Source organism: Ekhidna sp. (genome assembly GCF_965228795.1).
GTDB lineage: Bacteria > Bacteroidota > Bacteroidia > Cytophagales > Cyclobacteriaceae > Ekhidna.
Genome location: NZ_OZ245839.1, coordinates 2,996,875 through 3,227,560, shown reverse-complemented (window position 1 = coordinate 3,227,560; position 230,686 = coordinate 2,996,875). Strand labels below are relative to the sequence as shown.

Annotated in this window: 219 protein-coding genes and 5 tRNA genes (2 of these 224 running past the window's edge); 140 read left to right on the top strand and 84 right to left on the bottom strand. The window is 41.0% G+C overall.

Annotation, left to right across the window (positions count from 1 at the left end; all coding sequences use genetic code 11):
• From ACQK2H_RS14535 to ACQK2H_RS14510, 6 genes are all read left to right on the top strand, one after another.
• Positions 1 to 332 carry the 3' end of a tail fiber domain-containing protein gene (locus ACQK2H_RS14535; protein WP_425392097.1) on the top strand. 1,801 nt of this gene lie to the left of the window's left edge, so the window shows 332 of its 2,133 coding nt (coding positions 1,802–2,133); its start codon lies beyond the left edge, outside the window; the stop codon is at positions 330 to 332.
• 14 nt (positions 333 to 346) lie between these two features.
• Complete coding sequence (locus tag ACQK2H_RS14530) at positions 347 to 8,239, top strand: BspA family leucine-rich repeat surface protein (protein WP_425392096.1); 7,893 nt, start codon at positions 347 to 349, stop codon at positions 8,237 to 8,239.
• Positions 8,236 to 9,366 carry a caspase family protein gene (locus ACQK2H_RS14525; RefSeq protein ID WP_425392095.1) on the top strand — a complete coding sequence of 377 codons (1,131 nt, stop codon included), beginning with the start codon at positions 8,236 to 8,238 and terminating at the stop codon, positions 9,364 to 9,366. Before ACQK2H_RS14530 ends, ACQK2H_RS14525 begins: the two co-directional genes overlap by 4 nt.
• The gene (locus tag ACQK2H_RS14520) at positions 9,366 to 10,832 is read left to right on the top strand and encodes a hypothetical protein (RefSeq protein WP_425392094.1); all 1,467 of its coding nucleotides are present in this window, start codon (positions 9,366 to 9,368) and stop codon (positions 10,830 to 10,832) included. The genes ACQK2H_RS14525 and ACQK2H_RS14520 overlap by 1 nt, the downstream gene beginning before the upstream one ends.
• A 265-nt stretch (positions 10,833 to 11,097) precedes the next feature.
• A complete protein-coding gene (locus tag ACQK2H_RS14515; RefSeq protein ID WP_425392093.1) occupies positions 11,098 to 11,451 on the top strand; it encodes a SiaC family regulatory phosphoprotein in 354 nt (117 codons plus the stop codon).
• An 85-nt stretch (positions 11,452 to 11,536) separates the two neighbouring features.
• Positions 11,537 to 12,097: a hypothetical protein gene (locus tag ACQK2H_RS14510; protein WP_425392092.1), complete on the top strand. Its 561-nt coding sequence runs from the start codon at positions 11,537 to 11,539 to the stop codon at positions 12,095 to 12,097.
• On the opposite strand, the gene ACQK2H_RS14505 is transcribed toward ACQK2H_RS14510, so the two are convergent.
• From ACQK2H_RS14505 to ACQK2H_RS14485, 5 genes are all read right to left on the bottom strand, one after another.
• Positions 12,094 to 12,450 carry an STAS/SEC14 domain-containing protein gene (locus ACQK2H_RS14505; protein ID WP_425392091.1) on the bottom strand — a complete coding sequence of 119 codons (357 nt, stop codon included), beginning with the start codon at positions 12,448 to 12,450 and terminating at the stop codon, positions 12,094 to 12,096. The two genes, ACQK2H_RS14510 and ACQK2H_RS14505, sit on opposite strands and share 4 nt — an antisense overlap.
• Positions 12,451 to 12,546: 96 nt before the next feature.
• Positions 12,547 to 13,002, bottom strand: a complete 456-nt coding sequence (locus ACQK2H_RS14500) for a hypothetical protein (RefSeq protein ID WP_425392090.1) — start codon at positions 13,000 to 13,002, stop codon at positions 12,547 to 12,549.
• On the bottom strand, positions 13,003 to 13,467 hold the full coding sequence (locus tag ACQK2H_RS14495; RefSeq protein ID WP_425392089.1) for a hypothetical protein: 465 nt from the start codon (positions 13,465 to 13,467) through the stop codon (positions 13,003 to 13,005). It lies immediately after the preceding gene.
• A gap of 19 nt (positions 13,468 to 13,486) precedes the next feature.
• The gene (locus ACQK2H_RS14490; protein WP_425392088.1) at positions 13,487 to 15,367 is read right to left on the bottom strand and encodes an ABC-F family ATP-binding cassette domain-containing protein; all 1,881 of its coding nucleotides are present in this window, start codon (positions 15,365 to 15,367) and stop codon (positions 13,487 to 13,489) included.
• A gap of 59 nt (positions 15,368 to 15,426) precedes the next feature.
• Positions 15,427 to 17,415, bottom strand: coding sequence for an ATP-binding protein (locus ACQK2H_RS14485; protein ID WP_425392087.1), 1,989 nt, complete (start codon positions 17,413 to 17,415; stop codon positions 15,427 to 15,429).
• Between the two features lie 140 nt (positions 17,416 to 17,555).
• On the opposite strand from ACQK2H_RS14485, the gene ACQK2H_RS14480 reads away from it, so the two are divergent.
• Positions 17,556 to 18,725, top strand: a complete 1,170-nt coding sequence (locus ACQK2H_RS14480; protein WP_425392086.1) for a PQQ-dependent sugar dehydrogenase — start codon at positions 17,556 to 17,558, stop codon at positions 18,723 to 18,725.
• Here ACQK2H_RS14480 and ACQK2H_RS14475 read toward each other — a convergent pair.
• Genes ACQK2H_RS14475 through ACQK2H_RS14465 form a run of 3 tightly spaced genes read right to left on the bottom strand, consistent with a single transcriptional unit; the run spans position 18,722 to position 21,560 of the window.
• Positions 18,722 to 19,042, bottom strand: coding sequence for a potassium channel family protein (locus ACQK2H_RS14475; protein WP_425392085.1), 321 nt, complete (start codon positions 19,040 to 19,042; stop codon positions 18,722 to 18,724). The two genes, ACQK2H_RS14480 and ACQK2H_RS14475, sit on opposite strands and share 4 nt — an antisense overlap.
• 21 nt (positions 19,043 to 19,063) lie before the next feature.
• Positions 19,064 to 20,200, bottom strand: a complete 1,137-nt coding sequence (locus ACQK2H_RS14470; protein WP_425392084.1) for a M23 family metallopeptidase — start codon at positions 20,198 to 20,200, stop codon at positions 19,064 to 19,066.
• A gap of 46 nt (positions 20,201 to 20,246) precedes the next feature.
• Positions 20,247 to 21,560: a toxin-antitoxin system YwqK family antitoxin gene (locus ACQK2H_RS14465; protein WP_425392083.1), complete on the bottom strand. Its 1,314-nt coding sequence runs from the start codon at positions 21,558 to 21,560 to the stop codon at positions 20,247 to 20,249.
• Between the two features lie 100 nt (positions 21,561 to 21,660).
• Here ACQK2H_RS14465 and ACQK2H_RS14460 point away from each other — a divergent pair, with 100 nt between their 5' ends.
• On the top strand, positions 21,661 to 22,503 hold the full coding sequence (locus ACQK2H_RS14460) for a prephenate dehydrogenase (RefSeq protein WP_425392082.1): 843 nt from the start codon (positions 21,661 to 21,663) through the stop codon (positions 22,501 to 22,503).
• Positions 22,504 to 22,626: 123 nt separating this feature from the next.
• Positions 22,627 to 23,154 (top strand): lipocalin family protein, encoded by a 528-nt coding sequence (locus ACQK2H_RS14455; protein ID WP_425392081.1) that lies wholly within the window; start codon positions 22,627 to 22,629, stop codon positions 23,152 to 23,154.
• Positions 23,155 to 23,241: 87 nt separating this feature from the next.
• Here the strand turns inward: ACQK2H_RS14455 and ACQK2H_RS14450 are convergent, their stop codons facing one another.
• The 4 genes from ACQK2H_RS14450 to ACQK2H_RS14435 all read right to left on the bottom strand — a co-directional run bounded on the left by ACQK2H_RS14450 (position 23,242) and on the right by ACQK2H_RS14435 (position 27,209).
• The gene (locus ACQK2H_RS14450) at positions 23,242 to 24,420 is read right to left on the bottom strand and encodes an acetyl-CoA C-acyltransferase (RefSeq protein ID WP_425392080.1); all 1,179 of its coding nucleotides are present in this window, start codon (positions 24,418 to 24,420) and stop codon (positions 23,242 to 23,244) included.
• Positions 24,421 to 24,557: 137 nt separating this feature from the next.
• Positions 24,558 to 25,376 carry a hypothetical protein gene (locus tag ACQK2H_RS14445; protein ID WP_425392079.1) on the bottom strand — a complete coding sequence of 273 codons (819 nt, stop codon included), beginning with the start codon at positions 25,374 to 25,376 and terminating at the stop codon, positions 24,558 to 24,560.
• Positions 25,373 to 26,341 (bottom strand): vWA domain-containing protein, encoded by a 969-nt coding sequence (locus tag ACQK2H_RS14440; RefSeq protein WP_425392078.1) that lies wholly within the window; start codon positions 26,339 to 26,341, stop codon positions 25,373 to 25,375. Before ACQK2H_RS14440 ends, ACQK2H_RS14445 begins: the two co-directional genes overlap by 4 nt.
• A 133-nt stretch (positions 26,342 to 26,474) precedes the next feature.
• Entirely contained in the window at positions 26,475 to 27,209 is a 735-nt protein-coding gene (locus tag ACQK2H_RS14435; RefSeq protein WP_425392077.1) for a toxin-antitoxin system YwqK family antitoxin, read from the bottom strand.
• A gap of 169 nt (positions 27,210 to 27,378) precedes the next feature.
• Between ACQK2H_RS14435 and ACQK2H_RS14430 the strand changes: the two genes are divergently transcribed.
• Both ACQK2H_RS14430 and ACQK2H_RS14425 read left to right on the top strand, forming a co-directional pair.
• A tRNA-Ser gene (locus ACQK2H_RS14430) sits at positions 27,379 to 27,465 on the top strand.
• A 32-nt stretch (positions 27,466 to 27,497) separates the two neighbouring features.
• A tRNA-Arg gene (locus ACQK2H_RS14425) sits at positions 27,498 to 27,571 on the top strand.
• A gap of 1,154 nt (positions 27,572 to 28,725) precedes the next feature.
• Here the strand turns inward: ACQK2H_RS14425 and ACQK2H_RS14420 are convergent.
• Both ACQK2H_RS14420 and ACQK2H_RS14415 read right to left on the bottom strand, forming a co-directional pair.
• Entirely contained in the window at positions 28,726 to 29,025 is a 300-nt protein-coding gene (locus tag ACQK2H_RS14420) for a hypothetical protein (protein WP_425392076.1), read from the bottom strand.
• Positions 29,026 to 29,095: 70 nt separating this feature from the next.
• Positions 29,096 to 29,467, bottom strand: a complete 372-nt coding sequence (locus ACQK2H_RS14415) for a hypothetical protein (RefSeq protein WP_425392075.1) — start codon at positions 29,465 to 29,467, stop codon at positions 29,096 to 29,098.
• 127 nt (positions 29,468 to 29,594) lie between these two features.
• On the opposite strand from ACQK2H_RS14415, the gene ACQK2H_RS14410 reads away from it, so the two are divergent.
• On the top strand, positions 29,595 to 30,158 hold the full coding sequence (locus tag ACQK2H_RS14410) for an EF-hand domain-containing protein (protein WP_425392074.1): 564 nt from the start codon (positions 29,595 to 29,597) through the stop codon (positions 30,156 to 30,158).
• Between the two features lie 482 nt (positions 30,159 to 30,640).
• On the opposite strand, the gene ACQK2H_RS14405 is transcribed toward ACQK2H_RS14410, so the two are convergent.
• Positions 30,641 to 31,930: an amidohydrolase gene (locus tag ACQK2H_RS14405; protein WP_425392073.1), complete on the bottom strand. Its 1,290-nt coding sequence runs from the start codon at positions 31,928 to 31,930 to the stop codon at positions 30,641 to 30,643.
• A 121-nt stretch (positions 31,931 to 32,051) separates the two neighbouring features.
• On the opposite strand from ACQK2H_RS14405, the gene ACQK2H_RS14400 reads away from it, so the two are divergent.
• Both ACQK2H_RS14400 and ACQK2H_RS14395 read left to right on the top strand, forming a co-directional pair.
• On the top strand, positions 32,052 to 34,196 hold the full coding sequence (locus tag ACQK2H_RS14400; protein WP_425392072.1) for a carboxypeptidase-like regulatory domain-containing protein: 2,145 nt from the start codon (positions 32,052 to 32,054) through the stop codon (positions 34,194 to 34,196).
• 22 nt (positions 34,197 to 34,218) lie between these two features.
• Entirely contained in the window at positions 34,219 to 34,869 is a 651-nt protein-coding gene (locus tag ACQK2H_RS14395; protein ID WP_425392071.1) for a tetratricopeptide repeat protein, read from the top strand.
• Between the two features lie 85 nt (positions 34,870 to 34,954).
• Here ACQK2H_RS14395 and ACQK2H_RS14390 read toward each other — a convergent pair whose 3' ends face one another.
• The 9 genes from ACQK2H_RS14390 to ACQK2H_RS14350 all read right to left on the bottom strand — a co-directional run bounded on the left by ACQK2H_RS14390 (position 34,955) and on the right by ACQK2H_RS14350 (position 43,872).
• Entirely contained in the window at positions 34,955 to 35,914 is a 960-nt protein-coding gene (locus ACQK2H_RS14390) for a c-type cytochrome (protein WP_425392070.1), read from the bottom strand.
• A gap of 62 nt (positions 35,915 to 35,976) precedes the next feature.
• On the bottom strand, positions 35,977 to 36,807 hold the full coding sequence (locus ACQK2H_RS14385) for an alpha/beta hydrolase (RefSeq protein WP_425392069.1): 831 nt from the start codon (positions 36,805 to 36,807) through the stop codon (positions 35,977 to 35,979).
• A gap of 141 nt (positions 36,808 to 36,948) precedes the next feature.
• Positions 36,949 to 37,521: a helix-turn-helix domain-containing protein gene (locus ACQK2H_RS14380; protein WP_425392068.1), complete on the bottom strand. Its 573-nt coding sequence runs from the start codon at positions 37,519 to 37,521 to the stop codon at positions 36,949 to 36,951.
• Between the two features lie 29 nt (positions 37,522 to 37,550).
• Positions 37,551 to 38,369, bottom strand: coding sequence for an ion transporter (locus ACQK2H_RS14375; protein ID WP_425392067.1), 819 nt, complete (start codon positions 38,367 to 38,369; stop codon positions 37,551 to 37,553).
• A 65-nt stretch (positions 38,370 to 38,434) separates the two neighbouring features.
• Positions 38,435 to 38,932 carry an O-acetyl-ADP-ribose deacetylase gene (locus ACQK2H_RS14370; protein WP_425392066.1) on the bottom strand — a complete coding sequence of 166 codons (498 nt, stop codon included), beginning with the start codon at positions 38,930 to 38,932 and terminating at the stop codon, positions 38,435 to 38,437.
• A 15-nt stretch (positions 38,933 to 38,947) separates the two neighbouring features.
• A complete protein-coding gene (locus ACQK2H_RS14365) occupies positions 38,948 to 39,523 on the bottom strand; it encodes a hypothetical protein (protein WP_425392065.1) in 576 nt (191 codons plus the stop codon).
• Positions 39,524 to 39,697: 174 nt separating this feature from the next.
• On the bottom strand, positions 39,698 to 40,672 hold the full coding sequence (locus tag ACQK2H_RS14360; protein ID WP_425392064.1) for a Vps62-related protein: 975 nt from the start codon (positions 40,670 to 40,672) through the stop codon (positions 39,698 to 39,700).
• A 217-nt stretch (positions 40,673 to 40,889) separates the two neighbouring features.
• Positions 40,890 to 41,921 carry a histidine kinase dimerization/phospho-acceptor domain-containing protein gene (locus ACQK2H_RS14355; RefSeq protein WP_425392063.1) on the bottom strand — a complete coding sequence of 344 codons (1,032 nt, stop codon included), beginning with the start codon at positions 41,919 to 41,921 and terminating at the stop codon, positions 40,890 to 40,892.
• A 1,123-nt stretch (positions 41,922 to 43,044) separates the two neighbouring features.
• Positions 43,045 to 43,872 (bottom strand): hypothetical protein, encoded by an 828-nt coding sequence (locus ACQK2H_RS14350; RefSeq protein WP_425392062.1) that lies wholly within the window; start codon positions 43,870 to 43,872, stop codon positions 43,045 to 43,047.
• 318 nt (positions 43,873 to 44,190) lie between these two features.
• Between ACQK2H_RS14350 and hisB the strand changes: the two genes are divergently transcribed.
• Positions 44,191 to 44,715 carry a histidinol-phosphatase gene (gene hisB / locus ACQK2H_RS14345; protein ID WP_425392061.1) on the top strand — a complete coding sequence of 175 codons (525 nt, stop codon included), beginning with the start codon at positions 44,191 to 44,193 and terminating at the stop codon, positions 44,713 to 44,715.
• Between the two features lie 50 nt (positions 44,716 to 44,765).
• On the opposite strand, the gene ACQK2H_RS14340 is transcribed toward hisB, so the two are convergent.
• Together ACQK2H_RS14340 and ACQK2H_RS14335 are read right to left on the bottom strand one after the other, a co-directional pair.
• Positions 44,766 to 45,191 carry a hypothetical protein gene (locus ACQK2H_RS14340; protein WP_425392060.1) on the bottom strand — a complete coding sequence of 142 codons (426 nt, stop codon included), beginning with the start codon at positions 45,189 to 45,191 and terminating at the stop codon, positions 44,766 to 44,768.
• A 227-nt stretch (positions 45,192 to 45,418) separates the two neighbouring features.
• Positions 45,419 to 46,927: a M20/M25/M40 family metallo-hydrolase gene (locus ACQK2H_RS14335; protein WP_425392059.1), complete on the bottom strand. Its 1,509-nt coding sequence runs from the start codon at positions 46,925 to 46,927 to the stop codon at positions 45,419 to 45,421.
• An 18-nt stretch (positions 46,928 to 46,945) separates the two neighbouring features.
• Between ACQK2H_RS14335 and ACQK2H_RS14330 the strand changes: the two genes are divergently transcribed.
• On the top strand, positions 46,946 to 47,287 hold the full coding sequence (locus ACQK2H_RS14330) for an HIRAN domain-containing protein (RefSeq protein WP_425392058.1): 342 nt from the start codon (positions 46,946 to 46,948) through the stop codon (positions 47,285 to 47,287).
• Between the two features lie 250 nt (positions 47,288 to 47,537).
• Here the strand turns inward: ACQK2H_RS14330 and ACQK2H_RS14325 are convergent, their stop codons facing one another.
• Complete coding sequence (locus ACQK2H_RS14325; RefSeq protein WP_425392057.1) at positions 47,538 to 49,349, bottom strand: serine hydrolase; 1,812 nt, start codon at positions 49,347 to 49,349, stop codon at positions 47,538 to 47,540.
• 73 nt (positions 49,350 to 49,422) lie between these two features.
• Between ACQK2H_RS14325 and ACQK2H_RS14320 the strand changes: the two genes are divergently transcribed.
• A complete protein-coding gene (locus tag ACQK2H_RS14320; protein WP_425392056.1) occupies positions 49,423 to 49,836 on the top strand; it encodes a hypothetical protein in 414 nt (137 codons plus the stop codon).
• On the opposite strand, the gene ACQK2H_RS14315 is transcribed toward ACQK2H_RS14320, so the two are convergent.
• A complete protein-coding gene (locus tag ACQK2H_RS14315; protein WP_425392055.1) occupies positions 49,760 to 50,590 on the bottom strand; it encodes an alpha/beta fold hydrolase in 831 nt (276 codons plus the stop codon). The two genes, ACQK2H_RS14320 and ACQK2H_RS14315, sit on opposite strands and share 77 nt — an antisense overlap.
• Positions 50,591 to 50,684: 94 nt before the next feature.
• On the opposite strand from ACQK2H_RS14315, the gene ACQK2H_RS14310 reads away from it, so the two are divergent.
• The 3 genes from ACQK2H_RS14310 to ACQK2H_RS14300 are packed head-to-tail and all read left to right on the top strand — an operon-like array spanning position 50,685 to position 52,075.
• Positions 50,685 to 51,239, top strand: a complete 555-nt coding sequence (locus tag ACQK2H_RS14310) for a toxin-antitoxin system YwqK family antitoxin (protein ID WP_425392054.1) — start codon at positions 50,685 to 50,687, stop codon at positions 51,237 to 51,239.
• A 36-nt stretch (positions 51,240 to 51,275) separates the two neighbouring features.
• Positions 51,276 to 51,674, top strand: coding sequence for an alkyl hydroperoxide reductase (locus ACQK2H_RS14305; protein ID WP_425392053.1), 399 nt, complete (start codon positions 51,276 to 51,278; stop codon positions 51,672 to 51,674).
• Positions 51,665 to 52,075, top strand: coding sequence for a DoxX family protein (locus ACQK2H_RS14300; RefSeq protein WP_425392052.1), 411 nt, complete (start codon positions 51,665 to 51,667; stop codon positions 52,073 to 52,075). The genes ACQK2H_RS14305 and ACQK2H_RS14300 overlap by 10 nt, the downstream gene beginning before the upstream one ends.
• Here the strand turns inward: ACQK2H_RS14300 and ACQK2H_RS14295 are convergent.
• The 12 genes from ACQK2H_RS14295 to ACQK2H_RS14240 form a co-directional block, all read right to left on the bottom strand.
• Complete coding sequence (locus ACQK2H_RS14295; RefSeq protein WP_425392051.1) at positions 52,041 to 53,267, bottom strand: succinylglutamate desuccinylase/aspartoacylase family protein; 1,227 nt, start codon at positions 53,265 to 53,267, stop codon at positions 52,041 to 52,043. The genes ACQK2H_RS14300 and ACQK2H_RS14295 overlap by 35 nt on opposite strands.
• Positions 53,245 to 55,122 carry a CBS domain-containing protein gene (locus ACQK2H_RS14290; protein ID WP_425392050.1) on the bottom strand — a complete coding sequence of 626 codons (1,878 nt, stop codon included), beginning with the start codon at positions 55,120 to 55,122 and terminating at the stop codon, positions 53,245 to 53,247. The genes ACQK2H_RS14295 and ACQK2H_RS14290 overlap by 23 nt, the downstream gene beginning before the upstream one ends.
• A gap of 95 nt (positions 55,123 to 55,217) precedes the next feature.
• On the bottom strand, positions 55,218 to 55,925 hold the full coding sequence (locus ACQK2H_RS14285) for an SIMPL domain-containing protein (RefSeq protein WP_425392049.1): 708 nt from the start codon (positions 55,923 to 55,925) through the stop codon (positions 55,218 to 55,220).
• A gap of 184 nt (positions 55,926 to 56,109) precedes the next feature.
• On the bottom strand, positions 56,110 to 57,408 hold the full coding sequence (locus ACQK2H_RS14280; RefSeq protein WP_425392048.1) for a cryptochrome/photolyase family protein: 1,299 nt from the start codon (positions 57,406 to 57,408) through the stop codon (positions 56,110 to 56,112).
• Between the two features lie 81 nt (positions 57,409 to 57,489).
• Positions 57,490 to 58,965, bottom strand: a complete 1,476-nt coding sequence (locus tag ACQK2H_RS14275; RefSeq protein ID WP_425392047.1) for an SDR family oxidoreductase — start codon at positions 58,963 to 58,965, stop codon at positions 57,490 to 57,492.
• A 9-nt stretch (positions 58,966 to 58,974) separates the two neighbouring features.
• Complete coding sequence (locus ACQK2H_RS14270; RefSeq protein ID WP_425392046.1) at positions 58,975 to 59,676, bottom strand: SDR family NAD(P)-dependent oxidoreductase; 702 nt, start codon at positions 59,674 to 59,676, stop codon at positions 58,975 to 58,977.
• A 62-nt stretch (positions 59,677 to 59,738) separates the two neighbouring features.
• Positions 59,739 to 60,191 (bottom strand): hypothetical protein, encoded by a 453-nt coding sequence (locus tag ACQK2H_RS14265; RefSeq protein ID WP_425392045.1) that lies wholly within the window; start codon positions 60,189 to 60,191, stop codon positions 59,739 to 59,741.
• A gap of 154 nt (positions 60,192 to 60,345) precedes the next feature.
• Positions 60,346 to 60,720: a hypothetical protein gene (locus tag ACQK2H_RS14260; RefSeq protein ID WP_425392044.1), complete on the bottom strand. Its 375-nt coding sequence runs from the start codon at positions 60,718 to 60,720 to the stop codon at positions 60,346 to 60,348.
• 21 nt (positions 60,721 to 60,741) lie between these two features.
• Positions 60,742 to 61,365, bottom strand: coding sequence for a YdeI/OmpD-associated family protein (locus ACQK2H_RS14255; RefSeq protein ID WP_425392043.1), 624 nt, complete (start codon positions 61,363 to 61,365; stop codon positions 60,742 to 60,744).
• A gap of 11 nt (positions 61,366 to 61,376) precedes the next feature.
• Positions 61,377 to 61,964, bottom strand: coding sequence for a DUF998 domain-containing protein (locus ACQK2H_RS14250; RefSeq protein WP_425392042.1), 588 nt, complete (start codon positions 61,962 to 61,964; stop codon positions 61,377 to 61,379).
• Positions 61,965 to 61,978: 14 nt separating this feature from the next.
• A complete protein-coding gene (locus ACQK2H_RS14245) occupies positions 61,979 to 62,554 on the bottom strand; it encodes a DUF664 domain-containing protein (protein ID WP_425392041.1) in 576 nt (191 codons plus the stop codon).
• Positions 62,555 to 62,615: 61 nt separating this feature from the next.
• Positions 62,616 to 64,109, bottom strand: coding sequence for a cryptochrome/photolyase family protein (locus ACQK2H_RS14240; protein WP_425392040.1), 1,494 nt, complete (start codon positions 64,107 to 64,109; stop codon positions 62,616 to 62,618).
• 71 nt (positions 64,110 to 64,180) lie between these two features.
• Between ACQK2H_RS14240 and ACQK2H_RS14235 the strand changes: the two genes are divergently transcribed.
• Positions 64,181 to 65,788, top strand: a complete 1,608-nt coding sequence (locus ACQK2H_RS14235) for a tetratricopeptide repeat protein (protein WP_425392039.1) — start codon at positions 64,181 to 64,183, stop codon at positions 65,786 to 65,788.
• On the opposite strand, the gene ACQK2H_RS14230 is transcribed toward ACQK2H_RS14235, so the two are convergent.
• From ACQK2H_RS14230 to ACQK2H_RS14220, 3 genes are all read right to left on the bottom strand, one after another.
• Entirely contained in the window at positions 65,785 to 66,537 is a 753-nt protein-coding gene (locus tag ACQK2H_RS14230; RefSeq protein WP_425392038.1) for a hypothetical protein, read from the bottom strand. The two genes, ACQK2H_RS14235 and ACQK2H_RS14230, sit on opposite strands and share 4 nt — an antisense overlap.
• Before the next feature lie 121 nt (positions 66,538 to 66,658).
• Entirely contained in the window at positions 66,659 to 67,021 is a 363-nt protein-coding gene (locus tag ACQK2H_RS14225) for a response regulator (RefSeq protein WP_425392037.1), read from the bottom strand.
• Complete coding sequence (locus tag ACQK2H_RS14220) at positions 67,014 to 68,144, bottom strand: PAS domain-containing sensor histidine kinase (RefSeq protein WP_425392036.1); 1,131 nt, start codon at positions 68,142 to 68,144, stop codon at positions 67,014 to 67,016. Before ACQK2H_RS14220 ends, ACQK2H_RS14225 begins: the two co-directional genes overlap by 8 nt.
• A gap of 227 nt (positions 68,145 to 68,371) precedes the next feature.
• Between ACQK2H_RS14220 and ACQK2H_RS14215 the strand changes: the two genes are divergently transcribed.
• The gene (locus tag ACQK2H_RS14215; RefSeq protein ID WP_425392035.1) at positions 68,372 to 71,869 is read left to right on the top strand and encodes an ABC transporter permease; all 3,498 of its coding nucleotides are present in this window, start codon (positions 68,372 to 68,374) and stop codon (positions 71,867 to 71,869) included.
• Positions 71,870 to 71,916: 47 nt separating this feature from the next.
• Here the strand turns inward: ACQK2H_RS14215 and ACQK2H_RS14210 are convergent, their stop codons facing one another.
• The 5 genes from ACQK2H_RS14210 to ACQK2H_RS14190 all read right to left on the bottom strand — a co-directional run bounded on the left by ACQK2H_RS14210 (position 71,917) and on the right by ACQK2H_RS14190 (position 75,894).
• The gene (locus tag ACQK2H_RS14210; protein ID WP_425392034.1) at positions 71,917 to 73,128 is read right to left on the bottom strand and encodes an exo-alpha-sialidase; all 1,212 of its coding nucleotides are present in this window, start codon (positions 73,126 to 73,128) and stop codon (positions 71,917 to 71,919) included.
• A 151-nt stretch (positions 73,129 to 73,279) separates the two neighbouring features.
• A complete protein-coding gene (locus ACQK2H_RS14205) occupies positions 73,280 to 73,579 on the bottom strand; it encodes a GIY-YIG nuclease family protein (RefSeq protein WP_425392033.1) in 300 nt (99 codons plus the stop codon).
• Positions 73,580 to 73,694: 115 nt separating this feature from the next.
• Positions 73,695 to 74,429: a DUF6503 family protein gene (locus ACQK2H_RS14200; RefSeq protein ID WP_425392032.1), complete on the bottom strand. Its 735-nt coding sequence runs from the start codon at positions 74,427 to 74,429 to the stop codon at positions 73,695 to 73,697.
• Between the two features lie 61 nt (positions 74,430 to 74,490).
• Positions 74,491 to 75,183: a DUF6261 family protein gene (locus tag ACQK2H_RS14195; RefSeq protein WP_425392031.1), complete on the bottom strand. Its 693-nt coding sequence runs from the start codon at positions 75,181 to 75,183 to the stop codon at positions 74,491 to 74,493.
• Positions 75,184 to 75,339: 156 nt separating this feature from the next.
• On the bottom strand, positions 75,340 to 75,894 hold the full coding sequence (locus ACQK2H_RS14190) for a hypothetical protein (protein WP_425392030.1): 555 nt from the start codon (positions 75,892 to 75,894) through the stop codon (positions 75,340 to 75,342).
• Between the two features lie 620 nt (positions 75,895 to 76,514).
• On the opposite strand from ACQK2H_RS14190, the gene ACQK2H_RS14185 reads away from it, so the two are divergent.
• Positions 76,515 to 77,528, top strand: a complete 1,014-nt coding sequence (locus ACQK2H_RS14185) for a fatty acid desaturase (RefSeq protein ID WP_425392029.1) — start codon at positions 76,515 to 76,517, stop codon at positions 77,526 to 77,528.
• A gap of 16 nt (positions 77,529 to 77,544) precedes the next feature.
• On the opposite strand, the gene ACQK2H_RS14180 is transcribed toward ACQK2H_RS14185, so the two are convergent.
• From ACQK2H_RS14180 to ACQK2H_RS14100, 17 genes are all read right to left on the bottom strand, one after another.
• Positions 77,545 to 78,849, bottom strand: coding sequence for a WD40 repeat domain-containing protein (locus ACQK2H_RS14180; protein WP_425392028.1), 1,305 nt, complete (start codon positions 78,847 to 78,849; stop codon positions 77,545 to 77,547).
• Between the two features lie 23 nt (positions 78,850 to 78,872).
• Complete coding sequence (locus ACQK2H_RS14175; RefSeq protein WP_425392027.1) at positions 78,873 to 80,489, bottom strand: MutS-related protein; 1,617 nt, start codon at positions 80,487 to 80,489, stop codon at positions 78,873 to 78,875.
• A 243-nt stretch (positions 80,490 to 80,732) separates the two neighbouring features.
• Positions 80,733 to 81,956, bottom strand: a complete 1,224-nt coding sequence (locus tag ACQK2H_RS14170; RefSeq protein ID WP_425392026.1) for a permease — start codon at positions 81,954 to 81,956, stop codon at positions 80,733 to 80,735.
• Between the two features lie 83 nt (positions 81,957 to 82,039).
• The gene (locus ACQK2H_RS14165) at positions 82,040 to 82,531 is read right to left on the bottom strand and encodes a DUF3347 domain-containing protein (RefSeq protein ID WP_425392025.1); all 492 of its coding nucleotides are present in this window, start codon (positions 82,529 to 82,531) and stop codon (positions 82,040 to 82,042) included.
• 17 nt (positions 82,532 to 82,548) lie between these two features.
• On the bottom strand, positions 82,549 to 83,133 hold the full coding sequence (locus ACQK2H_RS14160; RefSeq protein WP_425392024.1) for a DUF2911 domain-containing protein: 585 nt from the start codon (positions 83,131 to 83,133) through the stop codon (positions 82,549 to 82,551).
• A 20-nt stretch (positions 83,134 to 83,153) separates the two neighbouring features.
• Positions 83,154 to 83,837 carry a hypothetical protein gene (locus ACQK2H_RS14155; RefSeq protein WP_425392023.1) on the bottom strand — a complete coding sequence of 228 codons (684 nt, stop codon included), beginning with the start codon at positions 83,835 to 83,837 and terminating at the stop codon, positions 83,154 to 83,156.
• A complete protein-coding gene (locus tag ACQK2H_RS14150) occupies positions 83,834 to 85,624 on the bottom strand; it encodes an efflux RND transporter periplasmic adaptor subunit (protein WP_425392022.1) in 1,791 nt (596 codons plus the stop codon). The genes ACQK2H_RS14155 and ACQK2H_RS14150 overlap by 4 nt, the downstream gene beginning before the upstream one ends.
• Before the next feature lies 1 nt (position 85,625).
• Entirely contained in the window at positions 85,626 to 86,945 is a 1,320-nt protein-coding gene (locus ACQK2H_RS14145; protein ID WP_425392021.1) for a TolC family protein, read from the bottom strand.
• Positions 86,935 to 87,303 (bottom strand): four helix bundle protein, encoded by a 369-nt coding sequence (locus tag ACQK2H_RS14140; protein ID WP_425392020.1) that lies wholly within the window; start codon positions 87,301 to 87,303, stop codon positions 86,935 to 86,937. The genes ACQK2H_RS14145 and ACQK2H_RS14140 overlap by 11 nt, the downstream gene beginning before the upstream one ends.
• 36 nt (positions 87,304 to 87,339) lie before the next feature.
• A complete protein-coding gene (locus ACQK2H_RS14135; RefSeq protein WP_425392019.1) occupies positions 87,340 to 91,245 on the bottom strand; it encodes an efflux RND transporter permease subunit in 3,906 nt (1,301 codons plus the stop codon).
• 90 nt (positions 91,246 to 91,335) lie between these two features.
• Positions 91,336 to 91,752 (bottom strand): HYC_CC_PP family protein, encoded by a 417-nt coding sequence (locus ACQK2H_RS14130; RefSeq protein WP_425392018.1) that lies wholly within the window; start codon positions 91,750 to 91,752, stop codon positions 91,336 to 91,338.
• Positions 91,753 to 91,790: 38 nt separating this feature from the next.
• Entirely contained in the window at positions 91,791 to 92,180 is a 390-nt protein-coding gene (locus ACQK2H_RS14125) for a cation transporter (protein ID WP_425392017.1), read from the bottom strand.
• Between the two features lie 31 nt (positions 92,181 to 92,211).
• Complete coding sequence (locus ACQK2H_RS14120) at positions 92,212 to 94,407, bottom strand: TonB-dependent receptor domain-containing protein (protein WP_425392016.1); 2,196 nt, start codon at positions 94,405 to 94,407, stop codon at positions 92,212 to 92,214.
• Positions 94,408 to 94,500: 93 nt separating this feature from the next.
• Entirely contained in the window at positions 94,501 to 94,887 is a 387-nt protein-coding gene (locus ACQK2H_RS14115) for an HYC_CC_PP family protein (protein WP_425392015.1), read from the bottom strand.
• A gap of 53 nt (positions 94,888 to 94,940) precedes the next feature.
• On the bottom strand, positions 94,941 to 95,546 hold the full coding sequence (locus ACQK2H_RS14110) for a transposase (RefSeq protein ID WP_425392014.1): 606 nt from the start codon (positions 95,544 to 95,546) through the stop codon (positions 94,941 to 94,943).
• 46 nt (positions 95,547 to 95,592) lie between these two features.
• Positions 95,593 to 98,082: a heavy metal translocating P-type ATPase gene (locus ACQK2H_RS14105; protein ID WP_425392013.1), complete on the bottom strand. Its 2,490-nt coding sequence runs from the start codon at positions 98,080 to 98,082 to the stop codon at positions 95,593 to 95,595.
• A gap of 88 nt (positions 98,083 to 98,170) precedes the next feature.
• Entirely contained in the window at positions 98,171 to 100,216 is a 2,046-nt protein-coding gene (locus ACQK2H_RS14100; RefSeq protein WP_425392012.1) for a helix-turn-helix domain-containing protein, read from the bottom strand.
• A gap of 202 nt (positions 100,217 to 100,418) precedes the next feature.
• On the opposite strand from ACQK2H_RS14100, the gene ACQK2H_RS14095 reads away from it, so the two are divergent.
• Complete coding sequence (locus ACQK2H_RS14095) at positions 100,419 to 101,000, top strand: ankyrin repeat domain-containing protein (protein WP_425392011.1); 582 nt, start codon at positions 100,419 to 100,421, stop codon at positions 100,998 to 101,000.
• A 2-nt stretch (positions 101,001 to 101,002) separates the two neighbouring features.
• Positions 101,003 to 102,052, top strand: a complete 1,050-nt coding sequence (locus ACQK2H_RS14090; protein WP_425392010.1) for an acyltransferase family protein — start codon at positions 101,003 to 101,005, stop codon at positions 102,050 to 102,052.
• Positions 102,053 to 102,397: 345 nt separating this feature from the next.
• Here the strand turns inward: ACQK2H_RS14090 and ACQK2H_RS14085 are convergent, their stop codons facing one another.
• From ACQK2H_RS14085 to ACQK2H_RS14075, 3 genes are all read right to left on the bottom strand, one after another.
• The gene (locus ACQK2H_RS14085) at positions 102,398 to 105,013 is read right to left on the bottom strand and encodes an FtsX-like permease family protein (protein ID WP_425392009.1); all 2,616 of its coding nucleotides are present in this window, start codon (positions 105,011 to 105,013) and stop codon (positions 102,398 to 102,400) included.
• A 2-nt stretch (positions 105,014 to 105,015) separates the two neighbouring features.
• A complete protein-coding gene (locus ACQK2H_RS14080; protein WP_425392008.1) occupies positions 105,016 to 105,351 on the bottom strand; it encodes a PadR family transcriptional regulator in 336 nt (111 codons plus the stop codon).
• Between the two features lie 293 nt (positions 105,352 to 105,644).
• Entirely contained in the window at positions 105,645 to 106,211 is a 567-nt protein-coding gene (locus ACQK2H_RS14075; RefSeq protein ID WP_425392007.1) for a helix-turn-helix domain-containing protein, read from the bottom strand.
• 117 nt (positions 106,212 to 106,328) lie between these two features.
• Between ACQK2H_RS14075 and ACQK2H_RS14070 the strand changes: the two genes are divergently transcribed.
• Genes ACQK2H_RS14070 through ACQK2H_RS14060 form a run of 3 tightly spaced genes read left to right on the top strand, consistent with a single transcriptional unit; the run spans position 106,329 to position 109,802 of the window.
• The gene (locus tag ACQK2H_RS14070; protein WP_425392006.1) at positions 106,329 to 106,781 is read left to right on the top strand and encodes a hypothetical protein; all 453 of its coding nucleotides are present in this window, start codon (positions 106,329 to 106,331) and stop codon (positions 106,779 to 106,781) included.
• 4 nt (positions 106,782 to 106,785) lie between these two features.
• Positions 106,786 to 107,121 (top strand): PadR family transcriptional regulator, encoded by a 336-nt coding sequence (locus ACQK2H_RS14065; protein WP_425392005.1) that lies wholly within the window; start codon positions 106,786 to 106,788, stop codon positions 107,119 to 107,121.
• Positions 107,118 to 109,802: an ABC transporter permease gene (locus tag ACQK2H_RS14060; protein ID WP_425392004.1), complete on the top strand. Its 2,685-nt coding sequence runs from the start codon at positions 107,118 to 107,120 to the stop codon at positions 109,800 to 109,802. The genes ACQK2H_RS14065 and ACQK2H_RS14060 overlap by 4 nt, the downstream gene beginning before the upstream one ends.
• Position 109,803: 1 nt before the next feature.
• Here the strand turns inward: ACQK2H_RS14060 and ACQK2H_RS14055 are convergent, their stop codons facing one another.
• From ACQK2H_RS14055 to corA, 3 genes are all read right to left on the bottom strand, one after another.
• Positions 109,804 to 110,385, bottom strand: a complete 582-nt coding sequence (locus ACQK2H_RS14055; RefSeq protein WP_425392003.1) for a class I SAM-dependent methyltransferase — start codon at positions 110,383 to 110,385, stop codon at positions 109,804 to 109,806.
• A gap of 41 nt (positions 110,386 to 110,426) precedes the next feature.
• A complete protein-coding gene (locus ACQK2H_RS14050; protein WP_425392002.1) occupies positions 110,427 to 110,948 on the bottom strand; it encodes a mechanosensitive ion channel domain-containing protein in 522 nt (173 codons plus the stop codon).
• 441 nt (positions 110,949 to 111,389) lie between these two features.
• Complete coding sequence (corA, locus tag ACQK2H_RS14045; protein ID WP_425392001.1) at positions 111,390 to 112,544, bottom strand: magnesium/cobalt transporter CorA; 1,155 nt, start codon at positions 112,542 to 112,544, stop codon at positions 111,390 to 111,392.
• Between the two features lie 101 nt (positions 112,545 to 112,645).
• Here corA and ACQK2H_RS14040 point away from each other — a divergent pair, with 101 nt between their 5' ends.
• The gene (locus tag ACQK2H_RS14040) at positions 112,646 to 113,191 is read left to right on the top strand and encodes a hypothetical protein (RefSeq protein WP_425392000.1); all 546 of its coding nucleotides are present in this window, start codon (positions 112,646 to 112,648) and stop codon (positions 113,189 to 113,191) included.
• A gap of 325 nt (positions 113,192 to 113,516) precedes the next feature.
• On the opposite strand, the gene ACQK2H_RS14035 is transcribed toward ACQK2H_RS14040, so the two are convergent.
• Positions 113,517 to 113,591: transfer RNA gene (locus ACQK2H_RS14035), tRNA-Val, on the bottom strand.
• Between the two features lie 237 nt (positions 113,592 to 113,828).
• Between ACQK2H_RS14035 and ACQK2H_RS14030 the strand changes: the two genes are divergently transcribed.
• From ACQK2H_RS14030 to ACQK2H_RS13730, 61 genes are all read left to right on the top strand, one after another.
• Positions 113,829 to 113,903, top strand: a tRNA-Pro gene (locus tag ACQK2H_RS14030).
• A 307-nt stretch (positions 113,904 to 114,210) separates the two neighbouring features.
• Positions 114,211 to 114,438 carry a hypothetical protein gene (locus ACQK2H_RS14025; protein ID WP_425391999.1) on the top strand — a complete coding sequence of 76 codons (228 nt, stop codon included), beginning with the start codon at positions 114,211 to 114,213 and terminating at the stop codon, positions 114,436 to 114,438.
• Positions 114,439 to 114,677: 239 nt separating this feature from the next.
• Positions 114,678 to 114,749: transfer RNA gene (locus ACQK2H_RS14020), tRNA-Glu, on the top strand.
• 685 nt (positions 114,750 to 115,434) lie between these two features.
• Positions 115,435 to 115,809, top strand: a complete 375-nt coding sequence (locus tag ACQK2H_RS14015) for an HYC_CC_PP family protein (protein ID WP_350206094.1) — start codon at positions 115,435 to 115,437, stop codon at positions 115,807 to 115,809.
• A gap of 100 nt (positions 115,810 to 115,909) precedes the next feature.
• A complete protein-coding gene (locus ACQK2H_RS14010) occupies positions 115,910 to 119,737 on the top strand; it encodes an efflux RND transporter permease subunit (protein WP_425391998.1) in 3,828 nt (1,275 codons plus the stop codon).
• Position 119,738: 1 nt separating this feature from the next.
• Complete coding sequence (locus ACQK2H_RS14005) at positions 119,739 to 121,010, top strand: TolC family protein (RefSeq protein ID WP_350206092.1); 1,272 nt, start codon at positions 119,739 to 119,741, stop codon at positions 121,008 to 121,010.
• Positions 121,011 to 121,012: 2 nt separating this feature from the next.
• Positions 121,013 to 122,851, top strand: a complete 1,839-nt coding sequence (locus ACQK2H_RS14000; protein WP_350206091.1) for an efflux RND transporter periplasmic adaptor subunit — start codon at positions 121,013 to 121,015, stop codon at positions 122,849 to 122,851.
• A 305-nt stretch (positions 122,852 to 123,156) separates the two neighbouring features.
• Positions 123,157 to 123,960, top strand: a complete 804-nt coding sequence (locus ACQK2H_RS13995) for a prohibitin family protein (RefSeq protein WP_350206090.1) — start codon at positions 123,157 to 123,159, stop codon at positions 123,958 to 123,960.
• A gap of 30 nt (positions 123,961 to 123,990) precedes the next feature.
• A complete protein-coding gene (locus tag ACQK2H_RS13990) occupies positions 123,991 to 124,605 on the top strand; it encodes a DUF3347 domain-containing protein (RefSeq protein WP_350206089.1) in 615 nt (204 codons plus the stop codon).
• Positions 124,606 to 124,617: 12 nt separating this feature from the next.
• Positions 124,618 to 125,040, top strand: a complete 423-nt coding sequence (locus ACQK2H_RS13985; RefSeq protein ID WP_350206088.1) for a hypothetical protein — start codon at positions 124,618 to 124,620, stop codon at positions 125,038 to 125,040.
• A gap of 93 nt (positions 125,041 to 125,133) precedes the next feature.
• The gene (locus tag ACQK2H_RS13980) at positions 125,134 to 125,580 is read left to right on the top strand and encodes a hypothetical protein (protein ID WP_350206087.1); all 447 of its coding nucleotides are present in this window, start codon (positions 125,134 to 125,136) and stop codon (positions 125,578 to 125,580) included.
• Between the two features lie 44 nt (positions 125,581 to 125,624).
• Positions 125,625 to 126,293 carry a class I SAM-dependent methyltransferase gene (locus tag ACQK2H_RS13975; RefSeq protein WP_425391997.1) on the top strand — a complete coding sequence of 223 codons (669 nt, stop codon included), beginning with the start codon at positions 125,625 to 125,627 and terminating at the stop codon, positions 126,291 to 126,293.
• Positions 126,293 to 126,472 carry a hypothetical protein gene (locus ACQK2H_RS13970; RefSeq protein WP_425391996.1) on the top strand — a complete coding sequence of 60 codons (180 nt, stop codon included), beginning with the start codon at positions 126,293 to 126,295 and terminating at the stop codon, positions 126,470 to 126,472. Before ACQK2H_RS13975 ends, ACQK2H_RS13970 begins: the two co-directional genes overlap by 1 nt.
• Before the next feature lie 44 nt (positions 126,473 to 126,516).
• Positions 126,517 to 127,035: a PepSY domain-containing protein gene (locus tag ACQK2H_RS13965; RefSeq protein WP_425391995.1), complete on the top strand. Its 519-nt coding sequence runs from the start codon at positions 126,517 to 126,519 to the stop codon at positions 127,033 to 127,035.
• A gap of 572 nt (positions 127,036 to 127,607) precedes the next feature.
• Positions 127,608 to 130,004 (top strand): TonB-dependent receptor domain-containing protein, encoded by a 2,397-nt coding sequence (locus ACQK2H_RS13960; protein WP_425391994.1) that lies wholly within the window; start codon positions 127,608 to 127,610, stop codon positions 130,002 to 130,004.
• A gap of 179 nt (positions 130,005 to 130,183) precedes the next feature.
• Complete coding sequence (locus ACQK2H_RS13955) at positions 130,184 to 130,615, top strand: hypothetical protein (RefSeq protein WP_350204893.1); 432 nt, start codon at positions 130,184 to 130,186, stop codon at positions 130,613 to 130,615.
• 152 nt (positions 130,616 to 130,767) lie between these two features.
• Positions 130,768 to 131,286: a DUF3347 domain-containing protein gene (locus ACQK2H_RS13950; protein ID WP_350113910.1), complete on the top strand. Its 519-nt coding sequence runs from the start codon at positions 130,768 to 130,770 to the stop codon at positions 131,284 to 131,286.
• A gap of 1 nt (position 131,287) precedes the next feature.
• A complete protein-coding gene (locus ACQK2H_RS13945; RefSeq protein ID WP_350204894.1) occupies positions 131,288 to 131,743 on the top strand; it encodes a DUF2231 domain-containing protein in 456 nt (151 codons plus the stop codon).
• Between the two features lie 28 nt (positions 131,744 to 131,771).
• A complete protein-coding gene (locus ACQK2H_RS13940; protein ID WP_350204895.1) occupies positions 131,772 to 132,524 on the top strand; it encodes a hypothetical protein in 753 nt (250 codons plus the stop codon).
• Between the two features lie 84 nt (positions 132,525 to 132,608).
• Positions 132,609 to 133,115, top strand: a complete 507-nt coding sequence (locus ACQK2H_RS13935) for a nuclear transport factor 2 family protein (protein ID WP_350204896.1) — start codon at positions 132,609 to 132,611, stop codon at positions 133,113 to 133,115.
• A gap of 28 nt (positions 133,116 to 133,143) precedes the next feature.
• Positions 133,144 to 133,764 (top strand): RNA polymerase sigma factor, encoded by a 621-nt coding sequence (locus ACQK2H_RS13930; RefSeq protein WP_350222552.1) that lies wholly within the window; start codon positions 133,144 to 133,146, stop codon positions 133,762 to 133,764.
• Positions 133,765 to 133,893: 129 nt separating this feature from the next.
• Positions 133,894 to 134,913 carry a FecR family protein gene (locus ACQK2H_RS13925; protein ID WP_425391993.1) on the top strand — a complete coding sequence of 340 codons (1,020 nt, stop codon included), beginning with the start codon at positions 133,894 to 133,896 and terminating at the stop codon, positions 134,911 to 134,913.
• Positions 134,914 to 135,078: 165 nt separating this feature from the next.
• On the top strand, positions 135,079 to 138,324 hold the full coding sequence (locus ACQK2H_RS13920; protein WP_425391992.1) for a SusC/RagA family TonB-linked outer membrane protein: 3,246 nt from the start codon (positions 135,079 to 135,081) through the stop codon (positions 138,322 to 138,324).
• Between the two features lie 44 nt (positions 138,325 to 138,368).
• Positions 138,369 to 139,697, top strand: coding sequence for a hypothetical protein (locus tag ACQK2H_RS13915; protein ID WP_425391991.1), 1,329 nt, complete (start codon positions 138,369 to 138,371; stop codon positions 139,695 to 139,697).
• A gap of 83 nt (positions 139,698 to 139,780) precedes the next feature.
• The gene (locus ACQK2H_RS13910) at positions 139,781 to 142,246 is read left to right on the top strand and encodes a fused MFS/spermidine synthase (RefSeq protein ID WP_425391990.1); all 2,466 of its coding nucleotides are present in this window, start codon (positions 139,781 to 139,783) and stop codon (positions 142,244 to 142,246) included.
• Positions 142,247 to 142,425: 179 nt separating this feature from the next.
• Positions 142,426 to 142,896 carry a hypothetical protein gene (locus ACQK2H_RS13905; RefSeq protein WP_425391989.1) on the top strand — a complete coding sequence of 157 codons (471 nt, stop codon included), beginning with the start codon at positions 142,426 to 142,428 and terminating at the stop codon, positions 142,894 to 142,896.
• An 80-nt stretch (positions 142,897 to 142,976) separates the two neighbouring features.
• Entirely contained in the window at positions 142,977 to 143,750 is a 774-nt protein-coding gene (locus ACQK2H_RS13900; RefSeq protein WP_350204903.1) for an AraC family transcriptional regulator, read from the top strand.
• A gap of 5 nt (positions 143,751 to 143,755) precedes the next feature.
• Positions 143,756 to 144,253 (top strand): hypothetical protein, encoded by a 498-nt coding sequence (locus tag ACQK2H_RS13895; RefSeq protein WP_350204904.1) that lies wholly within the window; start codon positions 143,756 to 143,758, stop codon positions 144,251 to 144,253.
• Positions 144,254 to 144,336: 83 nt separating this feature from the next.
• The gene (locus tag ACQK2H_RS13890; RefSeq protein ID WP_350204905.1) at positions 144,337 to 144,969 is read left to right on the top strand and encodes a hypothetical protein; all 633 of its coding nucleotides are present in this window, start codon (positions 144,337 to 144,339) and stop codon (positions 144,967 to 144,969) included.
• A gap of 231 nt (positions 144,970 to 145,200) precedes the next feature.
• Positions 145,201 to 145,578 (top strand): c-type cytochrome, encoded by a 378-nt coding sequence (locus ACQK2H_RS13885; protein ID WP_420575426.1) that lies wholly within the window; start codon positions 145,201 to 145,203, stop codon positions 145,576 to 145,578.
• Between the two features lie 12 nt (positions 145,579 to 145,590).
• Positions 145,591 to 146,757 carry a hypothetical protein gene (locus ACQK2H_RS13880; protein ID WP_425391988.1) on the top strand — a complete coding sequence of 389 codons (1,167 nt, stop codon included), beginning with the start codon at positions 145,591 to 145,593 and terminating at the stop codon, positions 146,755 to 146,757.
• Between the two features lie 12 nt (positions 146,758 to 146,769).
• A complete protein-coding gene (locus ACQK2H_RS13875; protein WP_425391987.1) occupies positions 146,770 to 147,084 on the top strand; it encodes a hypothetical protein in 315 nt (104 codons plus the stop codon).
• 3 nt (positions 147,085 to 147,087) lie between these two features.
• The gene (locus ACQK2H_RS13870) at positions 147,088 to 147,630 is read left to right on the top strand and encodes a c-type cytochrome (RefSeq protein WP_425391986.1); all 543 of its coding nucleotides are present in this window, start codon (positions 147,088 to 147,090) and stop codon (positions 147,628 to 147,630) included.
• Between the two features lies 1 nt (position 147,631).
• Complete coding sequence (locus tag ACQK2H_RS13865; RefSeq protein ID WP_350204910.1) at positions 147,632 to 148,201, top strand: hypothetical protein; 570 nt, start codon at positions 147,632 to 147,634, stop codon at positions 148,199 to 148,201.
• A gap of 381 nt (positions 148,202 to 148,582) precedes the next feature.
• Complete coding sequence (locus ACQK2H_RS13860) at positions 148,583 to 149,146, top strand: YceI family protein (protein WP_425391985.1); 564 nt, start codon at positions 148,583 to 148,585, stop codon at positions 149,144 to 149,146.
• 13 nt (positions 149,147 to 149,159) lie between these two features.
• Positions 149,160 to 150,419 (top strand): hypothetical protein, encoded by a 1,260-nt coding sequence (locus ACQK2H_RS13855; RefSeq protein ID WP_350222535.1) that lies wholly within the window; start codon positions 149,160 to 149,162, stop codon positions 150,417 to 150,419.
• Between the two features lie 199 nt (positions 150,420 to 150,618).
• Complete coding sequence (locus ACQK2H_RS13850; protein WP_348284266.1) at positions 150,619 to 150,831, top strand: SHOCT domain-containing protein; 213 nt, start codon at positions 150,619 to 150,621, stop codon at positions 150,829 to 150,831.
• A 19-nt stretch (positions 150,832 to 150,850) separates the two neighbouring features.
• A complete protein-coding gene (locus tag ACQK2H_RS13845) occupies positions 150,851 to 151,684 on the top strand; it encodes a universal stress protein (RefSeq protein WP_348284267.1) in 834 nt (277 codons plus the stop codon).
• A gap of 10 nt (positions 151,685 to 151,694) precedes the next feature.
• Positions 151,695 to 151,925, top strand: coding sequence for a hypothetical protein (locus ACQK2H_RS13840; RefSeq protein WP_420575422.1), 231 nt, complete (start codon positions 151,695 to 151,697; stop codon positions 151,923 to 151,925).
• Complete coding sequence (locus ACQK2H_RS13835; protein WP_348284269.1) at positions 151,906 to 152,187, top strand: DUF5676 family membrane protein; 282 nt, start codon at positions 151,906 to 151,908, stop codon at positions 152,185 to 152,187. Before ACQK2H_RS13840 ends, ACQK2H_RS13835 begins: the two co-directional genes overlap by 20 nt.
• Positions 152,188 to 152,300: 113 nt before the next feature.
• On the top strand, positions 152,301 to 152,852 hold the full coding sequence (locus ACQK2H_RS13830; RefSeq protein ID WP_425391984.1) for an ion channel: 552 nt from the start codon (positions 152,301 to 152,303) through the stop codon (positions 152,850 to 152,852).
• A gap of 4 nt (positions 152,853 to 152,856) precedes the next feature.
• Positions 152,857 to 153,270, top strand: coding sequence for a hypothetical protein (locus tag ACQK2H_RS13825; protein ID WP_425391983.1), 414 nt, complete (start codon positions 152,857 to 152,859; stop codon positions 153,268 to 153,270).
• 3 nt (positions 153,271 to 153,273) lie between these two features.
• Positions 153,274 to 153,903 carry an L-2-amino-thiazoline-4-carboxylic acid hydrolase gene (locus ACQK2H_RS13820; RefSeq protein WP_350222529.1) on the top strand — a complete coding sequence of 210 codons (630 nt, stop codon included), beginning with the start codon at positions 153,274 to 153,276 and terminating at the stop codon, positions 153,901 to 153,903.
• A 4-nt stretch (positions 153,904 to 153,907) separates the two neighbouring features.
• Positions 153,908 to 155,248: a dicarboxylate/amino acid:cation symporter gene (locus tag ACQK2H_RS13815; protein ID WP_350222528.1), complete on the top strand. Its 1,341-nt coding sequence runs from the start codon at positions 153,908 to 153,910 to the stop codon at positions 155,246 to 155,248.
• Positions 155,245 to 155,685, top strand: a complete 441-nt coding sequence (locus ACQK2H_RS13810; RefSeq protein ID WP_350222527.1) for a hypothetical protein — start codon at positions 155,245 to 155,247, stop codon at positions 155,683 to 155,685. The genes ACQK2H_RS13815 and ACQK2H_RS13810 overlap by 4 nt, the downstream gene beginning before the upstream one ends.
• 128 nt (positions 155,686 to 155,813) lie before the next feature.
• A complete protein-coding gene (locus ACQK2H_RS13805; RefSeq protein ID WP_350222526.1) occupies positions 155,814 to 156,674 on the top strand; it encodes a restriction endonuclease in 861 nt (286 codons plus the stop codon).
• A 23-nt stretch (positions 156,675 to 156,697) separates the two neighbouring features.
• Positions 156,698 to 158,056 carry an MBL fold metallo-hydrolase RNA specificity domain-containing protein gene (locus tag ACQK2H_RS13800; RefSeq protein ID WP_425391982.1) on the top strand — a complete coding sequence of 453 codons (1,359 nt, stop codon included), beginning with the start codon at positions 156,698 to 156,700 and terminating at the stop codon, positions 158,054 to 158,056.
• Positions 158,056 to 159,576 carry a thymidine phosphorylase family protein gene (locus tag ACQK2H_RS13795; protein ID WP_350204920.1) on the top strand — a complete coding sequence of 507 codons (1,521 nt, stop codon included), beginning with the start codon at positions 158,056 to 158,058 and terminating at the stop codon, positions 159,574 to 159,576. The genes ACQK2H_RS13800 and ACQK2H_RS13795 overlap by 1 nt, the downstream gene beginning before the upstream one ends.
• Before the next feature lie 2 nt (positions 159,577 to 159,578).
• On the top strand, positions 159,579 to 160,475 hold the full coding sequence (locus ACQK2H_RS13790) for a ribose-phosphate pyrophosphokinase (protein WP_424963881.1): 897 nt from the start codon (positions 159,579 to 159,581) through the stop codon (positions 160,473 to 160,475).
• Positions 160,468 to 161,157, top strand: coding sequence for a hypothetical protein (locus ACQK2H_RS13785; protein ID WP_348284278.1), 690 nt, complete (start codon positions 160,468 to 160,470; stop codon positions 161,155 to 161,157). Before ACQK2H_RS13790 ends, ACQK2H_RS13785 begins: the two co-directional genes overlap by 8 nt.
• Before the next feature lie 6 nt (positions 161,158 to 161,163).
• Entirely contained in the window at positions 161,164 to 161,895 is a 732-nt protein-coding gene (locus ACQK2H_RS13780; protein WP_420575416.1) for a PPK2 family polyphosphate kinase, read from the top strand.
• A gap of 12 nt (positions 161,896 to 161,907) precedes the next feature.
• A complete protein-coding gene (locus tag ACQK2H_RS13775) occupies positions 161,908 to 163,992 on the top strand; it encodes a copper-translocating P-type ATPase (RefSeq protein WP_424963883.1) in 2,085 nt (694 codons plus the stop codon).
• Between the two features lie 5 nt (positions 163,993 to 163,997).
• Positions 163,998 to 165,083 carry a saccharopine dehydrogenase family protein gene (locus ACQK2H_RS13770; protein ID WP_350204924.1) on the top strand — a complete coding sequence of 362 codons (1,086 nt, stop codon included), beginning with the start codon at positions 163,998 to 164,000 and terminating at the stop codon, positions 165,081 to 165,083.
• Between the two features lie 15 nt (positions 165,084 to 165,098).
• Positions 165,099 to 166,325 carry an MFS transporter gene (locus ACQK2H_RS13765; RefSeq protein ID WP_425391981.1) on the top strand — a complete coding sequence of 409 codons (1,227 nt, stop codon included), beginning with the start codon at positions 165,099 to 165,101 and terminating at the stop codon, positions 166,323 to 166,325.
• On the top strand, positions 166,322 to 166,555 hold the full coding sequence (locus ACQK2H_RS13760) for a hypothetical protein (RefSeq protein WP_350204926.1): 234 nt from the start codon (positions 166,322 to 166,324) through the stop codon (positions 166,553 to 166,555). The genes ACQK2H_RS13765 and ACQK2H_RS13760 overlap by 4 nt, the downstream gene beginning before the upstream one ends.
• An 82-nt stretch (positions 166,556 to 166,637) precedes the next feature.
• Positions 166,638 to 167,603, top strand: coding sequence for a nuclear transport factor 2 family protein (locus ACQK2H_RS13755; protein ID WP_348284284.1), 966 nt, complete (start codon positions 166,638 to 166,640; stop codon positions 167,601 to 167,603).
• Positions 167,594 to 168,367: a DUF6503 family protein gene (locus tag ACQK2H_RS13750; RefSeq protein WP_348284285.1), complete on the top strand. Its 774-nt coding sequence runs from the start codon at positions 167,594 to 167,596 to the stop codon at positions 168,365 to 168,367. Before ACQK2H_RS13755 ends, ACQK2H_RS13750 begins: the two co-directional genes overlap by 10 nt.
• 5 nt (positions 168,368 to 168,372) lie before the next feature.
• Positions 168,373 to 169,008, top strand: a complete 636-nt coding sequence (locus ACQK2H_RS13745; protein ID WP_425391980.1) for a DUF2911 domain-containing protein — start codon at positions 168,373 to 168,375, stop codon at positions 169,006 to 169,008.
• A gap of 10 nt (positions 169,009 to 169,018) precedes the next feature.
• The gene (gene porU / locus ACQK2H_RS13740; RefSeq protein ID WP_425391979.1) at positions 169,019 to 172,444 is read left to right on the top strand and encodes a type IX secretion system sortase PorU; all 3,426 of its coding nucleotides are present in this window, start codon (positions 169,019 to 169,021) and stop codon (positions 172,442 to 172,444) included.
• Positions 172,445 to 172,447: 3 nt separating this feature from the next.
• Positions 172,448 to 172,687, top strand: coding sequence for a hypothetical protein (locus ACQK2H_RS13735; protein WP_425391978.1), 240 nt, complete (start codon positions 172,448 to 172,450; stop codon positions 172,685 to 172,687).
• Positions 172,684 to 172,836: a hypothetical protein gene (locus tag ACQK2H_RS13730; protein ID WP_425391977.1), complete on the top strand. Its 153-nt coding sequence runs from the start codon at positions 172,684 to 172,686 to the stop codon at positions 172,834 to 172,836. The genes ACQK2H_RS13735 and ACQK2H_RS13730 overlap by 4 nt, the downstream gene beginning before the upstream one ends.
• A gap of 62 nt (positions 172,837 to 172,898) precedes the next feature.
• Here ACQK2H_RS13730 and ACQK2H_RS13725 read toward each other — a convergent pair whose 3' ends face one another.
• The 5 genes from ACQK2H_RS13725 to ACQK2H_RS13705 all read right to left on the bottom strand — a co-directional run bounded on the left by ACQK2H_RS13725 (position 172,899) and on the right by ACQK2H_RS13705 (position 178,620).
• Complete coding sequence (locus ACQK2H_RS13725) at positions 172,899 to 174,215, bottom strand: APC family permease (RefSeq protein ID WP_425391976.1); 1,317 nt, start codon at positions 174,213 to 174,215, stop codon at positions 172,899 to 172,901.
• A 115-nt stretch (positions 174,216 to 174,330) separates the two neighbouring features.
• On the bottom strand, positions 174,331 to 174,717 hold the full coding sequence (locus ACQK2H_RS13720) for a DUF302 domain-containing protein (RefSeq protein ID WP_420575408.1): 387 nt from the start codon (positions 174,715 to 174,717) through the stop codon (positions 174,331 to 174,333).
• Between the two features lie 226 nt (positions 174,718 to 174,943).
• On the bottom strand, positions 174,944 to 177,136 hold the full coding sequence (locus ACQK2H_RS13715) for a multicopper oxidase domain-containing protein (RefSeq protein WP_420578688.1): 2,193 nt from the start codon (positions 177,134 to 177,136) through the stop codon (positions 174,944 to 174,946).
• Positions 177,137 to 177,491: 355 nt separating this feature from the next.
• On the bottom strand, positions 177,492 to 178,100 hold the full coding sequence (locus ACQK2H_RS13710; RefSeq protein ID WP_420575407.1) for a DUF4136 domain-containing protein: 609 nt from the start codon (positions 178,098 to 178,100) through the stop codon (positions 177,492 to 177,494).
• Between the two features lie 250 nt (positions 178,101 to 178,350).
• Complete coding sequence (locus ACQK2H_RS13705) at positions 178,351 to 178,620, bottom strand: YHS domain-containing protein (protein ID WP_420575406.1); 270 nt, start codon at positions 178,618 to 178,620, stop codon at positions 178,351 to 178,353.
• 318 nt (positions 178,621 to 178,938) lie between these two features.
• On the opposite strand from ACQK2H_RS13705, the gene ACQK2H_RS13700 reads away from it, so the two are divergent.
• The 9 genes from ACQK2H_RS13700 (at position 178,939) to ACQK2H_RS13660 (ending at position 189,466) form a co-directional block, all read left to right on the top strand.
• Positions 178,939 to 179,517: an AraC family transcriptional regulator gene (locus tag ACQK2H_RS13700; RefSeq protein WP_420575405.1), complete on the top strand. Its 579-nt coding sequence runs from the start codon at positions 178,939 to 178,941 to the stop codon at positions 179,515 to 179,517.
• 80 nt (positions 179,518 to 179,597) lie between these two features.
• Entirely contained in the window at positions 179,598 to 181,847 is a 2,250-nt protein-coding gene (locus ACQK2H_RS13695) for a heavy metal translocating P-type ATPase (protein WP_420575404.1), read from the top strand.
• Positions 181,848 to 181,886: 39 nt separating this feature from the next.
• The gene (locus ACQK2H_RS13690; protein ID WP_350205658.1) at positions 181,887 to 182,093 is read left to right on the top strand and encodes a heavy-metal-associated domain-containing protein; all 207 of its coding nucleotides are present in this window, start codon (positions 181,887 to 181,889) and stop codon (positions 182,091 to 182,093) included.
• Between the two features lie 154 nt (positions 182,094 to 182,247).
• Positions 182,248 to 182,670 (top strand): DUF6326 family protein, encoded by a 423-nt coding sequence (locus ACQK2H_RS13685; protein ID WP_350205659.1) that lies wholly within the window; start codon positions 182,248 to 182,250, stop codon positions 182,668 to 182,670.
• A gap of 175 nt (positions 182,671 to 182,845) precedes the next feature.
• Positions 182,846 to 183,280 (top strand): hypothetical protein, encoded by a 435-nt coding sequence (locus tag ACQK2H_RS13680; RefSeq protein WP_420575403.1) that lies wholly within the window; start codon positions 182,846 to 182,848, stop codon positions 183,278 to 183,280.
• 83 nt (positions 183,281 to 183,363) lie between these two features.
• Positions 183,364 to 184,548 carry a TolC family protein gene (locus ACQK2H_RS13675; RefSeq protein ID WP_420575402.1) on the top strand — a complete coding sequence of 395 codons (1,185 nt, stop codon included), beginning with the start codon at positions 183,364 to 183,366 and terminating at the stop codon, positions 184,546 to 184,548.
• 19 nt (positions 184,549 to 184,567) lie between these two features.
• The gene (locus ACQK2H_RS13670) at positions 184,568 to 184,840 is read left to right on the top strand and encodes a hypothetical protein (protein ID WP_420575401.1); all 273 of its coding nucleotides are present in this window, start codon (positions 184,568 to 184,570) and stop codon (positions 184,838 to 184,840) included.
• A gap of 21 nt (positions 184,841 to 184,861) precedes the next feature.
• Positions 184,862 to 186,370 carry an efflux RND transporter periplasmic adaptor subunit gene (locus ACQK2H_RS13665; RefSeq protein ID WP_425391975.1) on the top strand — a complete coding sequence of 503 codons (1,509 nt, stop codon included), beginning with the start codon at positions 184,862 to 184,864 and terminating at the stop codon, positions 186,368 to 186,370.
• A gap of 12 nt (positions 186,371 to 186,382) precedes the next feature.
• Positions 186,383 to 189,466 (top strand): efflux RND transporter permease subunit, encoded by a 3,084-nt coding sequence (locus ACQK2H_RS13660; RefSeq protein ID WP_425391974.1) that lies wholly within the window; start codon positions 186,383 to 186,385, stop codon positions 189,464 to 189,466.
• Between the two features lie 69 nt (positions 189,467 to 189,535).
• Here ACQK2H_RS13660 and ACQK2H_RS13655 read toward each other — a convergent pair whose 3' ends face one another.
• A complete protein-coding gene (locus tag ACQK2H_RS13655; protein ID WP_350205666.1) occupies positions 189,536 to 190,198 on the bottom strand; it encodes a metal-dependent transcriptional regulator in 663 nt (220 codons plus the stop codon).
• A gap of 85 nt (positions 190,199 to 190,283) precedes the next feature.
• Here ACQK2H_RS13655 and ACQK2H_RS13650 point away from each other — a divergent pair, with 85 nt between their 5' ends.
• The 33 genes from ACQK2H_RS13650 (at position 190,284) to ACQK2H_RS13490 (ending at position 217,134) form a co-directional block, all read left to right on the top strand.
• On the top strand, positions 190,284 to 191,477 hold the full coding sequence (locus ACQK2H_RS13650; protein WP_425391973.1) for a di-heme oxidoredictase family protein: 1,194 nt from the start codon (positions 190,284 to 190,286) through the stop codon (positions 191,475 to 191,477).
• 2 nt (positions 191,478 to 191,479) lie between these two features.
• Positions 191,480 to 191,911, top strand: a complete 432-nt coding sequence (locus tag ACQK2H_RS13645) for a Rieske (2Fe-2S) protein (RefSeq protein WP_350205668.1) — start codon at positions 191,480 to 191,482, stop codon at positions 191,909 to 191,911.
• Positions 191,908 to 193,140, top strand: coding sequence for a hypothetical protein (locus ACQK2H_RS13640; protein WP_425391972.1), 1,233 nt, complete (start codon positions 191,908 to 191,910; stop codon positions 193,138 to 193,140). The genes ACQK2H_RS13645 and ACQK2H_RS13640 overlap by 4 nt, the downstream gene beginning before the upstream one ends.
• Positions 193,141 to 193,143: 3 nt before the next feature.
• Positions 193,144 to 193,545 carry a Fur family transcriptional regulator gene (locus ACQK2H_RS13635; protein WP_425391971.1) on the top strand — a complete coding sequence of 134 codons (402 nt, stop codon included), beginning with the start codon at positions 193,144 to 193,146 and terminating at the stop codon, positions 193,543 to 193,545.
• Between the two features lie 43 nt (positions 193,546 to 193,588).
• Complete coding sequence (locus tag ACQK2H_RS13630) at positions 193,589 to 193,897, top strand: DUF6660 family protein (protein ID WP_350217941.1); 309 nt, start codon at positions 193,589 to 193,591, stop codon at positions 193,895 to 193,897.
• Between the two features lie 92 nt (positions 193,898 to 193,989).
• Entirely contained in the window at positions 193,990 to 198,405 is a 4,416-nt protein-coding gene (locus ACQK2H_RS13625) for a CusA/CzcA family heavy metal efflux RND transporter (protein ID WP_425391970.1), read from the top strand.
• Between the two features lie 27 nt (positions 198,406 to 198,432).
• Positions 198,433 to 199,659, top strand: a complete 1,227-nt coding sequence (locus ACQK2H_RS13620) for an efflux RND transporter periplasmic adaptor subunit (RefSeq protein ID WP_350206443.1) — start codon at positions 198,433 to 198,435, stop codon at positions 199,657 to 199,659.
• A gap of 157 nt (positions 199,660 to 199,816) precedes the next feature.
• Entirely contained in the window at positions 199,817 to 200,158 is a 342-nt protein-coding gene (locus ACQK2H_RS13615; RefSeq protein ID WP_219956396.1) for a P-II family nitrogen regulator, read from the top strand.
• A gap of 8 nt (positions 200,159 to 200,166) precedes the next feature.
• Positions 200,167 to 200,541 (top strand): zinc-ribbon domain-containing protein, encoded by a 375-nt coding sequence (locus tag ACQK2H_RS13610; RefSeq protein ID WP_350206442.1) that lies wholly within the window; start codon positions 200,167 to 200,169, stop codon positions 200,539 to 200,541.
• A 13-nt stretch (positions 200,542 to 200,554) separates the two neighbouring features.
• Positions 200,555 to 201,433, top strand: a complete 879-nt coding sequence (locus ACQK2H_RS13605; RefSeq protein WP_350206441.1) for a prohibitin family protein — start codon at positions 200,555 to 200,557, stop codon at positions 201,431 to 201,433.
• 29 nt (positions 201,434 to 201,462) lie between these two features.
• The gene (locus ACQK2H_RS13600) at positions 201,463 to 201,681 is read left to right on the top strand and encodes an SHOCT domain-containing protein (protein WP_201921460.1); all 219 of its coding nucleotides are present in this window, start codon (positions 201,463 to 201,465) and stop codon (positions 201,679 to 201,681) included.
• Positions 201,682 to 201,745: 64 nt separating this feature from the next.
• On the top strand, positions 201,746 to 202,519 hold the full coding sequence (locus tag ACQK2H_RS13595) for an AlbA family DNA-binding domain-containing protein (protein ID WP_201921458.1): 774 nt from the start codon (positions 201,746 to 201,748) through the stop codon (positions 202,517 to 202,519).
• Positions 202,520 to 202,590: 71 nt separating this feature from the next.
• The gene (locus tag ACQK2H_RS13590; protein WP_201921456.1) at positions 202,591 to 203,481 is read left to right on the top strand and encodes a bestrophin family protein; all 891 of its coding nucleotides are present in this window, start codon (positions 202,591 to 202,593) and stop codon (positions 203,479 to 203,481) included.
• A gap of 15 nt (positions 203,482 to 203,496) precedes the next feature.
• On the top strand, positions 203,497 to 203,925 hold the full coding sequence (locus ACQK2H_RS13585; RefSeq protein WP_425391969.1) for an MgtC/SapB family protein: 429 nt from the start codon (positions 203,497 to 203,499) through the stop codon (positions 203,923 to 203,925).
• Positions 203,922 to 206,429, top strand: coding sequence for a heavy metal translocating P-type ATPase (locus ACQK2H_RS13580; RefSeq protein WP_420578324.1), 2,508 nt, complete (start codon positions 203,922 to 203,924; stop codon positions 206,427 to 206,429). Before ACQK2H_RS13585 ends, ACQK2H_RS13580 begins: the two co-directional genes overlap by 4 nt.
• A 149-nt stretch (positions 206,430 to 206,578) precedes the next feature.
• Positions 206,579 to 206,899 (top strand): Fur family transcriptional regulator, encoded by a 321-nt coding sequence (locus ACQK2H_RS13575; protein WP_420578323.1) that lies wholly within the window; start codon positions 206,579 to 206,581, stop codon positions 206,897 to 206,899.
• On the top strand, positions 206,892 to 207,686 hold the full coding sequence (locus ACQK2H_RS13570) for a cation transporter (protein WP_425391968.1): 795 nt from the start codon (positions 206,892 to 206,894) through the stop codon (positions 207,684 to 207,686). Before ACQK2H_RS13575 ends, ACQK2H_RS13570 begins: the two co-directional genes overlap by 8 nt.
• Positions 207,687 to 207,688: 2 nt before the next feature.
• Positions 207,689 to 208,576: a cation diffusion facilitator family transporter gene (locus ACQK2H_RS13565; RefSeq protein WP_425391967.1), complete on the top strand. Its 888-nt coding sequence runs from the start codon at positions 207,689 to 207,691 to the stop codon at positions 208,574 to 208,576.
• A gap of 80 nt (positions 208,577 to 208,656) precedes the next feature.
• On the top strand, positions 208,657 to 209,031 hold the full coding sequence (locus ACQK2H_RS13560) for an ArsR/SmtB family transcription factor (protein WP_425391966.1): 375 nt from the start codon (positions 208,657 to 208,659) through the stop codon (positions 209,029 to 209,031).
• Complete coding sequence (gene merTP, locus ACQK2H_RS13555; protein ID WP_425391965.1) at positions 209,028 to 209,672, top strand: mercuric transport protein MerTP; 645 nt, start codon at positions 209,028 to 209,030, stop codon at positions 209,670 to 209,672. Before ACQK2H_RS13560 ends, merTP begins: the two co-directional genes overlap by 4 nt.
• A gap of 4 nt (positions 209,673 to 209,676) precedes the next feature.
• Complete coding sequence (locus tag ACQK2H_RS13550; protein WP_425391964.1) at positions 209,677 to 210,012, top strand: heavy-metal-associated domain-containing protein; 336 nt, start codon at positions 209,677 to 209,679, stop codon at positions 210,010 to 210,012.
• The gene (locus ACQK2H_RS13545) at positions 210,012 to 210,233 is read left to right on the top strand and encodes a GDCCVxC domain-containing (seleno)protein (RefSeq protein WP_425391963.1); all 222 of its coding nucleotides are present in this window, start codon (positions 210,012 to 210,014) and stop codon (positions 210,231 to 210,233) included. The genes ACQK2H_RS13550 and ACQK2H_RS13545 overlap by 1 nt, the downstream gene beginning before the upstream one ends.
• Positions 210,230 to 211,570 (top strand): dihydrolipoyl dehydrogenase family protein, encoded by a 1,341-nt coding sequence (locus tag ACQK2H_RS13540; protein WP_425391962.1) that lies wholly within the window; start codon positions 210,230 to 210,232, stop codon positions 211,568 to 211,570. The genes ACQK2H_RS13545 and ACQK2H_RS13540 overlap by 4 nt, the downstream gene beginning before the upstream one ends.
• Positions 211,571 to 211,647: 77 nt before the next feature.
• The gene (locus tag ACQK2H_RS13535) at positions 211,648 to 212,019 is read left to right on the top strand and encodes a metal-sensitive transcriptional regulator (RefSeq protein ID WP_420575385.1); all 372 of its coding nucleotides are present in this window, start codon (positions 211,648 to 211,650) and stop codon (positions 212,017 to 212,019) included.
• 83 nt (positions 212,020 to 212,102) lie between these two features.
• A complete protein-coding gene (locus ACQK2H_RS13530; RefSeq protein ID WP_420575384.1) occupies positions 212,103 to 212,372 on the top strand; it encodes a thioredoxin family protein in 270 nt (89 codons plus the stop codon).
• Between the two features lie 87 nt (positions 212,373 to 212,459).
• Positions 212,460 to 212,864, top strand: coding sequence for a hypothetical protein (locus ACQK2H_RS13525; RefSeq protein WP_350219569.1), 405 nt, complete (start codon positions 212,460 to 212,462; stop codon positions 212,862 to 212,864).
• Positions 212,865 to 212,873: 9 nt separating this feature from the next.
• A complete protein-coding gene (locus ACQK2H_RS13520) occupies positions 212,874 to 213,710 on the top strand; it encodes a hypothetical protein (protein WP_425391961.1) in 837 nt (278 codons plus the stop codon).
• A gap of 19 nt (positions 213,711 to 213,729) precedes the next feature.
• A complete protein-coding gene (locus tag ACQK2H_RS13515) occupies positions 213,730 to 214,221 on the top strand; it encodes a heavy-metal-associated domain-containing protein (RefSeq protein ID WP_425391960.1) in 492 nt (163 codons plus the stop codon).
• Positions 214,222 to 214,234: 13 nt separating this feature from the next.
• A complete protein-coding gene (locus tag ACQK2H_RS13510; protein WP_420575381.1) occupies positions 214,235 to 214,870 on the top strand; it encodes a class I SAM-dependent methyltransferase in 636 nt (211 codons plus the stop codon).
• 7 nt (positions 214,871 to 214,877) lie between these two features.
• Entirely contained in the window at positions 214,878 to 215,096 is a 219-nt protein-coding gene (locus ACQK2H_RS13505; protein WP_420575380.1) for a GDCCVxC domain-containing (seleno)protein, read from the top strand.
• Complete coding sequence (locus ACQK2H_RS13500; protein ID WP_420575379.1) at positions 215,097 to 215,840, top strand: AraC family transcriptional regulator; 744 nt, start codon at positions 215,097 to 215,099, stop codon at positions 215,838 to 215,840.
• A gap of 65 nt (positions 215,841 to 215,905) precedes the next feature.
• Entirely contained in the window at positions 215,906 to 216,751 is an 846-nt protein-coding gene (locus ACQK2H_RS13495) for a sterol desaturase family protein (protein ID WP_420575378.1), read from the top strand.
• The gene (locus tag ACQK2H_RS13490; RefSeq protein ID WP_420575377.1) at positions 216,748 to 217,134 is read left to right on the top strand and encodes a DUF2147 domain-containing protein; all 387 of its coding nucleotides are present in this window, start codon (positions 216,748 to 216,750) and stop codon (positions 217,132 to 217,134) included. Before ACQK2H_RS13495 ends, ACQK2H_RS13490 begins: the two co-directional genes overlap by 4 nt.
• A 109-nt stretch (positions 217,135 to 217,243) precedes the next feature.
• Here ACQK2H_RS13490 and ACQK2H_RS13485 read toward each other — a convergent pair whose 3' ends face one another.
• Positions 217,244 to 217,618: a hypothetical protein gene (locus tag ACQK2H_RS13485; RefSeq protein WP_420575376.1), complete on the bottom strand. Its 375-nt coding sequence runs from the start codon at positions 217,616 to 217,618 to the stop codon at positions 217,244 to 217,246.
• 718 nt (positions 217,619 to 218,336) lie between these two features.
• On the opposite strand from ACQK2H_RS13485, the gene ACQK2H_RS13480 reads away from it, so the two are divergent.
• On the top strand, positions 218,337 to 219,488 hold the full coding sequence (locus ACQK2H_RS13480; protein WP_425391959.1) for a hypothetical protein: 1,152 nt from the start codon (positions 218,337 to 218,339) through the stop codon (positions 219,486 to 219,488).
• Between the two features lie 172 nt (positions 219,489 to 219,660).
• Positions 219,661 to 219,990, top strand: coding sequence for a DUF413 domain-containing protein (maoP, locus tag ACQK2H_RS13475; protein ID WP_424963917.1), 330 nt, complete (start codon positions 219,661 to 219,663; stop codon positions 219,988 to 219,990).
• 65 nt (positions 219,991 to 220,055) lie between these two features.
• Here maoP and ACQK2H_RS13470 read toward each other — a convergent pair whose 3' ends face one another.
• Positions 220,056 to 220,751, bottom strand: coding sequence for a hypothetical protein (locus ACQK2H_RS13470; protein ID WP_424963918.1), 696 nt, complete (start codon positions 220,749 to 220,751; stop codon positions 220,056 to 220,058).
• A 215-nt stretch (positions 220,752 to 220,966) separates the two neighbouring features.
• Here ACQK2H_RS13470 and ACQK2H_RS13465 point away from each other — a divergent pair, with 215 nt between their 5' ends.
• The gene (locus tag ACQK2H_RS13465; RefSeq protein ID WP_424963919.1) at positions 220,967 to 221,359 is read left to right on the top strand and encodes a hypothetical protein; all 393 of its coding nucleotides are present in this window, start codon (positions 220,967 to 220,969) and stop codon (positions 221,357 to 221,359) included.
• A gap of 219 nt (positions 221,360 to 221,578) precedes the next feature.
• Positions 221,579 to 225,574 carry an NACHT domain-containing protein gene (locus ACQK2H_RS13460; protein WP_425391958.1) on the top strand — a complete coding sequence of 1,332 codons (3,996 nt, stop codon included), beginning with the start codon at positions 221,579 to 221,581 and terminating at the stop codon, positions 225,572 to 225,574.
• Positions 225,575 to 225,699: 125 nt separating this feature from the next.
• On the opposite strand, the gene ACQK2H_RS13455 is transcribed toward ACQK2H_RS13460, so the two are convergent.
• On the bottom strand, positions 225,700 to 226,527 hold the full coding sequence (locus ACQK2H_RS13455; protein ID WP_425391957.1) for a hypothetical protein: 828 nt from the start codon (positions 226,525 to 226,527) through the stop codon (positions 225,700 to 225,702).
• A 188-nt stretch (positions 226,528 to 226,715) separates the two neighbouring features.
• Here ACQK2H_RS13455 and ACQK2H_RS13450 point away from each other — a divergent pair, with 188 nt between their 5' ends.
• The 3 genes from ACQK2H_RS13450 to ACQK2H_RS13440 all read left to right on the top strand — a co-directional run bounded on the left by ACQK2H_RS13450 (position 226,716) and on the right by ACQK2H_RS13440 (position 227,855).
• Positions 226,716 to 226,844 (top strand): type II toxin-antitoxin system HigB family toxin, encoded by a 129-nt coding sequence (locus ACQK2H_RS13450; protein ID WP_424964445.1) that lies wholly within the window; start codon positions 226,716 to 226,718, stop codon positions 226,842 to 226,844.
• A gap of 127 nt (positions 226,845 to 226,971) precedes the next feature.
• Positions 226,972 to 227,418, top strand: coding sequence for a helix-turn-helix domain-containing protein (locus ACQK2H_RS13445; RefSeq protein WP_424963922.1), 447 nt, complete (start codon positions 226,972 to 226,974; stop codon positions 227,416 to 227,418).
• 254 nt (positions 227,419 to 227,672) lie between these two features.
• Positions 227,673 to 227,855: a hypothetical protein gene (locus ACQK2H_RS13440; protein WP_425391956.1), complete on the top strand. Its 183-nt coding sequence runs from the start codon at positions 227,673 to 227,675 to the stop codon at positions 227,853 to 227,855.
• Between the two features lies 1 nt (position 227,856).
• Here the strand turns inward: ACQK2H_RS13440 and ACQK2H_RS13435 are convergent, their stop codons facing one another.
• Entirely contained in the window at positions 227,857 to 228,081 is a 225-nt protein-coding gene (locus tag ACQK2H_RS13435; protein WP_424963924.1) for a helix-turn-helix domain-containing protein, read from the bottom strand.
• Between the two features lie 134 nt (positions 228,082 to 228,215).
• Between ACQK2H_RS13435 and ACQK2H_RS13430 the strand changes: the two genes are divergently transcribed.
• On the top strand, positions 228,216 to 229,088 hold the full coding sequence (locus ACQK2H_RS13430) for a hypothetical protein (RefSeq protein WP_425391955.1): 873 nt from the start codon (positions 228,216 to 228,218) through the stop codon (positions 229,086 to 229,088).
• Between the two features lie 1,032 nt (positions 229,089 to 230,120).
• Here ACQK2H_RS13430 and ACQK2H_RS13425 read toward each other — a convergent pair.
• Positions 230,121 to 230,252 (bottom strand): hypothetical protein, encoded by a 132-nt coding sequence (locus ACQK2H_RS13425; protein WP_425391954.1) that lies wholly within the window; start codon positions 230,250 to 230,252, stop codon positions 230,121 to 230,123.
• Positions 230,253 to 230,495: 243 nt separating this feature from the next.
• Positions 230,496 to 230,686 carry the end of a hypothetical protein gene (locus ACQK2H_RS13420; protein ID WP_424963927.1) on the bottom strand. The gene runs 379 nt beyond the window's last position, so the window shows 191 of its 570 coding nt (coding positions 380–570); its start codon lies beyond the right edge, outside the window; the stop codon is at positions 230,496 to 230,498.

The following is a 230,686-nucleotide window of genomic DNA, read 5'->3' as shown; positions in this document are numbered from 1 at the left end:
ATAAGACTGCATCAGACATTGAGCGAATAGGCTTTATTGCTCAAGAGCTTCAAGAAGTGTACCCACAAGCAGTATCTGGTGATCCAAGTGGAGATGTTAATACGGAACCAATGATGGTTGATTACTCTAAACTCACTCCACTTTTAACCGGAGGTATCCAAGAGCTTCTAAAGCGAGTAGAAGCACTGGAAAAAGAAAATGCATCACTCAAATCCAATAATCAAAAACTCAGCTCAGAGTTGAGTGATCTCAAATCTTCCCTTTCACGTATCGAAAAGGCCTTAGGTATTACCTCTGAAAATAAAGTCGACAATTTAGATTCTGAAGATTGAGAGTTTATATCAAAATGAAGCAACTACTTTCAATAGTATTAGTCCTAGCCGTTTCGCTATGTTTCGGTCAACCTGAACTGAGTCGTCAAGGAGATTACTCCGGAGGGAGTCGATCGAGTAGCGATTCCTATCAGCTAAACAGTATTTTTGGTCAACCTACGTCAGGGCTTGCTACTTCAGCAAGTTTCAGTATGCGTTCTGCCAATGTTAACACGTCTACCTCAACTTTGCCTGATGGGCTGGTCGCATACTATCCATTTTCTGGTGATGCAACAGACGCTTCAGGTAACGGAAACGATGGAACAGTGAATGGAGCGACTCTCACCACAGATAGGTTTGGAAATGCGGATGAAGCATACAGTTTTGATGGGGTGGATGATAATATAGACATTGGTAATGGGGTTAAACCTGATTTTCCATTTACTGTCAACACCTGGGTGAATGTTGCTGAATTAGGGTCTAATCAGACATTAATAAGAACTGATACATGGGACGGAACATCTACTTACCATGGCGTCTTAGTTTACATTGGTGGAGATGGAGGGTTAGTAATCGAATATGGTAATGGAGCTGCATCAGCATCCACTAGAGGAGGAATTATTACTGACACAAAACTAACAGCCAATCAATGGGAGCATATTGCTATTGTTTTTGAGAGTGCTTCTGATATACGAGCATATTTTAATGGAGTTTTGTCTACTTCAGTAGCGACTAATGGAACAGGCACTTCATTGGATTACACCTCTGCTAATGGAAACATTGGTTCAAGAATGCAAGGAGGTGTAGATACAAATTTTTATAATGGGGTGATAGATGACATTAGAATCTACAACCGGGCGCTTCCCAAATCAGAGATCATTGACATTTATAGTGAAAATAACTGGCTTCAATCTTCATCTGCATCCTTCATCACCACCTGGCAAACCACAGCTGATAATGAGACTATCACGATTCCTACTTTTTCCGGGGAGACGTATGATTATACTGTTGACTGGGGAGATGGTACTGTAGAAACAGATTTTACTGGTGACGCTTCACATACTTATGCTACTTCAGCAACCTATACAGTGGCTATTTCAGGAACCTTCCCGAGAATATATTTCAATAATACGGGTGATAAAGACAAAATTCAAACCATAGAGCAATGGGGGAATATTGCATGGACATCAATGAGTGCAGCATTTGCTGGTTGTGGCAATCTAACCTATACAGCTACAGATGTTCCGGACCTAAGCAATGTATCATCTATGGCATCCATGTTTAGTGGAGCCACCTCATTTAATGGCGGCATTTCTAGCTGGGATGTAAGCAATGTGACTGATATGGGGGGCATGTTTTTTGGAGCATTTACATTCAATCAGAATATTGGTAATTGGAATGTGAGTGCGGTTACCAATATGTCCAGCATGTTTAACGGTGCTTCAAGTTTTAATCAGGATGTAAGCCCCTGGGAAGTAGGTCAGGTAACGAACATGGCTGGGATGTTCTCCGGCACTGCGTTTAATCAGGATATTAGTGATTGGGATGTGAGTTCAGTTCGTGATATGTCCCTGATGTTTCAATCAGCATCATCTTTTGATCAAGACCTTGGCACTTGGGATATTTCTGGAGTTGTAGCTGATGGGGGTGCTACCTCTTTTTCGATGAGCCAGATGTTGGATGGTACAGGCATGTCCACAGATAATTACGATGCAACTTTACTTGGCTGGGCAGATGACAATGGCGGAACAGAAACCATTCCTTCTGGAGTAACACTTGGTGCCAATGGACTGAATTATTGTGGAGGAGAAGCTGCTAGAGATGAATTGATCAATACGCATGGATGGACGATCAACGGAGATTCGAAAGAATGTACTCTAAATGACGGCCTGGTCGCCTACTACCCATTTTCTGGAGACGCAACGGATGCGTCCGGAGGTGGAAAAGATGGAACACTCGGAGATGGTAGCACAACTTCGACGTTTCCTGCTTTGACAAGCGACAGATTCGAAGATGCAGATGCAGCATACAGTTTTGATGGAGCCGATGATTACATTTTGGCTCCTGCCCAGCAGTTTGATGAAGTAAACGATCCATTTACCATTATTACATGGGTTAACTGGGACGGGGATGCTAGTAGCCAGTCTCAGATAGTTTCCTGGTGGGATGCTGGTTCTGCAGGGGGTGCCTTTATGTATTTGGGCATCCGTGAAACCTCAGGAAATATCATGGTTGGAGATACCTGGGGAGACTCAGGAGTTCCGCTTCCTGCCAATGAATGGGCACAGGTAGTGGCCAGTTTTGATGGCTCAAGCGCAAATCTTTATTTAAATGGAGAGCTTGTTGCTACGGAAACCGGTCGCTCATATGATCTATCAGTAGGTAATCTTTATGTAGGAAGGCAAGGAACTGTTAACGACGAATATTTTGGAGGATCTATTGACGATATCCGTGTATACAATCGAGTGTTGGATGAAACTGAGATCACGGAACTATACATTGAAAATAACTGGCTCCAAGAGTCTCCAAATGCATTCATCACCACCTGGCAAACCACTACCGATAATGAGTCAATTAATGTACCTATAGGTTTAGATGGTGAAACATATGACTACACCGTTGATTGGGGGGATGGTACCGTGGAGTCTGGATTTACAGCAGACGCCAACCATACTTATGCAACGGCTGGTACCTACTCAGTTGCTATTACAGGTATTTACCCGCGAATTTATTTCAATAATGGAGATGATGGGCAGATGATAGATAAAATTCAGACAGTGGAGCAATGGAGCAATATATCCTGGAGTTCAATGGAACTGGCTTTTGCCGGATGCTCCAATCTTAATGTAAATGCCACAGATGCACCCGACCTTAGCAATGTATCATCAATGGCTTCTATGTTTAGAGGTGCTACTTCTTTTAACGGTGACATTTCTAACTGGGATGTCAGCAGTGTTACAGACATGAATAGCATGTTCTTTGGAGGTGTTGTTTTCAATCAAGATATAAGCAGCTGGGATGTGGGAGCGGTTACTAATATGTCTAATATGTTTAACGGTGCTTCGAGTTTTGATCAAGATTTAAGCCTTTGGGAAGTAGGTCAGGTAACGAACATGGCTGGGATGTTCTCGGGAACTGCATTTAATCAGAACATTAGCGATTGGGATATAAGTTCAGTTCGTGATATGTCCCTGATGTTTCAGTCAGCAGCATCGTTTAATCAAAACCTTGGCGCTTGGAATATTTCTGGGGTCGTAGCTGATGGCGGAGCAACGTCTTTTTCGATGAGTCAAATGTTTGACAACTCTGGCATGTCCAAAGCTAATTATGATCGTACGCTGATTGGTTGGGCTGATGATAATGGCGGAACTGAAACCATTCCTGCCGGGATTAGCTTGGGTGCATCAGGATTGCAATACTGCCTGGCAGTACCTGCGAGAGATGAATTGATAAATACCAATGGTTGGACCATATCCGGTGATTCAGAAAATTGTGGTAGTCCGGTTCTGGACCTTCCATTTGATGGAGATGATCTGGATGCCTCCGGGTATGGATTTGATCCATCCATTAATGGGCCTGTAACAACCACGGATAGATCAGGCAATGGAGATCAGGCCTACAGTTTTGATGGTGTGGATGATTACATGGAAATTCCGAATGCAGATTTTTTTGGAGGAAGTGAAAACGTTACGATGGCCTGGTGGCAAAATATTGATAACTCAACAAGCTTTGGAGATGTCCTGAGCTTTGGCAATATCAGAGCATATGTTAATGAGGGGTCTTTAATAGTTAATACATTCATCAATTCAACCGGGGAATCCATTTCTACTTCAATTTCAGACGGATCCTGGGAGCACATTGTGTTCACGTATGATGGCGTTGAAGTTCGTATTTACAAAAATGGGATTGTATCTGATAGTCAGCCTCGTACAGGAAAAATTGATAACTACATTGGTTCGGCATTTATAGGTTCACTGGTTAATACTAATAATTACCTGGATGGATCTGTGGATCAGATAAAAGTATACCGTAGAATATTTTCTGATTTAGAAGTTCAAGACTTATTTGATGCAGAAAAACCATTTTCCACAGAAGCTCTTATCACCTCATTCAGCATCCCGAATCAGGTAGGAGAAACCACCATTGATAACGATTTGGGAACCATTGAAGTCGTAATGCCTGTCGGTACGGATGTTACCGGTTTAACTCCGACCATAGAAGTTTCTACAGGTGCTGCGGTGAGTCCTGAGAGTGAGATAGCACAAGATTTCAGTAATTCGGTTACTTATACAGTAACAGCTGAGGACGGAATCACTACCAAGTCCTATGAAGTATTAGTAACAACAATTAATCAAGGACTTATCGCGTACTATCCATTTAATGGAGCTACAAATGATCAAAGTGGAAATGGTTATAATATGTCTCCTCAAGGGAATCCGAAACTTGCGGTTGATCGATATGGTGTTACTTCAATGAGTTATGAACTAGATGGTTCTGATGATCGATTCGAAAGTTTTGCATTTGATATGCCTGACTTTTGGACAGTCTCATTATGGCTAGAACCATTTATCGATGGAAGAAACCTGGTATCTCAGCATGATAATGCCGACCCAACCACAAATGCTTTTCAGTTTAATTTAGATGGAGACTTAGACTTAAATATAACTACCGAAGGAGAGCTTGGATCTTTTGCATCCGCTACTACAGATGGTGATTTGATCGTTCTTAATCAGTGGCAACAAGCTGCTGTCAGCTATGATGGCTCAACCATTCGCCTTTATGTCAATGGTGAATTAATAAATGAGACTTTAGGATCCAGAGACTATAGGGATATTTCATCTTTAAACATTCCGGTTACAATAGGAGCTCTTAGCGATGGAAGCGGCGCTTTTGCAGGACGAATAGATGAGGTACGGATCTATGATGAAGCGATAAGCAATGCACAAGTTAATGCCATCTATTTAAGTGAATTTCCTACAGTACAGCTAGGGACTAATATTGCAAGCTACAGTTTTCCTGAACAAACTGGACCTGCTACCATAGGAGATGGAACGATACTGATTGAAGTGGAGAATGGAACCGACCTGACCAATCTAGTTGCTTCATTTAGTCTCTCAGCTAATGCAACCGCTACAGTAGAAGGGGTTAGTCAGGAAAGCGGTGTTACTGCAAATGATTTCACCAATCCGATTATCTATAAAGTGACTGCTGAGGATGGTATTACAACATTGGAATGGGAAGTCACAGTATTTGAGGCTTCAGATACTGATACTGAGATTTTAGACTTCAGCTTTGCTGAACAAACAGGTCCGGCAACCATCGACGATGGATCGGTTGATATTGAAGTAGCCAATGGTACGGATCTCACAAGTTTGGTCGCTTCATTTACTTTATCTACAGGTGCAACAGCCACTATAGGAGGTACTGCGCAGCAAAGTGGGGTTACTGCAAACGACTTTAGTAATACCGTAACTTATACGATCACAGCCGCAGATAATGTAACTACAGAAGAATGGGTGGTGAAAGTGACAGAAGCTTCAAATGCCGCTACAGAATTCCTAGCATTCAGTTTTAATGAACAAACCGGAACCGCCACCATAGGCAATGGTACTGTTATCATAGAAGTAGAAAATGGTTCAGACTTAACCAACCTGGTACCATCATTTACACTTTCGGCGGGTGCTACAGCCACAGTAGGAGGAGTTACTCAAGTGAGTGGAGTTACTTCAAATGATTTTACTAATCCTGTCACCTACACAGTCACAGCAGCAGACAATGTAACTACTCAGGAATGGGTAGTGACCGTATTTGAAGCTTCTCCAACAGCCACAGAAATTTTGGCTTATAGTTTTGATGAAGAAAAAGGTCCTGCCTCGATTGGCAATGGAACCGTAAACATTGAAGTAGCTTTTGGTACGGATGTATCTGATTTGGTTGCCACATTTGATCTTTCTACCGGAGCAAGTGCTACAGTAGGTGGAATAACACAGGAAAGTGGTGTTACATCCAATGACTTTACAAGTGCTGTCACTTACACGGTAACAGCAGCAGACAATGTTACTACGCAAGACTGGATAGTAAATGTCTCTGTGGCATCAAACGATTCCACCGACATTAAATCGTTTGTTGCGGATGGTATAGAAGGAGAAATAAACACAATCAACCATACTGTAAACCTAAGTATGCCTTCAGGTACTGATCTTTCAGCGCTTACACCTACTATCGAAGTTTCTACAAATGCGACCATAGCTCCTGCTTCCGGTGTTGCACAGGATTTTACTAGCCCGGTTACTTATACCGTCACAGCTGAGAATACCGCCACACAGGAATGGGTGGTTACAGCCAGTGTTGAGAGCATTCCTCCTGAGAATTTGTTTTTATCCAATAGTACAATCACCGCGGGTCCATCTGGCAAAATAGTTGGCGATATAGGCATTATTGATGAAGATAATGTAATCGGGGACTACACGCTTTCCGTGTCTGATGGGTCTGAGAATTTCGAGATTACTGCTGGTAGACTTGTCACAACGGTGGAACTAACCTCAGGAGATTACTCTGTTACGATTCTTGCGGAGGGACCAGGCACAATCCAGGAGACGTTTGTGGTAACCGTTGAAGACTTGAGCGTGATACAAAACGTTCTACTTGCGATATTAAACTCAGCCTACGGAAAGGATGTGTCTAAATACCGAATCATTGGTGTTCCGGTTGATTCCGAGTCTATTGGAACGGTATTTACATCACCTGCTGCATCAGAACTTGGCGATACCTGGAGAATGCTAAGCTATCCAGGAGGAGACGATGGAAGAGCCAGTGATCTTTCGCAAAGTAGCACCCTGCAAGCTGGAAGGGGCTATTGGTACATTACGACGGTTGAACCTACGATCGTGATACCGGATGGCTCTGCACCTGCGCTTAATAGGAATGGAGAGTTTGAGCTACAATTGGTGGCAGGTTGGAATTTGGTTGGGAATCCGTTCAACGAAAGTTGGAGTTGGACGGAGGTAATTACTTACAATATTGACAATGGTTACATCCAGTCAGGCGATGTATCCACTGATTTCTTTGTGTATGATCCTCAGCAGCAAACGGGGTATAGAAATAATTCCAATATAGGTGTATTTGGAGGTGGATGGGCTAGAGTGAATGGAGGAAATGCGGTGACCCTGCGAATACCATCCCCCGCATTGCTGGCGCAAGGGCGTGTCGCAACAGAAGGTAGATCCAATGGATATGTGAATAGTTCGCTTGATTGGGAAGTTATTGTAAGTGTTGTAGGTGAGAAATTCTATTCTGCTTTATCAGGGGTATCATTCAAGGAGGAAGCTACCAGCGGTTTTGATGTCATCGATCGTCAAGCTCCTCCTGCTGTTCATGAATCGGTTAAGGTAGATCTCTTAGATGCTGAGCTTGGCCTTGCCATTAACAGAGTACCTTACGCAGATAATCATACCTGGAACTTTCGTTTGGAGACAATGGATAGAACCTCCACTTTGAGGTGGGATAAGAACATTGTTAATGAACTAGCTGAACCTCTTTACATTATTTTACCAGAGGAGGGTATCCTCCAGGATATGAGGTCAGTAGGTGAAGTCACCGTCACTAATAGTACTTCTAAGGTCCAAATCCATTATGGTATTGATCCACCACTAACTAACATGATCAATATACTGGCCACCTATCCAAATCCAACTGATGATGAGGTATTCATCCGTGTTTTGGCACATGAATCATTGACGAATAAAACGGCACAGATTTACCTGTATGATCATCAGGGTAAAAGGGTGAAATACCTGGATGGTTTAGCAATCGCTGGGAATGGTAGCGAATTTAAACTATCTTTAAAAGACTTATCCTCAGGGATTTACGTTCTTCAGGTGCTGATCGACGATCAAAAGAGCAAGAATATTAAAATACAAAGACGATGAAATATTTGATGTCATTCTTTACGGTTGTATTGTTTATGTGTGCTTCAGCACAGCAGGCAAGCCATACCACAGAACCCGTTGAGGTTTCGTTCAAAGGCAATAGTCCAACTATGCTGGTGATAAATGCGCCTGAGAAACTGGAAATGAAATCCAGGGGATTGACGACCATTTATGCCAAAGAAATTGAGATTCAAGGAAAGGTGGAAGATGATGAAGGTGTCAATGTATTTCTGCTCAACAACTTTTCCATTCCTGTAAATGCTGATGGAACCTTTTCCAAGACTGTGGAAGTAGCTGAAGGAGAAAATGAATTGAATTTTGTGGTAATCGATGGGGCGGGAGATAAGTTTGAACGCACCTATGAATTTATGGGTCAGCCGGCACCTGTGGTAGCGTCTACAGGAGGTCTGGGGAGTTCTTCCAGTAAGTACTATGCCTTGATAATTGGTATAAATGATTATGACGACCCGGAAATGGTAGACCTGGACAAACCGCTTCAAGACGCAGAAGATCTTGCAAACATTCTGGTTCGAGATTACACATTTGACGAAGAAAATATTACGTTACTTAAAAACGCCACAAGGGCGCAAATCATTGATGAGTTAGCAGCAATTCGTAAAAAAGTCACAGAGGAAGATAATGTGTTGATTTTCTATGCCGGACATGGTTATTACGATACAGATAGTGAGATTGGCTATTGGATTCCATCGGATGGAAGAAGAGCTAGTACATCGAACTGGTTTAGAAATAGTACACTGACAGATGAAATCAGCGCAATTAAATCTAAGCATACGTTATTGATTGCTGATGCCTGTTTTTCCGGATCCATTTTTAAAACGAGAAAGGCATTTTCTGATGCTTCATTTGCAATTAACAAATTATACGAATTACCAAGCAGGAAAGCTATGACCAGTGGTTCATTGTCCGAGGTTCCTGATCAAAGTGCATTCATAAAGTACCTTTTTAAACGTTTAGAGGGAAATACAGAAAAATACCTTGCCTCAGAACAGCTTTTCAGCAGTATGCGAATAGCGGTTATCAATAACAGTGAGGCTATGCCGCTTTACGGTACAATTAATAGTGCAGGTGATGAAGGAGGAGACTTCATTTTCATAAAAAGAGATTAATGCGTCTATCGCTTTTTGTCCTTTCCCTGGCTTTTGGCTTATGTTCCTTAGCACAACCTGTCTGGGTTAATTCATCATCACTTGAAGACCTGTATCCTGAGAAAGAATTTTTAGTAGGATATGCCAGTCTGGAGAAAAATTCCGGGCCATTGATAGTTGCATTGGATGATGTCAAGGAGTTCGCCATTCTAAACCTTGGAGAGTCACTTTATCTTGAAGTAGTAGCTGCATCTGAGGGAGCTGAATCTGAGTTTTTTTTACCCAATTCCATTTCTAAACAACTGCTCTATGATGGAGGAATGGTTGTTGAGACATATCATGACTCCATTAATCAGGTTGTATATGCTTTTGCGTTTTTGAAAAAGAAGGAATTAGTTAAGCCTGTATACCTTGAACTCACAGATGAATTAAAGCAGGTTAAGAAGGGATTGGATCAAATGGAGTCTGATGGAGATGTTGATGCAAGAACATTATCCCAATTATCCACCCATTTGCTGATAGCTAAAGCAAGAAGTGAAGTGTTACCTAAATTGGGTATTGACAATCCGGTTGTATTAAAAACAGCTCAAATTAATTTGTACGATAATCTGATTGCAGGTAAGCTTTCCAATGCAAAAAAATCATCAACCCTGTCTATCCGAGATCGTCTGAATATCATGGTTCAGTCAATTGTCAAGGAATCTAAAATGAATGAATTTCAGATTACGCCAATCACTTATAAAAACACAGATTTAGTAAGTACGTTTTCGGGCTATTTAGAAGATGAGTTGCGTTTGATTTTACCTATGCAGGAGGTTGAAGTCAAAGAAGACTCAAAATTCAAATTGATTAGTTCATACTGGTTAAAAGACGAAAATGTATTGGTTGCTTTTTCCTTGAAACAATTTGATGGAGATGAAGCTGTCAAGGTTTTTGCTACAGAATCGGTTTTCATACCAAAATCAGATCTACTTGAGAAAGGACTCATATTTTACCCTGATGAGAGACACATATCACGGGTTCGATCTGAGTTTCTTTTAAATCAGGCAAACGGAGGTGTGCAGGTAGATCTTGTCACTCAGAAGGGTACCCGGCGGTTGGTTTTCGAATCAGGAGATAAATTGAGTTTGTACGTAAGTGCTACACGTCCGGTTTTTATTACATTATTGAATATATGGGATGACGGTACCCAGGTGCTGATGATGGAGAATTACTACATTGGCAAAGACAGAATCAATCAGGCCATAGAATTACCTTTTGAATGGAATGTGAAGTGTCCGTGTGGAACGGAATACATCAAATTGATAGCCGAAAAGAACCCTCTTATACCTATGTTGACTGAAAAGAATGAGGATGGATTTAAAGTGGTTGTCAAGGACTTTCAGGAGAACATTAAGGGGGTGAGGGATCGCCAGCAAACACTACAAGGCAGTAATAAGAATTACTATTTTGGAGAATCCCATTTGGTGATTACAACTACACAATAGACTTCAAATTCATATCATCTTCAGGGTAAATACTGACGTATGTACCATTAATGGTCATCCATCAATAGTCGCTTATATCATGAATTGATAAAATATTTTTCAAAAACTGAAGGAACAAACCAATCTGTACGAATGACAGTATGGCTAAACTTGTGATAATGATGTCGTAAAAAAAGCGACAATTGACGAATAGCCTGGATACAGGTTCTCAGCTTTCGTTAATTTGTGGTCGATTAAGCGAAACTGTTATTTTTAGTATTATTTAATGTCCTCCGAGAAATCCTTGGAATTATCCACTCGAACTGAGCATGGTATATTCATGCTTGAAGGTTGGTCTGTAGGTGAAGAGTATCACCCGGTCTATCGTGAATTGATAGATAAACTCATCGTGTATTTCAGACGAAATGAACGATTGGTGCTTTATTTCAATCTTCAGCTCTTTGACAAAAGATCTTTGAGTTATATCCTAAAGATACTGGGCCTCTTAAATGTTGAGTTTAGAAAGGGGAGGAATATTACTGTTAAATGGGGATGGACTTCAAATACCAGCCTAATGAAAGCTACGGGTAAGGATCTTAAAGAGCTTTGTGATTTTTCGTTTGAACTGTTTGAAGCATAACAATTCTCAAATCCGTATTTGATGCAAAAATAAATACCAATTAGTTGCTATTTAACTAATTAAGGATTGTGTGTTGATTTGGAATATGAAATCAATAATTGCTTCCTTGCTCTGTCTGGTATCGCTCAATTTAGTAGCAAAGCGAGCTCACTTATCAGAACCGTATAATGTCGAAAAAAGAATACTGGTGTTGTCTCTTAAATTGGATAAGGAGATGATGGCGCTTTCTAAATACAAAAACCTCAAAGAATTTTGCAACGATGATAATTATAGACAGACTATTTTAGGCCTGCTGGATCATATTCATGATTATCATGACATGCTCGAAGAAGACCTTCAAGCAACTACCTACGATCACTCAAAACGCACCATTAGTCGTATTTTAAATCACATGGATAAACTGGATAAGAAGTTTAATCCGTCAGACTTTACAGGGTTTTTTAGGGAGCAATGCTCTTTTCAATCCAGGATAGAAGAGTATTCAGATCACTATAAGGCAGGCTTTGGAACACATGCATATCATGGAAAGGTTTATGCGCAAGAAGTGGTGATGTACAGATACCTGAAGCGATTAACCAAAAGAATTAAGCGTATAAAAAAACATGTTGAATACTTTTACATCAGGAGAAGGGTTTGGGAACACTAAGATGCCAGGTAGTTCTTTGCTTCCTCTTCATCCTCAAAAGGCTTCACATCTGTATTGGTGACCAGTGCGTATCCTTTTAGCATGATCTTCTTAATTCCGCTGACTCCTAATACAGCCCTTTTTTCGGATTTCCCTTTGAAATATTGTTTACCGTAGTGCTTCAAGCGATCCATTACCTCCGGATCAGTGAAGGTTCCTCGAACATCAAGCAATAAATAGATTTTATCACTTGCCTCGACGTAGTGCTTTTTCATATCCTCAAGATTGGCAAGTACTACTTCCTTCGATTTCATGTCCTTGAAGTTGACATACAAAATCTTTCTTCCCTTATGGGTTATGTATGATACAGGCATTGGGGTGTTAAAAAGTTGTCTGCTATAAATTTAATTATATTCGATTAAATTATTGATCGAACACATTTGGAAGAAAATGCTAGCCTTGGAAATCAGCTATCGATAACTGACTTTTTCAACCGGAAGGTTATTTAACTCACAGTAGGCTTCAAGTTCATGTTGAATTTGAGCTTTATTCGACGAATCGTAATCAAAATGGTAGGTGAAGTCAAACTCCTTTGTCATCACACTTACTCGTTCAGGTTTGAGTTGCACCACCTTGATTTCCTTGTGCTGAATGGTTTTGGGTTTGTAGAATAGCCCCTTGAAGAACGAAATCTCGTTTTCATTTAGGTTGATTTGAGGTGCATACTTAGGGCGTTTAGGTTTTAAAACAGAGAAGTAGTAGAAGCCATAGAAGCCAGCTAAGCTAATTTGAAGTATGGCTAAAATCAGCATGAAAGTATCATCTGGCTTTCTCAGGTTTAAAACACCCTGAGCAAGAAAAATAGCCATGAGTATGATGTGAAGTGTTTGCTGTCCTTTGGGCTGTTCCAGATACAGTGTTTTCATCTATAGTACTATCAATTGATCTTTTTCGTCTTGATTCAGTCCCAATTCTGATTCTAGCAAAAATGGAGTGGGGGTCTTGCTAAACATAATGGCAAGTGTTAATGAAGCAATGATAAGGTGGAGTAGCTCTCCATTGATCAGTGCAGCAACTGATGCAAACAATGCACACCCTTCTAACATGGCCATTCGAATGATGTGAGCTGTTTGAAAAGAAGCAAGTTTCTGGCTCAGTGTTTTCTCAAGCAATGCGGTCTTTTTCAATGCAGCTTTAAACACCACCGGGTATGTGGCTAACATGATGAAGAAATATGCCGGGGAAAGGTAATCAAGCACTTCAATGGAAGGCTGACTGACTTCATCTGAAACGATTAAAATGGCAGCCATTACAGCGAATAATCCTGCACCTCCCATTAATGCAAAATGGAGCAATCGAATGAGTTTAAGTTGATCCTTTGCGGTAGCCATAGTACAATCTTTAGATAAATTAAGCCAATTCTTCCCACTTTTCCATCAGGGAAGATAGCTCTTCTTTCTTCTGATTGTATTCGACGTTTACTTTCTCATACTCTTGAGGGTTTTCGTAGATCTGAGGATCCGCCATTTGAGTTTCGAGAAGTTTGATATTTGCTTCCAGAGCTTCAATTTCCTGTTCTACTTTTTTTAATTCTTTGGCCGCATGTTGTTCCTCAGTATTGTTGCGCTGTTTTGTATGTTCTTTCTTTTTTTCAGGCTTACTTTCTTTGGTGGTTGCCTCGGTTTTTTGATCCTTTTTGTTCTTGTCCCACCACCATGAAAACTCTTTAAAATCTCCAGGGTATTCTTTCACCTCCTTATCCTCAATCCACCAGATCTTATTAGCTACTTGCGAAATAAAATGCCTGTCGTGCGATACCAACAGTAGCGTACCTTCGTATTGTTGCAGTGCCTGAACCAGAATGCTTACACTCATCATGTCCAAATGGTTGGTAGGCTCATCCAGCAATAAAAAATTAGCCTCTGAAATCAGCGTTTTGGCAAGTGCGACCCTGGATTTTTCACCACCTGAAAGGACTTTAATCTTCTTGAAGACCTCATCATCAGAAAATAAGAAGCAGCCTAGCACGCTTCTGAGCTCTTGTTCGGTTTTGCCTGTCCCAGCCTGCTTCAGTTCTTCCAGGAGATCATTTTGAATATTGAGATCCTCTAGCTGATGCTGCGCATAAAATGAGTTGATTACATTATGACCGGTTTGTACTTTCCCTTCATGCGGTTCAGTACCTGCTACTATTCTAAGAAGTGTGGATTTTCCTTTTCCATTCGCTCCAATCAAAGCGATTTTGTCTCCTCGCTCTATTCCAATGGAGGCATTTTTAAGTATTTCAAGATCCCCATAGGCTTTTGAAATATGCTCTAGTCTTTTGACGTGTCTTCCGGATTTGGTTTTAAAGTTGAAACGGAAGTTCACCTTCATATTTTCATCCACCACTTCCTCTACACGATCCATCTTTTCCAGCATCTTCATCTTGGATTGTGCCTGGCTTGCTTTGGTAGCTTTTGCCTTAAATCGCTCGATGAATCGCTCGGCCTCCTTAATTTTCTTCTGCTGGTTTTCGTATGCATTCTGTTGAAGCTCATTTCTCAGAGCTTTCTCTTCTTCATAGAAGTCATAGTTTCCGGAATACACATTCAGGTCAGCTTGCGATACCTCTACAATCTTGTTTACCGTTCGGTTTAGAAATTCCCTATCGTGAGAAACGATGATATAGGCACCCTCATACGATTGAAGGTAGTTTTCGATCCACTGAATGGAAGGTAAGTCCAGGTGGTTGGTAGGCTCATCCAGCATGAGCAGGCTAGGCTTTTCTAAAAGTAATTTTGCGAGCATCACTCGCATTCGCCAACCCCCGGAAAATTCACTCAATGGTCGTGAAAGATCACTAGTTTTAAAGCCGATTCCCTCCAGTATTTCCTCTGCTTTAGATTGTAAGGAGTAACCTTCATTTGCTTCAAAGCGCTCCTGCAGTTTGGTTAGTTTACCTACCAATTCATCGCGGTAGTTTTCCTCCATTTCTTTAATCACCTTATCGATCTCTTTCTGAATCTTCATGGATTCCGCGAAAGCCGTCATTGCCACAGATAGAATCGAATCCTGAGTTTGAAAGGAGAGGAGGTCCTGATTTAAAAATCCAATGGTGGTGTCCTTACTCATGGATATCTTACCACCGGAAGGTTGTGCGTCACCCACCATCATTTTGAGCAACGTGGATTTACCCGTTCCATTCAGTCCTATCAGCCCAATTTTATCTTTTGGGCCAATGAATAATGATGCTTCATCGTACAATGCCCGGTCCCCCAGGTAGTAAGAAAGATTCGTAATATCGATCATGCGCGCAAAAGTAATTGCATTGCTAGACAGAGGATGGAAACAATGGAAAAACTATCTGATTATACAGGTATTATTACGATGAATGTTGCACCATTTCCTTCTTCGCTTTCCAAGTTAATTGTTCCACCGAGGAGATTTACCAATGTTTTGACAATGGATAGCCCTAATCCGGTCGAACTCTCTCCTGCAGTCGGTCTTGCAGAAAGCCTTTGAAATTTCTTGAACAACTTGCTTTTATCCAGCTCTTTAAAGCCCGGGCCATTGTCCTGAACTTTTAATATGAGACTTTTCTCATCCGTGGAAATGTGAAAATTAACCTCACCACCTTTAGGCGTAAACTTAAGTGCGTTTGATAGTAGATTGTCTGCTATCCTTCCGAGGATATTTACGTCGGTACGCACCAATGTTTGATCTGAATCAAGCGCACATTTAAATGCAATGTCCTTTTTTTCGGCAGTTGATTTATATGCTATCCGCTTCTTATCAAAGAATTCTTTGATATCTAAGGACATCATTTTTACTTCATAATCACCCTGTTCATATACTTTGAGCTCCGTCAGGTTTTCTATCATGGCCCTGCCATCGATAGTCACCTTCTTGATCATTTCATTAAACTCGGCAGACTGTCCTTTCAAATCTGTTCCCATCATTTCGCTGATGCCCTGAATGCTTGAAAGTGGCGCTTTTAGGTCATGAGCAACCACCGCCATTAAGTGGTCTTTTTCCTTGATTGCTTTTTGTAGCTCGTCATTCTTTGTTTCAATGATGTGATTTTTATCCCGTAGCGCCTTGGTTCGGCGATCAACAATTTCTTCGAGCTCCTTATTTACCTTTTTTAAGTGATTTGAAAGTTCCTCTTTGCCTTTTAGTGCAAAAAGATACCGGGCTGATAGGAGGATCATTAATTGAATAATGTAAATGGTAATTCCAATGTACATCATCTCAAAAGAATATGCCGGTATAACGTATTGACTACTCAGCATATCATATACTAAGGTTATAAATACTGCAGAATATCCGAAGAGTAGAAACCTTGCTCCGTATTTTTTCACAATGGCCGCCTGAATGAGACAAATCAAGAGGTAGATGCCTATAATTATGTTATACGCATGAAGATATGGTATGATTGAATACGTAATCTTGGGGTGAATGCTCAATACAAAAAGACTAATCACTATGGCAACTATTGCTGCTATATCAATGATTTTTTTCGGATAAAATTTTGGAAATATTTCTCTCAGGAATAAAGCATTGGCTGGTCCTGTCAGGGCGACAGCCAGGTAAAAAATCTTCTTTAAAGTAATCCAACTTGTACCTGGGAATAGGTCCATGATGGTCAGGTCGCCTCGGGTGATAATTATCATGATGAGGGTCATGCAAACAATCGCAAAGTAGATGCAAAATTTTTCCTTAGGGTTAAGCACAAAAATTGTCAACTGAAATAATCCTCCAATCAGGATACATCCGAGTATAACAAGCTTAATGGTTCGATTGAGCTCAAACTTATTGAACAGCCTGGATTCAAAATCAATTGTAGGGGCATACCACAATCCACCGGTTTTGTGTTCAAAATTGCTAATATGGAAAATCAATGTAACTGTATCACCGGCATTAACCTTAAAATCAAAGACCCTATAATCAATCTTTGGCATACTTTCAGCCTTACTTCTTCCCGGTTTTCCAACTTGCCCGATTAGTTGTTCATTGGCAAACACCTTATATGCCAGACTGATTTCATCAACTTCAATGGCGAGCGTAGTGTCCGGAAGATTTTTTGGGTAAACAAATGAGCGATAATAGGTTCCATACCCATTTGCACCTATTGGTTTGCCTTCCCATTTGGGATTGTTCCATACACTAGGGACATTAATAGCTACACTTTGTGTGTTTTGTGTTATTTCATCATAACTGAGGAAGTCATTCATCGCCAGATTCCATTCTCCCTTAAGTTTTAAAGGATTTCCTTCGAATGTGACGATTCCATCATTTGCATAACATGATATGCCACAAATGAATAGTATGATGTATTGGATTGACTTGGTGAGCAAAGTATCTTAATGAAAATCACCGAAATGTATTAAAACAATAGGTACGTTTTAAGATTATTCTATTTAACTGGTTAATTCTTCGATTGAAGAAACCAAAAACTGTTTTCTACAGATTTCTTAACTTCAAAGAAAAAATTGCTATGAATAAGGGCTTATTTCTTGTCTTATTGATTTTGGGACTTTCATGTTCTTCAAACAATGCGAATACTTCAGCGGAAACAGATGGCGAGCCAGAGATGGATCTTACCTCTACAGAAGGACTGAATCTGGGTGAAATAGTGCTTCCGGAAGGTTTTGAAATAGAGGTATTTGCACGCGTAAATAATGCCAGATCGATGGTGCTGACTGAGAACGGAACTTTGTTTGTCGGAAATAGAGGGGGAGATAAAGTATATGCCCTGCGAGATACTGATGGTGACTGGAAGGCGGATGAAAAGTATGTGATTGCAAGTGATATGCGTATGCCTAACGGTGTTGCTTTTAAAGATGGCTCACTCTATGTTGCCGAAGTTTCAAAGCTTTGGCGGTTTGACAATATAGAGGCGAATTTGGATAATCCTCCAGCACCTGTTAAAATTTATGATGACTACCCAACAGATGGCCATCATGGTTGGAAATACATTGCATTCGGCCCTGATGGAAAACTGTACGTTCCAGTAGGTGCGCCATGTAATATCTGTGAAAGTAAAAATGAAATGTATGCGAGTATCACCCGAATGAATCCGGATGGATCAGATCGTGAGGTTTATGCCCATGGTGTACGGAATACAGTAGGTTTTACCTGGCACCCTGAAACCGGAGAAATGTGGTTTACTGATAATGGAAGAGACTGGTTGGGGAATAATGAGCCGCCATGTGAATTGAACCGAATCAGTGAACCAGGCCAGCATTTTGGATATCCTTATTGCCATGGAGGATATCTGAAAGATCCGGAATTTGGTCATAAATATCCATGTGATGATTTTGTAAAACCGGCTCAGAACCTGGGTCCACATGTTGCTCCTTTAGGAGTGAAGTTTTGTACAAGTGATGCGTTCCCTTCAGAATATAAGCACAAGGTATTGATAGCGGAACACGGCTCATGGAACAGGGACGAGGATGTAGGGCATACCGGTCATAAGATCACCATGGTCACTGAGGTAGATGGAGAGGGTGTAGCTTATGAAGACTTTGCAACTGGATTTTTGAACGAAGAGACGAATACTGCCTGGGCAAGACCTGTGGATTTGATCTTCGCTTCAGATGGATCGATGCTCGTGTCTGATGATTTAGCCGGAACGATATTCAGGATCAGCTACAAAGGCGATTAGGATTTCTTTTTTTTACGTCGTATTACATTTTTGCTGTAGTGTAAATAAAGCGTGTTAATAAAGGAAAGAATGATCCCAACTCCGATGGTTATGTAAATGACTGTGAATATTTTTCCCCAATCTGTTTGAGGGGCAAAATCACCAAATCCGATGGTGGTGAGCGTAATAAATGAAAAATAGAATGCGTCAAGATAACTCCATCCTTCGAGCTCATGATACGCAATAGTCCCAATGATCAAAATGGTGATGCCGGTTAAGATCAAGTCTCTGTACTCTTTGTCGGACAGGAATGATTTGATGGTTCTAAAGAAAATCATGGAATCAATTTAATGATTCTCTTAGAATTTACTGAGCTGATTTTTGTCAATAAAGCCGGTGAGCGCTTCTCCGTTTGAAACGCGCAGGTAGTGATGGTTTACTGCTTGTATGGCGATTTTAGATCCATTCAGCAATGTGTCTATATCAACGGCATTCTTATCCATTTGGCTTTTAATGATTAATGACTTTGAAAGCACAATAATGCTGTCCAAAAGAGAAGTGTCCGGCAGAAAGTAGTCAGGTCGGTCATATTCGGGCACAATGAATGCATAGGGATCAATGGGGCCATTTTTGTAAATGCCAAAGTGTAGGTGTGGAGGGGTGAATCGTGCATTTCCGGTATTCCCCACAGTGCCAATGGTGTCTCCGGGATTTACCGTTTGATAGCGTTTGACTTTTTGTTCTTGTAAGTGGGCAAAATATAGATTAGTTCCTCTTTTTCGATCATATAGCCAAACCACCTTACCTCCAAGTCCTCTTGTTCCAACGAACCGAACCTCTGCTTTGGTAGGAGCAAGAATCGGTGTGTGCCGCCTTGCGAAAATGTCAACACCATGATGTTCACGCCTGCCACCATCCCGAGGATCCCCAAAAACACTCTGAATGGCACGTTTATCCTTGCCGGCCACAGGAAATGCTAAAGTTGGAACGTTCTCAATAGTGATGGTGTAATTTCCACCACGTAGAAGCTCAGGTTGCAATCGCAGCAAGTAGGAGGCATCCTTTCTGGGTTCAAATCCCAGTTGCAAGGTGCTGTCCGCAGATGCAACGTGCATGAATTCATTAAGTGAATCATTCTCTACACGAAATAGATCTACGAAAACTTTGGTGGTGTCCTTGGTGAGGAGACGAATGTCTACAATTATTTTTTGACCTCTCTTCACATCAAAGCGATAGCCGAGGGCATCTGGTTTTAACGGTGACAGAACAAAGGCCTCTTGATAAGGCAGGCTGACATTGATTTGACGTTCAAATGGTTTCGATGAAGCTTCAATCCAATCTTTACCCAGTGCCGTATTTAGCAGGTTGGCCTGCTTCAAGGAATACCAGTAAGCCTCATGATCGTTTCGTGGATAAAATCTTTCAGGTACTTTCTCTTCCGTGCAACCTAGCAGGAAGAGCAGTAAGATGGTTGTGGTGGTCACCTTCACTTTCATGACCATTAATTACGAGAAGCCGCCGTTTCAGTTCGGAAAAACTTGATTACTGGTTTTCTTCTTTGTTTATTATTTCCCCATGCTTGTAGGTGATTACTTCCTCCAAGTTGCCCTTTTTATCAAAGTACTTCCATTCACCATGACGTCTGTTTCTCACATACTTACCTGAATATTCTACTTGTCCATTTTTATAATAGGTGGTGTATTCACCCTGTAGCAGGTTTAACTCATAAAGACCCTCAACTTTAAGCTTTCCATTCAGGTAATATTGGTTGTAAGGACCATATTTATTACCGAAACGATAGGTGGTTTCGGTGATCTTTTGTCCTTTATCATACGACTCACTCACTCCATGAAGTTTACCTTTTTCAAATCGCTTAATTTCCAATAAGTCACCCTTTGCAGTCCATTTTTTCCAGGTACCGTGAGGTAACTCGTTTTCAAGTTCTTTTTCTGATATGAGCTGACCTTTATCAGTGTATTCCTTGATAGTGGCATTCAGGCCATTGTTAGAAAAGCTGGAAGCTAATCTCACTTCTCCATTTTCATGGTAGTCTACACTCTTACCTACTCTATACCCATCGCGATACTTGTACTCACTTTTGGTGCTACCGTCATCAAAGTATACAAAATACGCTCCCTGCAATGCACCATCAGCATAATTTCCTGTTGCTTTAAGTTGTCCATTTTCATGATACATTTTTACCGTACCACTTCTATCGCCTTGCTTATTGACCACCTCCAATTCTATTTTACCGGAAGGGTAGTAGGTGGTGTAGTTTCCATCCAGGAGGCCATCCTTATACTCTGCTGACAGTTTTAGGTTCCCATTTTCATAATATTGCTTGGTGATCCCATTGGGCTTGCCATCCTTATAGATCACCTCTTCTTTGACATTTCCATTGTCATAGTATGCGTAGACAGGTCCATCCGGCTTACCTCTTTCAAATTTTGTAGCTCCCTTGAGCTTTCCTTCTTCATTGTAGAGTTTAATCTCACCAACGATTGTATCCTTTTCAAAGGTGGTTTCCTGGAGAAGGTTTCCTTTCGGAGAAAACACTTGGGTGAGCCCTTCTCTTAGATCATTTTTATAGATGGTTTGTCGCTGTATGGAGCCATCCGGATAGTAATTGTAAAAAATGCCATGCTTGTTACCTTCATCAAACTCACCGGAAACAATGATATTGCCTTTGATATCATACATTTTATAGATACCGTCTACCAGTGAACTGTCTCCATTGAGGATTTGATATTCTTCTTTAAGCTCACCGGTTTCGTAAAAGGTCTTCACCTCCCGTGACTGTGCAAATGCCAGGCTAAGGATGAAATAAAAAGTGAATGATAGGGTCAGGTTTTTCATAACGTATGATGAACGTATGGCTTGATTATATAGTACAAATTTAGAAGTCGAACCTAAGAATAATATTGTTTGACCTAATTTTCCGAATAAAGGCTTTGGCATGAATGTACTATTAGTGGGTGTAGGTTTGATTGGAGGCTCATTTTCGCTAGCACTAAAACATCGAACCGATTTGACTTTTGGTGGATATGATAATAGGGAGGAAGCACAGAATGAGGCCTTTGACCTTGGGATTATTTCTCAAAGGTTTAATCTATTGAGTGAAGGTATTAAATGGGCGGATCTAATTGTTGTTTCAGTACCGGTTAAGGCTATTAGAGGAATACTTCCGGAAATACTTGATCAGATAGAGCCGAATCAAACGATAGTTGATTTCGGTTCTACGAAAGCAGCAATTTGCGCCTCTGTAGCGGATCATGAAAATCGAAAGCAGTTCATTGCGGGACATCCAATAGCGGGTACCGAACACTCAGGACCTTCCGCTGCTTTTGAGGGTCTGTTTAGAGATAAGAATCTAATTCTATGTGATACACGCCTTACTGAGCCTGGCAAGTTGAAAGATTTTGAAGCACTGGCAACAGACGCAGGTTTTAATATCATTCATATGGATTCAAAGGAGCATGACAGGCATCTGGCCTACATCTCTCATTTAAGTCATATCACATCATTTGCATTGAGCAGCGCGGTACTCCAAAAAGAAAAAGATGGTGAAGTAATTCTGGATCTGGCAGGCTCTGGGTTTGCTTCAACGGTTAGATTGGCGAAAAGCTCCCCCGGCATGTGGAGTTCGATATTTATGGAAAATAAAGAAATGGTTTTAAGGAGCATTGAGGCCTACAAGAAGGAACTTGAAAAGCTTGAAGCATTGATAATAGAGAATCAGGACGAAGCACTTGAAAAGTATTTAGAGGATGGAAGGAAAATACGTAGAATTTTACCCTGATTCTTCCAACTAACCGCGCTTATTTTGTGTATAGAAAGACATGAATCGAGCACAAAAATTTATTCGATAACGGCTTATTTTTTTGATGTGAAATTCTATTTCAAAACTGAAAACTATTAAAACATGAAAACAACTATTAAATCATTGTTCTTATCGTTGCTTGCGGCAACATTATTGGTATTTACGTCATGCTCTGATGATGATGGGGTAAGTGGTGATACTTCTGCGCAAATTATAGGTAAGTGGACGTCAGGATCTGTTGTTATTGATGACATCAGCGTTAATGGAGAAGACTTAGCTTCTTACTTTCAGGGTCTGGGCTTACCTCAAGAGTTCATTGATCAATTCCAGGCTTCTCTTGCTGAAGGATTTGAAGATGGCTTCTTAATTGATATTGAGTTTAAGGCGGACGGTACTTACACTTCTACAGATGAAGATGGCACTGATTCTGGCACGTGGGAGCTGACCAACAATGAAACTAAGCTGCTATTGGATAAAAACACGGAAGACGAAATAGAAGTTGATATTGTTTCTTTAACTGATTCAAGATTTGTAGGAACATTTTCTGAAGTGGACAATTCTGAAGATCTGGATGATGACGGAGTAAATGATGAATTAAGTATTTCTGTTACAATCACACTTAACAAGTAATTCTTAAAACCAGGACGAACGAAAAAAAAGGGGCTCAAGCCCCTTTTTTAATTTTGTCAATAGTACTGCTGAGCAGTAAGCTTCAATCTAAACCTTCTCAACTACGATAGCTGAAGCTCCTCCACCACCGTTGCAGATACCAGCACATCCAATTTTACCACCTTTCTTATTAAGAACATTTACAAGCGTGGTAATGATTCTGGCTCCTGAAGTGCCAAGTGGGTGACCCATTGCTACTGCACCACCGAACACATTAAGCTTATCAGCATCTAAGCCAAGCTTTTGTTGGTTAGCAATTGCGACAGCCGAGAACGCTTCGTTTACTTCCCAGAAGTCAACATCTCCTTGTTCAACACCTGCGTGTGCAAGAGCGCGTGGGATTGCCAGGGACGGGGCAGTCGTGAACCAGATTGGCTCTTGAGCAGCATCACCAAAGCCCTTGATCTTAGCTATAAGCGTAAGTCCAAGCTCTTCCGCTTTCTCTTTACTCACTAAGACAAGCGCCGATGCACCATCATTGATGGTAGATGCATTTGCTGCTGTTACTGTTCCTTCTTTTCCAAATACCGGACGAAGAGATGGGATTTTATCGAAGTTTACATTTCTGAATTCCTCATCTTCATCCATTACCACCGGATCTCCTTTTCTTTGAGGAATCTCCACAGGTACGATTTCATCCTTAAATGCTCCTGCCTCAGTTGCTGAAGCGACTCTCTTATAGGAGTTGATAGCGTACTCGTCTTGTGCCTCCCTAGAAATATTCATCTCTTTCGCTGTATTATCAGCGCAATTACCCATTGGGAATCCATTATATACTTCCCAGAGCCCATCATGCATTAATCCGTCGACCATCTGTCCATGTCCGTACTTATAACCAAATCGAGCTTTAGGAATGTAGTACGGTACATTTGACATGCTTTCCATCCCACCGGCTACCACTACATCATTGATACCTAGCATAATGGACTGAGCTCCTAACATTACAGACTTCATCCCGGATGAACATACTTTATTCACAGTGGTGCAAGGCACATTGTGACCAATTCCTGCCGCTATGGCTGCCTGACGAGCGGGTGCCTGACCAAGGTTGGCAGAAAGGACGTTTCCCATGAATACCTCATTGACCTGATCTGCAGCCACCCCTGATTTTTCCAATGCTCCTTTAATGGCGAAAGTGCCAAGTTGAGTAGCAGAAAAGCCTGATAATTTTCCACCGAAACTTCCAATAGGGGTACGTACAGCAGATGCGATGTAAACTTCCTTCATATTAAATGTTGTTATCGTTTGTGATTAAAATCAATAAAAGGTCCCAATCGTTCAAATCGGGACCGCAAAGGTCGTAAAAAATGAGAGCAAATGGTAGTCACACTGAAACAAGTTCAAAGTGACTGAATAGGGGATAATCACCAGTCCGGCTTACCGCTTGGGGGGCGCTTGGTTGCTTTGCGCTTTTGGTGCTGCAGGTATTTGATTTCGCTTTGCCTCATTGCTTCCAATAATTGGCGAGCTTTTTCTTCACTGATTCCCATTTCCTCCAGCTTCTCTTTGGTCATTTGCTCCTGAGACTTCTCTTGCTCTTGTTCTTCACCTTCTTGCTGTTCGTTCTGATTTTGCTGCTCCTGCTGTTGTTTATCCTCTTCAGATTGCTCTTGATTTTCTCCTTTTTGTTCTTCTTTATTTTCCTGCTCCCCGTCTTGTTTCTGATCTTGCTTTTGATCCTGATTTTCGTCCTCTCCGTCCTTGTTTTCCTGATCTTGATTCTGCTGATCCTGATTTTGCTGTTGCTGTTCCTTTTGCTCTTCCAACAGTTTCTTAACAACCTCGTAATTGTAGCGCGCGTCTTGATTGGTCGGATCGGCTTTAATTGCTGACTTCAGTTGTTGCAATGCCTCTTCCAGTTTTCCGGCATCTTTATTCATCACACCTAATTGCTGGTAAGCAATAGATTTAAGTTTCTTATCAGGAGAAGTAGCAAGTTGGTTGTAGTTACTCTTTGCACCAGCTGTATCTCCCAGATGATAGTGTGAGTGAGCTAAGTTCAATTTCAATGCCGCATCATCTACACCTAGCGAGTCTCTTAATAAGGTATATTTAGCCAATGCCAATTCATAGTCACCATTTAAGTAAGCTGTCTCAGCTTCTTTTTTAAGGGTATTGATTTTTGCGATCTCTTTAGGATCGTTTAATAATACAGCCAATATTAAAAGAATTCCGATTCTCATAGTTTAATCAGTTTTACACTAAATAAAACATCCATAACCATCAAAAGAAGCGCTAGTCCCAGAAAGTAGAAATAGCGGTTTTGAGTAGCATCAACTTGCTTTGCGTCCCTCATTTCACCCTCTACATTGTTGATTGCATTTATTAAACGCGCAACATCGTTTCTTGATTCATTTATTTCAAAATATTCTCCACCGGTGTTTTCTGCTAGTTGCTCAAGTGAGGATGAATTTAACTGCGACACCACTTCATTTCCGTCATTATCCTTCTTGTATCCGGTACGTGTAGGAATTTTACTTCCTTGTTTTGTTCCAACTCCTAGTGTAAATAAAGTAATACCTTCCGACTCAAGATCTTCAGCGATCTCATCAGTGTTATCGCCAAAGTCTTCTCCATCACTAATCAATATGGTGATTTTTGATTTCGAACGTGTGACCACTGTATCATCAGCTATCAGCTTTTCTGTAGCCATTTCCAGAGGTGGCCCAAAGTCGGTTCCAAAATTTGGTACCATGTCGGTGTTTAGTGTTTGAATGAAAAGGTTTAAAGCGTTATTGTCATAGGTTAGGGGGCACTGCATATATGCCTCGCTGCTAAACATGATAAGTCCTATGCGGTCTGAGCTAAATGCCTCTACGATATTCTTTAATTCAAACTTCACTTTTTCCAGTCGAGAAGGTTGAACATCTCGTGCATTCATTGATTGGCTTAAGTCGATGCAGATGAAGATATCTTTACCCACTGTTTTTACTTCCCTGGAGGTGTCACCAAAACTAGGGCCAAGCATTGCGGTGATGATAAGTCCAAAGTATATGGTTCGAAGTATGGTTTTAATAACCACTCGTTTTGCAGGAAGTCCTAAACGCCTGGTCGTGCTGACCACCCTCCAAATAAAGGCAAGGTATAGCACGATGAATATCAGTGCGAGTACAATCTCAAATGTACCGATAGCATTTACCCACTTCATAGCCTCCTGTTTTTACTGATCATCGACTTACAATTCATGGTCGGCAAATCTAACAGATCGTAGAGTCCTTTTGAATTGGTTTTTTATGGATTAACATTTTTTAAGGATGAATGTGGTTTTGGAATTGAAAGCTTTAAAAGAGACGCTTTTTCAAGATAATAGGATTACCCTGCGAGCTTTCACAGTGACAGATGATGTCCTGGTATTTGAGGTAGCTTGGGGTGTGCACTTCTGTATCTATAAAGAAATTTCCATCCTCTTCCAACAATAATTTGATGTTTGGATCGACGGGATCAAAGAATTTGTCATCAATGAGTCTGCCAATGTAAAATTTAGGGTCTTTGCATGATTCTGAAGTACTTAACCAAATTAGATTATCAGATGTGCGCGTTGTTATTTGAATAGATAATTTCTCAGTACCATCCATGAGGTATTCCTTGGTGCCAATTCCGGGAACACCATAGCCATAAGGAATTTCTGCTTTAAGCTTTCCTGAAGAGTAGTATGTTTTTCGTATGCCATGAAGTTTGTCGTTTTTATATGGCGTAGCAGCATACAATTTGCCATTGGCGTAATACTTATTGGAAGTGCCTTCTCGCTTCCCCTTATCATATGGCATGGCCAGTAGCACTGTTTTTCCATCGTCATGATATAAGTAAGAAATACCATGTTTTATGCCCTGGTCGTAATTGATAATGGTTTTTAATCGGTCATCTTTTGTGTATTGCCGGATTTCACCGTGCTTAACCTTAGATTCAAACTCTTCATTCGGATCGGAAGTAACCATCTCAAAGAAGTCAAGATAAGCAGAGCGCATGCCTATGATACTAATGATGACAGCAGCGATAAGAATCTGAGTTTTATTCATAGGATCAGAATTAATTCAGGAAATTACTAAAGAATTGAGTCAACGAAATGGATTTTTGACGGTAACTTTTATATTTGCACTCCTTTTTAGGATGTACCCGATTAACGGGTGATTTTTTAAGAAGGTTTTGGCTTGAAAGTAGAGTCAATTTTTTTAAGCTAAATGCCACGGAGAGGTGGGTGAGTGGCTGAAACCACATGTTTGCTAAACATGCGTGCGAGAAATCGTACCGGGGGTTCGAATCCCCCTCTCTCCGCAAACAAAATGCTGCGAAAGCAGCAACCTGAAGGTTCGCTAGCTCAACTGGATAGAGCAACTGCCTTCTAAGCAGTAGGTTCCAGGTTCGAGTCCTGGGCGAATCACGATTATAGGCTCATACTTTATTGTATGAGCCTTTTTTGTTTTCACTAAAGTGATCATGAAATATCCCTCTCTGCCGAACAAATTGCTGCGAGAGAAGCAATTTTAAGGTTAGCTAGCTCTCCCGATAGCTATCGGGAGGTTAGAGCAACTGCTTGTTCCATTACAGTCATTCCATCACGGCTTCTAAGCAGCAGGTTCGAGTCAAGACGTGGCTCAGCCAGTCTTGATGCTGACAAGCTAAAGCTTTGTCATGCATCCTGGGCGAATCACGATTATAGGCTCATACTTTATTGTATGAGCCTTTTTTGTTTTCACTAAAGTGATCATGAAATATCCCTCTCTGCCGAACAAATTGCTGCGAGAGAAGCAATTTTAAGGTTAGCTAGCTCTCCCGATAGCTATCGGGAGGTTAGAGCAACTGCTTGTTCCATTACAGTCATTCCATCACGGCTTCTAAGCAGCAGGTTCGAGTCAAGACGTGGCTCAGCCAGTCTTGATGCTGACAAGCTAAAGCTTTGTCATGCATCCTGGGCGAATCACGATTATAGGCTCATACTTTATTGTATGGGCCTTTTTTGTTTTCACTAAAGTGATCTGAAATATCCCTCTCTGCCGAACAAATTGCTGCGAGAGAAGCAATTTTAAGGTTCGCTAGCTCCCGATAGCTATCGGGAGGTTAGAGCAACTGCTTGTTCCATTACAGTCATTCCATCACGACTTCTAAGCAGCAGGTTCGAGTCAAGACGTGGCTCAGCCAGTCTTGATGCTGACAAGCTAAAGCTTTGTCATGCATCCTGGGCGAATCACGATTATAGGCTCATACTTTATTGTATGAGCCTTTTTTGTTTTCACTAAAGTGATCATGAAATATCCCTCTCTGCCGAACAAATTGCTGCGAGCTAAGCAATTTTAAGGTTCGCTAGCTCTCCCGATAGCTATCGGGAGGTTAGAGCAACTGCTTGTTCCATTACAGTCATTCCATCACGACTTCTAAGCAGCAGGTTCGAGTCAAGACGTGGCTTTGTGCGTCATGATTATGACAAGATGAGATCTGTGTCGTTTCATTCTGAATAATAATACAGGTATACAGGCACAAAAAAAACCTCGCGAATGCGAGGTTTGATTTAGTTAAATAAATCTTGCTTCGTAGTAATTAAAGGGATCCTCTTATTATACGAGTCGCTATTTGTGTGATTGTAGGTTTAACCTTTTCTACATATTCAGTTCGTTCGTTTTCATCTTTAAACTTCACACCTCTTTCTTCTAATATCTCCTCCAGCGTTTCAGTGATTTTTTCACCAAGTGCCGGGAGCTCCTTACCAATCATTTCCATCTGAATCTTAACCGCATCCACAGAATCAGCATTGTTGTCTTCTTGTGGTTGGTTACGATTAATTTTGATTGATTTACACCTTAAGTCTAATTCCTGTACGATTGTTTCAAATTGATTCATAATAATAGTAAACCAGCACAATCTTGAAAATGTTCAAAAAAATCCAAATTTGGGGGTTTTAATTAGATAATTACCTGACCAAAAAATTTATAGCCTCCTCTTTACTTTCAAACCATTCAATGTTTTTGTTTCTTATTGAGTGCCTTGGTATCGCGTTTGAGGTGACCATTTCTTTAAAAATGATTTCTCCAAATCCTACTGAAGCCCACCTCTGAACATGACCTTTGATTTGATCAAAGTATTCAGGGAAGTAATCCAGGATTGCTTTGTTCAATTTTACTCCTGAAATAATCTCTAAAACCAGTGCCGTTGAGCCCTTGAATTTTGAAATGTACTCAAGTGAGTATTTCATTAAAGCAAATTCTTCTTCATGAGGAACCATGGAGTAGTCAATAACAACTATTTCTCTTCCTCGATGAACTTCCGTGTATAATGCTTTCATGATTCAATTAAAGATAGATAAAGAATGATATTTTTGGTTTCGTCTTTAAAATCCGGTTGGTCATCTTTTCATATGCTTTGGTATTCACATTATTACCTATCTTTTGCACACTCAAAAATTTAATGCCATGTTATCTGACTTTCAGAAAGAAAAGATATTCCATTACTTCAGAGTCGTATTAGATCAAGATAGAAATGGGGTCCTTGAGGAGAATGATTTTCGTGAAATCGGAGAGTCTTTATGTGTACTATGGGTTTATAAGCCTGGTACTAAAGAGTACAATGAGGTGATCGATAAGAATATTCAAAGCTGGAATATGTTTAAAAAATATTTTCAGAAACAGGGGGCTGAAGCAAATGAGGAACAGTTTCTTCGGTTTTTCGAAGTATTACTTAAACCCGGAAACGAAGAGGTCTACAAGAAGTGGGTAAAGTACATGATCAGCTCCATTTTCGATTCATTTGATGTAAATGAGGATGGTGTTATGTCGGTTGATGAGTACTCAGATATGTTTATGTGTTATCATATTCCGATAAAGCATTCCGCAAAGGCATTTGTGAAACTAGACAGGGATGGAGATAACTATATTACTAAAAAAGAATTAGTACGAGCAGTAGACGAGTTTTTTAGGTCTAGTGATGAAAATGCACCAGGTAACTGGCTCTTTGGTTTTTGGGGTGATAAAGACTAACCCAAATTATCCAATCGTATACTTTGTCCGAGGGGACGGACGAAGTAAACTTGTCTGTCTGTGACCGCAAGCGTCATCAGCAGACGAAAGCTTTAATTTGTCTGGGTAAAAACAAAACCCCGCGTTTGCGGGGTTCATACACCTACTTGCTACATGAAACTTAAATGGCTGTTGTCTAGGCCATCCTTAGCTGGTTCATATAAGTTTGACACTTTTCTTTTGGTCCTATATATAGAATCTTCAGGTTCTTTTTCACAATCCACTCTCCAGATTCTGTTTTTGATAGTTTAACTGCGTCCTTCCTGGCAAAAAGTTTGAATAAATTAATCATAGCTGCTTGGTTTATCTTTCAATTATGATTCAAATATCAATTCAAATACTTCAATTTAATATTAGTATTGTACCATAAAACGTGTTAAGCAAAATGCTTACTAAATTTAATTATTCAAATTTTAAATAGGACTAAAATTAGATTTTGATTGTTATTTACTCATATAATCAAGCGTTAGCCCCATCATCGCCTTCATACCAAGCTTCATTCCGGAATCATCTACGTAGAAATCCGGGGTATGATGTCCGGCAACTTTTTTAGGATCTCGATCAGGTGGACATCCTCCTACGAAAAAGTAGAGTCCTGGTATTTGCTCCTGAAAAAATGAAAAGTCTTCAGCTCCGGTAATGGGTTTGATTATTTCAACATTTTCCTCCCCGGCAGCTCGTTTTAAGGATGGAAGCATTTTCTCATAAAGTGAAGGCTCATTATATGTTACAGGATACCCTTCGTCTATCCATACTTCTACCTCAGCATTGTTTGCCTCGCCTGTTTTTTGTGCCACTTCTCTAATACGCTGCAAGATTTGAGTTCTCATATCAGCATCAAGCGTGCGTATAGTCCCCAACATGTAAAGGTCCTCAGGGATGATGTTGTATCGAACACCGCCATGGATGGCACCAATGGTTAGCACAGCGGGTGCTTCTGTTAGCTGCATGTTTCTACTGATGATAGATTGAAAATTATTGATCATTTGTGATGCTGTCACAATAGGATCTACGCCATCCCATGGTGCTGACCCATGTGCTTGCTTTCCTTTGATGTCTATTCGCATGGAGTTTACGGCTGCCATGATTCCTTCCGGGCGGACTTTTAGCGTACCTACAGGTGTTTGAGCATTGATGTGCAAACCAAATATGGCTTCTACATCTGGGTTTTTGAGCACACCTTCTTTTACCATCAGCTTGGCTCCACCTTCTTCACCTTTTGGTGCTCCCTCCTCTGCAGGCTGGAAAATAAACTTTACTGTCCCAGGCACTTCGTCTTTAATCTCCCAAAGCATTTTAGCAACTCCTAGCAGAATACTGATATGCGTATCATGTCCGCAAGCATGCATGACTGGTACCTGTTCACCATTGTATTCACCCATTTGTTTGGATGCCCATGGAAGGTCCACTCGTTCTTTAACAGGAAGTCCATCAATATCAGCTCTCAATCCCACAACAGGACCGGGCTTTCCTCCCTCCAAAATAGCAACGACTCCAGTTTTTGCCACTCCGGTTTGTGGTTCATATCCAATTTCTTTAAGTATTTCAGTAATTCGCTCTGCAGTCTTAAACTCGCGATTGCTCAGTTCTGCATTTTCATGAAACCAATGACGCCACTCTATGACATCTTTTTCAGTTTGAGTTACAAGTTTTTCTATTTGCTTGTCAAATTTCTGTGCAAAGAGTGTCAGCACAAAGGATAGCATTAATACAGTTAATAGTGTTTTCTTCATATCAATTAGATTTTAGACCATAAGTTACAACTCATCCTGCTAATTCTACAGTTCGGTAGAGTAGATTGGTTGGAGTAGGTGATCAGTGAGACTTTTGAATCGAATCCAAAAGTCAAAACAAATGAAAGCCTTACTCAATCTGATCTTGATACTCACCCTGACAGGACTAAATGCGCAGTATACTATATCGGGCAGGGTGACCGAAAAGTCAGGCGAACCGCTGCTAGGCGTAAATGTTTATGTCAAAGGCACCTATGATGGAGCTACCACCGATATCAACGGGCAATATTCATTCAGCACCGGTAAGGAGGACAGTCTGATTTTAGTTGCTTCCTTTATCGGATTTCAGGAGGCGAATATTCCAGTCACCGGTAATGGAAAATACGATATCGTCTTAAAAGAGAAGATAAGTCAGTTGAATGCGGTGGTGATCACAGCAGGAGCATTCAATGCCTCAGAGGAGGGTAAGCGAGAGGTTATGAAACCATTGGATATTGTCACTACCGCAGGAGCCACTGCTGATATCCCGGGAGCGTTGAATACTCTGCCAGGCACTCAAACGGTTGGAGAAACAGGGCGACTATTTGTAAGAGGAGGGGATGGTCGAGAGACGAAAACATTTATTGATGGCATGCTTGTACATAATGAGTACGGACCGGCAGTGCCAAATACGCCCTCAAGAAGCAGATTTTCTCCATTCATGTTTAAGGGGATGAGCTTCTCCACTGGCGGATATTCAGCAGAATATGGTCAGGCATTGTCATCTGCCTTAATTCTTCAATCCAAAGATGTTTCTGATAATAACCGAGCAGACCTGTCATTGATGTCTGTTGGGGCTGATGTATCGCTCACACGATCATTTAAAAATAGCTCTGTGGCAGGAAAGGTTCAATACACCAACCTAACCCCTTACTTTGAAATTGCCCCGCAAAACCTGAAATGGAATAATGCTCCAACAGGATTGGATGGAAATTTTGCATACCGGGTGAAAACAAGCAAAACAGGACTTCTAAAAGTGTATTCAAATTTGAGTACTTCGGACATGGATTTGTTTGAATCTGACATTGCAAATCCTGAAAACGAATTGCCGGTAAAAGTCACTAATGACTATGCTCATTTTAATGCATCTTATCGTGAGTTGGTATCGGAGAAATGGGGTATTCGTACAGGTGTTTCATTTACGAGGAGTGATGATTTTGCATCGATTTCCACAAACTCGCAAAAACAAAAGCTCAATGGTTATCATACCAAACTTGTAGCTGACTATCAACATTCTGATCGATTAGCGTTCCTGTTTGGTGGAGAAGTGATCACCACCAAAGTTGACCAGGTGCTATCCGGTGATGAAGGGTCATTAGACCAATCATATAACGAGGTGATCCGGGCATCATTTATAGAATCAGAGATTTTCGCTTCTTCAAAGCTGGCATTCAAAGTAGGAGCCCGATTCGAAGGTGACAATCTAAGAAACCAGCTAACACTTACTCCCCGTGTGTCGGGAGCTTATAAGACAGGTGAGAATAGCCAGGTATCTGTTGCCTATGGCGAATTCTTCCAGGCTCCTCAAAATCAAATAATGCTTTCAGCCAATGATGCAATGGCAGAAAAAGCAACCCACTACATCATGAACTATCAGTGGCTAAAAGAAGGCCAAAGCTTTCGGGTGGAGGCTTATGAAAAGCAATACGATCAGCTGGTAAAGTATATGTCAGTATTTGATCCAGGCTCATTCACTTTTGATGGTGATGGATACGCAAGAGGCCTTGATTTCTTCTGGAGGGATTCGAAAACATTCAAAAACATGGATTACTGGGTGAGCTACTCCTTTTTACAAACAGAGCGAAACCATCGTGATTTTCCCGGTTCATTCACACCGGCTTTTGCCTCAGCACACAACTTCTCATTTGTAATGAAAAAATTCATTGAGGATATAAAAAGCCAAATAGGGGTGACTTACTCATTCGCTAGTCCCAGAGCTTATAATGATATGAATAATGACAAGTTCCTATCAGCAAGAACTCCTTCATATCATGATCTGAGCTTTAATATCAGTTATCTATACAGCAACCAGATTATCGTTCATGCGATGGTCAACAATGTGCTGGGAATCAACAACATCTATGGGTATGAGTTCGCTGACACTCCCGATAGTAATGGAGTGTATGCCAGCAGAGCAATCACCCCTCCGGCGAAGCGATTCATTTTCCTTGGAGTGTTTATCACACTCTCTAAAAACAAAGGCATTAATCAATTACCAAATCTTTAAATCAATTAAACTTTTATCAATTATGAGAAAGAACATGATACTTATCTTAGGTCTTTTGTGCGCTGCTGTTGCAATGGCAAATGGCCAATTCGAAAAAGCAATGAGTGAAAGCATCCCGGCTATGTTTTCAGCACAAAACCCGGATGATTTGCAGAATGCAATCAACAAGTTGGATCGGATAGGGGAAGCCGAAGGGGATCGGTGGGAGCCGTATTATTATGCTGCATTTGGGTACCTGAGAATGAGCGGTATGTTTGAAAAAGCAGAGGAAAAAGACAAATACCTTGACCTTGCAATGAAGCAGGTGGAAAAAGGAGAAGCCATCAACCCAAACGACTCTGAACTGGAAGCTATGAGAGGATATATCCACATGATTAAGTTGACTGTGGACCCTGCCACAAGAGGGATGATGTACAGTGGGCTGGCATTTACTTCTTTTCAAAAAGCGATCAAGCTGAATCCTGAAAATCCAAGAGCACACTTTTTATTGGGACGTATGCAGCATGGAACTGCTCAATTTATGGGAGGTGGAAGTGAGGACGCATGTGCAAGTCTCTTCAAAGCAAAAGTCTTATTCATGAAAGGAGAAGAGACTGAGAACCCGTTTGCGCCGAGCTGGGGTCAGGATGGAACAGAAGAATCCATTCAACAGATATGTGAGAATGGGGAATAAATGAAATAGATGCTTCTCAAAGGATGCTTCAATTCAGAAGGACAGATCTTTGAGAAGCCTCTTTTTGTATAATCTGTATATATGCTTAATTATAAATCGAGCGCTCCACTTCATTAGCTATCGGCGGAATGGTCATCAGGTAGTCATAGATAGCTCCGACTTCATAATCAGTCAATTGAGTGTAGGGCAGCATCGGATATGAGAGAGGAGGCTCGCCTTCTTTCAATCCATATTTTACAGCATTCGTGAATTGTTCTTTGGTCCAGCTGCCTATGCCTGTTGCTTCGTCAGGAGTGAGATTAGGAGTTAGCATCACTCTTCCTTCTAAATCCAGCGGTTGATTTCCACCAGCGAAATACCCCGGACTCATTGTTGGGTTCAGATAATTGTTGGTTTTAAAATCCGCAGAGTGACAGGAGAAACACTCGAGATTATGTGCCAGGTATTCACCAAGCTGCAAAGCGTTGTTGGTGTCCGGCATAGGGATCGGCTTTTCCGGCATAGGGAAGGGTTTGAATGCCAGTCTACTTAAAACTTTGGTAAGTAGCGATGGTTTTGTTGGCGTATCGGGCTTGTTTTCAGCTACAACCATTGGGTGATCTGATCGAAGAAAAGAGATGATTGCATCAATGTCTTCGTCAGCCATCAGAGGTAGTTTTGCCATATATGGAGGTGCATATTGTCCATCTCTTTTGATTCCGGTTCTCAACAATCGCACGATTTCACCATCTGTCCATTCACCGATTCCATACGTTTTATCCTGTGTGATATTTGGTGCGTATATTTCACCGAATTCAGAAGGAGCATCTTTCATGCGTTGACCGGTTAGCTTACTCGTGGAACGATCCATGTGACAATTGGCGCAAAGCATGGTCGCTAATTTTTGACCTCTTTCGATAGCTTCTGCTTTGTCACTTCTTTGAAATTCAACTAATTCTGTTTCATAGGAAGGAAGGTCTTGGGCATTAATAATTACAAGGGCGATGACTCCAATAGTGATCAGGACTACCAATCCTAGCCCCAGGATTTTAATAGCGTTTTTCATAGTGATTAGGTTAAGAACCAATGAAAATAATCAATTTTTAATAATCATATGGTTAATAAGTGTTACTCATTTGCCTTACTCTTTTCCAGGTATTGACTCCACTTTTTTAGTGCCAAGGGCGTTGAGTAATAGAGATTATTTCCATGGTTTGCTCCCGGAATGTACGCATGTACGAAATTTTGGTAGGATGAATCTGAATCAAGAAGTAGTGTCATCTCATTGTATGCAGTTTTCATTTTGGTGTTCTCCTCTGTTCCCAAACTCATGAAAATAAAAGGCCTTTTAGCATTAATATCTATTTCCCTTGCCTTATCAATGATGATCGAACCATCACGCCAAAAGGCGGGACTGAAACAGAAGTAGGAATCAAATAAATCAGGTTTTTCAAGGTATGCATAGAAAGAAAATAATCCTGCCCGTGAATGCCCCGCCAGCATACGATTCCCATTGGTGGAATACTTGCTTTCAATAAAAGGGATTGCTTCTTTTTCAATAAATGCCAGAAACTGATCAGCCTGACCATAGATTTCACCATCTGTATCTTCCAATATGAAATGTGGTGTGAGGTCTCGATTTCGGTCTGTGTTGGGAATGCCTACAATGATCAACTCCGGAACCACCTCAGCGATACTTAACATCTCTGCAATGCGTGAGATAGTAAAGTCTTGTGACGAGCCGTCCAGCACATAAAGGATTGGGTATGTTCTTTCAGGATCATAAGCTGTCGGTAAATGGATCAATAAGTTTCGTGACTCATTTAGGATTTCAGAATGAACCTCCTCTAATTCATCAGCTTCCAGCTGATCCATTTGCGCCACAATTTCAAAAATAGTAAGTACCAATATGGTCGTGACGAAAGCAGTAATGGTAATGGTAATAAGTGCCTTTTTCATTTTGTTTTTGGAGGCAAGTAGGGTAAAGCCGGGCTTTTTTACCACGACATATCTATGACACTTTTATGTCATCTGACTTTTAAGCGGTTTTAGTTCTGAATATGATTAAATATCCCTTCTGATTGTGATTGCTGCCAACCTCTAGAATATGGCTGGAATTTTATTCAGCATGGTAGTATCCTTCTGACCAATTTTTATAGAATTGGTCAGCGTAATCATCACATTCACAATCAACAAAATGAGGTAAGCCGACATTCGTAAGGGGTAGTGTCCGACAACCTTTTGGCCGGTAAGAAAAATAGATCCCAGATGGATCAATCCAATGGAGATCAAGACTGCTAAAACCCATAAAACCTGAAAACTTATGAATTTGCGGGCAGAAGAATCGAAAGCTTCAATTCTTTTGTGTTTGTTCCAGTATGCAAGTTGAATGATAAGGTGAACCACAGGGAGAATGATGGCTAACAACCCAAGGCTATTCAGAATTCGTAATTTTCGCATCGGGTTGTTTGATACTTCATCTTTAAGTCTAAGTTGAGACAGCTCTAAGCCAAGTGCTTTTGACAAAGCTTTTAAGGTATGTCCATGTGGTCGGACAATTCCTTTTTCTATCCGCTGTACGGTGCGAACTGAAACACCGGATTGATGAGCTAGCTCTTCCTGGGAAAAGCCTTTTTCGCTTCTTGATTTAGCAATGATTTCACCAGGGGACATGCTGTAAAATTAGAGGATGTTAGTGATAATCAATCTGAAGTATTCTTAGCTCTAAGCTCGGTGATTTCTTTTTGCAGGTTATCCAGCTTTTTGTGTAGGAGCTTGTGTTGCTGTGCGACAAAAAACTTAATATGCTCTTCTTCCTCACGCATTCCTTGCATGGCTAATTGGTTCATGGTATTTACAACAATTGCAATGAAGACATTGAGCGTGGTGTATGTTGCAATAAGTATGAATGTTACAAAATAGACGGCCGAATAAGGCACCCCGTCCATGATAGGTCTAGCGATTGCTGACGACCAACTTTCCAGTGTCATGATCTGAAAAAGAGTGTACAGAGCATTAGTTAATGTGCCGAAATACTTTGGATAGTCCTCGGCGAAAAGGTTATACCCAACCACCGCGTAGATGTAATAAACGATTGTGAGCAGCACTACAATCCAGCCGATACTTGGCAGAGAGTGGAGCAGCGACTCAATAATCAAACGTAGTTTAGGAAGACTCTTGAGCAATCGGAGCGTACGGATGATTCTCAATGCACGAAATATCGAGAAAGACCCTGCTGCCGGCAAAATTGAAATACCCACAACGAAGAAGTCAAAAAGATCCCATCCATTGGTGAAAAACTTCTTTCGGTAGATGAATATCTTGAGCACAATCTCGATGGTGAAGCATACCAGAATGACCATGTCAAACGCATCGATTGTCGCTTCATAATCCTTTACAACCTCAGGGTACGTCTCCAGACCAATGAGGATGGAGTTGACGATGATGATGAAAGTAATAAAGTTTTGAAAGCGGGGTGATTCCAGGAAGTTCCTGAGAATATGCTCAACGAATTTGATCATGAGGCTATATAGTGGTGAATGTAGAATGAAAGATAAGTCGGAATATGGTATTTATTCCTATTGGGTCACTTATTGAGGAGGTTTTTATATAAGTGGAAGTTTTCATCTTCAAAGCAGACAAAGGTTACTTCTTGGATCACGTGTGAGGAAAAAGAGCTGACATTCTCAATGGCAATTTCTGCTGCCCGTTCCTTCGGGAAACCGTAAATACCTGTGCTGATGTTAGGAAAAGCGATTGTCTTAACGTCATGATCTGCAGCGGCGATGAGTGATTGAATGTAGCAGGAGCGAAGCAGTTCTTCTTCGTTTGAATTACCATCCTTCCAAACAGGGCCAACTGTATGAATCACGTATTTAGCTGGTAGATTACCTCCAGTAGTAATGACTGCCTGTCCTGTTTCACAACCGCCAATTTCTTTGCATTCCTCTAAAATAGCGAATCCACCTGCCCGATGGATGGCACCATCTACACCACCACCTCCAAGTAGTGAACTATTAGCCGCATTGACAATTGCATCTACTCTAAGTTTGGTGATGTCCTCTTGTATCAGTTTGATTTTCATACTTGAATATAATGGTTAAGGATTCCTTTTCATGAACCAAAGCGTGTATGCCGTGGATGGTTTCCACGTATGATAAACGCGAAATCCGTAACGTTCATACACGTTTTTATTACGTGCTACTGAGGTTTCTATTAGAATAGGAAGGTTTTGCTCGCTAGATAATTTGAGAATTCCATGCTTCAGGTCATGCACGCCATTCCCTCCTTTGCGGATCGGGTCTACACCGAGGAACCAGAAGTTGAGGTGAGGTTCTTTCAGTCGGTGCTTTTTCAAATACCCTTCGCGCTGAAGGACATGAGGCACACGGGAAAACCCGATGGCTTTTCGAATGAGTTGTAGCTGGTTCCAGTAGGAGGAGAGGGAGGTTCTTGTCGGTTCTTTGAAACAGATTGCTGCAGCACTTTCATCGTCGGAAAGAAAAACTCCATCATTTTCCAGTCCGGTCTTTACGGCATATTCAATGAGTGCCCTTAATCGTTCCTGCACTTTCTCATCCTGTTTGATTACCCACAAAGCGCTGGGGTTTGTTTGGAAGGATTCAGTGAGGATTTGAATGGCTTTAGAAGCTTGTGCTGTTGTAACTTTTTGCAAAGCGTGAGTTTTTATAGCTAATACGCGAAGTTAAGAGATGATAAGCTTTTGAGTTTCTCTGTCATCGCTAGCTATACAAGCGATGGGTATGTTTTTAGTAACAATATTTCGAAAATAAAAAAACCATGAAGGAACACTTCACGGTTTTTAATATTCGATTAGAAATTTTGAGCGTTATTTTTCGTAAGTACTCGGATCCCAGACTGGTTTATTTATAGGCCCTGTCGGTCCATCAGAAAGTGTACAAATTTCTTCACCACCTACTGTGCCCTGACAATCCATTTTTTGATTACCAAACCTATAAATAGGACCGCTAAGGGGATTATCTATTGGATTCGATCCGGCGTTGCTGAAATCTTTACTCATCCACTTGGGCCAGTCACTTCCATTCAATCCCTTCTTGCTTGAGTAGTCAAATGCCACAATTCTTCCATTTTCCGCTACATCAAGAACTTCGCCTTTAGAGGTAATATCGATTTCATGTTGTCCTTCAGTAAAGTACATGCCATGTGAGCCTTGTGCAGAAAAGACAACTGGTTGGTCACCGATTTTTTCAACGTCCTCCCATGCTTTGGTGGTTCCTGTACTGTGAGTAGCCAAATACATTTGATACGGCTCAAGTACCCAATCTTCATTTCCTTTGTCTATCCAACGCAGACGAACCGAAGCGTGCTCCCAGTCTCCCACGTGGTTTTGGACGATATTTCCGGTTGCTTCATTGTATGGGTAGAAGTAGAAGTGAGTGATCTGATACTTTGATTCGTCTTTTGCAATCCAAAATACATACACTTTCGCGGTACTCATTTCTCCATGGAAAAAATCCAATATATCATTTCCGGTTTGAAGTGGCTCAATGGTAGTCAAAGAATATAAGCCATTGTCTTCATTTAAGTATCTCTTGAAATGTGGAAATGCATAATCAAGTGAAGAAGGAAAATAAGACTCGTCTTTATCCATATATGTATACGGCGCATACTTCTTCATTAATTCCACCTTATAATCATCTGTGATTGTAGGTTCCGGATCTGGGATTGGTGTTTCATCTACAACTAATTCCTCCTCGTCTAAGTCATTAAGCAAATCACAGCTGATCATGCTGCTGGCAAACAATACTAGGATCAGGTGGTAAATAAATTTGTTTTTAATCATGTTTTAGTTTTTACTATTTGGTTGTTAAGCTATTCTTATTGTTAAGAATGCCCGAAAATAGTCTTATCGAGTTCTTCAAATTTTGGATTTAGATGAAGCGCTAGATTAACCCGAGGAATTCAGTCTTATATTAGACTATCGCTGTGCCATGGATTATGTCTCACAAACCAAAATCAGTTTGTGGTTCGTGTGGACAGGAACCGAGGCTGGAATCAATTTACTTCTTTAGCTCTTTCTCAAAATCAACCACAGACTCGTTGAGGATTCTATTGATATCATGAACTACCTCATCAAGATTTTTACATGATTCATTTAAAAGATCGAGTAGTTGTCGCATTTCTTGTTGGGATTTGGCATCTTTCAAAAGCTCCAATACGCCCATAACATTGGTGAGGGGAGCTCGTAATTCGTGAGAATTCTTGAAAGAGAAAATTTGGAATTGAGTGGCCTGATCCAGAATTTTTTTTGTTCGCTTATTTACTACTTTTTCCAGATTAGAATTGATCAGTCTGATTTCATAGTTAGCGACTTCCAGCTCCTTTGATTGTTCTTCAATTTGTTGATTCTTGTTTGTCAATTCCAGATTCTTACGCTCGAGGGAATCAATCAGTCGTAGGTTTTTATTAGCAAATCGCTCATTGATACTTTTGAAAAAGAAAGAAACCACTAATATGATGGTGTATGATGCAATGGTTATGGCATTTAATCTGGGATAAGATGCTCCTGTAAACCCTAAATCGTAATAGCCCACACCAAAAATTTCATGAATTCGATCAAAGAAGACAATGGGTATCAAACTTCCCAGCAAGGAAATTCCAATCAACAACTTTTCTTGGAAGCTAAATACGAGTACCGGAATAATGGCAGTAGTGAGGATAAAAAGTCGGGGCATGAAATACATGGCTTCTTCTATTTCTGCGACACCATTTAACTTAACTGATATCGAAGCATAAAATGGATAGACGGAGCACATCCAGCACAAGAATACCCGGCTAATGTTTGCTTGTCCTAGATGATTGAGTGAAAAGATAAAGGTGATTGCAAATAAGTTACCGTAAAGCAATAACCGGTTGAAATTACTCCACCCATTAATGGAGAAATTGAAAAAGAAAAGGCCCAGCAAAATACAAAAGAGGAAGAATACCGATTGATTGGTAAGAATGATGCTTCGATTCTTGCTCACATGTAGCTCACCGTCAGTGCCGATATGCGATATCTTGTCCCATGTGGTACTTAACGATTGAAACATCTATTATTTTTAAATCAAAGTGAGTAACAAAATCACAAGCTCATACTATTATAAAGAATATATCTATGACATAATACCCCTATCGATCATTCCAACGAATAATTAGAGGAAAATGTTAATAACGGTTTAACTTCTTTCTTTTACCTAAAAATAACGGCCACCGGGCATGTTGAAATTGTAAAGTGGGTATTATAAATGCATGTAGTTTAGACCTCCTCATCTGCGCGACCCGGTTACAAACGAGGACGAGAGGAGTATCTCCTTTATTTAAAGTCTGGGGAGGTACGGGAAGTTTAGAGGTATGCGAGGGAGTAAACATGTAAAGTCATGCTGAACTTGGTTCAGCATCTATGTTATTGATTTTCCCTAACCAAACCTTGAAGACCCTGAAATGAATTCAGGGTGACTTTCTAGTGTTGAGAGTCACTCCTCCAAAAGATCCCTCTTAACCATAAGAGTAACGAGGACTAGAGGAGGGGTCCGGGGAGGTACGGGAAGTTTAGAGGTATGCGAGGGAGTAAACATGTAAAGTCATGCTGAACTTGGTTCAGCATCTATGTTATTGATATTCCCTAACCAAACCTTGAAGACCCTGAAATAAATTCAGGGTGACTTTCTAGTGTTGAGAGTCACTCCTCCAAAAGATCCCTTTTAACCATAAGAGTAACGAGGACTAGAGGAGGGGTCTGGGGAGGTACGGGAAGTTTAGAGGTATGCCGATGGAGTAAACATGTAAAGTCATGCTGAACTTGGTTCAGCATCTTTGTTATGTTATATCCATAAACAAACCTTGAAGACCCTGAAATGAATTCAGGGTGACTTTCTTGTGTTGAGAGTCACTCCTCCAAAAGATCCCTTTTAACCATAAGAGTAACAAGGACTAGAGGAGGGGTCTGGGGAGGTACGGGAAGTTTAGAGGTATGCAGAGGGAGTAAACATGTAAAGTCATGCTGAACTTGGTTCAGCATCCATGTTATTGATATTCCCTAACCAAACCTTGAAGACCCTGAAATGAATTCTGTGCCATGGTTTGTGTTTTCACAAACCAAAATCAGTTTTCAGTTCGTGTGGACACGAACCGAGGCTAAATAAAGCACTTTAGCCCATGCCTTCATTCATACTGTTAGCTGTTTGTTTTCTTAGCTATTTGATCGTTGACCTTGCTTAAGTAGCCGATTTCTTTTCCTGGGATATTCGATTCTGTAATTAAAAGATCAATTTTCCGGTTTCTAAATTCGAAAAAGGATTTGGCTAGTTTTCCGAATTTGATCGTAGCAAGATGTTCAATAAATTCAGCAATTCCGGTTATAACTACTTCTAGATTCTTGTAAGAATACTTCATTTTATGCAGTTTCATCTGGTACTCATATTCTTTGATAAGGTATTCAAGTTCGTCTTCAATTTCAGATATATTCAATTCTGTTTTGCTGATTTTGGATACCCAGTTTCTAAGCCTTTGAAGTTTGATTTGTGAGTCATCATCTTTCTTGAAATCAATTAATTGTTCCCAACTTACAGAGCTGTCGGGTTCAGGAAATTGCTTTAGTATTATGTTGAGTACTTCTGATTGGCGTCCGTCAAAATATGATGATTTAGATGGAATTGATCCCAAAATCGGAGTAACTGTTTGATTTTCATTATTCAAAAGTTGGGAACATACTCTCGTACAAACATCACAAAACTCTTGATTCCAACTTACTGGACTTTCGGTCATGACGTTTGGGAGCTTATCAAGATAAACTATCCCATGCTCGTCCCATCTAATTACCTCTTCGAATTTCTCTTGGAAGTTCGCAGATAGGTTTAATGATTTTACTGTTCGATCATAATTTTTTGTTCTCAGCAAAACTTCTCTTTTGAAAAAACCAAGTTCTTGAAGGTATTCAATCTGAGTTAGATTGAATTGAAGTTCATCCCACCTGTTAAAATCGTAACCATGAGCTCTGGCCATTCTTTCCTCATGGAAGTGAATAGAATCATCGACAATTAGTTCGTCAAAGACAGAAAAAGGTGTTTCAGAGAACCTTCGTATTGTAAGAATTCTGAGCTGTGAAATATCTTAAAGGCAGTTCTTTTCATCAGGGTGATAAATAACAGCTAACATCAATGTAACGCGAACCAATTCGCGTTATTTGTCTAAATCTTTTTTATACGTATTACTCCTAACTCACTGAGAGCCGGATGTAACACGCACTCGTTAAAATTAAATGATTCTTTCAAAAATACTGTTTTGTCTAAATAACCAAAGCTCATCTTATCTTCGCACAATATGCAACCCATCTTATTCATCGACCGTGACGGCACCCTCATCCAGGAGACGGATGATGAGAAAATTGAGACCATCGAAAAGCTGGACTTCCTGCCGGAAGCCTTGTACTACCTGAAGAAGATCAAAGAGGAAACGAACTACAAATTTGTGATGGTCACCAATCAGGACGGATTAGGTACTGATGCATTTCCGGATCATGAGTTCTGGCCGGTACACAACTTCATCATGCGGCTGCTGGAAACGGAAGGCATCCACTTTGATGCGGTCCACATCGATGAGCACTACGAGAAAGACAATCACCCTAACCGAAAGCCGGGGACGGGCATGCTCACCGAGTACATGACAGGGGACTATGATCTGGAGAACTCTTATGTCATCGGTGACCGTGCCACGGATGTTCAGCTCGCTCGTAATCTGGGCTGCAAGGCGATCTATCTTACTTCCGCTTATTCGGATAATGAAACAGCGGCAGAGATGAAACCGAAGGGGTGGGAGGAAATCTATCGATTTCTAGTAGCGAGTTAGAAGTTTCGAGTTGCTAGTAGCTCGTAACTCAAACTCGAAACTCGTATCTTTTACAATATTCCTCTCCCCGGCATAGTAGCCAAACCTACCAATACAAGCAGGATAGAAAGTCCGAAGAAGATCGTTTGGAAACGGAACTTCACCTGTGCATCTCCGGATTTTTTACTTATGGATCGTCCAATCTGGGCAGCTGCAACAGCAAAAATCATGAGTGCAATGTGCTCCACAGACCAGTACCGGCTCACTTTGTCACCCATATTATAGGTCACAAATGGGCTGTAGATAAAATAAAGGATGAGCCCAATCAATAATTGAAGGTGCATGAGTCCAACATAGGCTGGTGCCAATATTTTATCAAACTTGGTATAAGCACCACCACCAAACCATCCGATGAGTGATTTAATTACTACGACTACAGCCGCTAGAAGTACGAGGTATCTTAATCCGGAGTGTGCGTGAAGCAGGAAATTGTACATGCGTTAAATTTTTTGTCAAATATAGTCGCTGTGTCCAATCTCCCTTAGTAAGTCATCCTGAATTTATTTTAGCATCTTCATCGTGCAGACTTGTAAGAGCGGAATAGATCCTTCGCTGCGCACAGTATGACACACTTATAGTGAGTAATGAATATATAATTTCTGTCATGCTGAGGAACGAAGCATCTCTTAATAGGGATCAAAAATGCCGGCACAGGACCGGAATTTTAGTCCATCGTCATTAACGCACTCATCAGCTTAATGCCGTACCACAGGTTTCCAATCCGTAAGTTCTCATCAGCTGCATGTTGGTTGTTGTCATGATTGGCAATAGGAAGAATGATTGCCGGCTTTTCTAATTCATCAGTGAAAAGGTATAATGGGAGCGACCCGCCCAAAGTCGGAAGTAAAATCAAGTCTTCACCGGCTACATCTCTTGATCGCTCAATTACATTCTGGATGATCGGCAAGTCCATGGAGGTTCTTGCAGCCGGGTAGCCACTGGAGCGAGTCACTTTCGCAATCTTAGGGTATTTCAGACGAGTTTCTTGATCAGGATCCTCTCGCACGATGTGAAATCCCTGCTTACGGATGTGCGCTTCAATCAAATCTTGTTGTTTCTCAGGATCACATCCTTTTACCAGCCGCATGCCAATAGCTGCTGTGGCGGTGGCAGGCACCACATTTCTTGCGAGCTTCCCGGTATTTCCACTACTCAGCCCTTTGATGGTTAATGATGGAAGTAGCAATCGCTCGTTATATGAATCTGTTCCTTCCGGATCATTGATTCCCAGTTCTTTCTTAAGCTCCTCATCAATCGGTGGGATGTTGGCCAGGGCTTCTTTCTCCAATTCACTCAGTGGTTCCACATCGTCATAATACCCATCAATGATCACATTGCCCTCAGCATCTTTCATGCTGGCGATAAGTTCTGAGAGCAGTTGTCCAGGAACAGGCGCCCAGTTTCCATAATGCCCGCTATGCAGCGGTCGGTTGGGGCCATAGGTGGTAATTTCCATCCCGGTTACGCCTCGTACGCCAAAAACGAGTTGAGGCTTTCTGGACTGATGAACCGGTCCGTCACAAAACAGCCACAAGTCTATTTCGTCCACTAATTCACGGTTGTCATTCAGATACTGATGCAGCTGATCTGATCCTGCTTCTTCCTGTCCTTCAAAGAAGAAGACTAAATTGGAGCTAACTTTTAGCTTATTTGCCTTGATCATATCCAATGCGGTAAGTATCGTTATGATCGGTGCTTTATCGTCTCCTGCAGATCTGGCGTAGATTCGATGGTTTTCTTCAATATCTTCTGTTTTTGTAGGGAAACCCATGGGCTCGCCACCATTAAGCATGGCATCCGAATAGTAGACAGGCTCCCATGGGTCATTGGTCCATTTGGATTTATCTACCGGTTGACCGTCATAGTGCACATAAAAAGCGAGTGTTCGTTTGGCACCTTTGACAGGGTAGTATCCATAAACGATAGGAGGAGTTCCTACCATGCGGAGCAGTTTCGTTTCCACGTTTCGTTTGTTGAGCTCTTTTATGATGTGAGCAGCATTTTTATTGATGTTAGGTAGGTCGAAAGCCACATTGGGCATGGATAGAAGCGTTTTGAAGTCCTGAATGATCTGGACTCCATTTTCTTGGATGTGTTCATCAGCCAGCTTGTTGATGTCCTGAGCAGAAGTGGAGATTACGAGAAATACCAATACTATTGAAATGATGCGCATGAGTTTTAAATTTGAGTTGTGGCTAAAATCATTAAGATTCCTTCCGTATTTGTTTATGAAACCAAAGTTGTTGGTGTGTCTAAAGATAATGCAGATGGATCATCCAGGCAGGAGATCATCAGACGAGAGGTCGAAGAAGATGATAAACTAAAAGTGGAGGCAGAACCCGACAATCCTTATGACCCCAATGCGGTGAAAGTCCTTTCAAAGCATGGCCACCAAATTGGCTATCTGAATAAAGAGATGGCAGAAACCATTAAGCCGGCATTGGATAACCAAACAGAGATTCATGTCACCGCCAAATGGGTGAATGGGGAAAAGATGCTGGGAGTGGGATTGAGGATAGAGCTAGTTAGTTAGCCCTACCTCCAAATCAATATTTATTCTTTTTTGCTTTTTTTTCAGCTTTTTTCTCCTTGGCTGTCTTTAGCGGTTCTTTTTTTACCGCTTTTTTAGCGTCTTGGCCTTTACCCATGTCATTGTTGTTTAGAAGGCTAAAGTGCAACTAATAATTGGTAATAAGCTTATGATTTTAAATTTTGAGTTGTAGCTCAAATCATTAAAATTCCTTCCGAATTTGTTTGGGAGACTAAAGTTTTAAATGAGCTCATTACTCATCCTTCTTTTCTGCCTCGAACGTTCCATTTGGCTGTATGGACTTCAATCCGGTAACAACTCCATTTTCATCCACAACAAATCGAACTTTAAATCCCTGTAGATCAGTAATTCGAAATACATCAGTCGCAATTCCAGCTAATTCATAATCTTTCTGCCCGGGAACAAACCAATAAAGTGTCCCATATTTAACGGTCACTTTTGACTCCATCTGTCCCAGCATATATGTCCCAATATATTTTTGAAGTTCTTCTTCGCTTAATTCTAATTCGTCCGGAGTTCGCGTAAAAGCAATAGGATCTTTAATGGCGGGTTCTATTTGCCAGGACAGTTCATTGATTTCACCTATATCATTGATTCGGAAATTGAATTTAGGAACACCACTAAAACTAAGTGAATCAATGCCATCTTCTTTTACTTCTAGTAGTGAAAATACATTGTAATGATAATGATCCAGGTACAGTTTTATGCGCTTGAATTGAGCAAAAAGCGAATCATTTTCAGTGTATATTTTAAATGATCCGTATCCTGGATTTGAGTACGTACCGGTAAACTGCTCCAATGCATGTGACGGTCTGGTACCGCTTACGCGAGCTTCATCTGTAGAAGTATCGTCATCTTCTTCCTCATCCTCTTCATCACCAAAGCGCTCTTTATAAAGATCCTGATTCCAATCAGTTTTTTCTACTTTTAATAACCGGTCTGCAATAATATTTCTAACCACTGCAGGAACGCTGGATCCATTCTGATTAGCCAATACTACAATACCTACCGAATCCGTGGGGAAGAAACTGGTACTGGCTGAAAATCCATTGATATTCCCTCCATGTTCTACCCGATAGTGTCCCTTGTAGGAAGACAATCCCCAAGCATAGCCGTAATTAGCAAAATGTAATCCCGGGCGATCTTGATTAGGTAAAGCCGACCGAGCGATTGCCTGAGAACTAATCGCTTGTCTAACATAGGAGGCAGGAAGAAACTCATCTTCTCCGTTTTTACCTCCATTGATCCATACTTTTAGCCATTTAGTCATATCATTGACACTGCTGTATATACTGCCAGCAGGAGCCATTCCGGAAATGCGGTAATACTCCATATACTCGATTTCCTTATTGTCATTGAGTTGGTATCCTTTGGCTGCATTGGAAGATTCTTCAGCTTCAAAACTTGAAACGCGTGAATCAGCCATTTTAAGAGGGTCGAATATTTTACTTTTGATATTGTCTTCCCAAGACATTCCAGTAATGCGTTCTGCAATGACTCCCTGAGTCAAATACATGAAATTGTTATAATACCACTGTTCTCTCAATTCGGCGAATGGTTCATGATGTTTGATTCTCATGATTAAGCTGTCTTTGGAGTCAGTGGGGAAGAAAAACCAGGCCAAATCATGCCGTGGTAGGCCTGTTTGATGAGACATTAAATCTCTAATAGTGACTCCTTGCCTGGCGATCGGATCTGAAAAAGAAAGTTCAGAAACATATTGAATGGGGTTGTCTGAAAGTGAAAGCTTTTCTTCATTTTCCAACATGCCCAGTAATGAAGCAGTAAATGACTTAGAACACGATCCAATAGCAAAGAGGGTATTAGCATCTGCAGCTTTTTTATTCTCATAATCACGATAACCAAATCCTTTTGCATACAGTACTTTATCTTTTTCAACGATAGCTACTGCGAACCCTGCAGCTTTCCAGGTTTCCAGTACTTCATTTAATTCACTGTCTAAGCCTTTTAGTCGTTTATCAGACTGACCAAAGCAGAGACTATATGCGCAAATAATGAGAAGAGCAGAGGTAAGTGATTTCATGATGTATGAGTTAGGTGTATTTGTAAGTTAATCGATTAATCCAACATAAACATGTGTTAGGGGTTAGTATAAAATGCTTGCAAAACTCCTCATTGACTTTGGTTTGGTGATCCTCATTTGGATGACACAGCTCGTAGTATACCCAAGTTTCACGCATTTTGGTCAGGATGAGCTCTTCAGCTGGCACCAGAAATATACGACTGCCATTTCTATGATTGTAATGCCCCTGATGCTGGGACAGGTGATCTCACATGGTTATTTTCTCTACTCAGATTTTGATATCCTCAAATTGATTGCAGCAATTTTAATAGGTATCGCTTGGATCAATACGTTTTTTTATGCCGTGCCATTGCATAATAAGATCAGTTTTGGGCAGGAGATCATTGAATCAGCCAAGGGGCTGGTAAAGCTCAATTGGTTACGGACGTTTCTTTGGTCGGGGGTGTTTCTGCTAAGTCTTTTTGACTATCTAAAAAATCAAGGATAGTCTGATTTACTTCCTTTGGTCGCTCGATGTTGCAAATATGACCGGCATTGGAAATGGTCACGAGTGTTGCTTTCGAATGTGCTTTCGCGAACCCTTTGGCGCTTGGTAAGAATAAGTAATCTTCATCACCCATAATTATAATGGTAGGAATATCAATTTCTTGTTGATGAAATGACTTGAGGAGGCTAAAGAATTCACTGTATAAACCCAGCCACTTTAGGTACTCGCTTTGACTCAATTTTCTGGCCTGCCTTTGATATACCCTTCTTGCAACCTGGTGATTTTTCTTTGGCATCAATAAGTATGAAAAGATACGATACATCCAATGATAAGGGAGGAATAGATTCAAAAATCTGGCAGAGTGAACAAATGCTTTGATCATCCAATTTGCATTAAAAATGCCTCCAATTAGGGTCATGGACTTCACCAGCGAAGGGTCTCGATCATAGACAGCCTGCATCAAAACACTCCCAAAAGAAAGGGTCACAAAGTGTGCACGTGCAACTCCCACCTCTTCCAATACCTTTTTCACATCGTCTACGACAATATTAAAATCATAGGTGTCAAAGGAGGGCTCTATGTTTTTGGATAACCCATGATCTCTTAGATCAATTGCCAGAATGTTGAATGAACGTTTGAGGTCAGAAATTTGATATTTCCATGTGGCGATGCTCCCACCTGCACCGTGAAGGAAAACGATCCAGTCGGCATCTTCTTTTAAAAGGTGTACTTGATAATTAAGTAATGATTGCACGATCGATAAACACCTGCCAACTGGTAAGGTTTACAAAATCTTTGAACAAGTAGATTTAGCCTCAGTTATTAAGAGGTATTCAACTCTTTAAGTTATGATTAGATTATCTGTTGCATTTTTTATTTTTATCGGATTAGAAGCCCACAGTCAGAATTTTCCCTCAGAAATCGACACTTCTCAATACGCCCGAACCATGGGAGAGGTCATAGGTAAGCGTAGTGAAGGCATGTATCGTTATTTCGAGAATGGGGAATCCGATCCTTTTGAAGGTGTTCTTTATGCTAAATACGAAAATGGAAATTATAAATCGTGGCAGGAGTATTCAGCCGGTGTAGGACAGGGCCAATGGATCAATTTCTATGAAAATGGAAACATGGAAGAGTGGGGGACTTATATCCAGAATAAGGTAGAGGGACCGATCAAGAAATATCATGAAAACGGTCAGCTGAAAGCTGAGGGATTATACCGCGAGTGGCGGGTGAGAGTTGGCAAGTGGAAATACTATGATACGTCAGGTAAGTTCATAAAGGCAGAGGATTATGGAAAGAAAGGAGATCTGAGAGAAGTAGAAGCGTATTACGAATCCGGCAAAATCTCAAAGAGCCGGTATGAGTTTATTGTAGATTCAAATCAAAAATACGGACGTTAATCAGTAACAATTGAGGTTCTACCGGGTTTAAATCAAATGAGAACAAATTGGATGTCTGCCGTCCTTAAACTAGCAGCAATTTACAATTTGCTGTGGGGCGCTTGGGTCGTATTATTTCCCAATCATTTTTTTGAATTGGTAGGCATGGAGCCTCCGACACATGTCATGATCTGGCAGGGAATGGGTATGGTGATTGGTGTATATGGACTGGGTTACTGGTGGGCATCTCAGAATCCATTGGTACACTGGCCAATAGTAGCAGTTGGTTTTCTGGGGAAAATATTTGGACCATTGGGTTTCGTAATGAACTTTTCGGCAGGTAAAGTCCCTTTTGGGTTTTTCTACACACTTATCACCAATGATTTTATTTGGTGGATCCCATTTTTTCTAATCTTAAAAGAAGCTTACAAGCAAAGAAATATTCGATGGCTTTAAAACGAATTAGTGTTTACATACAAGGAGTGTTTTACATTTTAGCAGGAGCTAATCACTTCATCAATCCGGAATTTTATTACCCCCTAATTCCTGAATATTTCGTTTTTGAAGAGCAGATGAACAACCTGGCAGGTGTCGCTGAGATTCTTTTTGGTACCGGGTTGTTCTTTTATTCCACTCGAAGAATTTCAGCATACCTCATCGTTATTATGCTGTCTATCTTCATTACTTCTCATATTTATTTCATTCAGCAGGGAAGTTGCGTATCGGATGGCCTTTGTGTGCCTCAGTGGGTAGGATGGGTGAGACTCGTTGTGATTCATCCATTATTGATCTGGTGGGCATGGTCTTCAAGGTATGTTATTGTTAGATGGAGTCATAAATATGTTCGAACCAATTAGCCTTTTGATAGTCTTGATTCCTTGCCTCTGACTCCCTGTTGTACGCGAGGAGGTAGTCTTTGCCTTTTTCTATGCTGCGATACCCCAGTAAATGAAGGAGCTGTTTAGCCAGAAACCGGGCTATGGTTCGATTGATCACCAGCGCAGACTTCTTATCATCCAGCCAACTAATACCGGGAAGCCAAACCAAAACTCTGTCTAGTTGATACTTCCTCATTTTGGTAGAAAGATTAAGAAACAGACGTTTTATCCTTCTTATGGCAAAGAATCCATCGGTTCCCTGGTTTTGATAAAGTGGAAGGAAAATACGGCCATTGGTTTTAGCCCGGATGTCTTTTCCATTGCTTTTGGCTACCAATTGGTCTCTCCGTACTCGCTGGAAATTGAAGAAACCAGGCTCCATGACAAATTCTTCCTCAGGTGTGATTCGGTACCGAAAGTAGATTTCAAAGATACTTTTAACATCGCCTGCGGTTTTTGCTAATAGATCATAATAATGATGGTAATCAATCAGCGCTCTATCGAGCAAGCCTGTAAATACAAGCGACAAATAGCTAAATGCTTCTGCATTTTCAATAGAGCCTAAATCGTCATGCTGTCCGGCCTCAAAACCAAACGCCACATAACCCAATTCATTGATATAACTCAGGATAGGTCCGCTCAGGTATTCTTCAATACCCAGGATAATAGGTAATGGATATTGTGAAGTAAATCCGCGATTGAGCAAACTATCATTTACTGTTAAGAAGGGCAGTGTTTCACTGGAGGTAGTATGAATATCAAAAAAGTAAAAAGGACCTGGATGTGTTTTTAGAATTTCCCGAATTAGGTTGTACACCTCGATCTGTTCCGCAATTTCTTCATTTTCAGCTTCCTCAGGTGCTTCTGGCAATAGGTCGATTCGTCCCTTTGTCCAGATTCTATTCATATCCTCTGCAAGAAATCGGGTTCCTTGTTTTAATGCCTGAAGATTACCTGCAATGCAAAAAATATTGCCATTGATGGGGATTTTGTTTTGCTCTAGATGATTAATCACACGGTGAAGTGCAAATACGCCAGCCGGCTCGTTTCCATGTATTCCACCCATGAAAATGAGTGTGGGACCTGCGGCATCACCATGATAACTACCAATAATCCGGCTGATTTTAATTTCGCTATTTAAGGCTGGACTATGCAACCGGATCTGTGTCATATTGTTGAATATCTTTTATGGTAACTATGCCTACAAGGTGTTTATCCTGAAGAACGGGAAGGCAACCAATCTCATGTTTTTTCATAACTGGAATGGCCTCTGATATGGATAATTCAGGATAAGCCGTGAATACATCTGTTGCCATGATGTCCCCCACGGTTTCTATGGAGTCTTTCGACTCACGTTCGAAAAACCGCTGCATATGCGTCCAGGTAAGCAAGCCACAGATTTCCCCTTTTTCATTTTCTACAGGTACGTGATGGATGTTTTTCCACAACATGAGTTGGGTGGCTAATTCAGCTAAATCATCCTCCTGAACGGTAAATACACGAGTAGACATTATATGACCTACTTGGGTCGCATGCTCGTGTGTAGGCGGATGATCCGGGATTTCCGGCCACTCGTGGATAGGTTGATCTTCTTTTTGATTCCTATACATGTATTTGGTAAGGGCAAGGAGGGCATCATCCTTACGTGTGGTGCTTTTGAGCTTGCGATAGTTTCTAATCGACCACTGTGCACCTGTTTGCCCCACTGCTCTGGCATCTATGATGTTTAACAATCGCTCGGATGTTTCAGGGTTTACCTTCATGTATGAAAGTCCATCAAAAGCCATTGGTAGCAGCTCTCTGGTGACCAGATCTTTTACAGACACTTGCCTTCCTCGCCAGGTCATCACGGAGGCTTTACCGTTTCTGGCAGCCTTGATGAAATTGGATTTTGCATCTGCAAAGTCCATGTGTTTGTGGATTTCTTTATGCGCAACAGTTCGGCCTTTCATGAGCCCAACCCAAAAGGCGAAATTGGCCATCTGGTCAATAACAGTAGGTCCTGCTGGAATGTACCGGTTTTCAATTCTGAGATGAGCACTGTCTTTTGTAGCGCCATAGCACGGTCGGTTCCACCGATAGATGGTTCCATTGTGCACATTCAGTGCCTCCAGCTTGGGAATTCTTCCCTGCTTCAATTCTTTTAGTGAGTCTGTCTGTATTTCCCTGCTTAATAAAATTTTGTGTTGGGCGATTTCATTCTTGTAGATATCCGTAATACTTCCTGTCTCCCAATGCTCTCCAAAGCTGACACGAGAGATTTGATCTTTTAAGGCATAACTGGCTTGCCTTGTGTCAATGCTTTGTTGAAATAAAGCGATCCGTGTTTCATTCCATAGTTCACGCCCCAGCAGTAGGGGTGAGTTAGCGCATACACCTAAAACCGGCCCGGCGATAGCTTGCGCCCAGTTGTAACTGGAAATGAAATCGTCAGGGTCTACCTGGAGGTGCATCTGAAAGCTGGTATTACAGGCTTCCATTAAAACTGAGTCGTGAGTGATTGACAGCTCATCGACCCCTTTTATGTGGAGGTGAAAGTCTGTGCCCCTTGCTCCGCGCATCATTTCATTGAGTGACCGGTAGCGCGGTTTGGGGGTCATGTATTGCAGTGATAATTCAGTCTTGCTAATAGTCGGAAGTATGCCTGTGAGCAGCACATATGCCTCTCTTTTTGCTGCCGCTGTGGATGCTTTATTTAAGAAGGTTCTCAGATGCTTTTCCATCTCATCAAAGCAATCATCTTTCAATACCAGTGGATCCAGGTTGATCTCCAAATTGTAGAGCGCTAACTCATTTGTGAAGTGTGGATCATTGATGTCTTTTAGTATTTCGTCGGCGTTGTTTTGAGGTCGGTAATTTTTAGAAATCAGGCAAAGCTCCTGCTCCGCACCGATACGACTAATGCCGGACTCCACCATTTTTTCTTCCAGCATGATTTCCAGACATTTTACATCATTAAGCAAATGCTTAATAAAAGATGTCCTTATAGATTGATCCGTAGCTGAGCTTACAACTTGATTTCCCATACCATTGCAGTTTGATCCATAAAATTTGATCAAATCCACTGGTTGAGATATGATGTATGGCAGAGAGTGAGCTGAGATGAATCAGCTTGTAAGTGCTAGTCTTCGATGTAAAACTCCAGGGTAGAAACGATGCGAACCTTCTTCATTACACCTGAATTTTGGTCCAGGTCAGTAATGGAAAAATATCCCTGATTAGCCGACTTGATTTTCCCAACTTCTGACCCTGAATCACGTGCAAATTTCTCTGCTGCTTCACGTGCATTTTTTGTCGCCTCTTCAATCATCTCAGGCTTTACTTCGTTGAGTTTTGTGTAGATGTATTGCACCGGTTGCCATGTGTTTTTCGAACCGATAACTAACCCCTGTCCAACGATACTAGGAACTTTGTACATGACTTCACTCATTTTATCAATTTTCGTTGTTCGCAAATTAAAATCTACCTTGGCGATGTAGCGATCCTGATTGTATGCATTTTGACCACCATACAATAGCGCCCGATTGTCCTGAATAGTAGGAGCTCCGACAGTAAGTTCATCGTCTGTAAATTCAAGATCCGAAAAGAAGTCTTGTAAAATTTTTGTCTGTCGTTCCAGTGTTTTTTGAAGCTCACCTAATTCATTTCCTGATACAGTAAGCTCTAGTGGCCAGGTAGCAATGTCTGCCTGGACTTCACGTTCAGCGAGCCCTTTTACCACAACAGTCCGATCCAGTTTTTTTCCGGCAACATACGTTTGACCAACGAAATATCCGGCAGTGATAATAGCCAGGGAAAGTATTAGGGTAGGGAGTAGTTTGTCCTTCATCATGTCGTATTTAGTAGGTGAAGCTACGAATTTTACCGCATTATTTAAAGTACTACTTTATTACGGGTAGGATTGCGATTAATTACAAAATGGATAGAATTATTTACTTATGTAAGTGCATTTAAATACCTGAAAATTAATTAGATATAAACAAATTAATAATGACACTAATATATTTAGTATTTTAGTTCAAAGCACGCTTATAAGCTTCGAGGCATCTTTCTCTTGCCTCCTTATGATCTACGATCGGATCAGGGTAATATTTTGTACCAATCTCGGGCACCCACTTGTTGATGTACTTTTGGTCTTTATCAAATTTATCTGTTTGGGAATACGGATTAAAGATCCGAAAATATGGTTGGGCGTCTACTCCAGTTCCTGCCGCCCACTGCCATCCTCCGTTATTACTGGCCAGTTCATAGTCCAGTAGTTTTTCCGCAAAGTAGGCTTCTCCCCAGCGCCAGTCAATGAGTAAATGTTTGGTCAAAAAGCTTGCGACAATCATGCGCACTCTGTTATGCATGAAGCCTGTTTTATTGAGTTCTCGCATGCCTGCATCTACGATCGGATAACCGGTTTTTCCCTTCTTCCATTTCTCGAATTCCTCTTCATTATTACGCCACTTTACCTCATCATATTTACGGTTGAAATTGGTGTCTACCACCTGAGGAAAATGCCACAAAATTGCCTGGTAAAAATCCCTCCAAATCAGTTCATTGAGATACTTCTCATTGAGTGCTTTTGCTTGCCTGGTAAGTGCTCGAATACTCACCGTCCCAAATCGTAAATGAAGACTCATTCTACTGGTACCTCTGATAGCTGGAATGTCCCTGGTTTCATCGTATTTTGAGACGATGCTTTCGTTCAGTTTCCGATCCGGAAATTCAATGCCTGCAGGTTCAAAACCAACCTCTTTTAAGCTTGGGATTTCTCTTGCTTCTGTCGGATGCCAGTTCTTTTCTTCTTCTGATTTGTAAGCGCTAAGGTGACCACCTTTCAATGTTTTTTTCCAAAGTTTGCTGTAAGGAGTATAGACCACATACGGGTCGCCATTATCTTTAACAATTTCATCCTTTTCGAAAATTACATGATCTTTTTTAGCACGAAACTCCACACCATTTTCTTTCAATAGCTCATAAACTTCCTTGTCCCGTTCACGGGCATAAGGCTCATAATCCTTGTTTGCCCAAACAGCTTTGATGTCGTAATCTTCTAACAGCTCTTTCCAAATTTCAATAGGTTTTCCGATGCGTACATCCATGGTTCCTCCCTGCTGTCTGATTTCTCCTTGCAGTCGTAAAATTTCCTGATGGATGAATTCTACTCTTGCATCTTTTTTAGGAAGCTCATCCAGAATATTGGTATCAAAAATGAAGATAGATTGAACCGGGTATTCCTCCTGATGCGCATGGTATAAACTTCGATTGTCTTCCAGTCGGAAGTCTCTTCGAAACCAGAATATGGTGACTTGTGGTTTAGGCATAAAATTTCATTTAGTATTATTCCCCTCCTTGGAGGGGTTGGGGGTGGGTTAAGCTATTCATTCATGTTCCGTTACCCACCTCTAACTCCTCCCGGGAGGAGAATTTGTTTCTTTAAAGCTGATCAGATTCTTAGCCATGTTCTTAAAGATAAAACCATGGAATGGGAACACCAGATACCAGTAAAGCCGGCCCCAAAGACCCAGTGGTCTAAAGGTCGCCGTTTGTATCAGACAGTTTTTATCGTCATCCGGCTTTATTTTGAATTCCAGCCAGGCATCTCCCGGTAGTTTCATTTCAGCGAAGAGAAGCAAACGTTTATTCGTCTTATTGGCTTCCAGCACGCGCCAAAAATCCAATGCATCCCCGCCTTTGAGATCATCCGGGCTTCTTCTTCCTCTCCTCAAGCCAACTCCACCGACTAGCTTATCCATGAATCCTCTGATCTCCCAGAGCCAGTTTCCGTAGTACCAGCCACGTTCTCCTCCAATCTGCCAGATATTCTCTACTACTTCATCAGCATTTCGCTCAAAGGTGTACCTCCGCACATCTTTGAAGCAACCATATTTAGGGGCTTCTATCTGTGTAAGAAACGTTTCATTGAAGGATGGACTGGCAAAGGAATCCTTCCAGGAAGAAATGATTTGCTTTTGGTCTATCTTCTGAAATGTGCGCTCTAGTGACTCTTTATAGCTGTAAAGATCTATGTCAACAGCATCTTTAATGGAGTCATCCTTCGCTATTACTTCATTCTTCATCGAATCAACCAGGTTTCTAGCTAGCCGGTAGGAGGTAGAGGTAACGAGGTATAACCATAAAGACGATAGTCTGATCGTTAAGACAGGGACGGTAATAATCCACCGTTTCAGACCCCTCACCTCAGCAAACTGGAGAAGCATTTGCTTATAAGTGAGAATGTCTTTTCCACCAATATCAAATGTCTTGCCGTATGATTGTTTATTGGCTAGCACACCCGTTAAGTAGTCCATCACGTTTGCAATGCCAATAGGCTGGCATTTACTTTGAAGCCATTTTGGAGCGATCATTACCGGTAATTTCTCTACCAAATCACGGATGATCTCAAAGGAAGCACCTCCGGACCCAATAATGATACCAGCTCTCAGCACAGTTAATGGTACTTTTGATTCCGCCAATATATCCTCTACGTGATGTCTGGATTTCAGATGCTCAGACAATTCATCATCATTGACAATTCCGCCTAAATAAATGATTTGATTTGCATTGGTAGAATCGATATACGCAACAAAGTTTGAAGCCGAATCTGATTCCATTTTGCTGAACTTTTTGCTGTTCGAGTTTAATGAGTGGATCAGATAATAGGCTGCATCAATGTCTTTTGGGAGCTTCTGAAGGCTGTCTTTATTCAGAAAATCGCACTCAATGACTTCCACATGCTTGAGAAAATCATCGTTGAAATCTTCAAAGTCAAAGCGACGAGCATCCCGAACCGGACAAACTACAGAATGACCGGCATCTACCAAGTAGGGAAGAAGCCTTCTTCCGATGTATCCGGTGGATCCGGTCAATAGTATTTTCATCTTAAGCTATTATAGTGGTCTTACTGCAGACATACCTCCGTCTAAGCCAATGACTTGTCCTGTCATCCAGCCGGAATCGTCTGATAGTAGAAATTTAGCCATTCTTGCCACCTCTTCCGCGGTACCTACACGATTTAATGCGTGACGCTCACCAGAAGTCTTCTTTTTCTCATCTGAAGAAAGTATCCGACTGGCTAGCGGGGTATCAGTTACTGACGGTGCGATGCAATTGACACGTACTTTTGGAGAAAGCTCAGCAGCCAATGATCGGGTGATCCCTTCTAGTGCACCTTTACTTGCAGCTACGGAGGCATGAAAAGGCATTCCTTGAGACACAGCAACTGTACTAAAGAATACAATGGAAGACCCCTCGCTCTTTTTCATCGTCTTTACAACTGCCTGTAGGGTTTTTACTGCACCTTTTACATTCACATCAAAGTCTTCTTGAAAATCCTTTGGTTTCAAACCATGGAAGGGTTTTAGATTGATGGTGCCCGGACAATATGCAAATCCATCGATGGTGTCCAGATCAATAGCCGGATCTTCATCTGATGTCACATCATATGCTATATGTGAGACATTAGAGAGTGAATCCAGCTCTCCTTTACTTCGTGAGAGCACTGTTACATTGTGACCCTCTTCTGATAATTGTTTTGTTAGTTCGTATCCAATGCCGGAGCTTCCTCCGACAACTATGTATTGTTTTCCCATGATTAAATAACCAAGGAATACGTCGAAGGTTTAGAACAAGGGTGTTGGAAATGTGTCTAAATCTAGTTCTCTATTCGTACGTACGTCTCGTATGTCGTTTCTTCAGGTCCTTTAATCACCTGGGTATATGTACTGTCGGTCACATCAATGCCAATCCGGAAAAAATTACCGTTTTTGCTTATGGTTTGTCTGAATGCCCAGGAGCCTGATAACATGGTTTCATATAGTGTGTCTCCCTCAATGTTATAAGTTCCATATCCAAACCACTCGGTGTATTCTTCAGGAGATTCAAACCCCCACATCACACTTCCATCTACGTACATTTTATACTGGACTCGCTCATCTGTGGTTGTGTCTCCTTCATTTGATACGGTCATGTAGTCGGTCATTCTCCATGCACCAGTTAGCTTATCGCGCAATTTTTCCTGCATCCCTGTTTGCTGAGTTTCGGGAGATTTTTGTTGGCAATTAGCAAGTAATATGACTAGAACGAAAAGATATAGTGAAGACTTCATCATAATAGCTATTAGGTTATAGCTAATAATTTAATAAAAAATATGGCAAAAAACTATCGATATAAATTAAAATTTGGTCAATATCGAATAGGTACAAATATTCATTATTAATCGCTAGTGCCAGTAAGATGAAAATGAAATATTGGGAAGGTTTTTAGCTCAAAGTTGATTTGAATTCAAAACGAGCAAGGAATGTGATAACAAGGATTTCCAGGATGAAATAGGTTAATCCCAGAAGCGTCAACATGTCAAAATATATTCCCATCAGTATAAGTGTGGTTACACAATACAGCAGGTTAGCGATGGCGATTGTTCTTAATCTGGCTTTTGCATTAACTGGATTGATATAATAGCATGAAAAGGAGTAGATCATAAAAAGTACCGCTACACCTGCGAGTACACGAAGGATAGGCACTGGCATACCAATTAGGCTATGATAGTGAACGAGTACAAGGCCAAGTAAAACCGACGAAAGGAGGGCTCCTACTGAATCGATAAGAAATAATTTTCTGATTGCAAGGTTTTCCATCGAGGAGGAAAACTAATAACATCACCGTTCATTCCAACCTTTGCCTTCAAAGATTTTAGGCATTGCCTTTTCTATTCTGGAGGTTCTTGTTTCAGATTGTTTGGCAGAAGTGAAGTGTAAATTCCATCCCCTTTGTCTACCGGGTGTTAATGACTCAAATGCTTTTTTGAAAGCTTGATTGTTTTCCATCTTATTGATCAACTCGTCAGGAAAGTTGAGCTCATTTTTTTGGGTGAAATCAACCTTGGCACCTTTCTTTTCTAATCTGATAGCTTCCTGAATGTATTCCTGAATTGAATCCTTCTGAGTAATCACCTCTTCGCTGTTCGTAAATCGAAGTTGCCGTGCAGCCTGTGAGTTTTGTCCGGGTGCTACCAGTATACCGTCTGGGTCTGTCATGAGTGAGCCCTTAAAAAATGAAAGGCAGGAATAATCTTTGAAAGCAGTAAGGATGAGTACGTTTTTATCATTCAATGTGTAAGTAGGTTGCTTCCATTTATAGTCTTCTTTGAGTTCTGTTTCAAGAAGCATACTTCTCAGGTGCTGCATTGGCCCAACATAACCATGCACTTTGCACTGAGGGGTTTGATACAACTCACATCGTCCACAGCCTTCTGCAAAATATGCATCTACTTTGGGATTCATTTTTCGCAAATTCAAACCTCTAAATGTTTTTTCATTACCAGTTCAACAGAGGCAAGTAACGTCCAGCCAAAAACCACAATAAATACTAAACGATGAGTGAGGGGCATAGGCCAGAGTTGCAACGCAAAACCTGCCATGGCAGAAACCAATAAAATAGCAGCAACATTCGCTCTGCGCCTTACTTTAGAAGCCAATGCCGGATTGTATCCCATTCTTGCTAAGCCAAATAGCCAACAGGCAAGACCCAGACAAATAGCCACAATATGTGCTTTGGATACCGGTGATCGATCGTTGATCATATCCATGGGGATGGCTGTAAATGCAAAACCCAACCCAAATAAGCTCAACAGGATTCCCACAAGTTTGTCTTTGATAATCATGCCATATGCGAAACCGAATATGGTCAGGGTTATCCCTACCAAGAGGAATCCGGTAAGGTTCCACCATAAAGCATAAGGTTCTCCTTTAGCTCCAAGCTTACTTATGAAATCACTCATGAATTGAAAATTTTGATTGAGCAATCCAAACACAATTAGTGAAATAAAAAAGAGAGAAATGGCAGCTATCCCTAAATAGCCTGTGATTTTGGTCATGCTCATATTGAAAGCTGTATTTAATTGCTTTTCAGTTCCATCCGCTTCTTCACAAGTGCAATCTGCCCCATATGATTAGCCTGATGTTCCATCACATGATACCATGCCCAGTAGTAGTTGTAATCAATGCCTTCTTGCCACGCTTCGCGAGGTTCGAGCAACCACTCATCATCTTTGGTTTTCAATACTTCCTTCGTTTTAGTTCTTACTTCATCCCATTTATCCAGGTAATAGGAGATGGGTTTATCGGTTAGCTCTTCTCGAGCTTTATCACCCAATCGAAGGGCTGTCAACCATTCTTCATCTTTCTCTTCATCTAGCCTTTTGTCATAAAAAGTGGCTTCCTGATAGTACTTTTCAGTGGCTGCCAGGTGCAAAATGATAGCACCTAATCTGTTTGCCTGATCATCAAGCAAAAAATCTGTTCCGTTCTGATCCAGGTCTTTAACCTGGCTAGTCACTCTTGCTTTCAAATCATCCAGCATACTAATCAAAGCGCCCATTTGAGGGGTGTAGCCTTCTACGTTTTTGATGGCGTATTGCGCGGATGTTGAAAAAAGACAAAAGACGAATGTGAGGGTGAGCAGCTTTTTCATAATGATATGGTTTGATCAATTGAAGTTACTGATTTTAAGAAGGAAAGGCAAGGTTTAAGTACTACTCCGTCACCCTTTCAATAAATCGATTTGCTGCTTTGAAAATCCTATCCTTCTTTTCAGGATTCATTTTTTTCAGCGTAGCTACCATCATGGACATACGTTGGTTATTAGCAAACGTCTCCAGGTTTTCCTCAATAAAACGCCAATAAAGCCCGTTCACGACATCCTCCCAATCTCCCTTTCCATAGTCGCTCATCTTTTTGATGTAATTAGCACCACCGATGTAGGGTTTGGTTGCGAAGATGCCGCCATCGGCAAACTGGCTCATGCCATAGACATTTGGAGCCATCACCCAGTCTGCTGAGTCCACATACATTTCCATGAACCATTTGTACACTTCTTTAGGATCCAGTTCGCATAACAGCATAATGTTTCCCAGCACCATCAGTCGCTCGATGTGATGCGTATAGCCGTATTTATTAGCCTTTTTAATGGCATCATCTAACGGAGGGATACCAGTAGTTCCTTTATACCAGCATGATTTCATCTTGCGATTATGATTGAAGTAATTAACATTAAGTTTCTCATCATATTCATGATAAATACCGCGCATAAATTCTCGCCAGCCAATGATCTGCCGTACAAAACCTTCCACACTGGGGAAGTGGGTGTCATGCTCCTGATAAAACTCCAAAGCTTTGTCTACTACTTCATCTGGGGTGATCAGTCCCATGTTGATATAAGGGGAGAGAACGGAGTGAAAAATGAATGTCTGCTTGCTGCTAATGGCATCCTCATAGGGTCCAAACTTTTCAAATCGTTCTTTCAGGAAATCATCCAGCAAATAAAGCACTTGCCTGCGTGTGGTGGCCCATCGAAAGTTTCCTGTTGTTCCCGGATGATCAGAAAATAGCTCATCGACAAGCTTTTTAACTTCTTCTGAATGATCAGTAGGATGAGAGGTTGGCTGATCTGGGATGGATATGCCTTTCGGTAGCTTCTTTCGATTCTCCTCATCAAACGACCAGCTGCCGTTGGTTGGATCACCGTTCTGGTCGATGAGTATATGAAGATCACGCCGCTGCTGCTTGTAGAATGTCTGCATGAAAGGCTTATAATCCTGATTGAATTTTCTGAATTTCTCCTTCGTGGTAATGAATCCCGCTGAATCAACGATGGTGAGCTTGATTTTTTCCCTTTTACAGAATTCGCGGATGCGGTTTTCAAAGAAATGATCCTCAATGTCGTATGTGACGATCTCCTGTATATCTGCATACGAATCAATCGTTTCCTTCAGCTTGTCTTCATAGCTATTATCCCGATTTTGATCGGTCAACTTGTGATAGTCAAGCGGATGATCTTTTTCAATTTCCTCCGCATGCGATCGCATTGCCGAGAGAAATAGCACCAACTTATGTTTGTGGTAATTAAAATGGGTGCACAATCCAGCATCTTCAGCCATAAAGAAGAGCGTATGCTTATCAGGATTGAGTCGATTGTGATTTGGAAAGAGACAATTACCAAGGATAAGAGCGAGTTTATTATAAGCCATGAACAATTAACTAATAAGGTACTCTTGTGGTTTTAGCCAATTGATTCCCCTGATTTCACTAACTTCATAGCATGAAAAATACGGTTTCACATCCACTATACAGCTTACTATTTTTAATTCTAGCTGCTGCCTGTACTTCGCAAAATGATAATGCCAAATCATCAGCTCATTTGGGAACAATAGAGCATGGGTTCACTATTTCTGATGCTGCCAGACCTCATTTTGAAGAAGGCTTATTGCTATTGCATAGTTTCGAATATGAGGATGCTAATGAAGCTTTCCGAAAAGCTCAAACGGCAGATGATCAGGAAATTATGGTGTATTGGGGTCTTGCTATGACTCATTATAAGGCCTTGTGGGGATTGCAGGATGTAGAAGCAGGAAGGGCTGTATTAGCCGAATGGGATTCAATCAAGAAGGATGAGACCCAAATTAGCGACCTTGAGAGGGGGTTTTATGAGGGTGTGAATATTTTGTATGGGCAAGGTGAATTAATAGAACGAAATCAAGCCTATGTCACTCATATGAAGAAGCTATATGAGGCATACTCATCGAATTTAGAAGTAGCAGCTTTTTATTCGCTGGGATTGATGTGGGCTGATTATAAAGATGAAGAAAATCTTAAGTTGTCTTCCAGGATCGCTTCAGGCATCATTGAAGAAAACCCTACTCATCCCGGCGCTTTGCACTACATGATTCATGCAAACGACAATCCGGATTTCGCTAAAGTGGCCATCGATGCAGCAGACATGTATGCGGATATTGCTCCTGATGCAACCCATGCGCTTCACATGCCTTCCCATATTTATGTGGCTTTGGGGATGTGGAATGAGGTGGTCAATTCAAACACGGCATCATATGCGGCAAGTATCAAACGCATGGAACGAAAAGGGCTTGATGGATCAAGCAGGGGATATCACTCAATGGCTTGGTTGCACTATGGCTTATTACAACAGGGTAAATATGATGAAGCTGCAGAACTATTGAAGGAGAAGATTGGATACTTCAAAGAGGGAGAAGGGTCTGACAGCTACATGATTAATATGCAAAATCAACAACGGATTGAAGCGGGCTACTGGCCAAAAGATGCGGAGTTTCAACATGTAGATGATTCAGGTTTGGGGTTAGAATCTAAATCAGGGATGCATTTCGTGAGAAGTTTGATCGCATTTGATTATCAAGATGCCAGCATCATTCAAAAAGAAATTGACACATTGCTGACCCACCTTGAAGCGGCTAAGTTGTTGGTTGGTGAGGATGGTATAGCAATGTGCAGTGCGGGACCCACTCGGTACGCACCAAACCAATCCAGCATTCAAAAATCTCAGGTTGTCATTAGTCAGATGAAGGCACTGATCGCCATGTTGGAAAACAATGATGCTAAGGTGGAGCGTGAGTTATCAGAAGCTACAGCGTTGGAGCTGGACTCCCGTTACGATCCTGGTCCGCCATTCATTGCATATCCTTCTTTTGAGATGTACGGTGACTGGCTTTTAGAGAAAGGTCGCTATGATGAAGCACTTGAGCAATTCAATACATCGTTAGATCGAAGAACCAATCGTATGAAAGCATTAAAGGGTAAGCTGGATGCACTGGAGGCACTAGGTCGAACAGAAGAGGCCAGTGAAGTGCAGCGCCTAATCAATAAATTTTCTGATGCATTGTTAGCTGCTAGTTAGTCCTTCTTCAAGGCCTCTTGAAGACTAATGATCTTTATATCATTTCTTTTTTTAAGCGCTCTCAAGAACCACCCTTTGTGGCCGGCTCCATAGGTAATAAGAATTCGTTTATCCTGGTTGCTGTATTTATCTAAAGCTTTTTCGATGTTGGTGTAATGAGCTTGGTTAATGTTATCCCAGCCACCTAATCCCAGTTCATCATTAAAAAGTTCGTTATAGACATTTAGAGCTATTTCACCGGCATTGTCATATGCCGAAGAGTTTATCCAATAAGGGTCATATTGGCGACCTGACGTTTCCTTAATTGAATCTGCACTATATCTTGCCATTCCATATTTCTGCCATTCATCAGCCCTGTTTGGGTCATCTCGAATAGTACGCATTTTGGAAAGTCGATCATTTGCGATTTCTTCTGTCCACGCTGAAGTTGGTATCAATTCAAAGTTCATTTCTTTGGTTAACGGGATGATGACATCCACATATTCCGGAAATTGAGCGACTCGGTATTCATTTACAACACCGGTTTCTTCATAGCTCTGCATTGCTTTTTGAAAACGATCCGGAGGAATCTCAGCTAAAATGATGTCCGGATCTATTTTTCTTATAAAACCACGAAGCACTTCAGTAGAGTAAGTGGGTTCAGTTAGGTGTTTGCCATGAATTGTTCCCAGTACTAATACTTCATTCCTGTTGTCCTGATCGCAAGAGGAAAATACGATTAGAAGTAATAAAAAAGTAATTCGAATCATTTTATTAGTACATCAGGTTTTGAGAACAATTTTTGACTCATGATATTTCTTTGATTTAAGAAAATTAATTCCTTCGCGGTAATCATGGTTTTATTTCAGCGAAACCAAAAAATATTTTCAACTATGCAAGCATTTGCCTTAGGTGTTCTGCTTTCAGTGGTTTTTCAATAAAGTCAGCGATAAGATCATTTTTAACCGCCCTTTCGCGATCCTCAGGATTGACGGAGCTACTTACCATATACACTTTCGTTTCACTGGCAATATTCATTGAAGAAAATCGATCCATGAAGTCCCATCCTGAAAGAGCAGGCATGTTGATATCTAGTAGTATTACATCGGGGTGTTCCGTTTCCAGGTAGTCCAGTGCTTCTTTGACACTCTCCATAGCGACTATTTCATCTGCAAGCCCTAACCTTGTGATCATTAATTTATGAACAAAATTGTTTGCGGGATCATCATCTACAAGTAGGACGGATTTAATCATCACTTATCACTAAAGGTATTGTAAACCTAAATATTGTTCCGTTTTTATCAGCCGGTTCCAACCAAATAGAACCACCTAAAAGTTCAACTAATTTTTTACAGTGAGCAAGTCCTATTCCTGATCCATCATATTCTGAGCGCTTATTTAGACGTTGGTAAATCACAAAAATTTTATCTGAAAATGCCGGATCAATTCCAATTCCATTATCCATTACTGTAAACTCACAAAATTGATCCACTTTCTTACAGCTTACCTCGATGATTGGGTTTACTTCTTTTCGGGAAAATTTTAAAGCGTTTCCAATCAGGTTCTGAAAAATCGCTTTTAACTCAAATTTGCCGGCAATAACATGCGTCAGTTTATGAACTTTAATGACCGCATTACGATTGTCGATTTCGGTTTTGAGGTCTTTCAGAACTTCATCCAGAACCACATTCGAATCTACCGGTTCTTTGGTCATACCTCTTCCTATTCTTGCATATTCAAGCAAGCCCGTTACCATTTCCTGCATGCGTGATGATGCTGATTTGATATGATTAAATATTTCAATCTTTTCATCATTACTGTCATCAAAAAAAGCTTCTTGATAATATTCAATCAAACTGGCTGTTGATTTAAGTGGTTCTTGTAAATCGTGGGCCGCAATGAATGCAAACTGCTCCAGTTCGTTGTTTTTAAATTCAAGCTCGGTTGAATGCCTTTTCAATGCGTTCATGGCTTCCACTCGGGCAGTAATGTCATTGTACGTACCAAGAATTCCAATTACCTCGCCTTTTGCATCAAGAAGTGGAACTTTATTGGTTTCTAGCCATGACTCTTTTCCGTCCGCTTGCTTTTGTGGTTCGATGATACCGATCTCAGGCTTCCCACTGCTCATTACTTTTTGATCGGTCTTCACAAAAAAATCAGCTTCTTCTTTTTTCCACGCAAGGTCATAATCAGTTTTTCCAATAATATCACGTGTAGTTTCTACGCCTGCATCTTTAGCAAACTCCTCATTACAGCCCAGGTATACACTTTCTCTGTTTTTCCAGAAAATGGCAGTCGGGATGCTTTTAAGAACTAGTTGCAGCATCTTGTCCGGAGGGATGGGGAATATGGTCTCTTCTTTTTGTGAGGACATTGGTTAGGTAGTTGGCTGTGTCGGTGGCAAAAGGCTTTGAATTACCAAATGAGTCAATCGCTATAGTTTGGATCTAAAAATAAAACATTGAAGTGAAATATTTTTCAAGTCTCTTCGCTTATAACAGTTGACTGTTCCATAGAAGTCGTGTCTTTCCGAAGATTTAGGCAATTCCTGTTTTAGAACAAATTGTAAGGTAATTTTCGCATTTTTGATAGGTGGAGGAATTGCAGCAAATACATTGGGGATCGATTTTACCATTGGTAGTAGCCTTAATGGGCAGCATCTTCGGGGGTGTGCTGTTACTGATGAAATTTCCGGCTGCAAGGCATCTTGGTAAACTATTGCTTGGGTATTCATTTCTTATCTTACCGGTCTATGCGTCTGACTTTCTTGTTAATGAGTGGCAGATAGCTATTCTGATAGCTCTTTTTCTGTTTCTTTATGCAAGGGCTTTCTTCTCTCAAAAAAACAGACTAAGCCTCCTTCATTTAATTCCTGTCGCCATATCCATTGCTTTGTTATTCGCTCCTTTCCTGATTGATCGATGGGTAGCCACATTGGTGGTATTAGTTTATGTTATTTTGATTTTTAGGTTACTCAATCAAGAAGCTGCGCAAAGAGGTATTCAATGGTTTGTAAATCCCGGTAGCAGGCTCGCATGGTTTAGGAATTTCATTTTTATAAACATCACAGGGTTACTCATTCTGCTATTAGGCCTGATGGGCCTTTACATGCTTTCCGGTTACGTCTTGCTGATTCTTGTTATTGTGGTGTATCAGGCGTTTAAGGAATCTGAGTTTTTAACTCCAATTCCTATAGGGAACAAATACCAAAAATCCACATTGACTCCACAGATCAAAGCAGCTGTGCTGGATAAGATTGAAGGTGTGATGGAGGCAGAGTTTTACTTGAGAGATGACGCCTCATTGACGAACCTTGCGAAGGAGCTTGGCGTGACTACTCATCACCTTTCACAGGTATTAAATGAATCACTCAAGATCAGCTTTCAGGATCTCATTGCCAGGTTCAGGGTAAGAGAAGCTTGCAAGTTGCTTCGGGATGAGCAGCATGAGCAGGTGAAAATTGAAAATATTGCCACCATGGTGGGATACAATTCCAAATCTGCTTTTAACATGGCTTTCAAGCGCAGGACTGGCCTTACTCCATCGGAGTACCGGGAGGCTAAGGACGTTCGGACTTATGGGGAAGAACGTCTATCCGAACGGAAAGCACCATTGAATGGGGGAAGAGGTATTGATTTGAATCATGTTTTTAACCTCAAAATAAAAAGCGGCATGATTCAGCATTTCTTAAAAATTTTCAGTCGGAATGTAAAACGCAATGGACTGTTTTCATCTCTCAATGTACTGGGTTTAACTGTCGGGTTTACCTGTAGCATTTTAATCTATCTCTTTCTCGAAGAAGAACTTTCATATGATCAATCGATTCCGGATTCAGATCGGATTTATCGGATTGCCTGGAATAGCGACAACCCCCAAACACGAACTCCTCACCCAATGGCACAAGCCATGGTCAAGGACTTTCCGGAGGTGGAGGAGGCCGTGAGCATATCACCCTGGTATGGACCGGGACTAAGCAAAGAACTGGTTCGGGTGAAGAACCCAAAAACCAACATCATGTTTGAGGAGCCGGATTTCTTTTTTACCGATTCTACGTTCTTCGATGTATTTCAATTGAATATCCTGGAAGGAGATAAAGAGGCTTTAAGCAAGCCATTTTCCTTGGTCATTACCCAAACCATGGCAAAAAAATATTTTGGAGATTCTTGCGCGGTGGGGCGTGAACTCCGGCTAAATGATATGCCAATTGCTGTGACTGCCGTGGTGGAGCCAATGCCTGATAATGCGCATTTTCATTTCAATGCGATTATTCCGTATATCACACTAAAACAAATCAATCCCAACGACAGCTGGATGACGTGGGCGGATTTTGGTCATTTTAACTACCTGAAGCTCAAGTCTGGGACCGACGCTAAAAAGCTAGAGTCAAAAATTCCGGATTGGATACCGACCTACCTGGACTGGTGGGATGATAGGAGGGAAGCCTTCGAAGCGACGGGCACAGGTTTTATCCTGCAGCCAATCCAGTCCATTCACCTACACTCGCATCTTCGCTGGGAACTGGAAAACAATGGCAATATCCTGTATATATACATATTGACAGGCACACTGGCATTTCTTATTCTTATTGTTACCATCAATTACATCAATCTCACCACTGCCAAGTCCATTGAGCGAGCCAAAGAGGTGGGTGTTCGTAAAACACTGGGAGCTGTATCAAGTAATTTAACTATCCAGTTTTATCTGGAGTCATTTTTATTTTGCGTAGTTGCCTTGATACTATCCTATGGTCTCTCTTTTTTGCTGATGGATAGCTTTAATTACCTGTCTGGAAAGAACTTTGAGGTATCAAAGCTGTTTGAATTTGATTTCGCATTCAAAGCCCTGCTTTTTTGCCTCGTAATTGGTTTGCTTGCGGGCTTTTATCCAGCCATGACAATCTCATCTTTTCGACCCACAGAGGTACTAAAAGGTAAACTGACCACCAGTAGCCGAGGTGTAAGGCTTAGAAGTGTGCTGGTGATATTCCAGTTTACTATTTCTGCGATTCTGATTAGCGGCAGTCTCATCATTTATCGTCAGATTGACTTTATGAAAGAAAAAGATCTGGGTTTTGATAAGGAAGCCATCATTTCATTAAGCGTTCCTGCAAGCATTGAGATCGGAGGAATAGATCTGCAAGCGGTGCGTAGCGTTCAGGAGCAGATTGAGTTGATCAGTGGAGTAAAGCAGACCACCTTAGTTTCGAATGCCCCGGGTGGGCAGTTCAATCAGCATGCCTATTATTCGCCGGAAGATGTGGATAATCGTGTAGATGCTTCTGAGGTGATGGTCGACTATGATTTTGAAAAAGTATTGAATTTGGAAGTGGTTGCAGGAAGGGCATTTGATCGATCTTATCCATCAGATTCTGTATCTGGTTTCATGATCAATGAAGTGACCGCACAGTTTTTAAATCTGGAAAATCCGGTTGGAAAAAAATTGATTTGGGTTGGTAATGATGAGGAATTTGAAGGAACGATCGTGGGCGTGGTAAAAGACTTTCATTATCGTTCACTGCATGAGGATATTCAGCCTTTAGTGATGACTCTGCAGCCACTGGGTGCAGGGGAGATGCTTATCAAAATGGAAGGCAATCGGTTTGGTCAGATTATCAATAAAATTGAGCCTATATATGAGCAGTTAGGTAGCGAGCTACCTTTTGAGTATCACTTTCTTGATCAGGAGTTAGCTTCATTATACGAGCAGGAGGAGCGGACACTTTCCATCTTCTCAGTATTCTCAATTGTAGCGCTGATTTTAGCTAGCCTGGGCCTGCTGGGAATGGCCATCGCTATTTTGAATCAGCGTATAAAGGAAGTTGGTATGCGGAAAATCCTGGGAGCTACTTCCAGTCAGATTATGCAAATGATTCTCGGGCAATTTGCCAAGTTGGTGGCGATTGCAGCATTAATCGGTCTTCCACTTTCTTATTTCATGATGCAAAGCTGGATTACGGAATTTTCATACAGAGCACCTTTTGGTGTTATGCCATTTGTATGGTCACTCGTGGTATTATTGGAAGTTGCATTGCTAAGTGTGATTTCTGCAGTGACACGTATCACCTACTCCAATCCGGTGGATGCACTGAGGTATGAATAAAGTTGATTCGCAAAGGTTTCATTAAAAACCTTTGCGAACCTTCGCTATCACAAGTGAACTTTAGCCAATTTGATAACGGACGATTGTTCATTCACATCTGTCCAGGCAAAATAAATCTCACCATTAATTGCTTCCATTTGAGGAAAGCCGCTTCCTCGTGATTCAGACATTTCAGCCACGATTGTGACCGGAGACATGGAACCATTGATATTTACTTTTCGATATTTAATAGTTGAAGCGTCACCACCATCCAACCAACTGACAATAGCCTCCTCGTTACTGAGCATAGCAATATCTACTCTACCAATAGGAGAGGTGTTGTCGACGACAATGGGCTCACTGAATTTTTCTCTGGTCTTAAAAGCTATTTTCACCATAGGTCTACCTAGTGCGGAAGTAAACCATGCAGATGCTACGGTCTTATTATAACTAGCGATCCTTGGGCCATTGACAGGGCAGCCGGCTATGTTCCAGTTGTCTTGAGCAACCAACTGAGGTTGGCTCCATCCGCTATCTGTTTTGGTCACAAAGGCCATGTCTCTCACTTCATCTACTGAACGATCGCGATAGACGATGATGGCTCCATCATGTGTCAAGGCACCCCCGGTTTGGCAGCAGTCACATACTCGTCCATCCAATTCATACTCCTCAGATAATTTGCCATTCATGTCAATAATTGCGGAACGAATAGTCATGGCTCCACCACTTTCGTGATCCCCATGACCTTCACTTCCCGTATTTCTACCATCCAGCCAGGATAGGAGGAAAGAGCCATCGTTATTAGGAAGCATCGTCACAAACCCATGTTCTGTTGGTGTACCATCTCTGTGAGGAATGACCGGCGAAGACCATTCTATGGCTGTGTCTGGTTTTAAAACGATGTTGACATCATAGGAATAGGTTCCCGCAGAACTTTTTGCCAAATAGTGAGCAATTTTGTTACCATCCTTATCTACTGCAAGCATGGGGTAGTCAGCCCAGTTGACAAACCAGTCATTGCCGGATGCAATCCGTTCAGGGTTACTCCATTTGCCATCAACCATGTAAGCATATTTGAAATCTACCCAGTTAGAGTCTCGTTTTTCAATCCAACTCATGTAAAAGTTATTATCCGCTCCTTTGATGAGGTGGGGGAGGTTGGAGTTTTCAGATACGGGAAGAGAAACCAATTCCAGAAGATGTTCCGTTTCAGTGTCTGAAGATTCAGTAGTTGTACAGAAGGTAAATAGTGTTAATAGAGGCAGGTATTTCCATTTCATGGAGTCGAAATTACTGATTTTCCGATTTATTCCTTTGCGAACGAGATACGAGCAAGATTTGGCAATCTCATATTTCAATTGGGACAAATTTAGATTCCCATGACTCGGATATTGCTTCGCATACCCTCCCAAGGGAATGACGAATTGCATTTCATTGCATCTCTGAGACCTGATCAAATAGATCTCTTAGCTCAGGGTTAAAGTCCTTGATGAGTTTGTCTTTCCAAGCTCGATTCCATTTTTTGACCTTCCGTTCTCTTTCGATAGCTGTCTCAATCCTTTCATAGAAATGGTAATAAACTAAGTCTGTACATTTATATTTTTTAGTGAATTCTGATCCGAAACCGTTTTTATGTTGGTAGGCTCTATTGTATAGGTTATTAGTTGATCCGACATAAACAACCTTACGGGTTTTGTTGGACATGATATAGACATAACCGCCTTTAGCCATTTGCTAAATATAGTGTTTCTCGTCATTCCCTTGCGAATGACGCCTTGTGTTAACTCTGTCCCGTTATTCCCTTGCGAGTGAGGTACGAGCGAGACTTGGGAATCTCTTGTACTAATCAATGATTAATAACCACATCCTCTAGCTCAATAAGTGACAACTCCTCCAGTTTTCCATCTATATAAGCTCGATCAATTTGCTCTAATGGTACACTGTCTTTCACTTTGGGCTTTAAATTTCTGTAATTCTGAATGGTGACGCCATTTACTTTTCGTGGATTATATGCCACCCTAAATCGCATGCCTTTACCCTCGTCTTCCTCATTGTAACTATAGGCGAGGTAATCCATACTGTAGTCTTCTGTATCAAACCAATAGTAAAAGACATCCTCGAAATCTTCACCGCCACCCTTAGCATCAAAAGTGACTTTTATCTTGTGATAACTTTTGTCATTGATTTCAACTACTCCGGCATAGCTTTTATTAACTGCAGCATCATTAAGCCTGAAAGGGAGGAAGGCAAAATAAATCACTGAATTTACCGAACTGGTATAGGCTGCCCGTTTCTCCTCACCCAGGTTTATCAGGCTATCATTGACATATCGGAATAGACCCTCATTATCAAGAACATCTTTTACCTGATTGCCGATGGAGTCATATTGAATTCGTGAGTAGATGAAGTTGCCATCTCTCATCGAATAGGTATAATCAATGTCTCTAAAGGTTAATGAAGCTTCAGCATTGACTAACTTTTTAACACCTGCAGCTTCTATTGCTCTGTCTACCACCTCTTGAGCCGTTGGAGTAGGATCAGTGCAACCAATAAGTAGAAATAGAACTATTAATTTTTTCATTTCACTTCCAAACGTAAGAATGATAGCAAAAGGTTTGTCACTAAGAAGTCAAAAGAGTGATTTAAGCCGTTTGCTTTCTTTCTTTTGCTTGCTCCATCATGTCTGTGATGATTCCATTTAGCGTTTCGACCAGTTTATTAACTCCTTCCTCTTTATCTTCTTCTAATAGCTCGACATGATTAAGGAATAGTGTAATCTGTTTTGATAATTCTGTTTTCCAAACCACCACTTGTGGGGTTTCATTCTTAATGTCTTCCGTTGTTTTTTCATGGTAGACTTTATCAAAGTAATCATGCGAATTCAGCATTTCCTCCAATAAGTCCGCAACACCGGCATGGGATATTTCATTGGAATATCGTTCGAGATCGTCAACAAGACTTCTCATCGCCTCGCTTTGCGCAATGTAGCCAAGATTGTAAAGACTAAAACCTCGCTTTCTGACTACTTCTACTAGCTTTTCACCAGCTTGTTTGATGGATGGCTCTGATCGATACGAAGCTGATAGAACACCATATTTGAAGGCCTGGAAGGCATCATCTCTGAGAAGGTCAGCTTGCTGCACCCGTGATGCATGTACACTCGAAAGTCCTTCATTCAATGCTTCGGAGAGCACATTTGAAGCTTCGGTTGTTTTTTTTATTCGATTTTCCAGAATGTCTTTAAGTCTGGACGCATTTACAGCTTGAATAAAACGTTCGGCAATAACGACTAATTCTTCAGAAGTTAATAGTGAGTGGGAGAATTGCTTGAGCATAGTTCTTTTAGGTTAGTTAGTGTGAGTTATTTATAGCAAGAAAATACGTTACAACGAGAATTGTAAATAAACTTCGATAAGGTATTTAAAATTTCGGACGGAATAATAAAAGCCCTCAAATGAGGGCCTGAATATCTCAAAAATATGGTTCTTGTGTTAGAGTTGTTTTAGAATATCTTTACCTCCGTCTACACCTTCTTTGATTGCATTTTTGACAGCCTCAGCTGACTCAATACTTATTTCTCCGGCAGCTTCTATTGCTGCCACTATTGAATTTTTCGTAGCATTAAGAGTGTCTCCACCAACTTGCTTTACGCCATTAACAGAACCTTTAACGGCTTCTACGGCAACCGCACCCACGTCTAACCCAAGATTTTTCGCTGAGTGAATGGCCTGTTTAACCGACCCTTGTACTGCATCTTTCTGATCTACTCCACTTTCCATTGCTCCCTGTACAGCTCCATTGACTATGCCTTTTACCAGATCAATAACGCCTTTACCAACGTTAGATAAGCCTTCAAATGTACCTTGGACAATAGATGCAGGAACTTGGACACCTTTAATGACAATGTCTTTGGTTCCTTCTATGGTGGTGAGTGTTACCTCCTTGACTGATGAAACAATAGTACTTCCAAGATCTGCGGTACCTTCTATGGCACCTTTAACGCCTCCTTTAATTCCGTTTACAAGTGAGTTGATAATTTTAGCCATTGTGTTGAATTTTATATTTGATATATATATAAAAGCCTTTAACGATCACAATCGTTTAGAAAAATATGGATTTCCTATAAAAGCACTGCTGACAAGCCTACCTACGTGATTCCCTCAAATTGCTTAATTCGGTAATTCTCGCTCACATCAAAGAAATGTACACTTCATCTTTGAATCATCATTGAGAAGTAAAAAGCATCATCATGAAAGGAAAGAAATCGATTACTGTGCAGCTCATTATTACCATCTTGAATTTTTTTTCCTCGCGTTCTATGTGGCGAGGCAAAGTTGTTCGCATGAAATGAAAAAATAAGTTAGGTTGTTTTTTAAGCATTGAACATGAATTTGTTTGATGCTTTTATTATGAAAGTCTTTCCACCTCTATGAGCAACTTTAATGACTGTCGGTGTTTCCTCAATCATCAATGTTTGTCAGTCTGACCAGATGATAAATGGAATCAGGAGGCATGTCAAGTTGTTATTTAATTGATAATGAATGTATTAAAAGGTATCTTGACTTAATCAGACATATTCGACTCTCTTTGATGCTTTTCATCTACCTTTGAACCATCACAACATATAGCCTGCCCTATATTTTTCATTTCTAAACAGGCCACCGACATGACATTTATTGATAAAGTGCTCAAAATGCCTTCCTATGGATGGGAAGACTTAGATGGAGCATTAATTGTACCATCTAAAAAGCAATTATTTCGAGAATTCTTCTCAAGAATCAATGTATTCAAGAACCGAAAAAACTGGATATCGGGCATTAGCTGGCTAATGGTACTGTGTATGCTGCCCTTCTTTTATTTCTTCATCTTTCATTTTTTCAGTCTTGGTCTTCTTGCCTTCTTCTTGGTTTATGCCATGGTTATTATGAGCACACATGGCACGATATGGTTTCATCGATACAGCACACATAGATCATACACTTTTACCAATTCATTTTGGCGCTTTATTACACAAAATCTTGTAATCAAGACATTTCCCGAAGAAATTTATGTGATCTCTCATCACGTGCACCATGCCAAATCAGATGAGCCTGGAGATCCTTACAATGCACAGGCGGGCTTATTGTATTGTATGATGTCTGATGTTAATCATCAAAGCATAGCTGATGGTTTGACTGAAGCTGAATATAAGAAGGCGTATAATTATATGCGTCATACAGGTGTCCAGCTTAATAACTATAAGCAATATCAAAAGTGGGGTTCTGTTGCTACTCCGTGGTACACCATTGCTCATTGGCTTCTCAATTGGGCATTTTGGTACGCCGCTTTCTTTTTTATAGGTGGACATGGGTTGGCTTGTACAGCTTTTAGTGCCGCTATGTTTTGGTTTGTTCTGGTTCGCGCATTTAACTATACAGGACATGGAAAGGGAAAGGAAAGTCATAAAGATGGAATCGATTACGACCGTAGCAACCTGTCTATTAATCAAACCCGACCAGGGACCTTTTCAGGAGAATGGCACAACAACCACCATTTGTACCCAGAAAGTGCAAGAGCTGGTTTTCTTCCCTACCAACTTGATTTGGCATGGGTCTACATTTATTGCATGTATAAACTAGGGGCAGTAGCCACCTATAGGGATGATAAAAAAGAATTTCTAGCTAAGTACAGGAAGCAATAGGTTATTCCGCGCTTACTTAGTCTGAGCAGGTCATTGAATAGGGGATATCTCTTCCTACAAACTCGTCCCATTCTTCCTGAGTGAGATTTCTATTGATCATTGCACATATTCTGAATGCTAGGTACGAGGGATCGACCGGCCAGGTACGAATGTATTCATCACCACCACCGGTAATCACCTGTGTACCCGAGGGATTAAAACTTCCTGTAAAAACCCATTCATCATGGTCATCTAAAATAATTGGAAGCTTTCTTGAATCTGTGAGGTCCCAGATTCGGGCAGTGCCATCACGACTGGTTGTAAGAAGCAGGTCGCCTTTTGGGTTGAATTGAATATCAGTGACTGTACTCTGATGCCCTGAGATAATCCTGATAAGTTGCTTTTTAGGAATGTCCCATAGGACAATGTCCCCACGATCCCTTCCGATAGCAAGAATGTCTCCGGACGGGCTGATGTCCAGGCAGTTGATTGAAAAGGATCCAAGCTTATACCCAAAATAGGACTGCTGTCTCCAGTTCTCCATGATATCCTCTATCGGACTTTCTTTTACCTGATATGGTTTTTCCCAGGCTTCAAGAACGCCCTCTTCCGTCCCTGCATAGATGGTTCCGTCCTGCTCGTCTACTTTTAATTGATTGATTTTGAGTGCGGTTTTACCTACCTGTTCTGATTTGGTGTTAAAGCCTTTTAAAATCAACTCTCCAGACTTTGCAACGGTGAGATATTTTCGTTCACCAGGTATAAAGGTGGCCGTTTGAACAGGCTGTGGGTCTTCCAACACCTTAATGTCTTCATGTGGGTTTTTTTCAGTAGAAATCAATGCCAATCCTTCCTGATATAAAATGGCCATTAGTACTTTGCCGTCATTTGACATCTCTATGGACTGTACTATTTTATCGGATTCATAGATGGTTTCCGGAATACTTCTTGGGCTTGTAAGGTCCCATTTCAATACTTTACCATCTGTTGAGGATGAATAATAGAAGTTTGGGTCTGAACCAAAAACGACCGAAGTAACAGTGTTGGAATGCATGCCGACCTGGTTATAGGCCATGTTCCTGACTGAATCATAGCCCAGGTATTTATTTGCCTCATATAAGGCCTGGTAAACATTCAAATGGGAAACATAGGGTTCCACATTCCCCTCTTTCCAGAATTCGTATGCTTGTCTGGCAATCAGGGCTTTGAGATCTGGTAAGTATCCGGGCATTACGAGTGAGCGCTGTGACATTGACATCACCAGTTCTGTGGTGGTGGGGTTTTTTTGCGCGTTTGAGTAAATCGAAAGGATTAAGAGGGTAGTGGTGAGTAATGATCGCATATTTAAATATATGAAAGAATGAATTAAATCACACCCATCTTTTTCATGATGAAACTGGCGCTTTTATTTTCACAAACTCCATCTTGAAGCTTATAGTCAAACACCAATTCATCGTTGACGATTTCTACTTCGAATCGTTTATTGGTAAGTATTTTAGGGTAATCATCAGTGATATTGCAAACTTCTAAATCGTGGGTAGCGATACCTCCATAAGCTTTTTTATCTGCCATCTTACGAATGACTTCAATGGTGCCATTACGCTTATCATCAGAGTTTGTTCCGCGCAATATCTCGTCAAGCAGTACAAAGCAATCTCCTTTATCCAGTTGCTCCATGATGAATTTCAGTCGCTTAACCTCAGCATAAAAATAGGACTCACTATCTGTGAGAGAATTAGACAGACGCATAGATACAAATACAGGCATTACGTGTACTGAGGCACTGCTTGCATAGACTGGTGCTCCGATTCCAGCCAGCACCATGTTCACACCTACTGTTCGTAGGAAAGTACTTTTTCCTGACATGTTGGATCCTGTGAGAATAAAAAAATTGTACCTATCGAAGTGGATCGAATTAGTTACGCTCTTGTTTTTTGCTATGAGTGGATGCCCTAGGTTTTCGAATTGAATGCGCTTTTCATTGTTGATTGTTGGAAAGATAAATTCCGGATTATTGTACGAAAAATTGGCAAGACTGCTGATCGCTTCAATTTCTCCAATCACCCTGAGCCAATCCTCAAGATGAGTGGCATGTTTTGTTCTCCACTTTGATAAAGCATGTAATACATGCATATGATACTGAATCAGGCCATTCAACAACGGGCTTGCGATAATATTGGATACATGCTCCAGCCTTTCGAATAATAGTGACAATTGATGTATCGCTTCGCTAGACTTGGTGTGACCGGAGGTCAATTGTGTTTGTAGGTTTTTTAGCTTACTCGATTGAAATTCCTGATTTTCTATCTCCTTTAATAGCAATGAATGTTGCCTGAGGATATCTTCAATTTTAGTAGTTGGGATCAGTTCTTCTTTCACCCAAATCATATGAGCTGCAAGCACACCCAGGTTAGTTAGGAAAAGCAATCCTCCAATATTACCAAATATGCTTTCCGGGTAAATAAGATAAAGGCACAACGCTACAATTGTGATGATAGGAAGCAAAAAGGTCAGAATGCGAATGATGAAATTGAGTTTTCTGGGCTTTCTTTTGGCCCAATCAAGTAGTTCTTTATTACTCTCAGGACTGTCTGGTTTCAGTTTACCCAGCGCTGAAATTTGTTGCCTCCATTCCAGGTTAGGAGATAGCTCTTGAACTGCTGCTTGTGTGTGAGAGATTTCCTTTTTTGGCAAAATATGGAGCAATTTTTCAGCTAGAATTTTCTTACCATACGTAGTGTTTGTCCGATTAAGGGTTTGATATAAAGAATGGTCACCAAAAAAATCCAGGTCGTAGGAGTAGGGGTGGTCATGTTGGATAAATTCCTCCCCGCTATCAAAATTTAGCTTACCGTTTGCTAAAAAATCACTTTCGTCTTGATTGATCTCTAGCTTAGCCTTAGCTAATTCATTTTGCCATCGAATGGATTTATGCTTTTTAATAAGTAGGATAAATGATCCTGCGGTGATAAATCCTGCCAACAATAACAAAGAGTTTCCAGTCTGATAATATTGATAAAATAGAAATAGAGCTGCGGAAATAGATAAGAAGCGGGAAACGCTAATTCTTTTATCGCTGGTTGAAAATCTTGCTGATTGTTGCCTCAGCCGAGCGGTGTTTTCCTGATAAATATTCAATGTATTATTTTTTGAAAGGCAAGGTTAACGAATATCTTGGCTATGAGTTTTTCGTTTCTATGAAGATTAAGGAAAGAGATGATTGACTTAAGGCAAATAAAACAGATGTGTCAAAACCCCGCCGGATAACCATCCATAGCAAATGATTGCAAGCCATTTAAGTGTCCGTTCCAATAATGGACTTTTAGGAGCCATTTCTTTGTGATGGTACACATCTTTTCCTTTAAAAAACCCAAAGTAGATGAGGATTCCGGAAATGACTAAAAAAGCGATATTCAGCCAAAAAGTGTAGTCAATTTTAAAATGCGCTTTCTCTGTGATATTGACTCCTGATCCATCCGGCAAAAAGCCTAGAAAATCCAGTCCATAGTGAAGCCCCAGTGCGGTACCAATCAAAGAGCTAAACAATAAGAACAGAATAAAAAGAGACATTTTCCATCCATAGTATTTGGCTTTTATCCTGAGGACGGGAAACACCACTAGGTCACTAAAAATGAATGCCATTACCCCAGCAAAACTGACTCCTTTGGTAAATAGGAGGGCGGCAAGTGGGATGTTACCCATTGAACCAATAAAAGTCAGAAATGCAGCTACAGGACCAATGATGACGTGTTCCAGCAAAGTCAGAAAGCTAAACTCAGTTACTTCAGGACCGGAGTTGATGAATAAGGTCTCGAAGAAGGAGTTGGGCACAAATGCTGAAATAATACCCGCAATCGTAAAGCCTATGGTTACATCTTTCCATACCATTTTCCATTCCATGGCATATTGCTTTCCTACTTTGGCCCAGCTTTCGTTTGATTTAATTTTATCATAAAATCGCTTCTCAGATTCTTCTTCTGACTTAGATTCACCAAGATTCTTTCTTGCTGTCTCAATGAGCTTTTTCGGTTGAATGATTTTGATGAGCAACCAGCTAAATAGGATCAACATCAATCCTCCTACGTATTCCCCAACTACAAACTGCCATCCCAGAAAAATGGAAATGACAATTCCCAACTCCACAACCAAATTGGTGGATGCCAGCATGAAGGCAATAGAGCTGACGAAGCTTGCACCCTTTTGAAAGAGTGATTTTGTAGTTGCCAGGGCTGAGAAACTACAAGAGCTTGAAATAAAACCAAAAAAAGTACCTAAAGAAATACTCTTCAGGCCTTTTCCTCCCATAGTTTTCTGCATCCTGCTCTGGGTAACGAAAATTTGGATCATTCCACTTACTGCGTATCCTAGAATAAATGCCCAAAGAGCCATCCAAAAAAATCCAACTGAGGTATATGCGGCCTCCCCCCATGATTCTAAAAAATCATCCATGTTCTCATTCGTTTAGGTTAAGAATTTAGCGGCTGACTCCTCTGGGAAGCCAAGCCGCTCACTCACATAGCTGGGTTTAGTCTTTATAGCGATTCAACCACTCTACCGCACTTTAGCATCTTGTCACCGAAGTATGGATTTCTAATCTGATCTGACATGCTCAACCAACTGGCTCCTGTATTGTCAAAAGCCATAGGACAGTACTGAACATAAACTCCATCTTCTGAATCATTAGCTTTTAATGAAGCAATGAGGCCGTCAGTCACTGTTTTGAAAGCTGTACGCTGTACTTCAACATCACCACTAGATGCGATTGTTTTTGCAGCCTCAACAATGGCAGCATTCCAATTCTCATTGGTAGCAGATTCAGCCAGTTTAGTAGCTGCATCCTTTGCAGCTGAAGCATCCGTTTGAACCAAAGCATCCTTTAGCGACATGTAGTCAGAAATGCTGGAAGATGCCTCTGTTACTTCAGTTTTAGCCACTTCTTTTGCCTCCGATTTCTCTTCCTTTTTTGCAGAGCTGCAAGAAGCAATAGCAATTGCAAGCCCGAGTGTCAATAGTGTTGTTTTCATTTTCATCATATTAGTGTTTATTCTTGTTTGTTTTCAACTTTAAATGAGACTTTCGTATCTGCCCAACTTATAGAAATGATTCCAGAGTTATCATCAATGGGTGTAACTTCATAGGTTAGAGACTCTACGGATTCGTCCAGCATTTCTGGAGTAACAGTCAATCTCAAAACATCATTAGCCTCGTTGTACTCATCAGCCAAATGCATGTCCCAATCCTTGTTCAGGATAAGTGTCCATGATTCTTTTTCTGGGATGGTGAAAAAGCCATATTTCCCAGACGGAACAGTTTTTTCATCAATCATTACATCATTTTGAAAATTTATGCTTGTTGCTTTATGTGCACCTGTTACCCAGACTTGACCAAAGCCTACCAAGCCTCCAAAAATTTGCCTTCCCCTCACGCTAGGAGAACTATACTCAATATGGATGTGATTCTCACCCATATTTGCCATGGCCATTTGCTTGGGGCTTTTTGATTTGGGTTGCTCGGCACTTTCATCCATGTGTGCGGAATGGTCTGCATGTTCTTCAGCTTTCTTTTCTCCTGAGGAGCCGCAAGCTGAAAAAAGTGCAAAAAGTATAACTACAATCGTTTTTTTCATGATTTTAACTAATTAGGTTATTAAGTTTTCTTCTTTCTTTTCGTTTTGATTGTGATAAAAAATAAGGTGAATCCTGATGCTACTGTGAACAGTCCAAACAGTGAGAATGCTCGAAGTAAAGAGTTGTTGAAATCGTCCCTACCCTCATAATCCATAGTATGGAACATCCATAGAAAATCAAACCAACGCCAGGATTGATGCCGTACTCTTTGGAAGCTTCCATCAGATTGAGCGATATATGCAGTTAGCTCTTCAGAACTATCAAACTGCACTGCCCAGACTGGCAATGGCCTACCCCTGTATTCGTGGTGAGCACCTACGTCCGTTAGCAGAGTACTTGACGCTATTTGAAACTCATCTTTTACATATTTTCTGGCAATTTGCTCTGCTTCTTCTTTCGTAACCCCTTGTTTGAGCACCCCTGTCTCTGAATTAATTAGGAGCGAATCATTAATCCACAAAAAAGGTTTGCTATCGATTATCCGTAAAGACAACTCTTTCACAATAAGTGAATCAGGAATATTCAGGATACTCAGACTTGTCGATTCTTCAACCGGTTCTAAGAAATCATCTCCGTGGATTTCGTCAATATCCGTCCAACTAAAATAAAGCCCGCTGACTGTCCAGAAGATGAACTGAATTCCAATGGTCACGCCAAGCCATCGATGGGCCTTCCGTATGTAGTATTGATTATTTTTTCTCATAATTCCTCTTCTACATTTCCACAGGTGAGCATGGCATCTCCGAAATAAGGATTCAGGATTTTATCTGAATCGCTTAACCAAAAAGCTCCAGTGTTGTCAAAAGCCATTGGACAATATTGACGATAGCCGCCTACTTCAACCTGATATTTTTTTAGGGTATGAAATAATTGATCGCTCAAGGGCGAGAGCATCATTCTAGCTTTTTCCAGATCAGTTTCATTTTGAATACCTTCAGTGGATTTCTGCAGTATGCTCAGGTCTTTCATCCATTCCATGTGTGCTTCATCTTTCACTAACTTCATATCTACTTCATTAATAGCCTTCTGAAGGTTTTCGGCTTTCTTGGCTGCTGTATTTACATCACTTTCTATGAGCGCATCCTTCACCGGGAGATAGGCTGAAAAGACAACCTGAAGTTGCTCCTTAAATTCAGGATCACTTTCAAACGTTTGTTCAGATTCATTCACCTGAAGCATGTTCATTTGATTATTGGTTTGTGAGGATCCTTGGTTCATTCCTCCGTGGTTATGGCCGGTCATAGCAGCTCCACCTTCCGGTGACATCATTGATGGCTTGCCTGCAAGCTGTGCCGCAGCATCAATACTGAAGGTTCCATTCACAGCAATTTCTTCACCTGATTCCAACCCTTTCTCAATGATGTAACCATCTCCAAGTGACGGACCAAGCGTCACTTCACGCATTTTGAAATGCAATCCCTGATCAGAGGATAGTTTTACATAAACCACGGATCGTTTTCCAGTCCACATCACTGCAGATTTGGGTACAGTCAATTGATCGACTGTCTTTCCCAGTTGAGCTTTCACCTCACCGGAAGCAAACATCTCGGGCTTCAATATTCGATCATTGTTTGGAACGACTACTCTAGCTTTTGTCACACGCGTTTTGGGGTTGATCACAGGATCGATGTAATCAATCTTGCCTTTAAACGTTTGTCCCGGAAGTGAACTAATATTGAATTGAATGGAATCACCTTTATTAATCCAGGACAGGTCACTTTCATACACATCGAACAGCACCCAAACTCTGGATAGGTTTGCAATCTCATACAGGGTTTGCCCTCTGTTTACATAGTCTCCAAGATTGACCTTCTTGCTAGTTACATAGCCCGACTGATCCGCTAGTACCGGAAACTGATCCTGAGTCTTTCCAGTAGATATGATCTGATCTATTTGAGATTCGGTCAGTTTCCAGTTCTTCAGCTTTTCCCTGGCCGCTCGATATAAATTGGGCTGACTTTCTCTGATTTTATAAGCCTCGAACAGCTCTTCCTGAGCAGTTACCAACTGAGGTGAATACAAACTTGCAATCACGCTTCTCTTACTAACATACTCTCCTGTAAAATTCACAGCAAGCTTTTCAATCCTTCCTGGAAAGTGTGTGGTCTGGCTGAAGATCAATCGTTCATCTTCCTGCACTTTGCCGTTCAAGCGAATGGTTTTCATTGCTGATTCACTACCTACAATTGCCGTAACAACATTGGCCAGCTGCATCGCAGTAGGTGACATGGTAATGGCCATAGGATCAATACCTTCTCCATTGTCGTCTTCTAATGGTATGAGATCCATCCCACATATCGGACAAGCGCCTGCTTCATTTTGTCGAATCTGCGGATGCATAGAGCATGTCCAAACGGTCTCTCCATTGATGACTTCAGTGTGCGAATGTTCCGCTTCCGAACTTCCACCAAAAAAGGCCCATCCAAGCAGCAAACCACCTGCGAGGGTTGCTACAATCACAACGATTAGTGTTCTTATGGATATTTTCATTTCAATACTTTTTAGCTGTCAAATAATTAAGCTTAGCCACTGCAACGTGATAGTCCATCATCGCTGTAGCCTTCATTTTTTTATACTTTAAGAGTTGTTGTTGCGTACGCAATACCTCTTCGAATGCTGTTCCTGAGTTCCCATATGCTGAAAGTAGGAGGTTAAGCACCTGCTGCGTCTCAGCAATTTGCTCGTCATAGAGCTGTAGAAGTTCCATTTGTTTTACTCGGTCGAAATCAGCCATTTCATATCCGGATATGAGCTGATTGATTCGATCCTCTTTTTGAAGCGAATAACTATCCTGCATCAGCTGAGCTTCCTTCCTTGCTGATTTGTACTTTCCTCTGAAAATGGGGATTCCTACAGTGACCATAGGCATCAAAGCGTTTTGGCCATTGTCAGGAACAGACATATCCGAGCGTTCACTGACAATCACGTAATCCAAACCCACCCCTAGCTTTGGCAATCCTTGCTTCTCAGACAAAACCTCTTGCTTCTTGCTTGCCTCCAACCGAATTTCCAATTCATCCAAGACAGGATTATTGGCCAGTAATGAATCTCGATTGATTGCCAGATCGGTGACCATTAGGGAATCTGTAACTACCACGTCAGCATACTCTTCTCTATTCAAGAGCTTGTTGAATGAGGTCACCAATGGTTGCTTTTTCTTTCTGAGAATTTCCAAATTGGTCAATGCATCCTTGAGCATGATGTCCACTCTAAGTACATCAACCAATGTCCCTTGATCATTTTCAAACCGAGTGGTTGCAATGGTCTTGTATGACTCAAGGATTTCTGCATTCTCACTTTCCAGCACAATCCATTTATCCAATTCATAGAGCGGATAGTAGGCCGCCGCAACTTGATAATAAAGCTTATTCCGAGCATCCAAAAAGACCTGGTATTGAGCTTCTGCATTCAGGGTAGCTACATCACCGCTTGCTTTTAATGTTCCAAACCAAGGGAACATTTGAGTGAGTGAGAAACGTGCTCTTTGTGGGCCAACCCTTGTTTCAACCGGAGAGATAAAATATCCAAATGAAAAGGTTGGATCCTGTAGGCTGTTAGCCTGAGGAATTCTTTCCAATGCTGCTTCGAAAGCTTTGTACTTGGCTTGAAGGCCGGGATTCTGCTCTGCAGCCTGAGATTGGTAGTCTTCTAGCGTTTGTGCCTTTGCAAAAGAGACAAGAAGATAGAAGATAGAGGTTAGAACCAGTTTCCAGCCTCTGTCATCTAGCAATCTAACCTCTACCTTCCAACCTCTAGTTTCTATTTCTCTAACTTCTAATTTCCAACCTCTAATCACTAAACTACTTTCCATGACTTTTCCAGTTTTTGTGAAGTGAAGTCAACATTTTACCAATCTCATCAAGCTCCTTTGACATAGCATTAAAGTCTTCTTGAGTGATATACTTGCATTCCAACGCAAACTTTAACCAGTTTTCAGTCTCTGAATTGGATCCGAGGGATGTGATCAGATGTTGTTTAAAAATTGCTTCATAATTTCTTTTAGCCCAACCCTCCGTGATATTAGAACTAACAGATCTTGAGGATCTTACGATTTGTGAGGTGAGAGAATAAACCTCTTCTTTAGGAAAATTTCTTGTCATCCAAAAAATGTCCATCGCCATCTTAAATGATCGGTTATATACTTCTAAGTCTTTATAAGATTTAATCATGATTCTATTTCTTTCTATATTCTATCCTCTATTTATCTAGTTTCTAACCTTTCGTTCTTCACGCATACAATACAGTACCGGCACCACGAAGTATGTGATTGCCGCCACAGCCATTCCTCCAAAGGCTGGGATTGCCATAGGGATCATGATATCAGATCCTCTTCCAGTAGATGTAAGAATTGGAAGCAAGGCAATGATGGTCGTGGCAGAAGTCATCACAGCAGGCCGGATTCTTCGTAACCCTGCTTCTACTACTGCATCACGTATTTCGGGGATCGTTTTGGTCCTGTTCCGATCAAAACTTTGATCCAGATAAGTTCCCATCAAAACCCCATCGTCCGTTGCTATTCCGAATAAGGCAATGAAGCCTACCCAAACCGCCACACTGAGGTTGATGGTTTTAATCTGAAAGAGATCTCTAAAGTCAACTCCTAGCAATGAGAAGTTGAAAAACCAATCTTGTCCGTATAGCCAGATCATGATAAATCCACCACTAAATGCCATGGCGATTCCTGTGAAAACCATCAGTGAAGTAGTCGTGGATTTAAATTGGAAATAAAGGATCAGAAATACGATCCCCAACACCACTGGAACAATGATGGCCAATCGCTTTTCAGCCCTCACCTGGTTTTCATAGCTACCTGAGAACTTGTAACTGATTCCAGATGGAACATCCAACTCCCCGCTATCAATTCGCTCCTGGATAGTACGCTGGGCATCATTCACTACATCCACTTCTGCATAGCCATCTCGTTTATCAAAGAGGACATACCCAACCAGAAAAGTCTCTTCACTTTTGATGGCTTGTGGCCCTCTCACATATTCAATGTCCACCAACTGCCCAAGTGGAATTTGTGCTCCTGTCGGAGTTGGAATCAATACCTTGGCTAGAGATTCGGGATTGTCTCGGAGCTCTCTAGGATACCTTACGCGTACAGGAAATCGTTCTCGCCCCTCAACTGTAGTGGTGACCTTCATGCCACCAATGGCAGTTTCAATGGTTTGTTGAACATCTTCAATATTGAGTCCATATCGAGCGATCTGCTCTCTGTTAATGTTGAGATGCATGTAAGGTTTTCCAACTATTCTGTCAGCAAAGACAGCTTCTGTTTTGACGGATGGAACTTGTTTAAGGATCTCCTCCAGTTGCAAACCGAAATCTTGTATCGTCTGCAAATCAGGCCCATATACTTTGATTCCCATTGGAGCTCGCATGCCTGTTTGAAGCATAACCAACCGAGTTTCGATCGGCTGCAACTTTGGAGCTGAAGTCACGCCAGGGATTTTGGTCACCTTAATTATCTCATTCCAGATATCATCCGGAGACTGAATTTCCGGTCGCCAGTTACGGAAGTACTTTCCATTGTTGTCTTCCATGAGCTGCTTTTCGAGAGATGTTAGAAGTTGGAAGTTGGAAACTAGACTGATGGTGTCTTCTCCGTCAAAATACCACTGTTTTTCTCTATCTAATTTCTTCCTCCTAACTTCTTTCTTCTGACTTCTAACTTCTCCCCCCTCTAAAACATAATGACCATTCTTATCCACTTCAAACCTCAACCTCCTCCCTCTATCATCCACCTTATACTCCGACTTATAATTGATCACATTCTCGTACATGGAAATAGGTGCCGGATCCAATGCTGACTCCACTCTACCTAGTTTACCGACCGTCAGATCCACCTCGGGAATATTGGTTAGCAACATATCCAGCTGGCCAACCACTTTTCGATTGTACGCAATACCTGAATGTGGCATGGAAGTAGGCATAAGCAAGAAACTTCCCTCGTCCAGTGATGGCATAAACTCTTCGCCAACACCAGGAAAAGCATGAGCGAATGTCGACCAGACTTTGGAGGACTGAACCTCAACACCCATCGCCTCAAAACCTTTGGATACAAAGCCAAATACCGAGCTGAATCCTAGCCAGATATTGACTGCTAAGAGGATTAGAAAAGTTGGAATGAGCATGAATTTGACCTTATTGGCCAGGCACCATTTTAGTATCGACTTGTAGTAATATTGAAGCAACGTGAATGCTCCCAGAATAACACCAATCAGAAGCGCAACAAAAAGCACGTTCGTAAATACACTTTTGCTGGCTCCAAGTGGAAGCCAATATTTACCCAGCAACCAAACTACACCGACAACAGCCAGGATCAATTCAGCCTTATCAATGACTCCAGTATACCATTTTTGAGGTCGTTCATTTCTTTTATACCAAGCTTTGAAGAAAACCAGTGATCCGAAAAGCAGCAGCATGATCCCACCCCAAATCTGGCCGAACGCTAATCCTACAATCCCAATGAGGATCAAGCCAAGGTTTACGACTTGTTGCACCTTCTCATTTTTAATTCTGGCTCCAAAGAACCAGTAAGCCAATGTGGGTAAAATCAATAGTGACACGATGAGTGCGGCAACCAATGCAAAAGTTTTGGTGAAGGCTAATGGGCCGAATAGCTTGCCTTCAGCAGCCTGCATAGTGAACACAGGAATGAAGCTGACAATGGTGGTAGAAACCGCCGCAAGTATAGCAGTCGCTACCTCGGCTGAACCATTGTAAATCGTCGTGATTAACTTTTGATCCGCTGGAGCTTCATCCAGATGCTTAATGATGTTTTCTGAAAGTATAATCCCCAGATCGACCATCGTTCCAATGGCAATGGCGATTCCGGAAAGTGCCACAATGTTGGCATCCACACCAAAATAGCGCATGGCAATGAACACCATGAGCACCGAGATTGGTAAAATACTTGAAATCAGAAATGAGGCTCTGAGATTGTACACCATGACGATTACCACCAAAATGGAAATCAGGATTTCCAATGAAAGTGCCTCTTCAAGTGTGCCCAGTGTTTCATAAATCAATTGGGATCGATCATAGAAAGGCACGATGGTCAGCTGGCTCTCCGTCCCATCGGCAAGAGTTTTCTTCGGAAGACCAGGAGCGATCTCCTTAATCTTGTCCTTGACGTTGTTGATGACCTCCAGTGGATTGGCTCCATACCTGGCGACCACAACTCCACCTACTACTTCAGCCCCGTCTTTATCTAGTAATCCTCTTCGTGTAGCAGGGCCAAGTGACACACGTCCAATGTCCTTCACCCTGACAGGCACATTGTCTTGAACAGAAACAACTGCTTTCTCCAAATCCTCAACTGACTTGATGTACCCTAACCCTCTGACAAGGTATTCAGCCTGGTTGATTTCAATGGTTTTTGCCCCAACATCTTTATTCGATTGCTTTACAGCCGTCATGACACGGTGTAGTGGTATGTTATATGCTAAAAGCGCATCCGGATTTACGTCGATTTGGTATTCTTGAACAAATCCGCCTATGGACGCCACTTCAGACACTCCTTCAGTAGCGTTCAATCCGTACTTCACATAAAAGTCCTGAACAGTTCGGATTTCATGCAGATCCCATCCTCCTGTAGGATTTCCACTCTTATCTCTTCCTTCTATGGTGTACCAATACACCTGTCCAAGTGCTGTCGCGTCTGGGCCTAAGGTAGGTTGAACTTCATCCGGCAGTAATCCTGATGGAATAGAATTCAGTTTTTCCAGAATTCGTGAGCGACTCCAGTAAAACTCAATGTCTTCATTGAAAATGATGTAGATACTGGAAAAGCCGAAGATGGATGAGCTTCGGATGGATTTTACACCCGGGATACCTAGGAGATAGGTCGTCATTGGATAGGAGATTTGATCTTCAATATCCTGAGGTGAACGCCCTTGCCATTGAGTGAATACAATCTGTTGGTTCTCCCCGATATCGGGAATGGCATCCACAGGCACAGGGTCAGAAGGTAATGAGCCAACCTGCCACAGGGACGCCTGCCGACCAAATGGAGCTGTTACAATTCCCCAGGCAATGAAGCCAATGAGAATTAGAACAGTTACAAGCCTGTTTTCTAAAAAGTATTTTATGATTCGATTGAGCATAATATGTTTTGAGTTGAAACTGAAACATCAGTCCAAAATGGGCATTGATATGCCCAACCTGACAAACTTGTCAGGAACATACTATGCGTATTATATGATGAAGACCTGGTGAAGGATCGATATGTCCTCCATGACCAGAGGTGGGTCGTAATACGTGTATTGTGGATTTAACTCATCTACTGAAAAGACATCAAGGTATGAGACAACAAATGCCGCAACAAACTCGAAATTAAGAGTACTTTGCTCTACAGTTGGTTTAAACTCATCCTCAACTTCTATGCTGAGGTATTCATTCTCGCAACAAGGCATTTTATCCAGATAGGTTTTTCCATCGGACTTGCCTTCACATTTTTTATCCATGTCCGCCATCCCACAATCCAAGTGCTCATGTCCAATCATCAATTTGGCTTCTACAGCAAGTCCCCCACAGAAGTGAGTTCCTAATGCAAAACCCAGATGACTTGTAAGCATCAGGAGTGCAAGCGATATGGATATAACCTTTTTCAAGCTTTGATAAAGTTAACTAATAATTAACACTAAACTCTCTAGTTGTCTTTCCCTTTCAAAGGGACCTGTGGAACAGGTGTGCCATGTGCGCCATCCTTACAGCACATTGGAAGATTATCGTATGCGATTGAATCTCGTGCCAGTGTATCTGCATGATACCCTACCAATGTGATTCGCTTTCTTATGGTATGAGCATCTGTCTTCTTTGGATTGTAAACAACCGACATTACCTTATCATCCAGATTGAATGATGCTTCTTTTACTCCCTTTTCAAAAGCAAGATCCTTTTCTAGCGTATATTGGCACATTTCGCAAATACCTGAAGTTTTGATTTCAACTTTAAATCCATTGTCGACTTCTATCGGCTCTTTTTGTGCAGTTGCAGAAATCATAAATAAAAATCCGAATAATGTTAATACGTGTTTCATATCTATTATCAAATGTCTAAATTCTAACTAATTATCTCTTAATCTTATATCTAAATCCTACATATACCATTCTACCAACGATTGGTGCCCAAACCAGTGAAGCATCAAAATTATCACTGAATGGATTCTCTGCATCAATGATCGGATCATCCTGAGTAAACCCAAGTAGGTTTTCAGAGCCAATGTAAATATTACCCCATCGGAAGCCACGGCTTACTTGTGCATTCAACAAGAAGAAGTCTGGTGATGATGATGGACGCTGAAATTCTGCAGGTTTATCCGAAGTATTTGGAAGCCTTTTTGAACCAAACCACTGGAGGGTTGCATCAGCTTCCCATTTATCAAATCGTGTCGCATAGGAGGTATTAAGGAAGAAACGATTTCGTGCATTGAACGGCACTTCCCTTAGTTCATCATTGATAGTGGCTCTTACATCATAAAATTTGTATGCAGCTTTGGCACTCAATCGATCGGAGAACTGATAGTTACCTTCTAACTGAAAACTGTGAGCATACGATTTACCTCGTAAATTATACACCCTTAGTTGGCTGGAATTTGCATCCATGTCATATATAAGTTGATTTTCGAAGTTTGTATAGAAGTAATCGGCTATGAGATTCAGTTTTTTATTTCCAATACTGACAGCAGTAACCAAACTTCCACCTATGTTCCATGAAACTTCCGGTTCTGGATTTTCTTCGATGATTAATTGCCTGGATGAAACCAAAATATTACTGTTTTCAACTATGGTGTTTGGGGTTCGATATCCTCTGCCAATCGCAGCTCTTAAGGTAGTGTTTTCTGAAAACTGAAATCGGGAATGTAACCTCGGGGTAAAGTAGGTTCCGTATAAGTTATGGAAGTCTGTTCGTGCTCCTAAAAGCAGTGTGAATTTATCACCTGGAGTATAGGTGTATTCATAGTATAATCCAGGTACAACTTCTTTTCTGCTAAATGCAGAATCTGCATATATCTCGTCAAATTCATTATAAAGCATGCTTACACCAGTTTTATACTGATGGAATGAATTTCCAATAATGTTTTGGAAGATGACATTACCATAAAGTGTTTTTTCTGTACCAAGGTAATTATCTCTACCGAAACCACCATCAATGTCAAGGTAAGAAGCTGAATAAATAAAGCCCCACCCTTTGTTAGGTTTATGAGGAAACATTAGCCCGGTTTTACCAAACACTTCTGCACGGGTAGTATTATTTTGAAATCCATATTGCGATGTTGTTTTGAAGTCATCTCCAAAACCATATCCCAGCTGACCTCCGGCTTTCTCATCTCTCATAACAGTCAGCCCGACCTGGGAAACCATCTTTTCTCCCTGGTACTTGTACCGGTTCATTACATTGATCTGACGCCCCTTAGGGATGTCCATGAATCCATCATCATTCTGATCTACTTCATTATTGAAGTAATTGGTATGTAATAGTAGTGCCGTGCTCCACTGATCATTGATGTCTCTGGCATGATTGGCATTTAATTCAAACCGTCCGAATGAGTTCGCATAACCATTCAAGTAAAGCTTCTCGCTATTTTCAGGCTTTTTTAATTCTACGTTGATTTGGCCAGTCATCGACTCATAGCCATTTACGATCGTACCCGCGCCTTTACCAACATCAATGGATTGAATCCAGGTGCCTGGTGTGTAGTTAAGCCCGTATCTACCAGCTAAGCCTCTCACATTAGGAATGTTTTCACGATTGATCTGAACATAACGTCCGTCCAGACCTAGCATTCGAATGGTTTTTGCTCCGCTCACGGCATCAGTAAAAGAGACATCCACAGATGCATTCGTTTCAAAGCTTTCAGACAGATTACAGCATGCAGCTTTAGTCAATTCCGCTTCTGTGATTACTTCGGTATGTTTTGATTCCCGGTCATCTAAGAAAGTGCTGCTTGCCTGAACGACTACTTCTTCCAATTCTGAAGCGTTTTCATGCAGCATGATGTGCATCATTCCGGACAGATCGGCATTAACCGTGTCGGCAATGAATCCTGAATAGGATACTACCAGCTTTGAGTCTCTGCTTTTTAGTTTTAAAGTAAACTGGCCATTCACATCGGTGATGACGCCATTTTGAGTGTCTAATTCCTGAACGGTTGCCCCAATAAGTGGTTCATGTTCGGCACCATTGCCGACCATTCCTCTAGCTGTTTGAGCCTCGATTGAAAAGGCCAATAAAATTGTAAATATGAATATGTATATAGGTTTCATTTATAGAGTATTTAAATTTGTGAAGTCACCCTGAATTTATTTCAGGGTCTATTGATTAAAATAGATGCTGAAACAAGTTCAGCATGACGTACTCTATATCAGGAATGACTGGATCAAAACTGGGATGTCTCGATCGGGGAGTGGAGGATCATAGAATAGAAGTTCTGGCTTTTCCTGCTCAAGGATAAAGGATATATCCTTAAGAAGGATGTGATTGATGATTGCTAACTCGAGCAGATTAGGGCTTGCGTCAAAGTCAAACGTCACGGTTGTGATTTCTTCAACTTTCAACTCCTGAATGGTATCCTTGCAACAAGGCATCTGTTCTTCTTCCCCTTCAAAGCAGTGCTCAGCATGCACATTAACAGCCACAGACTTAAGTTGGCCCATGCAATAATGCTTATTGAGGGTCACTCCAGTAGTCGCAATCAGCAATATGATTGCTAGCAAGCTGTTTAATATGTTTTTGGCTATTTGCACTGTTGCAAAGATACGTAATTAAACCTTGGAGGTTTTCAAAAACTCCAAGGTTTCTATTTTTCAAATTCTAGCATAATATCTTTTGCCTGGAGCTCTTGGTGTACTTTAAGGAACTCATTCTTTCCTCCAAACCATGCAATTCCGGATTCTCTCTCAATCTTGGTGGGCTTATCTAAAAGATACGAATGATAACTGCTGTGAGGCCAGTCATTTAGGACTCTTACAAATTGATGGTGTATTGGGTTATTGTGAATATATGCGATAAGTCTGGTGAAATAGGAATCGTTATCAATTAGCTTTCTCCTGAATTTTGGAATAAATAGAGACCCTTTTCTATTGTACATTTTGTTGTAGGCTTTTGTGTAAGCGTTGAAGAGGTTGCCGAATTGTTGGCTGATTTTTCCTTTTAAACCTCCAGGGTTTCCAAAACCCTGGAGGTTTAATAAAACCTTCTCTTCTCGGATCTTCACCATCAAATGCAAATGATTAGGCATCAAACAATAAGCATAAGTCTTGGCTATTGGATAAATATGTTGAGCATATTTTTCGAGGAAATAACGATAGTTATCATCGGTTCGAAATAAGTTCTCTGATCCATTGCCGTGCGTCCAAATATGATAAATACGCTCTGGTTCAAGAGGAATTACTGGTTGAGCCATGTGTCAAATATACCTTCAAGCTTTTAAAACCTTGGAGGAATTGATCTTACCTCAATCTCAAACTATTCCCTATCACCGAAACAGAGCTTAAACTCATGGCCAGTGCTGCAAGCATTGGACTGAGTAGTATCCCAAATAATGGAAATAGAATTCCTGCTGCTATCGGCACGCCGAGCATATTATAACCAAACGCGAAGAATAGATTCTGCTTAATGTTTTTCATTACATCCTTACTGAGTTTTCTGGCTCTCACAATGCCATCCAGTTCACCTTTTACCAGGGTGATTCCCGCACTTTCAATGGCAACATCTGTTCCGGTTCCCATGGCAATACCAACATTAGCCTGGGCCAAAGCAGGCGCATCGTTGATGCCGTCACCGGCCATGGCTACCACTTTTCCTTCCTGCTGCAGTTTTTCGACATAGGCATGTTTGTCTTCCGGCAATAGCTCTGCTTCAAATCCATCGAGCGACAGCTTCTCCGCAACACCTTGTGCTGTTTTGCTGTTATCTCCGGTGAGCATGATCACCTCAACCCCCAGCTCCTGTAAGGACTTGATTGCACTGGCTGATGCTTTTTTAATTGCATCTGCTACACTTATAAAACCCTCAATCTTTTCATCTTTGATCAGTATCATGACCGTTTCCCCTTGACTTTGCCTTTTCTCCACGGCTTCTTTTTGATCAGGATTAAGTTGAAGGTTAAATGCCTCTAAGAGCTTTTCATTTCCGATCGCTATTTCACTTTCTTCAATCTTACCTTTGACTCCCTTGCCTGTGATGGAGTCAAAATTTTTAGCCTCCATCAGTTTCAAATCTTTTTGCTGGGCGGCCTGCACAATGGATTGAGCTAAAGGATGTTCACTGCTGTTTTCCAGAGATGCTGCCCATTGCAGGATTTCATCTTTTTTGCTTGAGCTGAAAGACTCGACGTGTTGCAATGAAGGTTTGCCCTCAGTGATGGTACCTGTCTTATCCACTACCAATGTGGTGACCTTATGCATCTCTTCCAGTGCTTGCGCATCTTTGATCAGTACCCCTTGCTTAGCGCCCTTTCCAGTTCCTACCATGATGGACATGGGAGTTGCCAATCCAAGTGCGCATGGACAAGCAATAATAAGCACGGTGACCGCACTGGTAAAAGCATAAACCATAGCAGGGTCCGGCCCCCAAATAGCCCACACCACAAACGAAATAATGGAGATAGAAACAACAGTTGGAACGAAGTAGCTCGAAATCTTATCTGCAAGATTTTGAATAGGAGCCTTGGTTCGACTGGCTTTGTTCACCATTTCAATGATCTGAGAGAGAAGTGTATCACTACCTACTTTGGTTGCTTTCATCAGAAAGCTGTTGGTGCCATTGATGGTGCCACCGATTACTTCATCACCTGTATTCTTCTCCACTGGATTTGGTTCTCCGGTAATCATGGATTCATCAATGGAACTTTTTCCCTCCGTGATTTCTCCGTCAACAGGTATTTTTTCCCCTGGTTTGATCTTTATGATGTCATCGATTTCTACTTCTTCCAGAGAGATCTTTTTTTCATTGCCATTGCGTATGACGATGACTTCTTGAGGTACAAGGTTTAAAAGCTCTCGTACTGCGGAGTTGGTTTGACTTCTGGCTTTCAGTTCCAGTACCTGACCCAATAAAATAAGTGTGAGAATCACAGCGGCTGATTCAAAGTAGAGATGAACGTTTCCGCTATCGGTCTTGAACTGCTCAGGAAACATATCGGGGAGTAGAAGTCCAATGATGCTAAACAAATACGCTGCTCCGGCACCCAAGGAAATCAAGGTCCACATGTTTGGAGACTTATTGATAATGGATTTGTAACCCCGCACGAAGAAGTCCCACGATGTGTAGAAGATGACCGGAGTGGAAAGAAGGAATTGAATCCAGGCCCATACTCTTTCACTGAGGATGTTGTTTAATGATATGCCGACCATATCACTCATAGCTATAAAGAACACCGGCAGGGTAAACACCACTGACCAGATGAACTTCTTGCGCATGTTCAGGTAAGCCTCTTTTTCGCTGGAGCCCTGCTCGTTAGATACAGACTTGGGTTCCAGATCCATTCCGCATTTAGGGCAGCTGCCCGGCTCATCTTGCTCTATCTCCGGATGCATCGGGCAGGTGTAGAGGGTCTTTTTTGAGGCACTCGTTGATTGTTCTTGCTCCAAATCCATTCCGCACTTCGGGCAATCGCCGGGTTTATCATATTTCTTGTCTCCCTCACATAGCATTGGGCAGTAGTATTTCCCTTCAGTATCATGCTGTTTCTTAGGCTTTGAGTGAGTGTGATGCTCATGATGATGATCTTCCTGATGAATATCATATCGATCGCCATGTGATTTGAGCGACTCTTTTAATTCATCGATGGATATGTCCTCCTTTAGGGTAAGTGAAACTTTGCCTGCAGCCAGGTCTACTTCTGCTGCATTTACCTTGTTATGAGCGAGTAAAGCAGTAGCCACATGATTTTTGCATCCTTCACATGACATCCCCGAAATCGAATAGGTTTTCTTCATAGCCTTCAAATGTATGAATACAAAGGTGCAACCTATACTACGGGGTTGTGTTACAGAATTCAGGCAATCATTTACATCATTTTTGCTGTCATATCATACCCTCTTCTTCCAGCATCTTACGAATCTCATGGTGTTGCCTCCAAAAATTGTCTTTTATCTTTTGAACGGTAGGCTGAAATTCTTTGTGTCCAGACAGTTCTAATAAGATCGGATCCTTTTCGAGAAAGAGAATCAACCAATAGAAGAAATCTTCCTGTTTGGTGAACGCTTTGAAATATTTAATCCCTTCATCTAAGTCTCCTCTATAAGCATGATATGCACTGGTAATCAGATCCTTGTAGATGGACTTGTCCACTTCGATGTATGCTTTATAACTTTTCAAATAGCTTTCTGCCTCATTCGGTTTGCCCAATTTCCTTAGTACGTAAGCGATCTTAATATCCTCGCCGGGATAGATATCTAATTGTAGGGCCTTCTTAATCGAAACAAATGCCTCATAATACTTCCAGGCCTCTTCGTAATCTTCCATGGTGTAGCAGACCTTAGCTATTTCCTGCATGACATCCAGGCGAGAGGAGTCTTTACTTAGGATTGCAATCAGTTCAGATTTGGTGCGCTCAAGGTCAAAATCCTGTGCCATTTTAATATAGGTGTGCAAATACTCTGCGAAATAATTATCCGGGTTGTAAGCCAGTGCTTGTTTCACATATTTTACTGACTCGTCAATGAATCCTGTCTGAGCCAAAGCATTCGCCAAATTGAGGTAGATAAAGCTAGCTTCAATGGAATCCTGATCGGAGACTGCATTTTGAATTCCATTTATCGCATGTTTTAGGTATTTCTTTGTATTGGGGATATTACTCCTGTAAATCTCTGAGAGAAAATTATGAACCCAACCGGAGTTCGGATTTAGGTTGAGCACCTTGTCCAGAAATTCTATTGCCAGGTCATATTGACCTTTTTGTGTGTGGTAGAGTGCTTTTGCAATCAGGCTTTCTCCCAATTCAGGATCAAGCAAAATCGCCTTATCAGCATAGCTATTAATTGTGTCAGCATATTTCTGATCTATTTGATAGATGTCGATATAATAGTAGCAGATAGCGATGTAAGCATGAGGATTAGCAAAATAGGGATCTTCCTCAATAGCCTGTTCGAAATAGTCGATGGCCCTTTCAAGCTCTGCACCACTATTTGCTGTGGTTGTGATATCCAGTCCTTTTAAGAACAGGTCATATGCCTCCAGATTCTCGGTTGGTACTTTCTCTATCAGGCGTTTAGCCTTCGGGGTAACAATGACCTGAATTTCGTTTGCGATGCTTTTTGAAATTTCAGTCTGGAGTTGAAAGATGTCTTCAATCTTTCGTTCGAATCGGTTGGACCAGATTTGCTGATCTCGTTCCGCATCAATCAGCTGAACAGATAAAACGATCTGATCACCTATTTTTTGACCACTGCCTTCCACAAAATATGCTACACCGAGCTCTTTGGATATTTCAGGAATAGACTTGTTCAAACCTCGGTATTTCTCGGCTGTTGTTCTGCTGGTTACTTTCAGTTCTTCAATCTTTTGAAGATTACCCAGTATAGCATCCATCACCCCGTTGATGATATAGACATTGGTTGTGTCATTGCTGTCATTCTTGAATGGTAGCACAGCGATTGATTTAATGTCTTTTTTCGACCCTTCAGTTGGAAGAACGACCCAGATCAGCAAGCCTAAAATGATAAGGCTTGGTATAGCCACTAACCATTTTCTTTTCTTTGCTACTATACCAGGTTGATTATTGACGGGATCCGCCTCGGCTTGTTGTTTGCCGGGTGTATTTCCAAACTCTTCACGGTAGCATTTGGTAAAATAGGAGGTGCTGCCAAATCCAACCTTGTAAGAAACCTCTGAAGAAGTTAACTCATTGGACTGCAGCAGTTGTCTGGCATGATGAAGGCGTACTTTTCTTATAAATACACTTGCAGATAGGTCAGTCTGGTTTTTGATCTTTCTCAATAGATTGGAGCGACTCATGCTCAAGTGATTAGCCAGCTCTGTGACGCCAAACTCTTCCTCCGAGAGGTGTTCTTCAACAACACCAATTGCTTTAAGGAGAAAGGGGTCTTTTGGTTGGAGAAAGTCTGACATCAGGTTGGATTATTGATGATGCAATAATCGACATTTTTTGGTCACATGAAAGGCTTTTGCATCATAGTTTATATCGATTACTCATAGTTGTTAGAGATAAATCATAGTTAATAATACTGTGAGCATGGTTGCTAAATGTGCCTTACAATCTCTAATGAGCTTTGTAACATCAAATTATTGCAACAATTAAATTTTACGAAAAATGAAAAAATTAAAGTTTATCTCAAGTCAATCATCATTGGTCATTCTAATGTTATTCTCCTTGATTACTATTTCCTGTGAATCTAAGGGGCAGAGCAATGAAGATGCCGTGGAGGCACCAAAAGTATCCATTCATGAAGCTGCCTTTTTTGGAAATGTAAACGCCATAAAAGCTCATATAGCTCATAAGTCTGATCTCAATGTGAAAGATGCCTATGGTTCCAGTCCTTTATCCATCGCAGCTCTATTCGGAAAGCCTGATGTGGCAAAGTTGCTTATTAATGGGGGAGCAGATCTAAACGTCCGAAGTGCGGATGGGAGTACGCCATTGCACACTGCGGCATTTTTTGGCAGAACCGAAATCGTAAAAATGCTTTTGGAAAAGGGGGCGGATTCATCAATAAAAAATAACTACGGAAATACAGCTCTTGAATCAGTTTCTACCGATTTTGAAGATGTAAAAGGATTTTATGATCAAATGAGTAGAGATCTGGGTCCGATGGGCTTAAAACTGGATTATGATCAATTGAAGAAAGCCCGCCCTGAGATTGCGCAGCTTATCAGTGATGCTGACAATTCATAGTCATGACGGAAAGAAGATATGATATTGATTGGTTAAGGGTAATTGCGATTGGGCTACTGTTAGTCTATCATGTCGCAATTGCCTTTCAGCCATGGGGGGTATTCATTGGGTTTATACAGAATAATGATACTGTGGAATCCATCTGGACCCCCATGTCCATGCTTAATGTATGGAGGATTCCGCTGCTGTTTTATGTATCAGGGATGGGCGTTTATTTCGCCATGAAGCGCAGAAATTGGAAAGAACTAATCCTGGAGCGCTCGAAACGTATTTTGCTTCCATTTCTTTTTGGCATGGCGGTAATTGTACCCGTGCATATTCTAATGTGGCAGGATTATTACCATCAGCCACTGAGCTACGAGTTTAGTCCCGGACATTTATGGTTTTTGGGAAATATTTTTATTTACGTGCTGGTATTCTTACCCATATTTCTTCTGCTCAGAAAGGTTGAAAACGACTCAGTAAGTAGGGTACTGGACAAAACATTTAAAACTCCAGTAGGGGTGGTCATTCTGATTATTCCATTTGTTTCAGAAGCTATGATTGTAAAACCTGAAAACTTTGAAATGTACGCTTTTTCTGCGCATGGCTTCTGGCTAGGATTGTGTGCCTTCTTTCTTGGATTTATTTGCATGATGTCGCAAACGTTTTGGCCAATGATTGCTAGGTGGATGTGGCTTTGGTTAGGAGTAGCTATCACATTCTATCTGGTTAGATGGATGGTGTTTGAATTGAAAACACCTGATTATGCTATGGCAATTGAATCTAGCTTTTGGATATTTACAGTATTTGGATTTGGGAACAGGTATTTGAATAAACCAAGTAAGTCATTGGTATACCTGAGCGAATCTGCATATCCGATCTATATTATTCATATGCTATTTATTTACCTGGGCTCGTTATTGCTTTTTAGCCTCAATATTTCAGGAGTATGGACACTTACGTTTTTGACATTATTCACATTCGTAGGATGCTTTCTTTGCTATGAGTTTCTGATCCGACGAGTGAGGTTCTTACGGCCATTGTTTGGTTTGAAACAAGTTGGGAAATGAATGTGTCTCAAAGGAATTCCGTCATTGCGAACGAAGTGAAGCAATCTCACTAAAAAATCTTGAATAGTATTGAGATCGCTTCGTTTCCTCGCGATGACGATATTTCATTTCTTTGAGACAACTACTTATCCCGGAATAAGCAATAGAATTTTTTCATCTACAAAACGAAATATTCTATTGCTTATTGACGAAAAATTTCCAATTTACGGAAATTTTTGTCAGGATAACCCAGACAAAGCAGAACTTTCGTTTGCTGATGACGCTTGCGGTCACAGACAGACAAGTTTACTTCGTCCGTCCCTTCGGGCAAATTACGCCTATCGCGTAATTTGGGCTTATTTGAATTTACTCATACCTCAACGCATTGACCGGATTCATCTTAGCTGTTTTGTAGGTCTGGATACTTACTGTTAAAAATGCGATTATAGCTGTGATGATAATCGCGATCACAAAATTCAAAGGGTTTATAGAAGTGTGATATGCGAAATCATTTAGCCACAAGTTTCCATAGTACCAGATCAAAGGAATGGCAAGAAGGTTTCCTAGTATTACCAGATAAATGAATTCTTTTGATAAGATATAAATGATTTGACCAATACTGGCTCCCATCGTTTTTCTAATCCCAACTTCTTTGGTTCTGCTTAATGCAACAAATGAAATGAGGCCTAAAAGTCCTATTGCAGAAACAATGATGACAACAACTGTGAAGATAGAAAGCACCTGGGCTAGTTGACTTTCTTCACGGTATTGACGATCAAAGTCCTGATCAAGAAAAAAATATTCTAATGGATAACTGGCATATGTTTTATTCCATGTTTTCTCAACACTTTTGATCAGATCATATGTTTGATCCGCACTATATCGGATGGCATAATATCTGCCCCATTTGTCTCCGGCATAGTCCATTGCTTTTGGCCAAATATTTTCCTGAAGACCCAATCCGTGGTAGTCTTTCACCACGCCGATCACCGTTCCCTCAGGCGTACCTGAAGGTGATACGATTTTCTTTCCGATTGCATCTTCCGGGCTATTCCAGCCCATTTCTCTGACACATGTTTCATTGATAATTAAGCCTTCATCTAATTCAGATGTTTTTCTTGGGTCAAAATTTTCTCCTGCAATCAGATTTAAACCCAGGGCTTGAACATAATTTTCATCTATCGCCATATATTCGGTATCCACTTGTTCACCTTCCATCTTACCAGGATAGGCCCATTGACCTTGCCAACCCGGTCGTCCTGGCAGAGCATTTGTGTGGGTAACAAATTGAACTCCAGGAAGAGCCTTCAATTGATTTTTAAGAACAACCCTGGAGCTGTTGGTCGGCGCATCTGTCGCATCAATAATCAGCAATTGTTCTTTGTCAAACCCAAGTTCCTGATTTCGCATAAAGGATATTTGGTCTATTACTAAAATGGTAGCTAACACCAATGCTGATGAAATGAAAAACTGAAAGGTGATTAAAAGCTTTCGAATGCTAATTCCTGAGTAAGCTTTTTCCAATTTTCCATTTAATGCATTTAATGGCTTTAGACCTGAGATCACTAATGCAGGATAGTAGCCGGAAAGAAATGTTACAATCAGAATGAGTGCCGCAATGCCAATGATGAATTGTGTGCTGGCAAAAGACTGAAGTGTATAGTCTTTAAGCATCAGCTCATTGAAAAAAGGAAGAACAAGAGCGATAACCATTAAGGCTACTCCGAAAGCAATTAAAGTCAAAAGAAATGATTCAAGCATAAACTGACTTAAAATACCTCTTCTTGAAGATCCTACTATTTTTTTGACAGCCACTTCCTTTGACCGATACGAAGACCTGGCTGTGCTGAGGTTTATGTAGTTGATTGAAGCAAGAAGAATGAGAAATAGCGCAATTATGGTTACTGTTTTCACCCTCTTGATTGACCCATTAGGCCCAAATCCATTGTAATAATCTTCATTTAAATAAATGTCTTTTAGAGGAATCAGCTTCGTGGTAAATTCTACACCCATTTCATCTAACCAGTCACCAATGTTTTCATCGTAAAGGCTGTTCACTTTGGATTGAAATACTTTTGAATCTATTCCTTCTTTTAAGAGAAGGTAGTTTCGGACGTCAAAATTTCCCCAACCTTCATTGTAGCTGAAATACCTGAAATCCGGGAAAGTTGAAAAGGATATCAGTATGTCAAATTGAATGTGAGAGTTTCTGGGTAAATCTTTGACTACTCCTGTTATCATAAAATCAATGGAATCCATCATAGTAATCGTTTGACCCAGTGCAGATCCTTCGAAATACACATCTTCAAGGGATTCAGTAATCACTATTGTATATGGATCTTCAAGTGCGGTTTTGGCGTCCCCTGATGCAAGCGGAAACGAGAACATATGAAAGAATTCCTCGCTTGCAAAAAATACCTTATGGTCATATCGTTTACCTTCATGGTTGACCTTAAAGTCCGAAGAAGTCCAACGAGTATATAACACCGATTCAACTTCAGGATATTCAGTTCTCAGCTTATACCCAATAGGGTGCGCATTGGTCTCCATACCTCCCTCAGGAGAGGCAGTTACCACTTTATAAATCCGATCTCCTTTTGTGTGAAAATTATCAAAGGAGAGCTCATCCATTACATAAAGCAAAATCAATCCACCAATGGAAAGACCTAATGAAAGACCGATGAGGTTGATGGCAGAATGCGTTTTGAATTTCAATAAGTTGCGAAAAGCAAGTCTGATTGTTCTCATAGTTGTAGCGATTAGTCCTATTTTATAAATCCATTTTAAATTTTTGATCAGGCTTAGTCTGAAAAGCTTAAAGACGCCAAGTGTATAGTTAAGCCTTGCTTCTTTGAGTGAGAGGTACTCAGCATCATCATAAAAAACCTCTTCCAGATCACCTTCGATTTCTTCGAGGTAGTCCTTGTTGATGAAAAGCCTCAGGAATTTTCCGGGCCATTTTGGAGGTGTCACATTTGACATAGTCAGATGGTTTTATAATTACCCTCCAAGGCAATATTTTCCCAGAATCCGGCCCTGATTTCCTTGATTTCGTTCAGCACTTTAAAGGCGTGGGGGGTGGCACTATAAATCCGCTTTCGTTTGCCTCCTCGTTTATTCGTTGCTTCACCAAATTCGGAATTCAGAAACCCTTTTTCCTCCATCCGTTTAAGCGCTGACTGAATAGAGCCTACACTCAAACGCTCACCTAATCTATCCTCTAGTTCCTTCTTTATTTCTACACCGTATGCTTCTTCCTTTAGCAGAATCACTGCTAGCAGCACCATCTCCTCAAACTCGCCCAGTTTTGTCTTTTTCATTGGTCTATTCTTTCTACATTATTCAGCTGCTTGATTTCTAAAGTAACCAGTCAATGCCGTTTAGCTAAGACTTTCTTACCCTCAGTCCCTAAAGGGATGACTTACTAGTTTCAGTCATTTACCCTTTAGGGGTCAGGGGTTTCAATCAAATTGCTAAAAACTTCCTTAACTAAACGGTATTAAACCAATCTCTCTCAATAAATAGATCAAGCAGCATGTTTGATATTATTCGTAATTGCAGTAAAAATAGTTACAAAATATTATTCGTAATTGCAGTTTTTATCAAAAAAGTGCTAAATATTATCGATTGACCTTCTTTGTGGAGCTTTTTGTTTCTTGAATTGGGTAGGGGTTAGGCCGGTTTCTTTCTTGAATTGTGCGGAGAGATGTGCGACCGAACTGTAGTTCATCTGATAGGCGATCTGAGAGAGTGTCAGCTGATCATAGATGATCAATTCTTTTACTCGCTCGATCTTTTGTTTGGTGATGAACTTTTCGATTGTGATGCTTTCTACTGAAGAAAAAAGCTTACTCAACGTTGAATAGTCTTTTCCTAATTTATCTGACAAGAAAGTAGAAAAGTTGACTTTCAGTGGCTCATTGGAATAGTGAATTTGTTCGATAATTAACCCTTTGATATTGCTAATGATGGCAGAGGTTTTATCTTCTAACAATTCAAATCCTTTTTCTTTTAATAGTGGTTCAAGGTTTGATTTTTGTGTTTTATCCAATGGCCTTTTAATGATTGCCTCACCAAGTGAAACACGCTCAAACCCCACATTAGCATCATTTAGCGCTTCTTTCACTGCTTCGATGCATCGTGGACAAACCATATTCTTAATGTGAATTACAGCATCCATGGATTCAAATTACAAAAATTACATAACGATCGTTCGTTAACACACATTAACATATTTGTTGTACAAATACACAACTTAATTTTTATCTTGTACGTTTGTACAACAAATCAACTTAAAATGAAGGCACTTTTCTATTCACTATTTCTTGTAACAACTATTTCAGTTGCTGCCCAGCAAACCGGGAAACAGTCATTCGAACAGCTGAAAGAAAGTCCGGCAGGATCTAAGATCATTTGGTTTTTAGACGCTGTGAAATCCGGGAATCTCACGGATGAATCGATTGAAAAATATTTTGCTCCCAAACTCATAGAGAAACTGGGAGCCGATAAGCTTATGTCTGCTTTTGAAGATATCAAAATGAATGATGGTACATTAATCATGTATCTGGCCAACCGGAAAGAGATGACGGAATACAAGCTTATTGTTAAGGGAACAAAATCAAATGAGTGGATGGAAATGGGGTTTTATTTCGAAGGTGAGAGTCCGTATCGGATTGCCGGATTTACCATTGATTCGACACCAGCATCCTATGAAACACTCCAACCTATCTACCCAAAATCAAACGAATAAACTTATGAGAGGAGAACATTTAGGCGAACTGGAAGAACTAGTGCTTTTGACCGTTGGGTCACTCACGGATCATGCATACGCAGTAGCTATCCTGGAGGAGATTAAGACGAATACCAATCGGAATATGGATGTCACAGCCATTCATTCTGTTTTGCGAAGACTAGAGAAAAAAGGATATGTCAGCTCCGAGATGGGAGGGGCATCCAAAGAAAGAGGAGGGCGGAGAAAGCGCATGTTCACATTGACTAAAGTGGGAAGGAAGGTATTGGATGAGACCATGGACTTGCGCTACTCGCTTTATCAAAAACTTCCAAAAATGACTTTTGCAGGTTTGTCATGAATCAGCAACCACCAAAGTATGCCGATCGATTTCTCGAGTGGTTTTGTGACCCTTACCTATTAGAGGATTTGCAGGGCGACTTATATGAAATCTATATTCAAAAAACTTCCACGGGGAAGCTCAAAGCAGATATGCTTTATTGGTGGATGGTTATTCGCTCATTCAGACCATCTGCATTAAGAAGAAATCACAAACTCAAAAAATCAGGACTTATGATTACGAAAAACAACTTCAAAATCGCATGGCGGGTATTATTAAGAGATAAGTTCAATACTTCTATCAACTTACTCGGACTTACTATTGGTATTACGTGTTTTTTGCTGCTTGGCTTATATGTAAAGCAGGAGTTTAGCTATGATCAGTTCCACGCTAAAAAGGACCGGATTTATCGGCTATTGCTCAATGAAGATTATGGAGATGGGCGCACGTTTTACAACGCCACCACTCCTCTTCGGTTTGAAAGCATGCTGGAGGAGAACTTCCCGGAAATAGAAAGAGGGGTACAATATATCAGGAGGACACACTTGATAGGAAGAGGAGAGAAGCGAATCAATGAGCCAGTCGCTGTGATCAGCCCGGACTTCTTCAAAATGTTTGATTTTAACCTGCTGTTTGGTAGCGAAGATCAGCCATTTTCGTCCAAGAGCGGAGTGCTACTTTCACGGGAGTATGCACAGAAGTATTTTGGTGAAATAGACCCGATAGGTAAGGCCTTGCCCATTCAAATCAATGAAGAAATAAGGGACTTTGTTGTGGATGGGGTATTTGATGATACTCCTAAAGAGTCCAGTATTCAGTTTGATATTGCACTCTCCAGTGAAATGCAGACGGATTTATACAGTGAGCGGGCATTCACAGCCTGGTTTAATATCGTCCCTGAAACATATATTTTACTGGATGAGGGTGTGGATCCTGCTAGTCTTGATGATAAAACTCAGGACCTTATTATGAGTTTTATGGCTGACATGGATATGGGAGGAGAGCCGATCCAAAGAGGTCAGTACAACATCGAGTTTCAACCTTTAACTGATATTCATCTTAACCCCGATGTACCACTGGGTTATGCCCCGGTAGGGAATCCTCAGTACGTTGGGATTTTGGGAGCTATTGGACTTTTGGTAATCATCATTGCGTGTATCAATTATGCAACCCTTTCCATTGGTCAATCGCTGAAACGAGCGAAGGAAGTGGGAGTGAGGAAAGTGTTGGGCGCTTTTGGAAGTGCACTAACCACACAATATCTAATCGAAGGTATTCTTCTTACTTTGATTGCTATGATCATCGGTGTTCTGATTGCATACCTGATGGTTCCAACCTTCAACCTGCTTACCGGAACGGATTTGGTGCTTGAGTTTGAATGGTGGCATGTGTTTATGTACCTGGGTCTTGCTGTACTGATTGGCTTTGCTTCCAGCATATATCCGGCCATGATTCATTCGAGGTTTAAAGCGGTATCTGTGCTTCATGGTGGAGGGCAGTCTGCTGAAAAGGTGAAAGCGCGAAAAGGAATGATCGTTTTTCAATTCATTATCACTGTATTCCTGATCAGTACCTCGCTGCTCATTCGAAAGCAGGTAAGCTATCTTCAAAACAAAGATATCGGTATCAAGTATGATGCGGTGGTTTCTGCCAATTTAAACCCAAGTCCGGAAGCACAACGCATCCCGGAGCTTACAAGCACAGCCATGCAGAATGGTGAGCTGTTAAAGGCAAGACTTGAGAAATACCCGGAGATTACCCAAATAGGAATGGGAAGTCACGTCTTTGGCAGCAATGGTTGGGCGCATTACGGATTCAATGATCGAGAGGGTAATTTCAAACGTTTCAGACTATTGGTTGCCGATCCGGAATACCTTTCATTGTTTAACATTCAAGTGAAGGAGGGAAGGCTGTTTGAGCCGGGCAACACCTTGGATGAACATCAGGGAGTTTTACTAAATCCGGCAGCCGTTGAGCTTTTAGAACTTGAGAATCCGGTAGGAGCTCAATTGCCCAATGATGATTTTGGTGATCATCAGATTTTGGGAGTGACAGAGGCATTTCATTTTTCATCCTTGCACAGCTCAATAGAACCTTTAGTAATTGTTCAAAATCCAATGCCAATTTTGATGGGCATCTCAGATTTAGATATCAATGATTCCTTTATACCAAAGCTGGTATTTAGGTACAAGGGAAGCAACCTGCTGGACGCCACTGACATTTTACAACAAGAATGGGAAGCAACCTTTCCTAATGAGCGTTGGAATTATGAGTTTGTGGATGAGAAAATCAAATCTCAGTATGAAAGCGAAGCACGTATGAACAAACTGATTACAGTTGCCACGATCTTGTCCATAGTAATTGCTTCACTCGGACTTCTGGGCTTATCTCTATTAGTGGTAAATAGTAAGGTGAAGGAAATAGGAATCAGAAAAGTAATGGGAGCATCCCCTGTCTCTATCTTCCGGTTATTAGCTAAAGGATTTTCGATTCAGATAGGTATTGCGATTGTGTTATCCGTCCCGATTACTGTGCTTCTGATGAATAAATGGCTGGACAACTTTGCTTATCGTACAGATATTGGTGTGGGACTCTTTATCGTCAGTGCTATTGCTTCCATTTTAATAGCCGGAATAGTAATCGTTTATCAGACAGCAAGAGCCTCCAGGGTAAATCCTGTTGAGTCCTTGCGAACAGAGTAATTCAATGACTCAGCGAGTAAATTTTTAATGTTGGATCGAAAGTGTCGGTTATCTCATCAATGGATAGCTGACACTTTTCAATTAAACCCTCCATGTATCCATTTTGGCAATACTCCCGATAGTGATTGTAATGGGAGGTAAATCGCTGATCCAGCCACATCAACAATCGCTGTTTCTTATTCTCCGAAGGAGCAAAGGCGCAGATAATTAGTCTTTCGGAATAATTTGTTGACGACTTTAATATTTGAATGGCAAGCTCTTGTGGAAGAACATGGAAGAAGAGACATGCTGTGGCAAGTGTGAAGTGCTCATTCGGTTTGAAATGCAGATCGATCATTCGGTGCTCGAATGTGAGGTTGTGGATATTCAAATCCTTCGTTTGTTTTTGAGCATATTTGATGAGCTGGCGTGACCCATCTACCCCCAGGCCAAACTCAATTTTCGAATGTGCTTTGATTAGGAAGTCTCCTGAGCCACAACCCAGATCAATAATACGATCCTCTGGCTTCAGCATTTGGAGCAATTGCTCCCTGATTGGAAGTAAGTATTTGTCAGAAGCAAGCGATTTGATTTTGCCCTTCATTGTTGTGTTTTTTTATCAAACAAGAGGGAGGTAGTTAACCACTACTTTGGTTTTTTCACCTTCACTATCTGCTGAAAAAATACATTGTTAGGCACGGTGAAAATTCCGTCTTTATCCTGAAGTTTGGTATAGATCAAGCCAATGTCAATCACTTTGCCGGTTACTTCCTTTTCTACCAATACTAGTGTATCCGTGATTTTAAATGGATTGATGGTATAGATGATGATTCCAGCAACGATGTTACTAAGGATGCTCCAGATGGCAAAGAATCCTATGGCGATCACACCCAGAATGCTCCCGATAGAGATCCAAAGATTATTCAGATCACCACCCCAAATGATAATGAGAAGCAAAATTACAAACGTGTACAGCGCACCTATTATAAGGCGCTTGGTGGCTGCTGCTCTATTTGGATCATAGGAAAATTTGTTTGCTAGTCTTTTAATACTTTTTTTGATTACCCATCTGGATGCCAGGAATAGAATAATTATGGTGAATGTGATGGCAACCTGGACGAAGTAATTTGCTTCTAGTTGTTCAATGAGTTTGGTGATTTGATCCATGGAGTAAAGTTAGTATCGGGACTTCCTGTTTATCCACAAATTCGAATAAAAAAAGGCCACTCAAAATGAGTGACCTTTTTTGAAAGCAGAAATTTATTGTTTGACAGTGTAAACTTTTACAGGAGATTAGCCTAAGAGGATATTAACTACTAGTAGAGAAAGGACTAATCCCATTGAGCATATCACAAAGCTTTTATTGATTAAGCCTTTTTGTTTTTTGGTTAAAGTGAAAACAGCCATGGTGGAAATTTTTTGGTTATGAGTTTGAAGTAAGACATTATAATTTCCACTTGCAATTTTGTTCGTTGAAGTGAGGTAGAGTGTAGATAATCGCCCAATTTTTAAAGATTAGGTAAATCAATAAATGTTATAATTTCTGCAAAGGCGGATTCAAAAATAAGAGATGTGATGCGTAAGTGATTGATTTTGAGCTATCTGAGGCTAAAGCCACTTCTTGCGTTTGAAGTAAATAATCATTGCCACAAAGATGAATATCATGACACCCCAGACTATAAAGTAGCCATTTCGGTATCCTAACTCCGGCATATACTCGAAATTCATTCCATAGATACCTGCTATAAATGTTAACGGAATAAAGATGGTAGCAACGGTCGTCAGTACTTTCATCGTCTCATTCATCTTCTGACTAAGGGAAGCATAGTAGATGTTTGTAAGGCTTTCGAGGGATCTCGCTGTTGAGTCTGCTTCTTCTAATGCATTGGCACAGCTCATCCGAAGGTCATTGATGTATTTAATATTTGGTTTTTGAAATAAGGAGGTTCGGTTATTTAAAATGTAATTGATCGATTCGAAAAGAGGGGTGAGTGACTTCTTAATGATGTCTGCTCTTTTTTTACTTTTTTCCAAAGCAAAGAGTGTTTCCTGTTTTGGATCCTTATAAACCTCCTGTTCTAGTTGAGCTATGTCCTCATTGATATCTTCAATTGTCTCGAAAAAATTATCCAGGATAGCATCCAGTAATTGAATTAATAAATAATCGGAAGTTCTTTTCCTTACAAAACCAACACCTTCACGTATCTTATATCTAATGTCATCAAAGTGGTCACTCTCCTTTTCCTGGAATGAAATCACATAATTTTTACCAAGCACAAAAGACAACTGTTCCACATCCAATTGATCTTCTTCATCAAGTAAAATGGAACGGACGTTGAAGAAAAGGTAGTCATCAAACTCTTCCACCTTTGGTCGCTGAGTAGTATCAAGAATATGTCGAACAGAGAGGCGATCCATATTCATTATGCCTGCCAGCTTTTGAATAAGCTCTACTTCATGCAGACCATGAATATTCAACCAGTAGATGTTAGGATCTACCATAGAACTCATTGATGAAAAGTCCTTTTCGTTTGATTCGCTTATTTCTTGTTCGTTGAAAGTAAAAAGCTGAACCTTAGCTTCTTCGAGTTTCTTTTCACCAATGAAGGTGATCTCAGCTTTTCCTTTTGATTTAGCCTTAAGATCAGCATACATATTTACAGGCGTAAGCGTCAACTCTGTAAGTGTCTTCAATCCTGTTAAAAGTAACTTGTCAGGTCTTACCAGGTCGATTGGTTTGATCTTCTTCAGCTTTTTTCTCATACCTCCAAATTAGTTGATTGCTAAGGAAAAAAGAAAAGACAGGAATATGATGCGGACACTGAAACATTGATTTACCAAAGCCAGTTATTATCGATACAGCTATGAGTGAAAGAGAAATAATTCAAGAGCGACTGCAAGAGAAGCAGCGGATGATTAACGCCGGGAGGCAAATGACTAAATTATTCATTCTTACCAGCTCTTTAATATTCATCACACTTCTTCTTGTCTGGTTTCTTCAAAAGCTTCCCGAACTAATAATCCCGACTGTTTATGAAGTTGGCACATGGTTTATTCTAGTCAGCAGTGCGCTAATAGTAATAGGCCAGTTAAAAATTAAGGAGGACGAAATAGAAAAGGCTTTTCGTTTTACCGGATTAGGACTTCTTTTCGGTTTGCTTTTCGCGGTGCTGCAGGTTATCGGATGGCAGGAATTACTAAATGCCAATTTATCATTCAGAAATATCTTATTCCCATTTTCATTAATTCATTTTATCCATGTCTCAGTTGGCCTGATCTTGCTGATCTCAGTCTTTCGGAAGATCAGGGAATATCGAGTTCATTCCAAATCGCGACAATTCGCTTATAATGTGTTCATGTTTTGGCACTTTTTAGGTGGTGTATGGTTGCTCTTTATTTTTTTAGGGTGAGGGAGGAAAGTATTGGTTAGTCATCACTAATACATGACACCCTTCGTAAAGCTTCGCTTTCGATAGCCGCGGGCGAACCGTCCAACTGATTCTCATCCGTTCTCTAAAGGGAAAATCGACATAGGTTTAACTTACTCAAACGCCTTGGCAAGCCGTACACCCCCTTGTTAATGCTTCGCATTTCGATCGGACCGGCGTACCGACCCTGATAAGTTCAAAAAACAGGATCTGTTTAAGAAGTGGGAAGTACTGGATTTGATCGGACCGGCGTACCGGCCAGCGACCCCCGCCTAATAAGTTCAAAAAACAGGATCTGTTTAAGAAGTGGGAAGTACTGGATTCGAACCAGCGACCCCCGCCCTGTCAAGGCGGTGCTCTAAACCAACTGAGCTAACTTCCCTAAAGATTGCCAAAAAGAGGCGGCAATTGAGCTAATGCTCAAATATTAAAACTAAAATAGTCTAATATCTGAGAGAGATAAAAATATTATCACTCAAGTGACGATCAAGAACTTTTTATTCAGTAAGCAATTAATTTATTTTTTCTCGGAAAAAATATCCAAGCATGCTGCAAATTAAAAATTGAATTTCTACATTTGCGTTCCGTTTTGGAAAACGGGACCGAAGAATGTCGGGAACGGGGTGTAGCACAGTCCGGTTAGTGTACCTGGTTTGGGACCAGGGGGTCGCAGGTTCGAATCCTGCCACCCCGACAAGATAGGGAAGCATTTGCTTCCCTTTTTTTATGAGCAAAATGCAGATGAGAACCTGCGAAGCAGTTTGAAATCGAGCGTAGCGAGATTCACGAGGGGATGTACGGCATGCCTGAGGGTATGAGTAATCCTGCCACCCCGACAAGATAGGAAAGCAAATGCTTCCCTTTTTTATGAACAAATCCCACTTCTTTTTCAGGATAAATGCTCAATGGGAATAAATTTTTGTAGCCTTTTTAATTTTTTTTCGTTTTAGTTTGTAATAATTCTGAAGTATTGGATACTAATGAATTAAACAACGCTAATCATGAAGACCAAGAACGCAAAATCTAATGGATCATTAAAAGCACTTGCTTTAGTCTGTGGCCTTGCCGTAAGCGGTCTGATTATAGGCCAAACGCTTCCTTACGATGAGTTAGCTATATCTAAGGACAGCTCCATTAATTCGTTGAAAGAATCTGTCAAGAAGAACAAAAACTTGATCGTAAATACATACCTGCTGGGTGTTTCGATCTATGAAGAGGCTTTTGATTAAGTCGTAAAATAAAAATTATCATTTTTTCAAATTTGTTCTTTGCAAAACTGAACCGACATTCTATATTTGCACTCCCAAAACAAGCACGGTGGTAAAGACCACCTGTTGATTTGGGATTTTTATTGAAACACGGTCCGTTCGTCTAGGGGTTAGGCACGGCCCGGTCAGGGCGACAGGTTTGTAAAACCTGGCTTTACTTGAAGCAATGTTCTTGACGAAAAAGATATTTATTGAAACACGGTCCGTTCGTCTAGGGGTTAGGACGCCAGGTTTTCATCCTGGTAACAGGGGTTCGATTCCCCTACGGACTGCATTATAAGCCTGTAAGTATCTGACTTACAGGCTTTTTCGTTTTGATACTGTCGCTATAACTGTCGCATTAGTTTTTCTTAATTAATCTACCTTTAAATAAGGATGGTGGTGGTTTGTAATCAGTAGGTCATTGGTTCGAATACGACTAAAGGCTCTTGACTAGTCGACAAAAAATCCTCAACCTCAAAATTAAGTATTTGAGATACTAATAAAGCGTAAGATTGGTTGGGCTTGTCTTACTGTTTTCAATGCGAGTGTATTATCTCTATCCATTAACTCTCGAACTCGCTTTGAAAGAGTTTGAATAATCGCATTTTCAGAGGGTATTCCTAGCATTAAATATAAGAAATAAATAGGGGTTTTAGACTACAATCACCTGTTTGTATCCTTCATGGATGGATAAGCAAGCGCTGAGTAAAGTTTTGCTTCTCTGTAGGCAGCTTGAAAGCGAACTCATAGCTAGGAAGAGCCAAAAGTCTGCCCATTATAGGCAAGTCATTCGAAATCCCCAATCAACAGTATGGTCATTTCCGATCACTAATTCTACCTCTAAAGATGCTTAATACTGCAATCTGTTCATTCAAATAATCATCAAACCATAAACTTTAATAAAAATTTCGTAACTTTTTCATGAATACATATAACTAATTTTACGTTGGTGTAGCTAGAAATAGAAAATACTACGTGAAAAGGTTTTTAGTAATATTCTTCAGTTTCCTTATCCTCTCTTCATCAGGGGGGTTGGTACTCGCCAAGCATTTTTGCGGTGGAGAACTGATAGAAGCTGGGCTTTTCAAAGAACTTCATTCCTGTTGTGGTGGAGAGACGGAAAAGCCATCAGGTTGCTGTGACTTGGAACAAGAGATACTGCAGCACGATGAAAACACCCAAATATCTTTTCAATCGATAGACCCTCCTGAACAGGTATTACTTCAAACAATTGAAATTCCTACACTCGTTCAGGTATTCATTCAAGACAATTTTGTAGACCACTCCTATCTTATTCACCCGCTGACTGTTCCTGACAGACTCGCCAGGCATCAGTCTTTTCTTCTTTAATAGTTACACACAATTAAGATGCATCACTGTTCTCCACTTAAAGAGGCTTTAGATTGCACTATTTTGTCTAGTTCTTCTAACTGTTAAAACATATTTCATTATGCTTAATAAACTGATCAGGTTCTTTTTAGAGAACAAGCTGGTTACAGCACTAATTGTGCTAATCTTTGTAGGATGGGGGGTGGCAACTGCACCATTTAACTGGAAGATGGAGAATTTTCCTCGCGACCCGGTACCTGTTGATGCCATCCCTGACATTGGGGAGAATCAGCAAATTGTTTTTACTACATGGATGGGAAGGTCTCCGCAAGATATAGAAGACCAGATTTCTTATCCGTTGACCACTGCACTTCTAGGTGTGCCCGGAGTAAAAACTATAAGGAGTAATTCAATCTTCGGACTCTCTACAATTTATATCATTTTTGAAGATGATGTAGAATTTTACTGGAGTCGTACCCGAATATTGGAGAAATTGAATTCACTTCCTGCAGGGACATTACCTCCTGAAGTTCAACCTGCTTTAGGTCCGGATGCTACGGCATTGGGACAAATCTACTGGTACACACTGGAAGGACGTAACCCTGAAACTGGTGAGCCGACAGGAGGTTGGGATCCTCAAGAACTGCGAACCATACAAGATTTTTATGTGGGATATGCACTCACCTCGGCTTCAGGAGTATCAGAAGTAGCAGCCATCGGAGGATTTGTAAAAGAATACCAGGTGGATATTGATCCAGTGGCTATGAAGGAGTACAATGTAAACGTGGCTCAAATCATGCGTGCTGTAAAGGAAAGTAATCTGGATGTGGGAGCCCGCACTATTGAATACAACAAAGCTGAGTACTTAGTCAGAGGTTTGGGGTATATCAGAACCCTGGAAGACCTTGAAGAAGCAGTAATCACGCAGCATAACAATACACCCATTCGAATCAAGGATGTAGCTGTTGTCAATTTTGGTCCTTCTACACGAAGAGGTGGTCTTGATAAAGGAGGAGCAGAAGCTACTGGAGCTGTTGTCGTTTCACGGTATGGTGCCAATCCACTTGAGGTAATAGAAAATGTAAAAGAAAAGATCAAAGAGATATCCCCGGGGCTACCTTCAAAAGTCCTTCCTGACGGTACTGTTTCAAAAGTGACTGTAGTTCCATTCTATGACCGTACCGGGTTGATTAAGGAAACCTTAGGTACACTGGAAGAGGCACTAACCCTGGAAATACTCATAAGCATCATTGTGGTAATCATTGTTGTTATGAACCTGAGAGCCTCTATTCTCATCTCCAGTTTACTCCCTATTGGAGTCTTAATGACATTTATAGTGATGAGATATGCTGGAGTAGATGCTAACATTGTTGCTCTTTCAGGGATCGCAATTGCCATTGGGGTAATGGTGGATGTTGGAGTTGTATTTACTGAAAATATCCTCCGACATCTGGATTTGCCAGAAAACAAAGGTATTTCGAGCAAGCAAAAACTAGAGGTTATCTATACGGCCACTGCAGAAGTAGCATCGGCGGTTATTACTGCCCTTACCACCACTGTGGTGAGTTTTCTTCCTGTTTTTGCCATGCAAGCAGCAGAAGGTAAACTTTTCAAGCCTCTGGCTTTCACCAAGACATTCGCAATGCTGGCTGCCCTGTTTGTAGGACTCGTTGTGATACCCGCTGTGGCGCACTGGTTGTTTTCCATAAAGGTCGGAAAGGAAAGGACAAAAAGGATATGGAATTCAGCCCTTATCGCACTAGGGTTACTCATTCTAATCTCAGCAGGAAATTGGCTCGGAATTGTCCTTATGGCTCTTGGTATCAACAATATTGTAGAGAAGTTTATACCTGAAAAATGGACTTGGCTTACTGAATATCTCAATATTGCCATTATCATGCTGACGGTTGCAGCTTTTCTAACTCGTGAATGGCTGCCGCTTGGCGCACAAAATAGTCTATTTACAAATTTTCTGTTTGTTGGAGGAGCAATATTGCTCGTACTTGGTTCATTACTATTGCTGGTAAAATACTATACCCCTATTCTTAGGTGGTGCCTTGACAATAAGTGGAAATTTTTCATACTCCCAATCTTCGTCTTTTTATTCGGAATACTTACCTGGATTGGTTTTGAGGGTGCTTTTGGTGCAATAGGTAATTCCATTGAAAAAACAGGCTGGGAGATTCGACAAACTAGGTTTTGGCAGTCACTTAATAAAACCCTTCCTGGAATTGGAAAAGAGTTTATGCCTGCTTTGGACGAAGGCTCATACCTCTTGATGCCCACTACCATGTCCCATTCCGGTATTGAAGAAAATATTGACGTGATTCAAAAGGTAGACGGATATGTGGCCCAGATCCCTGAAGTCCAATCGGTTGTAGGTAAGTGGGGACGGGTGAACTCAGCTCTTGATCCGGCACCCATTTCCATGTTCGAGAATACCATTAATTATAAACCCGAGTACATGGTGGACGAAAATGGGCATAGGATGCAATTTAAAACCGATAAAGAAGGGAACTACTTGTTAAAAGATGGAAGTACCTATCACCCGGAGCGAGACGGTTTTAGAAAAATCGAGAAAGACGAACTGGTAATTGACAACAAAAAGGGAGAATATTTTAGGCAATGGCGTGATCATATCCGCTCTCCTGATGATATATGGGCTGAGATTGTGAAGGCTACCAATATACCTGGTATGACCTCTGCACCAAAGCTCCAGCCTATCCAGACCCGATTAGTAATGTTGTCCACAGGAATGCGGGCACCCATTGGTATTAAGGTGTTTGGTCCTGATCTGGAGACTATCGAGCGTGTAGGGCTTCAGCTGGAAAAAATACTACAGCAGGTACCGAGTATTGAAGCTTCTTCAGTCTTTGCAGACAGAATTGTGGGCAAGCCCTATATGGAATTTGATGTAGATCGTAAGGCCATAGCGCGTTATGGGCTGACAATGAAAGACTTCCAGAACTATGTGGAAGTAGCCATAGGGGGAATAAAGCTGACCACTACTGTAGAAGGCAGAGAACGTTTTCCGGTTAGGGTAAGATATGCACGTGAGTATCGAGACAATCCGGAGGATGTAAAAAAAGTATTGATCCCTACCCCTTCAGGAGCTCAAGTTCCATTGATAGAGTTGGCGGACATCACTTATCGAAGAGGCCCACAGGTAATCAAGAGTGAAGACACCTTCTTGAACGGTTATGTCATTTTTGATAAAAAGGCAGGTGAAGCAGAGGTGGATGTGGTTGAAGAAGCCCAACGCTTTATTCAGGCAAAAATGGATGCCGGTGAGTTTATGCTTCCTGCTGGTGTGTCTTATAAATTTACCGGTAACTATGAAAATCAGATCAGGGCGACTAAAAGACTTGCTCTGGTTGTCCCGATATGTCTGCTTGCCATTTTTCTTATTCTTTATTTCCAGTTTGGAGATGTCTCTACCACCATGATGGTTTTCTCTGGAGTGTTTGTGGCATTTTCAGGGGGATTCCTTTTGATATGGCTGTTCGGACAAGGTTGGTTTCTAAACTTCTCCCTTGCTGACATAAACCTGAGAGATCTCTTTCAGATAGGCACAGTAAACTTAAGTGTGGCTGTGTGGGTAGGTTTTATTGCCCTATTCGGTGTAGCCTCCGACAATGGCGTCATAATGGCAACCTATCTGAAGCAGATTTTCAAAGAAAGGAAACCGAGTGATGTGGCCGAGGTAAAAGAGGCAGTGCTTCACGCTGGTAAGCTGAGAATCAGGCCGGCCATCATGACAACCGCCACTACACTCATTGCTCTGCTTCCCATCTTTACTTCGACTGGTAAAGGTTCTGATATAATGGTTCCTATGGCCATTCCCACTTTCGGAGGAATGTTAGTCCAAGCCATTACCGTATTTGTCGTACCCGTATTGTATTGTATGTGGCAGGAAAGGTCATTCAAAAAACAATCAAAATCAGTATAACATGAAAACGAAGATAAAAATCAATATAATCATGCTTTTGTGGCTGCTGATCCCGATTGGCAACACAATGGCTCAGACCCAGCAATTAGAGGAACCTTTACAAGGTTATCTCAAAATTGCAGCCGAGAACAATCCTGAGCTTAAGTCGATATTTAATAGCTATCTGGCTACTCTCGAACGTATGCCACAAGCCAGGGCTTTACCGGATCCAACTGTAATGTTCAACATCTTCACCAGTCCGGTAGAAACACGGGTTGGAGCACAGAATGCAGGCATATCACTAAGTCAGGCTTTCCCATGGTTTGGGCAATTGAAGTCTCAGGAACAAGCAGTAGCCATGCTGGCAAAGGCTCGTTTTGAAGCATTTGAAGATGCTAAGAACAGCATTTTCTTTGACGTACGCTCAACCTATTATGATTTATATGTACTTGAAGCAGCGATAGCCATTACAGAGGAAAATGTAAGGTTACTCGAATCATTTAGGGAACTGGCTAATGTCAGATTAGAGTCTAATACAGGAAGTGCGGTTGACTTGCTTAGAGTTGAAATGGATTTAGACGAACTGAATAACCAGTTACTTTACCTGGAAGATTCGCGAATACCGATCCAAGCCAAGTTCAATGAACTGCTCAACGAAGAAACACCAATACGCATAGAGGTGCCGGATACACTGGAAACAATTTTGATTGACGAAGGGAGAAACGTTTTGCTGGATTCAATCATCACACATAATCCAACATTAAGAGGTTTTGAATTTGAAATGTCAGCTTTGGATGCAGAGATTGATGTAGCACAAAAAATGGGCCTACCTTCTTTTAATCTTGGACTTTCGTACACCAGTATCTCTCCAAGAACGGATATGGATGTTCCTGATAACGGAAAAGATGCATTGATTTTCCCTCAAGTTGGGGTCCGTATACCCCTAAACAGGAACAAATATCGCTCGATGATCAAGGAGAAAGAGTTGCTTAAGACTTCTGTGAATTATCGCAAGGAGGACAAAGAAAATGAGTTAGAAACTGTATTAGAGCGAACCTGGCGTGATTACGCAGATGCTCAACGAAGAGTGGCTCTTTATAACAGACTCATTGCCTATGCAACCCAGTCGCTGGACATACTCGTTGCGCAATACACCACTGCGGGTGCAGATTTTGAAGAAGTGCTGAGAATGGAACGACAGCTGCTTAGGTACGAACTCGAATTGGAGAAGGCACGTGCCGATCAAAACACTTTTGTAGCATACATCAATTATATCACTGGAAAACAGCTTTAAAAATGAAGATTCTAGAAATAATAAATAGTAAAAAAACAATTTCATACCTGGGGGTACTGATTGTTGGCATTCTGATTGGCTGGTTGCTCATTGGGGGAAGCGGTAGTGAAAGTCTGGAAGAACTCCCTACTGATCATTCGGCCATGGACCATGCAGATGGGACTACATGGACGTGCTCCATGCACCCACAGATACAAAGGGAGGAGCCGGGAAATTGTCCAATATGTGGCATGGAACTTATCCCAATGAAACAAGATGAGGACGATGGAGAAGCTGGTCAATATTCAGTCAAACTTTCCAATGCAGCCATGAAAATTGCCGAAGTAGAGATGAGCACTATTGAGCGAAAAGCCCCTTATAAGGAAGTGTACTTACCTGGGAAGGTAATGGCGGATGAGCGCAATATTGCCGAACTAACTGCCCGCTATCCGGGTAGGATTGAGAAACTCATGGTAAACTTTACGGGGCAGAAAGTGCGCAAGGGGCAGGTGCTGGCCAAAATCTACTCTCCGGAGCTAGTAACTGCTCAGCGTGAGTTATTTGAAGCGATGAAGTTTAAAGAAACGAACCCAAGCTATTATCGGGCGACAAGAAATAAACTAAAACTATGGGACCTTACGGAAGCACAGATTGACCAAATAGAGCAATCCGGAGATGTAGATTTCTATTTTGATGTGCTGTCACCCATTACAGGTACAGTCACCATGCGTCATGTGACATTGGGCGACTATGTAAAAGAAGGTACGGCACTATTTGAAGTAGTAGACCTCAGTCATGTTTGGGTCATGTTTGATGCGTATGAGTCAGATATTCCATGGATAAAAATGCGTGATAAGATCAAATTCTCAATCAAGTCCATTCCGGGACGTGAGTTTAATGCAACCGTAACATTTATCGATCCGGTACTCAATCCTATGTCAAGAGTTGCCAAAGTAAGGGCAGAACTGGATAATCCTAAAGATCTCCTCAAACCAGAAATGCTTGCAGATGGAATACTAAAAACAATGCTTCCGGGATCAGGGGATCAATTAGTGATACCAAAATCAGCCATTCTATGGACAGGTAAAAAGGCAGTGGTATACGTGATGACCGATGATCACAATAATATGTTTCAGTTTAGGGAAATTGACCTGGGAGCTGATGCAGGTGACTACTACGTGGTAGAATCCGGACTAAGTGAGGGGGAAATGGTAGCTACAAACGGAGTGTTCAAAATTGATGCGGCCGCACAGCTTAGAGGAGAAAAAAGCATGATGAATCCGGAAGGAGGCAAAGTATCTATGGGTCATAATCATGGAGGTTCGAGCGAAGAAAAGAAGCCTGCATCCGGGAGTGAACATGAGGGCCATGATGAGAGCTCTTCAGAAAACACCAAGAAAATGGACATGTCAGTCGATGAAAACTTTAAGCAGCAACTAACCAATGTGTACCAAGTACATCTTGATTTGCAGAAAGCATTTTTAGCAACAGATGCTACGGCAGCCAAGAAACAGGCTGGTAGTGTTAAATCGGCTTTGGACAAAGTGGATATGAGCCTGGTTAAAGGAGAAATGCACAACCAGTGGATGAACAGTCTAAAAACGCTGAAAACAACACTGGGTAACATCGAGTCAGGCAGTGCCATAGAAAAGCAGCGCCTTGCCTTTGCGGATTTTAGCGATGCGCTTTACAGTGCTATCAAGATGTTTGGTACAACTGGTGAAACGATTTATTACCAGTATTGCCCAATGGCCAGGGATAACAAAGGGGCCTACTGGTTGAGCGCAGTAGAGGAAATTAAAAATCCTTACTTCGGTGATGCCATGCTCACCTGTGGAGAAAACAAAGCGGTGATTAAGTGAGTGGTGGTGAGTCCCCGGTCACTGGATGTTCATACCGGGGATCTCAATTATGCTATTTGATAAAAGAATAATGCTATGAAAGAATGTTGCAAAGTGGATGATACCTCCAAGCCTTCGAATATAAAGAATTGGATGGCACGTGGGTTTTGGTTGCTTCTTCTGCTTGTGGTAATAAGCCTTGCAATAGCCGATGTAATGGGCAAATAATGGGAACCCTGATTTCTTAAATTATAACCCAAATAACTTAAATACACATGATTCCATTCACGTTTTGATTTATCAAGGAATAATTAAACATCAAAACAATGAAAAGTAAATTCAGCATTTTAAGTATAGCAGTGATTGCTCTTTTCGCAATTGGCTGCTCAGTGGTAAAACCTGGTACACACGCTATGAAATGGAGTCCGTATGGAAATGGATTGAAAACGGAGCAAGTATATAAAGATGGTATTGTGTGGCATATGCCCTGGAATGGGGTCGTGCGTTATAGTGTGCAGTGGCAAACTTACACAGAGAATGTGGCTGTTCTCACCAAGGATGAACTCCATATCCCAATCACTGTCTCAGTTACTTTAAGACCGATTGAGGCTGAGCTGGCTCAATTAGAATTAGAGGTTGGTCAGAACTATTATAAGAACGTAGTAAGACCTGAATTTGTGAGCCTTACTAGAAATATTTTCGCGAGTTACGATTACAAAGTAGTCTCGCCAAAGAGCCCGGATATTGAAAAGGAAATTTTCAGACAGTTGGTCACTAAAATAGAGGGCAAACACCTTGAGATCGATAATGTAACCATCGACCATATTAAATATCCACAGGTTGTTACTTCAGCTGTAGATAGAAAACTGGCAGTTGAGCAGGACATCCAGCAAAAAGACTATGAAATAAAAATTGCGGAGAAGCAGGCAGAGATTCAACGCATTTTAGCAAAAGGCCAGCGAGATGCCCAGCAGATCATAGATGCAGGGCTCACCCAAAAATACCTTCAGTATAAGGCATTGGAGGTACAGGATAAGCTAACGAACAGCCCTAATACCAAATTTTTCTTCATCCCTATGGGCAAAGATGGCCTACCAGTGATAGTGGATACGGGAGGAGATGGAAACTAAAATCAATAATATAGAAAAATACAAGATAATATGAAAAAGCAATTAATAATGATAGTAGCCCTCTTTGTAGCATTGGGGGCTGCCAATGCGCAGCATAATCATGGATCAAATGACAAAAAAGAAGGCTCTAAAATGGATCATTCCATGCATTCAGGAATGAAAATGGAAGAAGGGAAGACAATGTCCTATGATGTAAGCAATGATTTTAAGAAACAGCTTACAGAGGTTTACAATACCTCGTTTGAGTTGGCAGACAGTTTTTTAACCGGTGAAGTGGAAGGCATTTCCAATAGCGGCTTACAGGTAAAGGCGACATTAGGAAAGATAGACATGGGCTTACTCAAGAGCTCCGAAGCGCACATGGAATGGATGATGAATCTGAAGGTGATGAATACAGCTTTGGATAAAATGACAGAATCTAAAGATACCAAAGATCAAAAAGCTGCTTACGATTCTTTTAACCAGGCATTATTTAAAAGCATCAAAACCTTTGGCATAATAGGGGCTTCAGTGTATTACCAGTACTGCCCTATGGCACTTAACAATCAGGGAGCTTATTGGCTAAGCGATACAAAAGAAATACGAAATCCTTATTTCAGTGGCAATATGCTCTCTTGTGGCAGCACTAAAGAAATTATCAACTAAATACCTATAACCATGAAAGCCACAAAAATTATAGCGACAGTATTGTTGGGCTTGGCCATTGGCCTCTATTCCTGCAATGATGACGATATGCACAACGGACTTTCTCAAGCAGATTTGGAATCACTGAACGGCTTGAGGGAGGCCTACACAAATGCAGTCAATGAGAATGAAGCCTTCAAAATATCTGTTCAGGATGACGATTTGGATGGCATTCATTTGCATGACTCACTGTTTCACCATTTTCAAAACCTTTATGAAGAACATCATGAAAACTATTCGCACGAAAATGGACATGATGACCATCATCACGATACTGATGGTATGCATATGGGTTCAAATGGGATGAACGGACACGATGATCAGGACGGTCATCATGCCGAAGATCACGAGTTAATGGATGGCTTGATGGGCGACCATGAATCCATCTCTCACTAGAATATTTAAAATCCTGATTAGGGGATGCTTCAAATAGACCAGAAAGAATATGGTTTACAAGCACCCCCTTAGACAGGACAAAAGACACCTGTTATGAAGCGAGCAAAACGTTTAAAACAAAAAGAGAAAGAGGTTAAATTGGACAAACAGTCAATCATAGTGCTAGCCTTCTTTGGTATGGTAGTCCTAAGTATAATTGCCTATAACATATGGAACAATACTTCCCCAACTACATGGGTATCCATAGATGAACAATTACCAAACAACAAAGTGTGCATGGTAAATGACGCCTACATGGGAGTAAATCAGATAGAGGTACCTGTGGAGGGAAAGATATATTACGGATGCTGTGAGATGTGTGTAGACAAGTTAAATAACTTGGAGTCTGTGAGGTATGGGACTGACCCATATACCGGACAGCCGGTGGACAAAGCAGATGCATTCATTGTATTAAAATCAAAAGCCACAGGCGAGGTTTTTTACTTCGAGTCAGAGGAAACCTACACCAAATACAAACAAGAAAAAGGTGCAGGATCTTAACCATGGTCGATAGAGCGGCACATACCAAAATCAAAATTTCGAACATGAAGAAAAAGTATAAAAAAGAAAAGGAATTTATTCCGGCATTAGGTTTTAATTTCCTTACTGGGCTTTATGATTACACTATCAAACTCACCATGCCGGAGAAGAAATTTAGGAATCTGCTTATCGAAAGGATTGATCCTCAGCCTAATGAAAAAATTCTTGAATTTGGCTATGGAACAGGGACTAACCTAGTACTAGCAACTCAAAAGTCACCTCAGTCACATTTCCATGGATTAGATATTGACCCCAAAGTAAAAGAGATCGCTAACTCAAAATTGAAGGGAAAAGACATTCAAATGGATCTTCAACTATATGGAGGATCGGCCTTTCCTTATGAAGACCATACTTTCGACAAAGTCTACAGTTGCCTGGTCTATCATCAGTTGAATGAGCAAGCCAAACTGGAAAGCTTAAAAGAGATACACCGTGTTTTGAAGCCAGACGGCAGGCTCATCGTTGGGGATTGGGGCAAGGCAAAGAACCGATGGATGCGCATTTCCTTTTATATTGTACAGTTACTGGACGGTTTCAAAACGACTACTCCCAATGTAAAAGGATTACTGCCTGAATATATACGGAAGGCTGGCTTTACCGATGTAAAGGAGACTGGTTTTATCAATACACGTATCGGGTCGTTCAGTTATTACGTGGGAACAAAGAAAAAATAATGAAGCGCAACACCAACTACTACATCAGAAAAGCACATCGGTATTTAGGTTTATTTCTAGGCATTCAATTTTTATTTTGGACACTTGGCGGGCTCTACTTTAGTTGGAATGATATTGATAAGATACATGGAGAGCACTTGGTGATGGAAAAAAAGGCTTCTCTCCCACATCTGGTCTAATCGCTCCGGATAGCATACTCATTAAGATAAATAGTACGCAACCCTTGAAGTCAATAGCCAAAATCGAACTAGTGGAGGCACTTGGTGAACCCTATTATCAGCTCCAATTGATGACAGGGGAATACAGGTTATTCTCCGCAAAAACGGGGCAAGTAAAACCGCAATTCACTGAAGACGAGGCGAAAGAAATTGCCAAGTCCTATATCACATTCAAAGCGGAAATAAAAGAAGCTCAATTATTGGCAGAAGTAGATGATCATCATGAATATAGGGAACGCCACCTTCCGGTATGGGCCATTGCATTTGATTATGAGGGAGACCCGGTTGTGTATGTGGATGCTGTCACTGGACAGTTTGAGCGCATCAGACACAACACCTGGAGAGCATTTGATTGGCTCTGGATGATGCACACCATGGATTATGAAACCAGGGATGATTTTGGTAATGGGTTACTCAAGGCGTTTTCAATCCTCGGGCTGATCACTGTACTATCCGGATTTCTTCTTTTTGGAGTTTCATATAACAAAAGAGAATTCAAATTTTTTAAGGTCAGAAAATCATGAAAGCGACAGTAAAAATTCAGCCTGATCTTACACCAACCTTGGATGAATTTTTAATCAAAGATTCCATCGGTAATAGAAATTGATGTCCTTATAGATGAAGGTTTTGGCATTCTCACTGAAATGGTGTAAGAGCTACTCTAAAGAGAACTAGATGTGGATTTCAACCTCTGCCACATCCTGGAATCCATCGTATGCACACAGGCTCTCAGGGCTGAAGACTTTATCTGGTTAATGCTCCTTTGCAACGTGATCGTAAAACAGGAAGCTAAATCATATTGATGTAGCCTATGTCCGCTTTTGTCTATGGAAGCTGTGGAAAATGAAAACCTTGGAATGATAGCACTGGAGATTAGAAATAGCTGGAAAACGTTATCAACCATTTGAGCAGATCATCCAGGGAGTTAACAGGGGCTTAATGCCCATTTCTCTCACTAGTAATAATGAATCGGAGCATTCAAAATTCACTAGCAATGGCTATTGTAGGATAATAACTAAAGTCTGTACTTTGTACTATTAAGAATAATTATAAATAACAATTCAAGTCAATGCGAGGCATATATACATTCTTATTAATGATAATATCAGTCTACTCTTTTGCTCAAACCAAAACAATCGAAGGTAGAGTTACTGAAAAGGGAACAAGCAAAGGCATTCCTCATGCAAATGTAAGTGTTGAAAATACCCAAATAGGTACCAGGACTGATGGACAGGGGTATTTCAAAATCGAATATGCTCCGGCCACTTCTGAGGAAATTACTATTTCCTGCATAGGCTTTAATTCGCTGACGATAGCTATTGATAAAGTTGGTACAGGTGATAACATAGAACTAGAGGAAAACATACTCGTCTTGCCTCAATTAGTCATAGAAAGCCAAAGCCTCACGCTCGGGAGAGTTGGGTTAAAGGAAATCCCTGGATCAGTACAATACATTTCTGCTGTAGAGCTGAAAAACTATAACTACACCAACGTGAATGACATCATGAAAATGGTGCCCGGTGTAAACGTCCAGGAAGAAGATGGTTTTGGCCTAAGACCTAACATAGGTCTTAGGGGCTCCAGCCTGGAAAGAAGCGCTCGCATTACCATTATGGAAGACGGGATATTGGCTGCACCGGCACCTTACTCATCACCCTCTGCTTATTATTTCCCCACTATGGGCCGTATGAATAGTGTGGAAGTGCTCAAAGGTGCCAGCCAGATCCGGTTTGGTCCGTTTACAACAGGTGGGGCCATCAACTTAATGTCCACCCCGATTCCAAATCGGTTTGCAAGCAAATTTCAATTGACAAGCGGGAGCTATGGATACAAAAACTTACACGCTTACGTAGGCACCAAATCAGAGCAGGTGGACTTTCTTGTCGAGACTTTTCAATACGGTGCAGATGGGTTTAAAGAACTTGAAAATGGAGATGATACCGGGTTCGATAAGAAAGACTATCAAATAAAGGTAGGGGTTAATACCAAAACGGATGCTAAGGTGTATCAGTCTTTGAATGTGACCGTGGGCCAAACATTTGAAGACGCCAACGAAACCTACCTGGGGTTAACTGCATCAGACTTTGATGACAATCCGTATCAGCGATATGCGGCCTCACAGTTGGACAATATGGATGCTGAGCAGTCCAGGTTTTCACTTCAGCATTACATAGAAATGCCCGGTGGTGTCAATATTGTAACTACTGCCTATCGAAATGATTTTGCAAGAAACTGGTACAAATTGCAGGGTATCGTTGATGGCCCGTCCCTCTCCTCTGTACTTGATAATCCGGAAACCTTCCCAGCCGCATACCAACTGCTAAGGGGCCAAAGTACCGCTGATACGGCTAGCTTAAATCTAAGGGCTAACAATCGTGAATATTATGCTCAAGGGGTTCAGACAGTAGTGGATTATGAATTTGAAACGGGGAACGTTTCGCATGATATTCATGTAAGTGGTAGATGGCATGAGGACGAAGAGGACCGCTATCAATGGGAAGACCTTTATGCCATAAACGATGGCACGATGAAGCTAATACAGCCTGGAACACACGGTACACAAGCAAATAGAGTAGAATTTGCAAAAGCTTTTGCTAGCTATATACTCTATCAACTAGATGTTAACCGATGGAGTTTTACTCCGGGTATCCGTTATGAGAATATAACTGTGAGCAGGAAAGACTATGGGAAAAATGATGTGGAGAGAACTGGTAGTGATCTACTGACAAGATCAAATAGCTTCAGTGTTTGGTTGCCCGGTGTAGGTGTAAATTATCAGTTATCCGACCAACTCAATTTGTTCAGCGGTGTGCACAGAGGGTTTGCTCCGGCTGGCAGCTCAGATGATACTGACCCGGAGTTGAGTACGAACTATGAACTGGGGATCAGGAAAACCAATAGTAAAGTGGAAGGATCAGCAGTGTTGTTTTATACAGATTACCAAAGCTTACTTGGCAGGGATATTGCTGCCGCAGGTGGCATAGGTTCAGGAGATGCGTTTAATGCAGGAACGGCCATAACTAGGGGTTTGGAGTTTCAAGTTGGGTTTGATGCGGTAAATACAAGTAGCACTATTTCATTGCCGGTGGTAGCTGCATATACGTATACGGATGCTTATTTTAGTAAGAGTTTTGAATCTGAACTTGAACCCTGGGGAATGGTTAATAAAGGAGATCAGCTGCCCTATATTGCTAATCATCAGGTATATGTCAACGTGGGCATCCAGCATAAACGAGCATCCTTATTTTTTAATACCAAATATCAGGGTGATATTGGTACTGTTCCGGGTGCTGAGGACACAGTTCCCGGTGAGCGCATAGACGGGTTCATGGTTTTTGATCTTTCAGCCAATGTTATTATCAATAAATTTCTTTCAGCCAATATTTCGGTAAGCAATGTTTTTGATAATAAATATGCAGTGGCTGCCCGTCCTGCCGGCCTTAGGCCCGGAGCTCCAAGAATGATCAATTTTGGTGTGAGGGCAGACTTTTAGTCATTAGGTTGAGTGAGGTTTCCCGATCTTTATGGGAAACCTCTTTCAGTTTATTAGGTTTTATTTTTTTCACCAGTGTTCTCAGTATGCTGTAAAGAATCCGTTGTTTTTTCAAAACAAGAAGGGTTTTGAATATTGAGTGATCCTACTTACCTTTAATAAGTAGAATTGAATCCAAAGTGGGAACTTTAAAAAATCGTATTTTCTCCTTTTCCCTGCTTAGTACCTATTTGGGTGCCTTTCTGGTTTATTTTGTCTGTAATCTGGGTGATGTCGCAGGGTTTGACCACAATTACACTCATGAAGAAAAGAGCCATTCAGAAGGCCACCATTCACATGACCATGGTCATGATGCCCATAGTCATGACCATTCAGCATCAGAAGGAGAGGAATGCTGTGATGATTTTACCGCCCAAGTCGTATATGATGCCAAAATTCTTGTTAAAGAATTACAAGTTTCGTTTTCCAATTTTCAACTCAATCAGGTTGAGCATTTTATTGCTCAATTTACCAATAGCTATAAAGAATTAACCACTCTATTATACGAAATAGATAGGCCGCCTCCCCGGCAGGCTTCTATCCTTATTTTATTCCAGGTCTTCCGGATATAATACCTTTATATAAGGTCACTTTTACGTGCAAGGCTTTAGTAATCCACAACTATAAGAACGTTGTGTATCATACCTTTTTTAAAACGTTGGGACAAAAGGTAAGCCTTTTCATATTTTCCCTTTAATCTTTTCAACCGTAAAATAATATTCCAATGAAAAAATCAATTCTATTGGTCTTTCTGACTGTAAGCAGTTGGGGGACTTTCGCACAGCATAGCCATGGAAGCCATGGCAATGAAACTAAAAAAAATACAGATCAAATGGGCCCAATGTTTAAGAGCCAGGAGATGGGTGAAGCATACCTGAAGTATACAGCATTGAAAGACGCCCTTTTTGCGTCAGACGTTTTGAAATCAAATGATGCGGCAGCACAGCTCGTCCTTGCCCTCCAAGAGGTGAAAAATGGCAACAAAGCATTCACTGGCGCAAAAATGGTTTCAGAAGCCAAAAGCATTGAAGATAAGCGAAAGATGTTTGCCATGTTGAGTGCTGAAATGATCGAGTTGGTAAAAAACTCCAAATTAACCATGGGAGCTATTTACGTGGATTATTGCCCCATGGCCAATGACAATGCGGGTGCTTCATGGCTATCAAATGATGCTAAAATTGCAAATCCATATTTTGGTGATAAAATGCCGTCGTGTGGAAGTGTAAAAGAAACCATTGAATAAAATGGAAGCGCTTTTACCGGAATGGATGCCAAATATCCATCCATTGATTATTCACTTTCCTATTGCTCTATGGGCAGTTGCTTTGCTGTTTGATGTGGTTTTTGTCATCAAAAAGAGCACCTGGACACGAAATGGAGCGATGAGTTTGTATGCTTTGGCTGCTGTCAGTGCTTTTGCTGCGTATCTCTCTGGGGACCAGGCCATCGATATGGTTTCCGTCCCATTTCAGGGAGAAGTCACAGCCAGCCAGCACTCAGATTGGGGGCATTACACGCTTTACTTTTTTGCAGGATATGCTGTTTTGCGAGGATTCCTCTATTGGAAAAGCCTGGATACCAAAAAATTGATGGCGATTGGCCTGCTGATATTGGGACTGGTCGGAATGGGCATGGTGGCTAAAACAGCGGACCTTGGGGGAAAGCTGGTTTACAAATACGGCGTGGGAACAAAAAAATAATTATTGAACAATTCAAATAATATAAAAAATGAAAGAACTGAAATCAACAATTTATTCCGCTATCCTCTTCATGCTAATGTTGGGTGTTGCGGCCTGCTCAGGTGGGAAAAAATCTGAAGAGGAAGAATCCGGACACGATCATTCTGAAATGACCGAAAGTGAGGATGGTCATGACCATGGTGAAGCATCAGGGGGTCATGATCATGGTAGTCATGGTGAGGCATCTATGGATGAAGGTGAAGGAAAAACATGGACACCATCCGGTAACGGCGAGGAGCTCATCCGATCTGACTTTCACTTCATAGCCGGGGCGATGGAAAATATAGCCCCTGAAGTAACAGAGGTTGCAAGCGACAATGTCTTGAAATTAACTGCAAACGGTCAACCAGTGGCGTTTGTATTTCATCAGTCGTATGGAAATATCGGAATGGCTGTCAGTTTAAATGCCAGCTCCTTTCAGGGAACCTATAAACTGATACACCATGCCAGTAATGCCCACAATCATGAATTTGTGGCGGTAAATGGAAACAATATGAAGCTGGGAAGGATCGTGCAGGGAGATGAAATGGTTTTTGACGAGTCAGAATTCGAATCGGATGAGGATTGGATCAACCTTCGTGTGTCAGCTGCCGGAACCCACTATAAAGGATACATCGGAAATAAGACAGTAACTCATGGTCATGGGGACAAGATGAAAAATGGATACGTAGGTATCATGCTAGACGGAACAGGTGAAATCCTGATCAAATCAATAGAAACTGTACCCCTTGAAGACGAATGAGTTTTAAATCAATTATGAATTAACCTATGATTTTGGGAAGCTATAGAAATGCAGTTTGCCCAATCATATCAACCAAAAACAAACATGAAATTTCAAAAAAAAATAATACTACCTGCAGTGCTTATTACATTCATTCTTAGCGCTTGCAATACTTCCACTGACCAGTACGGAAATGTGAACTTGTCGGAAGAAGAAACGAAGGTGAAAGAAGTAATAACTACATACAAGAATGGTATAGAAGCACTAAGCGTGGAAGGTTTAAATGAACTCTTCCTGAAAGACTCTGAAGTATTTGAATCGGGTGGTTCGGAAGGTTCATTTTCGCACTATTTAGATCATCATCTGGCACCAGAGTTAGAAGCTTTTGAGTCATTTGACTTCAATGATCATAAAATCAAAGTGAAAATTGATATGCCGTATGCCTTTACTACGGAGACTTATACCTTTAAAATCGTGGTGAAATCGGATGAACCTGAGGGCCAGGTAATTGAGCGTAAAGGAGTAGCTACATCGGTTTTGAAGTTTGAAAACGACCAATGGAAAATCATGAAGACACACTCTTCTTCCCGGGGGATGAGTAGTTCACATTGATGAATCATTTGCATAAATAACCGATCAAATGGGCGAGAAAAAAATATATCCTTTAGATGTACACAAAGCTCCATCTTTGAAAAAGAGCAAGCAGAGATTTTCTGATAGAAAAGATGAAGAAATTTGGCAAGCCTATTGTGCCGGAGATGATGAAGCATTCGTGTATATCTATAACGAATATGTCCACCGGTTATTTACATTTGGTGTCCAGTTTGCATCCAGGGCCATCGTTCTGGATGCAATTCAGGACCTTTTCTTGTACCTGAAGCAAAGGCAAGGTAAAGAACAACGTGTGGAAAAGATTAAGCCATACCTGTACAAGGCCTTGCATCGGACGCTTATGTCCATTCTCAAAAAAGAAACGCAACTAAAATCGTTTGAACCGTCGAATGACCCTCCTGCCAACTGGGCTATAAGCCTGACCAGTGATGTTAGGCTTATTGATGAAGAAAATACCAAGATCCAACGTGGAAGATTAACCAAGGCTCTTAATCAGCTATCTGAAAAGCAAAGACAAGCTATCATTCTTTACTACTATGAAGGGTTCACGTTTGAAGAGATCAAAGACATTATGAATGTGAGTGACAAAAGCTCTGCCAGAAAGTTAGTTGGGAGAGCACTGCATTCTATGCGCCATATATTCATTTAGTGTTTGTAAATAATTCGGAATAATGTTCTTTTTTTCATTAAATAGTTGAAGTAAGAATTTTTTTTCTTCAAAAAATGGACACTTTCATTTGGTTTATTCTACTAGATAGGTAGAAACGCATGAAAACCAATGAAATACCGTGACTACAGCGTAGTTGATTTTGTTACAGATGATTTTTTTGTTGCTTGGGTGAAGCACCCAAATGAAGAATCTTCTCTATTTTGGAATGAATACATTATCTCAAACCCTGGCCAACGTCAGGTTATTTCAGATGCCAGATCGCTTGTTTTATCTATTTCGTATGCGAAATCAGAACCTCTAACCTCAGACGAATATTTAGAGACCTTAGAAAATATAATTAAAGGGACACCTCGATCTGGTTTTAGGTGGAAGAAGATTATGCTTCCTGTAGCTGCCACAGTAGCATTGATTGTTGCATTCACCTTGATATTACGTCCATTTAATGCTGTAGAACCATCTCCTGCCAAGGAAAAAAGGGTAATAGTAACCAAAGAAAACCCACGCGGGCAAAAATCCATATCCATTCTGCCAGACGGCACTAAAATTCATCTGAATGCGGAAAGTGAATTAATCATTGATTCACTTTTTGGGCATAGTGAAAGAAAAGTTTATTTGACCGGCGAAGCTTATTTTGATGTAGCCGAGAATCAGTCAAAACCATTCGTTATTTGGACAAAGGAATTAAAGACTACTGTTTTAGGTACCTCTTTCAATATTAGATCCTTTGAAGATGAAGGGGAAGCAAGTATAGTGGTTGTTAGCGGTAATGTAAAGGTATCACATTCCATGGGTGATTCTTACCAGCTTAGACCCTATGACCTTCTCAGGTATGAAAAAAAGAATAACCGGTTTAAAGCGGACAAAATCAATAACCTAACCAGTCATGTTGGTTGGAAGGACGGAATACTCACTTTTGAAAATGACACCTTTGATCAGGTGAAAGAGAAAATAGAAAGGTGGTATGACGTAACTATTCAGGCAGATTTTGGTCACGAAGCAGCAGGGCTGTATTCTGCCAGCTATGACAATAAATCGCTAACAAAAGTATTGGATGGTTGGAGCTATACCTCCGAATTTTCTTATAAAAAGAATAAAGACAATATCATAATATTAACCTTAAAACCCTAACGTGATGGATGCATATGATACAAGTTAAAAAGGAGTTCGTCATCCAATAAGGATGACGAACCAAAAATGGGATTGAGGCATACATCTCCGTCTGCAAACAAAAGATAGTCTACCTCAAAAACCCTGAGCATTGATAAAAACTATGTTTTACCAATAATTAAAAGTATGAACAAGTATATACTAAAACAAACGATAGAAATGTCAAAGACCATGTTTTATGCTTTACTCGTAAACTGTCTTCTTAGCATGACAGTCTATGCAGAAAAAGCTAATGGCCAGGTTAGTTTAAAAGAGATTCCGCTTTCAATTTCAAGTGATAACGTTGAATTGAAGGAAGTGTTCAATTTTCTAAATGAGAAAACAGGATTTTCTTTTTCTTACAATGACAGCAAGGTTGACTTAAAATCAAAAGTCAGCGTCCATATTGAAAATGGGTCATTGTTGGATGCTTTAACGTTGCTTTCACAGCAAAAGGCATTGAATTTCAAACGAATAGATAATAACATCCACGTACAGCGAGCAAAGAAAAAGTCTGAAGTTGGAGTTTTTGTGATAGAGTTGATTCCGGTTAGTGGAAGAGTCACTGACAGTGAGGGCAATGGCCTTCCCGGCGCAACAGTTGTTATAAAAGGTACAACCAATGGTACAACAACGGATATAGATGGAAACTTTAGTCTTGAGGCCGAAGAGGGGGAGACATTGGTAATCAGCTATCTGGGTTTTGAAACAGTAGAAGTTGCAGTTGGTAATCAGCAAAATTACAACATCGTTTTAAACGAAGATGTGAGTAACCTTCAAGAGGTGGTAGTGACAGCTACAGGGGTACGAAGAAAGGTCGAAATTGGAAATAGCATTGCGCGACTTGATGTGGATGAGGATGTCAAAGTAAGACCAATAAGCAACGTGTCTGACTTGTTACAAGGACAAGCATCCGGTGTTCAAATCTTCGGAAGTGGCGGATCAGTGGGAATGGGTTCAAGAATAAGGGTTAGGGGATCAAATAGTGCCTCATTGTCCAATGAACCAGTTATTTACATTGATGGAGTGTTAATTAACAACCAGCCCAACTCCATATCTTTTGAAACCGGAGGTCAGTCGCCTTCCAGATTGAATGATATCAATCCGGAGGATATTGAGTCTATTGAGGTAATAAAAGGCCCATCTGCCGCTACACTATACGGATCAATAGCTGCCAATGGGGTGATAAGGATCACAACCAAGAAAGGAAAAAAAGGCAAACCGCGATGGACAGCCTACACGGAAAGAGGTTTTGTAGAGGATGTAGGGAACTACCCTGCCAACTATCAGGCTTATGATGCAAGCGGCAATCCGGGGTTTAATTTTGAAGCAGCGGAAGGTAGTTTTGTTCCTACAAGAGTAGAATCTTACCAGCCATTAAATGATTCAGAAACATCTCCGTTCAGAAAAGGACAGTTGTTTGGATTTGGTGCCAGTGTCTCAGGGGGTAGTGATGCCCTGACCTATTACCTTTCAGGTAACGTAAGTGACAATGAGGGGGTACTTCCGGTAAATAATATCAAAAGGATGAATTTTCGTGCAAACTTTGGTGCCAAAATTACCGAAAGCTTGCAGGCAAATTTCACTAGCGGATACACCAATAGCGACCTGGAACTTCCACTAAATGATAACTTTTCATTGGCCCTTATGGCACAAGGTCTCAATGGTACAGCTGATCCGGAAGTCAATGATGGATGGGGTGAATTTACGCCGGCAGAATTATTTACCATAGATACCAGACAAAGGATTAATCGATACACTACAGGCCTTAACTTAGAGTGGACAAAAGTTGAAAACTTAAGAGTAAGACTTGCAGGGGGTATTGACTACACTAATCGATGGGATACCCAGTTTTTTCCGACCGGTAAAGCTCCGGATTTTCTTAACTATGATGAAGGAGCTCGATTTTCAAACAGGTTTAATGAGTTTGTGTACACCCTTGATGCGGTGGCCACCTATACGAATAAGCTGTCATCTAGTGTCGGCTTAAGATCCTCTGTTGGATTTCAATACCTTGGAAATCTATCCCAAGGGACATTAAGTACCGGACTTCAATTGGTTGCGGGTAGTAGCTCCATTGCCGGTGCAGCCACGACTTTTAGTACCGAGGAAACTATTGAACAAAGAACTGCCGGTGTTTTTATCGAAGAGCAGGTAAGTTTTAATGAGCGACTGTTTGTTACAGGTGCTATTCGTTCAGACAGAGGTAGTTCGTTTGGCTCAGCACTGGATGCGGTTGTTTACCCGAAGGTAAGTGTTTCGTGGGTTCTTTCTGATGAGTCTTTCTTCAATGTCAGTAACAATATAGTGAGTTCACTTAGGCTGAGAGGGGCTTGGGGAGCCTCGGGTGTACAACCAGGTACAAACGATGCACTAAGATTTTTCAATCCTATAGCTGCCACTGTAGATGGAGGAAGTGATGTGACAGGTGTTACGTTTGGAAGCGTGGGTAATGAAGACTTAAGGCCCGAAAGATCTAGGGAGATTGAGTTTGGATTTGATGCCGGGCTTATTTCTAATCGAGTGGACCTTGAAGTAACTTATTTTAATAAGCAAACATCTGATGCACTTATTTTTAGACAACTTCCACAATCATTAGGAGTTGGAACAGGCCGATTTGAAAACCTTGGATCCGTTCAGAATAAGGGGTTAGAAGTGTCACTGAATGCCAGAATATTTGAAGTAGGGAAAACAGCTTTCGACTTAAATTTTGTAGGCGCATTTTTGGACAATGAATTGAAGGAGCTTGGAGAGGGAATTGAACCAGTAATCTTTGGACAGCAACGTCATGTTGAGGGTTATCCGCTGGGAGGTTATTGGGATGAGCCTTACACATTCAATGATGCCAATGGAGATGGGTTTATAGCCCAAAGTGAAGTTCAAGCAGGGGCAGAAGCTGTTTATTTGGGTTCCCCGTTCGCTACTACAGACGTCTCATTTATGCCTTCACTTAAATTTTTGGATGGACAATTGGAGTTGAGGGGCTTACTCAATTTCCGTGGAGGACAGAAACTTTATAACAACACAGGATCCTGGCGAAACGGAAACAACAATACCGATGAATTAAATGATCCAAATGCCTCATTGGCAAGTCAGGCCAGGGCAGTTGCTTCTAAATTTTTAGGTACAAATGCCGGATATATTGAGGATGCGTCTTTTTGGAGACTAAGAGAAATTTCACTTACCTATAGTCTACCGAAGACCCTTATTAGCAATGCAGGGTTAAGTCGGGCGAGTCTTACGCTATCTGGTCAAAACCTTGGAGTATGGACAGACTATTCGGGATTAGATCCTGAAATAAGCTCCGTTGGACAAGCCAACTTCACGACGGAAGAATTCCTAAGCCAGCCTCCCGTAAGGATGTGGAAGGCTCGCCTCAATCTGACATTTTAATTAATCTAAATGATACTATTATGACTAATTATAAAAGCAACAAAATGAAACGAGCGATTAGAAATAGCCTTGGGTTAATTGGGCTACTGACTATGCTGATTTTTGGTATATCGTCATGCGATTCCATGCTGGAGGTAACAGATCCTGATATTGTTACACCGGACAATTTGAATAGTGAGGCCGGGATTGCAACGTTAAGGGCAGGCTCTTTAGGAGATCTTGCAGTCGCCATTAGTGGTTCGGCGGCTGGACACGGAGCGACTACAGGACTTATTATCATGAGTGGTCTTATGGCAGATGAATATGACTATAGCGGGACATTTCCAACCAGAAGAGAGGCAGATACCAGAATTGTTCAAAATGTTAATTTTGATATTGACAGGATATATGGAAACCTTCATCGCGCCAGGGCATCAGCTGAAGCTACAGTTGACCTTATTAATACTTTTGGTGGATTTGATAACACCAAAAGTGAGATGGAAAGTGTAGTAGGGTATGTTTATATCCTTTTTGCTGAAACCTATTGTTCAGGGATCTCATTTAGCAAAGCACCTGCAGATGGTGGTGATCTGATATTGGGGGAGCCCCAAACAACAGATCAAATGTTTCAGGCTGCCATTAATTGGTTTGATGATGCCATTGCTGATGCCACACCTGGTTCTGACCTTGAGTATCTCGCGAGAGTGGGCAAAGCCAGGGCTTTATTAGGCTTGGGTCAAATCTCTGATGCAGCCGACGAAGTTTCATCAGTGCCTGATGATTTTGTGTACAATGTAGAACACTCTGAAAATAGTCTAAGGCAGCAAAATGGGGTGTATATCATGAGTACGGTAAGGAGGCAATTTTCCATTGCAGATGGAAAAGGAGGAAATGGGTTAATGTATAGAAGTAGCAATGATCCACGGACTCCATGGGAAGACAATGGAGCGTTTGGACAGGATGACATTACGCCATATTACAATCAACTTAAATATGATGATGCAAGTGATCCTATTGTTTTTACCTCTGGTATCGAAGCAAGACTGATCGAAGCGGAAGCTGCCGCACAGGCAACTCAAAACGCGACGGTTGAGAGCATTCATACTGCACTGAGAGCGACGATCGGATTGCCGCCAGAAGACCTGTCTGGCATGACCCAGAATCAATTACTAAACTATCATTTTGCAGAACGAGCTTTTTGGTTGTACAGTACGGCTCATAGACAGGGTGATTTACGTCGGTTGGTTAGGGTCTATGGCAGGTCTGTCTCAGATGTTTTTCCAACGGGTGACTACTTTAAAGGTGGATCGTATGATTCCAATGTAGTTTTCCCGGTTCCTCAGTCTGAGGCAAATAATCCAAACTATGTTGGTTGCCTTGATACTAACCCATAGTTTTTCATTTATAGTAGGTTTAACATTTTAAATGAAGCTTAAGGGGTCTTAATGACCCCTTTTGTTTTAATTTTTACTTAAGAATGGAAAAAAAAGTAATCCTCAACTCCCTTTCACACAGACCCATTGGACTCCTGTTTTTTTTCTCGGGAATGGCAGGTTTGGTAATGCAGGTAGTGTGGATGTACAAACTTGGGCTTGTTTTTGGTAATGCTTCCTATGCCGCTGCAGCTACCCTAGCTTCTTTTTTTCTCGGGCTGGCCTTAGGTGGAAAATATTGGGGTAGCAGATCCTCAAAGGTGATACGTCCTCTCAGGCTTTATGGATTGCTAGAGTTGGGTATAGCATTATCGGCCCTTTTGTTGATACCAGGACTGAAATTTTATGAAGACATCTATTCAGATGTGGTATTGCTGGCAGGGGACAGCAGATCTTTGCTTACCCTCATCAAATTCTTCTTTTCCTTGCTTGTTCTATTCGTACCTACGGTACTAATGGGGGGTACTTTTCCGGTTTTATCACAGTTTATTGGCAGAACGCATTTAGCTTCGAAAGGCACTTTACTCTACACACTAAATACCCTCGGCGCAGCGGTGGGTACTTTTTTGGCCGGCTTTTTTTTGTTCATCCAATTGGGGGTTCAAAACACCTACATCGTATCTATTTGCCTGGCCGGTATCATAGGCATCATGGCTATTTCTCTCGACTTATATACGGTAGCTCCGCCATCCACTAAGCAACCATCACAAGCTAACCCAAAGACAACTTCAGTCTTGAGCATTACACAGTTTCATATAATAGCGTTTGGCTCAGGAATGCTTGCTCTGGCCGCCGAAACGGCATGGATCAAGATGTTTACACAGGTTTTGCAAAACTCAGTATATTCATTTTCGATTGTTTTAGTAGTATTCCTTTTGTCCCTGGCAATAGGTGGGGCCTTTGCTCATTACCTGGTGAAACGATCCTTTAAAATTCAAAACATCATATTCTTTCTACTGCTATTTTCAACACTTTTAGTTGGTAGTACGCCCTGGGTTTTTGACTTTATGACCAATGGTCTCTCTTATGTTGGGATGACTGCTGCATGGACAGATTATCTGATTTCAATATTTTTTCTTAGTCTGGGGGTGATAGGCATTCCAGCCATTATACTCGGCACCTTATTTCCATACCTCATCAAATCAAACTCCATATTTAATCTGGTACCGGGAACATTCATTGGCAGAATGGTTTTTCTCAATTCACTCGGGAGTGCAGTTGGCCCCATATTGTTAGGGTTTGTGCTTATAGAAGTGGTTGGCGTATGGATCTCCATTAAAGTAATTGCCATAGGATATGGTGTTCTGCTTTTCTACTTTCTTAAGTCTTCCGGGATTGGCTACTCTTCAAGAAAGATCACCGTGTCAGCTTTTGCCACCGTTGCGGTCTTGTTTTTCAGCTCTCCACAGGTAGTTCGGTTATCGGACTCAGAGCAGTTGTTGGGAGTCTGGCAGTCTGTCGATGGTATAGTTTCTGTGGTAAAATCTGACAACAATATAGACATGAGATTGAACAATACGTACATCCTCGGCGATGCTCAGTCAACACTGGTGGAGCAGATGCAAGCCAACGTACCGTTGCTCATTCATCCAGAACCCGAACAGGTACTTTTCCTCGGGATGGGTACGGGGATTACCGCCGGAGCTGCATTGAACCATGACGTTAAACACGTAGATGTAGCTGAAATTGTGGCAGATGTGATTCCTGCATCAAAGAACTTTTTTTCAGCCTGGACCAATGACCTGTATACCGATCATCGGGTGAAAATCATACATGATGACGCGCGCAATCACCTATTGGGAACAAAGGAGAAATATGATGTGATCATTGGTGATTTGTTCTCTCCCTGGCATAGTGGAACGGGAAGTCTGTACACCCTGGAGCACTTTCAGATGGTCAGGAGTAAGCTGGATTCAGGTGGTCTGTTTGCACAATGGCTTCCCTTATATCAGCTCACTCAGGAAAGTTTTGAATCAATAGTGGCAACCTTCAGCAAGGTTTTCCCAACCACCACGTTTTGGCGTGCAGACTTTTCAAGTGAAAAACCAAGCATTGCCCTGATAGGTCAAAGGACAAATACCAGGCTTAGAAATGAGGTGCTTTTAAAAAATATAGAAAATGTATTGAGTGATGAAAAAAATACATCACTTCATATGGCAGGACTTTTTTATCTGGGCAATATTGAAGCCATTCGTTCCACCATAGAAAATGCACCGATAAATACAGACGATAAACGAACAATCGAATTCATGGCACCAATTGCCACCCAGCAAGCGAACGCTGGAAAGGCAACCTTTCTGACTGGGCCAATGCAAGCGCAACTTTATCATAACCTTAGGAAGGTACTCCCAAATAAAGATCCATATCTCGTAAACATGCCTGCGCAAGAACTTTCATACATTGAGGTTGGTCATTTGTATTTCAATTATTTACTGCTACAAAATGAAGATGTAGAAAAAGCAGACTCGATCCTAATGGAGATTAGAACTTTAGCTCCGGATTTTTTGTAGAACAGACATTCAGTTCTATGTTTTGCTTCAATTTATTCTTAAACCCAAGATATTTCCTTGGGATAGTACATGCCCATTGTTTAAATATCATGCAAATGGTTGATAAAAATCATTGTTATAATTATCTTGATGTAGGTCATTTGTAGCATCTTATGTAGCAGAGTGACACTATTATGTTTATGAAAATATTACATGGCAACCGACAGAAACTAGCAACATGCGTGCTAGCTGTTTTTTCTGTTGTCTTTATATGTGATTTTTTATGCGACTTTGGTGTCATTAATAACGCTCACACACACCAAGACAATGGACACCATGATCATGGGGTAGCAATTGAAGAACCTCATAACCACCATGTTCACGATCATGAAGATATACCACCTGTAGATAAATCCCATGATCACAATAAGTCTTCCGATGAAGACTGCTGCGAAGAAGAGACCAGCCAATTTTACGCAAGTCTGGTAAAACACGAGTTACCCATATTTGACTTAGATAAGATTGTGGTAACGCTTGAACTTCCTTGGAGCCAAACCTACAATATACCCTATACATATAAAGAAATAAACCCTCATACACTTAATAACGTACTTTCACCACCGGTAGCAGGACTGTACGCGCGTATTCTTTTCCAATCATTCCTCTGTTAGACCGACAATATTGATTTCTGTGGGCAAATCCTCATTTGTGCCTGCCTCGAATTTTTCCTTTAACGAAAATCAATATTGTAATGAAAACTTTCACCATACAAATAAAAAACATGGTATGCCCACGATGCATCCATGTAGTAAAACAGATTTTAGCAGAGCTTGAAATCAAATACTTAGAAGTCGAATTAGGTTATGCGGTCATAGCGGCTGACCAGCCTTTAGACCTGGATACTGTAAATCAAAAATTGGAAACACTGGATCTGGGACTCGTCAGAGATCAAAATGAAGTTTTGGTCACAGAAATAGATATGGCCATTCATGATTATTTGGAAAATATTAGTCTTTTGAGTCAAAAGCGCAAGTTATCCGAATACATAGCCCTGGAGCTTGGTCGTAATTACCATCAGTTGAGCAAGATTTATAGTCAATTCAAAGGTGAAACCATAGAACAATGCTTTATTGCATTACGAACAAATAAAGTAAAAGAACTAATTAAGCAAGGCAAACTAAATCTTAGCCAGATAGCTGTGAATGTGGGCTATAGTAGCATTCACTATCTTTCCGGCCAGTTTAAAAAGTATACCGGCATATCCTTGTCCCAATACAAAAGGGAATGGGAAGCATCTTTGACAAATTCCGGCAATGGGAAGGAGCCTTTTGTAAAAAAACCAGAGAAGAAAAATTGCGACTGTGGTTGTGAAGATTGCAATTGTGGTAGAAAAAATGGTTCTTCTAGCATAAGAAAAACATCTAGTAGATCATCCTCAGGAAATAGCAAAAAGGATTTATCGATGACTTCCTTACTAATTTCAGTGGCTAATTCCAGTAAGTATAGCATCCACGTGTCTAGATAGTTGAGATGAAAAATATACAGTCGGGTTTAGAGAAATTCAATTCTTTAAAAGGATATTTTTTGTCTGATAAAAAGGCTTTAGCATATATCAAGCAAAACGTTGGAGCATGGGACATGGACACCCTGAATGGTAAGATAGGTGTGTTAGGATTAAGGCGATTAGTCCCGGATTATCAATACAACTATTTCTTAAATAGTATGGCTGACAGTGATGTGAAAAATGCGGTCAGGGACGGAGATCTCAATATTTTTAAAATACTCGTTCATGACCTTTCTTACCTGGATCGTGCCAAATTCATTACCTCTACCTTTCTATGTGCACATGCCCCGGATCATTTCCCCATATGGGATGAAAGAAAAGCGCTTATTTCCGGGTGGCAAAAAAGGGAAAATAATTTTTCCTATGAAACCCTCAAGGGTAAAATAGATCTTTTTAAGGAAGAGAATAGAATAAATAGCCTGGATTATTTCTATTTTAACAAGCTACTCTGGTACTGTGAGTAGCGAGTTAAATTTAACTGAGTATGTAGAATCTCTTAAATCATACCCAGAATTTGATAAACAGGGGTGGGCAACAAAACCTAAGATTGCATAAAATCTTATTTCCGATACACAACTTTCAACCGGTGTTATTTATATCCTCCCAAAAATATTTTCTGGCTTGCCTGGCGAGTGTGGTTTTCATTTTAGTTGCCTATCACCCTGTAAAAGGGCAAGAGTACTATACCAGTTCCACTGGAAGGGCAAATATCTATTTTGCTGTTTCAGGTGAAATAGCATCAGCCTCAACTGATAAAGTGGAGATTATATACAATAAAAAGAAAGAAACCATTTGGATCACTTTCCCGGTCCGGTCATTTGTAGCAGAAGATAAAAAGCTAACAAAAAAACTCTTTAAGAAAAACAAAGCAGAGTTTGTAATAAGAGGAAATGTATCCAAGAAAAACATTCAAAATGCTGGTGCTGACTTCCTCCAGTTTGCTTTTATTGGCCGAATATTTAATAACAATGTGGGAGGACCTGTCAGAGCAGCAGGTCGCTTTGATTTTTCGCCTGCAAATGAAGCTAAAGGATATGAAGTTACCTTATCCACAGGTATAGAATCCAAATGGTTTGGCGAACCGTTTGACGAAATGGTAGGGTATCCTATAGTGAACATTCATATCATTACTACTCTGCTCAACCCTATTATTAAGCGAGAAAAAACTTCCAATGATTAGCTTTTTGGGGTCTGGTCTCTGCAACAAAAGGTATCCATTCATCCTTTCATAATTCCTTAAATCATAACCACAATAAGGTAAATAGTGAGAAGGATTTGCTCCTAAGTTTACTTAGGTGAATTAGTAGTCACTCAATTTTTAGTCTTCTCCTTAATTAGTAGAGAGGGTAGTGATTTAACATGGGGAGGCATGAAAGTGTCTCCCATTTTTTAGGACATTATAGATATTGAAATGAAAAGCGCTTTTGTAATTGCATTCTTAATTTTTATAGGTGGAATATCTCAGGATAAGTGGAAAGCTCCTCCTGAAGCAGATAAGCTCAAAAACCCAGTAGCTGGACAGCAAGAAGCTATTAAAGGGGGTAAAAAAATCTTTGCCACCATGTGTGCCATTTGTCACGGAGAAAAGGGCAAAGGCGATGGAGTAGCTGGAGCTGCTCTCAACCCAAAACCCACTAATTTGATTACAGCGACCTTTCATGCTCAAAGTGATGGAGCTATTTTCTGGAAAATCACAGAGGGTAGGGCTCCCATGGCATCCTATAAAGCTACTCTTTCTGAAGAGAAAAGATGGCAATTGGTCAGCTACTTAAGAACACTGAAACAATAAAACTACTGGCTTATGAAATACAAATACCTAATTAGTCTAACCTTGGTCATAGGTGCTTTGGTTGATATCAATGCACAGAACCAAGGTGGCCTTAGCCCCCAACCTGGCAACAGTAGGTTTTTGCTGCGTGGCTACTCGGATGCGACATTCATGTCAAATGATGAGGAAACTACCTTCGGAAATGCACGATTTGTACCCTTATTTCTTTACAAGCAATCAGACAAACTGTTCTTCGAAGGTGAATTGGAATTTGCCGTAGAGGATGGTGAGATAGAAGTAGCTCTAGAATATGCCAATTTCAATTATAGCCTTGCGCCCAACCTAAACCTTAGAGCTGGTAAAATTCTTATCCCTTTTGGGATCTTTTTCGAAAGACTGCATCCTTCATGGATCAATAGGTTACCTACTGTTCCACTTGGGTATGGACACGATGGAATTCTCCCCACCTCAGACTTGGGAGCAGAGCTAAGAGGTGCCTCTTACCTCGGAGGAATGAAGTTTAATTACTCAATTTATGTAATGAACGGTCCACGCATCGAGGACGGTGAGGAAGAAGCAGAAGAAGTAGGTATGATTGTGCATGAGGGTGATGAGGACAACAATAACAATAAGGCTATTGGTGGTCGTCTGGGGGTGTTCCCTCTTCGGAATCAGTCGCTGGAAGTCGGTTTTTCTGCTCAATCAGCCAAGCTGGGCAACCGTGACTCTGAATTAGAAGATGTTGGCGCTTTTATGTATGCGTTTGACTGGACCTACGTAAGGAAGGTATCCTTCCTGGGAGGTGTGATTGATCTGAAAGGCCAGGTAAACTTCATCAATATTGATGACCAGACATACACAGTTGAAGAGGACAGTGTGATGGAGTCATACACGTTTGACAACAAATCCAACTCCAGTTTCTTTCAGCTCGGCTATCGCCCAACATTTGGCTCCAACGAGTTTGTTAAAAACCTGGAACTAGTAGGGCGGTATTCCACACTCAACACCCCGGAAGAAGCACCATGGGAGTCAGAAAGCACCCAGTTGGCCATTGGGCTGAACTACTGGATCGATTGGAGAACAGCCATCAAATTTGCCTATCAGATGGATAACGTTTCCGGAGGGCATGGAGAAGGAGGCGAGGAACCTGAAGAACTGGATGTCAGTACCTTTTATATTCAATGGACCCTGGGCTTTTAAAATTTAACGAAAATGAAGAATTTCAATAAAATACTCCTACTAATAACTGTTGTTACCTTTTTGTCCTTGGTTTTCACACAGTGTGCCTCGCAGCAAAGCGCAACGAGCAGTACTGACAATACTTCCAAGGGAACTCCTGAGTATGTTTTGAAGAAAAGTGGCGCTCAGCTTTGGGCAGAGTCGTGTATCAGATGCCACAATACTGCTTCCCCTGCCACCTTTAGTGATGTAGAATGGGATGTGGCTGTTAAGCACATGGAGATTCGTGCACAACTTACACGAGTGGAAGCGGAAAAGATTTTAGAGTTTATTCAATCGGCCAATTGATCAATGAATAAAAGTAAAATAAAATATTTCTTGATTTTTGGATTATTGATATTAGGCTATGTAAGCTATCCTCAGGAGGTAGATGGGTCGGCCATATTTGCTACCAACTGTGCCGCCTGTCATACGATCGGTCAGGGCCAGTTGGTAGGGCCTGATCTAGAGGGGGTGACCGAAAAATATGCTAAGAAATGGATTACAAGGTTTATTCGTGAGTCTCAGGCTATGATTGAGGAAGGTGATGAAAAGGCAGTGGCTGTTTTCAATGCATACAATATGATACCCATGCCTCCAGTGCCACTAAGTGATGAGCAAATTGATGCTTTACTTGATCATATTACCAAAGTGAGTAAGGGTAAACCAGAACCAGAACCGCTTGTGACTGAAAAAAGGGTTGCTGCCCGACCTAGTGTTGCAAAGCAAGCTAAAGGAGGGCTACCTGCAGAACAGAGAGCGGCTACCCGAAAAGCAATGATGACTGGCATTTTGGTTGCCTTTGGAGCACTGACTGTCATGGGAATCGGTATTTGGTGGGCCACTAGATCATAACATGATACAATATTTAAAAATAAAAGTGAAGCTTTGGTTGTTAGTTGGGCTACTAGTTAGCAGCGGGTCGGCTGCAGCACAAAAAACCTACATGACCAGGCAAGGTTTTATGGTAATTAAAACCTATGAAGGAGATTCGTTAAAAAATTACCGATTCAATAATATCATTGTATTACTGGATTATGAAAAAGCGACTGTGGATTTGAGTTTTAAACTGGACGATAGCCTGGAAGATATTGTCCCAACCAACCGTTTCTTTTCAGATCATGATGCAAAAATTACCACCCGGCTCTCCATACCCAAGATCGAAACACAACCCCACCCGGACTGGAACTTTTCTACAAAAGGCGAATTATACTATGATGAAAAAGTATACTATATGTCGGGTAATGGTGAGTTGCGCCATCATGACGGGAGTGAAACATTAGCCTGTTACTTGATGCTGAAGTTACAACCCATTGATGGGGTAGAGTTGATAATGAACCCCTTCGGGAAAGTACAAGAGTTGCACCTGTTCCAGGCAGTACTTAATCATGTCATCCTTGATGATGCCGGGATAAATGATTTTTAGCTGAACCACCAGAATCATGATGGCAAAACATTCAGGGGAAAGAAGTATTCTGATGAGAAGCTTGTACTACTATACTCCTTGCAGAGTGGTAATGCAGGACTAATCATTCAATCTGTTTTGCCAATAACTACCGAAAGAATCCGCTAAAAGTACGCAACTTCTAATCAACTCAGACTAGGAAATGTTTTGCTCATCTCTTTTAACATGAGTGAATACAGCCCATAATATTGATGAATTACAGGCACTCCAATGACTTAAATCATTGTTTCAGCATTTCATAAAAATCACTCAAAATTTGATAAATATCCACCTTATAACCCTCGTATCTTCACCTTATAAATATCAGAATCAAGTGATCTGATGGGCTATTAAAGTGTTGATATGAAAACATTTCTAAGAATAATCTTCCTGCTATTATTTACCAATACTGCCTTTTCACAGGTACGTTTTCATCCTGATAAAAGTATGATGACATTGGCCGGTACATCTTCGCTGCACGATTGGGAATCAACAGTATTGATGGATCAAATGAAAGTTGAGCTTCATGTGGAAGAGACAGATCCTCTCCTACTTGGCCACTTAAGGCTTGATATTCCGGTTAAGTCCATCAAAAGCGGAAAAAGCATTATGGACAACAAAACCTATTCTGCGCTTAAATCCGATGATTTTCCAGCCATAAAATACGAGGTGGAGGTTTTCGATTATAACAACGGAGAAATCATTGCCTCAGATGGAAAGCTCAAAGTAGCGGGAGAAGAACGAAAAGTACCGGTGACCGCAGTGTATCACAAGAAGAATAATAATCAAATTATGACATTTCAAGGCTCGGTTTCTTTCAATATGACGGACTTTAATGTTGAGCCGCCAACAGCCATGCTCGGTACCATCAAATCCGGAGATGAAATTACGATAACATACAAAATAACAGTTGAAATAAATCTTTAAATAATAAATGACTATGAAAACTTCATTTTTTAAACACATAGTAGCGACCCTGATGCTGTTTGGAACGGTAGCAGTCTACGCCCAGTTTCCCTCAATCCAGTACTACAGGTACAACGATAAGAGAGGCGTCAATGTCTTCGAAACAAGTAAAGAAGACACAGTAAAATACGACGGATTAAAACTCCGTGTTGGTGGTGACTTTTCTTTCATGTTCCAGGGAATTTCTCAAGAGAATGACTTGGTAGGAGACACATTGGTAGAGCTTTCAAATAATTTTTCTTTACCAACAGCAAACCTGAACTTTGACGTTCAGCTAGCTGACGGTGTTCGTATGCACTTGAGAACTTATTTATCTTCCAGAAACCATACAGAAGCCTATGTAAAAGGGGGGTATCTCCAAATGGATAAACTGGATTTCATAAGCCCTGGATTCCTTGGCGGATTTATGAAAATGGCCACCATTAAAGTGGGTATGGATGAAATCAACTACGGTGATACTCACTTTAGACGCTCTGATAATGCTAGGGCAATTTATAATCCATTTGCAGGAAACTACATCATGGATTCTTTTACAACTGAGCCATTCTTGGAAGTTACTATTCAAAACAATGGAATTATTGGTCTCGTGGGGATGTCAAATGGACGCTTAAATCAAAAGCCGACTGCAGGAGATGATGGTCGTGTGTTTTATGCCAAACTGGGCTATGATAAGCAAATGAATGATGATCTAAGGTTCAGACTGACAGGGTCTTTATACAGCAGTAGTGATAAAGGTACGAGAGATTATCTCTACAATGGTGATAGGGCAGGTGCTAGATACTATAATGTATTAGAAGGAATCAATGATGGTGGTAGTGCCTTCTTACCAAGGTTGAATCCTGGTTTTGCTTACCACACGGCATTCCAAATCAACCCATTTGTTAAATATAGTGGTCTTGAATTCTTTGGTGTGTTTGAAAAAACATCTAATGGTGATGACGCAACGGGTGGAAGCTTCACACAATTAGGCGCAGAGCTACTCTACAGATTTGGAACTACAGAACAACTTTACGTTGGAGGTAGATATAACTCTGTGACAGGTGAGTTTGCAGATGGACTGCCAGCAAGTGATGTAAACAGGTTAAATCTTGGTTTTGGATGGTTTATGACACAAAACATTGCAACTAAATTGGAATATGTCACTCATAAGTATGAAGGTGACGGTTGGAATGGAACTAGGTTTCAGGGAGCTAAGTTCGACGGAATTGTGATCGAGGCGACAATCGGTTTTTAAGAAATTAGTAGTTAGTAGTGATGTAGGTTGTTAAAGGACTTATCGGGAGATAAGTCCTTTCTTTTTACTTCAATTACTGTCGATTAAAAAAACAAAATATCATACATTAATCACAAAATATCTAAACTAATTTTAGTATCAATCGACTACATTGAATCATAGGAAAATCCTGTTTTTAATAATATTAAACCAGTGAGTTATGCATTTATTCGAAGGACATTATTGGGGCATGCACATTTTCTGGTGGGTCGTATGGGTGATCTTCATCATTTGGATTTTTGTAACCCCATGGGACATTCCTGGTCAGCGCACCAAAAAGGAAACCCCTTTAGACATTTTGAAAAAGAGATATGCCAGTGGAGAAATAGATCGGCAACAGTTTGAGGATATGAGGAAAGACCTGCAAAACTGACGACAAAGGAATTTATCAGATGAAAAACATTTTGGTCCCTACGGATTTTTCAAAAGCTGCTAATCGAGCTTCAGAGATTGCCATTGCGATTGCCGAACAAACTAATTCGGAAATTCATTTTCTACATATCCAATACACTCCGGTACCTTGGATAACTCTAAACAAAGAAAGGGAGGAACGTTATCCTGAAACACTCAAAGAAATTGGTTATGCTAAAGGGGAGCTTTCCAGACTTGTGAAGAAGGCAGAGGATAAGGGATTAAAAGCTGAGCAATTCTTAGTGTTTGATGAAGGAAGGGAGGAGATCTTGAAACATATTCCTTTTCACCATCATGATTTCGTTGTAATGGGTTCAAGCGGTGCAACTGGAGCAAAGGAGCTGCTCATAGGTTCAAACGCTCAAAAGATACTTCGGGATGCTACCATTCCGGTATTGGTGGTAAAAGAGGGATCCGTTTGGCCAGTTGAAAATATTGTATTTCCTTCAAGTTTTGAGTCTGATGTTAAGCAGCCATTTCAAACTGTGGTAGAATTTGCTGATCTCAATGATTCAAAAATCCACCTTCTCTATGTGAACACTCCTTTTTCATTTGAAGAAACAGAGCAAAGTATGGCTAAGATGCATGACTTTCACAGGACATGTCCGCGAGGAGGATCATGTACTCTTAACATCTATAATTCATTAAATGAGGAACGTGGGATTATGCAATTTGTAGATTCCATAGGTGCAGGCCTGATTGCAATTACAACACATGGCAGGTCAGGATTTCTTCGACTTATAAGCAAAAGTATTACCGAGAGCCTGGTAAATCACACGGAAATCCCTGTGTTAAGCATAAACTTGAGCTCTTAAATTTATTATTATGAAAAACCATATGATTTGGATGCTAATCGGCTGTTTTGGAATATTCCTTTTACTATTCCTATTACCGGTTCTTGGTTTCAATGGCACCAATTCACTATTTATTTTCCTCATTGTCTTTTTTGTGGCCCACCTATTTATGCTCAGAGGACACAGAAACCATGCAGGGCATGTAGGCCATAAAGAACAACAATCTAAAAACGAAGACGATCATGCAACACATCGACATTAAGAAATTTGCACTAGCCTGGGGGGTAGTAGGAGCATTATTCTACCTGGGTTGTATCATTTTAATGGCAACAGTAGGCCGGGATGGTACCATCCTTTTTTTCAACAGCCTGCTGCATGGTCTGGATACCAGTGCGATTATACGGATGGATGTCCCTTGGACTGAGGCTCTGATTGGTTTGGTAGAAATGTTTGTACTGAGTTGGTTATTCGGTGCGTTGGTAGCAACCGTTTACAACATCTCGTTCAATAAAAAATATCGATGATTACCAAGGTGGTTGTATGTTAAGGATAGCCTTCGTTGGTTATTACTAGATCATTCCTGCTTTCGAGGAGGGATGATCTTTCTTTTTTGTTATAACCAGCAAAATATAGTCAAATGAACTCTGGTAAATTCCTAAACTTGCTTCTAAAGCGTTTACGTCCCGCCATTATATTGGTGGTGATAGTAGCAATTGTATATGTCTACCTCATGCAATTCGTAGATCATGGGCTTAGCTGGGTGCCCTACCTCGTTATTTTTTTAGCCCTGATCAAAACCTCATATTTTACATTTTTCACCTTCAAGCAGGTAAATAAGTCCATCAAAACATGCCACTCCTTTGGGCAGTTGCTATGGATATTTGGGTTATTAGTTATCCTAATTGTCTTTTCATATGCCGCAGACTTTACCTGCCTGATAGCTTCGGATAGATCTTCCTTTCAGATCAATGGCTTAAATGCAACCAATAACCTTAGCTATTTTGATTTCTTATTTGAAACCTTCTATTTCAGTGTAGTCACGTTTGCGGCCATTGGTTATGGAGATATTGTGCCTGTTACTACCCCTGCAAAAATTTTAGTTATGATGGAGATTGGTCAAAGCTTTGTGCTGATCGTATTCGGACTGTCCAACATAAATAACATTCATACTACAATCAAAAATCAATAATACCATGCAAAGGAAAATAGCACTTATTGGATATGACGAAATCGGCAAAAAAGTAGCAGTTTTTATCGCAAGGCAAGATGACGTTGAGGTTATCGGAGTATGTGATGTGATCAGTGACTGGCGTATTCAAACTGCGATAAAAAAAGGGTTTCCCGTTTATGCAGCAACCGAAAGATACCAAAGCAAAGATGCAACAGGCCGATGTTTCGATAACCGATACCATTACAGTCTTGTTGGATGTGGCGGATCTGGCTGTAGATTGTACCCCAAAGAATATAGCTGCACAAAATGTAGAACATACAAGGAGCGGAAAATGAAATTTATCCTGCAAGAAGGTGAAAAGCACAGAACCACTAGCCACTCTTTTAATAGAGCGGAAAAATCAATTAGAAAGACCAATGAAAGTTTATCAAAATAGACCATGAGAACGTTGATTCTGTTCTGGTTCAGAAGGCAAGCTGCTAAAGCAGCAATGCATGTTCTTTCACCATATTTTGAAAGAAGTGAAATACGTGATATCCTTCGAAACTATTGGCAAAGATACCAGGTTCTAAAGCTGGAGATATCCCAAATGCCCACAATGGGAGGCACTATAATGATCCACCTGTCCGCCATGTCCACGGCGTTTTATGAGGAACTAATTTCAAGAGGTAAAAGTAAAGAAGTAACTACCCAACTCTTTTATGATATTGCCTGGAAAATCTACAAAAAAATGGGCAGACTCTGCTGGCGGCTGGCAGGATGGAGTAGTCTAAACAGTCACAGCAAACTTTTAAATGCGACAAAGCTATTTAGGACATTCCCTTTTAATAGCCCTTCATATCTATGGAGTGATGTGCCTGCCAATGATAATGTGGTAGGTTTCGATTGTTTAAAATGTCCGGTAGCTGAGTACTTCAAGGTAAGAGGCTTATCTGATTTTTGTGCTAAAACATGGTGTGACCTTGATTATCCATTGGCTAATATGTGGGATGCTGAATTAAAGAGAACTGGAAGCATAGCAGCAGGAGCCAAAAAATGCGATTTCCGATGGATTGTGAAAAAGAAGTAATCTAATGTTTGATACGGAAATAAAGACACTCAAATCACTCAATACTTACCTTCAAAAGCTGGTAGAAGGAAAGCTATGGCTTAAGGTGATCATTGCGCTTTTCCTGGGAGTGGGATTCGGCCTTTTATTAAGTCCACAAAATGAATGGGTAAGTAAAGCCACTGCCGATGTTTTAGGCAACTGGCTGGCCCTGCCCGGCATGTTATTTCTTAAGCTGGTGCAGATGATCATGATCCCATTGATTGTGGCATCTATCATTACGGGCATTGCCAGCAATGACAAAGACAACCTGAAAAAACTTGGCGGGGGGGTCCTCCTGTATTTTATTACCACAACCATCATTTCTGTGAGCATAGGTAGTGTGTTGGCCATGCTATTTAAACCAGGCCGCTACTTGCACGAGCAGGCAGCAGCCGAACATGAAGAGGCTTTGGCAAAAGAAGCCAACAGTGCGGAATTGTCTTTTGGTATCAATGATATGCCACGTATCATTACGGATTTACTACCGGAAAACCCTCTGGCTTCAATGGTCAGTGGAGAAATGTTGAGTATTGTCATTTTCACCATTATCATTGGAGTGGCTGTTCTTTCATTGCCTTCAGACCTATTGCGTCCGGTAAAGTTGCTGCTAAGTGCCATTCAGGAGATTTGTATGACTGTAGTAAGATGGGCAATGATTTTGGTACCGGTGGCTGTTTTTGGACTAATGGCTCAGCTTACCTCTAGTGTAGGCTTAAGCTCTTTGGCGGGGCTAGGCTACTATGTAGTCGTTGTTCTACTTGGATTACTGATTCTTGTAGGTGTTTATTTACTGATGGTAAGTTTACTGGGCAGGAGAAATCCGTTAAAATTTTTAGGAAAGATAAAAGATGCACAACTCTTGGCATTTTCCACCACTAGCTCAGCAGCCGTTATGCCACTCTCATTGCAAACAGCAGAAGAGAAGCTAAAAGTTGATCCGGCAGTCAGCAACTTTATTATCCCCATAGGAGCTACTGTCAACATGGATGGTACAGCACTCTATCAAACCATTACCACTTTATTTATCGCCCAGGCGTATGGGCTGGAGATGAGTTTGTTGAACATCATTGTGGTAATAGTAACCATTGTTGCAGCGTCTATAGGCACCCCGGCCATTCCGGGTGGCGGTGTAGTGATACTGGCTTCCGTACTAGGTAGCGCAGGGATTCCAGCTGAAGGAATTATCATCATTATCGGTGTAGAGAGGTTACTTGGAATGTTTCGAACAGCGGTCAATGTTACAGGAGATTTGACGGCTTGTATTCTATTTGATAAATGGCAGAATAAAGATTCCGAATTGAAAGTAAATGTTGAGGTCAAATGAAGCAGTATTTCATCAAATTAGTTGTAACTGCCTTCCTACTTAATATCATGTGGGAGAATTTGCATGATGGCCTATATACCAACGTTATTCCCTGGATGAAAAACATGGGCTACTTTCTGTGTAGCCTTGGGGATGCGGTCTTAGTTGTTATCATATATGTTGTAGTCGCTCAAATTGCGAATGATATAAAATGGGGGCAAAAACCTTCTGCAAATCATCTCTTATGGATGCTTTTGATTGGTACGATTGTAGCCTTGATAGCCGAAAAAACCGCATTGTTACTGAATTGGTGGCAATACAACGAACAAATGCCGGTACTATCTCTTCTAGGTGTAGGGGTATCTCCATGGTTGCAAATAACCCTTACACCAGTCATATCAGTTTTAATTTCCAGTAGACTAAAACAGCCAACGTTAGTGAATAATGCCCAACGTTAATAGATGCTGATATCGATCTATCTTACTAGTAAGCAATAACAAAATTTCATACATCGAATATATAATTTCGTAAAGGGTTGGAATGCTGCTCTTATATCTTTAACAGTAGATGTTAAGAGTAGATGTAGATGCCTGAAAAGAATGTTTTTATTACCAAGGTTTCCGGAGAAAAGGCACCCTTCTCTCCAACGAAGCTCAGACAATCTCTTGAAAGAGCTGGAGCCGGTTTGGCTATTGTAGACCTTATCATTGACGAAATAGAAAAGCAGTTAGTCGATGGAATGTCTACGAAGAAAATCTACAGCCAGGCGTTCTCTATGCTCCGAAAGCACTCAAAACCCGTTGCAGGCAGGTATAAGATCAAGCAGGCCATTTTGGAGCTAGGCCCTTCAGGATATCCCTTTGAGAAGTTTGTGGGTGAAATTTTGAAGCATCAGGGTTATCGTACCAAAGTAGGTGTGATAGTTCAGGGTCATTGTGTATCGCATGAAATAGATGTAGAGGCTGAAAAAGACAACAAACACTTCATGGTGGAGTGCAAATTCCACAATCGGCAAGGGTATAAATGTGACGTAAAAATTCCACTCTATATCAGGTCCCGGTTTGAAGATGTGAAAAAGCAATGGGAAAAACGTAAAGGACATGCCACCAAATTTCATGAGGGTTGGGTAGTGACTAACACCCGGTTTACGGAGGATGCCATTCGATATGGTAAGTGCAGTGGCCTGGTGCTTATTGGTTGGGATTATCCAAAGCAAGGAAGTATCCGCGACCGAATTAACCTCTCTGGTCTTCACCCTGTTACCTGCCTGACTACCCTATCTAAGGCAGAAAAACAAAAGCTCATTGATAAAATGATTGTGCTGTGTAAAGAACTCTGTGAGCGACCTGAAATACTGGAGGAAATGGGGATAGCACCAAGCCGGATTTCGAAGATCATAGAAGAAGGGACACAAATATGTTTGAGTACAGAAGCACGTAATAACTAATTGTTTAAAAGATGTTGGATAAAATGACCATAAAATTTCTGGGAGCAGCAGGAACAGTGACTGGCTCTAAATATTTGCTTGAAACGAGCAAAAAAAAGCTTATGGTGGATTGTGGGGTATTCCAGGGTTTGAAAGAATTGCGGTTGCTTAATTGGGCACAACCAGAGTTTGATCCACAAACTATAGATGCCGTTTTATTGACCCATGGACACCTTGATCATACCGGATATCTGGCCAGATTGGTCAAGCTAGGCTTCAGGGGCAAAATATACGGCACTGGCCCCACACTTAAGATTGCAGAGATCATTTTAAAGGACAGTGCAAAAATACAAGAGGAAGAAGCTGCGCGAGCGAATAAGGATGGGTATAGCAAACATCACCCGGCAGTAGCATTTTATGATCTGGAAGATGTAGAAAAGACGGTACCTCTTTTCAACCCTGTAGCTGAGGGTAAATGGCATGTAATTGAAGATGATTTCAGAGTTAGATGGCCTTACAACGGCCATATCATTGGTTCCACTTCCGTTGAGGTAGAATTTCATCATAAATATGTGGTGTTTTCCGGAGACATAGGCAGAAAAAAAGACCTGCTACTTTTTCCTCCAAAAAAACCGGAGAAAGCCGATGTACTATTGATTGAATCCACGTATGGCGGCAGGATTCATGTAGACGAAGAAAACATCATTCCCGAGCTGGAGCGTATCATAAATGAGTCAGTGGAGCGTGGTGGTAGTGTGTTCATCCCCAGCTTTGCCGTAGAGCGGACACAATTAATGATGTTGATGATCTGGAGGCTTTTGAAAGAAAAAAGGATACCTAAGATTCCGATGATCATGGATAGTCCCATGGGAGCCAATGTGCTTCATCTCTTTCACTACTCCCGAGACTGGCACAAGCTGGACCCGGAAGAATGTGACGATATGTGTTCCCATTTTCGTGTTGTGAGCAATTTTCGGGAAACACTGGCACTGCGCAAAGATGAAAAACCTAAAATCGTTATTGCCGGAAGTGGTATGATGACCGGTGGACGAATACTCAATTACATGGAAGCACGATCCGGTAATAGCAAGGATGCCTTACTTTTTGTGGGCTACCAGGCAGAAGGAACACGGGGAAGAAAGCTGCTTGAAGGAGACAAAAAAATCAAAGTCTACGGCAAATGGCTACCGTTCAGCATGCACATAGAACAAATAGAAGGGCTGAGCGCTCACGGAGATCAAAAAGATCTGATCGACTGGCTTTCGGAAATCAAAAAACAGCCCGAAAAGCTATTCATTATCCATGGAGAAACAGAGCAAGCCTGTGCCCTTCAGCAGCGCATCAAAGAAGTATACCAATGGGACAGTGAGATTCCCAAAATAAATCAAAAGGTAGAATTGTGATGGAAGCAAAGGATACCCGGCATAACGTATTAAAACTAGTAAGATTAGGCATAGATGCCCGAAACGAATACATGGTATTCATGCGCAAGGACTGTCCGGTGTGTGTGTCCGAAGGGTTTGAGGCGTTAAATCGTATAAAAGTTTCAAACGGAAATAAAACCATCGTGGCATCACTCATCGTTTGGGATAATAAAGCGCATTTAAACCATGATCAATTGGGGCTTTCTGATGCAGCCATTGAAGCCCTGGAAACAAAAGAAGGTGACTTGCTTAGTCTGAGCCATCTAGATGCCTTGGATTCAATGAGCGATGTTCGAAAAAAGATATACGGGCATAGGCTCAACCAGACTGAGTTTGACAGGATTATTGGTGATATCGTTAATCGGAATTTATCCAATATCCAACTATCTGCTTTTCTGGCTTCCAGTACGGGAGATTCACTCAACCAGGAAGAAGTTATTTCGCTTACCAAGTCTATGATCAATGTGGGTTTCAAACTGGACTGGGGTTCGGGCAAGGTTTACGATAAACACTGCATAGGTGGCTTGCCGGGTAACAGAACTACGCCATTAGTAGTATCTATTGTTGCCGCAGCAGGGTTGACCATCCCTAAAACTTCTTCCCGTGCCATTACTTCTCCAGCCGGTACTGCTGACACCATGGAGGTGGTCACCAATGTAAATCTCACCACCGGGCAAATGAAAAATGTGGTGGAACAGGAAGGCGGGTGCCTTGCTTGGGGCGGATCAGTACAGCTAAGTCCGGCTGATGATATACTCATCAGGGTAGAAAAAGCTTTGGATATTGATAGTGAAGGGCAGATGATCGCTTCTGTGCTTTCTAAAAAGGCGGCAGCAGGCTCTACTGATGTAGTCATAGATATACCTGTTGGCCCTACTGCCAAAGTGCGTTCAAAAGAGACTGCAGAGCAACTTTCCGAAAAAATGGTTGCCGTAGGAAAGGCCATCGGACTGAATATTGAAATAATATTGACCAATGGCGCACAGCCTGTGGGGCGGGGCATTGGACCTGCCTTAGAAGCACAAGATGTTTTGTCTGTCTTGAGAAACGAAGAAAATGCTCCGAATGACCTACGTGAAAGAGCGGTAATACTTGCAGGCAGATTACTTGAAATGGGAGGAAAAGCACTTGAAGGTAAGGGCAGCCAATTGGCGATGAAAATATTAGAAAGCGGAGATGGTTACAAAAAATTCATCTCTATCTGCGAGGCACAAGGGTTTTTTAGAGAACCTGAGGTTGCGCCCCGTAAGCATAAGATTAGATCAGCAGTAAGAGGAATAGTTTCAGAGATTGATAATCGCAGACTGGCGAAAGTTGCTAAGATGGCCGGTGCTCCTAGTGTTATGACAGCAGGCATTTTGCTGCTTACGCCATTAGGTACTCAAGTGGAAGAGAACGATACCCTGTTTGAAATCCATGCTGAGTCACAGGGAGAGCTTGAATATGCCCTTTCTTACCTGAAAACACAAAAAGAAATTATTAAAATCAACGAGTCATAAATATGGAAATGATAATTTTTGCCTTACCGGGCAATGAAGAACTTACCGATAAAATAGCCGGACACCTCAAGGCTGAAAAGGGAGAGGCAACCATACGGCAGTTTCCCGATGGAGAAAGTTATGTGCAGATTCACTCTGAAGTAAAAGGCAAATGTGTGGTTATGGTATGCACGTTACACGAGCCGGATGCCAAATTGCTGCCCCTGTACTTTTTAAGTAAGACCGCCAAAGAACTTGGTGCTGCCTGTACGTGCCTGGTAGCGCCTTATCTGGCCTATATGCGTCAGGATAAGCAGTTTAATCCGGGAGAGGGTATCACGTCTACGTATTTTGCTGAATTGATATCAGGCTTTGCAGAAACGTTGACCACCGTTGACCCACACCTTCACCGTAGAAGTTCGTTAAGTGAGATTTACACCGTACCTAATAAACTCATCCATGCGGCATCACACATTTCAAAATGGGTGAGCGATAATATTGAAAAGCCGGTATTCATCGGCCCGGATAGTGAAAGTGAGCAATGGGTTTCCCAGGTAGCAGAAGAAGCCGGGGCACCTTTTACCGTGTTAGAGAAAGTAAGGCATGGTGACCGGGATGTGGAAGTGTCCGTCCCCGATGTAGCAAAATACAAAGATCACACCCCGGTATTGGTGGATGATATCATTTCCACAGCCAGAACGATGATAGAAACAGTTGGCCATTTAAAAAAAGCCGGAATGCATCTACCGGTTTGTATTGGCGTACATGCCGTATTTGCAGGCTCAGCCTATGCGGATCTAAAAAATGCAGGGGTACTACAAGTCGTAACGTGCAACACCATCCCCCATGAAAGTAATCAGATTGATCTTTCGGATATTCTGGCAAAAGAGATTAACCAACTAATGAAGCATCATGCCTAGAGCGCTGCTCACCATCATAGCATGTCTGCAACTGGTCCCTGCAATTTTGTATGGTCAGGAGAAAGAAATGTTCATTGAGCAAATAGCGCAAAAAAGAATAGTACGTGAAAACTATGATCAAAATGGAGACCTGCAGGGCAAGCAGATTTTTTTAACGGGTGAGTTAGAGCAGCAGGGTAAAACTTATCGGATAAAGGTAATAACCGAGCTTTATGACGAAAGCGGCCGGCTTACGGAAAAGTACACGACCACATATCAGTGCAATCCCAATGAGTTTGATGTGCTGTTGAATGTATTTCCTTTTACTGATCCGTATGACGAGAAGATAAAAGTGGATGTCACTTCAGAAGACTTTCAGCAACTGTATGAACTGGGTAAGGGAGAAGAATTAAAAGATATTCATTTGAAGATGAGTGTTGAATCTGGGGTGTTAAGTTTTTTCGGATCCAAAAGCCTGGTCACCATAAAAAACAGGAAAAAGGAGGTAGTGAACCAATCAGTAAAAATAAGTAGTGAGGCTGTTATTGAAGCATACATGATGGGAATCCGTATTAAAACGATAAACTATGTCGTGGAAGAATACCTGACTAACGATTTCGTATTGCAACGTCAGCAGTTTACAGAGGATGATGGGGCCTGGTTTACTATGAAATATGAACAGAACGCAAAAGAAATTGAATAAAATCAGATGGTTGAGTTAGAACACATATCAACACTGCCACCGGAAGATGCCGATAAGGCGGAAACAAAGAAAGCCTTGAAAAAACTCCGAAAGGAGCTTTTTCTGTTGCAGAATAAGTTCTATGCCGATGGAAGATACAGCATGCTCATTGTCTTGCAGGGGCTTGATACTTCCGGTAAAGACGGTACGATCCGTCACGCTTTTAGCGGCATGAACCCGCAGGGCGTGCAGGTAACATCGTTTAAGAAACCCACAATTGATGAGCTCAAACATGACTTTTTATGGCGCGTTTATCCACATTTTCCCCAGAAAGGTATGATCAGGGTATTTAACAGGTCATACTATGAAGACATTCTGGTTCCGGCTACAAACAGGAGCCTTTCAGAAGATGTCTTGCAGCACCGCATCAACCTCATCAATGAACTGGAACATCATCTGTTGGCCAATGATACGTTGATTTTAAAGTTTTATCTGCACCTATCGGCTAATGAGCAGGAAAAGCGTATTGAGGAGCGTAAAACAAAACCGCACAAACGATGGAAATATGCCAAAGAAGATGAACTTATCCCAAAAAAATGGGATGACTACAGGAAAACGTATCATACCATATTGAATGCCTGTGATCACTTGCCCTGGCACATTATTCCTGCAGATAAGCGATGGTTTCGTAATTATACAGCAGCTAAAATTTTAGCCGAACAGCTTGAAAAACTAAATCTGAAATACCCAAACAAATAAAAAATAGTCATTATGGAAAATCATAAAGAGCATAATCACACACACCATAAGCACGAAGAAAGTAAAAAGCATGAAGATCATTCCGGACATGAAGGTCACGGCCATGGTAGTCATTCGGGTCACAACCCCGGGCATGGTGAAATGGGACATGATCATCATAAAATGATGATTGAGGACTTCAAAAAGCGGTTCTGGATATCGCTGGTACTCACCGTACCTATACTTGTTTTTTCGCCAATGATCCAGGGATTTTTCGGTTATGAGTGGCTGCTGCCGGGCAATGCTTACATTCTGTTTGGGCTTTCTACCATAGTTTATTTTTACGGAGGCTGGCCTTTTCTGAAAGGATTGAAGGATGAGCTGAAGGAAGGTGCCCCGGGCATGATGACTTTAATATCCATGGCCATTAGTGTTGCTTATTTTTATAGTTCCGCGACAGTGTTCGGCCTTGAAGGGGAGGATTTCTTCTGGGAACTGGCCACCCTGATTGATATCATGTTACTAGGCCACTGGCTGGAAATGAAATCCGTACTGGGAGCTTCAAAAGCTCTGCAGTTACTGGTAAGCATGATGCCCTCAGAAGCGCATCGGGTCAAAGGTGACACGGTAGAAGATGTGAAGCTGGAAGACCTGCAAAAAGATGATATTATTTTGATTAAACCAGGTGAAAAAGTTCCGGCTGATGGCATTATCGTAGAGGGGGAAAGCTACCTGAATGAATCCATGCTGACCGGGGAATCCAAACCGGTAAAAAAAGGCCTGGAGAATAAAGTAATCGGAGGGTCACTCAATGGCAATGGCTCACTAAAAGTAAAAGTAGAGCATACAGGTAAAGACAGCTACCTCAATAAGGTAATTACGCTAGTACAAGAGGCGCAAAAGTCTAAGTCAAAAATGCAGAATTTGTCAGACCGTGCCGCTAAGTGGCTTACCTATATTGCATTGGCCATTGGTTTTGGTACGCTGGCTGCCTGGTTGTTTTTAGGCTTTCCTTTCGTATATGCCCTGGAAAGAATGGTTACTGTCATGGTCATTGCTTGTCCACATGCGCTGGGCTTAGCCATACCATTAGTGGTTGCCATATCCACTGCGGTTTCGGCACAGAATGGTCTGCTGATTAGAAACAGGACTGCTTTTGAGGAATCAAGAAAGATCTCGGCCCTCGTTTTTGATAAAACCGGAACACTGACCAAAGGCGATTTTGGCGTTACCCGTGTAGAGACGGTAGATCAGCAATTTGAGGCAGACGAACTATTGAGGCTTTCCAGTGCTTTGGAGCAAAGTTCGGAACATCCTATTGCCGTTGGTATTATCAAAAAAGTAAAAGAGAAAGACATAGCTGTACCCAAACCGGAAAACTTCAATGCCATTACCGGTAAAGGGGTAGAAGCAAAAGTGGAAGGGAAAGATGTGAAAGTAGTGAGCCCGGGTTATCTGAAAGATGAGAACATTTCCATACCAGATGGTGCCTACAGCAGTGCTGCGGAGACAGTTGTATTTGTGCTGGTGGATAATAAACTGGCCGGGTACATCGCCCTGGCTGATGAGATCAGACCGGAAAGTGCCGAAGCGATCAAAATATTTAAAAACAACAACATCAAAGTGATGATGGCCACCGGTGATAATGAAATAGTCGCCAAAGCAGTAAGTGAAGAACTAGGTCTGGACGGATACTACTCAGAGGTATTGCCACACCAGAAGGTAGAAATTGTGAAAGACCTGCAGGCCAAAGATGAATTTGTTGCCATGACCGGTGATGGGGTGAATGATGCGCCTGCGCTGGCGCAGGCCAACGTAGGTATTGCCGTGGGCTCAGGCACCGATGTAGCGGCCGAAACAGCCGACATTATTTTGGTCAATAGCAACCCGCAAGACATTGCCAATCTGATTCTTTTTGGTAAGGCTACTTATAGCAAGATGATCCAAAACCTGATATGGGCTACCGGCTACAATGCTGTTGCCATTCCTCTTGCGGCAGGGGTGCTTTACACATCCGGCTTTGTATTAGGGCCTGCTGTAGGTGCGGTATTTATGAGTTTGAGTACCATCATCGTAGCTATCAATGCACAGCTGCTCAAAAAGAAAATAGGTAAGTAGTGCTAATGAAGAAAGACAAGATATTGGTTGTAGGTGGCTATGGGGATGTAGGCGGCAGAATATGCCTGGGGTTATCTGAACATTATCCTGATCAGGTGATTGCGGCAGGTAGAAGCCTAGAAAAAGCCCGTCAATTTGCGGCCAGCACTGGAGGAAAAGTGCTGGCCCGACAAATTGATATTGCCGGAGTGGTTCCAAATGAGGAACTACAGGATATTCTTTTGGTGATCATGGTGGTTGATATGCCAGACGCCAAATTCGTGCGTCAGTGCTTCGAACAATGTGTCCATTATATTGATATAACGGCTACCTATAAGCTAATAGAGCAAATTAAGGACCTTAATGAAATGGCCATTAGGCATGGGGCAACCGGAATTGTGAGTGTGGGGTTGGATCCGGGGCTATCTAATCTACTCGCCAAGCACTGTGTATCATATATGGAAAAAGTTGACCACATTGATATTCATTTGCTGTTGGGTTTGGGAGACAACCATGGTGAGGCGTCCATTAACTGGATTTTAGATACAATTCAAAGGGACTATGCCATTTTACTAAATGGACGTTTGACTAAGGTGAATAGTTTTAGAGATGGAAAACAAACACAGTTTCCGGGTGGTCTTGGAAAACATACCACCTATTCATTCAATTTTTCTGATCAACACGTGCTGCCAGAAACGCTTGGGGCAAGTAGTGTTAGAACAAGGATTTGTTTTGAAAATAGAAGAATTACTGCCCTGTTTGCTTTGCTTGCCAGAATAGGTTTTTTCAAGTTATTGAAATATAAGCCAGTTAGAAGTATTTATAAGCATTTGCTTAACGCATTCAAATACGGATCAGATGTCTATGCTGTCAAGGTAAAAGCGTATGGCTATGAGTATGACACCATGGTGCAGATGGAGGCTTCCCTCATTGGGCATAGAGAAGCTAATGGAACTGCTATGGCAACTGTGAAAACTGCTTGTTTACTCTTGGATAATGAAATAAAGAGTGGTGTGTTTCATAGCGAAGAGTTATTTGATTTGGGTGATTATGTAGATGATCTGGAGGGTATAGATTTTTATTTAGACAATAGATTACCGGTAGCTAGTTGACGAAACCACCAACGTATGAATTTAAATAATAGGAACATAGCAATTATATTGTTCTGCATCTTCGTGGTGATGAGTGGTTATGGAGTACTACTCCCTGTATTGCCGTACTATACCGAGCGGCTGGCATTAAAGTCCGGTGTAGTGGCAGATGAAGATATTAACTATCATATTGGCATCCTCACCAGTATATACCCGTTTTTTCAACTATTATTTGCGGTAGTTTGGGGTAAGTTATCTGACCGTTTTGGCCGCAAAATACTAATTGTGATGGGGATGCTTGGTTTTGTTATTATGCAATTTTTAACAGGGCTTGCTACTTCCTTAACCATGCTGTATGTAGCCCGTATCCTTGGAGGGATCTTCTCATCTTCGGTTATCCCCGTTGGCAATGCTTTCCTCAGCGACCTCACTGATAGGACCCACCGAAGGAAGGTGTTGGCTTGGTCCGGAGTGGCAGTAAGCGCAGGAGTCATTGCAGGACCTATGATTGGTGGATTTTTGGCACAGACCAATTTACATTTTAGTACGACTTTCGGACATTTCTTGCTGGACAAATTTAGTGTCCCCTTTCTTGTAATTGCACTATTAGGTATTTTGATTCTACTGGTGACCTTGGCTTGGCTTAAAAATCCGGAGAATAATAAGTCAGGAACACTACTGCAAGCACAAAAATCAAAACTGAAAGTTGGCCATGGGTTTATGCTGCTTTTATCTCTTTCATTAGTGCTACAACTAGCAGTTACCTTATTTGAAACAGTTTTCTCTGTATATGCTAAAGACATTCTGACTTTTGGCACGTCACAAATAGGCTTGGGCTTTATGCTTTGTGGCTTGATCATGGCGGTTTTACAACCTGTTTTCGCCAGTTTGGATGAAAAGAAGGTCTCTATCAAGGCACAGCTTCTTTTCGGTTTTGGCATAGCCTCCATTTCCATGTTTGTATTCTCATTGTGGAATTCCGACATGTATGTTTATAGCACTATCGTAGCTTTTGCAATTGGTGGCGCCATGGTTACCCCCAACCTTATTGCCATGGTCTCATTTATTGATCAGGATCATACGGGAACGAATCTATCACTTCAAACTTCTATGAATAGCATTGGTCAGGTGGCAGGCCCTGTTTTGGGCATGTGGTTGTACACCATGGATAAAACCTGGCCGTTTCCTTTTATTGGCGTAGTACTCCTGCTGGTAGCTGTAATGGTGGTGCCGAAACTTAATTATAAAATAAAAAGAGCATGAGAAAATTAAATGATTATTTGGGAGATCAGGCAGAATATCTACTGACGCATCAATGCAAAGCCATTGACAAGGCACGACTTACTATTCCTGCTCCGGATTATCTGAATCAGGTTTTTCTGAATACAAACAGAAATACGCAGGTACTTAATTCACTATCAAGATTGTGTGATATTGGCTTAAGCCTTACAGGAATGGGCTTTATCTTAGAAAGAAAGGCATTGAATTGTTAAATCTAAATTCAGCAGGTTACCTCGATGAAGAATTTACCATTGCATGATCAAAACAAATGAATAAACAAAAAACTTTATACCTATGAAATACTATATTTTCCTTTTACTGCCCTACTTTCTCAATGCTGTGGCGTTTGGTCAATCAAATGAAGAGATCAGAAGTGGTATTTATTTAAATGTTCAAGCATATGAAAATGATCAGTTAACATACGAGATCGACTGTAGCTCCGAAAAACATAAGATCAAACCTAATACACATAAAAAAAGAGGGTCATTTCGAGTTGTTCACAATAAACAAAAGATAGACTTAAACAAAGAAGAGGTTTATGGTTATAGAGATTGCAAAGGGAGGGATTTCAGGTTTGAAAACAATGTAAGCTATGAGATAATCTTTATAGGTCATTTGATTTTATATTCAAACTACGTAGATGACGGATTGGATGAAAATGGAAACATGCGTCAAAAAAAGGCATATTATTTCGGTAAGCTTCTGAGTTCAGATATTATTCCATTAAGCGTTGAAAACCTCAAAAATGCCTATCCCAACAATCATAAATTTCATGACCTGATAGACACTAATTTCAGCTCAGGCTCAATTACAGCTTACGATGACTTTCATGACACGTATAAAGTTAACCGATATCTAGCCCTTTCCAGGGAAGATATTGCTACTCCAAAAGAAGGGATAGATGAACTCATTCAGCGGATACAGGATGCCATCAATGCAAAAGATCTACACTCCCTTAATAATTGCTTTTCTGATAAGACTAAGGTCTACGAGCAAGGATCTATTGATGATTCCTGGGAACACTACCGGGATGGGCACTTAGGAAAAGAAATAGAAGAAATGGAAGACATGTCGTTCCTGATCGAAGTGGATGAGAGCCTCACTACTAAACAGATGGCACTGGTGAGAGGCAAGTATTTTATCAGGGGAAAAATGCATGGCCGGGAAATCAATTCTTCTGGATTAATTACCCTATCCATGCGCGTAGAGCAAGACATGTGGAAAGTCATTCACCTGCAATTTTCAAGAGGATGCAAATAAAGGGTGACATCTATTTAGGTATTCTACTGGGTTTGCTCTTTGTCGGGTGTAATCCATCAGCTAGCACAACAACTGACCCTAAGGCACAGGCAGTAGTAGACTCTGCCATAGCCAGAAGCAATCTTCATTTATTAGCTAATACGGAAGCATCCTTTGATTTTAGGGACAGATCATATAGTTATAAAATGAAAGAAAATCAGTTTGAATATACGCGTCTCTACATAGACAGTACTGGAACGGAAACCTATGATGTGCTTACCAATAGTGGCTTTACACGCTACATCAACGGTGAAGTGCAGGAACTCGTGGCAGAAAGGCAAAACGCCTACGCTAATTCGGTAAACTCCGTCATTTACTTCGCATTTTTACCCTACAGACTAAATGACGCTTCGGTAATTAAGAATTATCTCGACAAAGTCAAGGTTCTTGACAAAGAATATCATAAGATTCAAGTGACATTTAGACAAGAGGGGGGCGGAGAAGATTTCGAGGATGTATTTATCTATTGGTTCGATAGTGAGGACTACAGTATGGACTATTTTGCTTATGAATACCAAACCAATGGTGGTGGTATTCGATTCCGGGAAGCAACCAATCCCAGGAATATCAATAGTATCCAAATCCAGGATTACATCAATTACAAACCCAAACCAGGTGTTGAATTCAAGCTTTCAGAAATAGATAGGTACTATCAGCAAGGTAAGCTGGAGAAGCTCTCAGATATTGATTTAAAAAATGTAAACGTTAAACTAAATAACAATTAAAACCTATGAAAAAACTAATCTACACTCTTACAATAGCTGCGTTCACTTTTTCCGGATGCACAAGTCAAACTTCTGATACCCAAGAAGAGGGCCATGATGATGCCCATGAACACCCAGCCTCAGAAGCTTCTGATGAACATGAGGGGCATGATATGGCTAAAGAAGGAGCAAGTGAAAGTGAAGGGAAGCCTAAAAGCCCTCATACCAGTGCCATGGCCATGATAAATGACGCTCACGTGCATATCGATTACTCCTCTCCACGTGTTAGAGGCCGGGTTATTTTTGGTGGACTGGTAGCCTACGATGAAGTGTGGGTTTCAGGGGCACATAGAGCTACCTGGCTGGACACCAACAAAGAACTGCTCATTAATAGACAGGTACTCCCAAAAGGCAAATATGGCTTTTTCACCATTCCTGGAAAAGAAGAATGGACGGTCATACTCAACAAAAACTGGGATCAGCATGGTGCTGACGAGTACTCAGCTGATGAGGATGTAATGAGATTTTCTGTGACGCCAGAAGAGCTGTCCGAAGTAAAAGAAGAGCTGACTTACACCGTAGCAAAAGATGATGATGGAGGACAGATCTCGCTGGAATGGGAAAAGGTACGGATTAGCTTTGACTTTAAAGTCAACGAATAAATGACCAAAAATGAATCTGAGAATCACATATCTGCTCATTCTGGTATCGTTCACTTTGGTGGTACGTGGGCAGAGTGTGTTTTCTGAGGGTTCGTGGTATAAGCTGGGCGTTACGCAGGGTGGTATTTATAAGTTAGATCGTGACCTTATTACCAATGTATTAGGTATTAATGTCTCTAGCCTGGATGCTAACACCATTAAAGTGTACGGGTTTAACGGTGGCATGCTCCCGCAGGAAAACAGTGCTGCCTGGTACAGGGATCCCCCGGAAATACCGCTATTGAGGAAGGGTACGCAAGATGGTAGACTCGATAACGAAGATTACCTTTTGTTTTTTGCTCAAGGCCCTGATAAGACAAAGATAAAAACGGACGGGTCGCTTAGCTATGAGAAAAACCTCTATTCAGATACTTCCTATTATTTTCTAACATTCGGTGGGGATGCCGGATTGCAACTGGAAGATTTGGCATCACAAGGTGAAGGCATTCTTACTATTAATACTTTTGATGACTACCTCACTTACGAAAAAGATGAAACCAATATCCTGGGCTCGGGAAGGGAGTGGTTTGGTGAGCGCTTCGGAGGATCCAGTGGAGTTTCCAGACAGGATTTCAACTATGAGATCCCGGGTATTTTGGATTCGGTAGGAGTTTTTACCCGCCTGATTGGTCAGTCAGAATCTCCTGGTTCTTTCGAATTGCTACTTAATCAAAATACACTTGGAACTGTAGCGATTGATTCCATTCCATCGGTTACCAGCTACAGCGATTTTTCCAGGGTGAGGTATACTTTTCGCGGTACGGAAAGCTATGGTGTGTTTTCAAGAAACAATTTTTCTTCCAATGACTTGAGACTTACCTTCAGATTTGATGCAGGAGCCAGCTCTTCTGGCAGAGCTTATATTGACTACTTCATATTAGGTTTCAAAAGGAACTTGCAGCTCTATGGTAACCAAACACAATTTAGAAGCACCCTGTCTGTAGGTAATGCCATTAGTTATCAGATCCAGAATGCCGATCCTGATGATATAAACCTATGGGATATCACTGATCCGGTATCCCCAAAAATACAGCAGTTTGTAAAAGCTGGTAACGGCATCCGCTTCGGGTCTGCACAAGACACTCTGCTGAATGAGTACATCATATTCCAGGGAAGTGATTTCCCCAATCCATCTTTTTTTGGCGAAGTGACCAATCAGAATATTAAAGGACAAACCAGTATAGATGGTTTGATCATTTCCGCACCTGTCTTTCTCAATGCTGCTGAACGACTGGCCGATTTCCATCAAAGTAATGATGGATTGTCTGTGGCAGTAGTTACTACCAATCAGGTTTACAATGAATTTTCAAGCGGCAGACAAGATATTTCGGCCATTCGAAATTTCATCAGATATGTTTGGCAGAACGGTGGTCGACTGAAGTACGTGCTTTTGATGGGTGATGCCTCGTATGATTATAAAAACAGGTTGAACAACAATACCAATTTTGTGCCAGTATACGAGTCCAGGCAATCATTCCACCGACTTTACAGCCATTCCTCTGACGATTATTTTGGGTTTTTGGAGGATGAAGAAGGCTATTGGGACGAAGGCGTGCTGGAGCTTTACAACGGCACTCGTTTCCCGATAGGTTATACCGATCACACCCTTGATGTGGGTATTGGCAGACTGCCTGTAAAAAACCTGGAAGAAGCAGACGATGTAGTAAATAAAATCATCAGGTATGCCACCAGTGTAAATGCGCTGGGCAAGTGGAGGTCTGAGGCGGTGTATATGGCTGATGATGGCGATGGTGCGGTACACATGAGACAGTCAGAGACAGTCAACAAAATTGTGAGAGAGGGATATGCCGAGGTAAATGTGGATCGACTCTATCTTGACAATTTCAAAACTGTGGAATCCATGCAGGATGCTTTCTTGGATAAAATGACTGAGGGCGCACTGATTCTGGACTTTCTAGGACATGGTAGCCCTTCTGCACTTATGCAGCGTAATGAAGAGAATAGGTTAAAAACAGTCATTACCATACCACTATTGGAAGAACTAAAAAACAGACATAGACTACCTTTGTTTATGACCGCCACTTGCAACTTTGGTCAGTATGACAATCCCATCTTTGTATCTGGTGGGGAAAACATGATGCTTAACCCGAATGGTGGTGCTATTGCCTTGCTCACAACTACACGTGCCGTTTTCTCTTCCACTAATCTACCGTTAAACGAAGCATTTCAGGAGGCAGTGCTATCTAAGCAAAATGGGCGCTATCCTCGGCTTGGAGACGTGATCAGGCAAACGAAGAATAATAGTCTGGCAGGTCCTATCAATCGTAATTTTGCCTTAATGGGTGATCCCATGCTGATGCTAAATTATCCCGGGTATGAAATAGTATTTGACGAGCTGGAAAGTGAAACGGATACCCTAAGTGCATTAGAGAAGGTGACGATCTCGGGTAAGGTGTTTGACAATTCGACAGAGGCAACCTATTTTAATGGATCCGCCATTGTAACCGTATTGGATATTCCGCGAGAGCGCTATACTTTGGGGTTAGACAACAGCCCCTTCGAATACCAAGAACAAGAAAACGCTCTGTTTCGAGGAGCAGTCTCGGTGACGAACGGTGCTTTTGAGACAACCTTTATTATGCCTAAAAACTCCTCATACAGATATCAAAACGGAACAATTACGGCTTACGCTTTCAGCGAACAAGACAACATCGATGCATCTGGCGCTTCGAGAAGTTTTGTATTGGGTGGTACTGACCGTGATGCGGTACAGGATACCAAATCACCCTCTGCACAACTCTACCTAAACGAACCTACTTTTAAAAACGGTGACCTAGTAGGATCGAACAGCCTCTTTATTGCTAAACTATCCGATGAAAGTGGGATCAGTATAAGCACCAATGGGTTTAGTCAAAGTCTAAAATTGGTACTTAATGATAAAGAACCCATCATACTCAATGATTTTTATACCGCAGAGCTGGATGATTACACCAAGGGAACCATTGTTTATCCCATCCAAAATCTGGAACCCGGCTATTACATAGCGGAGTTAACCGTTTGGGATACGTACAATAACTCCTCCAGTTGGCCTATTGAGTTCAGGGTATCTGATAAGCCCATTTTGAATTTATACGATGTAATAAATTATCCCAACCCTATATCTGCCGGTAGCAGCACTACGTTCAGTTTTGAGCATGACAGAATTGGTGAAGAGCTGGTTGTTTCGCTTGAGATATATGATACCCATGGTCGCAAAGTAAGCAGTTGGACTAACACCTTCGATGATAGCCCACGAAGAATAGAATATCTGAAATGGGATGCAACCAACTACTCAGGCCAGCCTATTGGAAAAGGTGTTTACTTCTACAGATTGGAAGTCAGTAGCACTCTTGATGGTGGACGTGCTTCAGCGGTGAAAAGAATATTGATCCAATAGCAAATGCAACTAATTAATGTGATTTTTCAAAAAGCTGCCCTGGATTGGGTAGTGAGCCTACTTTTATTATTCGGCTTCATAGGTGTCTATCTTTCGAGTACTTTATTACATCCTCATACGCACGGCCTGAAGGATAATGCCCAGCTTAGTATTAGAGGAGCACGATATCTGGCATACCGCACCATCTACCTGTCAGGGGCCGCTTTACTTATGCAGTTACCGGCTCACTTCCTATGGAAATGAGATGGATGAAAGTGGTTGTTTTCGCTGTGGCTCTATTAGCTGGGGTTTCAGTAAGCATTACGGGGCAATATGGCGCCCAGTTGGTGCACATAGAGGGCGTAGGACCACAGGGTAATTATATGGAGGGTAATGATGAACGGGAGCACTAAGAATAAAAATTGAAAAAAGATATTTATATAATCGGAAATGATCGCAAATAATATATGAATCACTATTCCATGTCAGATTCAGCATTTTCCTTTACCCTTAAAAACCACTTTTCACCGGCAAAAATCAATACCATGGAGACAGCCGCAACAATAACGACCAGGATATCACTGGTACCCTTCACCCATAAAAAAGCTCCAAGAACCACCGTGTCCAGAATAATTGCTGTAATGACTATGGCGGCTTTAGCTTTTACTTCTTTACGGAGATGTCTGAGCACTCCCCAGTGTATGGCAATGTCCATAATAAGATAAAAGATAGCACCTAAAGAGGCAATCCTGCTGAGATCAAAAAATACGGTAAGAATGATGGCTATTACTACAACGTAAACCAGCATGTGCTTTTGAATTCTTCCTGGCATTCCTAAATGGCTATGTGGAATTAGCTCCATATCGGTAAGCATGGCAGTCATTCGAGACACAGCGAAAATGCTGGCAATAATTCCTGAAACAGTGGCTACAATAGCAATACCTACAGTAAACCATAAACCATACTTACCAAAGGCCGGGCGAGAAGCCTCGGCTAAAGCATAATCCTTAGCTTCAATGATCTTAGGAATAGACAAATTAACAGAGACCGCTAACGAAACGAGCAAATAGATCACTAAACAGATGAGTAGTGAGATGATAATAGCTCTACCAACGTTTTTATGAGGATTTTTAACTTCTCCACCACTATTCGTAATAGTGGTAAACCCTTTATAAGCTAATATGGATAAGGCCAACGCTCCTAAATAGCTGGCAACCGAATATTCTTCTTGTGCCTGAGGCTGTGGCAAAGCTTGCTCTAAGGAAAACCCGGCCGCCCATAGACCACCAATAGCAAAAATGGCAATTCCCCCAATTTTTACAATCGCCATAACAAGTGACGATTTACCAATGATGTTATTTCCTGAGATGTTGACTAAAAAGGCAATCACTAAAAGTACAACTCCGAGAATAGGTACCAGAAAGGTATTATCCCCAACATCAAAAAGCTGTAGGGTGTAGGTGCCGAAAGTCCTGGCCACTAAACTCTCATTGATGATCATGGAAAAAGCCATGAGCAGGGAGGCAGCAGCTGTCATGGTACCTCTACCGTAAGCCTTCTTAAGGATCATAGCTATACCACCCGCAGAGGGATATTCATTGGAAACTTTGATATATGAGTAGGCACTAAATCCGGATATAATTGCACCTATCAGAAAAGCGACCGGGAAAAGTGCTCCTGATAACTCTGCTACTTGGCCTAGCAGGGCAAAAATTCCCGCACCAATCATGACGCCCGTACCTAGTGCCACTGCTCCGGTGAGGCTAAGGCTGTTTTTGTTGTATTCAGACATATCTTAATTTAATAGGTGAATGACACAAGAGCTGATACTTTGCTTAGTAACAACCTTACATCATGATTTTCAGCTTACAGTCAGTTTTTTATTAAAAAAAATTAAGTGAAAAAAACTAGAGGCTGTCAATAGCTGACCTCAGTTTATCCCTGATTTCGAGAGCTATTTTTTCCAAACCTTCGTTTGCTACCGCCTGCATAGAGGCCACCGGATCTACTGCTGCGACCTCAACCCCTTCATCAACTTGCTGTACGATCACATTGCAGGGTAGCATCGCGCCAATTTTATCTTCAGTTAATAATGCTTTATGAGCGAAAGGCGGATTGCAGGCTCCCAGAATTCTATAAGGCCGAAAGTTTTCATCCAGCTTTTTCTTCAGGGTTTCTTTTACATCGATCTCTGTAAGAATACCGAACCCTTCTTCTTTCAGGGCGTCCGTTATTTTTTGTATAGCTTCTTCGAAGCTTGCGTCTTTCAATGTTTTTTCGTGATAATATTTCATGTCTATATAATTTGATTTTAAAAGGTCACTTGCCTGCATGCCATATTACATTTCGGCACGCAGGCATGGAATTCACATCAAAAACATTCATCCTTTGGTTAGTATAATTAGGATTCTGTTTTTATGCTCATTTCATGTTTTAACTATTTAGTTCTTTCCATATTAGTAAATATTTAAGTAGAAGTTTGTAACAATTGTTACGTAACTCCTATACCTAAACCCATTATTAAAAACGGATGGACAAGCCACCCCCGCCACCAAAGCGGTTGTCATAGCTCCCCATCAACGAAAAGTTTTTGGATAAGAGAAACTCCGCACCTGCATTCCACACGATTTCCTCTTCATAAGAAGCATTATTTTCAAGCGTGTTTATCCATCCAGCATCCAGCTGATATTCATAATACCCAAAAACAACAAACTTTGGGAAAAGCATCACAGATCGGCCTATGCCTACCCTTGGTCTCAGTTCGTTATCAATCCGCAAGTCCACATTAAACATGTATGGTGTGAACCATCGGATACCAGCCACTGCCGTGGTTTTTATATCATCCAGACTATTTTGTGTAGTATTCTCAACATTTACGCCACCAAAGACACGGACATAATCGTAGAGGTAATATTCATAAGAAAACTCAGTTTCAATATTTTCATTCCAACCATATTCTAATGTATAATTGAACTGGTTGCGGATGTTGGATGAAACCACATTTAGTGCACTTGTATGAGAGGCAACATCAGCCATTCCCCAGGTATAAAACTGATTGGTTTCATGCACAAGTTTAGACACAGGATACGGCTCCATTCGTGGATCTCGGGGTGTATCATAACTTATTACACGCGCCATACCACCCATCATGTGATACAGGATATGACAGTGAAAAAACCAGTCGCCATATTCATTTCCATAAAACTCAATCGTTACCTTTTGCATCGGTGGCACATTCACAGTATGCTTTAGGGGCGAATACTCGCCATTCTCATTAATTACCCTGAAAAAATGTCCGTGCAAGTGCATTGGGTGGTGCATCATGGTGAGGTTGTTGAAAGTGATCCTCGTTACCTCTCCTTCATTGATTTTAATCTTGTCTGTTTCAGCAAGGGGTATGCCATTCATACTCCAGATATAGCGGCTCATGTTACCCGTCAGGTTTAAGAGTATTTCTTTAGCAGGTAAATCCTTCGAGTAGGTTGTACTTTCTGTGGACTTGAGGTAATCATAGTTATACTCAGAAAACATATTCATTGCACTGTCACCCATTCCACTCATTTGAGGTTTTTCAGAGTTGTCATTTTCCATATCCATCCCTTCATGCATTTTCATGTCGTTTTTGGTGTGGCCCATCTCCATTCCGCTCATTTCATCCTTCATTTGCATCCCCCATTTACTCATCAACTCTTTTGGTTTGTCTTTCTTGGGGCGATACTTCAGGGCAGGGGCACCCATCCGCATATCCATCTTGGACATTTTCATCATCATGCCAATCTTGTCAGGTCGGGGTACTGAGGGTGCTGGTAGCACTTCACCTTGTCCGAGAAACGCAGATGCGGTACCGGATCCATCCTGAGCAGTGATTTTAAACTCTATTTTTCCTTCATCTGGCATGGTCACAATAAAATCATACGTTTCGGCTATTGCGATGAAGGTTTTGTTGTGGGCAACTGGTTCTACATTCAGGCCATCGGCAGAAACAATGGTAGGCTCCCCTCCACCAAAAGTCATCCAAAACTGTGTAGAAGCTGCTCCGTTGATAATCCTCAACCTTACTTTTTCTCCTGGTTTGAAATCAGGGTATTCTTGCTTTTGCTCGCCATTCACCAAAAATGCCGGGTAATAAATATCTGCTATGTCGGCACTTTCCATTCTCTGCCTCCAAAAATTAAGCTGTGCTCCCAGCGCTCCACGAGCGATTACCTGATTCAGTGGTGTGGCTGTTCCTTTTCGCCAATTATACCATTCCGTTCCTCTTTTTAGAAAACGGAGAACGCTCATTGGTTTTTCATTAGTCCAATCTGAGAGGACCATCACCAACTCTTTGTCATAATCCAGGGTTTCCTCCTTTGGCTCGATTACAAACGAACCATAAACACCACTTTGCTCTTGCAGCATGGTATGGGAATGGTACCAGTAGGTTCCGGCCTGCTTTAAAGGAAACTCATATTTTTGGGTATGGCCAGGCTCAATTGGCGGAGTGGTGAGGTAGGGTACACCGTCATAAAAATTGGGTAATAGTAACCCATGCCAGTGTATCGAGGTTTCCACGTCCATTTCGTTTTTTACATATATAACTGCGTAGGAGCCCTCTTCAAAGCGTAAAGTAGGACCTGGAATTCCGCCGTTTACCGTCATACCAATTACTTCCTTTCCTGCTTTATTTACAGTTTCCTGTCGAAGGACAAGGTTATGAACAATGGTGTCCATCTGAGCTAAAACTGAAAGGTTTCCAACTAAAAGTATGAAAGTGGTAATAAGTGTATTTCTAATCATAAAGTTTATATTCTATTTATTCTTCGATTACATTTTTCATATAGAAAAAGAATTGAAAGGCACAAAAACGAAAAAAGGATTTTCACGCTAAATAATCAAGTGATTAACCCACACTGAGTAATTAACACATGGCTTAAAGTAGTCTGATTCCAATAAGGAAAACCCTATCCGCAACTCGTTCAATTATGAATTAGTACAGAGTCAACAAGGTCAATAAGAACTTGTTTTTATGAAATATTGGTTAAGATTTATGAAATTATAAGTTATGAGCTGATAGCATCTTATGTTTCTACTCTTTCGGAATCTTGATAGGAAACTTTTTCATCATCTTGTGGATAGATGGGTGGAGATCATCATACATGATAGTGGGGTCATAAAGATCGCCCTGAGCCAGGCCTTCCCAAACGATCTGATTCGTTTTAGGGTCGATAGCAGTCAATTTGGCACCACCATGAGCATATTTTACAATCTCCGGTTTAGAATATTCCTCTTTCCAGCCTGGGTTACCGCTAAGTTTGCCATTGTAGAGATAAACTGTAGGCGCATTGTAGTTATCTATTGAATTATAATCAGGATAGTCATTTGCCCGGGGTACTTCAACTTTTCTTGCATGGCTCAGCCACTCTACCTGTAGCAATAGATCCGGATTGGCAGTATCTGGTTTTAGCTGTCGCTCAGCCATACAATGCCCAAAATAGTTTCTGGTCTTTTGCCGGATAAAATCATTGTCATACTCAGTATCAGTATTATGCTCTTTTTCAGGTAGCCAGGCGTAGGTTTCATATTGAGAGAAATCCACACTCTTATCTTTAGTTACCTGCACATCCTGATAAATGTTACAAGATGCCAGAATTGTAAGAGCTACTATGAGTGAATTTGAATGAATGAATTTTATCATGCGTCTTTTGTTGGTCTCCGGGGAATCCGGCCTGCCTTCAGCTCTGCCAAACAGGTAAGCCGGAAGTACTCCCGGAGGTATTATTATTTATAAAGAAACGATAATAATTCGGGATGGTCTTACGAAGTTTTGGAAAGGTTTTAAGGAATTGTGAATATCTCTTTTATAATACATTATCAACTTATGAAAAGAAAATGTATTTAATTAAGTCTTTTTTTGCGGTCTATCTAGGTAGCTATAATTAGGTAATCTAAAGTATAATCATCATAGCAATCATTGATGCTGCCATAACTGCCCCTCCAAGAATTCCCCAGTGAGTCATATGATTCTGAGATATTTTTTTTTGAGAGGTAAAACGTTCCGGGTCTTTCAGAAAAACGGACCGGCATTCTTCAGAATCGAAATTATAGGTAGTTTGTCTAAACTTGGTTGTGATTGTACTGTCTGCTTCAACTACCTGACCACAGACAGGATCAACGTTTTTATCGTGTGTTGAGTGACCGGTGTGCTTCAACGACATACAAGATGTCATTGTTATCAAAAAAATCAAAGTGATTGCTAAATTTTGCCTTAAACTATTCATGTAACCATCTGTTTGAATGCCGGACAAAAGTGGAAAGGATTGATGTAGATAAAGCTGACGCTCGTCTTAAAATACCTTGATTTATTTCACTATCTGGCACCAAAATATATTAAATAAAAAAGACGACTTCATAAATGTAGCAATCTGGCGAATTTGCAACCACCGATTTATTCCAAAATTTCATAACTCATTTCCAAAATTTTGTAAATCCTACAAATCTAGATTTTCGTACATTGTATGCATTAAACTTCGACAATGACCCCAGAAACATTGTATATAAAGAATATGGTTTGCAATCGCTGCATCCAGGTGGTTCGAGAGGAGCTTAATCGGTTAGGAATAGAAGTAGTCGACATCCAACTTGGAGAGGTGAAGCTTTCACAGAAGGTTAACTTACTACAGCTAGATCAAATCCGCGAGGTGATTATGGATCGAGGGTTTGAATTATTGGAGGATAGTAATAGCAAAATCATAGAACAGATAAAAACCTCCATCATCGATCTTATTCATAATCCTGAAGTAGTAAGCAATCAAAACGTCTCTCACTATTTGGAGAAGAAGATCGGAAAGGACTACAGCTATTTAAGTAATTTGTTTTCATCTGTAGAAAACATCACTATTGAGCGATACCTCATTTTGCAAAAAGTGGAAAAAGTAAAAGAGTTGCTGGTTTATGATGAAATGACACTCAGTGAAATATCGTACAAATTGAATTACAGCAGTGTCCAATACCTCTCCGGTCAGTTTAGGAAAGTTACTGGTATGTCCCCTTCAGAATTCAAAAAGCTCACTACCAAAGAAAGGCTACCACTTGATGGAGTAACTACCCAATAATCTCATAAACCTTAACAAAAATTGCATAACACCTGCACCTCGGTTCCTTCATACCTTTGATTTATAAAATTTGAAGGAATATGGATGCTAATGTGAAAGATGCAGATAAAACAATAATAAGGGAGTCCTACGGAGTTTTGGGAATGACTTGTGCCTCTTGTGCTGCGAGCCTGGAGTCTTACCTGAAACAAAATGAAGGCATTCAGGAAGTATCTGTCAACTACCCAAATAAATCGGTAGCAATTGTATACAATCAGGATACTATTACTCTCGATCACATAAAAAATAAGACTCAGGAAATAGGCTATGAGATCTTGGCTGGGGATAAAGATGAGCAGCAAGAAGCTATAGAGCAAGCTGAAGATAATAGGCTTAAAAAGCTCAGGTCAAAGCTCATAATAGCAGCAGTTCTTTCAACACCTGTTTTTATCATGGCCATGTTTTTTATGGGACAAATCCCTTACGAAAACTGGATCATGATGGTGTTCTCGGCTCCTGTTCTATTTTGGAGCGGTTCTGAATTCTTTGTGAACGCCTGGAAGAAGCTGCAGCATTTCTCCTCAAATATGGACACACTTGTCGCACTTAGTACCGGAGTGGCTTTTGTGTTCAGCTTGTTCAACACCATATACCCTCAGTTTTTCCTTAATCATGACATTACTCCGCATGTTTACTATGAATCAGCCGTGATCATTGTAACGCTTATCCTTTTAGGCAGATACCTGGAAGAACGTGCTAAGGGCAAGACTTCATCTGCGATCAAAAAGCTAATGGGCTTGCAACCGAAAGAGGTAGTTGTATTCAGAAATGGAGAAGAAATTTCAGTTCCTTTAAGTGATGTTCTCAAAGGTGATTTAATCTTGCTTCGCCCAGGGGACAAAGTGCCTGTAGATGGGAAGGTAAAAAGCGGTGAATCTTATATTGACGAAAGTATGATCACCGGAGAACCTATCCCCGTAAATAAGGTAAAAGGGGAAGAAGTATTTGCCGGTACAGTAAATCAAAAGGGAAGTTTAAAGATACTGGCCAGCAAAGTTGGCGGTGAAACTCTGTTGGCCCAGATCATTCAACTCGTCAAGTCTGCCCAGGCAAGTAAGCCCCCCATCCAGAAATTGGTAGATAAAGTAGCGGGAGTATTTGTACCTGTAGTCGTAGGTCTGGCACTTCTCACTTTTTTACTGTGGTTTTTTCTTGGTCCGGATCCCTCCATCACGTATGCATTCCTTACACTCATTACCGTACTCATCATCGCCTGTCCATGTGCATTGGGCTTAGCTACCCCTACAGCCTTAATGGTAGGTATTGGTAAAGGGGCCGAGCAGGGGATATTGATCAAGGATGCCCAGGCACTGGAAGTTGCCTACAAAACAAATGCACTGGTACTGGATAAAACAGGTACGATAACAGAAGGAAAACCAGAGGTGACAGATACCTATTGGAAAAGCGATACATCAAAAAAGCTGTTTCAAGATATACTGCTATCTGTAGAATCCAATTCGGAACATCCATTGGCGCATGCTATTGTTCAATACCTGAAAGAGGCTAAGAGCAAACCTGTTGAAATCTCAAATTTTGAAAGCATTACCGGGCAGGGCGCTAAAGCCAAATACGAAGGGGAATGGTTTTTTATAGGAAATGAGGAACTCGTGAGAGACAATGAAATTGAGTTCAATTCCAAATTGAGAAGTCAGTCAGACATTCTGAAACAGGAGGCAAAAACAGTCGTGCTCTTTGCGGATCATAAGGAAGTGCTAGGTGTTATTGCCATAGCAGATAAAATCAAAGATTCCTCAAAGCAAGCCATTACCTCCTTGAAAAGGATTGGATTAGAAATTCATATGCTAACGGGTGACAATGAACAAACAGCCAAAGCGATTGCTGAACAGGTCGGAATTGATCATTACAAAGCTCAGGTTAAACCTGTGGAGAAAGGAGAATTCATCACTGCTTTACAAAACAAAGGTAAGGTGGTGGCAATGGCTGGCGATGGTATTAATGACTCTCATGCGTTGGCGCAAGCTGATATTGGCATAGCGATGGGCAGTGGTACAGACATAGCTATGGAAAGTGCCGGTATTACATTGATGCACTCAGACTTAGAGCAAATCACCCGGGCCATTACTCTTTCCAAGGCCACCATACGCACTATTAGGCAGAATTTATTTTGGGCATTTATTTACAATGTGATAGCCATTCCGGTAGCTGCCGGTGCACTATTCCCATTATTTGGATTTCTATTAAATCCCATGATAGCAGGGGCGGCCATGGCCATGAGTTCAGTTTCTGTAGTCACCAACAGTCTGAGATTAAGAAGGTCAAGCTTCGGCTGAAAAATAATAAAGTGAATTGTTAACTAAAATTTGATAAGAATGGAAACGATAAAATTTAAAACCAATATCAACTGCGGGGGATGCTTGAAATCAGTTACCCCACACCTCAATGAACTGGATAGTATTGAGTCCTGGAAAGTTGATATCGAAAACCCGGATAAAATTCTGGAGGTAAGGCTCGAAGGAGATCAGAATGAAGTGGTCAAAGCGGTAACAGAAGCAGGATTTGAAATAGAGAAGGTATAGTGCAATTTTAGGTTCTAATCATGGAAAAAGTCCCAATGCTGATTGTATTGGGGTATTTTATTTACTGTGCTTCATTGCTGCCAGACTGCATCAATTGTAACTTATTCGAACTTGAATCGTCCACTAGGAAAGAAATAAAATTAGCTCAGTAGATATGATTCAAAATAGAAGAGTGATTTTATCCACCCTATGGATATTTGTTACATTAAATTATTTGTATTGCGATGTTTTGTCATTGATGTCAGCAGAATTGTTAAACGCATTGCTTACGGGTGAAGTCGCTGGACTTAAAATGAATGAAACCACTTTGCTGATATCGGGTATCATTATGGAAATCTCGATTGCAATGGCTTTGCTATCAAGAGTTTTAAAATACAATGCCAATCGCATATCCAACATAATTGCTGGTATTATCAAAACACTAATAATGATTGGAACACTATTCATGGGGACACCTAGTTATCATTATATGTTTTTTGCAACTATAGAAATAGGAACTACTTTATTCATCGTCTGGTATGCATGGACTTGGACTCAATCTGAGGAGAACAAAGAAGTACAAAATTCCCTCAAATAGAAGCAGATCATAGGAAATTACGAAGCACAGCATTCACGATAAAGGGCATGACCTTGCTTAGCTATATGTCAAGAGATGCGAACGATCAGGCAATAGAACTCGGTATATGTCAAACATTAAATTCAGTGAACCCCATTAAAAGCATTGGAAAGTTTCTGTTTAAGTTTGTTCTTTAATGCAGCAGTTTAGAAAAATAGCGGCCGTATCGTTTCTGAGCATATTCAGTATGTATCTGCTACATCAGGTATTGCCGCATGTACATCATGAGCACGGTGCAGAGCACATAAGCATTACTGAGACTAAGGCTGAGCATGCTCATGATCACGATCATCACCACCATCATGATGATGACTCCAGTGAAGGTTTTGATCTCCTAGGATTTCTTTTTGGGACACATGCTCATACCATCCAGGTTGATAATATCCTTGTTGCCAAAAGTATCTCCAAGCAGCAGGTATCAGTAAAGGTTGTAGTAGCAGATGTTGCTTATGAGATTAAGATATCGGAAAGAGAGCCGGAAGAACAAATACTCTGGCAACATCCTCCGGACCCTACAAAATCCCCCCATCTAACTTCGGTTTCGTTAAGAGGCCCCCCATCTTTAGGATAATCATTTCAAGCAGGAAGAATCCCGCTTACTGAGCATATTAGGTTATGCTCTACACTATTTGATTAATTCTAAAATCAATTTTCATGTATAAAAAAATCGTGTTCGCTCTTTGCGGATGCTTCTTGTCCTTTGGCTTGATTGCCCAATCGTCTTCAATAGAAAGCATTCTCAGAGAAGTAGAACAAAACAACCAGGAGCTGAAAGCCCTCAGCCAATATGCTGAGAGTAGAGCTCTTGAACTGAAATCCGGAAATAATCTACCAGACCCTCAACTGGGAGCATACTATCTACCTTTTGGTGAGCATAGTGCGGGAGATTATACCGAGTACCAGGTGAGTCAGTCTTTTGAGTTCCCAACGGTCTATAGCACCCGAAGGAATCTCATTGACAAACAAACGGATCAGTTGCAACTTGACTATCAGGCCAGGAGACAGGAGATATTAGCGCAAGCCAAAGAATACTGCCTTAATCTGATCTACCTGAACAAACGCCTAACAACTGAAACACTTAGAGTGGAGCAGGCAAAAGAGGTGTTTGAGCAGGTGCAGGAGCTTTATGAAAAAGAACAGGTAGGTATCCTGGAATTGAATAAAGCGAAGGTGGCCTGGATGCAGGAGCAGTTCAAAATCCAGCAGATTGAAAGCTATCAGAGAAACACGATGCTACTCCTTAAGAATCTTAATGGAGGAGCGGAGATACGTTTTTCATCTGATGAATATGCTTTATCCCTGGATTTGATTGACAAGGAAAGTGTTTGGCAGGAAAAGCAAGTGCAAGATCCTGAGCTGGTAAAACTCAAGCAACAGGAGGCGATTGCTCAGCAGTCATTAAGGTTGGCTAAAAACAGGACGCTCCCAAATTTGACAGCTGGCTTCAACAGTCAGGGTTTTGCAGGTGAGCGGTTTTCCGGTGTGTATGCTGGCATTAGTATTCCATTATGGAGTAACCGAAACAAGGTGAAGGCTGCTCAATCTCAAGTTGACTTTCAACAGTCCATCAATACCTCATTGTCATTGCAAGCCTACTCGGCATTCGAAAAGCAATACAATGACTATGAGACTATGCTTTCCAAGTTTCAGGAGTATGAAGCAACCTTATCTGGCTTAAACAGCGATGACTTATTGCTTCAGGCCTATCAACTAGGTGAATTATCCTTCCTGGAATACTACATGGAGCTAAAGTTTTATCGCCAGGCATATGATACTATGCTGGACATGCAATACCAACTCTATGTATCGCAAACACAACTTTTAAAACATCAATTATAAAATCGTAAAACATCGAATTATGAAAATTTCAAATATCCTTATCGCATTTACTTTTGTTTTCGCCATTGCCTGTTCGGGTAAAAAATCTGAATCAGGTCATGGACATTCACATGAAACAGAATCAGAAGCGCATCCACACGCTGAATCGAGTGAAGATCACGGGCACAGCCATGATGAGGGTGATCACGACCATCAGGAGCAAGAAGAGTTTACTGTTGAAGGCGACTCCACCGAAGTAGTAGAAAAAGACACGCATTCCCATAAGGACGGTAGTTCTCATCATGATCATTAATCATTAAAAACAAAAGTTGATATGCGATATATAATAGTATTGTTTTCGTTGGTGGTGTTTTCCTGCCAACCTGTAGAGGAAGAAGGACATGCACATGCCCCGGATGGTAGCCACATTACTGAGAGTGATGAAGTGCCTTCGGTGGTCGCAACTATCTGGACAGATAAAACGGAGTTGTTTGTTGAATACCCGGCATTGATTATTGGAAATAACAGCCGTTTTGCAGCACACTTTACGGTGTTGAAAAAGTATCAGCCTGTTTTGGAAGGCAGTGTAACGGTGAGTTTGATAAAAGGTGGAAAGGGCATCCGACACAAGGTTGATGCACCTTCTTCACCTGGGATATTCACACCCTCACTGCAACCGAAAGAACCGGGAACCTATCAATTGATTTTTGAAATCAAGACGCCTGCGTTTTCGGATAAGATAGTAATGGATAATATTCCTGTGTATGCTTCAGAGGAAGAAGCCATTGCCCAAATGGGTGGTGAAGAAGAGGGTAATGCCATTACTTTTTTGAAAGAACAAGCCTGGAAAATGGAGTTTCAAACAGCTCCAGTTTTAAAGAAGCAAGTCTTTCAAACCATCCCCACTTCAGGTGTTTGGAAAGTAGCACCTTCGAATTATCAGACGCTTGTGGCTCCAGCCAATGGACGAGTGAGCTTTAGTTCTGGAATATTGACGGAAGGAAGCGCTGTAAAAAAAGGTCAGGTTTTGATGACTATTAGCAGTGCAGGACTGACATCCAATAATCTGAGTGCGGAGATCCAAAAGGCAAAAGCTGAATTCGAGCAAGCCAGGTCGGAATACGAACGGAAAAAGGAATTGTACAATTCCAAAATCGTTGCTAAAGCTGAGTTTGAGCAAGTAGAGCAGAAATACCAGGTGGCAAAAACCAACTATGAGACGTTGAGCAGTGGGTATAGTGCGGGAGGCAAACAAGTCACTACTCCAATGAATGGATACATCAAATCTATTCAGGCAGTAAACGGTGGATTTGCAAACCAGGGCGATGCGTTGGTGACTGTGACAAGCCATAAGAGTAGTTTGCTAGAAGTACGGGTTAGCCCGAAGTACAGTGCCGAGCTGCAGAACATTCAAAACCTATGGTACCAGCCCAAACCCGGAGCTTGGTCAAGTCTAAAGGACAGAGGTGGCAAAATCTTGTCTGTTGGTAAAGTGGTAGCGTCTGATCAACCATTGATTTCTGTTTTTGCTGAGGTGAATGAAGGCGTGGAAATGCCGGAAGGCAGCTACACGGAAGCTCAGCTTGCCGTTGGTTCTGCTGTTGAAAGTTTGACTGTTCCCGCTTCCTGCTTATTGGAAGATTATGGCAACTACTCGGTGATCGTACAGCTATCCGGAGAAAGTTTTGAACGCAGGAATGTGACGCTTGGTAAACGCAATGGTAGTGAGGTGGAGGTCATTAAGGGACTATCGTCGGGAGAGGTGGTTGTCACCAAAGGTGCCTATGCGGTGAAAATGGCTTCCATGTCAGGACAAGCGCCCGCTCATGGTCACGCCCATTAAACGGTTGATGATATGTTGAATAAAATATTATCGATTTCACTGCAAAACCGATTAATGGTGCTTTTGGGCGCTGTGGTGCTCAGTGTGGCGGGATTGTACATAGCCCGTAATATGAACGTGGATGTATTCCCAGATCTGACAGCTCCGACAGTGACCATTTTGACGGAAGCTCATGGAATGGAATCTGAGGAAGTAGAAAAGCTGGTGACCTACCAATTGGAAACGGCCATGAATGGCTCGCCCAATGTGCGTAGAATCCGCTCTTCATCTGCAGCAGGAATCTCCATTGTTTGGATAGAATTTGAATGGGGTACGGACATTTACCGGGCAAGACAAATTGTGAGTGAACGCATCCCGATGGTTCGGGAGAATTTGCCTTCTGGTGTTGGTACACCTACTATGGCTCCCATTTCATCCATCATGGGTGAGGTGATGCTTTTAGGTGTTCGTTCAGATAGTTTGTCTGCGATGGAACTGCGTACGCTGGCTGACTGGACCATTCGTCCAAGAATCAAATCCATTGGCGGAATTGCTAATGTAATTGTGATTGGAGGGGACTACAAGCAATATCAGGTATTGGCCAATCCGGAGAAGCTCAAATACTATGATGTGAGCCTTGGTGAACTACTGGAGAAAGTACAGGAAAGCAATGTGAATGCTCCCGGAGGCTTTTTGAATGAATACGGCAATCAGTATATCATTAAAGGAAGTGGACGAGCATATTCAGTAGAGCACCTCGAAGAAGCGGTTCTTAAGAATGTCAATGGACAATCCATCAAGATTAAGGATGTTGCAACCGTACAAATTGGTGCAGCGGACAAGATCGGTGACGGTTCGCTGAATGCGGATCCCGCTGTGATTTTGACCATTTCTAAACAGCCGGATGTCAACACATTGGAATTGACCGAAAGGCTCGATGAAGCGATCGCTGATTTGAACAACACATTACCGGAAAGCGTGGAAATCAAAAGCCACATTTTTCGCCAGTCAAATTTCATTGAGGCATCCATTAACAATCTGAATCAGACGTTACTGGAAGGAGCTTTTTTCGTGATGATCGTGCTATTCATCTTTTTGATGAATTGGAGAACTACGGTTATTTCTTTGCTCGCCATTCCAATCTCGTTGTTGGTATCCATCATTGTTCTTAAAATGCTGGGATATACCATCAATACGATGAGTTTGGGAGGTATGGCTATAGCCATTGGTGCGTTGGTAGATGATGCGATCATTGATGTGGAAAATGTTTTCAAGCGATTGCGTGAGAATATTCGAAAACCAAAAGCAGAGCAACAGCCTGTGCTTACGGTGGTGAAAGACGCCTCGGTGGAGATTCGTAGCTCCATCATTATTGCTACGCTCATCATCATCGTATCGTTTGTGCCGCTATTCTTCCTGAGTGGGATGGAAGGACGATTGTTGCAGCCACTTGGCATAGCATTCATTACTTCGGTATTGACTTCCCTGATTGTGGCAGTTACGGTTACTCCGGTGTTGTGTTCGTACCTATTGAAAAGTGAGAAGGTACTTACCAGGCAAGCTGAGGGAACAAAAGTGGAACGCTTCCTTCGCGCTCGTTATGTGGGTGTATTAGAACGGACACTGAAGTTTCCAAAAACAGTAATTGGCTTGACAGTAGGAGCATTCATTGTCAGTTTGATATTGCTGACGCAATTGGGACGTAGCTTCCTGCCCGAGTTCAATGAAGGTTCCTTAGTGATAAGTGCAGTTGGAGTACCAGGTATGTCGCTGGAAGAAAGCAACAAGAACGGAAAGCTGATTGAACAATTACTGTTGGAAATGCCTGAAGTGGAGGTGGTAACCCGTAGAACCGGACGAGCTGAGCTGGACGAACATGCTCAGGGCGTAAATGCTGCGGAGATTGATGTGCCTTTTACGCTGGATGGAAAATCAAAGGAGCAATTCTTTGAGGAAGTACGAACGAAGCTAAGTGTGGTTCCGGGAATAAATATCACCTTGGGACAACCTATCGCTCACCGAATTGATCACATGCTTTCTGGTACTCGAGCAAACATTGCCATCAAGATTTTTGGTGATGATTTGCAGCGTTTGTTTGAGTTGGGTAAAAGTGTAGAAACCAATATCAATTCCATTGATGGAATTGCCGATGTTGCAGTAGATCAGCAGATCGAAGTGCCACAAATTCGCATTACACCCAAGCGACAAATGCTGTCTGCTTATGGTATGACGGTTGGTGATTTGATGGAGCAAGTAGATGTGGCCTTTGCCGGAGAAAAGGCAGGTGAAATCTATGAAGGGCAGAAGTATTTTGACCTTATCGTTCGTTTTAAAAAGGAGTCAAGGAGCAGTATGGAATCCATACAAGCTGCTTTGGTCACCTTACCAAACGGAGGGCAAATCACATTGGATCAGCTTGCAGATGTGAAATCTGTAAGTTCTCCGAATACCATTTCCAGAGAGAATGTAAAGCGTAAGATTGTAGTAGCTGCCAATGTGCAGGGACGTGATTTGCGTGGGGTGGTAAATGAGATTCAGCAGATCGTAGATGCGAATATTGACTTACCTGAAGGTTATCGGGTAGAGTATGGCGGTCAGTTTGAGAGTGAAGCAAAGGCTTCTCAATTATTACTAATCACGGCTGTTGTTGCCATTTTGATCATCTTTCTATTGCTCTATTATGAGTTTCAGGATGTGAAACTTTCATTCATTGTCTTGATCAATCTGCCTCTGGCTCTGATTGGTGGGATTTTGATTGTGTACTTCACTTCCGGCATTATCAGCATTGCTGCTACCATTGGCTTTATTAGCTTGTTTGGTATCGCTACTAGGAACGGAATCCTATTGGTATCGAGGTATGAGGATTTGAGGAAGGAAGGTTTGCAAGGGTTTGAGTTGCTCAAAACCGGAGCTTTGGACAGACTGAATCCAATACTAATGACGGCCTTCACTACTGGGCTTGCCTTAATACCGCTTGCACTGAAAGGGGGCGAACCGGGTAATGAAATTCAAAGCCCAATGGCAGTAGTGATTTTGGGCGGGTTGCTGTCTGCTACTTTGCTCAATCTCATTGTTATCCCATGTGTGTATGAGTTGGTTAACTCAAGGAAGAATTAACCAGGTAAATGATAGTCAGGCCAAATCGGCCTGACTATTTCAAATATGCATTAGATTCAAATTATATCTTTATAGACTTTCCGAAACATACACATTCTCCGCAACCTTTTGAGAAACCATTCGAGTTTCTCCTTCGATTTCAACATCCAAAGATCCATCAAACTCGTGATGTGATTTGATAAGGATTTTACTATTGATGACAAGTCCCAATTGTGTAATGTGTTGAAGGAATGCAGGAGAATCGTTCTTTACTCCAACAACTTTTAGTTGCTTGCCAACTGATTCATTTTCTAAGGTAGTTTTGTGCATTCCCCTAATCTTGCCAGTGGCATCCGGGATAGGGTCACCATGTGGATCATATTCAGGGAAACCCAAAAGCTTATCCAGTTGATCTACTAGTTTTTTGGACTTAATGTGTTCCAGTTGCTCGGCTACCTCATGGATTTCATCCCAGGTAAATTCCATTTTCTCAACTAAAAATGTTTCCCACAATCGGTGCTTCCTTATGACAGAGAAAGCAATTGTTTCACCCTCTTTCAGCAGTGATATTGCACCGTATTTTTTATAATCAATGAATCCCTTTTCTTTCAGCTTCTTTAGCATACTACTCACCGTAGCAGGAGATATTCCAAGATGACTCGCAAGTTCATTGGTACCAAGCTCCTTCCCGTTTCGATTCAGGTTTAGGCTGTAGATGGCTTTCAGATAATTCTCCTCCGTGATAGTGATCATGTTTCAAAAGTAAGTATCGCATGTCTTATTTAAAAGTTTGATATGTCTAACTTTAATTAATAGATTTGTATAAAATTATTTTGAGATGAATAAAATAATAATATATCTGAGCATTGTCCCTTTTGTGTTGGCTATTTCATGTGAGGAAATAATACCAGCTGCTCCTGCTGAAAATGAGCTGCTGGATGGCCCTACGGAAGGCTTATCCCATGCTGAGCAAAGACAATTTTTGGATGGAGATATTGCTTTTAATGACGAGGTGTTTTCAGTGGAAAATGGACTTGGACCAGGCTTTGTTGCCACGTCCTGTGGAAGCTGTCATGCAGGAGATGGCAAAGGTCATCCTTTTACCACGCTCACTAGATTTGGTCAATCACTGCCAAACACATTGCCGGATCTATCTATTGGAGGTCCTCAACTTCAAAATAGAGCAATACCAGGGTTTGAACCTGAAAAGCTGCCAGATGGTGTTCCATTCATGAAGTTTACTCCACCGGCTGTTACTGGGTTGGGATTTCTGGCAGCACTGTCAGATCAACAGATTCTGCAGAATGTCGATTCTCTTGATGATGATGGTGATGGTATTTCCGGGAAACCAAATTACATAACACCACCAGACTACTTTGAACAGAAATCGATTCATCAGCCTGTCAATGGTAAAATTATAGGGCGTTTTGGGAAGAAAGCTGCGGCGATTGATCTGCTTCAACAGACCGTAGGTGCCTACAATCAGGATATGGGAATTACTTCAACTTTTGAGCCCATTGATCCTTACAGCCAGCTTTCTACCGATCCTGAAGTTTCTGATCAAACGATTCGTGATGTGGTCTTTTATCTGAGAACATTAAAAGCTCCTATTCCTAGATCAGAGGAAAACACGGTGGTATTACAAGGGAAGTCAATATTTACAGAAATACAGTGCGCCTCATGTCATATCCCTGAATGGACAACCCCAGAGTCTGATATCGAAGCATTATCGAATAGGACATTCTACCCATACACGGATTTGTTGCTACATGATATGGGACTAGGGCTGGATGATGGTGCCACCGAAGGATCTGCTGAAACATACGAATGGCGGACTCCACCATTATGGGGCTTGGGACTTTCGCCCAATTCGCAAGGCGGATCATTCTTCTTAATGCATGATGGACGAGCCGCAAGTATTGAAGAAGCTATCCTGCTTCATGGTGGAGAAGCTGACAACAGTAAAAATCAATTTGTCTCTCTTTCTGAAGATGATAAAGAGGCACTCATTAAGTTTCTCAAATCTCTTTAGATATGGAAAGAAGAGAATTTGTCAGAAAATGCGGAATGGGCTGCCTCGGTATAGTGGCAACAGGTTTACTCCTTGAAGGATGTGCTGGAACCCGATACATTTCTGGGAATATAGAAGGCTCCTATCTGAGTCTGCCTGAAGCAGCATTTTTGAAAGAGGAAAACAACTATTTAAAGTATGTAGTGGTGCAGAATGAGTCATTACAATACCCGGTAGCTGTTTTCCGCTTCAATTCCAATGACTACAAAGCATTGCTCATGAAATGCACACACCAAGGCACGGAACTTCAGGTATTTGGAGATCGGCTACAGTGTCCTGCCCATGGAAGTGAGTTTACGCAAGACGGGAGTGTTCAAAATGGCCCGGCTGATACATCGCTTAGAAGTTTCCCAATTATAAAAGAAAGTAAAACCCTTAAAATCGATTTATCATGAGGAAGTTTGGTTGGATACTTATAACAATAACATCTCTGCTTTCGATAGATGCAAAGGCTCAAATCGACAGTACTTTACTCAAGCGTACACCAGTTGATACGGCAAAAAACCAGCTTAATATGGATGCTGTTTACAACAGACCTTTTCTACAGGTTGGTAAGTTACCGGTATCAGTAGGTGGATATATTGAGGCAGATTATGGATACATTGGTGAAGATGGTGTGACAGATGGACATAGCTTCCGAGTCCCGCGAATGACGCTTTTTGTTGCTTCCTCAATACATAGAAAAATCAAGTTTCTTTCTGAGATAGAATTTGAGGAAGGCGGAGAAGAGGTAGCCATAGAGTTTGCGGCACTTGACATCAGTATGCATCCTCTTTTGAATCTACGTGGTGGAATAGTGATGAATCCTATCGGAGCATTCAATCAAAATCATGACGGACCTAAATGGGAGTTTGTGGATCGCCCAATAGCTGCAACGGATATGCTGCCAGCAACCTGGAGTAATGTTGGCTTTGGACTTTATGGTAAATATTACATGAAAGAATGGGCATTTGGATATGAAGCCTACCTGACCAATGGATTCAATGATGCCATTATCAATAACGGAGAGAATCGCACGTTTTTACCCGCATCTAAAGAAAACAAGGAGCGGTTTGAAGAATCATCTAACGGAGAGCCATTGCTGACAGGAAAAATAGCTGTAAGACATAACAAGGTTGGTGAAATTGGCCTTTCATATATGGGAGGAATTTACAACACCTATGAAGAAGACGGTTTGATATTGGATGATAAAAGGAGGCTGAACGTGTACGCGATTGATTTTAATACGACCATTCCTGTAACCAAGACCTTTATTGTCGGTGAGTGGGCGTGGATAAACATCGATGTACCTGGTACTTTTTCTCAGCAATTTGGAGATCAACAAAAAGGAGGTTTTGTAGACTTTGTTCAGCCGATTCTTACCGGGGATTTGTTTGGCTTCAATAACGCTTCTTTCAATGTTGCTATGCGTTTGGAATATGTTGATTGGAATGACGGGACATTCCGTGAAACAGGAGGAAATATCGGAGATGAAATTAGGGCAGTAGTTCCGGCGATAAGTTTTCGCCCCACCGCCCAGACAGTGATTCGATTAAACTATCGAATCATGGAACAAACCGATATTCTGGGCAATCCACCTGCTAAGATCTCAGGTATCCAGTTTGGCGTTTCTTCGTATTTTTAGTCAATGCTCGAACAAAAACTTGAAGATAGAGACATAAAGCCAACAGCCATGCGGCTGTTGGTGCTCAGAAAGCTCGTAGAATCAGGGGCTGCCATAAGTCTCAGTGACCTGGAAACAAAATTTGAACGGGCAGATAAAGCTACGCTCTACAGAACCCTCAAAACATTTGAAGACAAGAAGCTCATTCACAGTATTGATGATGGAACCGGTGCGGTGAAATATGCCCTCTGCGAAGAAGGCTGTGAATGCGAACCCCAGGATCAACACATCCACTTTCATTGTGTGGGATGTGGCGAAACGTATTGCCTAACTCAGTCTAAAATCCCTCAAACAAACATTCCGTCCGGATTCAAGGCAGCCAGTGCCAGCATGGTGTACAAAGGCACATGCGCGAACTGCTCCTAAACTTTGCAAACAAGTTGCACTCCTTTTTCGTTATACTTGCATAGTGAAATTTTCCGCATTCATATTATCGCTGTTTCTGTTAGGGCTATCGGTAGCACCGTGTGCGGATGAAACCACAGCAGATAGCATCGAGGTTTCATACGAACAACCTGGTTCGGATCAGGACCACAATGAATCCGAAGATTTATGTTCTCCTTTATGTGTTTGTCATTGCTGCCATTCACATCTTGTCGTTCAGCAAACTTTTATAAGTGAATTAGGTATCCTTACATTTCCTCTCCAGGGAAGCACCTATACAGATCCAATAACATCAGGATTTGTCGGCTCACTGCTACAGCCACCTCAGGTTTAATATCAGTTTCATAAGGACAACTCCGTCCAACTCGATCCTACTCTAAAGGATCGAAACAGAATCATTTTAACTGATACTAAATCATTTCATACATGATCAATAAAATCATATCGTTCTCGATAAAGAACAAATTCATTGTGGGCTTACTCACACTTGCACTCATAGGTGTGGGGATCTATTCCATGTCAACGGTCAATCTGGGTTCCGTCCCGGATATCACCAATAACCAGGTGCAGGTGATGACGGTTTCACCCAATCTGGCTACTGAAGATATCGAGCAGTTCGTCACCTATCCGGTCGAGTTGGCCATGGGTAACCTTCCGGGAGTAGATGAGATTCGCTCTGTTTCAAGATTTGGCCTGTCGGTGGTGACCATCGTCTTTGAAGATGACATGGGCACCTATTTGCCACGCCAACTGGTGCAGGAAAAACTGAACGAACTCCAGGAGACCATTCCCCAAAAATTCGGAAGTCCCACTATGGGACCAATTTCCACAGGTTTGGGGCAGATTTACGAATACACCATCCAACCTCAGGAGGGTTTTGAAACAAAATACTCGCCAACAGACCTGCGCACTATCCAAGACTGGATTGTAAAACGACAACTCACGCTACTGGATGGAGTAGTTGAAGTCAACTCATTTGGGGGTTACATCAAGCAATACGAGGTAGCCATCAATCCTGAAAAACTCAACGCACAAAAAGTTAGCATATCGCAGGTATATGAAGCACTAGCGAGAAACAATGTCAATACCGGAGGGGCTTATATTGAGAAGAATCGAATGTCCAACTTCATAAGAGGAGAAGGATTGATTCGCTCATTAGACGACATTCGAAAAATTGTTATCAAAACCGAAAATGGCATTCCTGTCACGATTGGTGATGTTGCTTCTAAAGTCCATTTTGGACACCAGGTACGCTATGGTGCATTCACACAGGATGGCCGTGAATCGGTGGGCGGCATCATCATGATGCTAAAAGGCTCTAACCCCAATGCGGTCATACAAAATGTGAAAGAGCGAATGGAAGAGGTCGAGAAATCGCTTCCTGAAGGATTGGAAATCAATACCATCATTGACAGAAGTGATCTTATTTCCAGAACGACCAGTACAGTGCAAACCAATCTGATCGAAGGAGCACTCATCGTCATATTTGCGCTCGTCATTCTATTGGGAAGTTTGCGTGGTGGTATCATCACGGCCACTACTATTCCACTTTCACTGCTTTTTGCATTCATACTGATGAAGCAATTCAATGTCTGGGCCAACCTGATGAGCTTGGGTGCCATTGACTTTGGAATTATTATAGATGGTGCGGTGATCATCATAGAAGGAACGGTCTATGAAATCCAGAAACGCATACGCTCTGGTAAAATTAAGTTCAACCAAGGTGTCATGGACGAGGTAGCTTTTGAGTCCGGAAGCACCATGATGGGTTCTGCCTTTTTCGGTCAGATTATCATTCTCATTGTGTTCGCTCCGATCCTGTTTCTGACAGGTGTTGAGGGTAAGATGTTCCAGCCGATGGCCTACACCTTTGGTTTTGCCATGATTGGTGCCATTTTCCTTTGTCTGACGTACGTGCCAATGATGTCAGCCTTATTTATGAAGCCCATCCAAAACAAAAAGAACTGGTTTGGGAAGTTTGAACGCTGGTTGGAAAAGGTGAGTGACAAAATAATCGGCGGTATTCATAAGGCATACCTGCCATTGCTAAAAAGTGCCCTCCGTTTTAAGGCTATCGTAATCATTGTGGCTATTGTGCTGCTGGGAGTTGCCGGATTTACATTTTCGCGTATGGGTGGGGAATTTGTCCCTCAGCTGGATGAAGGAGACCTGGCCATGCAGGCATTGATACGACCGGGAAGTTCGCTCACAGAGTCTAATGAAGTCTCCATGAAAATTGAAAAGCTCTTGCTTGAAAACTTTCCTGAGATCAAAACGGTCACCTCACGCATTGGTGTTGCAGATATACCCACAGACCCAATGCCCATGGACATAGCGGATATGTACATCATTCTGGAAAAGGACAAAGACAAGTGGGTTTCCGCAGCAACCAAAGACGAGCTAATTGATCAAATCAAAGACAAACTCGATGAACAGCTCGTTGGGGTTAACCTCGTCTTTACCCAGCCTGTGGAATTACGGTTCAACGAATTGCTTGAAGGAGTACGGGAAGATATTGCGGTCAAGCTATACGGTGAAGATTTAGAGGTTTTAGCCACCAAGGTTCAGGAGATGGCGGAGATCATTTCCACAGTACCGGGTGCCGGAGATGTCAATGCTGAGCGGACCTCAGGACTTCCCCAAATGACAGTGAATTACAATCGTAATAAGATAGCTCAATACGGGTTAGATATTCAAAAACTCAATGAGTATGTCAGCTCAGCTTTTGCAGGTGGGGTGGCCGGAGTGGTTTTTGAAGGCGAGAAGCGATTCGATCTGGTCATACGCTTTGATGATGCACATCGCAGAAGCATAGATGACTTACGGACACTCTATATCGATCTACCGGATGGGACTCAAGTTCCCATAAAAGAGGTAGCTGACATAAGCTATGTGCCGGGACCGATGCAGATCTCCAGGGACAACACCTACCGTAGAACGTATGTTGGAGTGAATGTGAGAGGACGCGATGTGGAGTCGGTGGTGAATGACATACAGGCCAAATTGGATGCGCAGTTGGATCTGCCGGCCGGGTACTACATCACCTACGGTGGAGAGTTTGAAAACCTGCAAAGAGCGAAAAGCAGATTAATGATCGTAGTGCCAATAGCCCTCTTTCTGATTTTTGTTTTGCTCTACTTTGCCTTAGAGTCATTTTCTCAATCCATTATGATCTATATGGCTATTCCCCTGGCGGCTATTGGGGGCGTATTTGCTATGTGGTTGAGGGATATGCCATTTAGTATTTCTGCTGGTGTCGGGTTCATTGTGCTGTTTGGCGTGGCGGTCCTCAATGGTCTTGTATTGATCAACCGCTTCAATTCATTGAAGGAAGAAGGGGTGACGAGTATTAGAGAGAGAATTTTAACAGGAACAAAAGAACGAATCAGACCTATTATGTTGACAGCAACTACAGACATTTTCGGATTTTTACCCATGGCATTTTCAGCCTCTGCAGGAGCGGAAGTACAACGACCATTGGCTACCGTAGTGATTGGTGGTATGCTCACTGCCACCCTACTTACTCTAGTGGTTCTTCCGGTGCTCTACACGTTTGTAGAAGGCAGAAGTGACAAAAGAAAAAGCCTGAAAGCACCGAATGCCAATGTGATTATTGCCCTGATCGTTTGTGGTGGATTGTTTGGATTACCAGCTGTGGGAAATGCGCAGGAAACCAAGTCTGTGAATACGCTGGAAGAAGCCATTGAAATAGGATTGGCCAATAATGGGAATGTTAAAGTGGCCAAAACCAATATAGACGTTCAACGGCAAGGAAAGAAGGCCGCATTCAACCCGGGCAAGACAGGTATTGGCATGCAATACGGACAATACAACAGCTTTGAAAATGATTTTTCTTTTAATGTTGGCCAGTCCTTTGAATTTCCTACGGTTTACGGCAAACAGCGCAATCTGGCAAATGAACGGGTTGAGGGGAGTCAAAAACAGCTAGCTGTTACAGAGAACGAACTCAAAGCGAGTATCCGACAAGCCTGGTACGAGCTGGCCTATTTGCACGAGACCAGAAACCTGTTGCTTTACCAGGACTCCATCTATGGAAGGTTCCTCAATGCCGCAACTATCCGGTTTGAGACGGAAGCTACCAGTTATTTGGAAAAAGCGGCCGCAGAAACGCAGGTGATGGAAGTCCAGAATCAGTTGAAGCTATTGGAAGCCGATATGATCATCCAGGAAAAACAGCTTCAGATCCTGCTTAATGACACCACGGATTTGGCTTTTGCGCCCTCCGGTCTGGAGGAACGACAGGTTTTGGCACTCCAGGATCGTGCACTGATTGCAAACAATCCATTTCTGCAGTTTACACAGCAGCAGGTGGAGATTGCGGATGCGCAGAAATCCGTTGTTTCTTCCAAATTAATGCCTGAGTTTTTTGTGGGGTATTTCAACCAGTCACTGATTGGTGGTGAAACAGCAGATGGTGGTGTTGCAACATCTTCTGACCGGTTTGGAGGCATACAGGCAGGCATAGCCATTCCATTGTTTTTTGGCTCCTATAAGGCAGACATTAAGGCCGCCAGCCTGCGTGAACAAATGGCTAAAACCAATCTGGAATACTTCCGAACCACCGTCCAGGGACAATTTAGTCAGCAGGTAGAAGAAGTAAATAAGTTCCGCAATAGTCTGGAATACTACAATGAAAAAGCGATTCCCCAGGCCAATCTAATCTTAGATAATGCCCAGAAGAGCTTTGAGAGCGGGAACATTGATTATGTAGAATACTTTCAAAATCTCAACCAGGCCCTGAACCTCAAATTCAATTACCTCAATACGCTTAATGGATACAACCAGGCGGTCATCAACCTGGAGTTCCTGATCGGTCAATAAAATTTAAAGAACATAAAATATTAAATAATGAAAAAGCAAATCATATATATACTGGCATTGGTACTGATGGTATCGGTATTTACCGGTTGCGGAAGCAAGTCTGCTGATAACACGGAAGAAGCTTCTCATGAACATAAAGAAGGTGAAGAAGGACATGAGGACGAAGGACACGAAGAAGAAGGAATGGCCGAGCTTCACCTTTCGGACCTCAAATTTAAAAGTCTGGGGATAAAGATTGATGCGCTACCCACTCGCGCACTATCGGACGTAGTAGAGGCCAACGGTCAGCTAGAAGTACCTCCACAGCATGAGGCTACCGTTACCGCTATTCTGGGGGCCAATGTGACTTCCATCAAAGTGATAGAGGGAGACAAGGTAAGAAAAGGTCAGATATTGGCTTACCTGGCTCACCCCAATCTGAGCAGTATTCAATCCAACTATGTAAGGGCATATAGCCAGTTGCAATACCTGGAGAAAGAACACGCACGTCAAAAAAAGCTCTATGAAGAAAATGTGGGCTCGGGAAAGACCTATCAGCAAACCTTAGCTGACTATCAAACCACAAAAGGTGAAGCAAAAGGCTATGAAGCCCAGCTCAAACAACTCAGTTTGAATGTAGAGAAGATACGGCAGGGAGAAATATATGAGCAAGTGCCTGTGGTTAGCCCTATAAGTGGCTACATAGAAAAAGTAGAAGTTCAGTTAGGGCAGTTCGTAGATCCTCAGACCGTAATGTTCAGGGTTGTTAATACCGACCACATCCATGCCGACCTGATGGTGTTTGAAAAGGATGTTTATAAAGTAAAGAAAGGACAAAAAATAACCTTCACCGTGGAGTCGGTTCCCGGAGCTACTTTGACGGCCGATATTTATTCTGTTGGCAAACAATTCGAGCAAAACCCGAAAGCAGTGCATGTACACGCTGAAATTGATCAAAAAGAAGATTTTCTGATTCCCGGGATGTACATCAATGGAAGAATCCATACCAACAGCCGGGAAGTTATGGCCTTACCGGAAGATGCCATCATAGAAGAAGAAGGCAAGCCTTATATTTTTATTGCGGAATCTCATCAGGAAGACGGAGAAACCGAATGGGCATTTAAACCAGTGGAAATTCGAACAGGCATTATCGATGAAGGATGGGTAGAGATCAAGCTGCTGGAGGCGTTACCCGAGGGTACTAAAGTAGCCTGGAACAACGCCTATTATCTTATAGGAGAGATGAAAAAAGGTGATACAGAGCACGGCCATTAAGTGCCAAGTGGGTGAGGAATAGTTGGTGATTAAAGGTTGGCAAAGGGCAGTTGGCAAGTAGGCAAACACTGAAAGTGAGCTTGCAACACAATTACCAACTGCCTTTTTGCCCCTTGCCAACTTTATTAATTGATTAAAAATTATAACGACTAAAAAGATGAAAGAAATAAAAGCATTTATAAAGCCAAAAAGAGTACAGGTAGTGGTAAAGTCTCTGCGGGATGCAGGGTTTGAAAGTGTAACACTATCCAAAGGAGAAGGTACGGGAGCTTATAAGGATCCTGATGCATCTCCTTCCCTGAATTTTCATTTTACCGATAGCCCGATAGTAAAACTGGAGCTTGTTTGCCAAAATGAAGAAATGGATAAAGCAGTGCAATTGATATGCGGAAAGGCTCAAACGCCTGATCCGGGCGATGGAATCATTTACGTTTCTGAAATAGATGATGCCTACAGAATAAAGACCGGAAAGTCTATCAAAAGATTTGATATGAAGTGAAAAATGTCATGGAGTTTCCAATTGAAAAAATGAGGCAATTAGCCAGGACAAGGGGTGGGCTTTGTTTATCAGACTTATATATCAACAGCAAGTCCAAATTGTGGTGGCAATGTGCAAAAGGCCACCGGTGGCAGGCCACCCCTTTTAGTGTGAAGATACGGAAAAGCTGGTGCCCTGAATGTGCTAACAACGTTCCGCATGGAATAGAGAAGATGCAATTCCTGGCTCATGCAAAGGAAGGTAAGTGTCTTTCTAACGAATACATAAACTCCAAAATACCCTTGAGGTGGCAATGTAAAAACGGTCATCGTTTCCGGGCTACCGCTGATAGTGTGATTCAGGGGAGTTGGTGCAGGAAATGTAGGGATAATTTGAAAAATTAAAATTGATATTATTATGAAAGCTATAAAAGTTTTAATTCCCATGATTACGGCATTTATGCTGTTGCAGGGATGTGCCATTGTAAGGCCCGGAGAGGTGGGTGTAGATGTGCATTTTGGAAAGGTGAAACCAGCGGTAATGAAGCCGGGCCCTCATCATTTTATGGGGTTTATTGGGAGGAAAATAGAACGTTTTGACACGCGGATTGTCAATTACTCCCGGGAACTCAATTTCCATACAAAAGAAGGGATTGAGGTAAGCTCTGAAATAACCATATTATACCATATTGTTCCTGATTCGATCATTCGCATTTATCAGGATTTTGGTGGCGGTTATCAGGAAACGGTCATTGAGGATAACCTGATCACAATCCTTCGGCAAACGGGACTTGAGTATAAAGCCACTCAGCTGATTACCGAACGAAATACGATTGAAAATACCATTAAAGAAAAAATGAATGCGGTAATCCGTGATTATGGTTTTGCAATGGATCTTGTAATGCTTAAAGAAGTCGATTTGCCACAGGCAGTGGTGGAAACCATCGAGGCTCAGCTCAACGCAGACGAGATAGCCAAGAAGACAAAAATCGAGAATGAGATAAAAAGGAACCAGTTGGATTTTGAGCTGGAGAAACAAAAGAAAGAAAAGGAGATGGCCATCATTACCGAGCGTATGCAAATCGATTTCAACATTGAGAAGCAGAAGAAAGAAGCAGAAAGGCTATTGATTGAGGCAGAGGCTATCAAAAAGCAGCAGGCCATCATCAACGCCACCCTGAATGACCGGCTCATCAAATACAAGAGCCTGGAAATCACCAGGGAGCTGGTCGGCTCTAAGAACACTAAAGTAATTGTAACCGATGGTAAATCACCGGTAATTGTAAACGACAATTAAATATATGTTTAACCTTAAAATCTACAGCTATGATGCACGATTGGTATTTCGGAGGAATGCATTGGATCTGGTGGATCTTGTGGCTTATCCTCCTATGCTGGATATTCTTAATCCCTTACCCTACGCCCGGACAAAACAGACGGAAGGATAAGGCCATGGAAGCCCTGAGAGAGCGATATGCCCGGGGCGAGATATCCGATGAGGAATTTGAACAAAAGAAGAAAGTCCTTCAGGATAAGAAGAAGTAGTTACACAGCCACAGGTGTATCCCAAGCGAGGTGACACCTGTGGTTTATAAAAGGATATTGTAAAATGAAAAACCAGAGATTTCTTGCTTATATACTTATTGGATTAACCTTTGGACTATTTGTGATACAGCCCCTGGCTATTTCACTTCACATGTATGACATGCAGGGAGATAACGGCAGTTGGTGGGAATATCTTCCTCCCGCATATCAGCAGGTTGCTGGTTCATGGGATTTAGATCAGGCCGTCATCAAATTGCTATTCGGGTTGCTGGGCATTGCCTTGTCGCTTATGTTTATGGTCAGGCAAAAAATATTTCAGCTTACCATAAGAAGGGATAGGTTGGAGGAGATCAGGGAGTTGATTGCGGCAGGAGAAAACCAGCAAGTTGAGTTCAAATCTACCTTAAGGTGGGATTTGAGACAGTTTAAGCCGAATAAGGCTCTGGAAGACGTAGTAGCCAAAACAATTGCCGGATTTATGAATACCCGGGGAGGGCACCTATTTATTGGTATTGACGATGATGGACAGGCACAAGGTTTACATGAAGATTATGCAAGCCTGAAAAAACCGGGACGAGATGGTTTTGAGCAGTATATAATGCAACTGATCTCCACCAAATTAGGGACAAATTATTGCGCTCTGATAGATGTTTCTTTTTTCCAAATAGAAGGGCTTGATGTCTGTCATCTTGAGATTAAACATGCGCACTCTCCGGTCTATCTGCATCAGGACGACCGTTCACACTTTTATATCCGTACAGGAAATGGTACGCGTGAGCTTGACATACCCGAAGCGTTAAATTATATCGAAGAAAACTTAAATGGTCGCTCATTGTGACAAGGAATTTATCACAGCTCTATTATTGGAGTAACTATAAAACCAAAATCAGATCAACAAACTGAATTAAAATGCTCTTAAATAAAAGAATATCCATACTTGACTTTATCAAAACCATTAAGGTTGATATAGTACTTATCTCCTCGTATGCGGTTGTGGTAGGCATTTTCGATCAATACGGATTTCTTGACAAAATTTCGGTTCCTATTAGTGTTACTGCTGTTTTTGGTACTGCGGTAGCCTTGCTGTTGGGTTTTCGAACCAATCAAGCCTATGAACGGTGGTGGGAAGCCCGTATTATTTGGGGTGCTATTGTTAACGATTCCCGAACACTGGTTAGACAATGTGTTTCATTTTTCAAAAGGAGCAACGGGCAGTACGATACCTTGGTCAATGAAATGGCCAATCGTCAGATCATTTGGTGCTATGCGCTCGGAGAATCACTAAGAAAACTACCTTTTTCCCACAGGGTCATTAAATATAAAGAATCCAATAAGACCGAAGCATTTAATATTCCAAATGCTTTATTGTCAGAACATTCTGAAACTTTGCTAAAGGCAAAAGAAAAAGGTATGGTGAATGATTTTCAGCAGGTGCAAATCGATAGCACCATCGCCAGATTATGTGATTCTATGGGCAAGTGCGAACGCATAAAAAACACGGTTTTCCCCAAAGCACACAGCCTGTTGATCCATACCATTATTTATGTCTTTGCTACCATGCTGCCATTCGGTTTAACTGATGAATACCTAATTGTAGAAATAGGCCTGACTATTGGTATACCGATCATTTTTATTGCCATCGAAAAAACCTCCATTCTCATGCAGGATCCTTTTGAGAACCAGCCTTTGGACACGCCCATGACAGACCTGGCGGAAACGATAGAAATAAACATCAGGCAAATGATTGGAGAAACGGATGTTCCTGAAAAGAAAAAACCGACAGACTATTATGTTTTATAACACAAAATATTAACAATGGATTTTCAAACTGAAATAACGCTCATACCAAGGTTACTTGTCGCCCTTGTACTCGGTGTTTTGATAGGACTCGACAGGGAAATTGACGGGCATGCCGCAGGAATCAGAACGTATGCTGCCGTTTGCCTGGGTGCGGCTTTAGTCACAATTATCAACTCCCACATTGAAGTTGCAGATCAGACCCGAATTGTTGCCAATATTGTTTCAGGCATTGGCTTCTTGGGGGCGGGTATTATTTTCAGAGATGGATCCAAAAATTTTATTTCAGGTTTGACAACCGCAGCTACTATTTGGGCCACTGCTGCTGTAGGAATTGCTATTGGATATGGCATGTACCTTATCGCAAGTGTCACATCCGCCTTGCTTATTCTATTATTGATTTCACATCATTTCCCTTTTTTAAAAAAGAAAAATATCAGAAAATGAAAAAACTACAAATAAAAATACCGCTTCTCCTGCCCGAAGTACCGGATGAGAAGGATCAATGTGTGGAAAAACTCATTAAGCAGCTTCAAGACCAGGAAGGTCTTGAAAAAGTGCATGTAGCAGATGAGACGGACAATGGCGTACCTCAGCTATGCTTTCACTACGACCCGGAGTTAATCTCCATAGACCGTATCCAGTCGTTAGCGGAGCAGACCGGAGCGGAAATCACGCAAAAATTTGGACACAAACTTATAGAAGTAGAAGGCGTTCGCCATACCCGCCATGCCCGTCATATAGAGCGTGACCTTCGGGATATAGCCGGCATTATGGAAGCCTCCGTATCGGCATCCGGTATGGTGCGGGTAGAGTATGATACAGCCCAAGTGGTTGAAGCTGAAATCCTGAAAGTGCTGAGAAAAGAGGGGCTTGATATACCAGATACTCGGGTAAGTACCGAACGATTTCTTGAGAAAGTAAAAGAAACTGAAAAAGGCGAAGATCAAAAAGAAAGTAAAAAGGAACATGACCATGAGGAAGGTGACGATCATGAACATTCGCATGGCGGCATTTTCGGTAAAAATACGGAGCTGATTTTTTCCATCATTTGCGGGGCGCTGTTAGGTATTGGTTTTGGACTTTCTTACATAGAAGCTGTTCCCTCCTGGGTAAGCCTTTCCCTTTACATTGCAGCGTATTTCTTTGGCGGCTATTTTACAGCTAAAGAAGCCATTCAAACAGTGGCCAAAGGAGGTTTTGAAATTGACTTCCTTATGCTCGTGGCAGCCATTGGAGCGGCTATTCTGGGCGAATGGGCAGAAGGTGCCTTGTTATTATTCCTGTTCAGCATGGGGCATGCACTGGAACACTACGCCATGAACAAAGCCCGTAAATCCATTGCTGCTTTAGCGGAACTCGCTCCTAAAACAGCACTGCTTAAGAGAAATGGTAAGACAGAGGAAGTCGGTATTGAGGAATTGAGCATCGGTGACATCATCGTAGTGAAGCCCAATAGCAAAATTTCAGCCGATGGGGTAGTCGTCAGCGGTACAAGTAGCGTGAACCAAGCCCCAATAACCGGAGAAAGCGTACCGGTAGATAAAGAACCGGTGGATAATCCCGATAAAGACTGGTCGGAAGAAAAAGACATCAAAGATGAGAACCGTGCTTTTTCGGGTACCATCAATGGCAATAATACACTGGAAATCAAAGTGATTAAAGTAGCGAAGGACTCTACACTCTCCCGCCTGGTGAAACTTGTGAATGAAGCCCAGACCCAAAAATCACCTACGCAGCGGCTCACCGACAAATTTGAGAAGTATTTTGTGCCTTCAGTATTGGTACTGGTCGTGCTGCTCAATTTCGCTTTTCTGGTCATTGATGAAAGCTTTAGTGAAAGCTTCTACCGTGCAATGGCCGTATTGGTGGCAGCCAGCCCTTGCGCTTTGGCCATAGCCACTCCGAGTGCAGTGTTAAGCGGAGTGGCAAGGGCCGCCAAAAGTGGAGTGCTTATCAAAGGTGGTCGTCCGCTGGAAGATCTGGGTGTACTCACCGCCCTGGCTTTTGACAAAACCGGAACACTTACCGAAGGCAAGCCCAAGCTCACCGAAGTAATTGCTTTGGGTGATGTAAACGAGGAAGAACTGTTGAAAATAGCAGTAGCTGTAGAAGCCTTAAGCGACCATCCACTGGCAAAAGCCGTGGTTCGGGATGGGAAAGAGCGATTGGATGGTGTTGACATACCTGAGGCGAAAGATCTGGAAGCTGTGCTTGGGAAAGGGATCAAAGCCACCTTGGGTGATGACAAAGTATACATCGGCAATCTGGATCTGTTTGAATCCCTGGATGATAATAAGCCAGGGCAGGAAACAGAAGAAAAAGTAAAGTCACTGGAATCAGATGGCAATACTACCATGCTGATCCGTCAAAATGACAAATACATTGGCATCATTGCCCTGATGGACACACCCAGAAAAGAAGCTAAAAACACATTGGAACGATTGAAAGAAATCGGTATCAAGCGTATGATTATGCTTACGGGTGATAATCAGAAAGTAGCCGATGCAGTAGCCAAAGAGATTGGACTCACAGATGCCTGGGGCAGTTTATTGCCGGAAGAAAAAGTAGAAGCCATTAAAGAACTCAGGGAAAAAGAATCCAAAGTAGCGATGGTGGGCGATGGCGTAAATGATGCCCCGGCCATGGCCAACAGTACGGTGGGAATTGCCATGGGAGCAGCGGGTAGCGATGTAGCCTTGGAAACAGCCGACATTGCCCTGATGGCCGACAAACTGGAAACCTTGCCTTTTGCCATTGGTTTAAGTAGAAAGGCCAAAGGCATTATCAAGCAAAACCTCTGGGTTAGTTTGGGAATAGTAGCCTTGTTGATACCCGCCACGGTTTTCGGCTTTGCCAATATCGGTATTGCGGTACTGATCCATGAAGGATCCACGTTAGTGGTGGTGTTTAATGCGCTGCGATTGTTGGCTTATAAAAAAAGCCGGTAAGAATATATTCTAATCGTTAATTTAAATATGAGTATAGCAGAAGAAATATTTCAGGATCATTCAATTATTCCAACTCACACCCGTTTCAAGGTGATTGAATATCTTATTAATAAACCAACTGCCTGTAGTTTGAAAGAACTCAACAAGCTTTGGCAACAACAACCTTACAAGAAAAGCCGGTAAACAAAACAACCTTCTATCGGACAATAGATCTTCTTGAAAAGAAAGGAATCGTACATCGGATTGATGATGGAACAGGAACAGCGAAATATGCCATATCGAGTCACGACTTACCGGATGGTAAATGGCATCTTCACTTTCATTGTGAAAAATGCAATAAAGCGTTCTGTTTGCCTGACCCGATACCAGAAAGGATACTTACAATTGGTGATAACCATCGTGTTATGAAGGTTAACCTGGTTCTGCAAGGTATCTGTGAAAAGTGTAATGAAAACCAACTAAATGAATAAAACCACATTCCATATCAGCAAAATGGACTGCCCCTCTGAAGAGCAAATGATCCGTATGAAGCTGGAGCCTTATAAAGAGGTAAAGCAGCTTTCTTTTGATATCCCCAATCGTAAACTGGAGGTATATCACACGGGAGAAGTTGAAAAAATCCATCAAGCCCTCAGTGAACTCAAACTCAATGATCGATTGGAAAATACGGAAGATGAAGCTGAGCTGCCATTGGCTGCTGACGAATCTAAACAGCGAAAAATACTTTGGTGGGTGCTGGGTATCAATTTCGGGTTCTTTGTAGTAGAAATGACCACCGGCTGGATTTCTCGCTCTATGGGTTTGATAGCTGATTCGTTGGATATGCTGGCGGATTCCATCGTGTATGGATTGAGCTTATTTGCTGTCGGTGCAGCCATGACTCGTAAAAAGAAAGTAGCCAAAATCAGTGGCTATTTTCAAATGGGACTGGCACTCTTAGGCTTTTCAGAAGTATTACGCAGGTTTTTCAGCGAAAGCGAAACACCTCTCTTTCAGTGGATGATCGTCATAGCAATACTGGCCCTCATAGGCAACCTGGTTTCGCTCTGGCTGATCAATAAAGCCAAAAGCGAAGAAGCCCACATGCAGGCCAGCGCCATATTCACGTCTAATGACATTATCGTAAATGGTGGGGTGATTTTGGCAGGAGTGTTGGTTTATTTTCTCGATAGTAAATGGCCGGATCTGGCCATCGGGGGAATTGTATTTGCCTTCGTGATGAGAGGCGCAATCAAAATACTAAAACTGGCTAAATAATTATGGGACATAATCACGATCATTCACATAATAAGAAAGAAGGCAATGTTAAAGTTGCCTTCTTTCTAAACCTGAGCTTCACCATTATTGAAGTCATTGGTGGCCTCTATACCAATAGTTTAGCTATCCTTTCAGACGCATTGCATGATCTGGGAGATAGCCTCAGTTTGGGACTCTCGTGGTACTTTCAAAAGCTCTCCAAGAAAGGAAGAACAAAGAAGTTTTCTTATGGATATAAGCGATTTTCTCTATTAGGTGCTATCATCAATTCCATCGTTTTAGTTGCCGGATCCATATTCATACTCACGAAAGCAATTCCTGAACTTTTCAATCCAGGAGAAACCAACGTTCAAGGAATGCTCTATCTCGCTATTTTGGGAATAGTGGTCAATGGAGCTGCTGTTTTGAAACTCCGAAAAGGTGAATCTCTGAATGAAAAGGTTGTTTCATTACATCTATTGGAGGACGTTTTAGGCTGGGTGGCCGTGCTTATCGGTAGTATTATCATGATGTACACAGATGCCCCATTTATAGATCCGCTACTCTCCGTTCTAATTTCCCTTTTTGTGCTGTACAATGTCTATAAGAATCTTCGCAAAAGCATGTTGGTAATCCTACAGGGTATACCCGAGGATGTTTCTCTGGAGGATATCAAAGAGAAACTGAAAGACATTTCGGAAATCACTGATGTGCATGACAATCACGTTTGGTCAATGGATGGAGAATACAATATCCTCACAATACACCTTCAATTGGACAAAGACTACAAACTTTCTGAGCAGGCCAAACTAAAAGAGAACGTGAGATCACAACTCAAAGATGAATCCAATAACCATATCACGATAGAGTTTGAAGGTCAGGATGAGAATTGTGAGTTGGAGGATTGCTAATACCAATATTTTAGCATTCTCTTAAATACTGAACCTTTCTCGGTATCTTTGCGTTTTAGTAATTGCTAAAACATTAAAAGATGAGCAAGACCTGTATAAGAGTATTGGCGGATCCCGTCCAAATTAAGGAATGCAAGGAATCCCTGAATCAAATTGATGATCAACTAGACCAAGCTACCCGGATATTCAATCTTTCAGGAAACCCTATGAGATTGAAAATTCTCTTTCTATTGCACAAGGAAGGAGAAATGTGTCCCTGTGATCTAAGTGATATCCTGGATATATCTGTAGGGGGTGTTTCACAGCATTTACGTAAGCTAAAGGACGGGAAGCTTGTCAAAGACAAGAAAGTAGGCCAAACGGTTTTCTACTCACTGGTAGAAGATAATATACAGGTGATCAGACCTGTATTAGAAAGTTTATTTAATGATAGTAAAAAAGAACCAGTATCATGAGCAATTCAAATCAAACAAATACATCCTCCAAAAGTGTTGGAGCCGGTTTGTTGGTAGCCTTTACTGCTTCGCTTTGTTGTATTACCCCCGTTTTTGCCACGCTGGCAGGGATTGGAGGCATTGCTTCGTCCTTTTCATGGATGGATCCTTTCAGACCCTATTTAATAGGCCTTACCGTTTTGGTATTAGGGTTTGCCTGGTATCAAAAATTAAGACCCAGAACACAGGAGGAAATCGACTGTGCATGTGATGAGGATGAGCGTCCCTCTTTTTGGCAGTCTAAGAAGTTTCTGGGAATTGTTACCGTCTTTGCGGTATTGATGCTTGCTTTCCCATCCTATTCCGGCATTTTTTTTCCGGACAACAGCAAAGGGGATAAAGTTATCGTGGTGAAAGAAAGTGACATTCTAAATGCAGAGCTAAGTATCAAAGGCATGACCTGCACAGGATGCGAGCATAGTGTGAATGCAGCGCTTAATAACAGTGAAGGTGTTCTCGAAGCTTCTTCATCCTACGAAAGTGGCATAGCTACAGTCAAATTTGACCAATCAAAAGTATCCGTTGATCAACTAGCATCTAAAGTTGAGAAAGCAACGGGCTATAAAGTGACAGATAAAAAAATCATTGATTCAAATAAATAAGAACATGAAAACCATCATTCTAAGTCTAACATTTGTCTTCTTGCTTGCAGGAAATGGAATGGCGCAAACTGCCGAATCTCAAAAAACAGCAGAGACTACTCAAAAAAGTGAGACTGTTAAGCTGAAAGTCACCGGTCTCACTTGTGCGGGCTGTGCAAGTCATCTGTATAAAGTCTTGAAAGAAACAAAAGGGGTTGTCGACAATTCGGTGGAATATCCCGGTGATATTGCAGTGATTGACTATGATCCTAAAAAGACCCAGCCTGAGCAGCTTATTGCAGCCATTGAAGAAAAAACCAGCTATAAAGCTGTAGTACTAAAACCTAACAACGACAAATAATGGAAAAAGAAATCGTTTTACAATCCACTATTACCTGTCCCAATTGTGGACATCAAAAAGAAGAAACCATGCCTACAGATGCATGCCAGTACTTCTATGAGTGTGAAAGCTGCAAGCAAGTCTTAAAGCCAAAAGACGGGGATTGCTGTGTGTATTGCTCGTATGGAACTGTGGTATGTCCTCCTATTCAGGAAGGTGGAAAAAGTAGCTGTTGTTCATGAAATACGATGTAGTAGTAATCGGGTCAGGCATGGCCGGAATGACCATTGCCAATAAATGTGCTAAGAAAGGATTGAAGACTGCTGTTACAGACTCCAGACCTTACGGTGGTACATGCGCATTACGAGGTTGTGATCCCAAGAAAATATTGGTTGGAGCTGCAGAAATCATTGACAGGGCCAATAAAATGAAGGGGATCGGTATTCAAGGAGATAGCTCTATTAACTGGCAAGACTTGATGGCTTACAAAAACGACTTTGTTGCCAAAATGCCGAAAGGTGTAGAGAAAGGTTATGAAAAAGCGGGTGTAGACATGTATCACGGAGCAGCCAGCTTTGAATCGGAAGACACTGTCCGCATTGGAGACAACCTATTGGAAGCAGATAAAATTGTAATTGCTACAGGTGCACGACCTGTAATCCTGAATATACCTGGAGGTGGCTTACCCATAGACAGCACAGATTTTCTAAACCTGGAAGAGCTTCCTAAGGAAATTACTTTTATAGGAGGTGGATATATAGCGATGGAGTTTGCTCATCTGGCTGCCAGAGCAGGAAGTAAAGTAACCATAATTCACAGAGGCAAAACGCCCTTGGAAAACTTTGAAGCTGATATCGTGAAGCATTTGGTAAATGCCACTGAAGAATTGGGAATTGAGTTTCACCTTGAGTCGGATGTTGTTGCAGTAGAAAAAACGGATAACGGGTTTACCGTAAAGGCAGCATCAAAAAATGGTGAAAAAACTATTCAAACGGACTTAGTTGTTAATGCTGCCGGCAGAGTGCCTGAATTGGATGGCATGAACCTTGAAAAGGCTAATATTTCTTACAGCAAAAAAGGAATACAGGTAAACGAATTCCTTCAAAGCAAAACCAATCCATTAGTCTACGCAGCAGGAGATGCTGCTGAAAGTAATGGACTAAACCTCACACCTGTTGCTGTTATGGAAGGGCATGCCGTAGCAGCCAATATTATTCGTGGTAATTCCAAAACACCCGACTACACCGAAATGCCGAGTGCGGTATTCACCTTACCAACTTTGGCATCTGTAGGGATGACGGAAAAGCAGGCAAAAGAATCAGGTTTAGAATATCGGGTAAAAGATGGGTCAGCATCAAACTGGTACAATGCCAAACGGATCAATGAATCAACTTATGCGTATAAAGTCCTTTCAGACAATGAGGGGTACATTTTAGGAGCACACATTATTGGTCCTCATGCGGAAGAAATGATTAACCTTTTTGCAATGGCTATTCGTGGAAAGCTTACGGTTTCTGACATACGGAACATGGTTTATGCATATCCATCGATGGGATCTGATATTGGGTCGATGGTGTAACTGAAATTAGAAAAACCAAGCAATTTGTTGTTTACCACCCCGGAAGGAAACGTACCTTTAGTAAAACACGAAGTATTATGATACCCAAAGACCTAACAAAGGATATAAAAACACGATTGCAAAGCATAAAAGGCCAAATGGATGGTTTGATAAAAATGCTGGATGAAGGGAAAGATCCGGAAAGAATCCTCATACAGTTCAAAGCTGCAAAGAGTGGCTTAGATAAAGCGCACTACCTTTTATTGGATGAAACATTTAGAAAATCTCTGGCCATTAAGATATCAGAAACTTCAAGTGCCTGTCCTGGAAATTGTGGTAATGAAGAACAAATAGAGATGCTGCGACAACAATTTCCTGCCATTGAAGTGGACGACCTCACCGAAAAAATGAAAGAAATTTCGCGACTAAAAAAGCACCTGGATCGATTCAATGAGGTGGATAAAAAATAATTTCTAAACTTTTTCTTGGAGACCACCCCATAGCACCTCGTACGTTTGTTTCAGCTTTTATTTAAACCCAAAAAAGAATAATAATGAAACGAAATGTAGAAGTATTTACTGCCAATTGCCTGGTATGTGATCCCGTGGTATCTATGGTCAGGGAACTGGCATGTAATGATTGTGAGATCACCATTTATGATTTGGTGAAGCAGTGTGAAGACAAGACCTGTCTGAGCAAACTGGAAGAATATGGGATCAAAAAAGTACCTGCTATTGCTGTGAATGGCAAACTTTTATCGTGCTGTGAAAATCAGGGGATTTCTAAAGAAGAGCTGATTAAAGCGGGTATAGGACAAGGGTAAAAACAAGTAAGGCACGGCTTACCTTATTTATTTTCCCTTGATTCTGTGCTGGTAAGGGAATTCATCAATGTAGTGACAATTAAAATAATGGGAGTCTTAAAATCACTAAAGCAGGATTTCGTCAGCATCGCATCCTTGTTTACATCAGTATCCACCTTACTGTGCTGCGCCCTTCCGTCATTACTCGTGGCGGTGGGTATGGGAGCGGTAGTGGCCGGAATGGTTTCGGACTTTCCGGCATTGATCTGGTTGAGTAAATACAAGGAATGGACTTTTCTGACGGCAGGTATTTTGATCGGGTTCAACTTTTGGCTGTTTTATGGCCGCAAAAGAGACCAGGTCTGTGAAATAGACGAATATGGCAATGAGACACCATGTGATACAGCCGCCCGGTGGAGTAAAATTATCCTATGGATATCCTTTGGTTTATACCTTCTCGGACTATTCTCAGCTTACCTGCTACTACCAATTCAACAATTTTTAGGACTTTAAAATAATACGATGAAAAGAACAGCCTTTTTAATATTACTAACTGTTACAGCCATTTCTAAGGTCAGGGCTCAGGGACACGGGCCCCTTTATGGTTTACAAACCCCCACCTTGGCAAAAGGAGGATTTGACTTTAATGCAGCAGCTATGAGCCTGGCTACCGAAGATGATCAATCCTTTATGCTTAGGTACATCTGGTCGTATGGGGTGACAGAAGATTTGCAAATTAATATTACGACACCCACCATGATCAACAGACTCTCTGAAGCACCCAGAACACGAAGTAACAACAACATGCCGGCAAATGGCGACATAGAAGCATCTGTATGGTACCGTTTCTTCTCCAATGCATTTGGGGTTGGCAAACGCTTTGAATCCACGGCTATTTTAAGTGTTTCGGCACCTACTGAAGAAACCAGGAGTGGTATCAATGTAAGCAATTCCATACACGGAGCGATCTCTACCGGCTATGCTTCACGTACCTGGTATGCCTGGGTAGGTGGTGGTTATCAATATTATTTTGAGAAATCCAATGATCAATTAGGCGACCTCCCTTACGCAAGTCTGGTAGTCGGTTATCGGCCGAATATATTTATGGGAGACTATCCAAAGCCGGACTGGAGGGTATTTGTGGAATCGCTCGCGGAGTTTCCCGGAGCAAGTACCAGTGAAGGTCAGCTTACCCCCGTTGATCAAAGAGGGAAAAAAGTTATGCTCGGCCCTTCATTCCTGGGACTTTATGGAGCTTGGGGTATATCCTTTGGAGCATTATTTCCGGTCTATCAGGATGTAACACAAGGCCCAACAGAGGAATACAGGCTTTCAATGAACATTAGTTATTGGTTATAAACTTTAAAAAACAGAAAAAATGAAAAGATTAGGAATAATAACATTGTTAACAATTTTTAGTTTGAGCGGAGCAATGGCTCAGATGATCAAAGTAGATCAGAAAGTATTTGGAATGGATTGTGCACCGTGTGCCTATGGTCTGGAGCGCGGACTTAAAAAAATGGATGGCCTGGAAAGTGTGAAAGTAAGCCTCAATGACGGCAAGGCTTATCTCACGCTTGCTGCCACCAATGAACTGACCTTGCAAAAAATCCAGGAAGAAGTGAAGAATAATGGATTTTCAGCCAGAAATGCTGAAGTTACGTTAAAAGGAGAATTACAGAAAGAGCGAAATGTATGGAAAGTTAAGGTTAATGGAGAAATATTTATAGTGAGTGCTGATACTTCAGGTGACGTACTAACAAAGCTCAAACCTGGTAAGATTTGGATCAAAGGGTTTGTAAAAGATGAGGAGGATGGTGAGATAACTGGTATATGGGAAATCAGAATTATTGAAGTATTAAAATCTTAATAAAGCCAAGGAAATGGAAAATTTTGACAGAAAAAAACATTGGGAAGATATCTATCAGTCAAAGCAGTTGAATGAGGTAAGCTGGTTTCAGCCAACCCCGAAAATATCTTTGGATTTCATAAAACAACTCAACGTACCCAAGAGTGCTAAAATTATTGATATTGGTGGTGGAGATAGTTTCCTGGTTGATCATTTGCTTGGCATGGGGTATCAGGACATTACGGTGCTGGACATTTCTGAATCAGCCCTTACAAGGGCAAGGAAGAGGCTTGGTACTCTTGCCGATAAAGTGAAATGGATAGTGGCAGATGCTGCGACTTTTGTAGCAGCCGGACAATACGACTTCTGGCACGACCGTGCAGCCTTCCACTTTCTGACGGAAGAACAAGATATTGCGAGCTACTTGGAAAATGCACAAAGAAGTATAAAGCCAGACGGAAGGCTTGTGCTAGGCACTTTTTCAGAGCAAGGCCCACAGAAATGCAGTGGGATAGAAATCAAACAATATTCAGAATCAACTATGACCGCCCGCCTCCGGAAATTTTTTGAGAAAATAAAATGTATAACGGTTGATCATAAAACACCCTTTGATACCATTCAGAATTTCACCTTTTGCAGTTTTAGGAAATTACCGATAGATCCTATTTAATACTGAAATGGAAAAAGAAATTACACTCGAATCGACCATCACTTGCACCAACCGTGGGCATCAGAAGGGAGAAACCATACCAACCGATGCATGCCAGTATTTCTACGAATGCTGTCATGAAGTTTTGAAACCAAAAGAGGGTGACTGTTGTGTGTATTGCAGCTTTGGAACAAACCTTTGCCCGCCCATTCAGGATGGTGGAAACTGTTGTGGAAGAAACAAATAAATGAATCCATTCAAAATTTATTTCCAAAATGGGATTGGGGTCTATACCGGTAAGGTGGTAGAAACAAAACCACACAGCCACCATGCCACCGAGATCATTTATGGCTTGGAGGGAAGTTTCAAGGTGGCTGATGCTCAAAATAATGAAAATGAATACAGACTGTCGCTGATACCTCACGATATCAAACATCGATTCATTAATACATCAAACATCACCCCAATTTTCATTTATTTGGATCCGTTTCATTATTTGTCACGGCAGCTTGAGAGGAGCTATTCGTTAAATAAGGTAATTGTAGGGGTTGACAATTTGCATCGGTCATCAACCATGAACGACATTCGTTCCTGGGCTCTCGGGAGTGACGTAGATATTATTGTCCTAATCACACAACTTATCCATGATTTAGCAGGGTATGCTTCCCATACCATCACCATAGATAATAGGATTGTAGAAAGCACGGAACACATCAGGAATGCACTACATGATGGAATTAGCCTGGCTGATATTGCTGAAAAAGTTCATCTCTCAGAAAGCAGGTATGCTCATCTGTTTAAAGAACAGGTTGGAATCCCATTTCGAAGATTTGTGTTATGGACAAGGCTGCAAGCAACTGTTGAAGCTATCATGAATGGGAAATCTTTTACGTCTGCGTGCTATGTGGGTGGTTTTGCTGATCTACCTCACTTTTCAAAGACCTTTGTGGACATGTTTGGGGTTTCACCCTCCAGTGTGTTGAAAGCTTAGCAGGTTTATACAAGCTATCAATATTCGAACTTTTCATTTTTGCAGACTACTAAAGGTACGCAGATATGAAAAAATTCTTTCAATTCAGCATCTATCCGGTTTTTATGATCTCTGCATGGGGCCTGATCCTATGGGCTATGCAAACAGGTATAAATCAATACTTGGCTACAATCCCTATCATTGCACTCTTCGGTGTAATTGCTCTGCTTCTGGAGAGATTCATGCCCTTTGAAAAAGAATGGGTAAATGGAACAGATTGGAACCTTGATTTCACCTACTACATCATTAATTATTTAATCAAAGTGTCTGCTCAGTTTAGCTTTATTTGGCTATCAACGTATGTTGTTTTTTTTGATTGGTTCCCCACTGATTTACCCTTTTGGGCGCAGGTGCTTTTAGCCCTAACGATCATAGATTTTTTCTTGTTCTTCGTTCATTGGCAGAGTCACAAGTACCAATGGCTCTGGAAACTGCATTCTATCCACCATAGTTCAGAACGTTTATACTTTTTGAATGGAGAAAAACGCCACGCCATCCATCAGATTTTAGAGGGTGGACCCGGAATCATTGTATGTCTATTAATTGGTGTTCCTCAGCCCGTTGTAGTAGCGGCATTGGCACTTCTAGCTATCAACATGATGATGCAGCATACCAATCTTGATTACAAGGCAGGGATATTAAAGAAATTTTTCTGCGTAGCAGAGTTGCACCGTTGGCACCATCGTGCAGATTATAAGGATGCACAGGTAAACTATGGTGCCTGGCTCACGCTTTGGGATTACCTCTTTAAAACCAATTATGATGATCCAAAGATTTATGACTCAAAGGGTATTGGTGAAATTGGTATTAAGGAAGAGCCGGATTATCCTAAATCCTACATAACTCAAATGATTTATCCCTTTAAGAAATGAGGATCAAACTGAATTCTATATTGCTTTTTTTTCAAATAGGTCTAACTATTAATGTAATAGCTCAAAAAGGCCCAGATAGCATTGTTGGGAATTGGGTTTCGTCCGATGGTGTCAGGACTGTGCGCGTATACAAAGAAAAAGATAAGTACAAGGCTGATATTATTAAGTCCAATAATCCAGAAGAGACGGGGAAACTGATCCTTTGGAATCTTGTTTATGATCTTGAATCCAGGGAATGGAATGATGGAAAAATCCAGCTACCTGGTATGTCACATGAAGTGGATTGCTTTATTGAAATGAATAAAAAAGACACCATGAAAATAACGGGGTACCATGGTTGGCGAATCTTTGGGTCATCTGAGGTATATATCAAAGAATTATAGTTTAGATTTTTTTATTTGTTTCAGGGAGACATAGCTGGTATTCAAGCCCTATAGTTATGTGCGGAGGTGTGTGGTTTGACAAAGGAACGTGTAATTCAAAATGTCCTTCTCATTGATCTTTAATTGTTTCTTTATCTATTCCATAGTAGTGCTTTATGATGATCTCTACACTCTTTCCGCTGATTTCTAAAGCGGACTTTGGAGAGATTCTTTTCTTACAACAAAGGGATATAATGGTTTTGATAGCTATATGAGAAGTGATTATTCCCCATTTGGGAACGTACTCATAAGATTTATTTCCTGATACTGATTTGATCAATTCCACTTGCTTGTTGATGCCAGCTTTTTTACAGGCTTCTTTTATGTAGGCGTTAAATTTTTGATCTGATAGAGTGGGAAGTTCATGGTTGTATTTATCAAGAATCTGTATTTGTCTTTGAGTTAGCGGCACAAATAGATCTTTCTTATTCTCATAGGCTCTCATTTCAATAGAACCATCATGAATGTGATTTTTTTAGCCTTTGCAAGTCAGAATAGCTCAGGCCTGTGTAACAGTTTAATACAAAGACATCTCTAACCTTTTCGCATCTTGCTTCCTTAAAGGTGAAGGTTGCCAATTGATTGAGTTCTTCGATACATTACGGATATTCTTGTTCAAATTCGTCACGGAATATTCACTTAAACTCCACTGCAGAATCGGCTGGATGTCCCACTCAATTCCGCTGCTCATTTCGCGCTCTCTTTTGCTCACCCAATTCACCACCGAATTTGCTTAGCGAAATTTCACTTATCTGCTCAGCCAATTCGCTCTTAGGAGAGAGCGAAAAGATAGCGACTTCACCCAGCCAAATCTATTGTATGTATGCTAGCCAGAATGAACAAATCTTATTTGGTTCTTTTCGTGTAAAAACGTCAGGATCAAGTAGTGAATAAAGTACTACTTTTTTATTTTTTACAGTAACGATATGCAAGATCAAACTGAAATTATTTGCTCGTTTCGCTCAAGATCTGCTTTCTTTTTTTTCGTTCATTTTGCTAGCGAATTTTGCTTCTCTTTCGCTACCGAAAATTCGCTGCTCGGCCGCTCTTGTTTTCGCTATCAGTTTGCTTAATTCCGCTCATCAGATTTTGGTGAAATGTGATGCCTCAGTAGGTCAGGTTTGGTAAGCCATTTCGGTGCAATCATTGGCATAGTTCTGTCAATGAACTATTCTAATAATAAAGAATCTAATTCTGAGAAGCTCAGGAAGATTCAGGCAGAACTCGACGATCTATATTCTAAAGGAAAGCTGAATGTTGAGTACAAAGTTCTGGCTATCGACATGGTTCCAAAGAAGGGTACGATAGTAAAACTTAAATGTTTGTTATGTGATATGGTGAAGGAAAGGAAGCTAGCCCATATTCGAAATCGTCCAGATAAAGCTGGGTGCATCTGTAAGCGAAAGCATACAGAGAAGAAGATCTTAAAGAAGCTCCAGAAAGTACTCGGAGACGATTATGTCGTAAAAATGGTATTTAGAAAGCAAACAACTTCAGATGAAGCCAAGTACACCAAGAAACCTTTTCATGCACATATCTATGATAAGAAGTGGAGGTGTACGCACCGAGATGTAAATGTGAACAACATCTTTAGCAAGGGAACTCTACCTATGACCTTTAAGAGAATTCATGATAAGGAAGTCTCCTCTTCTGTGGAATCTCTTTGGCAATCGCTTAAAGTAAAATTTGTTGCTCGTCCACAGAGACTCTTAAAAAAAGGAGGGAAGAAACCGTACTGTCAGAGCATGATTTTCCCTTTCGTGAGATGTACAAACTGTGGTGAGGAATATTTCAAAAGGTTTTCAAGGTCTAAGAAAACAACACGCACATTCTGCTGTGGGCTAGGGGGTACGACAGGGAAACGTGAAGATTTTATAAAGAGGTGCAAACGAAATGAAGGCAAGGGATTGCTTTACTTCTGCTACCTGCGACATCCATTAGGGTTTGAATATATCAAGCAGGGGATAACAAGTAAAATGGGATTAGAACGCATGAGCGATTTTAAGAAGGAAGACTTTATTGAGGTGGTTGTATTTCGAACCTATATTGGAGATGCAGGAACAATTTATGATATAGAGCAGTACCTGCTTAATATGAAGCCATATGTTAAACCGAAAGTGAAATTTAATGGTAGCTCAGAATGCTATGAATGGGATGTAATTCCCAATCTGTGTACGAAGAGGGATCGAGCGTATATACGCAAATGGAGAGGGAAAGTCAGAGCGGGAAAAACGAATAGAAGCTGGTCAAATTTCATCGAGTTTCTAGAAGATGAAGAACGGCATCAGGTTGATTTGATGCAGCTTAGAGCGTAGAAATAAAGGGGGAGTGGAAACTCCCTCTTTATTTCAAACAGCAAGTAGTGTGGAGTTGTGCATGTTTATATTTTTTAAATAGTATTTTGATCCTTTGATTATTCATTGCACAACCTTTACTTATTTATTGATTGGGTTCAATTCTATTTAATGGTTTTGTTAACTTTATAAGGTGAGGAGTACCAAAAAAGATCACCTTCAATACTTACAAGAGAAAGGCCAATTCAGGATAGAGAATAAAATCAAAAACCTTCCAGCGTTTTCCGATGAAATGATAGAGATTTTAGAGAAGTATGGTCATTGGTTTGAAGCTCTTGTGGAGGGGATACTAGAACCGATCACGGAAAAGCAAAAGATGTTTATTGAGGCGGTGAGAAATGAGCATCCGTTCTCAATTGAGGAGCAGGCCTGGGTACTATATCAAAAGAGAAAAAGTTTGGAAAAAGGACTTAGTGAAGCCTTAAAACGAAGGCCAATTATAGCAGATGATACATTCCACTGAAGTAGAGGATATTAAGCCATTAGAAGTACAGTGTTTGGGGCCATTATTAAATATAAAAGTAGGTTTTAATTCTGGCCTAACCTTTCATTTATTTCTCTTTTATAGGTTTCAATCAACCCAAATTTTGGTGCACAATGTTTTATAGGAATTGGGAATCCCCATCCCCATACTCGTTTTAAGGGCTTAATAGCCAATTGGTCTATAACATACCTCATATGGTTTACTGAAATCATATATAGTGAATCTTCTTTTACCTTTTCCTCTTTTCTTTGGTATACCGCGATGACTACATGAGTACCTGTAAATTTTTGCATGTTTTCATGTTTCTTCAATGCTTCTTTTTCAAAATAGAAATGCCGTTCTCCGTTATTATTATAAAAGGTTTTACACTTTACTTCTACCTCTAAATTCCCAACATTTCTAATAAGAAAATCACCACGTTTAACATCGATATATTTTTCAGAAACACCAGTATAAAAACTGAAACTTTCCTGATCCTGATTAATTGTCTCAATCATATATTTTTCTTTGGATGCTTGATCACGAAAAATAAATTCTGCTTTTTTTGATAATCTGAATCTTATGTCTGTCCAGAAACAATATTTTTCATCATTCTTGGCGAGAATAGGAGTCCAGTGCTTCTCACCTTGATAGATGATTGTATTCTTCTCAATAGGTAGCTCTGATAGTTCTTCTAAATTTTCCGCATACCTACTTTCAAGGCCATTGCTATCATGTTTTAGTATTACGTGATATCCCATTTACTTTCCTCCACTTGGATTTTAAACTTTTGTTAATATGTTGAATTAAATTAGGTAGCTGCTATATTAAACAGTTTTTGTTAAATGAGAAGTTTTAAGCTTATTTTTAATCGATTCAATGGATATACAAAATTTCTAGTGATTTAAGTATAATCAGTTTCGTCCTATCAATGGTTTACTAGATTTATGTTCGTTTGTCACATCACCTAAAAAAATTGATAAGATACATCTCAACACCCTTCACACATCACATCAAGGTATCATGTAGAGACATATCCCAATTCATCCAGGAAGGTTACTCCGTAATTCAGAAATACAGTAGTGAATCCTTCAGATTTAGAAGATCAGATAAAGAACCAAAGATTTACTGCTTTGACGATCTGGGAGTTGAGAACAGCCTCAAATACTATGTAAACGATTGCAACGTGATGACGGAGATCCTCCTCTCTCGTTACGACTATTTCATCTCGCACAACATGCTCACTCATATCGCCACCAACCTAAATAGCACAGAATTTGAAGAGTTATATGGAAATAGAGTTAGGAGCAGACTCAGAAGTATGTTCAATCTTATTTCATTTAATAGCGGTTCAGAAGATAAGAGGTGACACTTAACTATTTTTAAGCTTATGGATGAAATTAAAGAAATAAAGATCTTTGTTTCTAACCCTTCTGATGTCGATCCAGAGAAGGAAATAGTTAAGAAAATCTGTGAAGATATCAATAACAGATATAGTTCTGAGGATTGTAGGCTGCTATTCAAAGTGAAAGATTGGTCTCAGATCCATCCTAAATTTGATGGGAATGCACAACTTCAAATTCAAGACTTGATTGGAGACTATGATATTTATTTAGGTATATGGTGGAGGAGATTTGGTACAAAGACAGGGTCAATTAACCCTTCAACGGGGGAAGAATATGGTTCAGGAACTTTTCAAGAATTCTGTGAAGCTGAACTTCATAATAGCAAGTATAAGGTTCCAGAGATGCGATTGTTTTTCAAGGATTTTGAAAATTTTGATGGACGTGTAGACTCAAGCAAAGCTCATCAACTTCTAAAGGTCCTAGAGTTTAAAGAAGATCAATTGCCTAAGGGGTTTTGTGAAATTTTCAAAGACTCTACTGATTTCACACTAAGAGCTAGTAGTATTTTAAATCAAAAAGCCTTTGAAATATGCAAAGAATTAAGAGTAGAAAGTAAAGAAAAGGTTATCCCCCAAATTGAATTCGTAGACTATAAACTCTCATTGCCTGAAGTTAAGATTGAAAGAACGATAAGTCAGGTTTATAGTGACTCAGGAGAGTTGAAAAAATATTCATCACTTTACCAATGCATGTTGAAACACAAGAAAGTAGTTCTACTAGGTGGAGCTGGATCTGGAAAGTCAACGGAATTGCAAAAGTTATATCAAGAAGCCAGCGGAGAAACTTCGCCTTTCATTCCAATTCTTAGAAAGTTGAATACTTACTCAGCCAATCAAGAAATAGAAAAGTTTTTACCTGATGATTGGAAGATAGTTCCGCAAAAAAATCTCCTCATTATTCTGGATGGGTTGGACGAGATTCAGCCAAGTGAATTTAATACAGTGATTCGTCAGCTAAATTCATTTATTATAAAATATTCTGATGTTAGTCTCATCGTAACATGTCGAACGAATTTTTATGAAATACCAAATTCATCATTTGGCGGAACACTTAGCACTTTCGAAGAATTTTACTTAGAGGACATTAACATGGCAGATGCAAAGTATTACTTTGAGTCAAAAACTGAATATAAGTCAGAAGAATTCATAAAATCCATTTTGGAAGGGAATCTCGTTGATTTGATAAAGAGGCCTTACTTCTTAATGTTACTTTCTTCTATTCATGAAAAAGTTAAAAATCAAAAACTTAATCGCGCGGAAATTTTTGAAGAGTTCTTTAATTCTCGTATTGAATACGACCAGAACCACTACAAAACCACAATTGAAATAAGAAGTAGGAAAAGAGAGATAACAGAAATTCTTCAGAGGGTTGCGCTTTCAATGGAAATCATGGCAAGGAACCACATTTCTGAAAGTGAACTTTTGAATATTGTAAACTCAAGTGAGTTTGTTGACCTTAAATACTGCACTGCTTTCAATAAAAAGGAATTCGATGATGAAGTATGGGAGTTTGAACACAACAATATTCAAGAATATCTGGCAGCCAAGGCTCTGATGAATTTAGAATTGGATAAAATCTTAAGAATTATAGCTTTTCCAACTTCATATAATAAGTTAATTCCAACATGGTCAAATACTTTAGCCTTTCTTTTTTCACTGCTTGATGATGAAAGCGAATTGTATCAAAGTTTACTTAAATGGTTTGTTGAAAATGAAAAGGAAACAATAGTCAAATTTGAAAAAGAGAAGATACCACTTCCTATTAGAATTCAAATATTTCAGAGTGTATTCAACTACTACAAGCAACACAGAATTTGGATTAACTCCAATAAATTTAATTATAGAGAGTTAGCTCAGTTCGGCAATTCTAATGCCAATGCCGACTTTCTTTTGGAAGAAATTTCAGACAAGTCCAATGGAAGGCATACGCTTCTAAACGCAATCAACTTGATTACTTACTTAGAGCTCAATGCAAAACAGCAAGATGCTTTAGTGAACATATTTCTCAATAATCAAATCATTAAAAATGAATCGGATCCAAGCTACATACATTCATGCCTTATTGCTTTAAGTAAATTTAGTCCTACGATCGGAAAAGATGTTTTTGATGATATTTTATCTATCGTTGGAAATAGAGACAACCAGTATATCAGGTCTGGAATTTATTCGATTTTAGTTAATGCTGAATTTCTTGATCAGTATTTGGAGTATTTATTTCATGGAGTTGAGGTAAAGAATTCGAAAACTGGAGATCGATCAGATGTAACATTGTTTGATGAAGGGTTCAAACTTAGAGAGTGCATAAAAAAAGTAAATTCTTATCCTGGAATTGTAGAACTTTCACGGTTTTCTCTTAAAAATCATCAGTTTGATAGACTTTATGAAAGTGAAAAACTCTTTGACGAAATTGTCTCTAATGCCATTAACACCTACAGTTACCATGGAGAAATATTTGATGTATTTTACGAGTGGTATGTAAAGGGGAAACATCGTTGGCAGCCTAATAAGTTAAAGAACGTAATAAGATTTTTTGAGGAGACCGGAACGATGGAGAAAGCATTTCTTTCTATTTGGTCAAGTGAGGAAGGATTCGAATACGGTAAGATAACATCACTAGTTGATCTTTTTCAGAAAGACAATATTCAATTCGTTGTTGATCAATACAAACAGGAAATAATTAATCCTGAGGAATTAAAATCAATCATCAATCAGCTGTTCTTTAATAAGGAAGATTTAGCTAAAAAGCTTGTCAAAGAGGCTAATAGTCAGGCAAACTTTACCTATCAAAAACCTGAACCAATAGACTGGGAATCTAAAAGAGAAGAGAAGAGAGATAATGATCTTAAGCTTTTGTTCAACAAAAGACAATTCGAACTTGAAGTACTAAGAGTTTTTTCTGAGGAAAAAAAGGAATCGTTTTCCATCGAAGATCTGTATGAAGTAAGAAGGGGAAAAAGGAACCAATGGTTTGATGATTACTATTCTAACTCAGCTCTTAGATTGTTAAGAGAATTTGCTGAAGAAGGTGAAGTAAATAAAAAAGATATTCAATCCTGGTTTACCAGAACAGATAATGTAGAATGGTACAGTGCTTCTCTGATTTATGAACAGCTAAGTCATAATAACGAGATAGTTTTAAGCTCCGAACAGAAGAATTGGATTCAGAATTGGTGTGATAGGAATTTACATAAAATTGATTTCACTTCCGCCATAACTGTTGATGGAGATAGTGTCACTTATAGTACTTTGGCACTATATATTTGGTACTTTAACTATAGACTTACCTTAAATTTTTCTAATGACATATTGCTCAACATGCTCTCATTTGATGGTGTTGCTGGACATGATTGGATTGGAATTGAACATATTGTTAATAGATTAGATTTCACTCAAGTTAAAGGAAGGATAATTAGTAATATTCAAAAGGGGATAGCTGATACAGCAGTTCTTAAAAACCATCTCTACCTCATTTGTCAGCATAAGGTTGTAGAGGCTTATGATTATGTTAAAAAAGAAATTCTGAATTCGAAAAGAAAGGATTACGATAGGCGAGAAATTTTACGAACATATTATGAGCTCACAAGAGACATTGATGGTTTAAAAGAACTTCTCGATGTATCGGACAGTGAGATTAGATTTGAGCTTATAGATCATTTAATTGATGCGAATCAGGATGAATACGTAGAGAAGGAATTACTTATCGAGATTAGATCCGATATAGATATTTGCGATAAAAAAGATGCATCAAATAGGCTTGTTGGTTTACAAAATATTGAAGGGCTCGAAATCTATATTTCTTGGATAAAAGAGTGCTCTAACAATACTATTGAAGAGTATCGAGCGATTGGATTAGAGAAGTTGACAAATATCAAAGCGGTTCCATTGCTAATTGATTTATTAAAACTTAGCTATGAAAGGAATATACGCATTCATACCTTTCAACCTCTATCAAATTACATTATAGATGTATTTGGTCAAATGGCAGTGGTTTCTGAATCGAACCTTAGGATTGTGAAGAAATCAATTTATGAGTTCATTGAGAAAAACCAGGCACTTAATGAAAACATTAGATTCCTACGACTGTCAGTTGAACGTTTTGAATCTCAGTTCTATTATAACAAAGCCCAGAATTATAGCATTAGTGAGGTTAAATCGAAACTGCAATTGCTAGGGAATTAAATCTTATATATCCATTCTGTAAGTCTCTGCCAAAATGGAGTAATAATCAAAGCAGCAGGGAGGGTGTAAGTGATTAGTCTTACCCATGCAACGAGAAATCGGTATCGAGCTTGATGCTTTCCTAGTCAAATAGTTGATTTGGGCTTTACGACTCCAATAATGAATACAAAAATGGATAAGTAAAAAAACTTCTTTGTTGAAGGATTACTTTCTGATCTTGCTCCCACATAATCACTTGGAACATATCCACTCTCATATTGAAGTAGGAGTTCTAAAACCCTATCAGAGTTAGTTGAATCTATTCCATTATCAAGCAACTCAAAAGCTTCCCTTTTTAACTCAGATGAGTAGGGAACCTCTTCACTTTCATAAGCAGAAGATCCGAAAATTAGCATTGATAGAACTGCTAATAGTATCATTACCGCCGCAGAATTGGACCAAAATCTTAAAAATTTATTTGGCCTTTTTACAGCAATCCATTTTTCAATCTCATATTGAATTTCCTCTCGCACACTTACATCTGAACACTCTAGTTCATAACTCATCTCATCGTTAATGCCATCTAATTTAAAGATGAACCGATTCTCCCTATATTTCTCATAGACAATTTGAATCCTTATTTCTTCAACTTTCAGATTGATACTTGCTGGATCTTTTAATAAGCCTTGAATGCTTTCATCAGTAAGCCTCGAATCATCCTTATTTATGAATGTACAAGCCTTATACCCTTTCTTTTGAAGAGCATCAAATTTTTCAGCTACTTGTTTATTTGAATACTCTTCCTCTACATCACCTGATTCTTCGGACAAATTCTCCCTAACCTGCTGTTCCCACGATTTGTACAATAGTGAATCGATTGAGTTAATTACAGAATCTAAAGATTCAAGGTCATTACCACTCAATAACCATGGCCCACCCATGTTTCTACTTTTCGGAAGTTGAAATTTTCCCATACGATTATTTTAATGAGACTAAATTTATTTCTTTTATTGAGAAAACGTTACCCGAAAACAATTAAAGTTCACATTTCGTGAACTATTATCAAGACTCTTCGTACATTTACATGAAAGTTCATTTAATCAAAAGACAGACAATAGAACAATATGTCCTCTCTCAAGCCAGAAGTTAAGTTTCTTTTAAGATTTGGCTAGAGGTGTTGAGGCATGCAGATTGGAATGAGCCAGGTGATATTAAGAAAACATTCGCTAAAGCTGATTTATTAGGAGGAGGAAGTAACCGGGTTGTGTTTGATATTGGAGGAAATAATTAAAGAATGATTGCTAAGTATGTTTTCGGAAATAAAGTCGCTCATCTGTTCGTCTGTTGGATTGGTACACATGCAGAATATGATAAGCTGTGCAAAAAGAATGAGCAGTATTCAGTAAATGTCTATTGAGATGGAAGCACTAAAATACAAAGTGATTAAAACCAAGAAGCAATACAATGAGTATTGTGATATCCTTCATGACTTGGTTTTTGATGAGAATAGGAGTGATGAATCAGAAGATGAGATTGAATTATTGACTTTATTGATTGAGAAATACGATAATGAAAACAGCTCTTTTTCAGAAGTTGAACCTATCCAATTATTGAAATCCTTAATGAAGGATCATAAGTTAAAATCAAAGGATTTGGTGGATATGTTAGGAGTTTCTAAAGGTTTAGTTTCAGACATTCTGAATTACAAGAAAGGACTTTCCAAGGAGGTTATCCGAAAGCTAGCAGATCATTTTAAGCTGAGCCAGGAAGTGTTTAATCGTCCCTACAAATTGAAGATCCCCACCACTCCAAAGATGCGCAATGCATCAATGATGAATACTCAGAAGAAGTTGGAGACTGCTTAAAATTTCATTCTACTCAATGGCCATCGCGCACAGCAGCGCAAAAGAAAAGTACAACGTGTCTCTATTTAGGGTCGAGACAGAGCAAAAAAAGCTGTCAATTTCAGAAAGTCTTTTATCATTAAGAATCAGTTCCTCAGATTATCGTAGCGCTGATAAGTATGGGTATTCAATATGAAATAGCTAGTTAGTTGTTTACAACGACAATTCCTTTTTCCTTTAATAGATTTGGATTTAAACGACTCAAACTTTTTCCAATGCTTAGAAAAACACAAGATGAAATCGAATATAATTTGATCCTGGAAATGTCTAATGAAAAATTATCACCTCTTCAAATTTTTTGTAGAGCAAAAGAAATAGCCAACTTATTGGAGCAAAAACAAGAAAAGTATCCAGCACTAGATATTGATGGACTTTTCAAAGAGCAGAAAAGAAAGTAATTCATTTGAAAAATTCGCCAACCGAGCATCCAATTATCTTGGATAAGTTCCAGAGAGTTAATGATGTTGGATTGGTATTTCCTGTTTCAATTCTGGAGTAGTTACTTCGTTCCATAAATAAGCGCCTGGCGGTTTCAGCACTTGAAAGCCCTGCTTGTTCCCTGAGTGAAGCTATACGTTTACCCAGTTGAATTAAAAACTCACGCTCCTCAGAATTGACCTTCATTAAAGCGCAAGAAAAAAATTCAAGATAATTTATGTGCTATCATATATGATAGCACTAGGTTTGCGTAAAACCTTATTCTTATGTATTTGCGAAATTTATTTTATTCAATCCTATTTAGTTATAGCCAAATCATTTTGGCGCAGAATTGTGAAGAGTATAGAACAACTTCAAAAAGTGATGTTGGTGATCTAATAGAATCTTATGGTTCTGCTCTTACAGGAGCTCTTAATTCCATTAGATTCTCCATAAATATCTCACAAGTAAATCAGGGTTCAGGAGGAACATTTTTGATTTTGAACTATTCTGATAGGCACGAACCAACGTTTTATGAAGAGAATATAAAAGGCAATTTCACTTCTGATAAACTTAAAAAGAGCTATGTAGCGGTTGAGTTTGAAAATGGGGAAATCCTATCTTTCGAAATCCCCTCAGAATGTAGTTTAAGGGAAACCCCAGAATCGGCGACTTTTGGGGATGCTAAGTATACACGTTATAATATTTTCTTTATGCATCCAGTGACTAAGAAGGAAGTGTCGATTTTCCAACAGCATAAGATCAAGAAATTAGTCTATCAATTCGGAGATAAAAGCACCTCAAAGGAATTTGATACTTCACGAAAAAGGGATCTTCGAGTAGTTGAATATTTGCATGATGCCTTCAATTGCATTGATCTGGATAGTTTCTATGAACTGAAGGTTAAACCTTCCAGCGACTTAAACCTAGAAAAAGTTTCTTTAGAAGAATACGAAGGCGTAATTATTGGAGCTTGGGGAGCAACGATAAAAGGAGTTGCAATTGAAATGCATTTGGATAGTGCCAATAATGCATTGTTCGTATTGAATGGAGATAAGGAGGTTAAAGGAACGTATAAGATTAGTGGTTCCAACTTTATTTTCTTCGGAGAGGCAGGCAATCAAATAAGTCCAATTAAAACATTTCTAAACGATATGTTAGTTATTGAAGATACTTCGATAAAATCGGATGTCACTTATACCAGAATTAAATAGATGAATTCATAAGCGGAAAGTTCTTAATTACTTTCGGCTCTGGTTAGCCCTTTCTTCAAACCCTCAATATCCAATACAGGTGGAGTTTTAGAATTTTGGTTATCATATATTTTCTTGCTTAGGCTTTTTGCCTTGTCGATGATTTGATTTTCGGAGAAGTCAGGGTTGGTTGACATTGAAAGTATAAGTTCATATTCAATTTCCTGAAGAGATCTTTTTGTTTGAGACGACTTAGTTCTTGGCCTAATCAAAAAGAATATGCCGATTGTAAACAAACCACAGACAAAGGCAATTAAACCATATGTTATACTCTCCCACATTATTTCTAAAGTACGGAATTTAGTTCAAAAGATCATTCTAATTCCGGTAAACTTCTGGCTGATTTGGCTGTTCATTTCGCTCTGGGTTCGCTTGCTTCCGCTCAGCTAATTCGCTCATAGGAGAGAGCGAAAATATATCGAGTTCAACTAGTCAAATCTCTTGCTTCATTCTGCCAGAATGAAGCAATGCTATTGGGTTCTTTTCGTGTAAAAGCGTCAGGTAGGAAGGGAAATGGTTATTGAAGGGTGAGGTGATATATTAAGGTCTCCTATTGATTATTCTAAAATGGAATTCAGGGGGAATATTATAGAAGTCATTTTCGAACTCTCTAGCGCTAGTTGCAGCTAATGAAATTAAAGAATCAAACCCATCCTTTGTGTATGGGTTTGGTGTATTTTAGGGGGCGATATCAACTCGAACTACTTAGTCAGATATAAATGACTAACACAAACTCCACATACTTTTCTTCCATGTTTAGCACAATGTAATCTTGCTGTGTTTTCATCTTTACATGCAAAGATATTGCCATCACTATCTGATTTATCCATGTTTTTACAGACTGACTTTGTGTTAGAATTACAACCTCCTTCAGGTTTAAAGACTCCTTGAAATAAGTGAAACTCACCTGTGTCTTTGTGCTTTTTTAGGGTATAGGCATTTTTCATTCTATTTATTTAAAAAGTGTTGCAGGATAGTTTAATGATATAAGAGTTAATCTCCTTTCTTATGCTTATGAGGCTTTAGTGATGGAGTATTACCCGGAGTATTTTTATTATCTCTTTGTCTTCTATCTGGTTTTCCAGTTGTTTTAGCAGTTCTTTTTGGACCTGGCTTGATTCCCATAATAATAAGTTTTATTAAGTATTGAGTTTAACTACTATAAAATTGACTCACATATCTACTAAAATCAATACCCACTTTTGGGTAATTTTCAGGGGGCAATTAAGGATATATGCAAACCTGAGTAACGAAAATCAAGAGACGATGAATGTTCATTTCGACGACTTTCATTATATGCCACGGCAAGACGAATGTCGTATCCACACAGAATTACTGTCTGTTTGGCTTGACGTTTAATGAGATTAATTATTCAATACCCTCCGGCATACTATCCTCTAGTTCTTTGATTTGTTCGTTCAATTCTTTGTCACGCTTTTTCCAGTTTATTTTTTCGATAATTTCTTCCAATTCTTTTTCGTTGTTCAGTATTTCAACGGAATTTGCGTACACCTCAGGATACAAATCTTCAATGACCTTTAAATGAATTTCATATTGGT

Bases quoted from the DNA above. Each gene is read 5' to 3' on its own strand.
- ACQK2H_RS13825 (WP_425391983.1), top strand. From the start codon at position 152,857: ATGCAAAGGAAAATAGCACTTATTGGATATGACGAAATCGGCAAAAAA.
- ACQK2H_RS13770 (WP_350204924.1), top strand. From the start codon at position 163,998: ATGAAGAAAGACAAGATATTGGTTGTAGGTGGCTATGGGGATGTAGGC.
- ACQK2H_RS14530 (WP_425392096.1), top strand. From the start codon at position 347: ATGAAGCAACTACTTTCAATAGTATTAGTCCTAGCCGTTTCGCTATGT.
- corA (WP_425392001.1), bottom strand. From the start codon at position 112,544: ATGAGAAAAAAGCTGAAGAAGATCAAACCAATCGACCTGGTAAGACCT.
- ACQK2H_RS13720 (WP_420575408.1), bottom strand. From the start codon at position 174,717: ATGAAATATTATCACGAAAAAACATTGAAAGACGCAAGCTTCGAAGAA.
- ACQK2H_RS14410 (WP_425392074.1), top strand. From the start codon at position 29,595: ATGTTATCTGACTTTCAGAAAGAAAAGATATTCCATTACTTCAGAGTC.
- ACQK2H_RS13880 (WP_425391988.1), top strand. From the start codon at position 145,591: ATGAAATACAAATACCTAATTAGTCTAACCTTGGTCATAGGTGCTTTG.
- ACQK2H_RS14340 (WP_425392060.1), bottom strand. From the start codon at position 45,191: ATGTACAATTTCCTGCTTCACGCACACTCCGGATTAAGATACCTCGTA.
- ACQK2H_RS13945 (WP_350204894.1), top strand. From the start codon at position 131,288: ATGGAAGCGCTTTTACCGGAATGGATGCCAAATATCCATCCATTGATT.
- ACQK2H_RS14265 (WP_425392045.1), bottom strand. From the start codon at position 60,191: ATGAAGTCTTCACTATATCTTTTCGTTCTAGTCATATTACTTGCTAAT.
- ACQK2H_RS14065 (WP_425392005.1), top strand. From the start codon at position 106,786: ATGAGAGGAGAACATTTAGGCGAACTGGAAGAACTAGTGCTTTTGACC.
- ACQK2H_RS14310 (WP_425392054.1), top strand. From the start codon at position 50,685: ATGATTAGATTATCTGTTGCATTTTTTATTTTTATCGGATTAGAAGCC.
- ACQK2H_RS13730 (WP_425391977.1), top strand. From the start codon at position 172,684: ATGAGATGGATGAAAGTGGTTGTTTTCGCTGTGGCTCTATTAGCTGGG.
- ACQK2H_RS13440 (WP_425391956.1), top strand. From the start codon at position 227,673: ATGCTTAGAAAAACACAAGATGAAATCGAATATAATTTGATCCTGGAA.
- ACQK2H_RS14390 (WP_425392070.1), bottom strand. From the start codon at position 35,914: ATGAAAAACGCTATTAAAATCCTGGGGCTAGGATTGGTAGTCCTGATC.
- ACQK2H_RS14285 (WP_425392049.1), bottom strand. From the start codon at position 55,925: ATGAAGGACAAACTACTCCCTACCCTAATACTTTCCCTGGCTATTATC.
- ACQK2H_RS13680 (WP_420575403.1), top strand. From the start codon at position 182,846: ATGCAGCAGTTTAGAAAAATAGCGGCCGTATCGTTTCTGAGCATATTC.
- ACQK2H_RS14180 (WP_425392028.1), bottom strand. From the start codon at position 78,849: ATGCGATCATTACTCACCACTACCCTCTTAATCCTTTCGATTTACTCA.
- ACQK2H_RS13900 (WP_350204903.1), top strand. From the start codon at position 142,977: ATGAAAACTTTCACCATACAAATAAAAAACATGGTATGCCCACGATGC.
- ACQK2H_RS13760 (WP_350204926.1), top strand. From the start codon at position 166,322: ATGAGAAAATTAAATGATTATTTGGGAGATCAGGCAGAATATCTACTG.
- ACQK2H_RS13845 (WP_348284267.1), top strand. From the start codon at position 150,851: ATGAAAAACATTTTGGTCCCTACGGATTTTTCAAAAGCTGCTAATCGA.
- ACQK2H_RS13495 (WP_420575378.1), top strand. From the start codon at position 215,906: ATGAAAAAATTCTTTCAATTCAGCATCTATCCGGTTTTTATGATCTCT.
- ACQK2H_RS14375 (WP_425392067.1), bottom strand. From the start codon at position 38,369: ATGATCAAATTCGTTGAGCATATTCTCAGGAACTTCCTGGAATCACCC.
- ACQK2H_RS14350 (WP_425392062.1), bottom strand. From the start codon at position 43,872: ATGGCCAGAGCTCATGGTTACGATTTTAACAGGTGGGATGAACTTCAA.
- ACQK2H_RS14415 (WP_425392075.1), bottom strand. From the start codon at position 29,467: ATGAAAGCATTATACACGGAAGTTCATCGAGGAAGAGAAATAGTTGTT.
- ACQK2H_RS13850 (WP_348284266.1), top strand. From the start codon at position 150,619: ATGCATTTATTCGAAGGACATTATTGGGGCATGCACATTTTCTGGTGG.
- ACQK2H_RS14510 (WP_425392092.1), top strand. From the start codon at position 11,537: ATGAAATCAATAATTGCTTCCTTGCTCTGTCTGGTATCGCTCAATTTA.
- ACQK2H_RS14495 (WP_425392089.1), bottom strand. From the start codon at position 13,467: ATGGCTACCGCAAAGGATCAACTTAAACTCATTCGATTGCTCCATTTT.
- ACQK2H_RS13830 (WP_425391984.1), top strand. From the start codon at position 152,301: ATGAACTCTGGTAAATTCCTAAACTTGCTTCTAAAGCGTTTACGTCCC.
- ACQK2H_RS13515 (WP_425391960.1), top strand. From the start codon at position 213,730: ATGAAAAGATTAGGAATAATAACATTGTTAACAATTTTTAGTTTGAGC.
- ACQK2H_RS13980 (WP_350206087.1), top strand. From the start codon at position 125,134: ATGAAGCGAGCAAAACGTTTAAAACAAAAAGAGAAAGAGGTTAAATTG.
- ACQK2H_RS13835 (WP_348284269.1), top strand. From the start codon at position 151,906: ATGCAACACATCGACATTAAGAAATTTGCACTAGCCTGGGGGGTAGTA.
- ACQK2H_RS13975 (WP_425391997.1), top strand. From the start codon at position 125,625: ATGAAGAAAAAGTATAAAAAAGAAAAGGAATTTATTCCGGCATTAGGT.
- ACQK2H_RS13645 (WP_350205668.1), top strand. From the start codon at position 191,480: ATGGAAAGAAGAGAATTTGTCAGAAAATGCGGAATGGGCTGCCTCGGT.
- hisB (WP_425392061.1), top strand. From the start codon at position 44,191: ATGCAACCCATCTTATTCATCGACCGTGACGGCACCCTCATCCAGGAG.
- ACQK2H_RS13885 (WP_420575426.1), top strand. From the start codon at position 145,201: ATGAAAAGCGCTTTTGTAATTGCATTCTTAATTTTTATAGGTGGAATA.
- ACQK2H_RS13670 (WP_420575401.1), top strand. From the start codon at position 184,568: ATGAAAATTTCAAATATCCTTATCGCATTTACTTTTGTTTTCGCCATT.
- ACQK2H_RS13635 (WP_425391971.1), top strand. From the start codon at position 193,144: ATGCTCGAACAAAAACTTGAAGATAGAGACATAAAGCCAACAGCCATG.
- ACQK2H_RS13520 (WP_425391961.1), top strand. From the start codon at position 212,874: ATGAAAAGAACAGCCTTTTTAATATTACTAACTGTTACAGCCATTTCT.
- ACQK2H_RS14205 (WP_425392033.1), bottom strand. From the start codon at position 73,579: ATGGCTAAAGGCGGTTATGTCTATATCATGTCCAACAAAACCCGTAAG.
- ACQK2H_RS13435 (WP_424963924.1), bottom strand. From the start codon at position 228,081: ATGAAGGTCAATTCTGAGGAGCGTGAGTTTTTAATTCAACTGGGTAAA.
- ACQK2H_RS14210 (WP_425392034.1), bottom strand. From the start codon at position 73,128: ATGAAATGGAAATACCTGCCTCTATTAACACTATTTACCTTCTGTACA.
- ACQK2H_RS13995 (WP_350206090.1), top strand. From the start codon at position 123,157: ATGAAAAGTAAATTCAGCATTTTAAGTATAGCAGTGATTGCTCTTTTC.
- ACQK2H_RS13935 (WP_350204896.1), top strand. From the start codon at position 132,609: ATGAAATTTCAAAAAAAAATAATACTACCTGCAGTGCTTATTACATTC.
- ACQK2H_RS13660 (WP_425391974.1), top strand. From the start codon at position 186,383: ATGTTGAATAAAATATTATCGATTTCACTGCAAAACCGATTAATGGTG.
- ACQK2H_RS14245 (WP_425392041.1), bottom strand. From the start codon at position 62,554: ATGAAAAAGCTGCTCACCCTCACATTCGTCTTTTGTCTTTTTTCAACA.
- ACQK2H_RS13725 (WP_425391976.1), bottom strand. From the start codon at position 174,215: ATGTCTGAATACAACAAAAACAGCCTTAGCCTCACCGGAGCAGTGGCA.
- ACQK2H_RS14300 (WP_425392052.1), top strand. From the start codon at position 51,665: ATGGCTTTAAAACGAATTAGTGTTTACATACAAGGAGTGTTTTACATT.
- ACQK2H_RS13525 (WP_350219569.1), top strand. From the start codon at position 212,460: ATGGGAGTCTTAAAATCACTAAAGCAGGATTTCGTCAGCATCGCATCC.
- ACQK2H_RS13605 (WP_350206441.1), top strand. From the start codon at position 200,555: ATGAAAGCTATAAAAGTTTTAATTCCCATGATTACGGCATTTATGCTG.
- ACQK2H_RS13840 (WP_420575422.1), top strand. From the start codon at position 151,695: ATGAAAAACCATATGATTTGGATGCTAATCGGCTGTTTTGGAATATTC.
- ACQK2H_RS13875 (WP_425391987.1), top strand. From the start codon at position 146,770: ATGAAGAATTTCAATAAAATACTCCTACTAATAACTGTTGTTACCTTT.
- ACQK2H_RS13590 (WP_201921456.1), top strand. From the start codon at position 202,591: ATGCTCTTAAATAAAAGAATATCCATACTTGACTTTATCAAAACCATT.
- ACQK2H_RS14270 (WP_425392046.1), bottom strand. From the start codon at position 59,676: ATGGGAAAACAATACATAGTTGTCGGAGGAAGCTCCGGCATTGGATAC.
- ACQK2H_RS13705 (WP_420575406.1), bottom strand. From the start codon at position 178,620: ATGTCGTTGAAGCACACCGGTCACTCAACACACGATAAAAACGTTGAT.
- ACQK2H_RS13695 (WP_420575404.1), top strand. From the start codon at position 179,598: ATGGATGCTAATGTGAAAGATGCAGATAAAACAATAATAAGGGAGTCC.
- ACQK2H_RS13665 (WP_425391975.1), top strand. From the start codon at position 184,862: ATGCGATATATAATAGTATTGTTTTCGTTGGTGGTGTTTTCCTGCCAA.
- ACQK2H_RS13855 (WP_350222535.1), top strand. From the start codon at position 149,160: ATGAAAACTTCATTTTTTAAACACATAGTAGCGACCCTGATGCTGTTT.
- ACQK2H_RS13560 (WP_425391966.1), top strand. From the start codon at position 208,657: ATGAGCAAGACCTGTATAAGAGTATTGGCGGATCCCGTCCAAATTAAG.
- ACQK2H_RS13550 (WP_425391964.1), top strand. From the start codon at position 209,677: ATGAAAACCATCATTCTAAGTCTAACATTTGTCTTCTTGCTTGCAGGA.
- ACQK2H_RS13715 (WP_420578688.1), bottom strand. From the start codon at position 177,136: ATGGACACCATTGTTCATAACCTTGTCCTTCGACAGGAAACTGTAAAT.
- ACQK2H_RS13895 (WP_350204904.1), top strand. From the start codon at position 143,756: ATGAAAAATATACAGTCGGGTTTAGAGAAATTCAATTCTTTAAAAGGA.
- ACQK2H_RS14055 (WP_425392003.1), bottom strand. From the start codon at position 110,385: ATGAAGGGCAAAATCAAATCGCTTGCTTCTGACAAATACTTACTTCCA.
- ACQK2H_RS13675 (WP_420575402.1), top strand. From the start codon at position 183,364: ATGTATAAAAAAATCGTGTTCGCTCTTTGCGGATGCTTCTTGTCCTTT.
- ACQK2H_RS13615 (WP_219956396.1), top strand. From the start codon at position 199,817: ATGAAAGAAATAAAAGCATTTATAAAGCCAAAAAGAGTACAGGTAGTG.
- ACQK2H_RS13985 (WP_350206088.1), top strand. From the start codon at position 124,618: ATGAAAGCCACAAAAATTATAGCGACAGTATTGTTGGGCTTGGCCATT.
- ACQK2H_RS14230 (WP_425392038.1), bottom strand. From the start codon at position 66,537: ATGATTCGAATTACTTTTTTATTACTTCTAATCGTATTTTCCTCTTGC.
- ACQK2H_RS13795 (WP_350204920.1), top strand. From the start codon at position 158,056: ATGGAAGCAAAGGATACCCGGCATAACGTATTAAAACTAGTAAGATTA.
- ACQK2H_RS14160 (WP_425392024.1), bottom strand. From the start codon at position 83,133: ATGAAAAAAACGATTGTAGTTATACTTTTTGCACTTTTTTCAGCTTGC.
- merTP (WP_425391965.1), top strand. From the start codon at position 209,028: ATGAGCAATTCAAATCAAACAAATACATCCTCCAAAAGTGTTGGAGCC.
- ACQK2H_RS13950 (WP_350113910.1), top strand. From the start codon at position 130,768: ATGAAAAAATCAATTCTATTGGTCTTTCTGACTGTAAGCAGTTGGGGG.
- ACQK2H_RS14385 (WP_425392069.1), bottom strand. From the start codon at position 36,807: ATGAAAAAGGCACTTATTACCATTACCATTACTGCTTTCGTCACGACC.
- porU (WP_425391979.1), top strand. From the start codon at position 169,019: ATGAATCTGAGAATCACATATCTGCTCATTCTGGTATCGTTCACTTTG.
- ACQK2H_RS13505 (WP_420575380.1), top strand. From the start codon at position 214,878: ATGGAAAAAGAAATTACACTCGAATCGACCATCACTTGCACCAACCGT.
- ACQK2H_RS13865 (WP_350204910.1), top strand. From the start codon at position 147,632: ATGATACAATATTTAAAAATAAAAGTGAAGCTTTGGTTGTTAGTTGGG.
- ACQK2H_RS13750 (WP_348284285.1), top strand. From the start codon at position 167,594: ATGCAAATAAAGGGTGACATCTATTTAGGTATTCTACTGGGTTTGCTC.
- ACQK2H_RS13700 (WP_420575405.1), top strand. From the start codon at position 178,939: ATGACCCCAGAAACATTGTATATAAAGAATATGGTTTGCAATCGCTGC.
- ACQK2H_RS14325 (WP_425392057.1), bottom strand. From the start codon at position 49,349: ATGAAATCACTTACCTCTGCTCTTCTCATTATTTGCGCATATAGTCTC.
- ACQK2H_RS14120 (WP_425392016.1), bottom strand. From the start codon at position 94,407: ATGAAACCTATATACATATTCATATTTACAATTTTATTGGCCTTTTCA.
- ACQK2H_RS14505 (WP_425392091.1), bottom strand. From the start codon at position 12,450: ATGCCTGTATCATACATAACCCATAAGGGAAGAAAGATTTTGTATGTC.
- ACQK2H_RS14405 (WP_425392073.1), bottom strand. From the start codon at position 31,930: ATGAAGAAAACACTATTAACTGTATTAATGCTATCCTTTGTGCTGACA.
- ACQK2H_RS14145 (WP_425392021.1), bottom strand. From the start codon at position 86,945: ATGGAAAGTAGTTTAGTGATTAGAGGTTGGAAATTAGAAGTTAGAGAA.
- ACQK2H_RS13745 (WP_425391980.1), top strand. From the start codon at position 168,373: ATGAAAAAACTAATCTACACTCTTACAATAGCTGCGTTCACTTTTTCC.
- ACQK2H_RS14335 (WP_425392059.1), bottom strand. From the start codon at position 46,927: ATGCGCATCATTTCAATAGTATTGGTATTTCTCGTAATCTCCACTTCT.
- ACQK2H_RS14125 (WP_425392017.1), bottom strand. From the start codon at position 92,180: ATGAAACACGTATTAACATTATTCGGATTTTTATTTATGATTTCTGCA.
- ACQK2H_RS14395 (WP_425392071.1), top strand. From the start codon at position 34,219: ATGAGAAAGAACATGATACTTATCTTAGGTCTTTTGTGCGCTGCTGTT.
- ACQK2H_RS14480 (WP_425392086.1), top strand. From the start codon at position 17,556: ATGAATAAGGGCTTATTTCTTGTCTTATTGATTTTGGGACTTTCATGT.
- ACQK2H_RS13540 (WP_425391962.1), top strand. From the start codon at position 210,230: ATGAAATACGATGTAGTAGTAATCGGGTCAGGCATGGCCGGAATGACC.
- ACQK2H_RS14200 (WP_425392032.1), bottom strand. From the start codon at position 74,429: ATGAAAAAATTAATAGTTCTATTTCTACTTATTGGTTGCACTGATCCT.
- ACQK2H_RS13940 (WP_350204895.1), top strand. From the start codon at position 131,772: ATGAAAGAACTGAAATCAACAATTTATTCCGCTATCCTCTTCATGCTA.
- ACQK2H_RS14135 (WP_425392019.1), bottom strand. From the start codon at position 91,245: ATGCTCAATCGAATCATAAAATACTTTTTAGAAAACAGGCTTGTAACT.
- ACQK2H_RS14050 (WP_425392002.1), bottom strand. From the start codon at position 110,948: ATGGATCAAATCACCAAACTCATTGAACAACTAGAAGCAAATTACTTC.
- ACQK2H_RS14080 (WP_425392008.1), bottom strand. From the start codon at position 105,351: ATGAAAAAGACAAAACTGGGCGAGTTTGAGGAGATGGTGCTGCTAGCA.
- ACQK2H_RS14355 (WP_425392063.1), bottom strand. From the start codon at position 41,921: ATGTTTCAATCGTTAAGTACCACATGGGACAAGATATCGCATATCGGC.
- ACQK2H_RS14290 (WP_425392050.1), bottom strand. From the start codon at position 55,122: ATGGGAAATCAAGTTGTAAGCTCAGCTACGGATCAATCTATAAGGACA.
- ACQK2H_RS14005 (WP_350206092.1), top strand. From the start codon at position 119,739: ATGAAAACGAAGATAAAAATCAATATAATCATGCTTTTGTGGCTGCTG.
- ACQK2H_RS13960 (WP_425391994.1), top strand. From the start codon at position 127,608: ATGATAATATCAGTCTACTCTTTTGCTCAAACCAAAACAATCGAAGGT.
- ACQK2H_RS14140 (WP_425392020.1), bottom strand. From the start codon at position 87,303: ATGATTAAATCTTATAAAGACTTAGAAGTATATAACCGATCATTTAAG.
- ACQK2H_RS13570 (WP_425391968.1), top strand. From the start codon at position 206,892: ATGAATAAAACCACATTCCATATCAGCAAAATGGACTGCCCCTCTGAA.
- ACQK2H_RS14105 (WP_425392013.1), bottom strand. From the start codon at position 98,082: ATGAAGAAAACCTATTCGATTTCGGGGATGTCATGTGAAGGATGCAAA.
- ACQK2H_RS14100 (WP_425392012.1), bottom strand. From the start codon at position 100,216: ATGTCAGACTTTCTCCAACCAAAAGACCCCTTTCTCCTTAAAGCAATT.
- ACQK2H_RS14110 (WP_425392014.1), bottom strand. From the start codon at position 95,546: ATGGCTCAACCAGTAATTCCTCTTGAACCAGAGCGTATTTATCATATT.
- ACQK2H_RS14460 (WP_425392082.1), top strand. From the start codon at position 21,661: ATGAATGTACTATTAGTGGGTGTAGGTTTGATTGGAGGCTCATTTTCG.
- ACQK2H_RS13710 (WP_420575407.1), bottom strand. From the start codon at position 178,100: ATGATAAAATTCATTCATTCAAATTCACTCATAGTAGCTCTTACAATT.
- ACQK2H_RS14000 (WP_350206091.1), top strand. From the start codon at position 121,013: ATGAAGATTCTAGAAATAATAAATAGTAAAAAAACAATTTCATACCTG.
- ACQK2H_RS13920 (WP_425391992.1), top strand. From the start codon at position 135,079: ATGAACAAGTATATACTAAAACAAACGATAGAAATGTCAAAGACCATG.
- ACQK2H_RS13425 (WP_425391954.1), bottom strand. From the start codon at position 230,252: ATGGGAATCAAGCCAGGTCCAAAAAGAACTGCTAAAACAACTGGAAAA.
- ACQK2H_RS13775 (WP_424963883.1), top strand. From the start codon at position 161,908: ATGGAAAATCATAAAGAGCATAATCACACACACCATAAGCACGAAGAA.
- ACQK2H_RS14435 (WP_425392077.1), bottom strand. From the start codon at position 27,209: ATGAATAAAACTCAGATTCTTATCGCTGCTGTCATCATTAGTATCATA.
- ACQK2H_RS14320 (WP_425392056.1), top strand. From the start codon at position 49,423: ATGCTTGCAAAACTCCTCATTGACTTTGGTTTGGTGATCCTCATTTGG.
- ACQK2H_RS13930 (WP_350222552.1), top strand. From the start codon at position 133,144: ATGGGCGAGAAAAAAATATATCCTTTAGATGTACACAAAGCTCCATCT.
- ACQK2H_RS13815 (WP_350222528.1), top strand. From the start codon at position 153,908: ATGTTTGATACGGAAATAAAGACACTCAAATCACTCAATACTTACCTT.
- ACQK2H_RS14445 (WP_425392079.1), bottom strand. From the start codon at position 25,376: ATGAGAATCGGAATTCTTTTAATATTGGCTGTATTATTAAACGATCCT.
- ACQK2H_RS14380 (WP_425392068.1), bottom strand. From the start codon at position 37,521: ATGTCCCCTGGTGAAATCATTGCTAAATCAAGAAGCGAAAAAGGCTTT.
- ACQK2H_RS13485 (WP_420575376.1), bottom strand. From the start codon at position 217,618: ATGAGAGCCTATGAGAATAAGAAAGATCTATTTGTGCCGCTAACTCAA.
- ACQK2H_RS14515 (WP_425392093.1), top strand. From the start codon at position 11,098: ATGTCCTCCGAGAAATCCTTGGAATTATCCACTCGAACTGAGCATGGT.
- ACQK2H_RS13790 (WP_424963881.1), top strand. From the start codon at position 159,579: ATGGAAATGATAATTTTTGCCTTACCGGGCAATGAAGAACTTACCGAT.
- ACQK2H_RS13735 (WP_425391978.1), top strand. From the start codon at position 172,448: ATGCAACTAATTAATGTGATTTTTCAAAAAGCTGCCCTGGATTGGGTA.
- ACQK2H_RS14085 (WP_425392009.1), bottom strand. From the start codon at position 105,013: ATGTCAAATGTGACACCTCCAAAATGGCCCGGAAAATTCCTGAGGCTT.
- ACQK2H_RS14195 (WP_425392031.1), bottom strand. From the start codon at position 75,183: ATGCTCAAGCAATTCTCCCACTCACTATTAACTTCTGAAGAATTAGTC.
- ACQK2H_RS13610 (WP_350206442.1), top strand. From the start codon at position 200,167: ATGGAGTTTCCAATTGAAAAAATGAGGCAATTAGCCAGGACAAGGGGT.
- ACQK2H_RS14220 (WP_425392036.1), bottom strand. From the start codon at position 68,144: ATGTCCTCACAAAAAGAAGAGACCATATTCCCCATCCCTCCGGACAAG.
- ACQK2H_RS14280 (WP_425392048.1), bottom strand. From the start codon at position 57,408: ATGCCTAAACCACAAGTCACCATATTCTGGTTTCGAAGAGACTTCCGA.
- ACQK2H_RS13785 (WP_348284278.1), top strand. From the start codon at position 160,468: ATGCCTAGAGCGCTGCTCACCATCATAGCATGTCTGCAACTGGTCCCT.
- ACQK2H_RS14060 (WP_425392004.1), top strand. From the start codon at position 107,118: ATGAATCAGCAACCACCAAAGTATGCCGATCGATTTCTCGAGTGGTTT.
- ACQK2H_RS13625 (WP_425391970.1), top strand. From the start codon at position 193,990: ATGATCAATAAAATCATATCGTTCTCGATAAAGAACAAATTCATTGTG.
- ACQK2H_RS13685 (WP_350205659.1), top strand. From the start codon at position 182,248: ATGATTCAAAATAGAAGAGTGATTTTATCCACCCTATGGATATTTGTT.
- ACQK2H_RS13810 (WP_350222527.1), top strand. From the start codon at position 155,245: ATGAAGCAGTATTTCATCAAATTAGTTGTAACTGCCTTCCTACTTAAT.
- ACQK2H_RS13585 (WP_425391969.1), top strand. From the start codon at position 203,497: ATGGATTTTCAAACTGAAATAACGCTCATACCAAGGTTACTTGTCGCC.
- ACQK2H_RS14185 (WP_425392029.1), top strand. From the start codon at position 76,515: ATGACATTTATTGATAAAGTGCTCAAAATGCCTTCCTATGGATGGGAA.
- ACQK2H_RS13690 (WP_350205658.1), top strand. From the start codon at position 181,887: ATGGAAACGATAAAATTTAAAACCAATATCAACTGCGGGGGATGCTTG.
- ACQK2H_RS14155 (WP_425392023.1), bottom strand. From the start codon at position 83,837: ATGAGAAAAAATAATCAATACTACATACGGAAGGCCCATCGATGGCTT.
- ACQK2H_RS14150 (WP_425392022.1), bottom strand. From the start codon at position 85,624: ATGAAAATATCCATAAGAACACTAATCGTTGTGATTGTAGCAACCCTC.
- ACQK2H_RS13445 (WP_424963922.1), top strand. From the start codon at position 226,972: ATGGAAGCACTAAAATACAAAGTGATTAAAACCAAGAAGCAATACAAT.
- ACQK2H_RS13925 (WP_425391993.1), top strand. From the start codon at position 133,894: ATGAAATACCGTGACTACAGCGTAGTTGATTTTGTTACAGATGATTTT.
- ACQK2H_RS14070 (WP_425392006.1), top strand. From the start codon at position 106,329: ATGAAGGCACTTTTCTATTCACTATTTCTTGTAACAACTATTTCAGTT.
- ACQK2H_RS13490 (WP_420575377.1), top strand. From the start codon at position 216,748: ATGAGGATCAAACTGAATTCTATATTGCTTTTTTTTCAAATAGGTCTA.
- ACQK2H_RS14240 (WP_425392040.1), bottom strand. From the start codon at position 64,109: ATGGCTTATAATAAACTCGCTCTTATCCTTGGTAATTGTCTCTTTCCA.
- ACQK2H_RS14255 (WP_425392043.1), bottom strand. From the start codon at position 61,365: ATGAATCCCAAAGTAGATGCATATTTTGCAGAAGGCTGTGGACGATGT.
- ACQK2H_RS13510 (WP_420575381.1), top strand. From the start codon at position 214,235: ATGGAAAATTTTGACAGAAAAAAACATTGGGAAGATATCTATCAGTCA.
- ACQK2H_RS14095 (WP_425392011.1), top strand. From the start codon at position 100,419: ATGAAAAAATTAAAGTTTATCTCAAGTCAATCATCATTGGTCATTCTA.
- ACQK2H_RS14260 (WP_425392044.1), bottom strand. From the start codon at position 60,720: ATGGAAAACCTTGCAATCAGAAAATTATTTCTTATCGATTCAGTAGGA.
- ACQK2H_RS13910 (WP_425391990.1), top strand. From the start codon at position 139,781: ATGGAAAAAAAAGTAATCCTCAACTCCCTTTCACACAGACCCATTGGA.
- ACQK2H_RS13640 (WP_425391972.1), top strand. From the start codon at position 191,908: ATGAGGAAGTTTGGTTGGATACTTATAACAATAACATCTCTGCTTTCG.
- ACQK2H_RS14455 (WP_425392081.1), top strand. From the start codon at position 22,627: ATGAAAACAACTATTAAATCATTGTTCTTATCGTTGCTTGCGGCAACA.
- ACQK2H_RS13600 (WP_201921460.1), top strand. From the start codon at position 201,463: ATGATGCACGATTGGTATTTCGGAGGAATGCATTGGATCTGGTGGATC.
- ACQK2H_RS14520 (WP_425392094.1), top strand. From the start codon at position 9,366: ATGCGTCTATCGCTTTTTGTCCTTTCCCTGGCTTTTGGCTTATGTTCC.
- ACQK2H_RS13780 (WP_420575416.1), top strand. From the start codon at position 161,164: ATGGTTGAGTTAGAACACATATCAACACTGCCACCGGAAGATGCCGAT.
- ACQK2H_RS14400 (WP_425392072.1), top strand. From the start codon at position 32,052: ATGAAAGCCTTACTCAATCTGATCTTGATACTCACCCTGACAGGACTA.
- ACQK2H_RS14165 (WP_425392025.1), bottom strand. From the start codon at position 82,531: ATGAAAACAACACTATTGACACTCGGGCTTGCAATTGCTATTGCTTCT.
- ACQK2H_RS13860 (WP_425391985.1), top strand. From the start codon at position 148,583: ATGAAAACATTTCTAAGAATAATCTTCCTGCTATTATTTACCAATACT.
- ACQK2H_RS14490 (WP_425392088.1), bottom strand. From the start codon at position 15,367: ATGATCGATATTACGAATCTTTCTTACTACCTGGGGGACCGGGCATTG.
- ACQK2H_RS14465 (WP_425392083.1), bottom strand. From the start codon at position 21,560: ATGAAAAACCTGACCCTATCATTCACTTTTTATTTCATCCTTAGCCTG.
- ACQK2H_RS13755 (WP_348284284.1), top strand. From the start codon at position 166,638: ATGAAATACTATATTTTCCTTTTACTGCCCTACTTTCTCAATGCTGTG.
- ACQK2H_RS14295 (WP_425392051.1), bottom strand. From the start codon at position 53,267: ATGACACAGATCCGGTTGCATAGTCCAGCCTTAAATAGCGAAATTAAA.
- ACQK2H_RS14250 (WP_425392042.1), bottom strand. From the start codon at position 61,964: ATGAGCATGACCAAAATCACAGGCTATTTAGGGATAGCTGCCATTTCT.
- ACQK2H_RS14360 (WP_425392064.1), bottom strand. From the start codon at position 40,672: ATGATTAAAAACAAATTTATTTACCACCTGATCCTAGTATTGTTTGCC.
- ACQK2H_RS14190 (WP_425392030.1), bottom strand. From the start codon at position 75,894: ATGGCTAAAATTATCAACTCACTTGTAAACGGAATTAAAGGAGGCGTT.
- ACQK2H_RS14305 (WP_425392053.1), top strand. From the start codon at position 51,276: ATGAGAACAAATTGGATGTCTGCCGTCCTTAAACTAGCAGCAATTTAC.
- ACQK2H_RS13565 (WP_425391967.1), top strand. From the start codon at position 207,689: ATGGGACATAATCACGATCATTCACATAATAAGAAAGAAGGCAATGTT.
- ACQK2H_RS14225 (WP_425392037.1), bottom strand. From the start codon at position 67,021: ATGATTAAATCCGTCCTACTTGTAGATGATGATCCCGCAAACAATTTT.
- ACQK2H_RS13765 (WP_425391981.1), top strand. From the start codon at position 165,099: ATGAATTTAAATAATAGGAACATAGCAATTATATTGTTCTGCATCTTC.
- ACQK2H_RS14010 (WP_425391998.1), top strand. From the start codon at position 115,910: ATGCTTAATAAACTGATCAGGTTCTTTTTAGAGAACAAGCTGGTTACA.
- ACQK2H_RS13535 (WP_420575385.1), top strand. From the start codon at position 211,648: ATGATACCCAAAGACCTAACAAAGGATATAAAAACACGATTGCAAAGC.
- ACQK2H_RS14470 (WP_425392084.1), bottom strand. From the start codon at position 20,200: ATGAAAGTGAAGGTGACCACCACAACCATCTTACTGCTCTTCCTGCTA.
- ACQK2H_RS14500 (WP_425392090.1), bottom strand. From the start codon at position 13,002: ATGAAAACACTGTATCTGGAACAGCCCAAAGGACAGCAAACACTTCAC.
- ACQK2H_RS13655 (WP_350205666.1), bottom strand. From the start codon at position 190,198: ATGATCACTATCACGGAGGAGAATTATCTGAAAGCCATCTACAGCCTA.
- ACQK2H_RS13595 (WP_201921458.1), top strand. From the start codon at position 201,746: ATGAAAAACCAGAGATTTCTTGCTTATATACTTATTGGATTAACCTTT.
- ACQK2H_RS14420 (WP_425392076.1), bottom strand. From the start codon at position 29,025: ATGAATCAATTTGAAACAATCGTACAGGAATTAGACTTAAGGTGTAAA.
- ACQK2H_RS13820 (WP_350222529.1), top strand. From the start codon at position 153,274: ATGAGAACGTTGATTCTGTTCTGGTTCAGAAGGCAAGCTGCTAAAGCA.
- ACQK2H_RS14025 (WP_425391999.1), top strand. From the start codon at position 114,211: ATGAAGACCAAGAACGCAAAATCTAATGGATCATTAAAAGCACTTGCT.
- ACQK2H_RS13480 (WP_425391959.1), top strand. From the start codon at position 218,337: ATGAACTATTCTAATAATAAAGAATCTAATTCTGAGAAGCTCAGGAAG.
- ACQK2H_RS13990 (WP_350206089.1), top strand. From the start codon at position 123,991: ATGAAAAAGCAATTAATAATGATAGTAGCCCTCTTTGTAGCATTGGGG.
- ACQK2H_RS13530 (WP_420575384.1), top strand. From the start codon at position 212,103: ATGAAACGAAATGTAGAAGTATTTACTGCCAATTGCCTGGTATGTGAT.
- ACQK2H_RS13800 (WP_425391982.1), top strand. From the start codon at position 156,698: ATGACCATAAAATTTCTGGGAGCAGCAGGAACAGTGACTGGCTCTAAA.
- ACQK2H_RS13470 (WP_424963918.1), bottom strand. From the start codon at position 220,751: ATGGGATATCACGTAATACTAAAACATGATAGCAATGGCCTTGAAAGT.
- ACQK2H_RS14275 (WP_425392047.1), bottom strand. From the start codon at position 58,965: ATGAAAATACTATTGACCGGATCCACCGGATACATCGGAAGAAGGCTT.
- ACQK2H_RS14440 (WP_425392078.1), bottom strand. From the start codon at position 26,341: ATGAAGTGGGTAAATGCTATCGGTACATTTGAGATTGTACTCGCACTG.
- ACQK2H_RS13545 (WP_425391963.1), top strand. From the start codon at position 210,012: ATGGAAAAAGAAATCGTTTTACAATCCACTATTACCTGTCCCAATTGT.
- ACQK2H_RS13970 (WP_425391996.1), top strand. From the start codon at position 126,293: ATGAAGCGCAACACCAACTACTACATCAGAAAAGCACATCGGTATTTA.
- ACQK2H_RS14235 (WP_425392039.1), top strand. From the start codon at position 64,181: ATGAAAAATACGGTTTCACATCCACTATACAGCTTACTATTTTTAATT.
- ACQK2H_RS13805 (WP_350222526.1), top strand. From the start codon at position 155,814: ATGCCTGAAAAGAATGTTTTTATTACCAAGGTTTCCGGAGAAAAGGCA.
- ACQK2H_RS13870 (WP_425391986.1), top strand. From the start codon at position 147,088: ATGAATAAAAGTAAAATAAAATATTTCTTGATTTTTGGATTATTGATA.
- ACQK2H_RS14075 (WP_425392007.1), bottom strand. From the start codon at position 106,211: ATGGATGCTGTAATTCACATTAAGAATATGGTTTGTCCACGATGCATC.
- ACQK2H_RS13650 (WP_425391973.1), top strand. From the start codon at position 190,284: ATGAATAAAATAATAATATATCTGAGCATTGTCCCTTTTGTGTTGGCT.
- ACQK2H_RS14090 (WP_425392010.1), top strand. From the start codon at position 101,003: ATGACGGAAAGAAGATATGATATTGATTGGTTAAGGGTAATTGCGATT.
- ACQK2H_RS13620 (WP_350206443.1), top strand. From the start codon at position 198,433: ATGAAAAAGCAAATCATATATATACTGGCATTGGTACTGATGGTATCG.
- ACQK2H_RS14450 (WP_425392080.1), bottom strand. From the start codon at position 24,420: ATGAAGGAAGTTTACATCGCATCTGCTGTACGTACCCCTATTGGAAGT.
- ACQK2H_RS13915 (WP_425391991.1), top strand. From the start codon at position 138,369: ATGAAACGAGCGATTAGAAATAGCCTTGGGTTAATTGGGCTACTGACT.
- ACQK2H_RS14040 (WP_425392000.1), top strand. From the start codon at position 112,646: ATGAGTGAAAGAGAAATAATTCAAGAGCGACTGCAAGAGAAGCAGCGG.
- ACQK2H_RS13905 (WP_425391989.1), top strand. From the start codon at position 142,426: ATGAAAATATTACATGGCAACCGACAGAAACTAGCAACATGCGTGCTA.
- ACQK2H_RS13500 (WP_420575379.1), top strand. From the start codon at position 215,097: ATGAATCCATTCAAAATTTATTTCCAAAATGGGATTGGGGTCTATACC.
- ACQK2H_RS13580 (WP_420578324.1), top strand. From the start codon at position 203,922: ATGAAAAAACTACAAATAAAAATACCGCTTCTCCTGCCCGAAGTACCG.
- ACQK2H_RS14475 (WP_425392085.1), bottom strand. From the start codon at position 19,042: ATGATTTTCTTTAGAACCATCAAATCATTCCTGTCCGACAAAGAGTAC.
- ACQK2H_RS14370 (WP_425392066.1), bottom strand. From the start codon at position 38,932: ATGAAAATCAAACTGATACAAGAGGACATCACCAAACTTAGAGTAGAT.
- ACQK2H_RS14525 (WP_425392095.1), top strand. From the start codon at position 8,236: ATGAAATATTTGATGTCATTCTTTACGGTTGTATTGTTTATGTGTGCT.
- ACQK2H_RS14170 (WP_425392026.1), bottom strand. From the start codon at position 81,956: ATGGATGATTTTTTAGAATCATGGGGGGAGGCCGCATATACCTCAGTT.
- ACQK2H_RS13455 (WP_425391957.1), bottom strand. From the start codon at position 226,527: ATGGGAAAATTTCAACTTCCGAAAAGTAGAAACATGGGTGGGCCATGG.